We start from the raw sequence: 228,130 nt of genomic DNA, 5'->3' as shown, positions 1-228,130 counted from the left end.
AACTGACCCAGGACATGTCCATTCTGCTGCGCGTGGCCGCCGCCATGGTCTTTGGCGGCGTGCTGGGCGTTGAACGTGAGATGGGCAAGCACGCTGCCGGCCTGCGCACGCATATGCTGATTGCCGGTGCCGCTGCGCTGATCGTCGGCCTCGGTGATTCGGTGGCCGAACACTTCCAGCAGGAACGCTACCGCGATCTGCTGCAGGTCGACCCGGTGCGATTGATCGAAGCGGTGGTGGCCTGCGTGGGCTTCGTTGCCGCCGGCACCATCCTGCGCGGCAATCGCGAAGACCAGGTCAGCGGGCTCACCACCGCCAGTTCGCTGGTGATGGCCGCGGCCATCGGTATTGCCGTGGGCATCGGCAAGTACGTGATCGCGCTCGGTGTCAGCGTGCTGTGCGTGCTGGTGCTGGCGTTGATACGGCGGGTGGAGAAGAAGCTGTAATCGCTAAATGGTACGACCAATAATTCCGTATAGCCCTATGGTCTAATAGGCTGTCGGCAGGATTGGAGGTTCAATTCGCGCCTGTGGTCCGATTTTTGGTCAATGTGGTACGACCAATATATGGCGGGCCCGACGCCCCCACCCGGTGGGGAACCTCCTGTTCCTGTCGAGAACCCTATGCAGCCCTGGCAACACGTGTACGACCCCGCCGGCAACCTGTGGTTGTCGAGCCTGATCGCGTTGCTGCCGATCGCCTTCTTCTTCATCGCCCTGGCCGTGCTGCGCATGAAGGGCTGGATCGCCGGCACCATCACGGTGGCCATCGCCCTTGCCGTGGCGCTGCTGTTCTATCGCATGCCGGTGGCGCAGGCGCTGGGCGCGGCCGGCTTCGGCTTCGTCTATGGCCTCTGGCCGATCGCCTGGATCATCATCGGCGCGGTGTTCCTGTACAAGGTTTCGGTCAAGACCGGCCAGTTCGACATCATCCGTGCCTCGATCCTGTCGGTCACCGAGGACCAGCGATTGCAGATGCTGATGGTTGGCTTTGCCTTCGGTGCCTTCCTGGAAGGTGCAGCCGGGTTCGGTGCGCCGGTGGCGATCACCGCCGCGCTGCTGGTCGGGCTGGGCTTCAAGCCGCTGTATGCGGCCGGCCTGTGCCTGATCGTCAACACCGCGCCGGTGGCGTTCGGCGCGATGGGCATCCCGATCATCGTGGCGGGGCAGGTGACCGGCCTGGATGCCTTCGAGATCGGCCAGATGGCCGGCCGCCAGCTGCCGTTCCTGACTGTCATCGTGCTGTTCTGGATCATGGCGATCATGGACGGCTGGCGCGGCATCAAGGAAACCTGGCCGGCGGTGCTGGTGGCAGGCGGTTCGTTCGCCATCGCCCAGTACCTGACCTCCAACTTCATCGGCCCGGAACTGCCGGACATCACCGCCTCGCTGGCGTCGCTGGTCTGCCTGACCCTGTTCCTGCGCCGCTGGAAGCCGGTACGGATCTTCCGCTTCGATACCGAAACCAGCGCTGAGGCGGCCGCACAGGCAATGGAGGCGCCGCGCCACAGCGTCGGCCAGATCGCCAAGGCGTGGTCGCCGTTCCTGATCCTCACTGCGATGGTCACCGTGTGGAGCATCAAGCCGTTCAAGTCGCTGTTCGCAGCCGGTGGCCCGCTTGAAGGCTGGGTGCTGAAGATTCCGGTGCCGGGCCTGGACCAGATGGTGCAGAAAATGCCGCCGATCGTCGATGCGCCGCTGAGCTATGAGGCGGTGTACAAGTTCGACTGGTTCTCGGCCACGGGTACCTCGATCATCCTTGCCGCAATTATCGCGATCATCGCCCTGCGCATGCCGGCGCGCTCGGCGCTGCAGACCTTCGCTGAAACCGTGCGCGAACTGCGCATGCCGATCTTTTCGATCGGCATGGTGCTGGCGTTCGCCTTCATCGCCAACTATTCGGGGCTGTCGGCAACGCTGGCGCTGGCACTGGCGCACACCGGCAAGGCGTTCCCGTTCTTCTCGCCGTTCCTGGGCTGGCTGGGCGTGTTCCTGACCGGTTCGGATACCTCGTCCAATGCACTGTTCTCGGCGCTGCAGGCGACCACCGCGCAGCAGATCGGCGTGTCCGACGTGCTGCTGGTAGCGGCCAACACCACCGGCGGCGTCACCGGCAAGATGATCTCGCCGCAGTCCATTGCCATTGCCTGCGCGGCGGTGGGCCTGGCCGGCAAGGAGTCGGACCTGTTCCGCTTCACCGTCAAGCACAGCCTGATCTTCACCACGATGGTCGGCCTGATCACCTTGGCCCAGGCCTACTGGTTGACCTGGATGATTCCCTGAGCCATGCAGTACAGGCCGACCACCAGCGGCGTGCTTCGGGCCACAATGGCGCCATGAGCACACAACGGGTTTCGGACAAGGTGGCCGCGCAGCTGCGTGCGCTGGTGCAGGAACAGCAGTTGCAGCCGGGCGACAGGCTGCCGGCCGAGCGCACGCTGGCCGTTCAGCTGGGGGTCTCGCGCACCGCGCTGCGCGAGGCCATCGCGCAGTTGTCCAGCCATGGTCTGCTGACCGCGCGGGTAGGCGGTGGCACTTACGTGAGCGAGCCCGCCGCACGTGCGCGGCAGGCACTGGATGAACCGCTGGTGCCGTACCTGCCGCTGTTCCAGGGGGACCCGGAATACCGCTTCGATGTGCTGGAAATCCGCCACGCGCTGGAAGGCGCCACGGCCTGGCACGCCGCGCTGCGCGCCACCGACGAGGACCGCGCGCGCATCGCCCAGGCGTTCCAGACCATGATGGATGCGCATGGCAAGGACGACCCCGCCGGTGAGGCGCAGGCCGATGCGGCCTTCCACCTGTCCATCGCCGAGGCCTCGCACAACCTGGTATTGCTGCAGGTGATGCGCGGCCTGTTCGAACTGCTGCAGACCAATATCTCGCAGAGCCGCGAAAAGCTCTACACCTCGGCCAGGACCTTCTCGCCGCTGTCCGACCAGCATCGCGAAATGATGGATGCGGTGCTGGCCGGCGACCCCGAACGTGCGCGCGCCGCCGCGCATGCCCACCTCGAGTTCGTGCACACCACGCTGCGCGCCCTCGATGACAACGAAGCCCGGCGTGCGCGGGCTTCGCGTCTACCTTCCCCACACGGTTGACCCCATGATCATCTCCGCCTCCACCGATTACCGTGCCGCAGCCGAACGCCGGCTGCCGCCGTTCCTGTTCCACTACATCGATGGTGGCGCGTATGCCGAGCACACGCTGAAGCGCAACGTATCCGATCTGTCCGACATCGCGCTGCGCCAGCGCGTCCTGCGCAACATGTCCGACCTGAGCCTGGAAACCGAGCTGTTCGGCGAGAAACTGGCGATACCGGTGGCACTGGCACCGGTCGGCCTGACTGGCATGTATGCCCGTCGCGGCGAGGTGCAGGCCGCGCGTGCAGCCGACAGCCGCGGCATTCCGTTCACGCTTTCCACGGTGTCGGTGTGCCCGATTGAAGAAGTCGCCCCGGCGATCCAGCGCCCGATGTGGTTCCAGCTGTACGTGCTGCGCGATCGCGGTTTCATGCGCAATGCGCTGGAGCGCGCGCAGGCGGCCGGTGTAACCACCCTGGTATTCACTGTCGACATGCCGGTGCCGGGCGCGCGCTATCGCGACGCACACTCGGGCATGAGTGGTCCGAACGCTGCAATGCGCCGCATCGGCCAGGCCATCACCCATCCGCGCTGGGCGTGGGACGTGGGTCTGCGCGGACGCCCGCATGACCTTGGCAACATCTCCACCTACCGTGGCAACCCAACGGGCCTGGAGGACTACATCGGCTGGCTGGGCAGCAACTTCGATCCGTCCATTTCGTGGAAGGACCTGGAGTGGATCCGTGAGTTCTGGAAAGGCCCGATGGTGATCAAGGGCATCCTCGACCCGGACGATGCGCGTGATGCGGTGGCGTTCGGCGCCGATGGCATCGTGGTCTCCAACCATGGCGGCCGCCAGCTCGACGGCGTGCTGTCCACCGCGCGGGCGTTGCCGGCCATCGCCGACGCCGTGCAGGGTGACCTGAAGATCCTCGCCGATTCCGGCATCCGCACCGGCCTGGACGTGGTGCGCATGCTGGCGCTGGGCGCCGACACCGTGCTGCTGGGCCGCGCGTTCGTCTACGCTCTTGCCGCGCAGGGCGAGGCCGGCGTGGCCAACCTGCTGGACCTGATCGCCAAGGAAATGCGCGTGGCGATGACCCTGACCGGCGCGCATCGCATTGCCGACATCGGCCGTGATTCGCTGGTGCGCCTGCCATGAGTGATCGCAATACGGTGCTGGAACAGTTGCGTGCCGCGGTGGGGGACCGCCACGTACTGACCGGCGACAAGGCCACCCGTCGCTTCCGTCGCGGCTATCGCTTCGGTGATGGCCCGGTACTGGCGGTGGTACGCCCGGGCACGCTGCTGCAACTGTGGCGTGTGTTGCAGGCGGCGGTGCAGGGCGGGGCCGCGATCATCCTGCAGGCGGCCAATACCGGCCTGACCGGTGGCTCGACCCCGGACGGCGATGACTACGGCCGGCCGATCGTGCTGGTCAGCACCCTGCGCCTGACCGGCATCCAGCTGTTGAATGAAGGCCGCCAGGTGCTGTGCCTGCCCGGCGCGACGCTGGACCGGCTGGAGCAGACGCTGGCGCCACTGGGCCGCGAGCCGCACTCGGTGATCGGCTCGTCGTGCATCGGCGCCTCGGTGCTGGGCGGCATCTGCAACAACTCCGGTGGCGCGCTGGTGCGCCGCGGCCCGGCCTATACCGAACTGGCGCTGTATGCGCAGGTCGACGCGCGGGGTGAACTGCAACTGGTCAACCATCTGGGCATCGCGCTGGGCGACACGCCCGAGCAGATCCTGCAACGCCTGCAGAGCGGTGACTACAGCGCCGCCGATGTCAGCGACGGTGATGGCCGTGCCGCCTCCGATCCGCGTTATGCCGAGGAAGTGCGCAAGGTCGATGCCGATACCCCGGCACGCTTCAACGCCGACCCCAGCCGCCATTTCGAGGCGGCCGGATCTGCCGGCAAGCTGGCGGTGTTCGCCGTGCGCCTGGATACCTTCGAGAAGGAGGCCGCCGAGGTCTTCTATATCGGCAGCAACCGCACCGACAGCCTGACCGCGATCCGCCGCCAGCTGCTGACCGGCTTCGAGCGCCTGCCCATCGCCGGCGAGTACATCCACCGTGATGCGTATGACATCGGCGAGCGCTACGGCAAGGACAGTTTCCTGCTGATCGACAAGCTCGGTACCGCGCGCGTTCCGGCCGCATTCGCACTGAAGAGCCGGGTTGATGGCTGGTTCGAACGGCTGGGCCTGCGTGGTGTCACCGACCGCATGATGCAACTGCTGGTCGGCCTGCTGCCTTCGCACCTGCCCAAGCGCATGGGCGAGTTCCGCCAGCGTTACGAGCATCACCTGCTGCTGAAGGTTTCCGCACAGGATGCGGCTGCCACCGAGGCCTGGCTGCGCGGCTTCTTCAACGACCACGAAGGCGGCTACTTCCATTGCACGGCGGACGAAGGACGCAAGGCCTTCCTGCATCGTTTCGCGGTGGCCGGTGCGGCGGTGCGCTACCGCGAAGTGCATCGCCGGCAGGTGCAGGACATCGTAGCGCTGGACATCGCGCTGCGCCGCGATGACGCCGACTGGTTCGAGCAGCTGCCGGCCGATATCGATGGGCGCCTGCTGCACAAGCTGTACTACGGCCATTTCCTGTGCCATGTGTTCCACCAGGACTACATCGCGCGCAAGGGTGAAGATCCGATGGCCATCGAGCATGCGATGTGGGCGTTGCTGGACCAGCGCGGCGCGGAATACCCGGCCGAGCACAACGTCGGCCACCTGTATCCGGCCAAGCCGGCGCTGGCCGGCTTCTACCGCACGCTCGACCCGAGCAATACCTTCAACCCCGGCATCGGCCAGACGTCGAAGGCGAGAGGTTGGGGCAGCTGCGACTGCGACGGGCACTGAGCCGCAACGTGGCGCCTGCGCTACCATCGGTCTCTCGCAAGGACGTGCCGGTGCGCACAGGATGATCATGGTTTCCACGCGCATGGCTTACGCGGTGCTGTCTGTACTGCTGCTGGCATCGTCGTTGCCTGCAGCGGCGGACATTGCGCCCGTTCAACGGGACGCGGCAGGCAACCGGCTGGAGACGCTGCTGCTGCAGGGCGGGCAGGGGCCGGACGGCCCGGAGCGCTACTGCACTGCTGATGGCCAGTGGTGCGTGCAGGCGCTGCCTTCAGCGGGCGAAGACCAGCCGGCCTCGCTGGAAGTTGCCGAGCGCGCGGATGCTGAAGGCGAGCCGCAGATGCGCTACGTGCCCATCGACGTGGTTGACGATGGCGACCTGCGGGTCTGGCCCTTCATCGTGCGCCTGGCTCCCGGCGCCGGGGCAGGCCAGGCCGTGGCCGATCCACAACAGGCCGCATTGCAGAGCGTGCTCGTCGGCGGTCTGGTGGAGGCCCGTGCGATGTATTCCGGCGGCGGTGCCAGCGCATCGACCCTGCACCTGGCGCGCATCCGTCATCTTGACGATGGCATCCAGGTGGACGCCGACGTGCTGTCCGTTGCGTGGTCGGCCAACAAGATGATCCGGGCCTGTTTCAGCGAGCGCGATTTTGATCAGCGTGCCGGCGCCTGCCATGACGAGTACAGCTTCGATGCGGAACTTGCGCTGGCAACCGAAGCGCAGGACATGCCCGTACTGCGCTACCAGACCGGGGCCACCAACTATCCGGCCGGGGTATCACCGCAGCGGGACTCGCTGGCCAAGGGGCGGTTGACGAAGAAGGACCTGCGCACCGAACAGGATGCGCAATGCAGCTACACGCGCACCTTCCGCTTCACGTCAGGGGCGTACCAGCCGGACCAGCCGCTGCCGGAGTGCTCGGCCTACACCGAGCCCTGAACCATGGAGCCGGGCGCATGCCCGGCTCTGAGCAACGGCCGTGACGCGCTTACTCGCAGCGGGTGGCGGTGATGATGTTGTCCTTGTCCACGAACACGCGCAGGCGGTCCTGGCGGATGTCCTTGGTGGTGATGGTGGCCGGGCCGATGGGGTTGACCATGCCGGCGCCGCTTTCGCTGGACAGGCGGCGGATGTTCGGCTCGTTGGCCGGCTGGCCGATGGCCCAGCCCAGCTGGCTGGCATCGCAGCGGCCACTGCCCTTGACCTCCGGGCCGGGAGTGCTGACACAGGCCGACAGCAACAAGGCCGAGGCGGGCAGCAACAGAGTCAGGCGGATGGTCATGCGGGCGCTCCTGCGCAGGGGATTGGCGGCACGATAGCACTGACCGTGCGAAACCCGGCAGCGTTCGGGTCATTGCCCGCGCGGCCGCCGCACTGCATAGTGGCCGGCGTTGCCGGCAACGTGCCGGCGGGCAGGCCGGGCCACTCCGGTGCAGGTGTTGGGTCCGGTATGAGGTCAGGCAGTTTCCGTGGCAGGCAGAACGCAGTGAAGGCGACGGCAGTGCTGTCGTTGCTCTGCATGGCAGTGGCAGCCATGGCTGCCGAACCGACGCCAGCGCCGGCGGCCGAAGCGCCGGTATTTGGTGGCTGGCGCAACCTGCAGACCGAAGCCGGTTACCAGCCGGCGCAGCGCAACCTGGCGTTCGCGATGCTGCCGCAGGCCGCAACCCGTGGTGATCGCTTCGCCATCCTCGACCGTGAAGGCAAGCGCACGGTGTGCTGCCTGCAGGTGGCCAGCGAGTCGCTGGGTGTTGCCGCGCTTCGCGAGCAGTACCACCTGCCGCAGGCCGGGGTGACCGATCTGAGCAACGGCCGCAGCCCGGCGCGCCCGTATCTGCCGCATGTCTATGCGATGCAGCGGGTGGATGAACTGGCCGATTATGGTTTCGCCGATGTTGCCGGTGCCTACAGCGACCTGGGCGGGCTGCTGCTGCCCGACGCTGCCGCCTTGGCTGCCGATGGCACTGAAGTGCGCGTGGGCGAGGGCCATTATCGCCTGCAGTTCCACCGCCAGCCGCTGGCCGATGATGACGGCGCACTGGACCGGTACACCCTGCAGGTGCTGCCTGCCGGCGCTCCGGTCGTGATTGAAGTGCCGTTCGGCACCTACTGATTGCCACATCCCACTGGCTAGAATGGCGCGCGGCGCTGCCTGCGCGCCTGATCCTGCGAGTTGTTGCCGTGCGATTTCTGTTGCTGCCCCTGCTGTTGCTGGCCGGTTGTGCCAGCGTGCCCCCTGCGCCGCCGCCGGCCCATTCGGATGCGCTGTGGCGCCTGATCGAACGTGATTGCCAGGGCGCACAGTCGCCACGCGGCGATTGCCTGCAGGTGCGCACGGCCCTTGACCAGCGCGATGTGCTGGTCAAGGACGCACACGGCCGCTATCAGTTCCTGCTGATGCCGCTGGACAAGGTCAGTGGCATCGAAAGCCCCGCGCTGTACCGACGCGGCGCACCCAATTACTTCGCCGCCGCCTGGCAGGCCCGCGCTCGTACCGAGCAGGCACTTGGCCAGCGGTTGCCGCGCAGCGTCGCCAGCCTGGCATTGAACTCGCCGCATGGACGTTCGCAGCACCAGCTGCACATCCACGTCGATTGCCTGCGCGCCGACGTGCTGCGGGCGCTGGAAGACAATCGCGCGGCCCTCGGCACGCAGTGGGCACCGCTACCGGTACGGCTGCGCGGCCATCAATACCAGGCGCGGTTGCTGCCGGGCGAGGCGTTGACTGCCAATCCCCTCAACCTGCTGGCCTATGGCCTGAGCGGTGTGGACAGGGTTGGCCAATGGAGCCTGCTGGTGGCGGGGCACGAGGACGTGCATGGCGCGCCGGGTTTCATCCTGCTGGCCACGCAGCTGGATCCCGGCAGCGACAACGATGCCAGCGCCGAGGAGCTGCAGGACCATGCCTGCAGCGTGTTGACCGGCGCGGATGCTTCGCTGGAGCGGGTGCGCTAGTTCTCTGCTGACTGCCGTTGCAGCCAGGCAGGGGCTGTCAGGGCGTAGAGCTGGCGGTCCTGCCAGCCTTCGATATCCAGGTGGTGGTCGCGCAGCAGGCCTTCGCGCTCGAAGCCGATCGCCTGCAGGGTAGCGACCAGCGCGCTGCCTGCATCGGGCGGCAGCAGCACGAACAGGCGACGGATCCCAACCTGTTCGAACAGGAACGTGCACAGCGCCTGCAACGAAGCGTGCAGCTGCCGCCGCTGGGGACAGCCTGCGGCATGCAGCCAACGCAGTTCAACGCTGCGCGCATGCGCGCAATGCAGGCGCAGGCTCAACTGGTCCAGCAGCTCACCCGCTGCATCGAAGCTGCCCAGCAGCAGCTGATCGTTGTCGTGTTGCAGCTGCGAACGCTGCACACCGCAGAGGAAATGGGCTTCGGCATCGAAATGGTCAGGCAGGTTGCTGCTGCGTTCGACCTGTCGATAGTGGTGACGCCAGGCGGAAAGGTCTGAACGCTGCAACGGGCGCAGCACCACAGGCCCGTGCTGGAGCAGCAGGAGGTGGCGGCGCAGCACCGGTCGCAGCGGTGGCAAGGAAGTAGGGAAATACCGGTTCATGGGGTGCGACGATGCCGCAGGCCGGCGAGGGGGAACAATGAAAGAAGTTGCAAATGCGGCGCGGTCGCTGCCTGCGGTCTGATTCGGTTCAGGCATAACGCCATCAAGCCTGGTCATTTCCGTTGCAACCATCCGTTCAGGACACTTTCGTTACGGGATCGTTATGCGCGCACCGTCGCCAGCGCCCCGGACCACCCGCCCAACTCCCCCAGGAAGCCCATGTCCGCCTCTTCCCTGGCGCTGCGCCCGCGTCCGCTGGTGCTTGCCTTGTCGTCCCTGATGCTGGCCTCGTTGCCGGCCTTCGCGCAGGAAAGCGCACCCACCACATTGCAGGAAGTGAAGGTCACCGGCTCGCGCATCCCGCGTGCCAGTGTCGAGGGGCCGTCGCCGGTCACGGTGATCAGCCGCGAGCAGATCGATGCGCAGGGCTACCGCAATGCATTCGATGCGTTGAGCGCGCTCACCGAGAACACCGGCAACGTGCAGGGCGAGGACTTCGGCAATACCTTCACCCCGGCGGCGAACACCATCAACCTGCGTGGCCTGGGCCCGAACCGCACGCTGGTGCTGGTCAACGGCCGCCGCCAGGCCGACTATCCGCTGGCCTACGAAGGCTCGGTGAACGTGGTCAACCTGGCCAACATCCCCAGTGCGCTGATCGAGCGCATCGAGGTGCTGGCTGCGGGCGCGTCTGCGGTGTATGGCTCCGATGCCATCGCCGGCGTGGTCAACATCATCCTCAAGGACCGCTTCGACGGCGTGGACGTCAACGTGCGTGCCGGCGGCACCCAGCAGGGCGGTGGTGACAACCAGCGCGTGCAGGTGGTGGGAGGCAGCTCGGGCGAACGCTGGGAAGGCCTGTTCGGCTTCGAACTGGACGTGCGCAAGGCGATCCACGCGCGCCAGCGCGATTTCATGGATTCGCTGGACGATGACCCCACCGGCAAGGCGCCGCAGCCGACGGCCGTCGCCTATCGTCGCAATGCAGCCACCGGTCGCAACATCGATCCGGGCACCGCCGGCTGCGATGCGGCTTCGTCCATCTACGGTGGCAGCGTGCTGCGCGCCAACAACCCGCGCCAGGGCTGGTACTGCGGCAGCAACGAAGCCGCTGCCAGTTACTGGACCGTGCAGACCGAGAAGCGCAACCTCAACGGTTACGGCCTGCTGACCTTCCACGTCAACGACACTACCGACCTGTTTGCGGATGTCGCGCTGGGCAGCGCACGGATCAACAACAATACCCGTGCGCCCACCTGGACCTCGTCACGCAACTACTTCTACAACCAGAACACGGGCAACCTGGAGAGCTGGTACCGCCGCTTCGCGCCGGAGGAAATCGGCGGCCTGCCGCGCAATGCCAATCGCTTCCTGGAAAACTCGTGGTCGTTCAACGTCGGTGCGCGTGGCCAGATCGGCGACAGCGGCTGGGACTACGAGGCCGTCTACAGCCGCTCGCGCTACGAGAACCGCACGCGCCGCCCGGTGCTGCTGGCCGGCATCAACGAGTACCTGCTGGGCCCGCAGCTGGGCGTGCGCAACGGCGTGGAGGTCTATGCACCAGACCCTGCGCGCCTGTTCCAGCCGTTGACGCCCGATGAGTACGGCCGGCTGTCCGACTACCAGGAGAGCCGCAATGCCGCGTGGCTGCAGACCTTCAGCGCGACGGTCAATGGCCGCCTGTTCGCATTGCCCGGTGGCGATGCCGCATTGGCCGCGGTGGTCGAGGCGGGCAGCCAGGGCTACCGCAACCGCCCGGACCCGCGCTTGGGCACCGGCGAATTCTGGAACACCAGCGCCGGCATCGGTGCCGGTGGCGAACGTGACCGCTACGCGGCCGGTGTTGAACTGCAGCTGCCGCTGCTGCAGTCGCTGACCACCACCCTGGCAGGTCGCTACGACCAGTACCGCGCCGGCGGCGAGCATATCGGCAAGGCGACCTGGAGCTTCGGTGTCGAATTCCGTCCGATCGAAAGCCTGCTGATCCGCGGCACCGCGGCCACCAGCTTCCGTGCGCCGGACATGAACTATGTGTTCGCCACCGAGACCCGTGGCTACAACCCCGGCATGACCGACTACTGGCGCTGCCGCACCGCCGGCCAGTCGTATGACAACTGCGACTACAACGGCCTGTCGATCGACTACAGCAACCGCGCCAACCCGCAGCTGCAGCCGGAGTCGGCCAAGTCGTATGGCTTCGGCGTGGTCTGGTCGCCGCTGTCCGGGCTGGATTTCAGCGCCGACTACTACGACATCCGCATCGACAACGAAGTGACCAGCCTCGACACCAGCCGCATCCTGCGTGATGAGGCCGATTGCCGGCTGGGCCGCACCCTCGGCGGCGAAGCGCGCGACATCAGCTCGTCGCTGTGCCAGGACGCGCTGTCGCGGGTGATCCGCAACCCCTCCACTGCCACCGTGCAGCCGGACCAGGTGACCCGCGTACTGATCAACCCGATCAACGCGGCATCGGAGTCGGTGCGCGGCATCGACCTGAAGGGCAACTGGCGCTTCGATGCGGGCCGCTATGGCCGCTTCACCACGCGCCTGGCCTACACCCTGGTGCTGGAGCATGAGTACAAGCAGTTCGCCGATGACGAAGTGCGCGACATCCGCAATTCGCTGGATGACTACCAGTGGCGCAGCAAGGCCAATGGCAGCATCACCTGGAACCAGGGCGACTGGACCACGACGCTGTATGGCAACCGTTTCGGCTCGCTGCCCAAGACCGATGGCAGTGGCCGCATCGCACCGTACATGACCTACAACGCCAGCGTGTTCCGCCAGTTCGGCGAAAACCTGTCGGTGGGCGTGATCGTCAACAACCTGCGCGACAGCCGCCCGCCGGCAGACAAGAACGGTGGCGGTTGGCCGTTCTATCCGGTCGGCAACTACGACCCGTATGGCCGTCAGTTCTGGGTGCAGCTGGATTACCGGTTCCGTTAAGCGATGCAAAACGAAAGGCCCGGCATTGCCGGGCCTTTCTTTGTGTGGCACTTCGCTTCCAGCGCCATGCAATGGCATGCTCACCCAATCAGCAGGGAGGAAACAACGCATGGACGTTCGTCATCTGATGGTTGTGGTGCTCGCAGTCGCGGGCTGCAGCAGCAAAGAAGAAGCACCGGCAGCCGCTGCCCAGGATGCCACGATGGCGCCTGCCGACCGGGTTGAGGCAGCAACACGGATACGCGCTGCTGCAACATCCCTGCACACCGCTCCCGCTTCGCCCGGGGCTGCAGTCATTGCTGCGGCGGCCAAGCCAGCGGAAGGAACGTTCCTCGCCGGCGAGCGCAGCCTGTTGAGTGAGGGGGCTATGTCCGTTGAACGATTCCATGCGGTGGTCGGTTCCAACAGAGCATTCGCACAGGCGGTCAGCCAATTCGAGCAGGATGCCGCACGCCAACCGGAAGCACAGGATCTGACCGGGCTGTACAGGTCAGCGGTGACTGCGGCGCTTGACGGGAATACGGACGTGGTCTCGTTCGCATGCGGCTACAGCTTGTGCCTCGGCGAGATCCGCAGCCGGAGCGAAGACGGTTTCAGCGCCTGGGCGCACTCCTTCGGGAAGGGCAACACGCCTCCCGTCTATGCATTCGCAACGGCCGAGTACACCCTGGGCCGGAACCTGCATTCGGGACGCTTCGTGTTCTCCACCGATCCGGCTGCCAACGGCATCACCACCCAGTAGGTCGGGACATGCCGGGCGGATGAAACGTTACGGCAGCGCCTGCACCAGGTACGACTCGATGACGTAGCTGAAAGGCTGCTGCTGGCGGTCGCGCAGCAGTGCGCGCACTTCCAGGATCACACCATGGTCGCCTTCGCCGCGCGGCGGCCAGAACGTCTGGTCGGTCACGGTCTGGCGCTGGAAGCCCAGCGGACCGACCACGCGGCCGAACGGCTCGTCGGTCGTGTCCAGGACCTGGTTCATGGCCGGGCTGAGATGGTCGGGCAGGTACCAGTTGTCGGCCTCGGACAGCACGCGGCTGCCGCAGGCCAGCTGCACGCGCCGGTAACGCAGGGGCGTGGAGGCAGTGGCGCCCAGGGCCTGCAGCACGTCGGCCGGCGCGGTCTTGTCCTGGCCGTGCACACGCACGGCACGAACCCGGGCCTGCTCGGCCAGGCCGTGCTCGGCGCACCAGCTTTCCAGGGTGGCGGTGGCGCTCTGGCCGGCCAGCACGCGCTGGTGCAGTACCTCCACCAGCGCGGCGGAGGCAATCCGCTGCTGGCCCGGCGGCGCCTGCAGGGGCGCGCTGGCGCTGGCATCGGTGGCGGACAGGCTGGCGATCGGGGCAGCGGCCAGCAGGGACGCGGCCTGCCAGCGGCGAAGACGATCGTGGCGGTCGGACGGGCCCATGCGGCATCACAGCGGAAACAGGCGCCCATGTTACCCGTTCAGGCGTGTATCCGGCGTCCCTGCGGCGCACGGTCGCGGACGGGATTCATCGTGCCGGTGAATGCATGGCATGCAGATATTTCGTTGGCCGATGGACGCGGCGGCGGGCAGGATGGCGCCAGTGTTGGCTTTCCGGGAGAACCTGATGACCCTGCAGTTCGTCCATGGTGGCGTCGATCGCGACGGTGCCCCGCTGCGTTTCCACATCCGTGATGGCCGGTTTGTCGGCATCAATGGCGACAATGCAGCAGCACAGGGAGCCGAAAGCGTCGATCTGACCGGCTTTACCCTGCTGCCTGGACTGGTCGACGGCCATATCCACCTGGACAAGAGTTTCGTCGGCGACCGCTGGCATCCGCATCAGCCGGTGAGCAGCCTGCGCGAGCGTCTGGCGGTGGAAAAAGCCGCGATTGCTACCGCCGCACCCATGGCCGATCGTGCCGAGGCCCTGATCCGCCAGTGCAGCGGATTCGGTACGGTGGCGATGCGGTGCCACGTCGATATCGATGGCAGCACCGGCCTGCGTCACTTGGAGGCGGTGCGTGAAGCGGCGCTGCGTTGTGCCGACATCATGCGCATCCAGTGGGTGGCATTCCCACAGGCGGGCGTGATGTCGTGCCCGGGTACGGCGGTCATCCTGGAACAGGCGATTGCTGCCGGGGTGGAGGTGCTTGGAGGCATCGACCCGAGCACGCTGGACGGGGATGCCGAAGGCCAGCTTGCGCTGTTGTTCGGGCTGGCCGAGCGCTATGGCGTGCGTCTGGACATCCATCTGCACGAGCCGGGCGAGACCGGGCTGGCGCAGCTGCTGCGGATCGCCGCGCGCACACGCGCGGCGGGCCTGCAGGGCAGGGTGGCGGTCAGTCACGCCTATGCGCTGGGCGAGGTGCCGTTGGCGCGGGCGCTGCAGGTGGGTGAGGCCTTGGCTGCTGCAGGCGTAGCGATCATGAGCAATGCGCCGGGCGACCATCCGTTCCCGCCGCTGCGTGCTCTGCACGACGCCGGTGTGCGCGTGTTTGCCGGCAACGACAACATCCGCGACTGCTGGTGGCCCTATGGCAATGGCGACCTGCTGCAGCGGGCGATGTTGCTGGGCTATCGGTCGGGCTTCTACACCGATGCGGACCTGATGCTGGCGCTGGACATGGTCACCACCCATGCGGCGGAGGTGATCGGGTTGCCGCAGTACGGCATTGCAGAAGGTCGTCCGGCCACCTTCGTGGCGGTGCGTGCCGACCATGGCCCGGCGGCGGTGGCCGCAGTGCCGGCCGAGCGACGCGTGGTGGTCGACGGTCGCTGGCTGTAGCGGCCGGGCCGTGCCCGGTAGCACCTGGTAGTGCCGGCCGCTGGCCGGCAACTTCAACAGCAACAGCCGAAGCAACAGCGGCATTCCGAGGTAGGGCGGTGCGGTGTCGGATTGCGGGGACGCCGCAAGTACGTCCGTGTAGGCTCAGCCGCGCCGTCCATGGCGCGGATGCCCCGCAATCCGACACCGCCCCGCCTTCGACAGGTTCCCGCTGACCAGTAGATCCACGCCATGCGTGGATGAATCTCCATTGGAAATCGAATATCTCGAAAAGCATCCACGCGTGGCGTGGATCTACTGGTCGACCAAGGTCGACACCTGCCAACAGCATCACAGAGCGCCGTCCCGACAGCTCGCGGAGATCTGTCGAAGGCGGGGTGGGTCCGGTTGCGGGGGCGTGAGCCGCATGGATGCGGCGACCGAGCCTACATGGACGTATTCACGGCGTCCCCCGCAACCGGACCCACCCCGCCATCCCACAGGAAACCAGCTGTTGCTGTTGCTGTTGAGGTTGCCGGCCAGCGGCCGGCACTACCCATGGGGTGCAGGGCGCAGCCCTGCCGACTATTCCGGCTCGCGCTGCACCTGGCGCCACAACTCGCTGGCCAGCGCACGCACTGCATCATCGGCATCGGCGCGATGCAGCAGGCCGATCTCGTAGTTGTCGACAAGGGGCAGGTCGCGCTGCCCATCGATGATGCGGTGTTCGCGGTTGACCGCGCGCCGTGGCAGCAGGCTGATGCCGATGCCGTCGGCCACCGCGCCCTGGATGCCGCTCAGCGAGGAACTGGTGAACGCGATGCGCCAGCGCAGGCCCAGGGCCTCGACGGCCTGGATCATCTCGTCGCGGTACAGCCCGCGCGGCGGGAAGGTGACCAGTGGCAGCGGGTCCTGCTGCAGGCTGCTGCTGCGCAGGCTGTCGATCCAATGCATCGGTTCGCGCCGGCAGTGCACGGCCTGGCGGGTGTTGCGACGCTGCTTGACCAGCACCAGGTCCAGCTCGCCATGGTCGAAGCCATGGGCCAGATCACGGCTGAGGCCGCTGCTGATTTCCAGCTTGACCTGCGGGTGGCGGCGACTGAAGGCGGCCAGCATGCGCGTGGTCTGCGGGTTCACGAAGTCCTCCGGCACGCCGATGCGCACCGCGGTCTCCACGGTGGCGCCGGCCAAGGCCTGGGCCAGTTCCTCGTTCAGATCCAGCATGCGCCGGGCATAGCCCAGCAGGGTGTGCCCGGCGTCGGTGGGATGCACGTCGCGGTGGCCGCGTTCAAGCAGGCGGTGGCCGGCAAGCTCCTCCAGGCGGCGGATCTTCTGGCTGACCGTGGACTGGGTTGAATGCAGACGGGTGGCCGCGGTGGTGAAGCTGCCACAGTCGGCGACCATCACCAGGGCCCGCAGCAGGTCCAGTTCGAACACTGTTCTATTCGATTTGGCACTGTCTTGCATTTGAACATTTCACTTCTGGATACCCGTGCCGACTTCTACCATGCAGGGCAGGGGCCGGCAATGGCCGGCGCCATTGCGCATGAGGAGAGTCACGATGCACCACCCTCGCTCCCGGCAGCGCCGTTCGGCATTGGCCCGCATGCTGCTGCTGTGCCTGCTGGCCATGGTCATCCCGGCGTGTACGGCGACTTCCCGAAGCGACGCCGATGCGCAGCTGCGCGATGCCGCCAGCCGCGGTGATGCCCGCGCCGTGCGCGAGGCACTGGATGCAGGTGCTGATCTGGAGGCGCGTGACGGCCAGGGCCGCACGGCCCTGCTGCTGGCCACCCACGGCAACAACGTGGATGCGGCGCGCGAACTGATCGAGGCCGGTGCCGACGTCAATGCCAAGGACGCGTTGCAGGACAGCGCGTACCTGTATGCCGGCGCGCGCGGCCTGGATGAGATCCTGGCGCTGACACTCGCCCACGGTGCAGACCTGCGCAGCACCAACCGCTATGGCGGTACCGCACTGATTCCTGCCGCCGAACGCGGCCATGTCGCCACCGTGCGTACGCTGCTGCGCGCCGGCGTGGCCGTGGATCATGTCAACCGTCTGCACTGGACTGCACTGCTGGAGGCGATCCTGCTTGGCGATGGCGGCCCGCGCCACGTGCAGATCGTACAGCTGCTGCTGGACGCCGGCGCCAACCCCGAGCTTGCCGATGGCGACGGCGTAACGCCGCTGGCGCACGCCCGGCAACGCGGCTACGCCAACATCGAAACCCTGCTGCGCCAGCATGGCGCGACGCGCTGACACCCGCCCCTTCCACCCGCACGCTGCCGTGCCCACCAGGATGCCGTCCATGTTCCGTTCCCATCCGTTGTCCCTTGCCGTCCTTCTTGCCGCTGCACCGCTGTCGGCGTCTGCCGCCGAGCGCGCCGATCTGCTGATCCGCAACGCCACGGTGGTCGATGTCGAGCACGCACGCAGCGTGCCCGGGCAGAGCGTTGTCATCCGTGGCGAGGACATCGTCGCGGTCGGTCCCGATGCGCAGCTACGCAGCCAGTGGAGCGCCAGCCGGCAGATTGACGCCAAGGGCAAGTACCTGATTCCAGGCCTGTGGGACATGCACGTGCACTTCGGTGGTGGTCCGGCGCTGGTGGAAGAGAACAAGGCGCTGCTGCCGCTGTACATCGCTCATGGCATCACCACGATCCGCGATTGCTCCGGTGATCTTCCGCAGCAGGTACTGCAGTGGCGCGGCGACATCGCCAACGGCACGCTGTTCGGTCCGCGCCTGCTGACCTCCGGTGCGAAAATCGAAGGCATCAAGCCGGTCTGGAAGGGCACCATCGAAGTGGGCAGCAAGGCCGACGCGGACAAGGCGATCGAGCGCCTGCAGCACGACAAGGTCGACTTCGTGAAGATCACCGACAGCACGCTGACGCCGGAGCTGTTCCTGTACTCGGCCAGCGCGGCGCGCAAGGCGGGTCTCAAGGCCTCGGGCCACATTCCGATGGCGTTGACGGTGGAGCAGGCCGTGGATGCGGGCCTGGCCTCGATCGAGCATCTGGACTATGCCTTCAAGGCTGGCAGCAAGGACGAGGCGCAGATCGCGGCTGATTTCGGCGCCGGGCGCATCGATCGCGCCGAAGCCAACCGCCGGCTCGAGGCCAGCTTCGATCGCGAAACCGCGCTGCATGCCTACCGTGATTTCGCCAAGCGTGGCGTATTCGTGACGCCGACCCTCAACGGTGGCCGCATCCTCGACTTCCTCGACCAGGACGACCACGCCAACGACCCGTATCTGGCCTATATCGGCCCGGGCCTGCGCGCGACCTACACCTGGCGCATCGAACGGGCGGCCAAGGCCACCCCGGCGCAGATCGACGCGCGCCATGCGCAGTACCACCAGGTGGCTGCGGTGCTGCCGCTGCTACAGGAAGCGGGAGTGACGATCATTGCCGGTACCGATGCCGGCTTCCTCAATTCGTTCAACTACCCCGGCATCGGCCTGCACCAGGAACTGCAGCTGTTCGTGAAGGAAGGCCTGAGCGCACCGCAGGCGCTGTCGGCCGCGACCCGTTCGGGCCCGGCCTGGTTCGGCCAGATGCAGCGCTATGGCGGCGTCGCCACGGGCAAGGCGGCCGATCTGGTGCTGCTGACGGCCAACCCGTTGCAGGACATCGCTGCCACCGAAAAGATCGACAGCGTGATCCTGCGCGGTGATGTGTACGATCGCGCGGCGCTGGACAAGATGCTGGCCGACACCAAGGCAAAGGTCGCTGCATGGAATGCCGTGGCGAAGCAGGACCACGCTTCGCAGTGATGCGGCCGGTAGCGCCTAGCGCGGTGCCGGCCGCATGCCATGCAGCTGCGGCAGCGTGGTTTTCATCGCATCGATGAAGGCGCGCAGGCGCAGCGGTTGCTGTCGCGCAGCGGGGAACACCAGATGCACCGGCAGCGGTGGTGCCTGCCAGTCCGCTAAAAGCTGCACCAACCGGCCTTCGGCCAGATCCTCGGCCACCAGCCAGGCCGACACCACTGCGGCTCCCAATCCAGCACGTGCGGCCTGCTGCACCACGAACAGGTTGTCACTCAGCAGGCGCGGTGTGATCGACAGCGTGTGCGCACGGCCCTGCGCATCGTGCAGCAGCAGACGTTCGCGGTAGTAGGTGACCAGCGAGATCCACGGCAATGCCTGCGCCTGTTCGGGGGTGGTGATCGACCCTGCATCGGCCAGCGACGGTGCGGCCACGACAATGCGAGGTACTTCGGCCAGCGGCAGGGCAACCACGCGCGGTTCATCGACCGCGCCGACCCGCACCGCGCAGTCGATGCCTTCGGCGATGAAGTCCGGGCGGCGGTCCTCGAGGATCCACTCCAGGCTCAGTTGTGGATGCTGGGCCAGGAAGTCGAGCATGGTGGGCAGCAGCTGTGCCTGGCCGAACGCATGCGGCACCATCACCCGCAGGCGGCCGCTGAGCCTCTGTGTCTGCCCGTGCAGCTCGGCCTGCAGCGCTTCCCATTCGTCCACCACCCTCTGCGCATGGCGTTGGCAGCGCTGGCCGTCCTCGGTCAGCAGCAGGCCGTGGGTAGAGCGCTGCAGCAGGCGCAGGCCCAGTTGCCGTTCCAGGGCTTGAAGCCTACGGCTGACGGTGGGCTGGGTGGTGCCCAGCTGCACGGCGGCGGCCGAAAGGCTGCCGCTGTCGACGATGCGCAGGAAGGTACGCAGCAGGTCCAGGCGGTCGCCGCCCGATGCGAGATCGTTCATGCGTATGGCGTATGTAAAGTATGTTGTTGAGCCTACTACAGACGCCTCGCGAATGTAGGCACGCTAGGCTCCAATTCTCTCCCTGGTGCCTTCCATGCCCGCTCCCTCGCTCTCAACCGTCGTCTCTGCGCCACGCGCTGCGCCCGCCCCATCACTGGTGCTGGCCATGGCCGCCGGCGCGGGCTTTTCGGTGGCCTCGCTCTATTACAGCCAGCCGATGCTGGGCCTGATCGCGCAGGATCTGGCTGCGGGCGAGCGTGCCGTAGGCCTGGTGCCGACCCTGACCCAGCTGGGCTATGCGCTGGGCATCCTGCTGCTGGCTCCGTTGGGCGACCGCTTCGACCGGCGCAACCTGATCCTGCTGAAGTCGGTGCTGCTGGCGTTGGCCCTGGGGGCGGCCGCCCTGGCCGGCCAGTTGCCGGGGCTTCTTGTTGCCAGCCTGCTGGTGGGGCTGATGGCCACGCTGGCACAGGACATCGTGCCGGCCGCCGCGGTGCTGGCACCGGATGCGCAGCGCGGGCAGGTGGTGGGCAGGGTGATGACCGGCCTGCTGCTGGGCATCCTGCTGTCGCGCGTGGTCAGCGGCGTGGTGGCCGAAGCCTGGGGCTGGCGCGTGCAGTTCGGCCTGGCAGCGCTTTCGGTGCTGGCGATGGGGGCGGTGATGGCACGCGCACTGCCGCACTTCGCTGCGACCAGTACGCTGCGGTATCCGGCGCTGCTGGGTTCGTTGCTGGCGCTCTGGCGTGAGCAGCCGCAGCTGCGCCGCGCCGTGGCCAGCCAATCGCTGCTGGCGGTGGGCTTCAGTGCGTTCTGGTCGACGCTGGCGCTGATGCTGCACGCACGGCTGGGCCTGGGCAGTGCCGCCGCGGGTGCGTTCGGCATTGCCGGTGCTGCGGGTGCATTGGCGGCACCGGTTGCCGGTCGTTTTGCAGATCGGTTGGGCAGCCCCGCGGTCGCGCGGTTGGCGATTGCCGTCGCCTTGGTTGGCTTTGCGCTGTTGCTGGTTGATTCGTGGCTGCCGGCCGTGGCGCTGCTGCCGCTGCTGGTGGTCAGCGCGCTGCTGTTCGACTTCGGTTTCCAGTCGGCGCTGGTCGCGCACCAGACCCTGGTCTACGGCCTGGTGCCGCCGGCGCGCAGTCGCCTCAATGCACTGCTGTTCACCGGCATGTTCATCGGCATGGCTGGCGGCGGTGCGTTGGGCAGCCTGGCGCTGGCGCAGTGGGGTTGGCACGGCGTGGCGTGGCTGGCGACGATCTGCGCCGGCGGCAGCCTGCTGATCCGTCTGCGTTGAGGGTGGTTCGGCAGGGCTGCGCCCTGCACCTGCTGTAGTGCCGGCCGCTGGCCGGCAACCTCAGCAACGGCAACGGCAGAAGCTGGATTCCGTCGGAGGGCGGGGCGGTGTCGGATTGCGGGGACGCCGCAAGTACGTCCTTGTAGGCTTGGCAGCCGCATCCATGCGGCTGACACCCCGCAATCCGACACCGCCCCGCCTTCGACAGTTTTCCGGTGTCGGATGGATCCATCCCATGCTGGATGAATCTCCATCAAAATCCAATATTTCGACAATTGAACGTAGAGCATCCACGCATGGCGTGGATCTACGTGTCGACCAAGGTCGACACCTACCAAAAGCAGGCCATGTCATCCAGACAGATTGCGGAGATCTGTCGGAGGCGGGGAGGGGACAGATGGCGGGGGCGTGAGCGCCATGGATGGCGCGACCGAGCTTACATGGACGTACTTGCAGCGTCCCCCGCCATCTGTCCCCTCCCCGCCATCCCAAGGAATGCAGGCTTTTGCTGTTGCTGTTGCTGTTGCTGTTGCTTCGGCTGTTGCTGTTGCTTCGGCCTCTGCGGGTGCAGGGCGCAGCCCTGCCGAAACCCCTTCACTCCTGACCGGTGTCATCCAGGCTGATGATTCCGCGACGCAGTGCCTGGGTTACCGCGTGCGTCCGGTCGCCAACGCCCAGTTTTTCCATCAAGCTCTTCATGTGTGCCTTCACCGTCTGCTCGGAAATCTGCATGCGTTCGCCGATGCGCTTGTTCGACAGGCCGCCGGCCACGTGGCGCAGCACTTCGGTTTCGCGTGGCGACAGCCGGTCTTCCACCACGTGCGCGGCGATGCTGGCCGCCACTTCCGCCGGTATCGGTGCGCGGCGGCCACTGGCCACGGTGCGGATGGTGGCCACCAGTTCGTGGCGCAGCATGTCCTTCAGCAGGTAGGCGCTGGCACCGGCCTGCAGCGCGCGCACGGCGCGCACGTCGCCGCGGTAGGTTGTCAGCACGATGATGCGTGCGCGGGGATCGATCGCACGGATCCGCACGATTGCTTCCACGCCATCCATGCGTGGCATCTGCAGGTCCATCAGCACCACATCCGGGCGCAGCTGCTGGTAGCGGGCAAGGGCTTCCTCGCCGTCGGCTGCTTCGCCGAGCAGGCGCAGGTCGGCATGTGCGCCGAGCAGTGCGGCCAGGCCATCGCGCAACAGCGGATGGTCATCAACCACCAGCACGCCGATGGGAGGAAGGGATTCAGTCATGGGAGGTTCTGCTCCAGGGCCAACGCCAGCGCGGTGGATGTCGGTGATACAAGCGACGGGCCGGCACGGACAGCGCGACTTCGGTACCCAGGCCGGGGCGTGTCCACAACTGCAGCTCCGCACCCAGCCGTTGTGCGCGCTCGCGCATGCCCTGCATGCCCCAGTGTCCGCCGCCGGCGTTGTCATTGGCGATGCCGACGCCATCGTCGCGCACATGCAGCAGGAAGCAGCGGGCGCCGTAGGACAGTTCCACTTCGATGGCACTGGCCTGCGCATGCCGCAGCGCGTTGCGGATGGCCTCGCGCCCGATCAGGAACACTTCCTCGGCGGCTTCGGCCTGCAGCGGCGGCGGGGTGCCTTCCATGGTCAAGCGCAGTGGATTGGTGCCTTGGCCTGCATATTCGGCATGCACGTCGGCCAGCGCAGAGGCGAGATCGCGGCCGGCAAACGGTGCGTCGCGCAGCGCGTTGACCCGTTCCCGGCCTTCGGCCAGATTGCGCTCGGCCAGCAGCATCGCCGATTCCAGCTGGGTGCGTACCGGCTCTGGTGTCTGTGCCGACTGGCTGATGGCGTGCAGGCGCAGGATGAGTCCCTGGCTGCCCTGCAACAGGGTGTCGTGCAGATCGCGCGCAATGCGCTCGCGCTCGCCGTTGCGTTCCTGCAGGCGGGCGCGGAACAATGCCGCCAGCTGCCGGCTGCGGACCCGCACGGCCAGCGCCAGCGCAGCCATCACCACGCAGAAGCACAACAGTTTGAACCAGGCGGTCTGCAGGAACGTCGGTGCGATGTGGAAGCTGCGGCTGGCTGGCGTGCTGCTCCAGATGCCATCTTCGTTGGCTGCTTCCACCTCGAAGCGGTAATGGCCCGGTGCGAGGTTGGTGTAATAGGCGCGCGTGCTCGCGCCGGCCTCCTGCCAAGCGTCATCCACGCCGGACAGTCGGTAGCGGTAGCGGTTGCGCTCCGGCCGCGCCAGCGACAGCGCGACATAGTCGATCTGCAGCTGGGTAGTGCCGGCCGGCAGGCGCAGTCCCTCCTGCAACGGGGCCTGGGTACTGCCATACAGCACGTCACCGATGCGCACGCCAGGCGCCATGGTGTTGATGTGCGACTGCCGCGTGTCCAGCCACGCCAGGCCTTGATTGGTGGCAAGCCACAGCAGACCATCAGCCGCCAGTACCGCAGTGGGGATGGGGCCGCTCTGCAGGGCGATGCCCGGCATACCGTCAACCGCGTCGAACAAGCGGGGGGCTATCGCCTGGTCGTTGCGCAGCGCGCTGCGCAGGGTGGCAACCTGCAGCCGCACCAGGCCGCGGCTGCCGTTGAGCCAGAGCAGCCCGTTCGCATCGGCGACCATGCCGGTGATGCCTTCCAGCACGCCGGCCATGTCGGTGCGCACCGGCAGGAAGCGGCCGTTGCCGAAACGCGCGGCCAGGCCGGCCTCGCCGGCGACCAGCAGCAGATCCTTGTGCTGCAGCAACGCGGTTACCGGGCCTACCGACAGCCCTTCGGTGGCGTCGTAGGAGTTGACCGTAGCGCCGTGCAGGCGGCGCAGGGTGCCATCGGCGTAGCCCAGCAGCAGCGCACCGTCATCGGTACGCGCCAGCGACGAACAGGCCTGCTCGGGAAGCCGGGTTTCGCGGCGCCAGCGGTTGTCCGTGTAGTGCAGCACCGCGCGCTCGCCGGCGCAGGCCCAGGCCTGGTCCGCATCGGCAAACAGCAGGGCGTGCAGTGGCTGCCCGGTGAACGGTGCCGGCAGCGGTATGAGGGTGGTGTGGCCGCTGACGGTGCGCGCCAGATTGATCCAGTCGAACTGCCATACCGGAGTGGGTGCCTGCCGTGCCGCGGCCTGCAGCTGCGCAGCGCTGCGGCCCAGCAGCGGACGCCGCAGGTCGAACAGCTTCAGGTCTTCGCCATAGCCATACACCCGGCCATCAATGGCGCGTACCAATGACCGGTACGGATCGGTAGGGCCCACGGACAAGGTCTGCACGCTGTGCGCACGGAAGCGGTTGAGGCCGAGGTTGGTGCCTACCCAGATGTTGCCTTCGCGATCGGCAAGGACCGGCACTGCCGACGTCGCGGTAAGGCCCTGCGCGGCATCGAAGCGCTCCATGCGCATAGCCTGTTGGCCGTCGAAGGTGACCCGGGCCACGCCACCGTGCGGGCTGAGCGTGGCCCACAGGGCTCCGTCGGCCGTGAACTGCAGGCGCGAGGCGACCAGCCCGGGCAGCCGCCGTGCTTCACGTTCCTCGGCGGGCAACAGGCCATGCGCGTTGGCCAGCGGCGACGTGCCGCGCACGCGGTCGGCCAGCCAGATTTCGCCGCGCGGGCTCTCAACCAGCGAGGCCATCTGCGAGACCGCGATGCCGGTGGCTTCGAAGCGGGCCGCGCCAGGAGGGCGACGCCATATCTGCAGGTCCGCCAGCACCCAGAATGTGCCGTGGCGGTCCTGCAGCACCCATTGCACGCGTCTCTGCGGCAGGCCGAAGGAAGCCGGCGGCTGCTGCCAGCGATGTCCATCGAACCAGCGCAGGCCGCCATTGACGGCAGCCCACAGGCGGCCGTTGCGGTCATGCGCGAAGCGCGGGACCACACCCACCGGCACGCCCTGTGGGCGGCCGAAGCTGCGCAGGCGTTCCTGCGTGAACTGGCTGATGCCTGCCTGGAAGTAGCCGATCCACAGGCCACCATCGCCACCATCGCCACCATCGAGGCCGAGGGTGACCATGTTGGTGGAGGGAAAACGGGTGCCCGCCGGTGCGGCCTGCCGCTCGAAACGCCGGCCGTCGAAGCGGTACAGGCCCGAACCCGTGGCCAGCCACAACATGCCCTGGCGGTCCTGGACGATATCCCAGATATCCCCCGGGGCGCCCTGGCCGACGCGCCAGGCGGTGTGCTGATAGCCGGGCATGCCATCGCTCACTGCGGGTTGCTGCACGGCGAAGACGGGCAGGGCAGTCAGCAACAGCAGGCACGACAGCAGCGCCGGCAGGCGACGCAGGAAGGGGAAGGGGCGGCCACGCATGCGGTCATTCTGGCAGGTGCGGGGCAGGCCGGGGTGACCCGTTCGGGGTAGGCGTACCGCTTCGGTGTCCGCTATCACGCCGTGATGGATGACGGAGCCCGGCGATGCAGCGCTTGTATGTGATGTTCCCTGACCGCGGCCCCGGACTGGGACTGCTGTGGCTGCGCCTGTGCGTGGCAGGGGGTCTGTTGGCGGGCGGAAGTCCGGCCGGTGTGCCGGGACTGATGTGCCTGGCGGCGATCGGCCTGCTGCTGCCTGGGCTGCTGACCCCGCTGGCGGTGCTGCTGGCGGTGCCGGGGTTGTACGGGCAGGGCGCGGCGCTGCCCTGGCTGCTGCTGCCGTTGGCCCTGCTCATGCTGGGGCCGGGCGCGTATTCGCTGGATGCGCGGTTGTTCGGCCGCCGCCTGCTGCAGCGCCGGCCTCCCCCGAATGGGTGAGCGCCGGCCTCGACCGACGGGGGTAGGGCGATCGCAGCCGGCGGCACACCATGGGTGCTCCCGTCGCGGCGCTCCTTCATGGCTACCGTCCAGCCTCCTGCCCTGTCCGCAACCACGTTGGCACCGCACCAGTCGGCTGCCCTGCAGCGTGCGCTGCGCTACATCGACGAGCACCTGTCGCAGCCGCTGCGGGTGACCGAGCTGGCTGCCGTTGCCTGCGTAAGCCGGTTCCATCTGGTGCGGTTGTTCCGCATGGGTACCGGCGCCAGTCCGCTGCGCTACGTGCGCCGTCGGCGCATCGAACGCGCCACGCAGCTGCTGCCGACGGCCGCGCAGTCGATGACCTGCCTGGCCCAGCATCTTGGCTTCTTCGACCAGAGCCACTTCGTCCGCAGCTTCCGCGCCGAGACCGGCTGCAGTCCCGGCCAGTACCTGGCCGATGGCGCGGCACGTTCCCAGCCCCCTGTTGTTTCCTCCACCGGAGTCCACCCATGAGCCTCGCCACCACCACCCCCGCCAAAGCACTGCTGTCACCGGCCGACCACGCCCTGATACTGATCGACTACCAGTCGCAGATGGCATTTGCCACCCACACCATCGACATCTCCGCGCTGCGCAACAACGTGTCGTTGATCAGCAAGGGCGCCAAGGGTTTCAAGGTGCCGGTGCTGCTGACCACGGTGGCCGAGAAGTCGTTCTCCGGCCCGATGTTCCCGGAGCTGCCGGCGATCTTCCCCGGCCAGGCGGTGTTCGATCGCACGTCGATGAACACCTGGGAAGACCAGCCGGTGATCGATGAGGTGAACCGCATCGGCAAGCGTCGGCTGGTGCTCGCCGGTTTGTGGACCAGTGTGTGCATCGTCGGCCCGGCGCTGTCGGCGCTGGAGCAGGGGTTTGAGGTCTACGTGATCACCGATGCCTGCGGCGATGTGAGCGAAGAGGCGCACGAACGTGCGATCGCCCGCATGGTGCAGGCCGGTGCCGTGCCGATCACCAGCGTGCAGTACCTGCTGGAACTGCAGCGCGACTGGGCGCGTGCTGAAACCTACGACCTGACCACCGGCATCGCCCGTGACCATGCGGGTGGCTATGGCGTCGGCATCCAGTACGCCAAGACCATGTTCGGCGCGCAGGAAGGCGGGCACTGAGCGTGCGCGATGGCCATGGCCTCGACCTGGCCTTGTTGATCCTGCGGGTGGCGGCGGGAGGATTCCTGCTGCCGCATGCGCTGGGCAAGTTGTTCGGCTGGTTCAACGGGCCGGGCCTGGCAGGTTTTGCCGGCGAACTGCGTGGCTTCGGTCTGCCGTCGTCGGCGCCGCTGCCACTGCTGCTGGCGCTGCTGCAGGTGGTGGCCGGTAGCGCTGTGATGCTGGGCTGGCAGGCCCGGATCGCCGCGCTTGTCGCTGCCGCCTTCATCGCCTTCACCGCGCTGCTGGCGCTGCGCAACGGGTGGTTCTGGATGCGCGGCGGTGCCGAGTATCCGTTGTTGTGGACGCTGGCACTGCTGGCCATCGCCCTGGCCGGGCCCGGTGCATGGGCGGTGGATGGTCTGCTTCTTTCTGGAGACATCGCGTGAACAACGAACCTCTCGATCCTGGCCGCCGCAATGTGGTGCTGGCCACCAGTGCCGCGCTGGCGCTGGGCCTGGCTGGCGGTACCGCCGCGGCCATCCAATCCCCTTCCAAGGAGCGTCGCATGAGCACACTGGTCATCCGCAATGCACGCATCACCACGCTGGATCCGCAGCAGCCGCATGCGCAGGCACTGGCCGTGCAGAGCGGCCGTATCGTCGCCGTGGGAAGCGACGAGGACATCATGCGCGGTTGGGGCAGCGAAGCCACGATCGTCGATGCGCAGGGGCGGCGAATCGTGCCCGGACTCAATGACAGCCACACCCACCTGATCCGCGGTGGCCTGAACTACAACCTGGAACTGCGCTGGGATGGCCTGCGTTCACTGGCCGATGCGATGGCCATGCTGAAGGCGCAGGTTGACCGCACGCCCGCGCCGCAGTGGGTGCGCGTGGTCGGTGGATTCACCGCGACCCAGTTCAGCGAAAAGCGCCTGCCGAGCCTGCAGGAGCTGAACGACATCGCTCCGGATACGCCGGTGTTCCTGCTGCACCTGTACGACCGCGCGCTGCTCAATCGCGCCGCGCTGCGTGCCTGTGGCTATACCAAGGAAACGCCGGACCCGCCCGGCGGACAGATCGTGCGCGATTCGCTGGGCAACCCGACCGGCCTGCTGCTGGCCAAGCCGAATGCACTGATCCTGTATGCGACCCTGGCCAAGGGGCCGAAGCTGCCGGTCGAGTACCAGGCCAATTCAACCCGCCATTTCATGCGCGAGCTGAACCGCCTGGGCATCACCTCGGTGATCGACGCCGGAGGCGGTTTCCAGAATTACCCCGAGGACTACCAGGTCATCGAGCAGCTGCATCGCGATGATCAGCTGACCGTGCGCATCGCCTACAACCTGTTCACCCAGAACAAGGGCAGCGAGGTCAGCGATTTCCGTGGCTGGAGCGAGATGCTGCAACCGCGCCAGGGCGATGACCTGCTCCGCCACAATGGCGCCGGCGAGATGCTGGTGTTCTCTGCAGCCGACTTTGAACTGTTCAACGAGCCGCGCCCGGAACTGCCACCGGAACTTGAGCCGGAGCTACACGATGTGGTGAAGCTGCTGGTGGAGAAGCGCTGGCCGTTCCGCATCCATGCGACCTACGACGAAAGCATCAGCCGCATCCTCGACGTCTACGAGCAGGTCAACCGTGAGGTGCCGTTCGATGGCCTGCACTGGTTCATCGACCATGCCGAGACCATCACCCCGCGCAACATCGAGCGTATCCGCGCACTCAACGGCGGCATCGCCGTGCAGCACCGCATGGCCTACCAGGGCGAGGCATTCGTGCAGCGCTATGGCGTGCAGGCGGCGCGGCACACGCCACCGGTGAAGCGGATGCTGGCCGAGGGCGTGCCGGTTGGCGCCGGCACCGATGCTACCCGCGTGGCCAGCTACAACCCGTGGGTGGCGCTGTCGTGGCTGGTGACGGGACGCACCGTCGGCGGCCTGGCCCTGTACGGCGATGAGAACCTGCTGGAGCGCGAGCAGGCCCTGCGCCTGTGGACACAGGGCAGCGCCTGGTTCTCCGGCGACGAAGCGGTGAAGGGCACGCTGAAGGTGGGCCAGCTGGCCGACTTCATCCTGCTGTCGGCCGACTTCTTCCGCGTCGATGAGCAGCAGATCGCCGACATCACCAGCCTGCTGACCGTGGTGGGTGGCCGCATCGTGCATGGCGACGGCGACTACGCCGGGTTGGCGCCGCAGCTGCCTCCGGCGATGCCGGACTGGTCGCCGGTGAACCGCTTCGGTGGTTATCACGTCGGTGGCGGGGCGACCGGGTTGGCTGCGGCGCACCGTCATCACCATGGTGTGGCCTGCGACACCCATGGTGCGCATGGCCACGCGGTCCGTCATCCGGCGCCAACCGACGACCTGACCGCGTTCTGGGGCGCGATGGGGTGTTCGTGCTTCGCGTTCTGACCCTGGCTTCGCTGGTGTTGCCGTCGTTGGCGCTGGCCTGCGACGGTGGTGCCTGTACCACGGTTGGCGACGGCCAGTTGCAGTGGGATGCATCGCTGCGCCTGCGTGGCATGTACTACGCCCCGACCCGGTTTGGCGTCGGTGCTGGCGACGATGGCTACGGCCTGCTGCGTGCGCTGGCTTCTGCCTCTTTCGCGCAGGGTGATTGGCAAGCGAAGCTGCAGCTGGGTACGCATGCCGAGCGCGGCAAGGCCGGTGGCCCAGGTCGTACCGATCGCGGCGCGCTGGACGTGCAGCAGGCGTACTGGCGCTGGGCCGGCGCTGGCATGCACGTGCAGCTGGGCCGGCAGGAAGCGGGCTATGGCAGCTCGCGCCTGTTGTCGGTGCGCGACGGGCCGAACATCCGCCTGGCCTTCGATGGTGCGCGGGTGGGGTGGCAGGGCAGGCTGGGCGCACTGGACCTGATGGCGCTGCGCCCGGTCGAGAACCGCCCGGGTGCATTCGATGACCGCGGTGAGCGCGGTGCACACCTGCTCGGCGCGTATGCGACCACGGCCAAGGGCGCTGGCATCAGCCAGTGGGACCTTTACCTGCTCGACTATCGTCGCGAGGGCGCGCGCTTCGCCGCGGGCAGCGGCACCGAACGGCGGCAGACCCTGGGCGCGCGCTGGTTCGGCCAGTCGGGTGCGCTGGACTGGAATACCGAACTGGTGGCGCAGGGCGGTGAACTGCGGGCGGTGACCGGCGATCTGGACATCCGCGCCTGGACCCTCGCCACCGATACCGGTTGGCGCTGGAGCGCGCTGCCGCTGCAACCGCGGCTTGGCCTGAAGGCCGACATTGCCAGCGGCGACGCAGACCCGGGTGATGGTCGACTGGGTACGTTCAATGCGTTGTTTCCCAAGTCCGCCTATTTCAGCGAAGCCAGCCTGTTGGCACCGGCCAACCTGATGGATCTGCAACCGACACTGGCACTGCGCCTGCATGAGGCGGTGACCACCGAGCTGGGTGTGCAGCTGGCGTGGAAGCATCGGCGCGCCGATGCGGTCTATACCACGCCGGCACCGTTGGCAGCGTTGCCCGGCAGTGCCGGAGGCGCACGCCGCATCGGTACCCAGTACAAATCCGAAACCCGCTGGCAGGTCAATGACCACTGGCAATGGCAGCTGCAGCTGGCCTGGGTCGACGCGGGTCCTGCACTGACGCAGGCCGGCGGCCGGGACACGCTGTTCGCCTCAATCGTTGGAGCTTGGCAATGGTGAACGCATCGGCGTCACAACACTCCCCGCAGGTCGATGGCGCGTGGTCGCCGTTGAAGATCCGCATGTTCCGCTCGATCTGGCTGGCGATCCTGGCCAGCAACATCGGCACCTGGGTCAACGACGTGGCTGCGGCCTGGGTGATGGCCGAACGCACCGGTTCGGCGCTGATGGTCGCGCTGGTGCAGTCGGCCACCACCGTGCCGATCGTGCTGTTGGCGCTGGCGGCCGGGACCCTGGCCGACATCGTCGACCGCCGCAAGTACCTGCTGTTCACCCAGGGCTGGATGCTGCTGGTGGCGGCAGCGACCGCCGTGCTCACGGCATTGGACCTGCTGACGCCGCAGCTGCTGGTGCTGCTGACCTTCTGCATGGGCTGCGGTGCGGCGATGGCCATGCCGGCACAGGCCGCGATCGTCTCCGAGCTGGTTCCGCAGCCGATGCTGGCCTCGGCCGTGGCACTCAACTCCATCGGCATCAACATCGCCCGCTCCATCGGGCCGGCCATCGGCGGGGTGATCGTGGCCCAGCTGGGTGCGGTGTGGGCCTTCGGGTTCAACGCCATCACCTTTGCCGCCATGCTGTTCGTGGTGTGGGGCTGGAAGCGTGATCCGAAGGCGTCCAGCCTGCCGCCCGAAGGGTTCGGCGCTGGCCTCAAGGCGGGCCTGCGCTATGCGAGCCGTGCCGGTCGCCTGCAGGCGGTACTGATCAAATCGGCCGGCTTCTTCTTCTTCGCCGCGGCGATGAACGCGATGCTGCCGGTGGTGGTGCGCGGGCAGATGCAGGGCGGAGCGGGGCAGTACGGCGTGCTGCTGGGTTGCATCGGTATCGGTGCGGTGGGCGGTGCATTGCTGCTGCCGAAGCTGCGGGCCAGGCTTGACCGCGACCTGCTGGTGCTGCTGGCCACCTTGTCGCTGGCAGCAAGCCTGGCCGGCCTGGCGCTGACCCGCAGCTGGTACGTGTTGCCGCTGGTGATGCTGGTCAATGGCTTTGCCTGGATCACCGTACTGTCTTCGTTGCAGATCGCAGCACAGACGGCGGTGCCGGCCTGGGTGAGGGCGCGTGCGCTTGCCCTGTACATCATGGTGTTCTCGGCCGGCATGGCGGCCGGTGGCCTGAGCTGGGGCGCACTGGCGCAGCGCACATCGCCCGAGCTGGCACTGCTGGTGGCTGCTGCAGGTGCGGTCATCGGCGGCCTGCTGGTGTGGCGGGTACGCATTGCAGGCGCCGAAGATCTGAATCTGAGCCCGGCCGGGCACTGGCCCGCACCGGAACTGTCGGTGCCGGTGTCGAATGATCGGGGGCCGGTGCTGGTGACCATCGAATATCGCATCGATGCCGCCGACCGTGCCGCGTTCCAGGCGCAGATGCGCACGCTGGGAACGATCCGTCGGCGCGATGGCGCCGTGGTCTGGGGCGTGGTCGAAGATGTGGCAACCCCGGGCATTCATCTGGAGTATTTCGTCGCAGCGTCGTGGCTGGAGCACCTGCGCCAGCATGAACGCATCACCGCCGACGACAAGGCGATCCAGGAGGCGCTGCGCGCGCTGCATCGCGGCGAGCGCGCGCCGGTGGTGCGTCACTTCGTTGGCGGCCATGATCCATTGCCGGCGGCGGCGCCGCATCACCACAGCGATATCTGATGGTCCCGTGATGGAGCTGGCCGCTGGCCGGCTCCAGGGCAGGAGCGGCGGCGCACGGGCGCCGCCGCGATACGTCATCTGCGTGCGAATGCCAGCAGGTCGGCGTTGAACTGATCGGCATGGGTCAGGGTGAGGCCGTGCGGTGCACCGGCGTACACCTTCAGTTCTGCGTTGCGGATGATCTGCGAGGACAGCTTGGCCGAAGCATCGAAGGGCACGATCTGGTCGTCATCGCCATGCACCACCAGAGCCGGCACGTCGATCTTCTTCAGGTCGTCGGTGTAGTCCACCTCCGAGAATTCGTGGATGCAGTCGTACTGGCCTTTCACGCCGCCCAGCATGCCCTGCAGCCAGAACGAATCACGCATGCCTTCGGTGACGCTGTTGCCATCACGATTGGCGCCGAAGAACGGCGTGGCCAGATCCTTGAAGAACTGCGAACGATCGCCACCGGTGCCCTTGCGGATGCCGTCGAACACTTCCAGCGGGGTACCGGCCGGATTGCCTTCGGTCTTCAGCATCAGCGGCGGCACCGCGCCGACCAGCACCACCTTGGCCACGCGCTTGCTGCCATGGCGGCCGATGTAGTGCGCCACTTCGCCACCGCCGGTGGAATGGCCGACCAGGATAGCGTCCTTCACGTCCAGCGCATCCAGAACGGCAGCCAGGTCATCGGCGTAGGTGTCCATGTTGTTGCCGTCCCAGGTCTGGCTGGAGCGGCCATGGCTGCGGCGATCATGGGCGATCACGCGGTAGCCGTTCTGGCCCATGAACAGCATCTGCGGGTCCCAGGCATCGGACGACAGCGGCCAGCCATGGGCGAATACGACAGGCTGGCCGGTGCCCCAGTCCTTGTAGAAGATGCGGGCGCCATCATTGACGGTCACGAAATTGCTCATTGCAGGTTCCTTGGCGAAAGGGAGGGAAGACGCCTGCGGGTTGGCCGGCGCCTGCGGCAGTACAGCGCACGATGGGCGATGTGCATTGCACGGCTGTGCCGGATTGGCGTGGTCGTCACGCTGACGCGACTCGCTCTGGCGGCAGGCCGGTGCTGATGGCAACCATGGCCATCGGACGCGTGAGGGCCAGTCATGAAGATGCCGGGATGGGGAGTGCTGCCTGCAGTGCTGTTGGCTGCTGTCGCGATGGCACAGACCAACGTCTACAAGTGCACCGGAGGTGAGCATCCGGTCTACCAGCAGACGCCCTGCCAGGGGCGCGCGGAGTGGCGCTGGGAAGTGCCCGGTGCCGAGTCGAAGGCACGCGGGCCCACACCTGCAGTCGTGCAGCCTGCCCGCAGCGGTAGCAGGCGGACGCCACGGCGCGGGCGCGCACAGGGCGCGCTGATATCGATCACGGCTGACCCGCGTGGCTGCGAGCGGGCGCGCCGGCGGCAGGTGGCAACGCTGGCCAGGCCGCGCAGGCTCGACTACCTGCAGCGCAGGCAGCTGGATGACGCGGTACGCGAGGCCTGTCGTTGAGCACAACGAAAAACGGCACCCGAAGGTGCCGTTCTTGTCTACAGGCCCGTAAGACCTCAGCGGCCGTCGCTGGCGGCCGCCGGTGCCGTCGCCGCATCTGGCTTGGGCAGGCTCAGCTCCGGGTTGCCCTGTTCGGCCTGCAGGATCTGGATCCGTCGCTGCAGCGCATCGAGCTGGCTGTTGGTGCTCTGCACGTCGGTGCTCAGGCTGACCGCCTGCTGCTGTGCCTGCTGCAGCGCTGCGCTCACCTGCGCCGACTGCGCCTGCTGCTGTTCCATTTCCTGCTGCAGGGTGCGCAGGCGCTCTTCGTTGTAGGCCACCAGGCGCTCGGTGTAGCGCTTGCCGGCTTCCAGCCGGGTGGTGTCGATGTAGACCTGCGCCAGCTGTTCGGACTGCTGCGCGAAGGTGCGGTAGACACGCTCGGCGTTGTCGACGGCATCGGTCTTGATCACCCGCCAGAAGTTCTTCTCCTGGAACAGGGCCACGTAGTAGGTCAGGGTATTGGCGTTGAACAGCAGGCTGGCGCCGTAGTTGCCGTTGTAGGTGGTACGCAGCTCGGTGAGCTGCTGCGCATCCATCAACTGCTTGAGTTCGTCGACGGTGTTGCGTACCACCGGTGCGGCCTTGGCCGGCTCCACCGTGGCAGTGCGATCGCCACGTGCGGCCAGCGCCGACGGCGCCACCACCATCATGGCCACGGCCAGCAGTGCTGCGCCGCGCCGATACCGGGCGAAGACGGTGCCCCCTGAAGTTTCTCGCATGTCTAGACCATCCACGGATGTAGTGTGGGTTGAGTTGAATGTGGTTCCCCGCCGCGAGTCTAGCATGGGCGCGGACGCCGCCAACCGGTGCCCGCGCGGGTCAGAAGACCAGCTGCGCCGAGCTGCACTGGATCGACTGCATGCTGACATCGGTGCGGCCCAGTTCCAGCCCGAGCAGGCTGGCCAGGGTGTTGGTCAGCAGGGTGCCGACGCTGTTGAGTACGGGCTTGAGCGCCGCCAGCACCGGGTTCAGCAGCGCACACAGCAGGCCGCTGCAGGTGACGTTGTTGCCGGGGGTGGTCACGCCGCCGCCGTTCTGCCCATCCAGGAATCCGGCCGGGGCGGTCTGGATGTAGGACGCCAGGTTGGTGCGCACGCAGCCGTTGTAGTCGATCAGGTTGCCCAGCAGGCTGTCGCAGCGGTTGATCAGCAGGCCGCCGACCAGCGAGCCCAGCAGGCCGTCGAGCAGGCCCAGGCCCTGGCCGGTCACGGTGGCGCGGTAACCGGCCCAGACCGATCCATCTTCCCAGCAGGTGCTCAGGCCAATCAGGCAGGGCTTGGGTACGCCCTTGGTAACGGTCCAGTTGCCCAGCGGTGCGAGGTTGCGTGACGGATCGCCATCGCGCAGCAATGGAATCACCTGGTCCACGTTGTAACGCCCGCCGCTGGGGAAGGCCGCCTGCAGGTAACGGTCGGCCAATGCCTTGGCCGTGTCATTGGCGCTCATGCCCTGCTTGGGTGAACTGAGCATGCCTGACAGCACCCGCAGCAGTTCGTTGACCAGGTCTGACACGGCGGTGCCGACGGCCAACGGGTTGATCCGGGTCGAGCCGGTCTGGCCTGCGGCCAGGGTCAGGCTCTGCGTGCTGGTCAGCGCCGGCAGGGTGACCTTGTCGTTGATCAGGGGCTGCCCCAGCAGCCTCAACAACTGCTCGTTCTGCAGGGTCGCGTCGCAGACGTTGCTCTTGGAGAAGCGATCGGCTGCGTTGACCTTGCCGACGCAGGCGCGCAGCACCGAGGAATCGACCTGGATGGTGGCCGTGGGTGGTGACGCACCGCACTGGATGCTGGTCAGCGTCCCCATCGCATTGGCCACATCCACGTGCAGTGGCAGATGCAGGCGGGTGCCGAGCAGGTTCAGCAGCGGGCCGATCGCGAACAGGCGGTCGCTGTCGACGTCCACCATCAGCCGCACCTGCGCGTTGTACGCGCGTGCGCCCACACCGCCGATGGCGATCGACGGCGGCTCCACCACGCCGGCCTTGACGTCGATGCCCAGCAGGTTCAAGCCCTGCACCTGCACACCATTGCCATCGTTGGCGATGGAGATCGCGGCGGTGACAAGATCCAGCACGTTGACCCTCGATTCCAGTGCGCTGCCGATGGTGCCGTCCGGTGAGATCACCTGCGCGAACAGGCCGCCGCCGCCGTTCTGGCTGCCCAGCAGAATGTTCAGCTGGTTGATGTCCAGCCGCGTGCCGACCAGGTTGGACAGCGCCTGCAGCTGTACGCCGACGGCGGTCTCGCGGCCCACCACCGTGGCAGTGGCATTGACCAGCTGTGCCAGTGATATGCGGTTGACCGACAGCAGCCGGTTGAAGTCGGCCACGCTGAGGTCGGCGGTGACCGGGATGCCCAGTGCCGCCAGCAGCCCCGACGGGGTGACGGTGGCCTGTGCCAGGCCGTCGTAGGACAGAATTGTTGCGTTGGTGACGTCCAGGCCGACCAGCCGAAGGGTCGCCATCAAGGGGGAGTTGCCATTGGTGCGCAGCAGCTGCGAACCCACTGCAAACACGGCGGTGGGTTCCGAACGCTTGGCCACCGCCTGCACGCGCAACGTGGGCAGCCCGCTGTTCTGGCCGAAGAACGGCAGCACGCCGCGTTCGGCAATGACCCGCACCGCGTTGCGTGGATTGCCTGCGTCCACGCTTGGGCTGAAGTGGTCAGCCGTTCCGCGGGTGGCATTCCAGTTGCCACACTGGATCTGCACCTGCCCAGGGAAGGTGTTCTGTGCGAGCGCGTTCTGCCGGGCCGCGCTGTTGTCGGCGTTGTCGGGCCGGCACAGGTCCAGCCGTTGTGCGCCTGCCAGCGCAGCCAGATCGACCACCTTCTGCGCATCGCGCTTGGCCCAGAACAGGAAGCCGATCTCGATCAGGCCGAGCATGGCCAGCAGCGCGATCATCACCAGCATCATGGTGACCGACATACCGCCGCGCGGGCGACTGAAGCTGATGTGGCGTGCTCGGTTCATGGCGGGCCTCAGCGTCCGGATCGGGAGGATCCTGCGGACTTGGCGACGTCGGTTTCGAAGAATTGCGGAATGTCGTACTGGAAGCTCTTCAGGTAACGCGCGTAGCTGGATGTGGCCTGGTCGCCGAGGATCGGCAGGCGGGCACCGGCCACCTCGCCGGACGCTTGCAGGCGGAACAGGCTGCGAGTGGTGTCACCGATCTGCGAGGTGTTGGGCTGTAACTGCGTGCCGCCGAAATCAGGCCTGGTTTCAGCGGCTGCGGGGGCTGCGATGGGCGCTGCGGCTGGTGGCGGCGATACGTCCACGGTAGCCAACGGCTCGCTGTGCAGGGGAGCGGCTGCCGGTGCGGGCGCGGCACCACCCAGCATCTGCCCGGTCAACGGTTGCTGCGGCGTCTGCGCCTGCACAACCGCAGCGAAAGACAAGCCGGCAAGCACCGGCAGCATGCAGCGGATCAGCGGCGTCGAGGTCATGGCGTGTTCCCGGTGGGATGGTCGGTGGAGCCGAAGCGTTCCAGCATCGAGGGCGGCAGTCGTGGTGGGTCGCGTTCGTCGCGACCATCGCGGCGCGGTTCGGCGGCCAAGCGTGGGCCTGCGTTGGCGGAGTTGGCAGCTACCGAAGCAACTGGCCGTGCCGCTGCCGCCGCTGCAGCAGTGGCAGCGGCCTGGCGTTGCTGCAGCCGCGCGCGGATCTGCTGCGCCTGCTGTTCCACGCTGCGGCGGGTCTCCTCGCTGAAGCTGGCCTGCTGGGCCAGCCGTTCGACGGTGGCAGTGTCGCCACGCAATAGCGCCCACAGGGCAAGATTGGCGGTGGCCTTGGCATTGCCTGGCGACAGTTCCAGCGCCTTGGCCAGTGGCTCGCGTGCCTGTTCGAAGCGGCCGGCACGAAGCCGTGCATAGCCCAGGTCGCCGAGGTAATCGGTGTTCAGCGGGCTCAACTGGGTGGCACGTGCCAGCGCCTGTTCGCCGCCCTGGTCGTCGTCGCGGAGGGCAGCGATCAGGCCCATGCCGTGTGCAGCGGCGGCGGCCTGCGGGCCATTGCCGAGTTCGCGGTACAGCGCCAGCGCCGCATCGATCTGGCCGGTCTGGCGCAGTGCGTCGGCCTGCAGCAGGCGCAGTGCCGGGGTATCGCCGTAGCGCTGGCGGAACGCATCCACGTGCGCCAGCGACGCGTACCAGGCGCCCTGCTGCTGCATCCGCTGGATCAGTTCCAGGTAGGCGTTGCGGCTGTCCTGCGGGGCCGGCGTCGGCTCGGCCAGGCTCGGCGCACGCAGGTACTTCGGCGTGGTGGAGCTGCAGCCGGCAGCAGCGGCAACCAGGGCAAGCAACAGGCAGGCAGGGCGCAGGACAGGCATGAAGGTCATCCCATTTTCGACAAGGTAGTGGCCAGCGCGACCAGCGCCGGTCCGGCCAGCACCAGCATCAGTGCCGGCAGCAGGGTCAGCATCATCACCACGGTCATCTTCACCGAGAGCTTGCCGACCTTTTCCTTCAGCGCGTTGCGGCGCTGCTCGCGCAGGCGGACGCTGAACTGGCGCAGCGGTTCCTGCACGGCACCGCCGTGGGCGTGCACCTGCAGGATCAACTGCACAAGGCTGGACAGATCGTCATCGCCGTACACATCGCTCAGCCGGCGCAGCGACTGCGCGCGCGTGCGCCCATGGGTGTAGGACACATTCGCTTCCTGGATTTCCCCACCCAGCACCGGCAGTGCGTCGCGCAGCTTGTCGCCCAGTGTCTGCAGGCTCTGATCCATGCTGTAGCCCACGCCCTGCAGCAGGCGCAGCAGGTCGATCAACAGCGGCAGTTCATTGTTCACTGCGCGTCGCCGCCGCTTGACCCATGCACTGAGCGCGAACTTCGGCAGCAGCAGGCCAGCAGCCAGCGCGCCGATCACCACCATGATCCTCGACAACCCCGTGGCGTCACTCAGCGTCAGCGCAATACCCAGTACCAGAACCGCCAGCAGCAGCCGCAGGCCGAGGTAGATGGCGGTGCCGCGGCGGGTGTTCCAGCCGGCCAGGTCCAGCAGCAGGCGATCCTCACCGGCCAGCAGCGCCGCTTCCAGGCGTCCGCCGCTCAGTCCGCGGCCGAACTGCTCCAGCCAGCCGAGTGAGTCCTTGCGTGCGTCGGCCGCTGTGTCTTCGCTTTCGCGCGGACGCAGCGCTGTCTTCAACGTGGCCTCGCTGCGGTCCTCGCGATGGCTGCGCACCCAGCTGCCAAGCCCCAGCAGGGCCACGCCGGCGGCCAACACCAGCAGGGCAGCCACGAACCAGATGCTGGCGCTCATTGGATGCCTCCTGCGTGGTCGGGGATGTTCATAGTGATTTGGCCAGGCGGTACAGCAGGAAGGCGCCGGTCAACTCCAGCGCCAGCGCGATCAGCAGGATCTTGTGGCCCAGTGGGTCGTGCAGCACCGGCTGGAAGAACTCGGGGCTGGAGATCGCCATCAGCACTGCGCTGGCCGGTGGCAGGAGGCCCAGTACCCACGCCGACATGCGGGTTTCAGAAGTGGTTGCGGCCAGTTCCTGCTGCGCCTGTTCCAGGTCACGCATGAAGTCGCCCATGCGCTGCAGGATCTGGTCGGCACGGCCACCGATGCGCACGCTGACGCCCATCACCACCGCCAGCACCTTCAGCACGTCCATGCGGTAGGGCTGTGCGGCCAGGTTGAGCGCACGGTCAAGGTCCATGCCGCCACGTGCATAGCGCACCGTGGTGTCGAGCAGGCCGCGCAGCGGCGCGTTGGTCTGCATCGACGCGACCTGGAAGGCGGCCTGCAGGCTGTTGCCGAGCGCGGTAAGGCGCACCAGGTTGTCGAGGAAGTCCGGCAGCTGGTGCAGCAGCTGCGCCTGCAGCTTGCCGATACGGCGCATCAGCCACAGCCAGCAGCCCAGCAGGTACAGCAGCAGGGTCAGCGGGAACATCCAGAAGGTGCCCAGGCGCAACACCGCGAACGCGGACAGGGCGATGCCCGGCAGCAGCATCAGCAGCGGCAGCTTCCAGCCCGGTGCCAGGCCGGCACGCTGCAGCAGCCCGTTCCAGGGCAGGGCGCGGCGACCCGGCGCAGGCAGCGGCGCCTGCCGTGCTGCATCGGCCGGCGCGGCGGCAGCGCCGGTGCCGCGCGCCAGCTGCTGCTCGGCATGCTGCAGCGAGGCCTGGCGCTGTTCGCGGCTGCTGGCCGTCCCCCACAGCCACACCGCCAGCGCCAGCAGCACCGACACGATGCTCAGCACACCCAGCAGCAGGCCGGTACCCATGCTCAGAAGTCTCCGTACAGGGATTCGCGCAGCAACTGCCGGAACGGCTCCAGCTTGTGCGAATGTGGCTGGAAGCCGAGGCCGATCCAACGGTCGATTTCCTTGCCGCTGCCATCGATCTGCACTTCGTGGCGGAACATCTCCTGGGTGGTGATCAGGTTGTCGCTGACGCCGGTGATTTCAGTGATGGACACCAGCACCCGGCGGCCGCTGCCCAGGCGCGAGATCTGCACGATGAAGTCGATGGCACTGGCGATCTGCCGGCGCAGGCTGTCTTCGCTGCCCTGGAAACCGGCGAAGCCGGCCAGCATCTCGATGCGGTACAGGCAGTCGCGCGGTGAATTGGCGTGGATGGTGGCCATCGATCCGTCATGGCCGGTGTTCATCGCCTGCAGCATCTCCAGCACCTCGGCGCCACGCACTTCGCCGACCACAATGCGGTCCGGGCGCATGCGCAGGCTGTTGCGCACCAGGTCGCGGATGCTGACCGCGCCCTGGCCTTCGGCGCCACCGATGCGGCTCTCCAGCCGCACCACATGCGGGTGGTTGAGCGAGAGCTCGGCGGTGTCTTCCACGGTGATGACGCGTTCGTTGGCCGGCACATAGCTGGCCAGCGCATTGAGCAGCGAGGTCTTGCCCGAGCTGGTGCCACCTGACACCAGGATGTTGCAGCGGCCCAGCACCATCGCCTTCAGCAGCGCCTGCATCGGCGCATCGAAGGTGCCCTTGGCCAGCAGTTCGTCGGGGGTGAACGGATCCTTGCGGAACTTGCGGATGGACACCATCGGCCCATCCACCGCCAGTGGCGAGATGATCGCGTTGAGGCGGCCACCATTGGGCAGGCGTGCATCGACCATCGGATTGGAATCATCCAGGCGGCGGCCGAGTGGGGCGATGATGCGGCGCAGGATGCGTAGCAGGTGGGTGTCATCGGTGAAGCGCTGAGGTGCGCGTTTGAGCTGCCCACCCTGGGAGACATGCACATCCTTGAAGCCATTGATCAGGATGTCTTCGATGGTGGGGTCATGCAGCAGGTCATCGAGCGGGCCGAACCCGGTCAGCTCCTTGACCAGGCCTTCGGCCACCACCTGCATTTCTTCTTCGTTGATGGGGATGCGCCATTCCTGGATGAAACTGACCGTCTGCACTTCCACCCAGCGGGCGATGGTGTCGGGGGCCCAGGAATCGATGTCGATGCGCTCGTCTTCGATGCTGTTGAGCAGATGCTCGTGCGCGGCCGACAGCACCTTCTGGTACTGCTCGGTCTGTGCGAACGGCAGGCTGCCCGGTGCATGCTCCGGCACCGTGCTGCGGGCGACAACGTGCGGGAACGGGGTCACTTTGTCTTCCATTGCGATCCACCCAGGGCAAGGGCAAGTCTTTCCCGCAGGCCGTGCGCCTGGACCGGGCAGGCAGCCGGATCCAGGCGTTGCACCAGCGGGGCGAGGGCACGCAGGTACGGGTCGCGCGGCGCATCCTGCAGCAGCAGATGGCCATGGCTGGCGGAGGCGCGTACCCGCGACCGCTCGGGCAGGGTGGCCAGCAGCGGCAGCTCGAAGCGGCGCGCGATCTGTTCGGGGCTCATGCCACTGTTGTCGTCGTGGCGGTTGATCACCAGCTGCAGTCGCTTCTCGCGGTCGCGCTGGCCGGAAAGGTGCTTCAGGGCGTGGTCCAGCGACACCAGGGTGGCGATCGATGCGTCGGCCACCAGCCAGATTTCATCGGCCTGGTCCAGCAGCAGCGGCGGCAGCTGCCGCAGCGGGCAGCCGCCGGCATCGCACAGTACGCTGGAGAATACGCCGCGCAGTCGTTGCAGCAGCGCACCAGGATCGGACGGAGGCAGTGCGTCGCTGCCACTGGCACGGTCGAGCAGGACCAGTCCGCTGGTGTGCCGGGCCATCGCCGTGCGGGCCAGGGTGGCATCGATGCGGCTGGCATTGCGCAGCGCATCTTCGTAGTGGAAGCGGCTGTCCAGGTTGAGGTACAGGGCGAGGTCGCCGGCCGGCTGCGCCAGCTCCATCAATAGCCCGTCCTGTACGGCGGCATCGCCCTGGGCCAAGGTGCGGGTCTGCTGTGCGAGCACCGAAAGATGTGCGGCCAACGTGCTGGTGCCGACGCCGGCGCGCACGCCCAGCAGCACGATCAGGCGCGCCTTGTGCGCCTGCTGCGCGCTTGCGGCGGGGCGCGGTGACAAAGCGCGACGCAGGGCGGCTTCGATGCCGGTGTTGTCACTGTCCAGGTCCAGTACATCGCGCAGGCCGGCGCGCAGCGCCATCACCACGCCTTCCACCTGGCCGGCGCTGGTGGCGCCCACCGCCACCAGGGTCAATTCGGGTTGGGTCTGCTGCAGCTGCTGGGCCAGCACTGTCGATGCCGAGGCATGCTCCGGGCGGAAGTCCAGCAGTACAAGGTTCTGCGGGCCACGCTGCAGGTCCTGGGCCGAGGTCGGCTCGCTGCTGTCCTGCCAGTGCAGTGCCGTGGTCGGCGGCAGCTTGGCAGCCAGGCGTGGCAGCAGTTCACGGTCGATCCCGTACAGGACCAGGTTCATCGGTGGTCCTTGCGGGTGCAGCGGCAGGGCAGTGGCGTAGGGCATGGGCGTAGTACCGGAGACGTCATGCAGGTCAGCGCGAGAAACCGGGAACCGGATCGCGGCTGATCGGGCCAAGCAGCCACGCGCCCCATTCGGGCATGTTCGGCTTGGCTTCGCGATCGCCGGGCAGCGGCAGTTCGGTATTGCGGGCAATCGGCTGTACCAACCGCGGGGTGACGATGATCACCAGTTCCTTGTCCTGGCGCTTGTAGTCGAAGTTGCGGAAGAACGTACCGATGATCGGCAGGTCGCCGAGCAGCGGAATCTTGTTGACCGTCGAAGCCACGGTGGAACTGACCAGGCCGCCGATGACGAAACTCTCACCATCGCCAAGCTCGACGGTGGTGTCGGCGCGGCGGGTAGTGATCGAAGGGATCTGCACGCCGTTGAGCGCGATCGCATTGGTGTAGTCCAGGTCGCTGGCTTCCGGGGCAACCTTCAACGCAATGCGGTTCGGTGAGAGCACCGTGGGAGTAACGGTGAGGCCGATGCCGAAGGGCTTGTAGGTGACCGTGGTCGTGCCGAGCCCCTGCGGCTCCAGGATCGGCAGTTCGCCACCGGCCAGGAAGCTGGCGCTCTGCCCGGACAGCGCGACGAGAGTGGGCTCGGCCAGCACGCGCGCCATGCCGTTGGCCTGCAGCAGGTCGACATCGGCGTTCCACAGGCCCTTGGTCGAACCGAACACCAGCCTGAACGCCGAGGAGATCGGTGACTCGCTTTCGTTGCTCGACTCACCTTCCTTCATGCCAGGCAGGATGCCGGTGTTGCCTGGCAGCTGCCCGCCCGGCCGCGCGAATCCATAGGCGAAACCACCGTTGCGGTTCTGGAAGTTGATGCCGATCTGCTTCAGCGCGGTCTTGTTGAACTCGACCACCTTCACCTCGACCTGCACTACGCCGCCGCTGCTGATGGTGGAGGCATCGGCCAGGCTGCCGTCCTTGCCGAGCGCCATCACCGCGGTCTTCTGCTCCTGCATGTGCGCCAGCACGCTGTCGCTGCTTCCCTGCAGCAGCCCCTGCTGGTCCTGCTGGGTGAACACCAGTCCGCTGGAGCCGGCATCGGCGGCCCCCTGCACGGCACTCTGCACCCGCACCTGCACGCGCTGCGGTTCGCTCTGCTTGCGATGCCAGAGCAGCAGGGTGGTGGTGCCGGGGGCCTTGCCTACCAGCAGCGCCTGGCGTGCGCCGCGCAGCATCACGATGTCAGCTACGCCGGGGTCGGCGATGGCAACCCGTTCCAGGTCGGCCGGCAGCGTCCATGGCCGCTGTTCGCGGGTCTGCAGCAACAGATCGTCGGCAGCCACGCTCGCACCCGGTGCCAGCAGCACCAGCAGCAGGGCCAGCCAGCGCTGGCGGACAGTGGGGCGTAGGCGGTGGCGACGTTCAGTCATGTGCGCTCTCGGCAAGGGTCAAAGGGAGCCACGGGGGGCAGCAGTGTCGCCGCGGATGATTTCGATGCCCGCCGGTCGCGGCGTCGAGCGACGCTGCACCGGTGCACGCGCCGGCGTTTCGTGGACGCTGCGCTGCACGCTGCTGCCGCGGCCAGCCAGCGCATCGCCATCCAGGCCGGCGTAGGCGTTGTTCTCCGGTCGCTGCAGGGCCTGCTGCTGCTCGTTGTCCAGGCCGCGCACCGGGTCCAGCACGCCGCGCGCCTGTGGGAACAGCGCCACATCCGGCAGGCCGGTATCGGCGGGATTGCGCAGGGCGAGGAACAGCTTGCCCTGCTGTGCGCCGAGCAGCAGGCGGTTGGCGTCGGCCACCGGCACCGCCAGCACCGCGGTGCGCGCCGGCTGCGTGGCATCGCTACCGTTTGCGTTGCTGGGGGCGCTGCTGGAACCGCTGGTGATATCGGCTGCACGTGAGTCGTTGCCTGCCGTGGCCGTGGCCGGGGCCTGGCCCTGGCTGCTCGTCGGGGCTGCCGCGATGTCCTGCTGTCCGTAGCTGAGCACGCGCAGGCGTGACAGCAGCAACCGCGTCTGTGCGATGTCCTGCTGGCCGTTGTAGCTGGTAGCGGCGCTGCGCAGGTTGAGGAAGACGTCGACGAAATCACCGGGCAGGATGCGGTTGCCTGCCGCGACCAGCTCATCGACCGGCACCGCCAATGCCCGTTCACCCGGCCGCAGCTGCAGCGAGAAGCCCTGTGCCAGCAGGCTGTCAGCAATCGCGCTGCCTTCGCTGATGTCCTGCACCGGCACCTTGCCGACCACCGCTGCCAGGTCGGCAACGGCCCCCGGCACTTCCGCGGTGCGTTGTGTCAGCCGCACGCCATTGGCGCTGATCGGCTCGCCGGCGGGTAGCCGCGCGGTGGCTTCAACGACACTGAAGGTCTGCGCATCGGCCTTCACGATCGTGCTCGGGTTGTCCGCCGAGGCCGCAGGCTTGCGCCCGATCACGAAGGCGACCACGGCCAGCAGCACGGCGAGCGCGATCAGCGCGATGGCGGCGATGCGGGTCAACTTGAGCATGAAAATCGTCTCCTGTACCGATCGTCAGTTGCTGCCGAGGTCCAGCTGGGCGACCGCGACGCTGCGGATGGGGGCCTGCATCACCCAGCCATAGAGCGTGGCGGTGCCGGGCAGGAAGGGATGGGACGCATAGTCGTAGCTCACCGTCACGGTCATGCATTGCACCGTCGCCAGGCCGGCGCAGGGCGCCTGCGGCGAGACCACGATGGCGCCGGTGCCGCCGCCGCTGCAGTCCGGGTTCTGCCCGGAAAACTGCAACAGCCATTGCATGGAGCGACGGGCCGCCAGGCAGGCGGCGGTGCGCCGCTCGCCGGCGTTGCCAAAGCGCAGCGAAGCACGCGCGCCCTCGGCCGAGGCCGTCGCCAGCGTCTGCTGCGCGGCCATGATCAGCACGCCGGAAAAGGTGAGCAGCAGCAGCGGCACCAGGCCGAGCAGCAGCATCAACGCGAATTCGATGCTGGCCACGCCGCGTTGGCGTTGGCGCGCGAACGCTTTCATGCGACGCCTCCATAGGTGGTTGCCAACACCCAGCCAATCGCCGCGAAGGCCAGGTAGGCTGCGTAGGGAATGCCCTGTCGCCCCTCGCGCGCGGCATGCAGTTCGCGCAGGGCAGGGTGGCCATTCAAATGCGTGCTGGCGCGGTTTACCTGCATCTGCAGGCGCAGCGGCAGGTGACCGGCCAACTGCCGACCGGCCAGCACCAGCACGGCGTGGGCACCTGCGGCCACGCTGGCCAGCACCCACACCGGCAGCAATGCCTTCCAGCCCAGCAGCAGGCCGAGCACGGCGAAGAACTTCACATCGCCGGCGCCCATCCAGCGCACCGCATAGAACGGCAGCAATGCCAGCAGGCCAACGACTGCGCCCAGCAGGTGTGGCGCCCAGGCCGTGCGCGTTGCATTGAACTGGCCGGCGATGATCAGGGGCACGGCGATCGCGCACGCGGCCAGCAGCCAGGTGTTGGGCACGCGGCGGGCGTACAGATCGCTGATCGCAATCCGCAGGCACACTCCCATGGCCAGCAATCCCAGCAGTGTCATCGCACACCCTCGTTGTCCGTCACTGGACAGTTGCAGAACCCCTCATCGGCCACCGCGGCCGCCATCGAAGCGACCGCAGGTGCTGCACCCTGCGCGCTGGCTAGGTGGTGGTGGCGTCGGTGGCAATGGCCTGCAGGCGGGTGAACAACGTGGTGAAGAACGCGGTGATCTGGGTTCTGCCCACCACGATCAGGATGCCGGCGATCACGGCGGCCAGCAGCCCGTATTCGAGCGCGGTCACGCCATCTTCTTCTTTCAGGAACTTGCGGATCGATGCGTTCATGACGGTTGTCTCCCTCTACCTGTCAGTTGCTGCAGGACACCTGCATGGGCGGTGGCCCGGCTCCGCCGGGACCGTCCGTAGGCCCCCGCCATCCTGGCGGAGGAGGCACGGCGGGCAATCCCGCTGTGCTCAAGCAGGGTGATCATTCCCGGGCAGGGCAGCGGCCGCGCAACCACGACCACCCAGCTCCAGGCCGGTGGTCGAAACGGTATCTCGTACGTGCATGGTCATGCTGTCCCCCTGGGTGTGGCCGCTGTCTGCGTGCCCGATCACCGTGTATTCGACTTTGCCTGAATGGCGGTTCCCTGCAACCGGAACCTATATGCAAATTCGGCAGATTCGCTGGATGCCTGAATATTGCGGCGCGGATCTGTGACGTAAATCCGTTCCTGCGCAAAACGATTCATGGTCGTGCAGATAATGTGATGCCCATCCGCGCGCATGCGAAAACCATGCCATCGGCGCGCACATTTTCTTCACGCAGTTGATAATTCCGCAGCGTCGAAACATCCTGTTTACGACTGCCGATTATCGGGCATACTCGCATTCAAGGTTTTGCATTTTCAGGGAGGGACGCGCGTGCATCGCAGCGTCCATCTCGGCAACGGACGATGCTCTTGGAAACGGCGTGCGCCCTGTCAGGCAGTGGGGGCGGGGTCGTGCGGCAGGCCAAACGGGGGACGACACTGTCATGGTCGATGGTGGGGTGGAAGACAACGACGACGGCGATCTCAGGTCAATCGACCTGGCCACGCTGAGCGGCGTGCTCCGCGTGTGCGATGTGGAACTGTTGCTGCTGGATGGCAATGGTCCGCGCGCGGCATTTGCTTCGCGCGTTCACGAGGAAGCCCTGTTCTGCAGCATCACCTGTGGCTTCCACTGCCGCGGCCGTTTCATGCTGCCGCCGGACTGGGCAATGCTCGGCTACCTGCACACCACCGATGATGCATTGAGCTGGTGCCATGGCGTGCCGCTGACGCCGGGCATGGCCTTGACCGTGATGCCCGAAGGCATCAGTGAATTCACTCTCAGCCCTGGTACCCAGATGACGCTGATGCTGGTGCCGGTCGCGCGCGTGCAGCGCAAGTTGACCGAGCTGAGCCTGCGCAGCACGCCACCGGCGGGGCAGGCGCTTTCACTGTTCAACCTTGGCGATGATGCGATGCCGCTGGTACGCCATTACCAGCAACTGCACGCGCAGCTGGGGCAGGGGGGTGGGCTGCAGCCGGAAGAAACCGAGCGCCTGCTGCACGAGCATGTCCAGGCGCTGCTCGGTGCCGGCCCAGCCGATCGGCCCAGTTGCAGCCGCGCCCGCCGCACGCATTACCTGATCGCGCAGCGGGCGGAGAACTTCATGCGCCTCAATCTTCGCCGCAATATCTACATGAATGAAATCTGTGACGCCGCCGGCGTCAGCGAGCGTGGCCTGCGCTATGCGTTCGAGGATCTGTTCGGCACCTCGCCCAATCGCTACCTGTCGATGCTGCGGCTGTGCGCGGCCTGCCGCAGCCTGTCGATGGCCGATTCCAACCGGCGTTCGGTCAAGGCCATCGCCCTCAGTTGCGGGCTGTGGGATCTTTCGCGCTTTGCCGACAACTACCGGAAAGTGTTCGGCGAACTGCCGCGTGACACGCTGATGCGCGCGCCGGCACAGCTCGGCCAGCCAGCCTGAGGGGTATCGGCCGGGCTGCCGCCCGGCACCCGCAGAGGCAAGGGCAACGGCAACTGCCGAAAGCAAAAGCAGGTTTCCTGTGGAATGGCGGGGTGGGTCCGGTTGCGGGGGACGCCGTAAACCCGTCCATGGGGGCTTGGCCGCGGCATCCATGCCGCGGACACCCCCGCAACCGGACCCACCCCGCCTTCGACAGTTTCCCGCGCGCTTTGGATGTAGCGCCGGGCCATGCCCGGCCGAGGGAAAGTCGGATCATCAATTTCGATTTAGATCGAAATAATCACTGAAAATCAAAGATCGATCATGTCGACAGTGAATGCACGACGGCAGATCGAACCGTCGTGGGGAAACTGTCACAGGTGGGGCGGTGTGGGCTTGCCGGACCGTTGGCGCCATGGATGGCGCCATCGAGCCCCATGGACGGGTTTACGGCGTGTCCTGCAAGCCCACACCGCCCCGCCAACCCGCAGAAAACCCAGAGCCGGCTGTTGCTTCGGCTTTGGCTTTTGTTTTCGCCTCTGCGGGTGCCGGGCGGCAGCCCGGCCAGCCCTCCCTGCCGGATTTGCATATGTGGCTGCCGAATCCGGCCGTGGATTTGCCGGAATGCGCGATTGCCCTGCCGGAATGAAGTGCTCAGCCCTCGCTGAAAGGCGCGAAATGTCAGTCACCTGCCTAACGGCAAGTCCACTGACATTCAAGTTGTCCGCCTACGGGGGAAATGCTCATGAACCGCATATACCGGCGTGTATGGAACCGCCAGCTCAATGCTCTGGTTGTGGCCTCGGAACTGGCCACCGGCGATAGCGGTGGTACCGCACCGCGCGACCGTCGTGCCAGCCTTCTGGTGCCCAGCACCCTGGCCATGGCACTGCTGTGCGTGCTGGCCAGCGGACCTGCGGCGGCGACAGAGGCCAATCAATCGCTGCGCGACCTGCAGGCGCTGGCGGCCAAGTACACCCAGCCGATGCCGGTGAAGGTGGACGCCGAAGTGGCGCTGGCCGCGGCTGCACGACAGGCCCAGGCGAACCCGGCGATCAGTGCCAACGCACGCGTCGGCCTGCAGCTGAGCACAACGTCATTGCCGGTCGTGCGCGACGTGCTGCCGGCCACCGTGCAGGTCAAGCTGGCGGCCGGCGCCGCGCCGCGCCAGGTGCCTGCACCGGTGCTGGGCGCCGACGTGCGCGCCAACATCGGTGTTGGCACTGCAGCCGCTACCCGTGTCGATGCCGCGCTTGCGGCGAACGTCGCACCGGCCGCACAGGCGCCGTTGGGTCTGGCCGCCAACGCGGCAGCAAAGGCCGATGTCGGCATCGCCGGCAAGCCGGTTGCCAGCATTGACGCCGGCACCCGGGTTGCCGCGGCAGCGGGTGTAACGCCGTCCGGCTTGAAGGCGGCCGTGGATGGCAAGGTCGATGCGCAGCTGGTCGTGGCCGGCAATCACATCGAAGGCCAGGGCCAGGCCGAGGCCACCGCAGCGGTCACACTGCCGGCCAAGGAAGAGCTGCCGGGTGACACCGATGACCGCGCGATCACCGCAGCGTTCGATACCGGCGTGGCAGGCAAGGTACGGGTGCAGGGCAAGGACGGCGAGGAAATCGTCGCCGATCGCAATCTCAAGCTGGCCGGCACCGCAACCGTCGCCGCGCAGAACAGCGCGCTGGGCCTGGGCGGCCTGCTCAACGGCGTCGGCACTGCGCTCAACGGCGTTGGCAGCGCGGTCGGCAGCCTGCTCAATGGTGACCTCAACGGCACCGTCGGCAACCTGACCGGCGCCGTCGGTGGCCTGGTCGGCAATACCCTGGGCAGCCTCGGCCTGACCTCGCCGTCGGCCATTCCGCCGACCAGCCCGAAGGCGCCCGCCGCTGCCGACCCGAACGCGGGCCTGGTGATCGGTACCGGTGGCCTGGTGGGCGGTGTCACCGAACTGCTCGGCCCGACCACCGCCAGCCTGTTCGGCGGCACCGGTTACCTGTCCAACGGCAACCTCAAGCTCAGCACCGCCAACGTCATGCAGACCTATTCCACGGTCAACGTGCTCGGCCTGCCGGTGGTCAATGCGACGCCGGTCGGCACCACGCTCAACGGACTGGGTGGCGCGGTCACCGGTGGCAGCTCGCACCTGACCCTGATCGGTGGCGTCACCTCCGACAGCTACATCTACAACATCAACAACGGCAATCCCGGTGGCCTGCTCGGCCTGCTGCTGCCGACGGACTCGCCGGCCTGGGCGGCCAAGTGCCTGGACATCGCGCTGGCGGACATCTCCTGCTGGGCGGTCAACGCAGCGCAGGACTACCAGGTGCTGATGGGCGATGGCGCCTATGCCAACGGATCCAAGGAAGTGGTGATCGGTGCCAACGCCCGCCATGAGCTGCCCAAGGTCGACGCCAACGTCGCCTTCCCGGGCGCGGGCGCCAATGATCCGAGCGATCCGACCGGCGTTCCCACCGCCGACTATGCAGCACGCATGGGGCACTCGGTGGTGGTCGGCGACAGTGCCAGCGGCACTGCCAACGGGCAGACCCTGCTCGGCGCAGAGAGCACCTCCAACCAGGCCAACTCGGTGGCGCTGGGCTATCGCTCGGCCGCACTGCGCGGCGCGCAGGCCAGCTACAGCGCTTACGGCCTGACCACCGCACAGGTGTCGGCGGGCGAGGTGTCGGTGGGCACCGCAGGCGGTGGCGAGCGGCAGATCACCAACCTGGCGGCCGGCAGCGCCAACACCGATGCAGTCAACGTGGCCCAGCTGAAGGGTGCGATCAGCCAGATCGACGCGGTCGGCGCGGCGGCGGTCACCTATGACCTGGATGGTGCAGGCGACCCCGACTATCGCCGTGTCACCCTCGGCAATGGCACCGGCACCACCACCATCGGCAACCTGGCCGCCGGCGCGGTCAACGCCACCAGCAGCGAGGCGGTCAATGGTGCGCAGCTGTTCGCCAGCAACGACACGATGGCAAAGTTCTTCGGCGGACGCGCAGCGTTCGATCCGCTCACCAGCACTTTCACCGCACCGCTGTTCGAGATCAGCACCATCTCCACCGGTGGCGCCGTGGCCCCGGGGCTGTATGACAACGTCACCGACGCCTTCGATGCGGTGGATGGTTCGCTGGTCAACCTCAACACCCAGATCAATGACATCCGCAACACCGGCACCCGGTACCTGCGGGTGAACTCGACCGGTGCCGACGCCGTGGCCAGCGGCGCCGAAGCAATCGCCGTCGGTGCCGGTGCCAGCGCAACCGCCGCCAACAGCATCGCGGTCGGTGCCGGCAGCCTGGCCGACCGTGCCAACAGCGTGTCGATCGGTGCCGCGGGCGCCGAACGCCAGGTCACCAACGTCGCCGCCGGCACCGCCAGCACCGATGCGGTCAACCTGGGTCAGTTGCAGGCTTCAGAAGAGGGCGCGCTGCGCTACGACCTCAACGGCGACGGCAGCGTCAACTACGCAAGTGCGACGCTCGGCGAGTCCGGCACCGCCACCACGCTGCGCAACCTCGGCCCGGGCCAGATCAGCGCGGCCAGCAGTGAAGCAATCAACGGTGCGCAGTTGTTCGCGGCCAACCAGACGGTGGCCACCCACCTCGGCGGCGGCGCTGCAGTGGATGCCAATGGCGTGGTCACCGCGCCGACCTACACGCTCAACAACGTCGCCGCCAATGGCACGGTCAGCCAGGGCAGCTACAACGACGTCGGCACGGCCTTCGATGCGGTCAGCAATTCGCTGGCCAATGTGGCCGAGCAGACCGATGACCTGGACGCGCGCGCCGTGAAGTACGACGTGGACGGGAGTGGCAACGTGGTCGATACCGTGACCCTCAGCGGTACCGGCGGTGCACCGGTGAAAGTCACCAACGTGGCCGCCGGCAGCATCCTGGCGGGCAGCAGCGATGCCATCACCGGCGACCAGCTGTTCAGCACGCACCAGACGGTGGCCAGCTACTTCGGTGGCAGCACCGTGTACAACGGCAGCACCGGGCTGTGGACCGCGCCGACCTTCAACATCTCCACCATCGCCACCGATGGCACCATCACCGGCAACGACTACAGCAACGTCACCGCTGCGTTCTCTGCAGTGGACGGCTCGCTGCGGGTGCTCAACCAGCGCATCAGCAGCGGCGGCGGCAGCCCGTACCTGGCGGTCAACTCCACGGCTGCCGCAGCCACGGCCACCGGTGCCGAAGCACTGGCGGTCGGCCCGCAGGCCAGCGCAGCCGGTGCGGGCAGCGTAGCGGTCGGCAACGGTGCCAATGCCAGCGCAGGCAACAGTGTTGCGCTGGGTGCCGGTTCGGTGGCCAGCGTCGGTGCGCAGACCGGCTATACCGGTGCCTATGGCCAGGCCGGCGCCAGCAACTCGTCCGGTGAGGTGGCGGTGGGCAGCAGTGGCAGCGAGCGCAAGATCACCCACGTGGCCGATGGCTCCGACGACCACGATGCGACCAACGTCGGCCAGCTGAAGAACGGCGTGAACTACGCCATCGACCAGTCCAAGGCCTACACCGACCAGAAGATCCAGAACATCACCAACGTTGCCGGCAGCTTCCGCGCCAACAACAGCAACAACCTGGCCGATCCGGCCGCCACCGGCGCCAACTCCGCCGCGGGCGGTGCCGGCTCCACTGCGGCCGGGGCCAACTCGACCGCATTGGGCAACGGCTCGCAGGCGCAGGCAGACAACTCGGTGGCGCTGGGTGCGGGCTCGGTCGCCAACCGCGCCAATACGGTGTCGGTGGGTGCAGCCGGTGCCGAACGCCAGGTGGTCAACGTGGCCGATGGTTCGCAGGCGACCGATGCGGTCAACGTGCGCCAGCTGCAGGCTTCGCAGCAGGGCACGATCCGCTATGACACCACCACCAACGGCACCACCAACTACAACAGCGTGACCCTGGGCAGCACCAGCAGCGGCCCGACCACGGTGCGCAACGTCGCTGCCGGCACCGCCGGTACCGACGCGGTCAACGTCGACCAGCTGAAGTCGGGCATGGCGCAGACCCTGGACTGGTCCAAGGCCTACACCGATGAGCGCATGGGCGGCTTCGAACGCGACCTGCGCAAGACCGACAACCGCGCCTCGGCCGGTATCGCCTCGGCGATGGCAACCGCATCGCTGCCGCAGCCCAGCGAAGCCGGCCGCAACATGGCCTCGATCGCCGCCGGCAGCTACAACGGCGAATCCGGCGTGGCCCTGGGCATCTCCGGTGTCTCCGAGGGCGGTCGCTGGATCTACAAGTTCAGTGGTTCCACCAACAGCCGCGGCGAGGCCGGTGTGGCCGTCGGTGCCGGCATCCAGTGGTGATCGCCTGCGCCGGGTCGCATTCGCGGCCCGGCGCAGCGGGCAACGTCTACAGGGGGAATGACATGAAACCGCATCGCATCGCTCGCAGTGGCCGCGTCGCCGCCACGCTGGGCCTGATCCTGGCCGCAGGGCTGCTGGTTGCCTGCCGCAGCCACGCACCGGCCGCCGACGGCCTGGCCGACAGCACCGCCGTCACCTTCCCGGAGGCCAGCAAGGCATCGCTGAAGGAAGGCATCTATCCGGATATCGCCGACCTGCGCCGGTTCGCACCGGGCATGAGCAAGCGCCAGCTGTACACGTTGCTCGGCACCCCGCACTTCAACGAAGGCATGTGGGGCGTGCGCGAGTGGAACTACCTGTTCAACTTCCGCACCGCACAGGGCGCGGAGTACTTCACCTGCCAGTTCCAGGTGCGCTTCGACAACAAGGGCATCGCCCAGGGCGGCTACTGGAAGCCTGAATCGTGCGCAGCGGTCCTCGACCCGCCGCGTCCGCCGCCACCGCCGGCGCCGGCGCCCTTGCCGGAGCAGCCGCTGCGGCTGGCTGCCGATGCACTGTTCGGCTTCGACAGTGCCGTACTCAGTGCCAGCGGCCAGCAGGCCGTGCAGGGTGTACTGGCGCAGGTGCGTGAGGCCAGCCAGGTGCAGTCGATCCAGGTGGTCGGCTACACCGACCGCATCGGCAGCGCTGCCTACAACCAGACGCTGTCGCAGCGACGTGCCGAGGCGGTGCGCATGGCGCTGGTACAGGGCGGCGTATCCGCGGCGAGCATCAGCGCTGAAGGGCGGGGTGCGGCCGAACCGCTGGTGCAGTGCGACCAGCGCAACCGGCGCGAGCTGATCGCCTGCCTGGCGCCCAATCGCCGGGTGCAGATCGCGGGCGTGGCCCGATCGCACTGAATCCCCGCGCCGGGGCGTGCCCCGGCATCCCGAGTCCCCCCTGTCCTGCCGGCAGGACGTGGAAACGTCTCCCCCGTTTTCCACGCCTGCCGGTGGGCAGGTTTCTTCCCTGGTGCACCTGATGAATGCCCAATTCCTGCCCTTGTCCATGAAGACGGAAGCCACTCTCAGCGTGTACGGCCAGCTCGGCAACCATGCGGTCGTGCGCATTCCCGGGCGCCGGCTGCCGGGCCTCATCCTGCAGGCCGACACCGTTGCCGGCTTCCTCACCCAGCTGCAGGAAGCACAGGCGTGCCTGCGCAGCGGCCGCGCGCAGCGTGCCGACGCCGAGCTGGACATGCTGGTCGACATGCTCGAGCAGTGGTACGCGCTCATCGAATCGCGCCTGGCCGATGCCGGCGAGGCCTTGTAGAGAAACAGGGGACGGAGGGGATCAAGTCGTTTCCCGCACAACCGGGGCATGAACGACTTGATCCCTTCGTCCCCTTTTCTGTTGCTATGCGCGGGCGCGGATCATCCAGCAGGCGGTTTCCACCCGCACACGGTCGTCGATGAACGGTGCGAACGCGGTCAGCGCCTGCTGCAGCAGCGCTTCGGCGCGTGCGGCCGGCAACGCACGCAGGGCCAGACCCACAGGTCCGAGCTGGCCGACGTAGCTGGCCAGCGCATCACGGCTGAGGAAGCAGGTCAGGTCCAGCGGCGCGATGTCCACGTCCTGCCATCCGGCACGCTGCAGCAGCCGGCGCACCCGTTCGCCATCGGCGAAAGCGAACTGCCCCGGTGCACCGGGTACCCGCGCCGGCAGCACCAGCTGGTCTGCAAGGGCGTGCTCGGCGGTGGTCATGAACGGATTTTCCTGCGCGCTGCGCCAGGCGATGCAGCGCAGGCCCGCGCCCGTTCGGGCGGCACGGTGCAGGTTGGCGAAGGCGGCCTGCGTGTCCTCGAAGAACATCACCCCGAAGCGCGACTGGATCCAATCGTAGCGCGCCGTTGCGAAGGGATGGCGCTGGGCATCGGCAACGATGAAGTCGACCCCGCGCCCGATCGCGGCGGCGCGCTGGCGGGCCAGGTCAAGCATCGGTGCGGAGATGTCCACGCCCGTGCAATGGGCGTCAGCGCGTGCTGCGGCGGCGCTCAGCGTACTGGCGCCGGTGCCACAGCCCACGTCCAGCAGTTCCGTGACGGTAACCGGCAGCTCGTCGCGCAGGGCATCGGCCATCGGTTGGAACAGGTCGTCCAGCAGGGTCTGCTGCGCGACCCAGTTCTCGCCGGCGGCGCCGTTCCAGAGCGTGTTCTGATCGAGCGGGAGTGAATCGTCCATGGGCTTGCCTTGCGCGGGGAGTGCGACCATGGTGGCGCTTGAAGCCCACTTGAGGTCAAGCACGATGCAGGAACTGGATATCGGTGAGGTGGTCCGCCGCAGTGGCGTGCCGGCCTCCACGCTGCGCTACTACGAGCAGCTCGGCCTGTTGCAGGTGCTGGGGCGTCGCGGCCTGCGCCGGCAGTACCACGAACAGGTGCTGGAACGGCTGGCACTGATCGGCCTGGGGCAATCGGCAGGCCTGTCGCTGCAGCAGATCGGCGCAGCGATGCCGCAGGGGGCAGGGCTTGCACTGGATCGCACGGCATTGCTGGCCCGGGCCGATGCGCTGCAGCAGCAGATCCGCAGATTGCAGCGGGCTCAGGATCGGCTGCGGCGGGCTGCCGCCTGTCCACACGCCGAGGATGCTCGGCGCTGCGCCTCGTTCCGCAGGTTGCTGCGAGCGCAGCAGCGCGTAGCGCGCGGATGAACTGCCGACACCCGCTCAATCGCGGGTGCTGACTTCCCAGGTGGCATGCAGCACGCCCGGCACCTGTTCCATCCGCGCCAGCACCACGTCCAGTTCGTCGGCGCTGACCGCGGTGCTGACCAGCACTGCGATCACATCAGTGGGCGCATCGGCGTGCTCCACCAGTTGCACGTCGCCAACGGGGTACTGCGCGGCTTCCGGCGCATCGACCAGGCGCTCGCGCACGCGCGGCACCGCGTCGGCATCCACGCTCAGGCGCACTTCGTAGGTCGCTTCGCTGGCGGCTTCGTTGATCGGGATGCGATTGATCGCGTTCACCAGTGGCCGCAGCAGGGTATTGCCGGCGATGATCAGTACGGTCAGCAGCACGCCTTCGGCCAGCATGTCCGCGCCGGTGCAGCTGCCCACGGCAGCCGAGCACCACAGCGTCGCGGCGGTGTTCAGGCCGCGCACGTTCATGCCTTCCTTCATGATCACGCCGGCGCCGAGGAAGCCGACGCCCGAGACGACGTAGGAGATGACCCGCACGGCCTCGGCGCTGCTGGCGATGCGCATGCCCAGGTCAACGAAGGCGGCAGCGCCGACAGCCACCAGCACGTTGGTGCGCAGGCCAGCGGTGCGTTGCCGGTACTGGCGTTCGGCGCCGATCAGGGTGCCGAGCACGAACGCCGCCAGCAGGCTGACCACGGTGTCGGCGAACGGGCCGGGCTGGAAGGTTTCAATGAAGCGCATGGCCGCAGTCTACCTCCCGCAGGTGACAGTAGAACCACGCCACGCGTGGAGGGGCAGGGGGCAGGGGGCATCATCCACGCATGGCGTGGATCTACTCGTCGACGCGCTCGCCCATCATTTCGCGCTGGCGCTTGTCCAGTTCCTCCGCATAGCGCTTGCGCACGAATGCTTCAGACACCACGCCCAGCACCTGGCCATCGTCGGCCACCACCGCCAGCTCGTCGGCCTGGGTCTGGTCGAACCGCTGCATCACGGTCACCACGTCGGCGCTGGCGGCGAGTGCCACGTCGCGGTTCTCGGCGAACGTACCTACGACGTCCTCGGGCTTCACGCCGTCGCCGAACAGGCGCGGAATCTGCACGATGCCAACGTAGTGGCCTTCACTGTCGATCAGGATCACCCGGCTGCCCGAGCCCAGCGGGAAGCGCTGGCGGAAGGCGGCGGCATCGAGGTCGGCCGGGGCGGTGGCCACACCCTTGCGCATCATCCGCCCGGCATTGAGGTTGTGCACCCAGCCGATGTCACGCGCGCTCTTGATGGTTTCCCCGCGCAGGTGCATGCGCCAGGTCGAGAAGGAATAGCCGAACCACTGCCGCACCAGGGTGCTGGACACCAGCACGGCGCTCATCACCACGCTGGTCAGCAGGAAGTCGTGGGTTCCTTCCAGCACCAGCATGGCCATGGTCATCGGCGCGCCAACCACCGCCGCGGCCAGTGCAGCCATGCCTGCCAGCGCTGCCGACGTGGCGTCGACCACAGGAACGCCGGTGGCCATCGCCAGCAGCCCGGCAAACAGCGTGCCGACCAGGGTGCCCATGAACAGCGAGGCGAAGAACAGGCCGCCGCGGAAACCGAAGCCCAGCGAAATGCCGGAGGCCAGGCATTTCAGCGTCAGCAGCCCGCCGATCCAGATCAGCGGCAGATGGGTGGTCAGGTCCAGGTGCAGCGCTCCGTGGCCGGACGACAGTACCTGCGGGCTGGCCAGGGCCAGCGGAATCAGCAGCAGGCCGCCCACCACCGGGCGCCCCCACAACGGCAGCGGGCTGCGCTTGACCGTGCCTTCGATGGAGGCGATCAGGCGCATCACCACGATGCCGACCATCGCACAGCAGCAGCCGAGCAGGCCGTAGATCGCATAGTCGGCTGCGCGCACGTCGATGGTCGATGCCGCCGGCAGCAGATAGGCGTCCACGCCGGCCTGGTCGGCAACGAAGGCGCCGGCCAGCGCGGCCACCGCAACCGGCGCGAGTGCCGCCGGCGTATAGGCACCGATGACGATCTCGAAGGCGTAGAACGCCCCGGCCAGCGGTGCACCGAAGGCCGCGGCGATCGCACCGGCCGCACCAGCACCGACCAGGATGCGCATGTCGTTGCGGCGCAGGCGCATCACCCGCCCCAGCTGCGAGCCGCTGCCGGCGCCCATCTGCGTGTAGGACGCCTCCAGTCCGACCGAAGCACCGCAGCCATTGGAGACCAGGGTCTGGGTCAACACGATCAGGTTGTCGCGCATCGACATGCGGCCGCCATGCAGTGCGTTGGCTTCCACGGCATCCAGCAGGGGGCGTTTCAGGCGCGTGGCAGCCAGGCTGACCAGGCCCACCACCAGGCCACCCAGCGGCAGCACCAGCAGGGCAGTCCAGGTCAAAGCGGGCAGCGAGCTCAGGCGCATGCCCTCGTCCAGCCCATACAACGCCGTCTGCAGGGTGCGTGCCAGCCCAGCCTGCAACAGGGTCAGGCCGCCGGCGATCAGCCCGACCACCAGCGCCAGGGCGATGAACCACAGGTCGCTGCCGCGCAGGCGCAGGCGCAGGCCCTGGAAGGCCAGATGCAGGCGCGATGGCGAAGCGGTGGAGGACATGGTGGCGGCATGATACGCCGCCACCGTGAGCGCTACCGTCACCGCATCAGGCGGTTGCCATGCTCAGAAGCGGTAGCGGCCCTGCAGGTAGAACGTGCGCGGCGCGGCCACCATGCGCCCGGCGTTGCCATCCACGTTGCGGGTGTACCAGCGCTTGTCGGCCGGGTTGTTCACGCCCACCGCGACCTCGCTGTCGGCCAGCCAGCGCAGCTGCCAGGCGGCCTGCGCGTTCCACAGGCGTACGCCGGGTACACGGCCTACGCGCGCGTCGGCGGCTTCTTCCCAGGTGTTGGCGGCATCGGAGAACTGGCCGCTCTGGTGGGTGCTGGACACGTTGAAGGTCCAGCCGGCCAGCGCATAACGGGCGCCGACGCTGTCGGTATCGCGCGCGTAGAACGGCACATCGAGGCCGCGGTTGTCGCCGGACTGCTGGATGGCCTTGGTCCAGGTGTAGTTCGCGTACAGTTCCAGCCCGGCCAGCGCGCTGCTTTCGGCAAAGCGGTACTCGATCGCGCTTTCCACGCCCTTGTGGTCGGTGGCGCCGATGTTCTGGAAGGTGGGCGGGGTGATGCCCGGCACCTGCAGGATCTGGTTGTCGAAGCGCATCTTGAACACGGTCACTTCCGCACGCAGCCCGCCATCCTGCCAACGCGCGCCCAGCTCGGTGGTCCTGGCGATTTCCGGGTTCAGCGGATTGGTCGCGCTCTGCGAGTTCAACTGGATGTTCTGCACCGGCCCGAACGAGGTGGTGTAGTTGCCGAACACGGTCAGCTGCGGGGTCAGCAGGTAGGCGACGTTGAGCGAGGGCAGGGCCTTGTCGTTGCGGCTGCTGAAGGTCGCGCCGCCGCCGGCCTGGCGGCGGTCCATGTCGATCCACTCCATGCGCACGCCGGGCGTGATCCGCCACTGGCCGATGGCGATGCGGTCATCAACGTAGAACGAGTGCGCATCGGTGGCGTTGTCGAAGCGGGTGGTCGCGCCGGTCGCACCGGTACGGCGGGTAACGGTGTAGCTGCGGTCGTTGCCACGCTCGCGCAGGAAGCGGTAGCCGGCGGTGATGTCGTGCACGCTGCTGCCCCAGTGCAGGCGCTGGGTGTAGCGCGGCTCGATGCCGAGCACACGGTAGTCGCGCGGCTGCACCGTGATCTGTGTGTTGGCCGCGTTGATCAGCGAACTGGCCCGGTTGCTTTCGTTGTAATACGCCAGCACCTCGAACTCGCTGTTCTCCGACAGCGTGTTGGTGTAGCCCAGGTCGATGCCGGTGCGATGGCCCTTCCAGAAGTCGGACGGGCGGGTGTTCTGGAACGGATCGGCCTGGTACTGGGCGCGGGTCAGGCCGCCCGGAGTCAGAGAGCGCACGTCGTAGTACGACAGCTTGGCACGCAGCTCCTGCTGTGCGTCGATGGCATAGGCGAACTTCAGCGCCAGATCATCGAAGCGGTCATCGCTGCCCTGGCGCCAGCCGCGGCCGTCCTGCCCCGAATACAGCAGGGCCATGCCCAGGCCGTTGTCGGCGGTGCCGCCGAGGAACGTGTTGTACTGGGTGCTGTCGCCGCCGCCGTGGTCGTAAGCGCTGTAGCGCACGCCGGCCTCGCCGTGCAGGCCGGCCGCAGTCGGAATCGCGCGGGTGCTGAAGTTGATGATGCCGCCGACATTCTGCGGCCCGTAGCGCACCGCACCGCCGCCGCGTACCACGTCGATCGATTCGATGTTGGCCAGGCTGGCCGGGGCGAAGGAGAGCTGTGGCTGGCCGTACGGCGCAACCGCCAGTGGCACGCCGTCCAGCAGGACGGTCGAGCGCGGCGAGTAACGGCCGGTCAGGCCGCGCACGCCGATGTTGAGCGAGACCGAGCTGCCAGCGGTGCCGGAGTTGTCGGTGACCTGCACGCCGGGAATGCGGCGCATGGCATCGCCCAGGCTGGCGGCGCCGCTGGCCTCGATGCGCTGGCGATCGACCACGGTACGCGCGCCAGCGAAGCTCTTGACGCTGTCGTGCAGGCCGGTGCCCAACCAACTACCCGACACCTGGATGCTGTCGAGCGTGGTGGCGCTGTCCTGCGCGAGCGCGCTGGCGGCCGGAAACACGCACAGGGCGAGGGCGGCAGCCAGGGGCAGGCGGGCCGGTTGCGGGGCAGGGATAGGCATCGGTGCGGGGCGTGGAAGGTCGTAAATGAGAATTATTGCTGATTCCATTCGCCATTGGAATCGGTCCGCCGTTCAGCGCTTTGGCCCGGTGGTAAAGTGGCCGATTGCCTCCTGACCCGCTGAGAACTGCCATGTCCACTGCTGCTTTCTACCCCGTCGGTACCCCTGGCCAGCCGTGGGGCGTTGCGGAAAGGGAGCAGTGGCGTGCGCGCCAGCAGCGCCTGCGCCGTTACGACGAGGAGGTGCTGCCGCGCATCGACGCACTGGCCGGGCATTTCGACAAGGTGGCCTACGGCCAGCTCGACTATGCAGGCGAGACCTACACCCTGTTCGCCCTGCGCAGCCGCGACTGGAACCCGGCGTTGCCGGCCGCGCTGGTGACCGGCGGCGTGCATGGCTACGAGACCAGTGGCGTAATGGGCGCGCTGGAGTTCCTCGAAAAACATGCCGCCCACTACGCCGGCAAGGCCAACCTTCTGGTCGCGCCGTGCGTGAATCCGTGGGGCTTCGAGCGCATCAACCGTTGGAACTTCGATGCGATCGACCCGAACCGCAATTTCCGCGCTGACGGCCCGGCCCGCGAATCGACGGCGCTGATCGAACTGATCGCACCGTTGAAGGGCCAGTTCGTGCTGCATATCGACCTGCACGAAACCACCGACAGCGACGAGAGCGAGTTCCGTCCCGCACTCGCCGCGCGCGATGGCAAGCCGTTCGAACCGGGCCTGATTCCCGATGGCTTCTACCTGGTGGACGACAGCGGGAATCCGCAGCCGGCCTTCCAGCAGGCCGTGGTCGCCGAAGTGGAGAAGGTGACCCATATCGCACCGGCTGACGACAAGGGCGAGATCATCGGTTCGCCAGTGGTCGCGCACGGCGTGATCGAGTACGCGCTGGTGTCGCTGGGCCTGTGTGCGGGCATCACCGGGGCGAAGTACACCACCACCACCGAGGTCTACCCGGACAGCCCCCGCGCGACGCCGCAGCAGTGCAACGACGCGCAGGTGGCGGCGGTGTGCTCGGCGCTCGATTACGCGCTCGCCCATCGTTGATCGGTAGCGCCGGCCGCTGGCCGGCAACCACGGGGCAAGGGGATGCCGGCCAGCGGCCGGCACTACCTCACCCCAACGCCTCGGCCCACCACAACGCTGCCGGCCCCGGTGGCGTATCGCGGCGCCACACCAGGTCGCTGTGGATGCGGCGCGGCCAGCCCGGCACGCGCAGTTCCAGCAGGCGGCCCCGGTCGTAGCGCTGCACCAGCGCACGCGGCAGTTCGGCCCAGCCGATGCCGTCCTCGGCCATCTCCATCACCATCAGGTAGTCCGACGCGGTCCATGCCGGCCCGCTGATCGGCGGTGCGTGGTCGACCTGCGCACTCAGCCGCACCTGCCGGTGCCGGGCCAGTTGCGCCGCCGCACGCACGCCGGCCTGCGCCAGCGGATGGTCGCTGGCCACGTACACCGCCAGTTCGCTGTGGTGGGCCAACGGCTGGGCCACCAGCGCATCGGGGTACTGCGCCTGGCGCGGCAGCAGGCCCAGCCCGGCGCGGCCAGCATCCACCAGTTCCAGCACGTCGCGCCCCTCGGCATCCAGCCATTCCAGCTCGATCTCGGGAAATGCCTCGGCAAACCGCTGCAGCACACGTTGCGCCGGATCGAGCTGGTAGACATCGGAGAACACCACGGTCAGGCGTGGCTCCACGGGTGCGGCCAGGCGCACGCTCAGTTGCTGCAGGCGCGCGTCGGCGGCAAGGATTTCCTGCGCGTGGCCCAGCACCTGCCGGCCGGCGTCGGTCAGCTGCGGATAGCGGCCGCTGCGGTCGAACAGAACCATGCCCAGGTCCGCTTCCAGATGGGCAATGGCAGTGCTGACCGTGGACTGGGTCTTGCGCAGCCGGCGGGCGGCCGCCGAGAACGAGCCCAGCGCGGCGGCCTCGACGAAGGCCTGCAGGGATTCGGGAGAATAGGGCATTGATCCATCGCTCCTGTCGATGGAATCCATTTTGATACCACCGTAAAAGACGATGATACTGACCGCCGTCGCCCCTGTCTGCGCGGGCGTTCCGGATCATCCACGCACGGCGTGGATCTACTGATGACGTGGCGCGGTCCCCGTCCCGCAAGGAGCTTCACATGTCCTGTACTGTTCCCGCCCGTGGCGCCTTCGTCGCCTGGGCCTGCCTGACCGTGGCGATCGTCGCCGAAGTGGTCGGCACGTCCTTCATGGCCCATGCCGCCCGCGATGGCGGCTGGACCGGCTATGTGGTGATGGCCGCCGCGCTGGCGCTTTCCTATTACTTCCTGGCGCTGTCGGTGCGCCGCATCGCCGTCGGCGTGGCCTATGCGGTGTGGGAAGGCCTGGGCCTGACCCTGCTGACCGTGGTCGGCATCAGCGTGTTCGGTGAGAGCCTGTCGCTGCAGCAGCTGGCCGGTCTGGTGCTGGCGGTGGTCGGCATCGTCTGTGTCACCCTCGGGGAGGCGCACTGATGAACTTGATGGCCTTGTTTTTCGTGATCTGCTCGGCGCTGATCGATGTGGCCGCCAACATGATGGTGGCCAAGTCCGATGGCTTCCGTCGCTGGCGTTGGGGTGTCGGCGCCATCGTGCTGGTCTGGATCGCCTTCGCTCTGCTGGGCCAGGCCGTGCGCTACATGGACCTGGCCACCGCCTATGCGATGTGGGGCGCGATCGGCGTGATCGGCACGGCCACGTGTGGTCGCCTGTTGTTCGGCAACCGTCTGCGCCCGATCGGTTGGATCGGCATCGGCCTGGTCACGGCGGCCGTGCTGCTGCTCAGTACGGCGTGATCTGTCGTGGTGCGGCTGTTCGTTTCAGCTCCATGGCGCAGTTGCGGTGGAATTCATCCACCCACTTCAGTCAACGTTACGGGCGGATTCCAGCTGGCCCGCAGGATAATCGCCCGTCATCGCGGCACTAATCAGGCGCGCCCGTTTGGTCCGTGGATTGTCATCGACGTATTGAGTGCACGCTTCCTGGAAAGCCTTCGCTGCCTCGAGATCCGGATGTTCGCAATTGGGGATGATGTTCGCGCACCTGTTTAGCATCGCGGGTACGACATAACGCATATCCGCAGCATCCATGGACCCCAGCTGTTCAACGAAAGAAGACCGGGTAGTTGAGAGTTTCAGGACTGGTGCGTATGCGAACCCTCCGGTAGCCAGGGCGTGCATCCTATCGTCTTTCACTGCTGGCCTTGTTGAGGCCCCTTCCGGAGGTGGGTGCTGCAGGGACGCCAGGACGTTGAGGATCGCCGGGTGGTAGTTCTGCGAGGTGAATTCGCGGGGTTGCCGTTCCAGCGTGGTTCTGAAAGTGGACAGGGCCGGTGAGGCGGATTGCAGCACTTCCGGGCCTCCGATCAGTTCCAGCGTCTGCAGGATGTGGCTGAGAAGATGCGGATCACCGAAACTGGCCGATTCCGTGCACAATTCCAGACAATAATCCAGCGCTTCCTCGTCGCTCCAGTCGATGTCCCAGAAGTAATCGTTTCGAACCGCGATGGATTCGAATTGCAGCTCGCTGACACGCTCGGTCGTGCACCTTCTGTCCAGCACCGATGCTATGCGCTCGCTGGGCATGGCGCCAGTACGAAGAAAGAGATCTATGCTGTCGATGAATTCGTTATCGGGGTCGATGAGCAGAGTGCTGCAAGCGTTTCTGAATTGATCATGCTGCTTGATGCTGCCGGTCCGGTCGGGAGCGATCTTGGCCATCACCCCTTGCTGCCCCAATGCGTGAAGATTGGCGCCCATCATCAGTATGAATGATGCAAGGAATTCCCGAAGCGGCTTGCCTTGTGAATACTTCTTTTCGCCCAGCCAATCAATTTCCAGTGCGATCCGCCTGATCGCCCTGATATTGGTGATGCCGCAGCCAGTGATCAGGGGGGTAATCATCCCAGCCAGATGATGACCGGGAAGTGCGATGGCCGTGGACTCCTGCGGGGTTGGAGAGTAGAACAACTCCCGGTCAATTATCTTCTCGCGGATCTGCATCCACTTCGTGTGATCTGTCAGCCGCTCGCTGTTCATTATTAGGATGACTCGGCAAGCGCTGAGTTCCATCAGCTCGTCGATGAAGCCAGCGACTTCGTCGATATCCAGATCAGGATGCTTTCGTTCAAGGTCATCGAGAACGATCACCTTTCCGCGGACAGCGCTCCTGAAGGCGATCAACGCAAGATCATTGGCAATGGCCGCTCCGGAATAGAGCTTTTCAATGGCTGCACCATAGACATCGCGATCGGCTTTCGTTCTTCTCGCCAGCCAACCGCGGATCCCTCCCTGCTCAGCGACGATGTTGTCGAGCAGGGTCAGTTTCAGGTTGTTGATGCTCTTGACGCTGAAGAGCGAGGCAAATGCCGCTTCCCGCCTGTTCGCTTTGAGCGTCGAACGAACGCAGTGTGTCTTCCCTGTCCCCCATGGTCCCGACACAGACATCGCACGAACAGATTTGCTGAGCAGAGCCGCTCTCAATTGATCGGCCAACTGTGAATACGCCTCGGTGCTGATCAGTACGCTATCCACTTGGGCCTCCGTGCCGTCTGTCTGTCATTTGTCGATGGTTCGTAACGTCCAAGATTATCAGCATTTGTTGGGCCGGCTACGCTCGGTCATGCCTGCCATTGCGACAGACGGCGGGCTGGCCGACACTCAGGCTTTCCCGCAACGGAGTGCCCGCATGTTCAGTCACGTCACCGTCGGAACCAACGACATGGCGGCTTCCCGCCGCTTCTACGATGCCTTGTTCACTGCCATCGGCGGTCGTGCAGGCGTGTTCGATGACGAGGGCAAGCTGGTCTATATCAAGGATGGACGGATGTTCATGGTCATCCCGCCCATTGATGGCGAGGCGGCGTGCCATGCCAACGGCGGCACCATCGGCTTTGCGCTGGCAGACCCGCAGGCGGTGCATGCCTGGCAGGAAGCGGGGGTCGCCCACGGCGGTACCGCGGTGGAAGACCCGGCCGGCGTGCGGCACAAGGCCGGGCGCCAGTTGTACCTGGCCTACCTGCGTGATCCCGACGGCAACAAGCTGTGCGCCGTGCATGTGATGGGGTGAATCGTCGGTGCCGGACGCGGCGTGTCGTAATCGGACCAAAGTGACAACGCCGCCCGGCACGCCCGCCGGTCTGCAGGCGCGCGCGTAGCACGGAAATCCAGCCGATCGTGCCTGCGCGATGCCACGACTTCATCCTGTGTCCACTGCGATTCAGCCAGAATCCGGCGGCTTACTCTTTGATCGATCCGGAGATGGCTGCCCATGGAAGCACTGGAGCCTCAACATCAGCCGGTGCGAACCCTGCGGCCCGTCTTCGCCTTCGCGGCGATCGTAGTCGTTGCCTTCGCACTGTTCGTCAGCCTGTATCCGATCGGCGCCGGTCGCCTGCTGGTCAAGGCGCAGGACTGGGCCGCGCTCAACGTCGGCTGGTACTACCTGCTGGCGATGACCCTGTACCTGGTGTTCGTGGTCGGCGTGGCGCTGTCCAAGTACGGCGGCATCAAGCTCGGTGCCGACCATGACGAACCGGAGTTCAGCTACCTCTCCTGGGCCGGCATGCTGTTCGCAGCAGGCATCAGCATCACCCTGTTCTTCTTCTGCGTTTCCGAGCCGCTGACCCACTACCTGCAGCCGCCGCAGGGTGATCCGGCCGCGGGCGAGGCCGGTGCGCGCCAGGCCATGCAGCTGCTGTTCCTGCACTGGGGCCTGCACGGCTGGGGCGTGTTCGCGCTGGCGGCGATGGCGATGGCCTATTTCGCCTACCGGCACAACCTGCCACTGGCGCTGCGCTCGGCGCTGTATCCATTGATCGGCAAGCGCATCAATGGCCCCATCGGCTATACCGTCGACGCCCTGGGCATCGTCGCCACCGTGTTCGGCATCGGCGCGGACATGGGCTTTGGCGTGCTGCATCTCAACGCTGGGCTGTCGCACCTGTTCAACGTGCCGCACTCGAACATGGTGCAGATCCTGCTGGTGGTGGCGATGATGGGCGCGGCGGTCGCAGTGGCCGTGTCCGGCGTGGAGAAGGGCGTGCGCTGGATGGCCAACATCAACATGCTGCTGGCGATCGCGCTGGTGCTGTTCATGCTGTGCGCCGGTCCCACGCAGTACCTGCTCAGCACGCTGATGCAGAACCTGGGTGACTACCTGGGCAGCGTGGTGGGCAAGAGTTTCGACGTATACGCCTATGGCGGCCGGCCGGAATGGCTGGGCGGCTGGACGGTGTTCTACTGGGCCTGGTGGATCGGCTGGGCGCCGTTCGTCGGCCTGTTCATCGCGCGCATCTCGCGCGGCCGCACCATCCGCGAGTTCGTGTTCGGCGTATTGCTGATCCCGCTCGGCTTCACCCTGGCGTGGCTGTCGATCTTCGGCAACAGCGCGCTGGACCAGGTGCTGCACCATGGCCAGCAGCAGTTGGCGCAGCTGGCGGTGGATGACCCACCGACGGTGCTGTATGCGTTGCTGGATGGCTACCCGTGGAGCAAGGTGGTGATCGGGGTGACCGTGCTGGTCAGCTTCATCTTCTTCGTGACGTCGGCCGATTCCGGGGCGGTGGTGCTGTCCACGCTGTCCTCGCATGGCGGTGCGCCGGAGGACGATGGCCCGCGCTGGCTGCGCGTGTTCTGGGGCACGGTGATCGCGGTGCTGACCGCCGGCCTGCTGCTGGCCGGCAGCATCGATGCGCTGAAATCAGCAGTGGTGCTCGCCTCTTTGCCGTTCTCGGCGGTGCTGCTGTTGATGATGTGGGGCCTGACCCGTGCCTTCAGTGACGAGTCGCACCGCAAGCGCGCGCAGCAGTTCAGGCCATCGCCGCTGATCGGCGATGACCGCCACCACCAGGGCTGGCGCCAGCGCCTGACCCAGGCCATGCACTTCCCGGTACGCGACCAGGTGTACCGCTTCATGGACGACACGGTGAAGCCGGCGATGGAGGCGGTGGCCGAGCAGCTGCGCGAGCAGGGCTGGGACGTGCAGACGCGGTTCGAAGCGGGCGACATGGAGCTGTCGGTCAACCACGGCGAGCAACAGGACTTCCAGTACCGGGTGATCCTCAGTGGCTACCTGACCCCGTCCTTCGCCGCGCAGCAGCTGCGCAACCAGCGCTACTACCGCGCCGAAGTGCATCTGTACGAGGGTAGCCAGGACTACGACCTGGTCGGCTACAGCCGCAAGCAGATCATCAACGACATCATCAGCCAGTACGAACGGCACCTGCAGTTCCTGCACCTGAGCCGTTGATGCAGCCACGCCGGGCATGGCCCTTGCCTTTGGAGGGTGCGGACCGTTGGTCCGCACCCTCCTGTTCAATCAGAACCGGTAGCGCGCGCCCAGCGAAACGAACTGCCCGCGCAGGTTGTACTGGCTGATGTCGAAGCCGTTGGAACCGCCGGCCGGATCGAACGGCGGGTCCTTGTCGGTCAGGTTCAGCACCGACAGCGACAGCGTGGTCTTCGGAATGCCTTCATAGGCCACGTACAGGTCCAGCTGGTGGTATGGCTTGACCCGATCGCGCAGGCCCGGATTGCTGGTGGCCGTGGCTACGCGCTGGTCATAGCCGCTCACGTACTGCAGGCTCAGCGTGCTGCTCCAGTCGCCCACCGCCCAGTTCAACGAAGTGGTGCCGCGGGTGCGTGGCAGCGCGCCATGGCGGTTGTTGCCGGCGCCGTCATATGGCGCCTGGCCGGCCACCAGCGGCTGCTTGAAGCTGAGCAGGTGGGTCCAGCTGCCGGCCACGGTGAAGTTGCCCCAGCCGTCGGTACGGAAGGTACGGTTGGCTTCCAGGTCGATGCCCGAGGTGGTCAGCTCGCCCTGGTTGGCGTACTGGTTGGTGATGATCTGGATGCGGCCCTGCGCATCGCGCTGCACGCGACCGGGGAACAGTCCCGGGTTGTCGACGATGAACTGCGCGCTGTCCGGCTTGACCAGGTTGTCCTGTTCAATGCGGTACCAGTCCAGGCCGATGCTGGAATCGGCATCGGGTGACCACACGGCGCCGACGTTGAGGTTGCGCGAGCGTTCGGCCTTCAGGTCCGGATTGCCGGTACGCAGGTTGGTCACGCCGCGGCTGCCGCCCGGCTGCAGTGGATCGAACGGGTCGACCACCGAGCCGTAGCTGATGGTCTGCCCCGGTGCGATCTCCGGCAGCGACGGTGCACGGAAACCACGCGAGAACGAGCCACGCAGCAGCAGGCTGTCCAGTGGTTGCCAGCGCAGCGCGAACTTCGGCGAGAATGCCTTGCCGAAGTCATCGTAGTGGTCACCGCGGCCGGCTACCTGCAGCTCCAGCGTGCGATGCAGCGGCACGCTGAACTCGGCATAGGCGGCACTGACCTGGCGCTCGCCGTCGACGATGTTGATCGCCGGGCGCAGTTCAGTACCGGACAGCACCTGCGCACTGGTGCGCGCGTCCAGCGATTCCTTGCGGAATTCCGCGCCCCAGGCGAAGCCGATCGCACCCGCCGGCAGTTCCCACAACGAGGTCGATGCCTTGACGTTGAGCGAGTGCAGCTTGTACCAGCCCGGGCGCTTGGTCTGCAGGCGCAGTTCGTCCAGTGCGCCCGGCGTGCTGGACGGATCGAGGAAGTTGTAGCTGCCGTCGCGCAGGATCTGCTGGAAGGCGTAGCGGTCAACGAAGTTGTCCACGTACTCGCGCTGCGCACTCTGCGAGGTCAGTGCGGCCACTTCCCAGTCCCAGCGTTCACCGGTGCCACGTACGCCGGCGAGGGCGCGGTAGAACACCTGGGTGTTGTCCTTCAGACGCGGGCCGAGATCGAAGAAGGTGTACTCGAACGGCAGTGGCGTGCTGCCCGGATTGTTCGGATGGCCGACCGGCAGGACAGCGGCGATATCGGTCAGCGTACCTGTAGCGGGATTGTAGGCACGCAGGCCCGGGCCGACCGTCAGCGGGGCGCTGAAGATCTGGTCGGCCTTGTTGTGGCTGTACAGCACGTCGGCGAAGGCTTCGACGCTGTCACTGAAGCGATAGGTCGCGCTCAACGATGCCTGCAGGCGCTCGGCGCCGGGCTGCAGGGTCTTGAACGGCTGCGCGTTGAAGGCGCAGGCCTGGCCGGGCAGGGTGCTGCCGAAGTCGCTGTAGGGACGCAGCTCGCTGCCCTCGGGGCAGGGCGAGAACGGCTGCGGTGCGCGCGGATTGGACAGCCAGTTGCCACCGGCGGTGGACCAGCCGGCGAGGCGGCCACCGGGCTTGTCGCGGAAATCGCCGTCGCGGGTGTACGCGCGCTGGTCAGCATCGAGGCGGTCGCGCTTGAGCAGGTCCAGCCCGAACAGCACGTTCCAGCCTTGCTGCTCGAGGTCACCGAAGCCGGCCAGCAGGTTGGCCTTGCGCTCGTTCAGGCCGCCCTGGGTGGCGGTGCCGAAACCACCGCCGACTTCCACGCCCTGGAAGTCGCGACGCAGGATGATGTTGATGACGCCGGCGATGGCGTCCGAGCCGTACACCGCCGAGGCGCCATCCTTCAGCACTTCGATGCGCTCGACCGCGCTGATCGGCAGCGCATTGAGGTCGACGAAGGTGTCCTGGGTGTTGAGCGCAAAACCGAAGTTGGCCACGCGGTAGCCGTTGACCAGTACCAGCGTGTTCTTCGGTGACAGGCCGCGCAGGCCGATCGAGGCCGAGCCCGCAGCGAAGCTGCCGGTGTACTGCTCGTCGAAACTGTTGCCGGCGTTGGCCGACAGGTTGCGCAGCACGTCGGTAAGGGTGGAGCGGCCGGTCTGCAGGATCTGCTCGCGGGTGACGATCTGCACCGGATTGGGACCGGCGGTGTCGCTGCGCTTGATGTTCGAGCCGGTCACCAGCACGGTGCCGAGGGTGGTGCTGTCCTTGCCGGTGTCGGCGGTTTCAGCAGCGCCGGCGGTGCCAGCGACGAGGGCCAGCGCGACCGCGCTGGAAAGCAGGGTGGTGCGATACATGGAAGCGACTACGCCAAACGGTGGAGGAGCCGTCAGTACCGCACGCGGGTGAGTGCACCTTCCAATGACGAAAGCGCATTCAGTTATACATCACAGGTTCTTAACGAAAGTCGGCGGCCTCGGTGCGGCAGACCATCCCGGTGGGTGCGGACCGTTGGTCCGCACGCTCCTGCAGGGTCAGAGCCCTTCCCTTTCGGAAAGGGATCCGACCCCGTGGGCATCACGCGCGAAGCAGCACCTTGCCATTGCGGCCCGATCCGGCGCCGGCTTTCGCCGCCTGGGCGATGTCGTCCAATGCGAAGATCTGCTCCACCGGCAGGGTCAGTTCACCCCCGGCCGCACGCTTCAGCAGTTCACCCACCAACCGCCGCTTGTCTTCCACCGCCATTGCCTGGCTGACCTTGCTGCCCCAGAAGCCCTTCACCGTGGCTTCCTTGTAGATCAGGCCGCCGGCGGGAATGCGCATCGGTTCGCCGCTCATCACACCGAAAGAGACCAGGGTGCCGTGGTGGCCGAGCAGGTCGACCAGGTCGCCGCTGGCATCGCCACCGATGGAATCGACTGCAGCAGCGGCCTGCGCTTGCCCGGTGGCTTCGCGCACGCGGTCCTTCCAGCCGTCCACCGAGGTATCGAATACGTGATCGATGCCCAGTGCCTGCAGTTGCGCCACGGCCTCGGCATTGCGCACCAGGTTGGCCACGTGCACGCCGCGCGCCTTTGCGAGCATCGCCAGCGATTTGCCGACGGCACCGTTGGCGGTGTTCTGCACGATCCACTGGCCCTGCTCGACGTGCAGGAATTCCAGCAGCATCAACGCGCTCAGCGGCATGGCGATCAGCTGTGCGGCCATTTCATCGGCGATCGCGTCCGGCATCGGGATCACCATCCGCGCCGGTGCGATGAACGCCTCGGCCCATGTGCCGTGCACGGAGGCGGCGGCAACCCGCTGGCCGATCTGCAGGCCGTCGACGCCTTCGCCGAGCGCATCGACCACGCCCAGTGCTTCGCTGCCGCCGATCGCCGGCAGCGTCGGCTTGTAGCCATACAGGCCACGCACGGTCAGCAGATCGTGGTTGTGGATCGAGGCCAGCACGGTGCGGATGCGTACTTCGCCGGGACCGGGTTCGGGCAGGGGGGCATCGGCAACGGCGAGGACCTGGGCTGGATCGCCGAAGGAGGAGTACAGGGCAGCGCGCATGGGCGGTGTTCCAATGAAAGTTGACGTTGTACCGAACTGGGGATGCGCTCAGCGTCGACAAGGCCGCGCACGTGCAACACGGCATCCTGCGACCGATGGTCGCGCTGGCGCGTGATCACCGCATCTTGTGTTGACGGCTCGGAATATCCCCACTATGTTGTGGCTGTCACTCCCGGTCAGCCGCCGCCGCCGGACATGCAGCAAACGTCCCGCGGCCCGCCCCTGAAGGCTTGCCGTGTCGACGCGGCCGCCATCGTGCGGACGCAGGTCGCCCCCACGGCCCGGATACCGGCCGCAGGCGCAGGCAGATGCCGACGACCTGTGTTCCCGCCCCTTGGCACTTCACCCGTTCGCCCCGTGCGCCGGTATCGCGTGCAGGGCCGCCATGGCATCGGGCGCCGACGCGCGCACGAGCCTGGAGTTCCACCACCATGACCGACAGTACCTTCCGCGTGGCCGACCTGGCCGGCGCCGGCGACGCCATGCGCGCCAGCGGCGAGCGCATGCCGACCTGGATCACCAAGGAGGCCGGCAATCGTCGCCTGCCGTTCGATGCGGCGCGCCTGCTGCGCAGCATCGACACCATCCACGCCGAGCTGCCGCAGCTGGATGTGGCCGACTATCGCCGCGTGGTGCTGGCGATGGTCGAACGCAAGCCCAGCATCAGTGCCGATGATCTGGTGGATCTGCTGATCCGCGAAGCGGAATCGCGCGTCGACCTTGTCGCGCCGCAGTGGGAGCAGTTCGCTGCACGCCTGTACCTGCGCCGGCTGTACAAGCGCGCCAGCCGCAACCGCTTCTACGATGTCAGCCTGAAGTACGGCTCCTTCGTGGGCCTGCAGGAAAGCCTGGCCGACCGCGGCATCTACAGCAATGACATCCTGCGCTGCTATTCGAAGGAAGAGCTGCAGCAGGCCGGCGAGATGATCGACCCCGAGCGCGATCGTCTGTTCGCCTACAACGGGCTGTACCTGCTGGCCACGCGCTACCTGGCTACCGATCGCAGCCGCGAGGTGTATGAGCTGCCGCAGGAACGTTGGCTGACCATTGCCCTGTACCTGATGCAGAACGAGGGCGGGGCTGGTGAGAGCGGCCGCGTGCGCCGCATGCAGCTGGTGGGCGAGGCGTACTGGGCGTTGTCCAACCTGTACATGACCGTGGCCACGCCGACCCTGGCCAATGCCGGCAAGGTCGGCGGCCAGCTGTCGAGCTGCTTCATCGACACGGTGGACGACAGCCTGCAGGGCATCTATGACTCCAACACCGATATCGCCCGCGTGTCCAAGCACGGTGGTGGTGTGGGTGCGTACCTGGGGTACGTGCGCAGCAGTGGCGCGCCGATCCGCGGCGTGCCCAACTCGTCCGGCGGCGTGGTGCCGTGGATCAAGCAGCTCAACAACACGGCGGTGTCGGTCGACCAGCTCGGCCAGCGCAAGGGTGCAGTGGCGGTGTACCTGGACATCTGGCACCGCGACATCGAGGCGTTCATGGACCTGCGCCTGAACAACGGCGACCAGCGCCTGCGTGCGCATGATGTGTTCACCGCCATCTGCGTGCCGGACCTGTTCATGGAGGCCGTCGAGCGCCGTGCCGACTGGTACCTGTTCGATCCGCACGAGGTGAAGCAGGCCAAGGGCTGGTACCTGCAGGATTTCTACGACGAGAAGCGAGGGCAGGGCAGCTTCCGTGACCGCTACGCCGAGCTGGTGGCCGACGAACGCATCAGCCGTCGCACGGTGAAGGCGATCGACCTGTTCAAGCGGATCATGCTCAGCCAGCTGGAAACCGGCAACCCGTTCCTGTTCTACCGCGACGAAGTGAACCGGAAGAACCCGAACAAGCATGCGGGCATGGTCTATTCCAGCAACCTGTGCACCGAGATCCTGCAGAACATGAGCCCGACGCGGATGATCCAGGAGATCGTCAGCGGCGACCAGATCGTCACTACCCGCCGCGCGGGCGACTTCGTGGTCTGCAACCTGTCGTCGATCAACCTCGGCCGTGCCATCACCGCCCCCGAGGATCTGCTGGCCAAGGATGTGCTGGAACGGTTGATTCCGATCCAGGTGCGCATGCTCGACAACGTGATCGATCTCAATGCGCTGCCGGTGCCGCAGGCCACCATCACCAACCGCAAGTACCGCGCCATCGGCCTGGGCACGTTCGGCTGGCACCACCTGCTGGCACAGCAGGCGATCCATTGGGAATCGCCCGAGGCCGAGGAACTGTCCGATCGCCTGTTCGAGCGCATCAACTTCCTGACCATCCAGGCCAGCGCGCAGCTGGCCAAGGAGAAGGGCAGCTATCCGATGTTCGCCGGCAGCGACTGGCACAACGGCAACTATTTCCGTGACCGCGATTACAGTGGCGCGGCCTGGGACAGTCTTGCGCGCGAGGTGGCGACCAACGGCCTGCGCAATGGCTGGCTGCTGGCGGTGGCGCCGAACATGAGCACCGCGCAGATCGCCGGCTCCACCGCGTCGATCGATCCGATCTACAGCGCGTTCTACTACGAGGAAAAGAAGGACTTCCGACGACCGGTGGCCGCGCCTGGCCTGTCGCTGGACACCTGGCCGTACTACGAGAAGGGTGCCTACAAGGTCGACCAGTTCGCCAGCGTGCGGCAGAACGCACGCCGCCAGCGCCATGTGGACCAGTCGATCAGCTTCAACCTGTACGTGCCCAGCACGATCCGCGCCAGCACGCTGCTGGAGCTGCACCTGAGTGCCTGGCGGGAAGGGTTGAAGACCACCTACTACGTGCGCTCCAACGACATCGACATCAGCGAATGCGAGTGGTGCTCGAGCTGATCAATGCGCTCCAGCCGCGGTAGCGCCGGGCCATGCCCGGCGAGCGCACCGCGCGACCACCGCACCTTCCCTTCCGCCGGGCATGGCCCGGCGCTACCTCTGCAGGAAAGACCATGGCAACACCCCTGGACCGCATCAAGATCCTCGAACCGCGCCACCCCAACCGCAGCACCGGCATCATCAACGGCCGCACCAGCGGCATCCTGAACTGGAACGACATTCCGTACCCGTCGTTCTATCGCGCCTACAAGGAGCTGTCGACCAACTTCTGGATCCCCGACGAGGTGGACATGAAGGTGGATGCACGCCAGTACGGCGAGCTCAACGCGCGCGAGAAGAACGCCTACGATTCCATCATCGGCCTGCTGGCCACGCTGGATTCGCCGCAGACGCGCTTCATCTACAACGTCGCCGAGTACATCACCGATCCGGCCGCGCACGCCAACGCGGCGATCATCGGCCAGCAGGAGGTGATCCACAACGAGAGCTACAGCTACGTGCTGGCCTCGATCACCGACCTGCCCAACCAGAACCGCATCTTCGAGATCGCCCGCACCCATCCCACCATCATCAAGCGCAACGCGCCGATCATGGGGGCCTATGACGATTTCATGCGCGAGAAGACTGCCGAAACCCTGCTGAAGTCGTTGATCCAGTCCTCGATCCTGGAAGGCATCAACTTCTATTCCGGTTTCGCGTACTTCTACAACATGGTGCGGCAGAACCGCATGAACGGCACCGGCAAGATCATCAGCTTCATCAACCGTGATGAGCTGGCCCACACCAAGTTCATCAGCGAGCTGATCCGCGCCATCATCGGCGAGAACCCGGAACTGCAGACCAGCGAGCTGACCGCCTACGTGCACCAGTCGTTCGAACACGCCATTGAACTGGAAACCCAGTGGTCGGCGGAGGTGCTGGATGGCATCGATGGCATCGACGTGGACGAGATGGTGCGCTACGTGAAGTACCGCGCCAACAAGATGGCCGGCATGCTCGGCATCGAGCGCCTGTACAGCGACACCACCGACAACGTGATGCCGTGGATCAAGGCCTACGCCGACAACTTCACCGAGACCAAGACCGACTTCTTCGAGATGCGCAATGCAAGCTACAAGAAGACCAACGTCGACAACGGCTTCGACGACCTCTGAGCGCGGCCCGGCGCTGCGCATCCTGATCGTGGTGGCGTCGCTCAGCGGCAACACCCGTGAGCTCGGCCGCCACATCGCCGCGCGTTGCCGGGCCGCAGGCCACGCCGTGCACTGGCAGGACGCCGACGACCTGCGCCAGGCCCCGCCGTTGCCGGTGGACGAGGCCGACCTGGTGCTGCTGGGCTGCTGGACCGACAACGCCGGGCGCACACCGTCGGAGATGAAGGCCTGGGTGGCAGGCATCGCGGAGCGCGGCCAGCGGCCGCGGCAGGTGGCGGTGTTCGGCACCGGTGAAACGCAGTGGGGGCAGGAGTACTACTGCGGCGCGGTGCACCGGCTGATCCGCTATTTCCACAGTGGCTACCCGCCGCTGGAGATCGAACAGATGCCACATGGCCGGCGGCATGCCGCGGCCATCGATACCTGGACCGAAGCGGTCCTGGATCACTACTGGAGTACCACCGATGCAGATCATCGACGCCACCACGCCTGAGCAGTTCCAGCAGTTGCTGGCCGACCATCCACGCGTGCTGGTGGACTTCCACAAGGACCAATGCCCGGGCTGCCGGATGCTGGACATGTCGCTGCAGCGGGTCGCCAGCGGCACTGCAGGGCAGGGCACGACCCTGCTGCGGGTGCAGCTGGAGGTGGTGGGCGAGGCGTTCTTCCGCGAGCTGGGCCTGCGGCAGACCCCTACGTTGTCGCTGTTCCTGGACGGTGACGAGCGCATGCGCATGCCGGGTTTCCAGTCGCCGCAGCAGATCGAAGCGGCCATCGCGGAGTTCCTGTAGCGCCGGTCATGTCAAATCCACGCGTGGCGTGGATCTACTGCAGGTCGCCAGCGGTAGCGCCGGGCCATGCCCGGCGGATTCCCACCGCGCGGATCAACCGGCTGCGAACGTATCCACCAGCAGCTTCACGTTCAGCACCACGATCACCAGCGCGATCACCCAGGCAATGCCGCCCAGCCAGCGCGGTGCCACCAGCGCACCCATCGTCACTTTGTCGGTCACGATGCGTACCAGCGGGATGATCGCGAAGGGCAGCTGCATGGACAGCACCACCTGGCTCAGCACCAGCAGCTTCACCGCGCCCTGGTCGCCGAACAGCATGATGACCACCACCACCGGAATGATCGCCAGCGCGCGGGTGATCAGCCGCCGCAGCCACGGCGGCAGGCGCAGGCGCAGGAACCCTTCCATCACGATCTGCCCGGCCAGTGTCGCGGTCACCGTGGAGTTCAGGCCGGAGGCGAGCAGTGCCACCGCGAACAATGTCGAGGCCAGGCCGACGCCCAGCATCGGTGCCAGCAACTGGTGCGCCTGCTCGATGTCTTCCACGTCGAAGCGGTCGTTGGCATGGAATACCGCCGCCGCCAGGATCAGGATGCTGGCGTTGATGAACAGCGCCAGGGTCAAGGCAAAGGTGCTGTCGGTCACCGCCCAGCGCAGCGCGCTGCGACGGCCTTCATCGGTGCGTGGATAGGCACGGGTCTGCACGATGGAAGAATGCAGGTACAGGTTGTGCGGCATCACCGTGGCACCGATGATGCCGATGGCGATGTACAGCGCATGCGGATCGGTGACCACCTGCGCGCGCGGAATGAAACCGCCCAGCACCTGCATCACCGGCGGCGCGGCCAGCGCGATCTGCACCATGAAGCAGCCGAAGATCACCAGCAGCAGTGCGATCACGAAGGCTTCCAGCGCGCGGAAACCGCGGTTCATCAACAGCAGCACCAGCAGCGTGTCCAGCGCGGTGATCACCGCGCCCCACAGCAGCGGCAGATCGAACAACAGTTTCAGCGCGATGGCCGTGCCGATCACTTCGGCCAGGTCGCAGGCGATGATCGCCGCTTCGCACAACGCCCACAGCGCCAGGTTCACCGGCTTGGGGTAGCGCGCACGGCAGGCCTGCGCCAGGTCCATGCCGGTGGCGATGCCCAGCCGTGCCGACAGCGCCTGCAGGATCACCGCCATCAGGTTGGAGATCAGGATGACCGACAGCAGCAGATAGCCGAAGCGTGAGCCACCTGCGAGATCGGTCGCCCAGTTGCCCGGATCCATGTAACCCACCGACACCATGTAGCCGGGGCCCAGGAAGGCCAGCAGCCGGAACCACCAATGGCCCTTTTCGGGTACGGCGATCGACGCGTTGAGCGGACCCAGGCTGGCCGCGGTGGAGGCCGGAGAGTCGGTGGGCGCGACAGTGTTCATGGCTGCCAATATAGCCACTGCTATATCGCATAGCAATGTGAAACAATCGTCTTTACTGCGTCACTGGTCCAGAATTCAGGTTCGCACCCGGATGACAACTGCAGGACAGGCACACGCGTGGGCAAGACGGACGATTCGACATCGCTGAAAAGCACCCCCTTGATCGAGGCCGAGCGCCAGGTCGAGAGCTTCCGGCAAGTGCGCGAGGCACACCGGATGGAGCTGGTGGAGGATTATGTCGAGCTGATCTCCGACCTGCTGGCCGACGGCGGCGAGGCCCGCCAGGTCGACATCGCCACCCGCCTCGGTGTGGCCCAGCCGACCGTGGCGAAGATGCTGCGCCGGCTGGCCCGCGATGGCTGGGTGGTGCAGCGCCCGTACCGCGGCGTGTTCCTGACCCCGGAGGGCGAGGCGCTGGCCCATGCCAGCCGCCAGCGCCACCAGACCGTGGAGCGCTTCCTGCTGGCGCTGGGCGTGGACCCGGATACCGCGCGACGTGATGCCGAGGGCATCGAGCACCACGTCAGCGAACAGACGCTGGCGCTGTTCGACGCATTCGTGCGCAAGGCCGAGGGCGGTTCCGCCGAACGGTAGCGCCGGGCCATGCCCGGCGGGCGCGTTGCCGCCTCACGCATTTCGCCGGGCATGGCCCGGCGCTACCGGGGTTGAGCGCCGTCATCGGGGCAGTGCGCCTGCTGCTGCGCACATGCCTGCTTCCACCATTCCTGCAGTACCGGTTGCAGCCCGCGGTAATGGCGCCCCTGCCAACCATTGGCCAGCACCGCGCCCTGCGCATCGATCAGCACCAGGTTGGGCGGGGCCGGGCCCGCCAATGCCTGCAGCGCTGGCATGCGCTGCGCACGACGCGGGTCCAGCACCGGCCACGGCATCTGCTGCAGGTGCATGTAGCGCCGCAACGCCGCCTCGCTTTCATCCAGGCTGACATACACCACTTCGGTATCGGCGCCGGCCTCGCGCAGCGCGTCACGCACGCCGCGCAGGGTCGGCACGAAAGCGTGGCAGGGCGCGCACCAGTCGGCGCCGAAGTACAGCGCGATCAGCGTTGGCGGTGGCGACCACTGCATCGGGCGCAGGGCACGTGGCTCGGGCCGCATCAGCGAGGCGGAGACCTGCGCATGCAGGTCGGCAGCCACTGCCGGCCATGCCAGTGCCAGCAACAGCGCGGGCAGCCAGCTAGAACGCATAGCGCAGGTTGACGTACCACGAGCGGGCGAAGCGAGGACCGTACACGTAATCGCTGTCGCGCAGCGCGCCGCTTTCCAGATCCTTCTGCCGCTGGTCGAACACGTTCTTGACCCCCGCCGCCACCGACACTTCCTGCTGTGCCTGCGCACCCAGATGGCGATGCCAGCGCGCGCCGAGGTCGGTGACCAGGAAGGCGCGGGTGCGATGCAGCTCGCCCAGCCGGTTGTTGAGCACCGGCATCGATCCGGTGTGGCGCAGCGCCAGGAACGTCTCCCAGGGCTCGGCCGGCATCCAGCTGAGTTGGGCCAGGCCGGTCCAGCGCGGGGTTTTCAGATAGTCGCGGCTGTCGATGACGGTGTCGCCGCCGTCGGCGGTGTCGTCGAAGATGCGCTGCGGCTCGCGGAACTGCGAGCGGTACCACGATGCGCCGGCAGTCAACCGCCACTGCGGGGAGGGCTGCCAGCCGAGGTTGGTTTCCACGCCCAGCACGTTCGAGCCGGAGGCGTTGTAGCGCAGCTGCGTCAGCTGGCCATCATCGCCGCGCTGGATCTCGCCCAGCGCGAAGGTATCGCGGATGCGTGCGTAGGACGCGGTGGCATCCCAGCTCCATACCGGGTCGGCCGGGTCGGAGCGCCAGTCGAACCCGAACAGGGTGGTCAGCGCGCGCTCCTCCTTCAGGCCACGGGTGTTGCGCACGCGCACCTGCTCGCCGCCGAGGGTATCGACGTGGACATCCTCGACGAAGATTTCCGGCGCACGGAAGCCGGTGGCGATGCCCGTTCGCCATTTCAGCCGTGGCGTGGCCTGCCAGGCCAGGGCGATACGCGGTGAGAACACGGCGCTGTCCAGTTCCGAACTCTTGTCCACGCGCGCGCCCAGCACCAGGTCGACGTCCTCGCGTACGCTCCATTCGTCCTGCACGAACGCGCCGAGGTTGTGGAAGGTTGCATCCTCGAGCACGGCCAGGCGCTGGCCGGCACCATCGCGATTGTCGTCACGCAGGCCCTCATGCTTGTACTGAACGCCGAACGCCAGCGTGTGTGCACCCAGCCGCCAGTTCAACTGGCTGTCGATGTAGTGCAGCGGGTTGTGGGTGCGCCCGTACTGGCGCCATGAGCGTGATGCGGGGCTGCCCGGTACGTTCGGGTCCAGTTGCGAAGGATCGTAGCCGGGTGCGGACGGATCGGTGACCACGTCGCCGAGTCCGCCATAGAAACTGTCGCGGTCGATGTCGGCGAAGGCATAGGCCAGGCGGAAGTCGACGTCGCCGCTCACCTCCTGGTCCCATGACAGGCTGCCGCGGCGGTAGTTCGTGTCCAGCGATTCGGCGATGTTGGCCAGGTGTTCGGGCTGGTCCAGGCGGTTGCCACCGCGACGGCTCTCATCGGTCACCTGCAGGTCCAACCGCAGGCGCGTGCCCGGAGTGGGCGCATACCAGGCCTGCAGGCCACCGACCTTGAGGTTCTTGCGGGTGATCTCGGTATAGCCGTCGCCGTTGTAGTCGATGCCACTGTTCCAGTTGCGCTGGGCGATCACCGACAGTCCCGCGTCGGCCTCGCTGGCGACCAGATCCAGACGCACGTCGGCGTTCTTCTGCGGCGTGCCCTTCAGAACATCCACGCCCGCCTGCACATGGCCGCCGCTGCGTGCCGGCAGCGGCGGAACCAGATTGATGACACCGGCTACGGCGCCCGGCCCGTACAGCGACGAACCACCGCCCTTGACCACTTCGATGCGGTCGACGAAGCCGGCGGGAATCTGTTCCAGCCCATACACACTGCCCAGCGTGGACAACAGTGGAATGCCATCGAACAGCAGCTGGTTGTAGGCACCGGGAAGGCCCAGCAGCTGCACTTCGCTGGTGTTGCAGTTCTGGCAGTTGCTCTCCACCCGCAGGCCGTTGATCAGCTCGACCGCGCGGGAGAAGTCGGTGGCCGCGCGCAGGGCGATGTCCTCCTTGCGCAGTACCTCGGTGCGGATCGGCACGTCCGACAGCAGGCGTTCGCTGCGGGTGGCCGTGCTGACTTTCACCTGCACGCGGTCCAGCTCGGTAGGCGAAGGCGGTGCGGCGAATGCGGTCACCGGCAGGGCGGCGGCAATACCGGCAGCCAGCGGCAGCCGGCGGAGAAGGGAGGCAGCAATGCGCATGAGGGCGTCGTCCTTGGGAAGGGAGGGCGGCGAGGGCGACCTGGCTGGCGCACATGAAAGCAGATGGTCATCAACATAGCAATTGCTATATTGGGGTCTCGGCGCGTGCGTGAACCGTGGCCTTTACTCGAACGTAATTGTTATAACATTACACAATGCGCACACGTGTGTGCCGGTGGTCATGCACCGGAAGCGGTCAGCCGCGGCGGAAGGCGGCGGGAGTGCGCGCGCCGACGATGATCATGCGGATCATCGTGGAGATCTGTTCGACCAGTTCCGGATCGTTCTCAGGGGGCTGGTCCATGGCCGAAGCGCCCATCGCAAACACCAGCCGGGTGATTGCCATCGACACCAGTTCCGGCTTGTACAGCACCGCGCCATCCAGTGCGGCCAGGCGCACCAGGTCATGCTGCAGTTCTTCTTCGAAGTAGTGCAGTTCGCGTTCGACCGCGTGCTTGAAATCGTCCGAGCCGACCGCGCCTTCGCGCAGCAGTACGTGCAGCAGCTTGTCGTCGGCACGCAGCTGTTCCATGAAGGTTTCCACCGACACGCGCACCACGCTGGTGGCGCTGGACGTAGCGCGCTGGCGGGCTTCGCCGATGATGGTGCGCAACGAGCGCCCAGCCACGTCGATCAAGGCGACGGCCAGTTCGTCCATGTCGCGGAACTGGCGGTAGAAGCTGTTGGGTGCGATGCCCGCCTCGCGGGCGACTTCGCGCAGGCTGAGGGTGGACAGGCTGCGATGCGGGCCGATCAGTTTCAACGCGGCGGCCAGCAGATCTTCGCGGCTCACCGTACGGCGGGCCGGGCTGCTGGCATCTTCAGGCGGAGACAGAACGGTGGCGGCGGCCATGGTACTTCCGGAGGGGCAAGGCTGAATCATACCCAATCCGCTGCAATATACACATGTATACACAGCTGTGTGTGCGGCCGTATAGTGCATCCATGAGCGCTGTCGTCCGTCCTTCCCTGTTTTCCCCGTACCGCTGGCTGTCGCCGTCGCTGTTCGACTTCTGGGCGGGCCAGCTGAATCCGTTGTGGACCCTGCGTGAGCCGATGGCCCGCCTGGTACGGCGCGAGCCGGCCGGCGAGGGCGCCGCTACCCTGGTCCTGCGCTGCAACCGGCACTGGGCCGGGATGCGCGCCGGCCAGCACGTCACCCTGGGCGTCGAGCTTGAGGGGCGTGTATTGCGCCGCAGCTACAGCCCGACCCGCCTGGGCCGTCGTGAGCTGGCCATTACCGTCAAGGCGGTGGAAGGCGGCAAGGTCAGCCAGCATCTGGTCGCGCATGCCAAGCCGGGCGACCTGTTCCGGCTGGATGCGGCCTTCGGTGATTTCCACATGCCCGCCGCAGCGCCGGTACTGCTGCTGGCGGCAGGCAGCGGCATCACGCCCATGCGCAGCCTGCTGCGCGACGCCTGCCAGCGCCCGCTGGCGGCGCCGGTCGACCTGTTCTACTGGGAGCGCAGCGCCGCGGCGTTCCAGTTCCGTGATGAACTGCAGGCGCTGGCCGCAGCGAACCCGAACCTGCGCGTGCATCTGCTGACCACCCGCGAAGGCGAGGTGCCGGCCGCGCGCATCGACAGCCACACGTTGGCCGTTGCCGGTGACGACACCCCGCTGGCGCAGCGCCATGTGCTGGCCTGTGGCCCGGATGGCTTCGTTGCCGCTGCGCGCACGCGGCTGGCGCAGCAGGTGGCCGGTTTCCAGGCTGAAGCCTTTACGCCGCCTGCGGCACTCAGTGATGCCGACAGCCTGGGTGAGGTCGCATTGACCCTGGCCCGCAGCGGCCGGCGGCTGATCGTGCCGCGTGGCCGCTCGCTGCTGGAAAGCCTGGAGGCGCAGGGCATCGCGCCCAAGCACGGCTGCCGCATGGGCATCTGCAACAGCTGTACCTGTGAACGCGTCAGTGGCACCACCCGCCACCTGCGCACCGGCGATACCCAGTCCGAAACGGCCGTGCCGGTGCGGATCTGCGTGAGCGCGCCGACCACCGACCTGACCCTGGATCTCTGAGGACTCCGCTGCCATGACCCGCGCTACCGACCGTGCCCTGAGCCCTGCCGAGATGCAGACGTTTGGTGAGGAACTCGATGCGATCCGCGACCGTGTGATCGGCAGCCTCGGCGCCTCCGACACCCGTTACATCCGCCGCGTCGCAGCGGCTGTGCGCTGGTCCGGCGTGCTCGGCCGCAGCCTGCTGTTCCTGGGCGCGTTCTCTCCGTTGTTCTGGGCGCCGCTGCTGTGGCCGGCCTGCATCGCCGGCACGCTGCTGCTGGCGCTGGCCAAGATCCTGGAAAACATGGAACTGGGCCACAACGTGATGCACGGCCAGTACGACTGGACCGGCGATCCCAAGCTCAACGGCAACACCTACGAATGGGACATCGTTGCCACCGCCGACAACTGGCGCAAGACCCATAATTTCCGCCACCACACCTACACCAACGTGCGTGGCATGGACGATGACATCGGCTATGGCCTGCTGCGCATCTTCCCGGAACAGCGCTGGAAGCCGTTCTACCTGCTGCAGCCGATCATCGCACCGATCTTCGCGCTGCTGTTCCAGTGGGGCGTGGCGGCGCAGGACCTGCGCCTGGGGCGCTGGTTCAAGGGCCGCATCAGCAGCCGTGCGATGTGGCTGCAGACCCGTCCGGTGGCCCGCAAGATGATCCGCCAGGTGCTGAAGGACTACGTGTTCTTCCCGCTGCTGGCCGGTCCGTTCTTCCTGCCGGTGATGCTGGGCAACATGGTGGCCAACGGCCTGCGCAACATCTGGACCTACGTGATCATCTTCTGCGGCCACTTCACCGCCGAATCGGAAACCTTCCCGAAGGAATGCCTGCGCAATGAATCGCGTGGCCACTGGTACCTGCGCCAGCTGCGCGGTTCGTCCAACATCAGCGGCGGTTTCGTGATCAACGTGCTGTCGGGCAACCTCAGCCACCAGATCGAGCACCACTTCTACCCGGACCTGCCGGCCAACCGCTATGCGGCCATCGCCAAGGAAGTGAAGGAAATCTGCCGGCGCTACGGCCAGCACTACAACAACGGCTCGCTGCCGCGGCAGTTCACCCAGGTGGTCTGGCGGATCCTGCGCCACGCGTTCCCGAGCAAGCCGCGCCGCCTGCCGATGCCGGACATCATGCCGGCACCGGCGTCGGCCAACGCCGGCTGAGTCTTCAGCCGGCCTTCGCCAACAGCGCAGGTGAATCGCGATCGAGCCTGCGCAGGAACACCTGCATTTCCTTGCAGGCCTGCTGGTCGCCCTTGCTGCCGGCCACGCTGAGCCCGCGCTGCCACGCTTCGCGCGCCGCCTGCGGCTGGCCACCAGCCAGCCAGGCCTTGCCCAGCAGCTTCCACGCCGCCGAATAGTCCGGGTCCAGCACCACGCAGCGGCCCAGATGGGTGGCTGCGCGCACCGGGTCGCCGGCATCCAGCCAGCTCTTGCCCAGGCCGAAGCGCAGCAGTGCGCTGTCCTTGCCGGCGGCAAGCATCCTCTCCAGCGTTTCGATGTCCATCAGCGCACCTCCAGCAGGGTTTCCACCGGTCCCGCCTGGAAGCGGCCGCGATGAAACAGCAGCGGCGTGCCGCCTGCTTCCTGCACATCGACAATGCGCCCGGCCAGCAACAGGTGATCGCCGACCGGCCACTGCGCGTGGCGGGTGCAGGTGAGATGGACCACGGCACCGGCGATACGCGGTGGAGCGTCTTCGCCGTCATCCAGCAAGGGCACATCGGTGAATCGATGGCGCACCTGCGGATCGGCGAACCGGCGCGCCAGGGCTTCCTGGCCAGCGCCGAGCACGCTGATCGCAAAGCGGGTGGCGCGCTGGAACGTGGACAGGCTCTGCGCATGCAGGGCGAGGTTCCACAGCACCAGTGGCGGCTGCAGCGAGATCGGCACGAACGAGTTGATGGTCAGGCCCTGCGGTTTTCCCTGTGCGTCGCGGGCGCAGACGATCGCCACGCCAGTAGGGAAATGGCCGAGCAACCGCCGCAGCGCACGCGGCGGCAGGCTGACCGATGGCACCGGTGCCGGAGCGGGGAACACCCCCGCCCACGGCCCGGCGTATGCACCGGAGTCCGCGTTCATGCGGCCCTGGCCTGGCGGTAGCGCCGGCCGACCTCGGCCCAGTTGATGAGGTTGAAGAACGCACCGATGTAGTCCGGGCGACGGTTCTGGTAATGCAGGTAGTAGGCGTGCTCCCAGACATCCAGGGCAAGGATCGGGGTGTTGCCGGAGGCGCCCACCGCCGCGCCCATCAGCGGGCTGTCCTGGTTGGCGGTGCTTTCGACCTGCAGGCGGCCATCGCGATCGACGGTCAGCCACGCCCAGCCACTGCCGAACCGGGTCTGCGCGGCCTTGCTGAAGGTTTCCTTGAAGGCGTCGTAGCCACCGAGGTCGCGATCGATGGCCGCGGCAAGCGCGTCATCGGCGGTGCCGCCATTGGCGCTGAGCACGGTCCAGAACAGGCTGTGGTTGGCGTGGCCGCCGCCGTTGTTGCGCACTGCACCGCGGATCGATTCGGGCAGGGCGTCGAGGTCGGCGATCAGGGTTTCCACCGGTTGTGCCGGCAGGCCCGCCTGTTCCAGCGCGGCATTGAGGTTGTTGACGTAGGCCTGGTGATGCTTGCTGTGATGGATCTCCATCGTGCGCGCATCGAAGTGCGGCTCGAGGGCGTCGTAGGCATAGGGGAGGGCGGGAAGCGAGTGCGGCATCGAGACAGTCTCCGTGGGGAAGGCCAGGGGTATGGCCGTGGGGAGACTGTTATCGCACCTCAACATTGGTTGAGGTCAAGCGGGGTGGTTGAAAAGAGGGCGCTGTCGGCACGTTGACTGTCCCGGGATCACGTGGGCGGATGGGCCCATGCAGGTCCGCCCACGCAGGACAGGTCCACGCGCCGGCGCGGAGGCGACGTCAAAGGCGAGAGCAGAAGCAGCAGGGTAGTGCCGGCCGCTGGCCGGCAGCGGGTGATGGTCGGGGCTGCCGGCCAGCGGCCGGCACTACCTGTATCCGTCGAATCCTGCGTCTGGCGTCAGCTCAACCATTCCCTGCAACCGCTATCAACCTGATCACCACAGGCCGCCTGCATCCGCTGCTGCAGCCGCGCCAGCGTGTCCGCACCCTTGTGCTTGGCGCTCCACGACTGCAGCTGCCCGGCCAGCCGTTCGAAGCGCTGGCGCGTGCGCTGGTGGTAGCCGGACGGCTGCTTGTCCAGCTCGGCGATCAAGGCCTCGGTGGCCTGCTCGATACGCGGTGCATCATCGGGTGCCAACCGCAGCAGGCCTTCTACGTACAGCACGCCCCACTGCACGCGCGTGGCAGGGCCCTGCGCGCCTTCATAGGCACGCTTCAGCCATTCCAGGGCGCCGGCGCTATCACCACGCTGCTCGGCCAGTTCGGCCAGCTCCGGCATGTAGTAGTAAGGCTGCTCGCTGCGCTTCAGCTCTGCCAGCAGCAAGGCCTCGGCGCCCGCATCGTCATCGACCTGACGCAGCGCGTAGACGGCGCTGCTGATGGTGGCCTGGCGCGCGTGTGCATCGGTAGCCGCGGCATCGGCGGCGGCCACGCGCTGCTTTACGCGCTGCACCAGTGCTGCCGGCAGCGCGCCTTCAGGCTGCCGCTGGCGTGCCAGCGCCAACTCGGTCAACGCACGTGACAAGGCATCGTCTGCGCGATCACCACGCGCGGCGTCGGCACGTTCCAGTGCGACCAGCAACTGCTGGCCGAGGGCATTGCTGCTGGCCGGACCAGCGCTGGCCTGCTTGACCAGCCCGGCGCCGGCATACCCCAGCAACTCGCGGTTGCGACGTACCTCCGCCGGTTGAGCCAGCACCGCCTGCAACAGTTCGCGTACCTGGGTGGGCGCTGCCGTCGGTTTCTCGGCGGTAGCCAACGCGAGCAGCGCGAAGCGACGCTGCAGCGCAGGCTCGGGTGCGGCCTTGGCCAGCTGCTGCAGCACGTCCTGGGCGCTGCGCTTGCCAGCCAGGCGGTTGGCATCCACCTCCCAGCCGTAATCGCCCAGTACCTGCCAGTCTTCGGCGCCAAGCGTGGCCGGCGTCGCCAGCGCGGTCGCAAGTGTTTCGGCGACAGCGCTGCGGCGGCTGGCGGCGACGGTCAGGGCCCGGGTCAGTTCGGCCGCGTCGTTGCCGCCGGCCACGCGGGTGATTTCGTTGCGCTGCGGGTCGAGCACGATCAGGGTTGGATAGCCGCGCACGCCGAAGCGTTCGCCCCATGCCTGCGCGCCTTCTTCGTCGCCGTCCAGGTAGACCGGCACGAATTTGCCGGTCAGTGCGATGAAGGCCGGATCCTTGAACAGCCCTGCCTTGAGCTGGTTGCACGGCGGGCACCACACCGCGCCCCAGTACAGCAGCACCGGCTTGCCACTCTCGGCGGCTTCGTTGAACGCATCATCCACGTCGCCCTGGCGCCAGGCGATGGCGGAGGCCGGGGCGGTCGATGCCGCCTTTGCCGTCGGTACCGGCGCGGACGCGGGGGAGCAGGCGCTCAGGGCCGAGGCCAACAGCAACAGGGAAAGCGCGACGCGCATCGGCAGCATCTCGAAGGACAGGGTGGTGGGCCATTGTAGGAACGGTCGGGGTGCTGGCTGATGCAGTTTGCTTATGTCGCACGCGCAGCACGGCATGTGGGCGGGGTATCAGTGCGGACCAGGGGGCGCAGCCACCGCAGCGGGCACCGCCAACACCAACGGCTGGTAGATCAGGCCGTGGTACTCGCCGACGTCGCCATCCAGCACGAACCCATAGTGTTCGTAGGCCGGCACCGCGTTGAGCGAGGCGCGCACGGTCATCTGCGGGCCGCGTACCTGCGGCAGCACCGACTGCAGCAGGGCACGACCGATGCCTTGTCCCTGCAGCTCCGGCGCGACGAACAGCATCGCCAGGTGCTGGCCCGCCTTCAGTTCCACCACGCCGACCACACGGCCCTCCTGTTCGGCCACCAGGATGTGGTTGTCACCCTGCAGGCGCTCGGCGAAGGCGCTGGCTGCGGCCACGTTGCCGAAGGTGGCGATGCCCTCGGCGGTAAGCATGGGCGCAACGGCTGCAGTGAAGGCCGCCATGCACACCGCGCTGATTGCGGGCAGGTCATCGACGTGGGCGGGACGGATCCTGGGCATGCGCTGTACTTCCTGTTGTGGGACGCCATCAATGCCCCACGCTAAGCTGGCGGCATGACTGATTTCAATCCTGCCCATGCACGTCTGTTTCCAAAGCAGGGCTTGAGCCTTGGCCTGATGACGCCGGTGGCCGCACACGGCCTGGCCGATCTACTGGAGGCGCGCCGCGTCGCCCGGCTGGCCGACGATCTGGGCTTTGCCGCGTTGTGGACCCGCGATGTGCCGCTGATGGTGCCGCAGGGGCCGGATGCGACCGCCAGTGCGCTGGATGATCCGTTCCTGTGGCTGGGGATGCTGGCCGCGGCGACCGAGCGCATCGTGATCGGCACTGCGGCCATCGTGCTGCCGTTGCGGCAACCGCTGCAGGTGGCGAAATCGGCGCTGACGCTGGACCGGATCAGCGGTGGACGCTTCGTGCTGGGGCTGGGCTCGGGTGATCGACCAGAAGAGTTCGCGGCCTTCGGCGAGGACCTACAGGGCAGGGTGGGCACCTTCCGCGAGCGCTGGTCGCTGCTGCGTGCGGCGCTGTCCCCCGAACCCTCCGAGCGCGCGCCGGTGTTGCAGGCAACCGGTGGATACGACGTACTTCCTAAGCCGGCAAGGCGCATTCCGATGCTGGTGGTCGGTACTGCGCGGCAGAGCCTGCAGTGGATCGCACGCGAGGCCGAAGGCTGGGCGACCTATCACCGCGAAGAGACCGCGCAGGAAGGGCGCATCGGTCTGTGGCAGCAGGCGCTGGCCCAGAGCGGCGGCGCGCCCAAGCCATTCGTGCAGTCGATGCTGCTGGACCTGCAGACCGATCCAACTGCGCCGGCGGAGCCGCTGCCGCTGGGCCTGAAGGTGGGCCGCGATGGCCTGCGCGCGTACCTGCAACGCGTACACGCGCAGGGTGTGGCGCATGTGATGTTCAACCTGGTGGACAACGGCCGGCCGGTGGACGACGTACTGGGCGAGATCGGCGAGCACGTCCTGCCCGATACGCGTCGGTAGGTGTCCACCTTGGTGGACACGCCGCAGGTATCCGGCATGTTCGCATCTGCGTATCATTCTCATTTGATATCCAGCGCTGGAGCCCTGCGTGACCCACCGTAACCCGCTGCACCCGACCGGGCGCCTTTTCGCCGTCGTCGCCTTCATCGAGGCCATCACCTGGGCCGGTCTGCTGGCCGGCATGTGGCTCAAATACGGGCCGCAGGCCAACGTCGCGCTGGTGAAGCTGTTCGGGCCGCTGCATGGCGTGGCGTTCCTGGTCTACGTGGCGGTGACGCTGTTTGCGGCGCTGCGCCTGCGCTGGCCATGGTGGGCAACGGGGCTGGCGTTGCTGGCTGCGATTCCGCCGCTGGTGACCCTGCCGCTGGAGTGGTGGTTCAAGCGTCGCGGCCTGCTGTCGGTACGCGCAGGACGGTGATGCACCCGCAGGTGCGTGCCTGTTAAGCGAATGGGTATCAAATGCAAATGCGAGCCGTTATCATTTAAGGATGGCGTCGCCGCCTGACAGGGCGACGTCGCGCGGGGTGCGGATGCGCCCGGCGTTCCCTCCCTGGTTACGGTTGGTGTTCCATGCATGCACGTCCCGTGGTTCCCGGCTTGCCGGCGCTGGTGTTGGCTGCCCTGATCGGCACCATGGCGATGATGTCCTTCGTCGCCGTCATCGGCCCGGTGGTCCGCCTGCTGGGCCTGTCCGAATGGCATGCCGGTCTATCGGTCACGGCCGCGGGCGTGTTGTGGATGCTGGCCGCTCGCCCGTGGGGCCAGCTCAGCGACCGCATCGGCCGCAAGCGCGTGCTGATGCTGGCGATGAGTGCCTACACCGTGGTCTACATCGCGCTGGCGGTGTTCATCGATGTCGCGCTGCAGACAATACCGCCGGTGCTGGTCTCGGTGCTGGTGCTGGTCGGTGCACGTGGCCTGATCGGCCTGTTCTACGCGGCTGTGCCGCCGACCGCTGCTGCGCTGATCGCCGACAAGGCACCCACCGGCCAACGTGCGAAATTCCTCGCCCGCCTTGGCAGCGCCAACGCGCTGGGGATGGTGTTGGGTCCGGCTGCTGCCGGATGGCTTGCCTACAAGAACCTGCCGCTGGCGCTGTACGTGGCTGCGCTGTTGCCGCTGCTCGCGCTGGGCCTGCTGGCCTGGCGCCTGCCGGCCACACCGCCGGTGGCAGCCGCACACAGCCGTAACCGCGTACCGCTGTCGCGCCTCGACCCGCGGCTGCGCCTGCCGCAGATGGCCGCGTTCGTGGCGATGGTGACGGTGACCATCGCCCAGGTCACGGTCGGCTTCTTCGCCATTGATCGTTTCGGCCTGGATGCAGCCGAAGGTGCACGCATGGCCGGCATCGCACTGACTGCAGTCGGCGTGGGCCTGATCCTCGCGCAGGGGCTGGTGATGAAACTGGACGTGCATCCCCGGCGCTGGATCATCCTCGGCGCACTGATCGCAGGCATCGGCTTTGCGTCGGTGGCGGCGGTGCAGCAGACCTGGCAGTTGCCGGCGGCATACGCGCTTGCAGCGTTCGGCATGGGCTTCGTGTTCCCGTCGTTCCAGGCGTTGGCCGCCGACGCGGTGCAGGCGCACGAACAGGGGGCGGCGGCCGGCACCGTCGCGGCGGCGCAGGGGCTGGGCATGGTGGCCGGGCCGATGCTCGGCACCCTGTTGTATCGCGGCGGCGCCAGCCTGCCTTACCTGCTGGTCGGCGTGCTGCTGCTGGTGCTGTGCGTGCTGGCAGCAGCGTATCGGATGAAGGAGACCCCATGAACGATTCCCTGATGCAGGGCGCGTGGCCGGAGGCTGCGTCGATGCTGCCCGAGCCCACCGCCGAAGCGTCGCTGTTCCTGCTGCGGCAGGCGGATCAGCAGATGCACGCGCGCGGCTGCCGCGCACCCTTGCCGACCGGTGTGCTGGCCACGCTGGCCGAGCGCGTGGCGACGTTCTTCGCGCAGCAGCGCGGTGGGCCGGGCCTGCTGGTCGGCGCGGTGCCGTTCGAGCCGCGCGCCGATGATGCGTTGTACCAGCCCGAGCGCCTGCTGCCGGCGTTGCCCGTGCAGTCGCAGGCGGCGCCGGCGCTGTCCGGAGCGCTGACTGCCGAGCCCTCGGCGCAGGCGTATGCAGCGGCCGTGGCCGACGCGGTCAGCGCGATGCGCGCGCCGGACCCGGAGCTGCACAAGGTGGTACTGGCGCGCAGCCTGTTGGCGCACACGCAGCAGGCGCTGTCACCGGAAATGCTGCTGGCCCGCCTCGGCACCGATCCTTCGGTGGCGACCTACGCCGTGCCGCTGCCGGTGGACGTTGGCCAGGCGCCGGCATGGCTGGTGGGGGCGACACCGGAACTGCTGCTGCGCAAACGCGGGGCGCAGGTGCTGTCGCATCCGCTGGCCGGTTCGGCCAGGCGCAGTGCCGATCCGGTTGCGGACGAGCGCGCCGCGCAGGCGTTGCTGGCATCGGCGAAGGATCATGACGAACACCGGCATGTGGTCGACGCCATTGTCGATGGCCTCTCGCCCTGGTGCAGTCACATCGAAGCGCAGCCACGCCCGGTGCTGCACGCCACCGCCAGCATGTGGCATCTGGGTACGCGCATCCACGCCACGCTGAAGGACGCTGCTACGTCGGCGGCGACCCTGCTGGCCGAGCTGCATCCCACCCCGGCCGTCTGCGGTACCCCGCGGCTGCAGGCACTGCAGCGCATCCGTGCGCTGGAACCGGTGCCGCGCGGCTTCTATGCCGGTGCGGTGGGCTGGCTCGATGCGCAGGGGGACGGCGACTGGTATGTGGCGATCCGCTGCGCGCGCCTGCAGGGCACCCAGCTGCGCCTGTATGCCGGCGCCGGCATCGTCGCCGACTCGCAGCCCGAGGCCGAAGTGGCCGAAACCGCCGCCAAGTTTGCTGCCCTGCTCAACGCATTGGGTGTGCAGGACCCGCTGTCCCTGATCGAGGTATCCGCATGACGCCGTCCACCGTTGATTCGCGCCTGCCGCTGCAACAGCAATGGCCTGAAGCGCTGGTCGCGCGCTATCGGGCCGCAGGTCATTGGCGTGGCGAAACCTTCCCGGGTTTCCTGCGCGAACGCGCCGAGCGCCATGCCGATGACATCGCGGTGGTGGCTGGCGATGTGCGCCTGAGCTATGCGCAGCTCTGGCATGAGGCCGGGCGCATCGGCGCCGGGCTGCTGGCGCTGGGCCTGCAACCCGGCGAGCGCGTGCTGGTGCAGCTGGGCAATACGGCCGGTTTCATCGCAGCGGTCTGTGGCCTGTTCCGCGCCGGGCTGGTGCCGGTGTACGCGCTGCCGGCACATCGCATCACCGAGCTGGCCCACTTTGCGCGCAAGGCCGAGGCCAGTGCCTACATCAGTACCGATGTCCATGAAGGCTTCGATCATCGTGGCCTGGCGCGCGCGCTGCAGGCGGAAGTGCCGGCGGTACGCCACGTGCTGATCGACGGCGATGCGGCCGAGTTCGTCGCGCTGGAATCGCTGCAGGGCGATCGCAGCCAGCTGCCGGCCGATCCTGATCCGCAGTCGGTGGCGTTCCTGCAGATCTCCGGTGGCAGCACCGGGCTGTCAAAGCTCATTCCGCGCACGCACGACGATTACATCTACTCGTTCCGCGCCAGCAACGAAATCTGTGGCATCGACCGCGACAGCGTGTACCTGGTTGCGCTGCCGGCAGCACACAACTTCCCGATGAGCTCGCCGGGTTTCTTCGGTGCGCTGTACGCCGGCGCCCGCGTGGTACTCAGCCCGGGCCCTGGCCCGGATGCGGCATTTCCGTTGATCGCGCGCGAGAAGGTGACCTGCTGTGGTCTGGTGCCGCCCTTGGCGCTGCTGTGGGCGCAGGCGGCGGCGACCAGCAGGCACGATCTGTCCAGCCTGCGGGTGCTGCAGGTCGGGGGAGCGAAGCTGGTGCCGGAAGCCGCGCGGCGGGTCATCGATGGCCTCGGTTGCACGTTGCAGCAGGTGTTCGGCATGGCCGAAGGCCTGGTCAACTACACCCGGCTGGATGACCCGCAGGAGCTGATTGTCGCTTGCCAGGGCAGGCCGATCAGCGAGGATGATGAAGTGCGCGTGGTCGACGACCACGACCAGCCCGTTGCCGAAGGCGAGGTCGGTCATCTGCTCACGCGCGGTCCGTACACCATCCGCAATTACCACAATGACGCGGCGGCCAACGCGCGCTCGTTCACCGACGACGGCTTCTACCGCACCGGCGACCGCGTGCAGCAGCTGCCCGGCGGCTATCTGGTGGTGCAGGGCCGTGCCGGCGACCACATCAACCGGGCGGGCGAGAAGATCTCCGCCGAGGAGATCGAAGACCATCTGCTGGCCCATCCTGGCGTATTCGATGCCGCCGTGGTCTCCATTCCTGACGACTACCTGGGCGAGCGCAGCTGTGCCTTCGTGATCCAGCAGGGCGAGGCCATCAAGGCGCCGGTGCTGAAGGCGTGGATGCGCGGGCGTGGCCTGGCCGCGTTCAAGGTGCCCGATCAGATTGTTTTCGTGGACAGTTTCGACACTACGGCGGTTGGCAAGATCAGCCGCCGCGAACTGCGCGCGCAGCTGCGCGCGCGTCATCTGCAACAGACAGGAGGAACGCGCTGATGGCGCTGCCCCGCATTACCCCGTATTCCCTGCCGACCGCTGCGGAACTGCCGCAGGCGCGAGGCGCCTGGCGCCCCCAGCGTGATCGTGTTGCCTTGCTGGTACACGACATGCAGCGCTATTTCCTCGCCGCATTCGACGCCGGCAACGCGCCGCTCCAGCCGGCGGTGGACAACATCGCGCGACTGCTGGGACATTGCCGTATGCACGGCATTCCGGTGTTCTACACCGCCCAGCACGGCGACCAGGACCGCCGCGACCGCGGCCTGCAGGCAGACCTGTGGGGCCCGGGCATGGGCCGGCGTGCCGACCACGAGCCGATCATCGACGCACTCGCGCCGCAGCCGGGCGAGCATGTGCTGGTAAAGCACCGCTACAGCGCGTTCCAGCGCAGCAATCTGGAAACGCTGATGCGCGTGCGCGGCCGCGACCAGCTGCTGATCACCGGCGTCTACGCGCACATCGGATGCACCGCGACGGCGGTGGAGGCGTTCCAGCGTGACATCGAGACGTTCATCGCTGCCGATGCCGTGGCCGATTTCTCGCGTGCCGACCATGACCAGGCGCTGCACTGGATCGCCCGCACCTGCGGCGTACCGATGACCACCGACCAGCTGCTGGAGGCAATGTGATGAACGCGACGACCGAAACCTTGACCTTGGAGCGCATGCGCGCCGACGTCGCCCGCGTGCTGGACTGCCACGCGGCGGACATCGGCGATGATGACAACCTGATCGATCTGGATCTGGATTCGATGCGCATGCTGGGGCTGGTGCTGGCCTGGGGCAACACCGGGCTGCCACTGGAGTTCGCGCAGCTGGCTGAGCACACCACGCTGCGCCAGTGGTGGGCGGTGGTGCAGCAGCTGCAGGCCGCGCAGACGGCATGAACGGATCGCCGCTGCCGCTGACCGAGGCGCAGGCAGGGCTGTGGTTTGCCCAGCGGCTGGCACCGCAGAATCCTGCATTCAATACCGCGCACGCGGTGTGGATCGAGGGTTTGCTGGATGTGCCGGCGTTCACCGCTGCCGCCAACCAGGCCGCCGTCGAGGCCGAGGCGCTGGCGTTGCGTTTCGCCGAGGCCGAGGACGGCCAGCCCGTGCAGTGGCACGAGCCCGCGCGGGTGCCATTGCTGCAGCTGCGCGATGTCGCCGCGGCCGATGATCCGCAGCAGACGGCGCGTGCGGCGATGCTGGCTGACCGCTGCAGCGCGGTCGACCCGACCCGCGACCGGCTGAGCCAGCAGGTGCTGTTCGACCTGGGGGGCCAGCGCTGGGCCTGGTACCTGCGCGTGCATCACCTGGCCACCGATGGCTATGGCATGGCGCTGTTCACTGACCGCGTCTGCGCCCTGTATGCGGGCCGCACCGGTAGTGCGCTGCCAGGGTTGGCGGGCGTGCTGGCCGATGATGCCAGCTACCGCAGTGATGCGCGCCGCGACGTCGACCGGCAGTGGTGGTTGCAGGCGCTGCAGGGCGCCCCGGCCTCCACCGGCCTGGCCGGCACCGCCGCGGCCAGTGACGATGCATTGCGCTGGGTGCAGCCGGTGGACCCCGCCTTGCGCGAGCACCTGCTGCAGGTCTCGGCATCGTGGTTGCAGCCGTGGCCGGATGTGCTTGCCGCGTTGGCCGCCGAGTATGTGCGTCGCATGAGTGCGTCCGAGGAAGTCGTGCTCGGGGTGCCGTACATGGCGCGGCTGGGCAACGCGGCGGCGCGGGTGCCGGCGATGGTGATGAACGTGCTGCCGCTGCGTGTAGCAGGGGGCGAGGGCGGCGTCGAGGAATTCTGCCGGCGCATCGGGCGCCAGCTCAGTCAGAGCCGCAAGCATGGGCGCTACCGTGGCGAACAGCTGCGTCGTGACCTCGGCCTGGTCGGTGCACAGCACCGTCTGCATGGGCCGTTGATCAACGTACAGCCGTTCTACAAGCCGCTGGCGCTGCCGGGTGTGCAGGCTTCACTGGAAGTGCTGAGCACCGGCCCGGTCGACGACCTGACACTGGGCTTCCGTGGCGATGGACAGACCCTGCTGGATCTGGAGATTGAAGCAAACCCGGCCCTGTATGGGCTGGATGACATGAAGGCGCATGCCCGGCGGCTGCTGCATTTCGTGTCGGCCGCGCTGCTGGCCGAAGACATCGCGACGGTGCCACTGGCCACGCCGGAAGAATTGAAGCAGGTCGTGCATGGCTTCAATGCCACCACGCATGCGCTGCCTGGCACCACCCTGGTCGAACTGCTGCAGCAGGGCATGGACCGCGATCCGTCGGCAGCGGCGCTGGTGTTCGGCGATACGACGCTGGACCATGCTGCGCTGGAGGCCCGCAGCTTCGCCCTGGCCGCGCAGCTGCGCTCGCTGGGCGTGGGCCCGGGCACGGTCGTTGCCGTAGCGCTGCCGCGTTCGCTGGAACTGGTGGTTGCGTTGCTGGCAGTGCTGCGTGCAGGCGGCGCGTACCTGCCACTGGACCTTGCCCATCCCGCGGAGCGCCTGGCGCGCATCCTGGCGTCGGCGCAACCGGTCTGCGTACTGGCAGAGGCCGGCGTGCAATCCCGTCTTTCAGATGTGCCGGTGCTGCCGCCGGAGCAGTGGACCGACGTGAGCTTTGCCGCACCCTGGCCGGGCCCGACGGGCGACGATGCGGCCTATGTGATCTATACCTCCGGTTCGACCGGCGAGCCCAAGGGCGTGGTGATCGAACACCGAGCCATCGTCAATCGCCTGCTGTGGATGCGCGAGCACTATGGCATGGGTGCCGACGACCGGATTCTGCAGAAGACCCCGGCAACGTTCGACGTATCGGTCTGGGAATTCTTCCTGCCACTGCTGTGCGGCGCGACGCTGGTGTTGGCGGGGCCGGACGCACACCGCGACCCGACCGAGCTGGCGCGATTGATCCGCGTCCATGGTGTCACCACCGCACATTTCGTACCGTCGATGCTGGATGCGTTCCTGGCTGCACCGGCCTCACAGGACCTGCGGCTGCGGCGCGTGTTCACCAGTGGCGAGGCGCTGGATGCCGCACTGCGTGACCGCTTCCACGCGCGGGTACATGCCGAACTGCACAACCTCTACGGGCCGACCGAAGCGGCAGTGGATGTGAGCTGGTGGCCAGCCTCGGCCGATGACCGCTCGCGCCCGGTGCCGATCGGTTTCCCGGTCTGGAACACCCGCCTGTATGTGCTGGACGCACGGATGCAGCCCGTGCCGGTGGGCGTGGCCGGTGACCTGTACCTCGGCGGTGTGCAGTTGGCGCGCGGCTATCTCGGCCGCGACGACCTGACGGCCGAGCGCTTCCTGGCGGATCCGTTCCTGCCGGGTGAGCGCATCTACCGCACCGGCGACGTGGCACGCTGGCGGGGCGACGGTGCGGTCGAGTACCTGGGGCGCAGCGACCATCAGGTAAAGCTGCGCGGCCTGCGCATCGAACTTGGCGAGATTGAAGCAGCGTTGCGCGAGCTGCCTGGAATGGACCGGGTGGAAGTGCTGTTGCGCGATGATCTACCCGGCGAGGCGCGGCTGGTCGCCTATGTGCCGACGGCGCTGTTCGATGCAGCGGCGCTGCGCAGCCATCTGCTGGCGCGGGTGCCGGACTACATGGTGCCGTCTGCGTTCGTGGGCGTGGATCAGTGGCCGGTGACCGCCAATGGCAAGCTGGACCGGTCTGCGCTGCCGAAACCGCCGCAGCAGGACGTTGCGGGGCAGGCGCCGCGTACGCCGCTGGAGCAGGAACTGGCCGGGCTGTTCGCACAGGCGCTGGGGGGTGAACTGCCGGTGGCGGTTGATGTGGATTTCTTCAGCATCGGAGGGGACTCCCTGTCGGCCGTGCACCTGCTGCTGGCCATCGAGCAGCGCTGGCGTTGCGAGCTGGGGCTGGGCGCGCTGTTCGCGCAACCGACCGTAGCCGCGCTGGCGGCACGCATTGCCGAGCCGCCCGCACGCGCCGATCACGCGCTGGGGCCGGTGATTGCGCTGTCTGCATCCGACGAGGCAACCGCAGCCCCCCTGTTCGTGCTGCACCCGGCAGGCGGCATTGCCTGGAACTATCGCGCACTGGCCCGGGCGCTGCAGCCAACGCGCGCGGTGTACGGGCTTCAGTCACCCGCGCTCGACCCCACGCAACCGCTGCCAGGCAGCATCGAGGCCATGGCCAATGACTATGTGCAGCGGGTGATCACGCTGCAGCCACAGGGGCCGATCCATCTGCTCGGCTGGTCGGTGGGCGGCATCCTCGCGCAGGCGATGGCCGTGCGCCTGCATGACATCGGCCGCGAGGTCGGCGAACTGGTGCTGCTCGATGCCTATCCCAGCGAATGCTGGCGTGCCGAACCGGAGCCCGACCCGATCGCGGCACTGCGGGCGCTGTTGGCCATCGCCGGGCATGACCCGGACGCGCATCCGGAACTGGACGATCGCGGGCGCATCCTCGCCTTCCTGCGGCGCGGCGGCAGCGCGCTGGGCAGCCTGCCCGAGGTGGTGCTCGACGGCGTGGTACGGGCGGTGACCGGAACCAATCGACTGATCCGCGAACACCAGCACCGACCCTTCGTCGGAACGCTGGCGCATGTGCGGGCCGGACGCGATCATCAGGCACGGCCGCAGTTGCAGTCCGCGCTATGGAAGGCACATGCGCTGCAGGTGGATGCCATCGAGCTGCCGTTCCTGCACGCCGAACTGACCGGGCGTGATGCGGTGGCGCAGCTGGCACCGTGGTTGTCGGCGCGGCTGCAGCAGTGGGACAGGCAACAGGAGAGCGCAACATGCAGCTGACGGGTTTTGAAGGAAATGTGGCGCTGGTGACCGGCGCAGCGGGCGGTATCGGTGCGGCGCTGGTCGGGCAACTGCTGGACGCAGGGTGCCGGGTCGTGGCAACCGATCGCGAGCGACCTGCGCTGACGACCGACGATGGTCGCGTGCAGGCTTTCGCACTGGACGTCACCGACGGCGCGGCCGTGGACGCGCTGGTAAACGAGGTGGAAGCCACGGTGGGACCGATCATGTTGGCGGCCAGCGTGGCGGGCGTGCTGCATGTCGGTGAGGTCGTGGACACCCGTGACGCGGATTGGCGCAGGGTGTTCGCGGTCAATGCCGATGGTGTGTTCCATGTGGGCCGCGCACTGGCACGGGTGATGTCGCCGCGCCGGCAAGGCGCCATCGTGACCGTCAGTTCCAACGCGGCGGGCGTGCCACGGCATGGCATGGCCGCCTATGCCGCCTCGAAGGCGGCGGCGACGATGTTCACCCGTTGCCTGGGCCTGGAGCTGGCACCGTTGGGCATCCGCTGCAACATCGTTGCGCCGGGCTCCACGCTGACCCCGATGCAGACCGGCATGTGGGAAGACGAGCAGGGCGCGGCACGGGTGATCGCCGGCAATCCGGCCACCTACAAGGCGGGCATCCCCTTGCGCAAGCTGGCCACGCCGGAGGACATCGCGCAGGCGGTGATGTTCCTGCTGTCCGAGCAGGCCGGGCACGTGGCGATGAGTGACCTGTATGTGGATGGTGGCGCCACGCTGCGCGGGTGACGGGGCCGGCCACACCGCCGGGCGGGGTTCATGGGTTGCCGGCCAGCGGCCGGCACTACCACCGGTCGGGGTTTGTGAGGTTGCCGGCCAGCGGCCGGCACTACCACGGGGCAGGCGCGATGGGCTTGTGCGTTGGCGTGGGTTGCCGGCCAGCGGCCGGCACTACCATGGGGCGGACGTGACGGGCTTTTGCATTGGGTAGTGCCGGCCGCTGGCCGGCAACCCCAGCAGACTGTCAGCAACATCCTCATGGAATCTCGCGCTGTTCCCCGACAGCCAGCGATGTCTGCCTGATCCACGATGGGCCATGAGCAGCGATCTCCTGCGCCACGGGCGGCGCTCCATCATCGGTCAGGTATATGTGCTGACCACGACAACATGCCAGCGCCGCCGACGCTTTGAATGCGGCGCTACCGCAGGCTGCGTCTCCAGCCAGTTTGAGGAACTGGAGCGACAAGGCCTGGTCCAGTCACTGGCATGGGTGGTGATGCCGGATCATGTGCATTGGATGTTGCAACTACGTGCGTCGGAGCTGTCGGGTATCGCCCGTCGGTTCAAGTCATCCAGCGCGTTGTCCTTGAATCGGCTGGTCGGTCGTCGCGGCGTGGTCTGGCAGTCCGGGTACTTCGATCATGCGGTCAGGGCAGAGGAATCGTTGCATCGCCAGGCTCTGTATATCCTGGGAAATCCCATTCGAGCGGGCCTGGCCAGGGAGATTGGCCAGTATCCCTATGCGTGGTCGATCTGGTAGAGCCGGCCGCTGGCCGGCAACCAGGCGGTGTTTCCGGAGATTCATGAGGCTGCCGACCAGCGGTCGGCACTACCACGGGGCAGGCGCGCGGGATTTTCCTGTCGGGTAGTGCCGGCCGCTGGCCGGCAACCAGGCGGTGCGTCCGGAGGTTCATGAGGTTGCCGGCCAGCGGCCGGCACTACGGCAGGGTGAGCCGATACACCAGCACCCGGTTGTCGTTGTCGTACGCACTGTCGCAGTGCTCACCCTGCATGCGGCAGTTGCGGGCGGTGAAGTCGTTGTCGTTGCCGATCAGCAGCAGTACGTCGTTCGGGTGCTCTGGATCAAGCGCCGGCAACACGTCCATTGCTTCCCACTTCTCCGACAGCAATCCCGGGTGAGGGCCGCGCCCTGTATCCAGGTCCAGCCCGGCCCGGGCCAGCTGTGGCCGGTCGAGCAGGTTCAGCACCTCATTGACCTTGGCGGGCACGATGCCGGTCTTCAACATGGCGTCAGCCGGATCGGCCAGCACCGATACCGTGCCGGTCTCATAGGCCGTGTCCACCAGATTGGAGGCCTGCGCCACGTTCACCAGCAGCACCGATTTATAGACGATCGGGTCGTTGCCCTCCTTGCCCAGTCCATTGCCATCGCGCGCCAGCATCAGGAAACGCTCGTTGTCCAGCGCACGCAGTTCGCTCTGTGCAGCGGTACGGTCGAGCTTGCCTTTGCCGTCGTGGGCGTAGGCGGGCAGGATCATCACATGGTGGCCCACCGGTTGCGTCGGCGTCGGGTTGGCAGACACGTCGTAGACCAGCACGCGGGTGTTGATGCGGCCGGCGGCATTGCCCGCCGCGCTGTCCTGCATCAGCGCGCTCTGCAGGGCAACGAACAGCCGTGTGCCGTCGGGCGACAGGCCCATGCCTTCCACGCCCTGGTTGTTGCGGCGCCCGGTCTGCGGCGGGGCCAACGATCCAAAGGCAGGCTTGCCATCACGTTGTGGCTGGATCGCCTGCGGCGGCACGATCACGCCCTGCAGCTGCCCCTGTGCGTTGAAGTAATAGACGTTGGCGGTGTACTCGTCGCCGATGTAGAAGTGGCCGTCCGCAGTGAACTGCAGCGATTCGGCATCAAGTGCGACCTTGCCGGCCCCCGCGCCCACGGCGGGTGAGGGCAGCACCACGCCACGCTGGATGATGGTGTGATCACCGGGGTCGGCACCGGTGAATGGCTGGCCGTTGTAGTCCTTCAGCACCAGCCCCTTTTCCGGCTTCATCGTCAGCGTGCCGAAGCTCTCTGGCTTGTCTGCAGGCCAGTCGATGCGCAGCTGCATGTGCTCCAGGCGGCCAGCGTAGTCGTAGAACAGGCCGGCCTCCGGATCGTTGCGACCGCGGTCGGGCAGGGTCCACAGCACCCCTTCATAGCCATGCGCGGTACGCCGCCACGTGCCCGGCTGTACCGCCAACGACGAGAACGAGCCCAGCGTATCGCCGAGGAAGTCCACGGTGCCGGCCGGCAATCGTCCGGCGGCGACCAATCCCTTGTCCACGTAAGTGAAGCTGGCCACGTCCACCGCGCGTGGTGGCATGCCGCGGGCTTCATGCGGTGCGTTGTAGCCGCTGACCGAGAGCGCGGCCAACAGCAGGGCAGTAACGGACATCAATGGACTCCTCGGCCGGCGATCAGAAACGGATGTCGATGGTACCGAACACCTGGCGCGGTGCCGACGCATGGAACACATACAGCTTGCCGGCCGGGTCGCTGGGGGCGAACACGCTCGAGTCCAGGTTGCTGGCGTAGCGCTTGTCACCTACGTTGGTCACGTTCAGCGACAGGCGCATGCCCTTGGCGAAGCCAACCTGACCGAAATCGTAGCCACCGGCCAGGTCGAACACGGTGAAGCCACCAAAGCCCTGGTCGTTGGTATAGGTGTAGAAGCGTTCGCCGGTGTACTTGCCGCGCAGGCTGGCGAACCAGCCGTTGTCGCGCCAGGTGATTTCGGTGGCCAGCAGCTGCTTGGGCGTGTCGGTCTGGATCTTGCCCTTGATCTGCTGCTCGGCGCCGGCCTGGGTGTAGTTGGAGGCATATGTCGAGCGGTTCAGCGACGCCGAGGTGTACCAGCTGAAGTGCTCGTTCGGTGTCCACAGCACGGTCAGTTCAGCACCGCGGCTGTCGACGCCGCCGACATTGTAGAAACGGTTGCCGCAGGTGGGGCCGACCGGCTGCCTCGAATCGCAGGGGTTGTACTGCAGCAGGCGATTGTCAAAGCGCACGCTGTAGGCAGCGACCGATGCCTGCAACGTATCGGTGACGAAGCGATAGCCCGCCTCCAGCGAGCGTGATTCTTCCGGCTTCAGGTTGCCCTGCGCGTTCCAGGTGGCCTGGCTGACCGCCTGTGGGCCAAGTTTGAAGCCGCCCTGGAACATGGCGATGTTCTCGGCGTAGCTGGCGAACACTTCGTGATGCTCGCTGAGGCGGAAGTTGGCACCCACGCTGGGCAGAAAATTCCTGCTGGCCTTCAGCGAACCGGTGGCGAACTGGTTGTTCGAGCTCGGCAGGATCGGTGTCTTCGCATCGCCCGGCAGCGCCTGCGCATCGGAGGTGGCGTGCGGGCTCTTGGCGCCGAACTCCAGGGTCAGGCGGTCATCGAGCAGCCGCCAGGTGTCCTTCAGGAAGAACTGGTGGGTCTTCCAGCGCGTACGCTGGGCGAACACGCCCACATCCGAGGGCAGGGTGTTCATGCCGCTGAGGTCGCGTGGGCCGTCCACCGCCGTCTGGTAGCGTTCGGCGCTGCTGGTGTTGCGTTCGTACCAGACGCCACCTTCGAGGCGGTGTGCGCCCAGCTCCCAATCGAAGGACAGCGTGCCGCCATCGCGGTCGATGGTGTAGATGGTGTTGCGGAAGATGATCGGGATTTCCTGCGCGGTGCCTTTGTTCGACCATGCACCGCTGTTCCAGTTGTGGCCTTCGCCGCGGTCATCGTGGTGGTAGGCCAGTGCCCGCAGGCTGAAGCCATCGGCCAGGAAGAAATCACCGGCCAGGTAGTACAGGTTGTCATCGCGCAGGATCTGCCCGGCGGTGAATGCGCCGTCGGCGTCCTTGTCCGGACCGCTGTTGTCGCACTTCTTCGCGTTGAGGCTGGCGGTGTTGCAGTAGGCCTTGGCCACGGCCTTGTTCCAGTCCGGCGCGTAGCCGCCCCAGTCCCAGCCCAGGCCGCGGGACATCTCGTCCTTGGACAGGTAGAAGTAGTCCGCCTGGCTGGTGCGCGAGGTGTCGACGAAACCTGTGATCTGGCCGCTGCCGAAGTTCCACACACCCTTCGCGTTGAACTGCTTGGTAGTGGATTTGTTGTACGCCGTCTGGTCGTTCCAGAGGTCCGAGACCGCGTTCATGCCCGACACGTAGCCGGAGAATCCGTTGTACTCGCCGCTGTCCACGCGCACGAAGGTGCGACGGTTGGCATCGCTGCCGAAGGTCTGCACCACGCGGCCGCCCAGTTCCTGCGCCGGGCGGTCGGAGGTATAGGAAATGGTGCCGCCGAGGTTGCTGGTGGACGGCGTGCCGAGGCTGCCGATGCCCACCGCCAGTTCGGCGCCCTCCATGTTCTCGCTGATCAGCGCACGGTTGATGGTCAGCCCGTTGTAGTTGTTGTACGCACCATCGCCCAGCGGCACGCCGTCCAGCGTGTAGCCCAGGCGGGTGGAGTTGAAACCGCGCAGGCTCAGGGTCATCGACTGTTCGTTGGTGCCCAGCGCGTCGGCCGACTGCGCGTTGACGCCGGGCAGCAGGTTGAGCGTCTTCTGCAGGCTGGTACCCGGCGGCAGGATGTCCAGGTTCTCGCGGGTGATGCGCTGCACCTGGCGCGCCTCGCCACTGCCGATGACTGAAACCGCATCGAGTTCGGTGGCCGACGGCGCCTGCTGCGCCCACGCGGTCGGTGCAAGGGCCAGGGACAACGCAGCAGCCAACAGGGTCTTGGTCATGGAACAGGCACTCAGGCAAGCGCGAGCCGCCGCATGGAAGCGGAGCTCAGACAGATGAAAGGGGAAACACGCGATGCGATCACGGGCGCCTTGGGCGCCGCGCGATCAACGTGAAAATGGTGCGCTAGACAGATGACTGTCTGGTGACATGGTCAACTGCGGACATCACGCGCGGGTAGTGCCGGCCGCTGGCCGGCAGCTGCAGGATGATGCGGAGGGTTCATGAGGCTGCCGGCCAGCGGCCGGCACTACCGCTATCCGTCAACCCGCGTTGCTGCGTGTGCGCTTTAGCGTCGCATCCTGCAATGCCCGCAGCTTCATCTGCGGACATACGGGTGGGTAGTGCCGGCCGCTGGCCGGCAACTGCGGGATGCTGCGGAGGGTTCATGAGGCTGCCGGCCAGCGGCCGGCACTACCGCTATCCGTCAACCCGCGTTGCGCGGCTTGCGCGTGCGTTTCGGCTTTGCGGCATCCGCAGCGCTGGCGGCACCATCCTGCAACGCCTGCAGCCACGACAGCGTATCGACATAGTCGATGAAGTGGCGCAGATACCCGGGGCTGGTCGCCTGCATCGTGTCCAGCATGCGCTGCACCAGCACCGCCGAGTTCAGCGGGCCACCATCAGCGGGGGCTTCGGTGCGCAGCGAGCGGCGCACCTGCAGTTCGCTGCGCAGCTCGGACCACTCGCGGCGCACGTCGTCCAGCATCGGCACCTGCGGGTAGTGCAGCAGCGATCGCGACCCGCTGTCGAGGTCGCGCACCAGGGCACGCAATCCCTCCAAAGGCGAGGACTCAGCTGCCATTGCCGTTTTTCTCGCCCGGCGCAGCAGCCTTGGGCTTGGGAATCGGCGCGATCTCCACACGGCGGTTGCGCGCGCGGCCATCTTCGTTGGCATTGGAGCTGACCGGCTGCTCGCTGCCGAACGCGGCGGCGAACACCGCATCGGCCGGTACGCCGTCGGCGATCAGGGTACGGGTCACCGTCAGCGAGCGCTGCGCGGACAGCTCCCAGTTGTCGGCGAAGCGGCGGTTGCCTTCCCGCACCGGTGCGTCATCGGTGAAACCGCTGACCATCAGGATCTCTTCGCGCGTGCCGAGATAGGCCGCCAGCGGCGCGGCCAGGCTGCGCAGCAGTTCCTGACCCTCCGGCTGCAGCTGGTCGGAGTTCAGCGCGAACAGCACGCTGCCGCTGATGCCGATGCGGCCATTCACCAGCGTCACCCGGCCGGCGGCGAGCGGGCCAGCCAGCGCCTGCTCCAGCGTCTGCAGGCGCTTGGCTTCGGCCTGGCGCTGCTTGACCTCCTGGTCCAGGCGCTGCGACAACTCCAGCTGCACGGCGACCACGCCGACCAGGATCAACACGAACGCGCCCAGCAGCACCGACATCAGATCGCCGAATGCCGCCCAGATCGGGGCGTGTGAGCCGCCGTCGACCTCCAGCTCGTCGCTCATGCGCTGCCGGCCTTGCCGCGGCGCGCGGCCAGCTGCTGCAGCTCTTCCATCACCTGTTTCTGCGACAGCAGGCTGAGGTCGACCACCTCGCGCGCCTGTGCCACGTAGTACGCCAGCTGCTCATCGCTGCGCGCCAGCGAGGCATCCAGCGCACCGCCAATCTGCTCCAGGCGCCCGGAGAGCTCTGCCGAAGCGGTGCCGAACTGCTCGACGGCAGCGCCGAAGGTGCCGGCCAGCTGGCCCACTTCACCGGCACTGCCATTGAGCAACGTGGCGATGCCATCGAGCTTGCCGGTCTCGGCCGCGATATGGTCGCTGAAACGGTTGCCGACGCGTTCCAGCAGTTCGGCCGAGCCTCCGACCAGTGCATCCACAGCGGTGCGCTGCTCGTGCGAGGCGTGGTTGATCGCGTCCAGCAGGGTCTGCACGGTGGCCAGCAGGTGGCCGCGTTCTTCCAGCATCTTGTTGTCGCGCACCAGGCTTTCGGACAGGGTGCTGCGCAGTTCGTTGATGACCTCGGCGGCGGCCTTCGGTGCTGCGGCCGCAGTCTGCAGCAGGGCGGACACTTCGGCCAGCGTGGCGCTGGCCTGGGCACGGCCGTTCTCGCCGATCTGCTGCGCGGTCTGCGCCAACGTGTCGCAGACCTGCTGCTGCTGTTCGGCAAGGCGCTGGCCATTGGCCTGCAGGCGCTCGGCCAGATCGGTCGAAACGCTCTGCAACGCATCGCTCCAGCGCTGCAGGCGCTGCTCGTCGCCTGCCAGCAGCTGGGCCTGCAACGCCGCGTGCGCCTGCTGCAGCTCGGTACTTACCGCGTCCCAACGCAGCTGGCGCTGCTGTTCGCGTGCATCCAGGCCCGCCTGCAGTTCGGCATGCGCCGTGGCGGTGGCGGCCTGTGCGGCCTGCCAATCCTGCAGGCGCTGTTGTTCGTGTTCCTGCAGCAGCGACTGGCCGGCGGCGTGGCGCTCATCCAGTGCCTGCAGCAGCGCCTGCGCACGGTCATCCAGGTGGCTGCTGGCATGCTGCAGCGCCTGCTGCTGGCGCTCGACCAGTTCACTGTTCAATGCATGCTGCTGTTCGGCAGCAGCGCGCCAGGCCTCGGCGTTGCTGCTGGCATCGGCCTGCAGGCGCTCGCCGATGCGTGCCACCAGGGCTTCACCCTGCGTGCTCTGGCCTTCGCTGAAGGACTGCAGATGCTGGCGCAGTTCGGCAACCAGCGCCTGCTGCGCGCCGGTCTGCTCGGCCACTACCCTGGCCCAGCTCGCTTCCGTCGCCACGCGGCTGCGCTCGAAGCCCTCGGCCAGACCATTCAACTGCTGCTGCACGGCCTGTTCGACACGCGAATGCAGCGCCTGGCCGTGGCTGGCCAGACCGGCCAAGGTGGTTTCGGCCATCGGTTGCAGCGCGCCACCAATGGCCGCAGCACTGGCTTCGGCCCCCTCGCGCAGCGACTGCTGCAGCGAGGTGGCCAGGCGTTCCTGCAACGCCTGGCTCTGCGTCAGGAACTCGGCCTGACCGGCCAGCAGGCGCTCATTGGCGGCCGCGCTGTGCTGTTCGAAGGTGCTGGTCATCGCCTGCAGGCGATCGATCAGCGTAGGCAGCGCCGCAGACTGCGACTGCAGCAAGCGCAGCGACTCGGCACGCTGCCAGGCTTGCGAATACGGATGCAGGTCAGTGGCGATGGCGCGGTCCAGCTGCTGCACCACCTGCAGGCGGTCGCGGCGCAGCAGTGCCGACAGCAGGCCCAGCATGGCCGAGCTGGCCACGCCGGCGATGGACGTGCCGAAGGCCACCGCCAGCCCCTGCACTGGCGAGGCCAGCGAGCCGCGGATGGCCGCCATGTCGGTGGCGCTCTGCAGCGCCAGGCCGGTGCCGCGCAGGGTGTCCATCATGCCCAGCAGCGTGCCGAGCATGCCCAGCAGCACCAGCAGGCCTACCAGATAGGGCGTCAGCACCGGCGAGGGCAGGGCGGTGCGTTCGCCTTCCACGCGCAGGCGCACGGCATTGCGCAGGCCCAGCGGCACACGCTCCAGCCACGGTGCCAGGCTTTCCTTGGCCAGTGAAAGGTCAGCCAGCGCGGCGCGCAGGCCATTGCTGGCCTGCCGGTAGCGGTACAGCTCCACGCCACCGGCGATGTAGCAGGCTGCGATGATCGCTGCCACGGCTGCACCCAGCGGGTGCACCGAGACATAGCCGACGCCGATCCAGCACACGGCCAGCAGGCCAGCAAGGAAGACAAGGACGTGGAAAACAGTTCTGGACATGGTGTTCCGGTCAGTGTGAGCGCAGGGCGGCAAGCAGCCCCTGGATCGGGTGGAAGCGCAGTTGCAGCTCGGCGAGCAGCAGCGTGCGCATGTCGTGGCGGAAGGACGCGCGCCAGCCGGGCTGGCCGTGCACGCGTTCGAATCGGGCACCCAGCACCGCCGGGGCGGTGGCAAGCAGGCTGTGCTCGCGCGGGCTCAAGGTCTGTTCCATCACCGCATCGACCTCGGCCAGCCGCGCCAGCTCCGGTGACGCCTGCACCAGCTGGTCGCGCAGGCGGCCGCGCAGACGGCCGGTAGCGGTCTGGATGGCCTGCTGCAGCACCCGGTAGCGCTGCCGCAACGAAGCGAAGTTCGGCGCGGCGGCGGCCTCGGCCAGGTCCAGCAGGCGCTCGGCCTCGGCATCCTCGCTCAGCGAGGCCAACAGGCTCGCTTCGGCCTGGGCGCAATCGGCCAGCAGGTCATCCAGCGCTTCGGCGGCCTCGGCCGGTTCAGCCAGGCGGCCATCCAGCGCCCCGGCAAGGGCCACGGCACGGCTCCAGTCCACCCACTGGCCGAGGCGATCGGTCAGGGCGGGACTGGAGGCCGGCATCGCGCCGTCGCTGAGACGGGCGAGCAGACGGAGGAAGTCCGGTCCATCCACGACCGGCTGCGCTGCGTTCGCCATCAAGGGGTGGGGGCCAAAAACCGTTGATTTTACAACCAGATGAGGCCGGCCGTATGAAGGCGGGGGCGAGGGGCAGCACCGATCGGGCCACAAGGCTTAAAATGGTCGGCTGTACCACCGCACCCCGACTTCTGGAGCTTGAGATGACCGTTGCGCAGTTCTACCCGATCGGCACCCCCGGACAGCCCTGGGGCGACGCCGAACGCGCGCAGTGGCGGGCCCGCCAGCAGCGGCAGCGCAGCTACCACGAAGACGTGGTGACCGCGCTGGAACGGCTGGACGAGCGCTTCGACGTGGTGCAGTACGGCCAGTTGGACTACGCCCCGGACCACTACCCGCTGTTTGCGGTGGTGAACCACGACTGGAACCCGGCCCTGCCGACCGCGCTGGTCACCGGCGGCGTGCATGGCTACGAAACCAGCGGCGTGCATGGCGCCCTGCAGTTCCTGGAGCAGCACGCCGAGCGTTACCTGGGCCGCTTCAACCTGATCGTGGCCCCGTGCGTGAGCCCGTGGGGCTATGAGCGCATCCAGCGCTGGAACCCCAACGCCATCGATCCCAACCGCAGTTTCCGTGACGGCGGCCTGATCGAAGAAGCCGCCTCATTGATGCGCTGGGTGGCCGAACGCAAGGCCAACATCCGGGTGCATCTGGACCTGCACGAGACCACCGACAGCGATCTGCACGAGTTCGACCCGGCCCGCTGCGCCCGCGACGGCAAGCCGTTCGAGCGCGACACCATTCCCGATGGCTTCTATGTGATTGGCAACAGCGAAGACCCGCAGCACGAATTCCAGAAGGCGCTGATCGCCGCCGTGGCTCCGATCACCCACATTGCCCCGGCCGACGCCGAAGGCAATCTGGTGGGCATGCCGCTGCAGTCGCTGGGCGTGGTGTGGGGCGAGTCGCGTTCCATTGGTGCATGTGCCGGCTTCACCGATGCGCTGTATGCCACCACCACCGAGGTGTACCCGGACAGCCCGCGCACCAACCCGCAGGAATGCAACGACGCCCAGGTGGCGGCGGTGTGCGCGGGGTTGGATTTCGCCCTGGCCAACTGATCGAGTACCGCATTGCGGCGCCGAGCCTTTGCTCGGCCGTTGCAGTGCGCAGCCGGGCCAGTCAGTTCCTTCTGCCCGCTGACGACGACTGTTGGACGCGTCGACCAAGCCGGGCACCGACGCCAGCGGGCAACCGCGCAGAGGTGCCGTCTTCGCCACGAGCATGACTTCACGGCCCGCGAGCGATGCAATCGCGATGATGTTCTCTCCAGCGAAGCTGCGTGAGACACCATCGGGAATGCTCCAGAATCTGCTTCACCTTGCACCTCTGATCACCGCCGCCATGACCTGCGTAACGGCGCTGATCTGGGTGGTCTATCTGAGCGTGTTCCTGCGCAGCTACCGCCGCCAGCAACGGCCATCCATTCTGATCACCTCCGGTGCGGGCAAGCATCTGGATGCGCACTGTTTTGTGACCAACCTTGGGTTGGAGCCGGTGTATCTGCTGGATGTGGTCATCGATCTGATCGAGCCGGGCGGCAAGGTCGTCCGCGCAGTCATTCCCGAGCGCACTGAACATTGGAACAACGCTGTCCCCGGAGAGGAGGAGGACATCCGGCGCGCCACCAACGTGGGGCCGCTCAGCAGCGGCGGAGAACGCGACCTGGGCCGCTTCCGCACGCTCATCGACCGTGCCGGCACTGAGAACCCGGACATCAAGGCGGATATCGCCTTCACCAGCCTGGAGGTGACCGTGGTCATCGTGACCGCCAGCCAGGCCGAGCTCTGTGGCGCCTCGCGCTGCTACCACATCGACCACACCGTGGAAGGCGCGCCCTGCCTCATGGCCAAGACCATCAAGGCCAAGCAACTGCAGGGCTGGTTGGCACGCAGGACCCTGACACGTCTGTTGAGTGCCCAGCTCAGGGCCAGCGGCGAAAGCTGAAGCACCGCCGCTCTGCTTGGACAGCCGATCGCGGCAACTCTCCGCTCTTCAGCGCATCACGATCCCGTGAACATCCTCACGACGCGGCACGCACCTTGTTGAACCGTTCACTGCCCCAGCGCCAAACGATGCATCCGGCCATCGGCTTGCGGCGTATGCCCTCATGCACGCAACGCTTCTTCCCTGCTGCTACGGATGCCCTGCATTCCCGCATGGCTGCAAGGTGGTGCAGTGACGGCAGCGAATGCTGCGCATTTCCCAGCCCGGTTGGGCTATCAACGAGGACACGAACATGCGTACCCAGATCCAGCGCCTGACTCTTGCCGCCACCGTCGCGGTTGCCTGCGCAACTGCCCCGGCCGCCTTTGCCGCCGACAACCCGATGGTCGGTGGCGTGCCGATGTACGCGAACAAGACCATCGTCGAAAACGCCTCCACCGCCCAGAACCTGAGCACCCTGGTGACTGCGGTGAAGGCGGCCGGGCTCGTTGACACGCTCAGCGGCAAGGGTCCGTTCACTGTATTTGCTCCCGACAACCAGGCTTTCGCCAAGCTGCCCGCAGGCACCGTGGAAACGCTGCTGAAGCCTGAAAACAAGGCCAAGCTGACCCAGGTCCTGACCTATCACGTGGTACCGGGCACCTACACCTCCACCCAGCTGACCACAGCAGCGCGCAGCCACGGCGGCAGCAGCACGCTGAAAACAGTGCAGGGTGAAGCGCTGACGGTGAAGCTGCAGGATGGCAAGGTCTGGGTGGTCGACGCCAAAGGCGGCAAGTCTGCGGTGACCACCGCCGACGTGAGGCAGTCCAATGGCGTGGTGCATGTGGTCGATTCGGTGCTGATGCCGAAGTGAGCCCAGGGCCGCAACATCGATGGCAGTGCGGGAGCGGCTGGTTTCACAGGCCAGCCGCTCACGATTGAGCGCGGTTCAGCGATCAAGCGCGTCGGGCGTTGCGCCTGCCGCCCCCCAGCCCCCACCCAGCGCCAGGAACAGATCCACCTGACGATCCCCCAGCTGCGCGCGCGATGCTGCCAGGGCAGACTCTGCATCGGCCAGCGCGGCCTCGGCAGACAGCACGTCGATGAAGTCGATCCTGCCGAACCGGTACAACTGCCCGGCCTGATCGCTGGCACGTGCCGCGTCGTCGCGGGCGAGGGCAAGGCTGTGCTCGCGATCGATCTCCTGCGCGTAGGCCGACAGCGCGGTTTCGGTCTGCCGCAGCGCGTCCAGCACCACGCCATCGAACGATGCCAGCGTGGCATCGGCATTGGCGCCGGCCGCATCGTTCCGCGCCCGGGTTGCGCGGCGGTTCGGCCAGCGCCACGACAGCAGCGGTCCGATGGACGCGCCGACGCTGTCGCTGCTCAGCAGCTGCTTGAACGAACCTGCCGTGCCAGCGGACGCGCCGATGCTCACCTGTGGGTACAGGGCTGCCGTTTCCACGCCGATCATCGCGGTGGCGGCCGCCAGGCTGCGCTCGGCCGCGCGGACATCCGGGCGGCGCTGGATCAGCTGGCCACCATCGCCGACCGGAACCGGTTGCTGCAGGCGCGGCGGTTGTTGGCAGTTGGCGACGTCCTGCGGATAGTCGGCCGGTACGCGTCCCATCAGCGCCGCCAGCGCGAACAGGGCCGCCTGCCGTTCGGCAACCAGATGCGGCACCGCCGCCGCACTGCGGTTGACCGCCGCGCGCGCCCGGCTGACGTCGAATTCGGTTCCGCGCCCGCCGGCCGCCAAGCGGGTGGTGGCGTCCAGCGTGGCGCGCTGCGTATCGAGCACACGCTGCGTCGCCGCCAGGGTGAGGTTGGTCGAACAGATGCCGACATAAGCGCGGGTGACAGCGGCGGCGACCACCACCCGCACCTGGTCACGTGCTGCAGCGACAGCCTCTGCATCGGCGCTGGCAGCTTCGATACCGCGGCGGATGCCACCCGCCAGGTCCAAGGGGTAGGACAGATGGATGCCGAGCGCATATACCTGCGGTGGCGAGGTGGGCGAGGTATATCCCCCGGCATGGTCCAGCGTGGCCGATGCATCTGCGTCGGTGCTTGCCGAGCCCTCGGCCCGGTACTGCAGCACCATCGCCGTGGCGCGGCGCAGGTTGGCATCGGCCGCGCGCAGATCGGTGTTGGCTCGCAGTGCTTCGCTGACGTAGGCATCAAGCCGTGGATCGTCATACAGCTGCCACCAGCGGTCCGGCAGCTCGGCCTGTGCGTAGGCCGCCTGGTGGCTCGATACGAATGCGCGGCGGGCTGCCGGCGCGGCGGCAACCGCGTTGGCCGGCAGCGTGTAGTCCGGGCCGGACACACAGCCGGCCAGCGACAGCGCACAGGCGAGCACGCCCACGCGTGATGCGGTGCCGATCACTTGCAGGCTCCCTGCGCGCGCGGAGTGATGGTCACGCTGGCGGTCCTGCCGACGATCAGGCGCGTATCGGGTGCCACGTTGTCCAAGTGGATCCGCACCGGGATCCGCTGCGCCAGCCGCACCCAGGTATACGTTGACGCAACCGATGGCAGCAGATTGTGCGTGCTCGCGCGTTGGTCGTCGGCAATGCCGGCGGCGATGCTCTCCACATGCCCATGCACGTCGCGGCCATCGCCCATCAGGCGGGCGACAGCGGCATCGCCTTCGTTGATGCAGTTGAGCTTGGTTTCTTCGAAATAGCCTTCGACCCTGAGGCTAGCGCTGTCGATCAGCGCCAGCGCCTGGGCACCCGGTTGCAGGAAATCGCCCGGGTGCAGGTCGAGGTTGGTGACGATGCCATCGGCGCTGGCGCGCACTTCGGTGCGCTGCACGTTCAGCAGCGCCACCCGCCGCTCCGCTCGGGCCTGTGCAAGACCGGCCACTTCGGTATCGACCTTGGCGGCATTGCGTTCCCGCGTTTCCGAAGCCACCAGGTTGCCCAGCGCGATGTCCCGCTTCGATTCACGGCGGGCAAGGGCAAGCGTGGCCTGCGCGCTGTTCACTGCGGCATCGGCCTTGTCCAGCGCGGCGGCGTAGCGCGGCTGGTCCAGCACCAGCAACAGCTGCCCGGCTTTCACCCGCTGGTTATCCTGCACCAGCACCTGGGTGACCAGCCCGCCCATGTCCGACGCCACGCGGATCACATCGGCGCGCACGCGGCCGTCGCGCGTCCACGGCTGCGTTTCGTAGCGGTTCCACAGGGACAGGGCCGCGATGACGGCAACGGCGAACAGGCAGAGCGTTGCGCTCCAGCGGCCAATGACACTCAACAGGTGCTTCATTTCAGGTTCTCAAGCAGGGGCGCGAGCTGGATCAGCAGCTCCGCCAGGATCACGAACAGCGAAAGGCCCACCAGCGGGCGATAGGCGAACAGCCGGTACAGGCCGAGGCTTGCCAGCAGCCGCGAGGCCACCATCGACAGCGCCAGCGCGATGAGCGCCACCGCCAGCAGGCCGGGAACGAAGACGCCGTCAATGGAGATATCGGAGAACATCGACTCAGTCCCCATGTACGATCAACGGAGCGATCAGGTCGCGGCGCAGGCCGCAGAGCAGCGGAAGAACACGTTCGGATGCGCCGTTGTTGCCAGCGATGATCACGTCGCGTGTGCGCTCGAGTGATTCCAGCAGCGGCGTATCCACTGTGCGGCATGTGGAGGTACGGATACGGAAGTGGGCAGACGCGCTGTGCAGCAACTGGGCCAGGCAGTCGCGGCTGCGGCGGTCAGTGAACGCCCCGCCAATTACGCGCAGTTCGGCCACCACACTGGCCGCGCGCATGTCCGCAAACAGCGTCCGCAACGTGGGGGCTGCATCCGGATGGCCGCGCAGGCGAGGGGCAAGCAGCGCAAGCCGATCCACCATGCGGCTTGTCCAGTCGCTGGCATTTCGCACCTGCCCGGCGGCGCGGCGTGCGATGTCCCGCTGGATCACATCCTGCAGGCGCGCGCGGCTGCGATTGCTGTCCAGCGTCTGCAACAGCGACATGCTGCACAGCGCCGCCGCCGTGCCCACGAACAGCGCCAAGCTGCTGTTGAGCGCGCCCGCGATGTGGGTGGCATTGGTGGCGCCCAACCCGGCGATGAGGGGGAAGGTGAGCACTACCCCCAATGCGCCCATGATGAACGGCGGGCGGGCGAGGAACGAGCCACACACCAGCAGTGCCGGCGCCAGTGCCATGGCCAGGCCGACGAAATCGGACAGACCCGGAAAGATCAACAGCGCGTAGAACAGCCCGATGACCACGCCGATGGTCGACCCGATCAGATAGCGCATGACATGCCCGGCAGGTGCCTCGGTGGTCCCGAACAACACGCAGGCCGTGCCGATGATGGAGACGGCGGTTGCACCATCGGACCACGCGGTAATGATCCACAGCGCGCAGGCCAGTACGATGCCAACGAAGGCACCCAAGGCGCTGCGCAGGGCGATCCGGTGGTCACGATGCAGCACATGACCGCTCGCCTTCCTGGCAAGGTGCGCGGGCACATGCCGGCGCCAGTCCGGGCGGGCAGCGTGCAGCTGCTCTTCCAGCAGCCGGCAGTCGTGATGCGCAGCGTCGAGTTCGGCCTGACGTGCGCAGAGATCTGCACGCAGCAGGTCCGGCCATGCTGTGTGCGCCGTGCCAGCGGGCTGCGCGCGCAGCTGGGCCAGTGATTCGTCCACGGCGCTGGACAGCATCAGCACATCGAGCATCCGGTCATGCAGTGCGCGCAGGATCTGCACCTGGGCGACGCCGTGCACACTGTCGAACGGCAGGTGGATGGACAGCGTGTGCAGGTCGAGGAGGTCCGCGGCTACCTTGGAGCGATCCGCAGCCAGTACCGTTTCGTTTGCGCCAGCGCGCATGTCCCGCGTCCAGCGCTCCGCATCGGCGAGGATCGATGCCACGCGCGCGTGCACACGCGGTGAGACCGGGCGTGGCAACAGCAGGCCATGGACCAGCGTCGCCGCAAGAATGCCGATGGAGATTTCCTGCACGCGGGTGACGGCGATGGTGAAGACGTCATCGGGCACCATCACCGCCGGGAAACCAATCAGGCTGGTGGTGTACCCGGCCAGCAGGAAGGCGTACGCACGCGGTGTGCGGTCGAGCATGGCAAAATGCAGGCACAGGCCCATCCAGGCGGCCAGTACCATGCTCAACACCAGCGGCGCGTTGGCGAACCGCGGCACCAGCAGCACCGTAGCAACCGCACCGCCGACCGTTCCCAGCAGCCGGAACAGGCCACGGCTGAGTGTCGCGCCGGACATCGGCTGCGACACCAGGTAGACAGTGCCGATCACCCAGAACGGGCGGGTCAGGCCGATGCGCAGCGAGACATACAGCCCGAGGATCGCGGCGAGCAGGCATTTGAGCGAGAACAGCACCGCTTCGCGGTCGACCTTCAATGCGGGCGACGTCAACAGCGCGATGGGGCGCGAAAGCCAAGGGCGGGTAGGGGCGGGGATGTGCATGGCGCCATCGTATTCAGCGAGCCCCGCCGCCGAATTTCGCTAGAATGTCAGTCTATCGCTGAATCCGGTCATCGAGAATGACTCGCATTTCACTGCCTGGCTTTGATCTGGACCCGGACGCGACGGATCGGCCGGCAGTGGCCAGCCGCCTGCAGGTGGCCGACCACGATGCCGAGATTCCAGTGCATGACCACCGCAAGGGACAGCTGATCCTGGCACTTCATGGCGCGGTGACCTGCGAGGTGGCCAATGCGTTGTGGATCGTGCCGCCACAGTGCGGCGTGTGGATTCCGGGCAGCATGCCGCACAGCAACCGGGCCACCGCCAACGCCCGCCTGTGCTATCTGTTCGTCGAGCCAGGCGTTGTCGACCTGCCACTGCACTGCGTGACGCTGTCGATCTCGCCGATGGTGCGCGAGATGATCCTGCACCTGGCCGATGCACCGCAGGACTACCCGCGCGGCGGGCACACCGATCGCCTGGCGCGAGTGTTGCTGGACGAACTGGTGCAGATGCCGGCCGAGCGGTTGTACCTGCCGGTGAGTGACCACCCCAAGATCCGTGCGCTGGCTGCGGCGCTGTCAGCCAATCCGGCCGACCGGAGCACCATCAGCGAGTGGGCCAAACGCCTGGCGTTGGGCGAGCGCACGTTGACGCGGTTGATTGATCGGGAAACCGGTCTGTCGTTCGGGCGCTGGCGGCAGCAGCTGCATCTGCTGGTTGCGATTCGCGAGCTTGCCGGCGGCGCGGCGGTGCAGCGGGTTTCTGAAACCCTGGGCTATGAATCGGTGACGGCGTTCATCACGATGTTCAAGAAAGCGCTGGGGCAATCGCCTACGCGGTATTTTGCGGCGCGGCTGCGGAATCAGGATTCTGCCGCGCGTGGCGGTTGACGTTGACTGGCTGACGTTGATTGGCTGAAAGGAAGTATCAGCTCTCCGCGGAACTGCGTTTGTCGCGTATCGAATAGATCACTGAAAAGATCTTCCAGCCCTGCTCGGTGCGGACCAGCTGCCACATTTCCCGGCCCCAGTTTGCCTTCACGCCGTTGGCATGGAAGCTGTAGTCGAACGACACCGATGCCACATCGCCGTCTGTGTCGATCTTGGTGTTGAAGAACTTCTCCTCCCGTGGCTCTGCCGTGGCCACCGCCTCATCGATGAGCGAGATGAAGTTGTTCGACGGAATATTGCGTGCCTTGATTGCATCAGGCTTGGTCCTGTGGATGTCCGCCAATCGCCGGTCCTCGGACACGAACTGCCAGCCGATGTCTTCCGGCTTGTCCAAAAAGAACAAGCTCATGTAGGTCGGTTTGTCCTTGTTGATCAGCGAGGTGCGGAAGGACTCGATCACCTGTTCGATCGCTTCTACATCGCTAGGGGTGCGCTGCTCTGCGTAGGCCGGAAGACTGGCCAACAGGCAAAGGGCGAGGGTAGTGAGGACCGTTCCTGGAGTGTGCATCTGTAGTGTCGGGTTGCAGGGGAGGGCGGGCATGCGCATCAGCGAGCGTACGTGCGCCAGAAGAGCACATGATCGCCGGTCCTGCTTGTTGCGACGAATACCGACTTGTCGAACTCGGGCTCGCAACGGAAAAAGGTGTAGGCGCGCTTCAGAGCGGCCTCACTCGGCCACCAGCTTCGATTGAACAGTGCCGGCTGGGTAGCGCTGTGGTTGACGGGCCGGCAACCCGACGGCAACAACAGCTGCTTGCTGCGTGGCTTGCTGAAGGCAAGCGCGCTCACGTTTGAATCGAGGTCGTGCACCTCACGCAGGTCGATCGCCTCCTGGGGCACCCACGCGGGAATCCAGCCCTTGGCAATCATCTCGGCATCAACAGCTTCCTGCTTCGTGGCGTAGGAGCTGTCCATCACCAGATCCAGATCGCAGGAGATGAGTATCAAGCAGAGTGCGAAGAGGATGGGCAGCCTCATGATGGTGATTGACCTTTCGTGGAGGGACCAGCCGAACGGCTCAGTTCATCAGTCACTCGCCTCAGTCGCCATTCGGATGTCCTGAAGCGTCTTGAACCGGGGCTTGTCGTGATATGGCTCCGGCCTGCTGCTGCCATCGGGATAGTAAAAGATGGTTTCACTGCCCTTGCGTTTCATCTTGGGTTGCACTGAGTGGGTCAGAAATCCGGGATGAAAAATGGGTTCGAAGTGGATGGCGCGTGCGTTAGGTGCGCGATACTTGATGTATATGTCTGCATCCGTTGTCAGGTTGATGAACTTTTGATGTCCTCCGATAAACCATTCCATCAGCCATGGATAATAGTCCTGCTTTACTGAAAGGATGCCTTCGGCGCTGACGCTGGGTTCGGTGTAGGGGCCTCCACGCACGGAATCGGTCTCATCAAACATTACAACGACGTTGCCTCCCATGCCAAACCTCACATCATCTCCAAATCTAGATGGATCTCCGTACTTGACTCCAAAGGTTACGTTGCTGAGTTTCCAGCGGCACGCGCCGCCGCCATTGACTGCCACTGTGGCCTCGTAAACATCCGTTCCTTGGCGGCGCATAGGCTGAAGCTCAAGTCCCGCATAGTTGTCTCGTGTACGTTTTTCCCAGTCCAGCGTGGACCGATACGTCGTGGTGCATTTCGTCGAGCGGTAGATCACCCGCATGTCTCTGGCCGCAAGCTCCTCGGGGACCTTGATGGTCACTTTGACTGTGCCAGCCTCCGGCTTGGGTGAAAGTGCTTGATTCCGGGTAAGGTGGCAGCCGCTCAGAAGCAGCAGGGCGAGGATTGCTGCTGGCATTGGAAGGCTCATCTGCTTGAGCCGGGGCATGCTGACTCCTTCTGAATGCTGACGGTCTGAATGCTGACGGTGCCGTCGGCATCCTCTTTCAAGCAGAATGTGGTCTCATAGATTCCGGTCTGAAATATCGCCATGAATCGGCCAGCCCGGTAAAGGCTGAATCGATAGGTTTTGTTCGTTTCAAAACTGAAATGATGCGCATCTTCTTTGTGTGGGCCGAGCTGGTAGCCCCTGGGTATCGACCCGTATGAAATGCACTTGCCAGGCCTGAGTTTCATTGGCCTGGCGTCATCCTTGAGTGTTATCAACCACCTCTCTTTGCGGTGTGCATAGAGCTCCATCACGAGAAGGCTGCTCACCTGGTACGACCCCCACGACCTTGATGGGATGCAGATTGCAGGGATGCCGTCTATCAGCTTGATGGCTGCCTCTTCTTTTATCAGTACATACGCGTGCGTTTTGCTCGATGCCATGTAGAAGCCGGCTGCGACGAGCAATGCAAAAGCGCTCTTGACAATCTTCATTGGTTTTTCGATGTCTCCATCTGCACAACTCTGAGAGGGCGGGTGATTCAATTGCCCTGATCGCCCTTGCCGGTATTGTCGTGCCGCCGGTAATGATGGGCGCGCGCGCCAGTCTGGAACGGCCATCGCAGGGCGAGTAATGAGAAGGGCGTTGCATTTGTGTGGGCGAACGCCGGGCCGAAAAGAGGGCATAGACGACATCGAAAGATGCTATTGCTCGCTCACCTGCAACCGCCCCACAGCCTGCGCACTCAACGCCAGGCACGCCAGCATCAGCCCCTCCATCACCCGGTCGCCCACATAGTCCTCGGGCTCGCCGTTCTGCCGGGTCCGCTCCGCCGCCAGCAGTACCTCCTGCACCACCCGCAAGCCGGCCAATGCGCAATCGGCATCGGCCAGCGCCATGCAGCGGCCGGGCAACTGATGCCGCTCCGGCCAGGGCTGCCCGTCGGCGGCGGCGCCTTTGCCGATGCGCTTCAGGTTGGCAATCAGGGTGTTCGTACCCGCAGTGGGCACAGCCTCTGCCAGGTCATCGGCATTGGCTGGGTCACTGTAGGCGTGCAGGTGGGGCAGGTCAGATCCGTTCATGGCGAGGCTCCGTGCAAGGCAATCGGTAGCCGCCACATAGAGGTGGCGGACGGTACGTGGTTCGAATCCCGGAGCTCTACGCATACACCGGCGGGCATCAAGCCCCCACGCACCGCCCGCCATAGCCGGCAGACGGATTGCCAGCCGGCGCCACGCAAGGTGACGCCGGCTGGCAAGCGTAAACAACGCATAGAGCATCACGGGATTCGAAACCCGGCCACCCGTTTTCGGTGGCACGCCATCTGAGCCCGCGTCGCTGTGCAATGCCAATCAGAGAAGTTGCAAATAACTCACGATTGGAGACGCTTTCGGCATTGAACCACGCTGTTAAGTACTGGCAGCGCTGGCTGCCGCGTTGGTCCACCGCGACCAGGCAATCTGCGACAGGGGTCGTGGTTGTAGGGGATGCGCGGGATGTGTGAGCGGGTTGATGGCGACAAGCCATGGGTAGCGCTGGACCATGCCCGGCGAGCAACGTGGTGTGGTGCTCTGATGCACTCCGCCGGGCATGGCCCGGCGCTACCGTTTCTGTCGCGCCTTGACGTTCCCCGCCACCAAGCGCAGGCTTGCCCAGCACGTTTCCTAAACACAAAGGAGACTTATGACAGCTACCGCGTCTCTGCATCCCACGCCCGACACCCAAGGCCGTTCACGCCTCTGGAACGTCTTCTGGCTGCAAGGGGTCATCCCCAGCAACATGCTCTGGGCCGTTGCCCTCTGGGCCCTCGCCAACCAGCGCACCGCACTGGTGCTGGCGATGTTCGCCGTGCTGCTGCTCTATACCGGCTGGATCATCCCCGCAGTCTGGCGCGCGGCGCCCTCCGCGCGCACCCCGAACCTGGGCGTTGCCGCGCGCGGCCTGACCGTCGCCTGGGGGCTGAACACCGTGCTGGTGATCTTCTTCCTGACCCTGCAGCTGGTGGCTCAATAGAACTGGATCGGCTCTCCGCTGCGGTCGAAGGCGGCGAAGCGGCCGATCTGGCCGTCGTTGATGGCGTTGACCATCAGCCGCAGCGGGCGGGTGGCCTCGTCGGTGCTGGGGGCGAAGCCTGCACGCCCATCCATTGCCGCCACGAACACCATGTCCCACTCCACGCCGGTGGTGGTGGACTCGCTGGCCAGTGCCTGGAAGCTCGGCACCTCGGCCGGCAGCTTGTCCACGCACAGCACAGGCGACAGGGTGCCGCCCTCGCGGCGGTCATGCCGGTCGCGCTGGTCGTCGGTGGGCGATTCGGGCAGGTCGGCGCGGGCGAATACGAACAGCAGGCGTTGCGGTTCGGCCTGTTCGCTGGCGGCCTGCAGCAATTGCTGGAAATCATTCATCATCATGATGGCTGTCACACGCACGCTGCACGGAAAGCCGCATGCTGCCATAACGTCCGGGCGGCGTGGCCGGCGGCGATTGATTTAAGTCATCCCGCTGCCAATGCCTGCCGCGTAGGCTGGCGTCAGTCTCAGCAGGCGAGGGTATCCGGGCCGTTCCGGGCACAGGCAAGACGGTGGAACAACAAGGTGGACCAGCCATGAGCCAACTCACCGACGGATTCGGGCGCAGCTTTCCTTACCTGCGCCTGTCGTTGACCGAGGCCTGCAACTTCCGTTGCAGCTACTGCCTGCCCGATGGCTACCGGGCCGACGGCCGCCCGCGCTTCCTGGCGGTGGACGAGATCGCGCGCCTGGTGCGCGCCTTTGCCATGCTGGGGATGACCAAGATCCGCCTGACCGGTGGCGAGCCCAGTCTGCGCAAGGACCTGGACGAGATCATCGCCACGGTGGCGTCCGTGCCGGGCATCCGCAAGGTGGCCATCACCACCAATGGCACGCTGCTGCCGCGTCGCCTGCCGGGCTGGCACCGGGCCGGCCTGACCGCGCTGAACGTGAGCATGGACAGCCTGCAGCGCGAGCGCTTCAGGACCATCACCGGCCATGACCGCCTGCCGGACATCCAGCAGGGGCTGGAGATGGCCCAGGCACTGGGCCTGCCGGCCATCAAGCTCAACGCGGTGCTGCTGCGCGGCCTGAACGACGACGAGTTGCCGCAGTGGATGGACTTCCTGCGCGACCGCCCCTTCAGCGTGCGCTTCATTGAACTGATGCGTACCGGCGACAACGAAGCTTATTTCCAGCGCCACCATCTGCGCGCCGACGTGGTGATCGAGCAGCTGCTGGCCGCTGGCTGGCACGAGCGCCCGCGCGCGGCCGATGCCGGCCCGGCACGCGAGTTCAGCCACCCGCAGCATCGCGGCACGGTGGGCATCATCGCCCCGTACTCGCGTGACTTCTGCAAGGGATGCAACCGCCTGCGGGTGACCGCCAAGGGTGACCTGCGGCTGTGCCTGTTCGGCGAATTCGGCGTGCCGCTGCGCCCGCTGTTGCAGAGCGACGACGACCAGGACGCGCTGCTGGCACGCATCACCACACAGCTTGGCCTGAAAGCGGCCGGGCACGGATTGCACCAGGGCCAGACCGGGTTGACCCCGCATCTGGCTTCGATTGGAGGATGAGGAACACGATGAGTGGTGAATTGACTGCGGCCTTCCACATGGCCGATGTGCGTGACAAGCGCGTTACCCGCCGCCGCGCGGTAGCGGTGGGCGAGCTGCATGCCGGGCCAGTGGCCTACCCGCTGATTGTCGAGCGCCGGTTGCCCAAGGGCGATGCGCTGGTGATGGCCGAGATTGCCGGGCTGCAGGGCGCCAAGATGGCCTCGATGCTGATGCCGCTGTGCCACCCGCTGCCGCTGGAACTGGTGCAGGTGTACTGCGCGCCGGTGCCGGAGCGGCAGGCGATACGCGTGTGGTGCGAGTGCGCCAGCGAGGCCCGCACCGGTGTGGAGATGGAGGCGCTTGCCGGCGTCAACGCGGCACTGCTGACCCTGTACGACCTGAGCAAGCCGGTGGAGCCGGCGCTGCGCATCGAGGGCATCCGCCTGTTGTTCAAGGAGGGCGGCAAGCGCGGCCTGTGGCTGCATCCCGACGGCATGGACGAGGGTGAGCGCGCGCGCTTCAGGCCGCGCCCGCCGAAGGGTCTGAACGGCGCGGCCTGCGCGGTGATCACCCTGAGCGATCGCGCCAGCGAGGGTAGCTATGCCGACGAGTCCGGCCCGAAGCTGGTGAGCGGGCTGCAGACGCTCGGTGGCGAGGTGGTGGCTGCCGAGGTATTGCCCGATGGCATCGAACCGCTTGCGGGCCGGCTGCGTGCGCTGGCGGGCGAGGGCGTGCGCCTGTGCCTGTGTACCGGTGGCACCGGGCTTGGCCCGCGTGACCTGACCCCGGAGGCGCTGCGTTCGTTGAATGCGCGACCGGTGCACGGCCTGGCGCAGATGGTGCGTGCGTTGAGTGCGCAGCACACGCCGATGGCCTGGCTGAGCCGGGCCGAGGTGGTGCAGCTGGATGACATGCTGGTGTTTGCGCTGCCGGGCAGCCCGCGTGCGGCCGCGCAGTGCTTGGACATTCTGGCGCCGGTGCTGGGCCACGCGCTGGCGATGGTCGATGGCGGTGGCCACGCATGATTGCCTACAGCGAAGCGCTGCAGCACCTGATGCAGGCGGCCACGCCGCTGCCGGCCGAGCGGCTGGCATTGCATGAGGCTGCGGGTCGCATCCTCGCCACGGACATCATCAGCGGGCAGTCGTTGCCGCCGTTCGACAACTCGGCGATGGACGGCTTCGCGCTGCGCGCCAATGGCACGCCGTTCGAAAGCGATACCGAATTTGTGGTGCAGGGCTGGCAGGCGGCGGGCGACGCCGGTACCGAGGGCGGCGACGGCGCTTGGGAAATCATGACTGGCGCGCGCATGCCGGTTGGGCTGGATACGGTGGTGCCGATCGAGAACGTGGAGATCCTTGCCAGCGGCCAGGGTCGCCCGACCCGCATTGCGTTGAAGAGCGGGGTGAAACCTGGCCAGAACGTGCGCCTGCGCGGACAGGACGTGGAAGAAGGCGAGCGCGTGCTGCAGGCCGGGCAGGCCTTGGACATCAATGCACGCACCCTGCTGCACGCCATCGGCGTGGCCGAGGTGGCGGTGGTGGCACGGCCGAAGGTCGCGGTCATTGCCACTGGCAAGGAGCTGGTGACCGAAGCGGCGCAGGCGCTGGAGTCCGGACAGATCCGTGACAGCAACCGGCCCTACCTGATCGGCCGCCTGCAGGCTGCCGGTGCCGAGGTGGTGTGGCAGGGCACGGTAGGCGATGACGTGGCTGCCTTCGATGCGGTGCTGGACGACGCGCTGGCTGCGGGTGCGAAGGTGCTGATCAGCACCGGCGCAGTGTCGGCCGGCCGCTACGACTTCATTCCCGATGCGCTGCGCGCCCGCGGCGCCCGCATCGTGTTCCACAAGGTGGCGATCCGCCCGGGCAAGCCACTGTTGTTTGCAGTGCTGCCCGATGGCGCGCTGTATTTCGGCCTGCCGGGCAACCCGGTGTCGGCGGCGGTGGGGCAGCGCTTCTTCGTTGAACCGGTGCTGCGCCGCCTGCTGGGCCTGGCCGCAGAGCCGCTGCTGCAGCTGCCGTTGCAGGCCGATGTGCGCAAACCGCCGGGCCTGCGCTTCCACGCGCGTGCGCGGGTGGACGTGGACGCGCAGGGGCGCTTGAGCGCGCGCGTGCTGTCCGGGCAGGAATCGTTCCGTTTGAAATCCATGCTGCAGGCCAACGCCTGGGTGGTGCTGGAGGGCGAGGGGGACCTCGTCGCGGCCGGCACACCGGTGCGCGTGCAGGGCTGGGGCCACCAGGACCCGCTGCAGCTGGCAACCCAGGAGTCATGATGAAGCAGGTGAATCTGCAGTTGTTCGGTGCGTTTTCCGATCTGGATGCCAGCCGCGAGATCGCGCTGGAGGTGGCCGGTGGCACCGTGGCCGACCTGCGCCAGGCGCTGCGAGAGCTGCTGCCGGTGCGCTTTCCCGGTTTCCGCGCCGGGTTGCTGGACTATTCGGCCTTTGCCGACCAGCAGCGCGTGCTGCGTGACCACGAGGCGCTGCCTGCCGATGGCAAGGTGGCGATCCTGCCGCCGGTGAGCGGGGGCTGAGCCATGAGCAGCAACGTGACGGCAAAGGTGGTGGACCGTGCGCAGCGCGCCATCGACCCGGTCGAAGGCATCGCGGCGGTGTCCGACCCGGCATTCGGCGGCATCGATGTGTTCATCGGCAAGGTGCGCGACTTCAATGTGGGGCGGCCGGTGACCGGCATCACCTATGACCTGTTCGAACCGCTGGTGCTGAACGAGATCCAGCGCCTGGCGGCGGAGATCGAGGCGACGTTCGGGCCGAAGCTGAAGCTGTATGTGGCGCATGCCAAGGGCCGCTTGGGCATTGGCGATGTGGCGGTGGTGGTGGCTGCGGGCAGCCCGCACCGTGATGAAGCGTTCCGCGCGTGCCGGCAGTTGATCGAGGCGGTGAAACACCAGTGCCCGATCTGGAAGCAGGAACATTACGAGGACGGCGACAGCGAGTGGAGCGAAGGCTGCACGCTGTGCCACGCCGACGGTGAACCGGCGCATGATCACCACTGACGGCAGTAGATCCACGCCATGCGTGGATGGCACCTTCCCCTTGCGCTTGGCAGAAGCAGCCACGCATGGCGTGGCTCTACTGAGGCGTACCTGCACGGTTGCTCCATGCGTGGATGGCGCCTTCCCCTCGCGCCCGACAGGAGCAGCCACGCATGGCGTGGTCGGGTTTCCCGCGTGACAACGCCCATTGCCGGCATCGTGCTTGCCGGCGGCCTGTCCAGCCGGATGGGCCGTGACAAGGCATTGCTGCCCTGGCAGGGGCGCACCCTGCTGGAGCACATGCGTGGCACCTTGCGGCTGGCCGGGGCAGACCGGGTCTGGGTGAGCGGGCGCTACCCTGCCTTCGGCGGCATACCCGACCAGATCACGCGTTGCGGGCCGCTCGGAGGCCTGTTCAGCGTGGCGATGCAGATGACCGATGGCCCGGCTTGGGTAGTACCGGTGGATACGCCCCGCTTGACCCCGGATCTGCTGCAGCAATTGCGTGACGGGCATCGCAGCGCTTGCACGATCTTTGACGGGCATCCGCTTCCGATGCTGTTTAATGTGGACAATGAAAGTCGCACGATCCTCGAAAACATGATCCACGATCCCCTCGGCCCGCGTTCCCTGCAGGCCTTGCAACACCGGCTGGACGCGCAGACGCTGCGCCTGGCCCACGCTGATGAAAGCGCCCTGATCAACTGCAATACCCCCACCCAATGGGAGGACGTTGCCTCATGAAGGTGCAGTTGCAAGAACAGACAATGCGTCTGCGCCTGGACGAGGCCGAACTGGCCCGGCTGCTGGCCGGTGAAACGGTGGAGAACCTGACCCGGTTCGGCGGCAGTGGTGGTTGGGGTACCGCCGTTTCGCTGCATGGTGGCGAATCGGCCGTGCTGCTCGACAGCGGCACCGATTGCCGCCTGGTATTGCCCCGGTCTTCCGTGGAGGACCTGGCCGGGCGCCTGCCATGCCGCGATGGCCTGGCCTTTGCGCTGTATCTGGACGACGGCACCACGCTGCAACTGCAGTTCGATGTGGATGTGCGCGACAGCGTGCGCCAGCGTGGCGTGACCCGCCGCGGTTCCGCGTCACCGGTTTGACATTTGTCAGGGGCAGGCTGAAAACCTGCACCTGATTGATCCAGATCAACCCCGTCGTTGCTGCTGCACGGCCTAATGGCTGCATGACGACGGGTTACAACTTGAAAGCAGTACCCACGTCATTCCACAGCCTTGGAGCCATGTATGACCGTCGGTAGCGATCCTGTTGTCCGCAGCACTGCCAGTCCCGGTCGCGTCATCAGCGACTGGACGCCGGAAGATCCCGGCTATTGGGAGCGCACCGGCAAGCGGGTCGCCACCCGCAACCTGGTCATCTCCATTCCCTCGCTGCTGCTGGCCTTCTCGGTCTGGGTACTGTTCTCGGCGGTGACCATCAGCCTGCCGAAGATCGGCTTCGGCTTCAGCACCGATCAGTTGTTCTGGCTGGTGGCACTGCCCAGCCTGTCCGGCGCGACGCTGCGCATCTTCTATTCGTTCGTGATTCCGATCTTTGGCGGTCGCCGCTGGACGGCGCTGTCCACTGCGTCGCTGCTGGCCCCGACGATCTGGCTGGGCTTTGCGGTGCAGAACCCGGCCACGCCGTACTGGGTGTTCGTGGTGATCGCGATCCTGTGCGGCTTTGGTGGGGCGAACTTCTCCTCGTCGATGTCCAACATCTCCTTCTTCTATCCCAAGCAGAAGCAGGGCCTGGCGCTGGGCCTGAATGCCGGCCTGGGCAATGTCGGGGTGTCGGTGGCCCAGGCGGTGATTCCGCTGGTGATCACGGTGGGCGTATTCGGTGCCCTCGGTGGTGCGCCGCAGCCGGTGGTGGAGGGCGGTGCACCGCTGTACCTGCAGAATGCCGGCTTCATCTGGGTGCCGGCCATTGCGTTCTGCGCGGTGGCGGCCTGGTTCGGCATGAATGACCTGACCAGCGCGCGTTCCTCCTTCGCCGAGCAGGCGGTGATCTTCCGCCGCAAGCACAACTGGCTGATGTGCTGGTTGTACATCGGCACCTTCGGTTCCTACATCGGCTTCTCTGCTGGCTTCCCGATGCTGGTGAAGAGCCAGTTCCCCGCCGTGAACCCCTTGGCCTACGCCTTCATCGGCCCGTTGCTGGGTGCGCTGATGCGCTCGGTGGGCGGCAGCATGGCCGACCGCTGGGGTGGTGCGCGGCTGACGTTCTGGGTGTTCGCGCTGATGATCGCAGCGGTGTTCGGCGTGCTGCATTTCCTGCCCAGCGATGGCCAGGGCGGCAACTTCTACGGCTTCCTCTTCAGCTTCATGGCGCTGTTTGTGCTCAGTGGCATCGGCAACGGCACCACCTTCCGCATGATCCCGGTGATCTTCCGCACGCTGCATGAGCGCCTGTCGGCAGGGGCCAACGCTGAAGGCAAGGCCGCGTCGGCGCACCAGGCCAGCATCGAGTCGGCTGCGGTGGTGGGCTTCTCTGGTGCGATCGGTGCCTACGGCGGCTTCTTCATTCCCAAGAGCTATGGCTCTTCGATCACGTTGACCGGCAGCCCCGATATGGCGCTGTACGGGTTCGTCGTTTTCTATGTCACCTGCCTGGCCGTGACCTGGTGGTGGTACTACCGGCGTGGCGCTGAGACGCCCTGCTGACATGAAAGCGCACCGCAGCCAGATGACACACACAGCCACGATGCAGATGTCCGCAAAGGGAGACCCCCGATGAGTTATTTTCTTGATCGCTTGCAGTTCTTCAAGCGTGACCCCCAGCCCTTTGCCGATGGCCATGGGTTTGCCAAGAGCGAAGGCCGTGACTGGGAGAACAGCTACCGGCAGCGCTGGCAGTACGACAAGATCGTGCGCTCCACCCACGGGGTGAACTGCACCGGTTCGTGCAGCTGGAAGATCTACGTCAAGAACGGACTGGTCACCTGGGAAACCCAGCAGACCGACTACCCGCGCACGCGCCCGGACCTGCCCAACCACGAGCCGCGTGGCTGCCCGCGTGGCGCCAGCTATTCCTGGTACCTGTACAGCGCCAACCGCCTGAAGTATCCGCTGGTCCGCGGCACGCTGCTGCGCCTGTGGCGCGAAGCACGCAGGACCCAGGGGCCGGTGGATGCCTGGGCCAGCATCGTGGAGGACAAGGAAAAGGCGCGCTCGTACAAGACCCGGCGCGGCATGGGCGGTTTCGTGCGGCTGAACTGGGAAGAGGCCAACGAGATCATCGCGGCTTCCAATCTGTACACGGTGAAGCAGTATGGGCCGGACCGCGTGGTCGGTTTCTCGCCGATTCCGGCGATGTCGATGGTGTCCTACGCCGCCGGCGCGCGTTACCTGTCGCTGCTGGGCGGCGCCTGCCTGTCCTTCTACGACTGGTACTGCGATCTGCCGCCGGCCTCGCCGCAGATCTGGGGCGAGCAGACCGATGTTCCCGAATCGGCCGACTGGTACAACAGCCGCTACATCATCGCCTGGGGCTCGAACGTACCGCAGACGCGCACGCCGGATGCGCACTTCTTCACCGAGGCCCGCTACAACGGCACCAAGACGGTCTCGATCTGCCCGGACTATTCCGAGCTGGCCAAGCTGACCGATCATTGGCTGCACCCCAAGCAGGGCACCGACGCCGCGTTGGCGTTCGCCTTCGGCCACGTGATCCTGCGCGAGTTCCATGTGGATTCGCCGTCGCAGTACTTCCAGGACTACTGCCGCCAGTACTCGGACATGCCGATGCTGGTGCGCCTGGAGCGCCGCGCCGATGGCCGCCTGGTGGCCGGCCGTTTCCTGCGTGCCAGTGAGCTGGGAGGGTTGGGCGAAGCCAACAACCCGGACTGGAAGACCCTCGCTTACGACGAGACCAGTGGCCAGATCGTGGTGCCGAACGGTTCGATCGGTTTCCGCTGGGGTGAGAAGGGGCGCTGGAACATCGAGGAGAAGGCCAGCAACGGTGCGGAGACGCGCCTGCGCCTGAGCCTGTCCGAGGCCAACGATGGCATCGAGGCGGTCAGCTTCCCGTATTTCGGTGGCATCGAAAGTGACGGCTGGACCGCCGCCCCGGCCGAGGAAGTACTGGATCGCAACATTCCGGTACGTCGCCTGGCGCTGGATGATGGCAGCCAGACGCTGGTGGCGACGGTGTATGACCTGCTGCTTGCGCAGTACGGCGTGGACCGCGGTTTCGGCGGCGCCAACGTCGCCAGGAGCTTCGATGAGAACGTGCCGGGCACGCCCGCCTGGCAGGAACGCATCACCGGCGTGTCGCGCGGGGAAGTGATCGAGATCGCCCGCGAGTTCGCGCGTACCGCCGACAAGACCCATGGCCGCTCGATGATCATCGTCGGTGCCGGCATGAACCACTGGTTCCACAACGACATGAACTACCGCGGCCTGATCAACATGCTGATCATGTGCGGTTGCGTGGGCCAGACCGGCGGCGGCTGGGCGCACTACGTGGGCCAGGAAAAGCTGCGCCCGCAGACCGGCTGGCAGCCGCTGGCGTTCGGCCTGGACTGGAGCAAGCCGCCGCGCCATATGAACGGTACGTCGTTCTTCTACTTCAACACCGGGCAGTGGCGTTACGAGAAGCTGCAGGTGGACGAACTGCTGTCACCGCTGGCCGACGCCAGCAAGTACAGCGGCAGCCTGGCCGACCTGAACCTGCGCGCGGTGCGCATGGGCTGGCTGCCAAGTGCGCCGCAGCTGGACCGCAACCCACTGCAGCTGGTGCGCGAAGCCGAAGCGGCGGGCGTGGCACCTGCCGACTACGCACTGGGCAAGTTCAAGGACGGTTCGCTGGACTTCGCCTTCGCCGACCCGGATGCCAGCCAGAACCACCCGCGGATGATGTTCATCTGGCGCTCGAACCTGCTGGGCTCTTCGGGCAAGGGCCATGAGTACATGCTGCGGCACCTGCTGGGGACCCGCCACGGCCTGCAGGGCAAGGACCTGGGCGAGATGGGCGCAGTGAAGCCGGAGGAGGTGAAGTGGCGCGACGAGGCGCCGGAAGGCAAGCTGGATCTGCTGGTGACGCTGGACTTCCGCATGTGCACCACCGCGCTGTACTCGGACATCGTGCTGCCCACCGCCACCTGGTACGAGAAGGACGATCTCAATACCTCGGACATGCACCCGTTCATCCACCCGCTGTCGAAGGCGGTGGACCCGGCGTGGGAATCGCGCAGTGACTGGGACATCTTCAAGGAGGTGGCGCGCACCGTGAGCGAGATGGCGCCCGGCGTGCTGGGCGTGGAGAAGGACCTGGTGCTGGTGCCGACCCTGCACGACACCCCCAACGAGCTGGGCATGCCGTTCGGCGTGGCCGACTGGAAGAAGGGCGAGTGCGAGGCCATCCCCGGCCAGACCATGCCGTCGATGACGGTGGTGGAGCGCGATTACCCGAACCTGTATCGCAAGTTCACCTCGCTGGGCCCGTTGCTGGACAAGCACGGCAATGGCGGCAAGGGCATGAACTGGGATACGAAGCATGAGGTGGAATTCCTGGGCAAGCTGAACCATACCGTGCGCGAGGAGGGGGTCAGCCAGGGCCGGCCGGCCATCTCGACAGCGATCGATGCGGCCGAAGTGATCCTGCACCTTGCCCCGGAGACCAACGGCCATGTCGCAGTGAAGGCGTGGGAGTCGCTGGGCGGTTTCACCGGCCGCGAGCACACCCATCTGGCGGTGGGCAAGGAGCACGAGGCGATCCGCTTCCGTGACATCCAGGCGCAGCCGCGCAAGATCATCTCTTCGCCGATCTGGTCCGGGCTGGAAGACGACAACGTCAGCTACAACGCGGGCTACACCAATGTGCACGAGCTGATTCCGTGGCGCACGGTGACCGGCCGCCAGCAGTTCTACCAGGACCATGAGTGGATGATCGACTTCGGCGAGGCCTTCATGAGCTACCGGCCACCGGTCAATACCCGCACCATTGAGCCGCTGCTCAACCAGCGTTCGAACGGCAACAAGGAGATCGTGCTGAACTGGATCACCCCGCACCAGAAGTGGGGCATCCACAGCACCTACAGCGACAACCTGATCATGCAGACGCTGTCGCGCGGTGGCCCGATCGTGTGGCTCAGCGAGGACGATGCGCGCAGTGCCGGCATCGTCGACAACGACTGGATCGAGCTGTTCAACGTCAACGGTGCGATCGCCGCGCGAGCGGTGGTCAGCCAGCGGGTGATGCCGGGCATGGCAATGATGTACCACGCCCAGGAACGCATCATCAACGTGCCGGGTTCGGAGATCTCCGGCACCCGCGGCGGCATCCACAACTCGGTGACCCGCATCGTGCTCAAGCCGACCCACATGATCGGTGGCTACGCGCAGCTTGCCTACGGTTTCAACTACTACGGCACCTGCGGTACCAATCGCGACGAGTTCGTGATCGTGCGCAAGATGGACAAGGTGGATTGGCTGGACGATGAACAGCCCGCTGGTGCCTCGGCATCGGCCAGCAAGGAGGTAGTGTGATGAAGGTCCGTGCACAGATCGCGATGGTATTGAACCTGGACAAGTGCATCGGCTGCCACACCTGCTCGATCACCTGCAAGAACGTGTGGACCTCGCGCGAGGGCGTCGAGTATGCCTGGTTCAACAACGTGGAAACCAAGCCGGGCATCGGCTACCCGAAGGAATGGGAAAACCAGGAGAAGTGGAATGGTGGCTGGGTGCGCACCGGCAGCGGCAAGCTGGTGCCGCGCGCCGGTGGTCGCTGGCGGATGCTGGCCAAGATCTTCGCCAACCCGGACCTGCCGCAGATCGACGACTACTACGAGCCGTTCGATTTCGACTACCAGAACCTGCACACCGCCAAGGACAGCCAGCACCAGCCGACCGCAAGGCCGCGCTCGCTGATCAGTGGCGAGCGCATGCAGAAGATCGAATGGGGCCCGAACTGGGAGGAGATCCTGGGCTCGGAATTCAGCAAGCGCTCGCGCGACTACAACTTCAATGAAGTGCAGAAGGAGATCTACGGCGCCTTCGAAAAGACCTTCATGATGTACCTGCCGCGCCTGTGCGAGCACTGCCTGAACCCGGCGTGCGTGTCGGCGTGCCCGTCGGGCGCGATCTACAAGCGCGAGGAAGATGGCATCGTGCTGATCGACCAGGACAAGTGCCGCGGCTGGCGCATGTGCGTGTCGGCGTGCCCATACAAGAAGATCTATTACAACTGGAAGAGCGGCAAGTCGGAGAAGTGCATCTTCTGCTACCCGCGCATCGAGATGGGCGAGCCGACGGTATGTTCGGAAACCTGTGTCGGCCGCATCCGCTACCTGGGCGTGATGCTGTACGACGCCGACCGCATTGCCGAGGCCGCGTCGGTAGCTGCCGAAAAGGATCTGTACCAGGCCCACCTGGATATTTTCCTGGACCCGCATGATCCGGCGGTGATTGCTGCTGCGCGCGCCGAAGGCATTCCGGACAGCTGGCTGGAATCGGCCAAGCAGTCGCCGGTGTACAAGCTGGCGATCGACTGGAAGCTGGCGCTGCCGCTGCACCCGGAGTACCGCACGCTGCCGATGGTCTGGTACGTACCGCCGCTGTCGCCGATCCAGTCGGCGGCCGAGCGGGGCCGCATCGGCATGAGTGGCGAGCTGCCGGACGTGGCCTCGCTGCGCATTCCGGTGCGCTACCTGGCCAACATGCTGACAGCCGGTGACGAGGCGCCGGTGGTGCGTGCGCTGGAACGCCTGATGGCGATGCGCGCCTGGCGCCGGGCCAAGAACGTGGACGGCGTGGAAGACACGGCGGTGCTGGACCAGACCGGGCTGACCGTGGCCCAGGTTGAAGAGATGTACCGCTACCTGGCCATTGCCAACTACGAGGACCGTTTCGTGATTCCGACCGCACACCGAGAGTACGCCAACGATGCCTTCGGCGAGCGCGGCGGCTGCGGTTTCACATTCGGCAACGGCTGCAACGGCGACAGCCCGGCCGACCTGTTCGGGCAGCGCAAGAGCACCAGCTTCGTGGTGAACAACGGCCCGAACCACCGCCGCAAGGAGGTGGTGTGATGAGCGTACTGAAGCTGGTGGGGGTGCTGCTGGACTACCCCCGCGACGAACTGTGGCAGCACGGTGAGGAACTGCTGGCGGCGTGCGATGAGGCGGCACTGACACCGGCGCGGCGCAGGCAGTTGCGTGGTTTCGTACAGCAGTTGCTGGACAGCGATCCGTTGGATGCGCAGGCCGCCTGGCTGGCGACCTTCGACCGCGGCCGCTCGATGAGCCTGCTGCTGTTTGAACACATCCACGGCGAATCGCGTGACCGTGGCCAGGCCATGGTGGACCTGGTGGAGACCTACCGCCGCAACGGCTTCGAACTGGATGCCCGTGAGCTGCCGGACTACCTGCCGCTGCTGCTGGAGTTCCTGGCCCACCAGCCGGAGACCGAAGCGCGCGAGTGGCTGCACCATATCGGACACATCGCCGGGATGCTGGCCGCGCGCGCCGCCGAGCGTGAGCTGCCGCACGTGCCGCTGCTGGAGATCCTCGTGGAAGCTGGTGACGGCAAGGTCAACCTGGAGGCGCTGCGGCAACGCGCCAGTGAGGAACCCCGCGACGATACGGCCGAGGCGATGGACCGGTTGTGGGAAGAGGAAGCGGTGCGTTTCGGTGCCGAAGCGCCCGCTGAAGACTGCAAGCCACCGACGCGCTCGCCGGCCCGTCCTGTGCATCGTGAGGTCCAGCCATGAACTACTACCTGCATCAATTTGCCTTCCAGTACTACCCGTACATTGCCGTGGCGGTGCTGCTGATCGGCAGCTGGGCGCGCTATGACAAGGCCATGTACACCTGGCGCACCGGTTCCAGCCAGATGCTGTCGGACAAGGGCATGCGGATCGGCAGCAACTGCTTCCACATCGGTATCCTCGCCATCCTTGGCGGCCATCTGGTCGGCCTGCTGACCCCGCACGCGGTGTATGAGCACTTCATCACCTCCTCACAGAAGCAGATGCTGGCGATGGTGGTGGGCGGCGTGTTCGGTGCGCTGTGCTTCATCGGCATCAGCATCCTGCTGGTGCGTCGCCTGACCAATGCCCGCGTGCGCGCCACCGGCAGCTTCGGTGACACCCTGGTGCTGGTGCTGCTGTTCGCCCAGCTCTGTCTTGGCCTGTACAGCATCCGCATATCGTCCGGGCATCTGGACGGTGGGGTGATGGTGCAGCTGGCCGAATGGGCGCAGCACATCGTGACCTTCCGTGCCGGTGCTGCTGACTACATCGAGGGCGTCAGCTGGGTCTACAAGATGCATATCTTCCTGGGCCTGACCCTGTTCCTGATCGCGCCCTTCACCCGGCTGGTGCATGTGTGGAGCATTCCGGTCAGCTATCTGTGGCGGCCGTACCAGGTGGTGCGCCGTCGCCAGGCGGCGCTGCGCTACGGACCGCGGGAGTAAGCCATGGGCAACCTGCCGAAGTTCCTGCCGATCACTGTGATCGATTCCGCCCAGGCGGTTCCGGCCGAGGCCCACCAGCACCAGCATGACGGGGCAGGGGAGGGGCCGCGCTCGCTCGGGCAACCGGCACCGTGCCGGTTGTTCGTGGAGGACACGGCGATAAGCGAGGCCGACATCGCCCGCGAGATGCAGCACCATCGGGCACTGCGCCCGGAACAGTCGCGTGCCGAGGCGGCGCGCGCACTGGTGGTGCGTGAACTGCTGCGGTTGGAAGCGCAGCGCCTGGGCCTGCTGGCGCCGGCAGGCGGCCGGGTCAGCGATGAGGAAGTGCTGATCCAGCAACTGCTGGAAGACGCGATCGAAGACCGCGTGCCGACCGACGAGGACTGCCAACGCTACTTCGAGCAGAACCCGGAGCGATTCCGCTCACCGGATCGGGTACGGCTGCGCCATATCCTGCTGGCCGCGCCGGCCGATGATGTGGCCGGGCGGCTGGCCGCACGCACCGAGGGCGAGCGTCTGGCCAATGAACTGAAAGCAGCGCCGCACCTGTTCGCCGACTTCGCCCTGCGTCATTCGCGCTGCCCGTCCAGCAGTGACGGCGGTGACCTGGGCTGGCTGCAGCGTGGGCAGACCACGCCGGAGTTCGATCGCCAGGTGTTCCGCCTGCGCGAGGGCCTGGCTGGCTTCCCGGTGGAATCACGCTGGGGCTACCACGTGGTCAGCATCGATGGGCGCGAGGAGGGGCAGCCGCTGCCGTTCGACGCAGTGCTGCCACAGATCCGGGACTACCTGGAGCTGCAGGTGCGCCAACGCGAGGTGCAGGCGTACCTGCTGCAGCTGCAGGAGCGCTACCCGGTGCGCGGACTGGATGAGATCGAAGCCGAAGCCGAGGTCGGCTGACCCACTCTTGAGGAAGGAGATTGCATGAACCAGGCCCTTGCCCCCGCCAGTGCCGGGCAGCAGCAGCGTGCGCTGTGGCTGAGCACATTCGCCTTCACCGTGTGCTTTGCGGTGTGGATGATCTTTTCCATCATCGGTATCCAGATCAGCGAGCAGCTGGGATTGACCGACACCCAGTTCGGCCTGCTGATCGCCACCCCGGTGCTGACCGGCTCGGTCAGCCGCGTGTTCCTCGGCATATGGTCCGACCAGTTCGGCGGCCGCAAGGTGATGGTGCTGGTGATGCTGTGCGGCGCAGTGGCTACCTGGATGCTGACCTATGCCCACACCTACCCCCAGTTCCTGTTCGCCGCGCTGTGCGTGGGTATTGCCGGTGGCAACTTTTCGGTGGGCGTGGCCTATGTGTCCAGGTTCTTCCCGGCCAGCAGGCAGGGCACCGCCCTGGGCATCTTCGGCGCCGGCAACATCGGCTCGGCGGTGACCAAGCTGCTGGCGCCTTTGGTGATGGTGGCCGCGGGCTGGACCATGGTGGCCAAGGTGTGGGCGGTCGCGCTGGCGGTCACCGCCGTGCTGTTCTTCCTGTTCAGCAAGGAAGACCCGTCGCTGGAACAGCGCCGCCGTGACGGGGTGAAGCCGGTGCCGTTCTCCGAGCAGATGGCTCCGCTGAGGAACCTGCAGGTGTGGCGGTTCTCGTTGTACTACTTCTTTGTGTTTGGTGGTTTTGTGGCACTGGCGTTGTGGCTGCCGCATTACCTGGTGGGGGCGTACGGCATGGACGTCGGCACCGCCGGCATGCTGGCAGCCTGCTATTCGATTCCGGCCAGCCTGTTCCGCGTGGTGGGCGGTTGGATGTCCGACAGGATGGGGGCGCGCCGGGTGATGTACTGGACGTTCAGTGTGTCGGCCATCTGCACCTTCCTGCTGGCCTACCCCGATACCGAGTACGTGGTGAAGGGCATCCATGGCCCGATCCAATTCCACCTGGCCATCGGCGTGGTGATGTTCACCGTGCTGGTGTTCGTACTGGGCTTCTTCATGTCGCTGGGCAAGGCTGCGGTCTACAAGCACATCCCGGTGTATTACCCCAGGCACGTGGGTGCGGTGGGCGGTGTGGTGGGCATGATTGGCGGCCTGGGTGGCTTCATCCTGCCGATCGTGTTCGGTGCGCTGAACGATGTCCTGGGCATCTGGAGCAGCTGCTTCATGTTGCTGTTCGTGGTGGTGTCCGCTGCCCTGGCGTGGATGCACTTCGCGATCCGCCGGATGGAGCGTCGACACTTCCCGCAGATCGATCGGGAGACCGATCTGCCGGAGGCCATCGATGCGGCTGCCGCGGAACGGGCACGCGGCACGTGAATGGCAGTGCCGGCCGCTGGCCGGCACCTCAGCGCAATACGTCACGCTTGATTTCAATCAGGGCTACGCGAAGAGGATCGCGCGAGGATGACAGCCATGAGCTTCCACGTTGATGCGAGCGAGGACACAGCGCTGCAGGCCGCATTGCTGCGGCAGCCGCGCCATGTGCTGTTTCCACCGGCCGGCCATTTCAGTGCCGGCTTCGGTGAAAGCGGCTGGCGTACTGCCGTGCAGGCCAGCAACGAGCACCTGATTCCACGTGGCCTGACGCTGGGCTTCCAGACCGGGCGCATGGGGACCGATGTGTCGGCCGAACGCTATCTCGACACATTGCTGGCCGCGTTGCGCCTGCAGGCAGATGCCTTGGCCGAGGACCGCGAGGTAGTGGCGATGGTGCTGCAGCTGGGTCTGGCCGAGGCACTGCCGCCGGTTCTGCTGGGGCAGCTGCTGGATGCGGTGCCGCAGTACCTGCGCACCGTGGCCCGGCCGCAGGTGGAGGCACGGCTGGATGCCGGCAGCGGCTTGTCGCCTGCACAACTACGTGCAGTGGGTTGCACGCGACTGAACGTGATCGACCGCGCCGATGCGCCTGGCCCGGCAGTGCTGGCGCAGGCGCGCGACGCCGGCTTCACTGCCCGCTACTACCAGCTGCGTGTGCCCGCTGCGGAGGATGCCGGATTCATCGGGCGCCTGCAGACCGTGCTGGCAGATGCGCCCGAACGCGTGCTGTTGCCGGCGCCGTGTGCGCTGCCAGAGCATCCCTCATCGGAACGCTGGCTGCAGGCATGGCGATTGCTGCGCGAGGCAGGCTATGTGGGTATCGGCGGCGACCATTACCAACGCGGGGACCTGCCGGACCCGAACGGCCCGGGTGACGGCCAGCGTCATTGCGATCTGGCAGGCGTGCCCCGCCGCGATCGCAGCGATTTCATCGGCATCGGCCTGGCGGCGTGCAGCCAGATTGGCGAGGTGTTCTGCCGGACGGAGGATGACCTGGAGCGCTGGCAGGCACGCCTGCGGGCAGGGCATGTGGGCGTGGCCGCTGGCCTGATCCTGTCGGAGGAGGAGCGGCTGGCTGCGGAGGTCGCGCAGAGCATCGCCTGCGATCATGCGCTGGATGCTGCTGCCTTCGAATGGCGCAATGATGTTCCGTTCGATGAATGCTTTGCCGAGACCCTGCCTGCACTCGCACCGCTGCTCGCGCGGGGCTGGGCGCGCTGGGACGGCCGCGTGCTTCGCCTGGCCGAGGAAGGGCGGTTGCTGTGGCGTATGATGGCCGCATGTTTCCGGCCGGCGGCCGCCATCGCTTGAGTGCTGTCCCGATGTCTTCAACTCCGCCCTCACAGGCCCGGCCCGGCCGGACCACGCCGAATCCTGCCGCCGCCGATGATGGCGACGCGCTGCATTTCTGCAGCACCTGTGCCTTCTCCGATGCATGCATGTCGCAGGGCTATGACAAGACGGCGCTGGGCGAACTGCATGTGCTGGTCGACCACGTGGGGCCGTTCCATGCGGGTGATTACATCTTCCGTGCGGGTGAGGCCTTCGATTCCATCGCCGCTGTGCGCGCAGGCATGGTCAAGACCTTCGTCGACGACAGCCAGGGCAACGAGCAGGTGCTGGGCTTTGCTCTGCCGGGCGAGGTGATCGGGCTCAATGCGATTCACGGTTCGCGCTTCCCCTGCAATGCGGTGGCACTGGATACGGTGCACCTGTGCCGCATTTCGTTCCCCAAGCTGAGCCTGCTGGCCACCCGCATGCCAGGGCTGCAGGCCAAGCTGTTCAGCCTGCTCAGCGCGGAGATCGGCAAGGTCGCCACGCTGGCGGCCAACCACCGCACCGAGGAGCGGATGGCAGCGTTCCTGCTGGATATGTCGGCGCGTTACGCGCGGCGTGGTTTTTCCGCGACCCGCTTCAACCTGACCATGGCCCGCACCGAGATCGCCAATTATCTGCGGATGGCGCCGGAGACGGCCAGTCGCGTGCTGCGGCGGTTGAGCGATGATGGCGTGATTGCGGTGAAGCAGCGCGAAATCCTGCTGCTGCAACCCGACCGGCTGGCGGCACTGGCCGTGGCCGATGAAAACGAACCCGATTGAACCTGGCCAGGGAGCCGACGATGAAGCGATGGGCAATGGTGTTTCTGGGTCTGCTGGCCACGCTGCCTGCGTGGGCTGGCAACCTCACCGTGTCGGCGGCATCCAGTCTTACCGAAAGCTTCCGCGAGCTGGGCGCAGCCTATGAGAAGGCGAACCCGGGCAGCAGGGTCGACTTCAACTTTGCTGCCTCCGGGGTGTTGCTGCAGCAGATCGCGCGCGGCGCGCCGGTGGATGTGTTCGCTTCGGCCGATGAAGCAACGATGGACCAGGCTGTGCAGCAGAAGCTGCTGGCGGCCGGTACGCGTGAGGTCTTCGCGGTGAACGCGTTGTGGGTGGTCGTGCCGCCGCAGGCGAAGGCGCCGCCGCGCGCACTGGCCGATCTGGCGGGTGCCGGCGTGCAGCGCATCGCAGTGGGCAACCCGGACAGCGTGCCGGTGGGCCGCTACGCGCGGGGAGCGCTGCAGGCCGCCAAGCTGTGGCCGGCCGTGCAGGGCAAGGTGATCAGTACGCAGAACGTGCGGCAGTCGCTGGATTACGTGGCGCGGGGCGAGGTGGATGCGGGGTTTGTCTACGCCACCGACGCGCAGGCAATGCCTGATCGCGTGCGGCGCGCGTTCGAGGTTCCGGTTGCCGGACGCATCGCCTATCCGCTGGCGGTGGTGCAGGCCAGCACGCAGCCGGTGGAAGCCAGGCGCTTCGCGGCGTTCGTGCGCTCGGCGCAGGGCCAGGCGATCCTGCACAAGCACGGGTTCGGCAAGCCCTGACGGATGGACCTGGACTGGAGCGCACTGGGATTGTCGTTGAAGGTGGCCGGCTGGGCCACGGCGATCAATCTTGTTGCCGGCGTGGCACTTGGCGCGCTGCTGGCGCGACGGCGCTTTCCCGGTCGGGAACTGCTGGATTCGATACTGACCCTGCCGATGGTGCTGCCGCCGACGGTGCTGGGCTATTACCTGCTGGTGCTGATCGGGCGCAATGGCCCGATCGGCGCCTGGTTGCAGTCGTGGTTCGGCATCAACCTGGTGTTTACCTGGCAGGCGGCGGTGATCGCTGCTGCGGTGGCGTCGTTTCCGCTGGTGTTCAAACCGGCACGCGCTGCATTCGAAGAGGTGGATGGCCAGTTGGAGCAGGCCGCGCGCACGCTGGGCGTGTCCGAAGCGGCGGTGTTCTTCCGCATCACCCTGCCGCTGGCATGGCGCGGGATTCTGGCGGGCCTGCTGCTGGCGTTCGCACGGGCGATGGGTGAGTTCGGCGCCACGCTGATGGTGGCCGGCAGCATTCCGGGCCGCACGCAGACCTTGTCGATCGCCATCTATGCAGCGGTGCAGGCAGGGCAGGATGGCAAGGCCAATGCGCTGGTGATCCTGACGTCGGTGGTGTGCATCGTGATCCTGCTGCTGGCCGCGCGGCTGGTGGGCGGGCGCCGTCGGGAGCTGCGCGATGTGGCTTGACCTGCAGGTGCAGCGGCGATTGCAGGCGTCCGGCCAGACGTTCGAACTGGACGTGACACTGCAGTGCACGCAGCGGCAGGTGGTGCTGTTCGGGCCTTCCGGCGCCGGCAAGAGCCTGACGCTGAAAGCGGTGGCCGGCCTGCTGCGCCCGGAGCATGGGCATGTGCGCCTGCACGGGCAGACACTGTTCGATGCGGGAGCGGGGGTTGATCTGCCGCCGCAGCGTCGTCGACTCGGTTACGTGTTCCAGGACTACGCGCTGTTTCCGCACCTGAGCGTGCGCCAGAACGTGGCGTTCGGGATGCAGCGGGGCTGGTTGAATCCACCGCGCGGCACCCGTATCGAGGCAGTGGAGCAGTGGCTGCAGGCATTCCGGATCGAGCACGTGGCGGATCTGCTGCCGTCACAGGTATCCGGCGGACAGCGCCAGCGCACGGCGTTGGCGCGTGCACTGGTGACGCGGCCACAGGCGTTGCTGCTGGACGAACCGTTCGCAGCGCTCGACCACGACCTGCGCCAGCACCTGCGCCAGGAGCTGGAAACCGTGCTGGATGAAACCGGTATTCCGCTGCTGCTGATCAGCCACGATCCGCAGGATGTGGCCGTGTTCGGCCAGCAGGTGGCGCGTGTGGTGGACGGGCGCATCGTCGGTGGATGACGCGCGGCGGTCGTACCGGGCCATATCCTGGCGCGCCGTGTATCCACGCAGGTAGTGCCGGCCGCTGGCCGGCAGCGTCGTAGTGCGAAGAGCAGCCGGCCAGCGGCCGGCTCTACCCGAGGGACGGTTCAAATCAGGATGTGGCGGTGTTCGGCCAGCGGGTGGCGCGCGTGGTGGACGGGCGCATCGTCGGCGGATGACGCGCGGCGGTCATGCCGGGCCATATCCTGGCGTGCCGGGTAGTGCCGGCCGCTGGCCGGCAGCGTCGTAGAGCCAACAGCAGCCGGCCAGCGGCCGGCTCTACCCGAGGGACGGTTCAAATCAGGATGTGGCGGTGTTCGGCCAGCAGGTGGCGCGCGTGGTGGACGGGCGCATCGTCGGCGGATGACACGCGGCGTTTGTGCCGGGCCATATTCTGGCGCGCCGTGTATCCACGCGGGTAGTGCCGGCCGCTGGCTGGCAGCGTCGTAGCGCCAACAGCAGCCGGCCAGCGGCCGGCTCTACCCGAAGGACAGTTCAATACAGCTCGCAGTGGGTGCGGCCCTCACCGCGCAGGGCATCCCAATGGCCTTCGCCGCCGATCGCGTCGATGGCTTCGCGCATCGCACCTTCCAGGTGGCTCTTGTTGCCACACAGGTAGATGTGGCTGCCACGGGCCAGCACATCCCGCATCTGCGTGGCCTGCTGCTGCAACACATGCTGCACATAGACCTTTTGCGCCGCATCGCGCGAGAACGCTGTGTGCAGGCTGGCCAGTACGCCACGCGCCTGCCAGTCCTGCAGCTGCTCGCGGTACAGGAAGTCATGCTCGCGGTGCTTCTCGCCGAACACCAGATGGACCTCCCGTGCATCGCCGGTGGCCTGCAGTTCCTGCATCAGGCCCATCAGCGGCGCGATGCCGGTACCGGTGCCCACCAGCAGCAGAGGTGCGTTGCCGCCTTCGGGCAGGTGGAAGCCCGGATTGGAGCGGCAGTACACGCGCGCCGTGTCGCCGCCGTGCAGCAGGCTGCCGGTGGCGGTGCCGAAGCGTTCGCGGCCACGCAGGGTGTAGCGCACTTCGCGTACACACAGGCTCAGCTGGTCATCGCGCGGATGCGAGGCAATCGAGTAGGCGCGCGGCAGGCAGGGTGATAGCAGCTCGCGCAATCGCGCCAGCGGAACCGACTGCGGGGTGGCGTGGTCCTGCAGCACGTCCAGCAGGTCCAGGCCATGCAGGTAGGCGTCCAGTTCGCGTTTCTGGCTGATCTTCAGCAGGCTTTTCAGTACGTCGCTACCCCCCAGCCTGGCCAGTTCGCGCAGTACGCCCTTGCTGAGCAGGCGCAGTTCGCGGTCGCGCAGCGCGTCGACGGCGCTGGAATCGCCATACCAGCTGGCCAGGGCCTGCAGCAGCGCAGGATCGTTTTCTGCAACCAGATGCAGGGTGTCGCCGGCCCGGTAGGCCATGCCGCTGCCCGCGATGTCCAGCTGCAGGTGCCAGGCGGCGGGGGTGCTGTGATTCAGTCGGCGCCGTTCGACAATGCCGGCGGCGAACGCGTTGTCTTCGCCGTAAGCCGTCACCTGCAGGCGCAGATCCTGGCCGGCGGTCGCATCACCGTCCAGTACCTGGCCCAGCACCGGCCGCCACTGCTGGAAGAACTGTTCGTAGCCGAGGTCGGCGTCGACACGGTGCAGTAGTGGCTGCGCCTGACGATCACTCAACGCTGCATCCAGCGCCTTGGTGAAACCGCAGAAGCTGGGGTAGCCGGTATCCCCCAGGCCGAACACCGCGTAGCGCAGTCCGGGCAGGGCGGGCGCCTGTCGCAGCGATTCGAAGAAGCGCTCGCCATTGGCCGGTGGCTCGCCGTCGCCGAACGAGCTGGAGATGGCCAGCAGCACATCGCCGTGGCCGAGGCCGGCCACATCGATGTCATTGAACGGCAGGACCTGCGGTCCATGCGGCTGCAGGTCCGGGTCCGCACCCAGGCGTTGGGCCAGGGCGCGGGCGTTGCCCGACTCGGAGGCGAAACCCACCAGCAGCCGGCTGATGGGCCTGCGTGTGGGGATGGCGTTCACGCAGCCTCGTAGAAGTCGTCGAACTTTTCCTTGCTGAACTCGACAAGGTCGTAGTTCTGCATCAGGTCGTTCACCACGCGGCGGATGCTGATGTACGAGGTGATGTTGCCATCGGCGTCGAACAGTGGCTGCACGGTGGTGTCGACCACGTAGAGCACGCCGCCCTTGCCAAGGTTGGGGACGATGCCGGTCCAGGTCTTGCCGGCCTTGATGGTGTCCCACATGTCCTTGTAGACGGCCTTGGGTACGTCCGGATGGCGGACGATGCTGTGCGGCTGGCCGATCAGTTCCTCGCGCGCGAATCCGGTGAGCGTGCAGAACAGGTCGTTGGCATAGGTGATGTTGCCCTGCAGGTCGGTGGTGGAGATCACCATCACGTTCTGCATGGCGTTGAGCAGCTGGGCGTTGTCGGGGGTGTAGCTCATCGCAGGTCCTTTGGATGCCGGTGACGCCGGCGTATTGGGTTCCTGCATAGAGATACGCGCCCGTGGCGTGGGGCGGATTGATATAGGTCAAGCGTGTGCCCGGAGGGGGCTGCGACCGGCTGTCGCAGGGAGGGGCGGCGCTAGTGGGCGCTCACCCCATCACATACCGCAGCACACCCGCCGATACCACGCCGATCAGCACCGTCGGCAGCATCGACAGCCGCGTGGCCGCAAGCAACGTGATCGCCAGTGCAGCCAGATCGGCCGGCTTGTCGGCCACGAAGTCCGGGGCGATCACCGAGATCAGCACGCAGCCCGGGGCGGCTTCCATCACCGTCACCGCGCGCTTGCTCAGGGTGCGGTTGCGCAGCGCGAGGAAACCGATGATGCGGGTGAGATAGGTGGCGGCGGCCATCAGGATGATGGTCAGCACCGAGGTCCAGTGGATCAGTCCGTTGAAGATCATGCGGCGTCCTCGGCCAGCAGCCACGCAGCGGCCAGACCGGCCAGCGCGCCGCTGGCGACGTACCAGGCGCCGGGCACCAGCAGGTAGGTGCCCGCTGCCACCACCAGGCTGACCAGCCATGGCCGGGCGGCGCGCATGCCTTGCCACATGCCACGCAGTAGCACCAGGAACACGGCGGGGAAGGCCATGTCGAAGCCGTAGGCGTGGATGTCACCGAGTAGTGGGCCGACGATCGCGCCGAGCGCGGTGCACAGCACCCACACGGTGTACAGGCCGGCCGACACGCCGAGGTAGTAGGACAGGCTGAAGCCCAGTGCGCGACGGCGCGCATCGGCCACGCCCAGTGCCCAGCTTTCATCGCACATGAAGAACAGCGCCGGCAGCACGCGACGGCGCGGCAGGTGCTGTAGCAACGGCGCCAGGCTGGCACCCATCAGCAGATGGCGGCTGTTGACCAGTGCGGTGATCGCTACGATCAGCGCGATGTGTGGCGGCGAAGTCCACAGTTCGACCGCGGCGAATTCAGACCCACCGGCAAAGTTGAGGCCGGTCATCAGCGGCACTTCCAGCGCCGACAGGCCCTTCTGGGCGGCCTGGGCACCGAGCACCAGGGCGAAAGGAATGAAGCCGATCATCACCGGCACGGCGGCGCGCAGGCCGCGCAGGAATTCGGCGCGCGGTGCGGTGTCGCACACGGGATCAGGCAGGGGCAGGGTGGTTCGGGCGTCCATGGATCAACAACGGGTGGGGGTGGCCCATGCTAACGGTCCGATCACGAAATCGGGTTGCGTTGATGCCATTGAGTCGACGGAATGTGGAATATCATGCGGCCATAGGCCTGATGGGTGAAATTTCATGCAGTACCAGCTCGACAACCTCGATCGCCGCATCCTCGACGCCCTGCAGCGCGATGGTCGCCTGCAGAACCTGGAGCTTTCGCGACAGGTGGGGCTGTCGCCGTCCGCCTGCCTGCGCCGGGTCCGCCTGCTGGAAGAGGGCGGCTACATCGATCGCTACGTGGCCCTGCTCAACGCGGCGAGGATCGGGCGTGGGTTCACGGTGTTCGTCCGCGTGTGGCTGCGTGGCCAGGACGAAGACACCACCAACCACTTCATCAACAGCATCAAGTCCTTCCCGGAAGTGCTTGAATGCCATCTGATGGCGGGCGACTGCGACTTCCTGCTGCGGGTGGCGGTGGCCGACCTTGATGCGTACCGGCAGTTCCAGATACAGCACCTCAACCGGATCGCCGGGGTGCAGAACACCAAGACCGAAATCCCCATGCAGCGGATCAAGCAGACCACTGAACTGCCGGTCTGAACGGCCCGGCGCGTCCCCTGCGCGCCGCCGTCATCGCAATGACACGTGACGCCGCTACGGTTTGACCCGCTTGCCGGCCGTGCGCAGGTCGACCCGCCTGGTCGCACCGCGCTTCGCCGCTGCAGCTGATGTCGCTGCCGAGGGTCATGTGTTCTACGTCAGGGGGCTGAATGGACAGCATGCGATCAGACGTTGGAGGGTGGCGGCCGCCGCCGGGTTGCTGTTCGCCTTCGCTGCCGCCGCACAGGACGACATCCGCGCCTATGACATTCCCGCGCAGCCGCTGGAACAGGCGGTCGAGCGCTTCAGCGTCGTCAGCGGCTGGTCGGTGATGTATCCCGGCGACCTCGGCACGGGCCGCAGCAGCCATCCGCTGCAGGCCAGCCTGCCGCCACTGCAGGCGCTGCAGGTGGTGCTGCAGGATACGGGTGTCGAGGCCGAGCTGATCGGCGCGCAGCGCGTGGTCCTGCGCCGCGCCGCACGCGCCGCTGCCGAGGCCTCTGCGACCGGTGTGGCCAACGACCTCGGGCAGCGTCGCCGCTTCGGCGACCTGCAACAGCGGCTGCGCACTGCGTTCTGTGGCGACCCTGACCTTGCACCGGGCGCCTATGCGGCGACGCTGCGCTTCCGCATTGCCAACGACGGCCAGGTGCAGGAACCCGAACTGCTTGCCGGCAGCGGCAGCACCCGCCGCGATGCGCGTCTTCTGCAGGCGATGCAGGCGCTGCGGCTGGACGCCGATGCTGCCGCGCTGCCGCAGCCGGTGACCCTGCAGATCCGTCCTTCCAGCGCGGGCCACGACTGTGGCCGGCGCCCGCCCCAACCATGACGTCAAGGAATCGAACATGAGCAACAGCACGGCTGGGGCGGTAGACCTGATGGACCATCTGCTGGGCGCGTACGACGAACTGAAGCGCCGCCTGGTGCGCAAGCTGGGCTCGGAAGAGCTGGCCGGCGACGCGCTGCAGGACACCTGGATGCGCCTGAGCACGCGCCGCGATCGCCTGGACCCGGTACAGAACCCCGCCGCGTACCTGCTGCGCATGGCGATGAACACCGTGATCGACCGCCAGCGCGCCGACCATCGCCTGCTGAGCCTGGAAGAAGTGGATACGTTGATGGACATGGCCGATCCCGGCCCGGGGCCGGCACAGGCGGCCGAGCAGGAGATGGCGCTGGAAGACATGGTCGGCCTGCTGCAGCGGATGCCCGAGCGCCGCCGCCGGATACTGCTGGCGATCCGCGTGGACGGCCTGCAGCAGCGCGATGTGGCCGAGCACCTGGGCGTCTCGTTGCGGCTGGTGCAGCGTGAGCTGAAAGCCGCACAGGATTACCTGGCCGAACGCAGCGGGCAGGGACGGCAGGTGCGGTTCTGAGGCACGGCATCCGTCTACACTTTGACGCCGAGCAGAACCCCGCAGCGTGCGGGGACGGCAAGAGCCCTCATGGACGCTGACGATCAACCGCACCGCCCGCTCGACGCCGTGGAGCGCCAGGCCCACGCGTGGGTGGTACGGTTGACCTCGGGCGAAGCCACTGCGGCCGATGCCAGGAAATTCCACCAATGGTGCGAGGCCGATCCCGGCCATCGGCACGCCTTTGCGCGCGCGAAACGGCAATGGGAACAGGTACGCCTGGCCGGTGAGCAGCTGCCTGCCGCTGCGCGCCAGCCGCAGCCTGCAACCCCGGCACAACGCTGGAGCCGGCGCGCATTCCTGGGTGCGGCCGTGGCGGCACCTGCGAGCCTGGCCGTGGTGGCTGCGCTGCACCCGCCACTGGGCCTGTGGCCTTCGGTGACGGCGATGACCGCCGATTTCCATACCGGTACCGGCGAGCGGCTGCAGATTGCGCCGACGCCGCACCTGAAGATCGAACTGGATACGCAGAGCAGCCTGCGCCGGCGCAGTGATGCCCAGGGTGAAGGCTTCGAGCTGGTGCAGGGACAGGCGGCGATCGAGGCCGCTGCGGGAGCGCGCCTGGCGCTGTTCGCCGGGCCGGGTTGCCTGGTGGCCGACGAGGGCGCAGCACGCCTGGATGTGCGCAATACCGATGGCCAGGTGCGCGTGACCTGCCTGCGCGGCAGCGTGCGCATCGAGCATCCGCAAGGTCGCCTGCAGCTGCAGGCCGGCCAGCAGACGGTGTATGACGAGCGCCTCAGTGGCGTGGTGGCCGAAGCCGTGGCGGCCGAAGTCAGCGCGTGGACCGAAGGCATGCTGGTGTTCCGCCGCGCGCCACTGCGTGAGGTGGTGGCCGAGATCAACCGCTACCGGCGCGGCAAGGTGCTGCTGGGCGAATCCGCATTGGCGCGGGCGCCGGTCAGTGGTCGCTTCCGCATTGATGATCCGGATGCCGCACTGGAGCAGCTCGGGCAGACGCTGTCACTCGGCCTGCGTCGCTTTCCCGGTGGAATTGCCGTCTTGGGGTAAGACCCTGGCTGCGCGCGACGCGCACGCCCGCTGCATGCATGGAGAGGCCAAGGATGCGCAACGAGACCATCGGTGTGTTGGATCTGCGCCGCAATCTGTCGGCGCTGCTGGAAACCACCCAGCGGCGGCCGCTGATGGTGCACCGCTATGGCGCGCCGTGGGTATGCGTGGTGTCCGACCCGCAGTGGCGGCAGCAGGCGGTGCTGCTGGAGTTCGAGCCACAGGACCATCCGTTGGCGATGCTGCTGCGGTTGCAGCGGCAGGCGCTGCCACTTTCGGAATCGGGAATGCTGCCTGCTGCTGCACTGGCACGTGCCTTGTTGCTGATGGCCATGCACGGCATCGAGGGTCTGGCGGCACTTCACGATCACGTGCGCTACCACCGGTTGTGGCACTGGTTCGTGGCCGCCAGCGATGCGCAGATGGAGGGATGGCAGCTGCCACTGCTGCAGGCGACGACGGCGGCGCTGCTGGATGACGCGGACGCGATGCACGCGCTGGCGGCATTCGCGCAGCGCAGCGACGTTGCCGTGCTGGCCCGGCGGTGTGGCGGAGAGGCGCCGCGCCTGGACCTGCAAGCCTGCAGGCGGATGACGTTGCGGTGACATTCCCGCGATGCTGCCACGCACTGCTCAACATCGCATTCGTGCTGTCGCTTCGGCTGCCTTGCTGACGTCTTCTGCAGAGTACGACGCTCCCGCGTCGCGGAGCGCAGGCGACGCCGATGAACGACAGTCGCAGGATCAGCATGCTGGAGCTGGACCGCCACCTGAGCCAGTCGCTGGACCAGGCGCGGCACGCCCCAGTGAATGTGCAGCGCTATGGGCAGCCGTGGGTGTGGATGCTGTCCAGCGATGCCTGGGCCGATGCGGCAAGGTGGTCAGCGCTGGATGTCAGCGGCCATCCGTTGATGCTGCTGCGGCAGGCGCTGGACGCATGCCTGCAGCCGTGGCCTGAAGCGGCCTTGGCCACGCTTGCGCAGGAGAGCGCGGAGGTGCGCATGGTGCAGCGTGCGGTGCTGCTGATCGCGCTGTGCGCCCCTGGCAGCGGGCAGCGCCTGCACGACGATCTTCGCTATCACCAGGTGTACCGGCAATTCATCGGCTTCGATCATGGCATGGCCTGGTCGCCCCTGCAGTGCATGCGCCTGCTGCAGGCGTGTGCCGCGCCACTGCTGCAGCGCTGCGTGGAGGAAACGCTTGCTCGCGTTCCGTCGTCGCTGCTGGACGCTGCCTGCGTGGGGAATGCGCGCGGTGTGGGTGATCGGCTGCAGGAACGGCCGATTTCCGCAGGATGTTTATCGTACTGACACATGCGCCGCTGACCATGGGGCGGCGGTCTCTTCCAGGATGATGAGGGCGGAACAATGGCAATGCAGATGGGTGGTCGCAGGGCTCGGCAGCAGGGCTTCAGCCTGATCGAGATCATGGTGGTGGTGGTCATCATCGGCATTCTGGCTGCACTGATCGTGCCCCGGCTGATGGATCGCCCCGACCAGGCCCGCGTGGTGGCGGCACGCCAGGACATCGCCGCACTGATGCAGGCCATGAAGCTGTACCGGCTGGACAATGGGCGTTACCCCAGTGCCGGGCAGGGGCTGCAGGCGCTGCTGAAACCGCCGCAGGGCAGCGGCGCGATGCCGGTCACGCCGTACCTCGACCGCCTGCCGGATGACCCGTGGGGGCACCCCTACCAGTACCAGAACCCCGGCACGCACGGCGATATCGACGTGTTCTCGCTGGGGGCCGACAGCAAGCCCGGCGGTGAGGCCGGCAACGCGGACATCGGTTCCTGGCAGTTGTGAGGCCGGACAATGGCACGCCGGAACATTCCAGGTGCGTTTGCCCGCCAGCAGGGCATGGCGGTGATCGTGGCGATGCTGGTGGTGGCACTGGTGGCGGTGATCGCCACTGCGCTGCTGACCCGGCAGGCCGTACAGCTGCGCGCGGTACGCAGCGACCAGCTGCGCATGCAGGTACGCATGGCGGTGGACGCCACGCTGGAGCGCGCGGCGCAGCAGTTGCGTGACGACGCGCGCGAGCAGTTGACTACCGTTGGCAGTGGACGCTGGGCGCGGCCGGTGCAGCTGCAGGCGCCACTGCCGGTGCACCTGCAGCTGGTGGACGCGCAGTCGAGGTTCAACCTGCGCACGCTGCTGGCTGACGGCCAGCCTGCCGCAGAGGCACTGCGTGCGTTCACTTCGCTGTGTGTGGGGCAGGGGCTGCCCCGCGCTGCCTGTGCCAGCGCCGCAACGCAGGTCCAGTCGCGCCTGCGCGATGGCGATCGGCATGCGCGGGCACCGTTGCCGCGTGAGTCGCTGATTGAACAGGTGCTGGCAGGCGCCGATCCGGTGGCGATACAGGCACTGGCGCGGCGTACGGTGGTGCTGCCAGCGCAGACCCTGGTCAACGCCAATACAGGGGACATCGCCGTACTGCAGGCGGTTGCACCCGGGGTGGATGCCGGGCGCCTGCAGGCGCTGCTGGGCGAGCGCGATCGTGGCCACTGGCTGCTCAACCGCGGTGACATCGCCAACCGGCTGCAGCTGAGCAACGAACAGATGGCGCTGATGCCGCTGGGTATCCACAGCGAGTGGTTCCTGGCGGTAGGCCAGGTACAGGCAGACGGTGCATCCGTGGATTTCCGCGCGTTGATCTGGCGCGAGTTCCGCGACGACAGCGTGCGTGTGCAACGGGTATGGACAAGGATCGGTGCATGAGCCTGCAGCTGAGAGTGCGCCTGCCGGCGCTGGAACGATTGGATGGGGACAGCGCGGTTGAGTGGGCGCAGCTGCACAAGGACCGCGTGCTGGCCACGGGCAGCGACCCTCTGTCTACGCTGGGCCGGCGCTTTCCGCAGGCGAGGGTGCATGCGAGCCTTGATCCGCAGGACCTGATCCTGCTTGAGCTGCAGCTGCCGCCGCTGCCCGGGCGACGCCTGCAGGCCGCCCTGCAGGGTGAAGTGGAAGCGATGCTGCTGGATGATCTGCAGGAGGTGGCGCTGGGCCATGGCACCCAGGCGGCCGATGGCACGGTGGCGGTGGCGTGGCTTGGCCTGCAGGCGATTGCGCGCGTACAGCAGCAGCTGCAGGAGTGCGGGCTGCAGTTGCAGGCGCTGCACCCAACGCCCTTGCTGCTGCCGTGGGCGGTCGGGCAGGTCACCCTGCAGCTGTGTGGTGAGCAGGTGCTGGTCCGCTGTGGCCGTGATCGTGGCTTCGTGCAGTGGTGCGGTGGGCGTGACCTGGCCTCGGTGATGCAGGTGCTGGCCGTGCGCTTGCAGCAGGCCGGGGTGCAGGCAGTGCAGTGGATCGATGGCGTGCCGCCCGCTTGGGCCGAGCGTCTGCCGGCCAGCGTGCTGACGCAGGCGGTGCAGTGCAGCGGTCCGCTGCCTGGCTGGTCACTGCCGTTGCCGGCCTCGGGTGCAGGTGCGCCACGCGTGGCCATCGGTCTTGCGCTGGCGGCGGCGGTGCTGGCTGCACTGGGCCTGCAACTGCAGGTGTCGCGCTGGCACAGCGAGGGTGAAGCCCTGCAGCATGACATGGCGCGGCAGTTCAGCACGCACTTCCCCGAGATCCACGATGTTGTCGATCCGGTGGTGCAGGCACGGCGGGCACTGGCAGCGCCGGCAGCGCCACGGGCACTTCCTGCCGTGCAGCAGCAGGTTGCCGGCGTGCTGCAGGCCATCCCCGAGTTGGCTGGCCAGGTTCGCAGCCTGCGCTATCAACCGGGCCAGATGGAATTGGAACTGGACGCTGACGCGCAGGTGTTGGCCGAGGACGCGCAACGGCTGGAGCGCTGGCAGCAGGCGATGCAGGCACAAGGGTTGCAGCTTGCGCACGAAGCCGGTGGCCGCTTGCGGATCAGCAGCGGGACTGCGCCGTGACCACAGCGGAACTACGGCCGGCGGGCTTCGTGCGCGGACTGTCGCAGCGTTGGCAGCGGCTGGCGGCGCGCGAGCGCGCGATGCTGCTGTTGATGGCTGCGGCGATAGCGGCGGCCGCACTGTGGCTGGGCTGGCTGCAGCCGCTGCTTAAACAGCGCAGCCATTGGCAGGCTGAGCTTCCACGGCTGCAGGCGCAGGCGGCTGCACTTGCACCGCTGCTGCGCGCCCGTGAACAGCAGCAGGCGCAAGGCCGGCGGCCGACACTTGCAGGCCTGCGCCAACAGATCACCGCTGCCGGCCTGGCGGGCAGCCTGCATATCGAAACGCGCGACGGGCGCTGGCACCTGCAGGTGCGCAGTGTGCCCGCCGATGCGCTCTGGAACTGGCTGCTGCCCTTGCTGGCCGACCCGGCCATCGAACTGCAGCAACTGCAACTGCAACGAACAGGGGACGCGAACATGCCGGCGGCACGGATTTCCGGAAACATCGTGATGGCCGCCCAGGGCGGTGGCCATCCATGAAGGCGATGCGCAGCCTGGGCTGCAGCGCGGCATTGGCACTGGTGGTGGGCCTGGCCCATCTTCCGGCGCCGGTGCAGGCGCAGGACGCCAATGGCGAACCGGTGCAGCTGAACCTGGTGGACACCGATATCGGTGGGGTGCTGCGCATGGCGGCACGCTTCACCGGCCGCCAGTTCCTGGTCGACCCCCGGGTGAGCGGCAAGATGACCGTGGTCTCCGATGGGCCGGTCAGCCGCGTGCAGGCTTACCAGCTGCTGCTGGGTGCATTGCGCATGCGCGGCTTCGCCGTGGTTGAAAGCGGGGGAGTCAGCCGGGTGGTGCCGCAGGCCGATGCCAAGCTGCTGGGCGGCCGCGTTGGTGCCGGTGGTGCGGGCGGCGAGATAGCCACGCGCACGTTTGCCCTGCGCTACGAGAGTGCCGCGGCGCTGGTGGCGGTGCTGCGGCCGATGATCACCGCGGACAATCCGATCACCGCCAACCCCGGCAACAACACGCTGGTCATCACCGACTACGCCGACAACCTGGAGCGCATCGCGCGGGTCATCGCCAGCGTGGATACACCGGCCGGCATGGACACCGACGTGGTGAAGCTGCAGCAGGGCATTGCCGTGGACGTGGCGGCGATGGTCGCACCGCTGCTGGATGCGCAGGGCGCGGAGCCGGCGCAGAAGGTGGTGGTGATGGCCGACCCGCGCAGCAACAGCGTGCTGCTGCGTTCCAGCAGCCCGGGCCGCACGCGCCTGGCGCGGCAGCTGGTGGAGAAGCTGGACAAGGCCCAGGACGAGTCCGGCAACCTGCATGTGGTGTACCTGCGCAACGCCCAGGCCACCCAGCTGGCCGGGGTGCTGCGGGGCGTGGTGGCAGGGCAGAGCGATGCGCCGGCAATGGGCAGCAGCGACGGCATCACTGCATTGCCGGGCGAGACCAGCCGCAATGCCAGCCCGCCGGCGCAGCCTGCACAGGGCAAGAACAAAGGCAATGCGCTGGAATCGCCGCGGCTTGATCCCGGCCGTCGCGAACCGATCGATGCCGGCAGCACCGGCTTCAGCCAGAACGGCATTTCGGTGCAGGCCGACATCGCAACCAACACCTTGCTGATCTCTGCCCCGGAGCCGGTGTACCGCAACCTGCGGCGGGTGATCGACCAGCTGGACCAGCGTCGGGCGCAGGTGCTGGTGGAGAGCCTGATCGTGGAGGTCAACCAGACCGACGCCGCCGAACTGGGCGTGCAATGGATGCTGGGCAACGGCCGCACCTTCGGTGGCACCCACTTCGGCGGCACCACCGGCGGCAGTGGGCTGAACACCACCGCGCGCACCACGCTCGACGTGCTGCCGAAGGACGGGCTGAACATCGGCGTGATCGACGGCACGATCAACCTGCCGGGCGTCGGCCAGATCCTCAACATGAAGGCGCTGGCCAATGCCCTGCAGAGCAAAGGCGGCGCCAACATCCTCTCCACGCCGAACCTGATGACGCTGGACAACGAGGCGGCCAGCATCATGGTCGGGCAGACCGTGCCCTTCGTCAGTGGCCGCTATGTGACCGATGGCGGCGGTGGCAGCAACAACCCGTTCCAGACCATCGAACGCGAGGACGTGGGCCTGAAGCTGCGGGTGCGCCCGCAGATTTCCGAGGGCGGCACGGTGAAGCTGGACATCTACCAGGAAGTCAGCAGCATCGATGCGCAGAGCTCGGGCAGCGCCGGCATCATCACCAACAAGCGGGCGCTGGACACCAGCGTGCTGCTCGATGACGGCCAGATCATGGTGCTGGGCGGCCTGCTGGAAGACAGCGTCAGCCATGGCCGCGATGCCGTGCCGGGGCTGGGGAAGATCCCGGTGCTGGGCGCGCTGTTCCGCAGCGATACGCGCAAGCGGGCCAAGACCAACCTGATGGTGTTCCTGCGCCCGCACGTGGTGCGCGACCCGGCCGCCGGACAGCGCCTGACGCGCGATCGCTACGACTACATGCGCAACGCCCAGGCCGCTGCACAACCGGTACAGAGCTGGGCGTTGCCGGCACTGTCGGCACCGCAGCTGCCGCCGCAGGACCTGTCGGTGCTGGGCCAGGGCAATGCACGCGATGGCCAGGGCCAGCCGCCGCAGAACGGCAGCCTTGCGGCGTTGTATCCGGCCAGCGAGGGCGTTGTGCAGGTGGTGCAGTTCGCGCAGGGGCTGGATGCAGCGCGTGCCACGCAGGCCGTGGCACAGGTGCGCGCGCTTGGCCTGCAGGCCTATGCCGAAACCACGCCGGGCGAAACCGGACAGCGACTGCGGGTGCGGGTGGCACGCGACCCGGCCACGCTCGACCCGGCGCTGCAGCAGCTGCGCGGGCTGGGCTACACCCCGGAACTGGTCATCGGCCCATGAGCATGGCCACGCCGCCGCCAGCGCTGCCGTATGCCTGGGTGCGCAGCCACGGCGTGATGCTGGCCGAAGCAGGCGGCGCGCCGGTCCTGCTGGGAACTGCCGAGACCGCCGCCTGGGCGGTGGCCGAACTGCGCCGCCGGCACGGGCCGCTGCCGTTCCAGGTGCTGGATGCGGCGGCCTGGCAGCAGCGGTTGGGCGAGCAGTATCGTGACGGTGGCGATGCCGCTGCACTGGTCGGCGCGGCCGAAAGTGAAGTCGATCTCGACCGGCTGATGCAGGACATGCCCGAAGTGACCGATCTGCTGGATGCACAGGACGACGCGCCGGTGATCCGCATGATCAACGCCCTGCTAGCACAGGCCGCGCGTGACGGTGCAAGCGATCTGCACATCGAACCTTTCGAAACGCATTCGGTGGTGCGCTACCGCGTCGATGGCACCCTGCGTGACATGGTGCAGCCACGACGTGCGTTGCACGCGGCGCTGGTCTCGCGCATCAAGATCATGGCCCACCTGGATATCGCCGAGAAGCGCCTGCCGCAGGATGGGCGCATTGCGATCCGCGTGGGGGGCCGGCCGCTGGATATCCGCGTCTCCACCGTGCCCACCGGGCACGGCGAACGGGCGGTGCTGCGCCTGCTGGAAAAGGATGCCGGGCGGTTGAAGCTGCAACGCCTCGGCATGGCCGACGATACGCTGGCCACCTTCACCGGGTTGATCCGCCAGCCGCATGGCATCGTGCTGGTGACCGGGCCGACCGGCAGTGGCAAGACCACATCGCTGTATGCGGCACTGGGGCAGCTCGACAGCAGCACCAGCAACATCCTCACGGTGGAAGACCCGGTGGAGTACGACTTTGCCGGTATCGGCCAGATCCAGGTCAACGCGCGCATCGGCATGAGTTTCGGCACCGCATTGCGCGCGATCCTGCGCCAGGATCCGGACACCATCATGATCGGCGAGATCCGTGACCTGGAAACGGCGCAGATCGCGGTGCAGTCGTCGCTGACCGGTCACGGCGTGCTGGCATCGCTGCATACCAACGATGCGATTTCGGCGGTGACCCGACTGGCGGACATGGGCGTGGAACCTTTCCTGCTGGCCTCATCGTTGCGTGGCGTGCTGGCGCAGCGGCTGGTGCGCAGGCTGTGCCTGCAGTGCCGGCGTGCCGAAGTGGATGCCGAGGACCGCACCGTGTGGCGGGCCGTAGGCTGCCCCGCCTGTGCGAACAGCGGCTACCGCGGGCGCACCGGTATCCACGAACTGTTCGTGGTGGATGAGCGCGTGCGGGCACTGATCCATGAAGGGCAGGGCGAACCTGCGCTGCGCGAGGCCGCGCGGCGCGCCGGCATGCGCACCCTGCGCCAGGACGGGCAGCGCTGGGTCGACAGCGGGGTGACTACGCTGGAGGAGATCCTGCGCGTGACCGGCGACGACTGAGGCGCGCATGGCACTGTTCGACTACCAGGCCGTCAACGCACAGGGGCGCATCGAGAAGGGGCAGCTGGACGCCGACAACGCGCGCGGCGTGCGCCAGCAACTGCGCGGGCGTGGGCTGACACCGGTACAGGTATCAGCCGCACGAAATTCCGGCAGTGGCTGGGGCACGCGCAGACTATCGGCCAGCGAACTGGCCTGGGCCACGCGGCAACTTGCCAGCCTGCTGGCCGCCAGCCTGCCGCTGGAAAGCGCGTTGAGCGCGGTGATCGAACAGGCCGAACGCCCGCACGTTGCACAGGCACTCACTGCGGTGCGTGCCGATGTGCGCGCCGGCCAACGGTTGACCGTGGCGCTGGCGGCGCGGCCGCGCGACTTTCCTGCGATCTATCGTGCCCTGGTGGGTGCGGGCGAAGATTCCGGCGATCTGGCGCGGGTGATGGAGCGCCTGGCCGACTACATCGAAGAACGCAATGCACTGCAGGCCAAGGTGCTGACGGCATTCATCTACCCGGCGGCGATCAGCCTGGTGTCGGTAGCGATCGTGATCTTCCTGCTCAGCTACGTGGTTCCCCAGGTAGTGACTGCGTTCGTGCAGGCGCGGCAGACGCTGCCGATGCTGACCCAGGTGATGCTGGCGGCCAGTGCGTTCGTACGCGCATGGGGCATATGGACGGGATTGGGCATCGGCGCGCTGGTGGTGGGCTGGCGGCTGGCACTGCGGCGGCCGGATCTTCGCCTGCGCTGGGACACCCTGCTGCTGCGCGTACCGATGGTGGGGCGCTTCGTGCTGGGCGTGAACAGCGCACGCTTCGCATCGACACTGGCGATCCTGCTTGATGCCGGTGTGCCCTTGCTGCGCGCACTGGACGCCGCACGACAGACACTGGGCAATGCGCTGCTGGCGCGCTGTGCCGATGATGTGGCCGCACGCGTGCGCGAAGGTACTTCGCTTGGCGCTGCGCTGAAGGTGCAGAAAGTGTATCCGCCGATCCTGGTGCATCTGGTGGCCAGTGGCGAGAAGACCGGTTCATTGGCGCCGTTGCTCGACCGCGCTGCACAGACCATCTCGCGCGAGATCGAACGCCGCGCGATGGCACTCACTACATTGCTGGAGCCCACGATGATCCTGGTGATGGGGGGCGTGGTGCTGACCATCGTGCTGGCCGTGCTGATGCCGATCATGGAAATGAACCAGCTGGTGCAGTGATGCGCGAAGCGCATCACGGGTAGCGACGGGCCATGGCCGGCGAGCGCGCAGCGCGGCAGGCTTTCGATTCTCCACATAATCCTCCACACCTTTTCTCGATCTTCCACAGGTTTCTTAAGCGGCCTGTCATCGGCGGCGACCAGCATGTCCCTGTCGCCGCAGAGTGGGCTGGGAGGCCCTCGGCGGCAGCAGGCGTGTAGTGACCGTTCCTCCCTTGGTGTTTCACCTTCGCAGTAAACCCTTCAGGAGAAGATCATGACCAAGTACAAGACCCTGGCCGCGCTGGTTGCTACCGCGCTGCTCGCCACTGCTGGTGCCGCGTCGGCCCAGACCGCTGTCACCGGCGGCGGCGCTTCGCTGCCGGCCGACCTCTACAAGGGCCAGGCCGACAGCATCCTGCCGGCCAACTTCAGCTACGCCGTGACCGGTTCGGGCACCGGCAAGAAGGCCTTCCTGGAAAACAACTCGGCGCTGTTCTCGACCACCGGTACCGTGCATTTCGCCGGCAGCGATTCGGTGCTGAGCAGCACCGAGCTGAGCACCTACAACAGCACCTACAACGTGGCTGGCGATGCCAACCGCTTCGGCGCGCTGGTGCAGATCCCGTCGGTCGCCACCTCGGTCACCATCCCGTTCAACAAGGCCGGTTCGGCGGTTGATCTGTCGGTCACCCAGATCTGCGGCATCTTCTCCGGCAAGATCAATGACTGGAGCCAGCTGGCTGGTTCGGGCCGTACCGGTGCCCTGCAGGTTGTCTACCGTGGCGAGAGCAGCGGTACCAGCGAGCTGCTGGCCCGCTTCCTGACCAGCGCCTGCCAGCCGGCGGACGTCTCCGGCACCACCCTGAAGCTGACGAACGGCGTGCCGGCGTTCTCGGTGCAGTCGACCTTCGCCAACCTGTTCACCACCGTGCCGTCGAACTTCATCGCCGCGCCGGCCACCGGTGGCACCTCGCTGTACAACGCGGTGTACGCCGTTGACGGCCGCATCGGCTACGTTGGCCCGGACGTCATCCCGAGCCTGACCGATGCCACCAAGGTGGCCAAGGTCAAGTCCTTCTCGCCGGATGAAGTGAGCGTGCAGGCGACCCTGGAAACCGCTGCGCCGCCGACCGGCGCCGCTGCTGAAAATCCCGCCAACTGGGTGCCGGTGTTTGGCAACCCGAGCGCGGGCTACCCGATCGCTGGCTACACCAACTTCGTGTTCGGCCAGTGCTACAAGAACGCCACTGTCGGCGCCAACGTGCGTGGCTTCCTGACCCGCCATTACGGCAGTGTCGTGGTCGCCGGCGTCGAGCAGGGCCCGAACGATGCGGCCATCCGCGCGCACAAGTTCATCCCGCTGACCAAGGCCTGGCGTGATGCGGTCCGTGCGCGCTTCGCGACTGCCAGCAATGCTGGCGCCGTGAACAACCCGAGCACCTGCGCCAGCATCGGCCGTCCGCTGTAACTGTCTGCAAGGCAACACCTGCTGATCGAAGCGCCGGCCGAAATGCCGGCGCTTTCCTTCGTGGTGGCACCGCATCCGCGCTGAGCTGTCGTCTTCACGCCGCGGCCACCGTCTATCAGGTGCAGGGCATGCGTTACGCAGGCCCCCTTCGTACTCGCCGCGGCCGACGCGGCCCATCAGGTTGACGAGGTCCCCGATGTCGCACCCGCATTCGCCCGCCGCCCGTTTCTCCGCCTCCCTCTGGCGCAGCCACCCGATGGCCTGGGCCGTGGCCGTGGCGCTGGGCAGCGTGGTCGCTCCTGCCAGCCAGGCGCAGCAGGCCTTCAGCCCCGGCTGGTTCGCCGACCGCGGCGCCGCCCAAGGTGCGGCAGCGCAGAGTGGCCGTATGCCCAATGGCGCGCCGATCCAGTTCCAGCTGCCTGCACACCAGCAGGATGCGGCGCGACAGAAGCTGCAGCAGTCGATCGACAACCTCGGCACGGCCGCGCAGGCCATCGCATTGCAACAGCGCATGCAGGAGCAGGCCAGGCAGGCGCGACGGGAGGCGGGCTTCGTGGTGGCCGATGGGCTGGGCAAGGATGGCCTGAAGGTGGACGAGAATCCGCTGACCCGTGGCTGGATCAATGCCCGCGAAGCGACCCAGTCGCAGGGCGCCGACGGCCGGGTGCAGGTCAGCATCGAGCAGACCGCCGACCAGGCGATCCTGAACTGGGAAACCTTCAACATCGGTGGCAACACCACGCTGAATTTCCTGCAGAACGCTGACTGGGCCGTGTTGAACCGGGTCAATGATCCGGCCGCAAGGCCCAGTCAGATTCTCGGCCAGCTGAAGGCCAATGGCACGGTGTTCGTTGCCAACCGCAACGGCGTGGTGTTCGGCAACAACAGCCAGGTCAACGTCCGCAACCTGGTGGCTGCTGCAGCACGTATCAGCGACGCGCAGTTCCGTGACAACGGTCTGTACAGCGTTGATGCGAACACGTCCGCCCTGACCGATGCGGTGGGCAAGATCATGGTTGAACGTGGTGCGCGCATCACCACGCATGAGCCCACCAGCGCAACGCGCGGCGGAGGCTATGTGCTGCTGGCCGGCCACAGCGTGGAGAATGCGGGCCAGATCGAAACCCGGAGGGGCCAGACCCAGCTGGCGGCCGGCGACAGTTTCGTGATCCGCCGTGGCGCGGGTACGGCGCAGAACACGGCTTCGACCACGCGGGGCAATGAGATCGCGCCGCGCTTCGCCACCGACAGCACGGCCGGCAGCGTTCGCAACAGCGGTCTGATCCAAGCGCGCGAGGGCGACGTCACTCTTGCCGGCCGCACGGTCGAACAGGCCGGCGTGGCGGTGGCCACAACGACGTTGAACCAGCGCGGCACCGTGCATCTGCTGAGTTCGTCCTCCGACAGCAAGGGCAGCGTGACCCTGGCCACGGGTTCGACGACGGCAGTGCTGATCGAAGATGATGGCAAGAGCACCGCGCTTGACAGCCAGCGCGACGCCCTCATCAGGGAATCGGCCGAGCAGGACAAGCTTCGTGCCGCCAGCAACAGTGGCACCTTCGACAATCTCTCGCGGCTGCAGGACCGCCGGGAGCAATCACGCATCGAAGTCGTCTCCGGCGGCGATGTGAACTTCCAGGCCGGCTCGCTGGCGGTGGCCACCGGCGGCCAGGTGATCGCCGACGCCAGCCGGCGCAGCTACCTGGATGATGGCGCGCGCGTGGACGTCTCCGGTGCGGTGGGCGTGCAGGTGGCGATGGAGAGCAACAACGTCAAGGTGAAGGTGCAGGGCAACGAGCTGCGCGATTCGCCGGACAACCGTGACAGCGGCAAGCTGATCAGCAGCGAGGTGTGGATCGACCGCCGCCAGTTGATCGAAGTTGCCGCCGGTACCGGTGGCTATGAAGGTACGCGCTGGTATGCCGGCGGCGGCCTGCTGGAAGTGGGTGGCTACCTGGACAATCAGGGGCATTCGATCAGCGAATGGGCGGCGCAGGGCGGCACCGTCCAGCTGGCAGGCAAGGAAGTGGTCAGCCACGCCGGTTCGCGCATCAATCTGGCCGGTGGCAGCCTGGATGTGCAGTCCGGCGTGGTCCAGCAGAGCTGGCTGCGTGGGCGCGATGGCCAGTTGTACCGGCTTGACGATGCGCCGGCGGAGATGCTGTACGACGGTCTGTATCAGGGCTACGAACTGAAGCAGGAGCGTTGGGGGGTTACCGAATCCTTCCGCAATCCACTGGTTGCCCCTGGCCAGCGCTTCGACAATGGCTACACCGTGGGACGCGACGCCGGCCGCCTGTTGATCTCGGCGCCCACGGCCGTCCTGCAGGGCCAGGTGGATACGGTGGCCTTCCAGGGCGTGCAGCAGACGCGCCGCCCAGACCAGGGACAGGACGGGTACACGCAGGCGCAGACGGCGGCGGCCCGCAACGCCCAGCTTTGGCTTGGGCGTTTCGACAACACCGGGCGCAGTGCAGTGTTCGATTCGCAGGTCCGCATCGGAGAGCTCCAGGCCGACACCCCGCCGTGGACGCTGCAGGCGCCGGTCGGGGAAGCACAGCGCAATACCGTGTGGTTGGACAGTGAGGTCCTGAGCGCCCAGCGTTGGGGGCAGGTGGACCTCGCTTCGGCCGGCCGCATCGATCTGGATGGCACGCTCAGGTTGCAGGAGGGCGGCAGGCTTGGCCTTGCCGCAAGCCGCGTCAGCCTCGGCGGAACGGTGCAGATTGCCGGCGGCCAGGTGGAGGCCGGCAACCTGCTTCTGGTGCTCGGCAGGCCGACGGCCCTGCTGTCCTCCGGGCGCGGCGCGCTCGATGTTGCGGCGGGCGCGCGGATCGATCTTGGCGGCGGCTGGAGCAACGCGCTTGCCGCGCCGGAAGGCGGTCCCGCACAGGCGTGGATCGACGGTGGACAGCTGCGCTTCAACGGCAGCCACGACATCAACGTGGGCGAGGGTGCACGGATTTCGGTGGATGCCGGTGGTGTCATCGATGCCAATGGCAAGGGGCGCGTGGGCAAGGGGGGCAGTGTCAGCCTGCTCGCGGCCAGCACCGAGGTCGCCACCGACGGCAGTGGCCGGCTGCGTATCGGCAAGGACGCACGCTTCAGTGCGCTCGGCAACGGCAGCGGCAACTTCACTTTGGCAACAGGCGGTGCGGTGGCCATCGGCGCGCCTGGCACGGACGCATCGGCGTCGTCGCTGCACTTGCAGGAAGCGCTGTTCAAGAGTGGCTTTGCCGGCTATGACATCGCCGGTCACAACGGCTTGACGGTTGAAGAGGGTACCCAGCTGCAGGTGGAACGACCGGCGCTGCGGCTGGCCGAGGTCGCACAGCAGGCACTGGCCCGCGAGCAGGGTGTGCAGGCCTGGACGCCATCGTTGTATGAGGCCGATCCAACCAGCGGACGCGTGTCGCAGCGTGGCGGCGCCAGCCTGACACTGCGCGCCGGGCATCTGTTGTCCACGGCCGACCTGCGCGTTGGCAAGGGGGCCAGGATCGAGGTCGACCCGGGCCAGTCGATCGAACTGTTCAGCGCCGGCAACCTGATTGTGGCCGGTAGTCTGAAGGCGGCCGGCGGGCGCATCCGCCTGGACGAGGCATTCGATCCGTCGGGCGTACGCGGCGATGCACGCCGCGAGCGCCAGTGGACGATCACCGATGGCGCACTGCTTGACGTGAGCGGCGACACCGTTTCCCTGCCCGACGCGCGCAGGACGTTGCGCGGGCAGGTGCGCAAGGGCGGAACCATCGAGATCGGGGGGGCGCTGGACTGGGAGGACCAGGACAACGTGCGCCACCTGCCGCCCGATACCTTCGTGGTGGTGGAGCGCGGTGCACGGCTGGATGCGTCCGGTGCTTCGGCGCTGCTCGATATCGATGGCAGCGGGCGTACCCGGGTCGACAGCGATGGCGGCAGCATCGTGCTGCGTGCGGGCAATGCCCTGTACCTGCACGGCGAACTGGATGCAGCGGCGGGCGGCGACGGTGCGCGCGGTGGCACCCTTGGTGTTGCCTTCGGTGGCGGCACCTACGGCAGAACGGCAGACGGTAAGGAGGTGCTGGCGCCGCGGGTGATCTCGCTGACCCAGCACGCCGCGCAGACGGCGAGCCTGCCTGCACGCCTTGAATACGGCCATGCGGCACTGTCGGTGGAGCAGGTCGAGGCCGGTGGTTTCGATCATCTGGCCCTGTTCGGCGATATCCGCGCCCAGGGAGATGTCAATCTGCGCATGGACCAGAGCCTGCGCCTGCAAGGCGTGAACGAGCGATACCTCGGCTTCGTCCCGGGCAACAGCGCGGGCAGCCGCCTGCAACTGGCCGCGCCGTATGTCCGCCTTGCGCAGGGGCGCTGGTGGCAGCCGGCCGGGGAAGGCACGCTGCGCCCGCTGGAGGCACCGTTCGATACCGGCCGGCAGCATCGCCTGGAGGTGGACGCCGATCTGATCGAGCTGCGCGACGTCACCTGGCTGGCCGGCTTTGATCAGGTCGGGCTGCGCAGCAGCGGCGACATCCGCATGCTGGCGCCAGTCGCCAGCACTTCACGAATCTCCACGCTGGCAAGCCCGGGTTCGATCGATATCAGCGCCGCACGCCTGTACCCTGCGGCCAAGGCCCAGGGACGCATCGTGGCCGGCGTTCCCGACATCGGTCCCTCGGGCGTGCCGTCCTGGCAGAACCCCGACGCCGTGCTGCGCATCCATGGCATTGCGGGCGGCGCGCAACCGGCACCGGATTCTGCGTTCGGCAGCCTGGAGCTGGTGGCGGCAACGGTGGTGCAGGGCGGCACGGTGCAGGCGCCGTGGGGCCGCGTGCAGCTGGGCGGCAACGAGTTCAACTCGAATCGTGCCAGCCGTGTCGATCTGCTTGCCGGCAGCGTGACCTCCATCAGTGGCGCCGGGCTGGCGCTGCCCTTTGGCGGCACCGTGGACGGTGTGAGCTGGCGCCGCAACGGCGCCGACTTCGATGTACTGGGCCCCGGCTCGACCAACATCCCGATCGGTATCGACATCGTGGCCAATGCCTTCAGTGGCGCGGCGGGCAGCGTGCTGGATGTGTCCGGCGGAGGCGAGCTGTCCGGTGCCGCGTTCGTGGCAGGGCGCGGTGGCTCGGTGGACATCCTGCGGCATGCGCTGGCGGATGCGAACCCGCGCTACCGCTTCAGCGGCAGTGACAATGCGGTCTACGCGATCATGCCGGGACGCTCGGGCACGCAGGCGCCGCTGGGCACCGCTGACGGCAGTGCCGATCCGCGCGTTGGCCAACAGATCATCATAACCGCCGGCGTTCCCGGCCTTCCTGCGGGAACCTACACGTTGCTGCCGGCCAGCTACGCCCTGCAGAAGGGCGCATTCCGCGTCGAAGTTGGCGCCGAAAGCGCCGTCGGCAGCCGCCAGCCAGTGGCGACCGGCACTGGCTCCTGGCGCGTCAGTGGACACCAGGCGCAGAGCCTGGGCGGTGGTGTCTCACCGCTGCTCACCGATCTGGTGCTGACGCCAGCGGAGGTGGTGCGCCGCCATGCCAGCTACAACGAGACCTCCTACAGCGCGTTCGTGCAGGGCGTGGCCGAGCGGCGTGGCGAAGCGCTGCGCTGGCGGCCGACCGACGCCGGCAACCTCAACCTGGTGTTTGGCGACGGCGCAGGACGTTCGGCCGTGCCGGCCGCGATCTTCCAGGGCCTGTCCCATTTCAACGCCGGCAGCAATGACGGGCGCGGCGGCACGCTTTCGGTCAACCTGCGCACCTCCGATGGCGCGGTGCTGGAGATTGCCACCGAAGGCGGCAGCGCCGGCAGCGGCAGCGGTGCAACCATCTTCGACTCCGCGCTCAATGCGTTCCGCCCGGAAACGATGCTGATTGGCGGCGTGCTGCGACGTGACGCGACGACCTATTCGCTGGAAGGCAGCGCGCGGCACATCGTGGTGCGCAACGGCGTCACCCTGACGGCGCAGGAAGTGCTGCTGTCGGCCGCGTTCGGAGGCAAGGGAATCCTGGTGGAGCAGGGCGCTTCGATCGATACCTTGACCGGGGCCGATCCGTCGCGTGTTGCGCAGCCCACGGCGCCCTACCTGGTGTCGGGCGGCCTGCTTGCCGTGTCCAACCAGCGCCTGACGGCGCTCAGTGCACAGGGCGGAGGCGCTGCAGGTCCGGTGGCGATCGACATCGGCGGATGCGTGGTGGACTGCAGCGGCCAGACCCGGTTGCTGTCGGCAGGCAGCATCAACGTGGTCACCGACGGCGCCCTGAACATTGGCGACGCGGTGAGCTACGGCACGCGCCAGCTCGGCCTGGGCATGTCGGCGCTCAACCTCGGCAGCGCCGAAGCCATTGCGGCGGCATCGGCGGCCGGCGGCCTGCCGGTCGGCATGACCATGAACCAGGAGGTGTTGCAGCGATTGCTGCGCGGAAACACCGCTACCGGCGCGCCGGCGCTGGAAGCCCTCAACCTGACCGCGCGCGATGCCATCAACGTGTTCGGCAGCGTGGACCTGGATACCCGTGAGGGCGCAACCGGACGCAGCAGCCTGCGCAGCCTGGTGCTGGGCGCACCGGCCATTCACGGTTACGGCACCGCGACCGATCGCGCGCGCATCTTCGCCGATACGCTGGTCTGGGACGGTACGCTGGCCGGCACCACATTGCCCGGCGGAGAGCAGACCCAGCCGGCCGGCGAGGCGATGCTGGGCCGGCTTGGCCAAGGACAGCTGGAAATCAATACACGGGTGCTGGAGTTGGGACGTGCGCCCCTCACCCGGCCCAGCTCGTCGGTGGCCGCGGATCGCCAGGTGCTCGGCTTCGCCGGCGTTACCCTGGCAGCATCGGATCGCATGTTGTTCTCCGGCAAGGGCAGTCTGGATGTCTTCCAGCGGCAGGGCGATTACGTGGCAGGCAGCGGCTGGCAGTTCAGCGGCGGCGCGCTGGATATCGTTACCCCGCTGCTGACCGGCAGTGCGGGCGCGCAGCTGGCAATCCGCAATGGCGGTACGGTGCAGTTGCGCGGTGCTGCGGCAACCGCGGGCAGCGATGCGTTGGGTGCGGAGTTGTCCATCACGACCGAACGCGTTGTGATCGACAGCCGGGTGGCGCTGGCGTCCGGCCGGTTCGAAGCCAATGCCCGCCAGGGCGTGGCGCTTGGCAGCAATGCAGTGCTGGACATGGCGGGGCGGAAGGTCAGCCTGTTCGACGTGGACAAGTACAGTTGGGGCGGCGACGTAGCGCTGTCGAGCCGTGACGGTGACATCGTTGCCGACGCGGCGTCGCGCATCGATCTTTCCGCCCGCAACAACCGCGGCGGCCGCTTGACGGTTTCCGCGCTGGGCGCGCAGGGCGGCCGTGTCGATCTGGCGGGTACGTTGCTTGGCGGCGCCAGTGGCCGCTACGACGCAGGTGGCACCGAAGTGCCCTACGACGGCGGCGAACTGGTGCTGCGTGCACGTCAGCTGCAGGATTTCTCCGGACTGAACACACGGCTTACCGCCGGCGGCATTACCGGTGGCCGGACTTTTCAGTTGAGTGAAGGCGACCTGCTGATCGGCGATGAAGTGAAGGCCCGCAACGTTGATGTCAGCGTCGATGGCGGCAGCCTGCAGGTCAATGGTCGCATCGATGCCAGCGGTGAACAGGTTGGCAGCATCCGCCTGTCGGCCCGTGATGTGCTGCGTATCGATGGCACATTGGACGCGCATGGCAGCGCCTTGCGCGTGGACAGCTACGGCAAGATCATCGACAGCCCGAACCGGGCCATGATCGAACTGACCTCGGCCAATGGCAGCGTGCAGCTGGGCGCTGCCTCTTCGATGGACCTGCGCGCCGGCACGTCGGTGGCCGCGGGGAGCGGCCCCGGCCAGAATGATGGCCGCGCACGCGGCAGCGTCAAGCTCAACGTGCCACGCGTGGGCAGCAACGACGCCGCGATCAATGTGGCCAGCGGCATCCGCATCGCCGGTGCCGCCGACGTCCAGGTAAACGCCTTCCGCAGCTATGATTCGGCGCCGCTGGCCAGCGCTCCGGATGTGCATGGCCATCGTCCGCAGGTGATCAACCAGCAATGGCTGGATACGGTGGTGGACCCGGACAACAGCCAGTGGATGAACGCCGCGCTGGTCAATACGGGATTGCAGCAGCGCACTGCCGCCTTGGGCAGCTACCGCCTGCGCCCCGGCGTGCAGATCGTGGCGCGGACCAGCAGTGACAACCCGCGTGGCGATCTGGTCGTGGCCGGCGATATCGATCTGTCCGGCTATCGCTACGGACCGCAGTCGAACCGGCTCGATCCTGCGCGCCGCGGCTTCGGTGAATCGGCCGCGCTGGTGCTGCGTGCCGAGGGCGATATCAATGTCTATGGCAGCATCAACGACGGCTTCGCGCCGCCGCCCGCCAATCCCGATGAGGACGGCTGGGTGTTGCTGGAAGGGCGCAGTAGCGGTACGCCCAACACCGCGTTCGGCGGCGACCTGATCGTGCCCGGCGAAGGTGTCCAGCTGCAGCGCGGCACCGAGTTCCGTGCTGGCGCCACGCTGAACTATGCACTGCCATTCGAGGCCGTAACCTTGCCGGCGGGAACCGTGCTGCCGGCGGAGATGGTGTTGTCCGGGCCGCTGCTGCTGCCCGCCGGTACCGTTCTGGGCGCGGCCGTGACGACAGGCAGCGGACAGGTGATGGCGGCCGGTACCGTGCTGGCACAGGCGCTGGCTTTGCAGTCCGGTGCCCGCCTGGGCGCTGGCTTCCGCCTGCGCACGCCGGCGCCGGTGGCCGCACAGGTGTGGCCGGCCGGTGTCGCCCTGCCCATGGCAATGAAGCTTTCCGGCGCACTGGACCTGCATGCCGGTGCGATCATCCCGTCGATGACCAAGGTGGAGCTGGCCGGCGATGCGCCGGTGAAGCTGCGAACGGCCGATGCCAGCGGGCGCCAGGGGCGCAACTGGGCGCTGGCGGCGATGCTGCCCGACGGCACCACGTCGTGGGATCTGACCGCAGTGGGCGGTGCCGATACGGCGGCTGCCGATCCGCGGACCCGCCGTTGGGGTGGCGACGGCAGCATCGTGCTGGCCGACAGCCACTACAGCACCATCGGGACAGTAACCACGACGACAGAATGGAAGGGTGATCGCATCGTCAATCTGGAGGGTTCTCTGTACTGGTGGGGCGATGAGAGTCTGGCCGGAAAGTCACCTGCCGAGGTGGCCGAGATCATTGGGACCACCGAGGCGGAGATCTGTGGTGCAGGCTCCTTCTGCGGCCCCGCGCCGCGCCTGGTGGACAAGGAAGGCTCGCTGGCATGGTGGGGCGATGAATCCTGGGTCGGCCGCCCGGCTTCGGAACTGGGTGCCGAGATGGGCATGTCGGAGGAAGAGATCTGCGCGGCAATGGGCTACTGCTATGGCGGCGGCACGCTGACGGAAGTCACGACCTATGGCAAGCGGCTGGGGGCACCGGCCTGGAGCGTGCTGCGTACCGGCAAGGGTGATCTGGCACTGCTGGCCGCGCAGGACGTTCGCATGAAGTCCGGCTTCGGCGTGTACACCGCAGGTGCGCCGACGTTGTTGGGCGATGGCAACGACGCGCGCTTCAACGCGGCACGTGCGCCGAAACCGATGAACACCGCGCTGCTCGGCGCGACGCAGGCCTCCGGATCCTATGACGCGGCCATCGCCGGCTACCAGGCGTGGTACCCGGACCAGGGCGGCAATCTGCGTGTTGAAGCGGGGCGGGACATCATCGGCGATGTCTGGACCGGCCGCTCCGAATCGGGCACGGCGCAACGTGACCAGGCCGGGCATTCCAGTGCCGCGGTGGGAAGCTGGCTGTGGCGGCAGGGTTCGGGCACGACGGAAGGTGTGCAGACCACAGCAACCAGCTGGTGGATCAACTTCGGCACCTACAGCACCGTCGGCGCCGAACTGGACGCGACGCCCCGCATGGTCGGCTTCACCGGCTTCGGCACGTTGGGAGGGGGCAATCTGTCCCTGGAAGCAGGCCGCCACTCGGGCGTGATCTCGCCGATGGGCAATGCCCTGGGCTTGTTGACGGCGCCCCATTCCAGCGCGATCGTCGCTGCGGTCGGATCGACCGGACGCGTCAGCGACGGTGAGCTGCATCTGACGGGGGGCGGCGACCTGACGCTGCGAAGCGGCGGAGCGCTCAACCCCGGCCTGCGCGCGAGCGCGCAGCAGCCCGAAGGTTTCCTGCAGGATCTGGATCTCAATGGCGCCGTGACCAATCTACGCGGCAGCACACTGCTGCAGGCGGCGCACATTGGTGGTGTCAGTGCGATACAGAGCAGCTACGGAACGTTGGGGCTGAAGAATCCGTTCGTGGCCGACGCCCCGGTGGCGATGGCGGGGCCGGTGCTCATCCTGGGTGATTCCACCGCGCTGGTGCAGGCGCGCGGCGATGTGGTGCTGGGCAGTGCGGCCGACCCCGGGCGGGTGCCGGTGGCCAATTTCAACGATATCCTGCTGGACGATGGCAGCCACGCGTCGGGCTCGAGCTGGTTCTCGCTGTGGACACAACGCACCGCACTGGACCTGTTCTCGGCAGGCGGGAACCTTTCGCCGGGCCTGGTCGGCACGCAGCATGTCAGCGGAAGCAACCAGGGCAGGGAGGTGATAGACATCAGCCCCAGCGATGGTGACGTCATCCTCAACTACTGGTTGTATCCGTCCCGGTTCAGCGCCGTGGCGGCCTCCGGCAACATCAATCTCGCCAGTCTGCGGGCGAGCGGCGCCACCCTCGGTGCCCAGGATGTCATCCTGCTGGCGCCCTCGGCGTCGGGTCGACTGGAGGTGCTGGCAGGAGGTTCCATCCTGGCTGCCGAACAGGCCACCCAGATTGTGCGCTCCAGCAGTGATGCCCGCGTTCCGGGCCCGTTCGATCCGGGCTTCATCGCGCGGGGGCCGGGAAATGCCGGAACCGTGCGCAGCAACGTATCCGTGGACGGGGGCAGGGCCGACCCTGAGGCCGTGCTGCCGTATTTCGCGTTCGGTCCCAATACAGCGCTCGGCGCGCTGCTACCAACTACCCCAGCTGTAGCCAGCAGATTCTATGCCGTGGCCGGCGACATCATCGGGCTGGGCAGCGGCAGCAGGCGGCAGTTGTCGCGCGATACGGGGAACAACGGGCGCACCGTGTTCGACTGGTACGAAGCGGGCTCGGCAGTACAGCTGCGCGCCGGTCGCGATGTCATCAATGCAAACGTTACCGCGCTCAACACCAGCAGTACCGATATCAGTGGGATCGACGCGGGCCGCGACATCATCCGCAGCAATCTGACGGTGGCCGGCCCCGGCAATGTCGAGGTCAGCGCCGGCCGCCAGCTGCGCCAGGAAGAGGCGGGAAGCATCGTCAGCCTCGGCGGTATCGTGCAGGGTGACACCCGGCCGGGTGCGAGCATTGCGGTGACCGCAGGCAACCAGCATCTTGATTTCGATGCACTGCGCGCACGCTATCTGGATCCGGCCGCGCTCGCCGACCCGGCGCAATCGCTGGCTTCGCAGCCCGGCAAGGCGGTCAAGATCTACGACAAGGAACTGAAGCAGTGGCTGCAGCAGCGCTTCGGTACATCCAGCGAAGGCTTGGATGCACTGGCCGTGTTCGACGCATTGCCGAAGGAGCAGCAGCGCATCTTCCTGCGCCAGGTCTACTACGCTGAACTGCGCGAAGGTGGTCGTGAGTACACCAATGCAGAAGGGCCGCGCTTCGGTTCCTACCTGCGCGGTCGCGAGGCCATCGCCACGCTGATGCCGGACAAGGATGCCAATGGCGCAACGATCAACCGTACCGGCGATATCGTGATGTATGGCGGCTCCGGTGTGCGCACCGAAGCGGGTGGCAACATCGAGCTGATGGCGCCAGGCGGGCAGATCGTGGTGGGCGTGCAGGGCGTGGTGCCTCCCGCAAGTGCGGGCCTGGTCACCCAGGGGCACGGTGACATCCGTCTGTTCAGCCAGGACAGCGTGCTGCTGGGCCTGTCGCGGGTGATGACCACCTTTGGTGGTGACATCCTGGCGTGGTCCGAGCAGGGCGACATCAACGCCGGCCGTGGCTCGCAGACCACGCTGCTGTACACCCCACCGCGTCGGGTCTACGACACCTGGGGCAACGTCATCCTGTCGCCGCAGGCACCGGCCAGCGGCGCCGGCATCGCAACGTTGAACCCGATCGCCGAAGTGGCGCCGGGCGATGTCGACCTGATCGCGCCGCTGGGCACCATCGATGCCGGCGAGGCGGGTATCCGCGTGTCGGGCAACATCAACCTGGCGGCACTGCAGGTGCTCAACGCCGCCAATATCCAGGTGCAGGGCGACAGCAAGGGCCTGCCGGTACTGGCCTCGGTGAACGTCAACGCGCTCGCGTCGGCAAGCGCTGCGGCCAACAGCGCCAGCCAGGCCGCACAGGACGTGATGCGCAAGAGCCAGGACGATGCGCGGCGCAACCAGCCGTCGGTGATCAGCGTGCAGATCCTGGGCTTCGGCAGTGCCAGCAGCAGCATCGACCCGCCAACGCGCGGAAACACGGCCGCCGCCACGGGCTACGACGTCAACAGCGCCTTCCAGTTCCCGCAGGCGCGCGCAGACGCGGGCAAGCAGCAGGTGCAGTAGACCGACGCCATACGTGAATGGAGGAGCGGTGCGGGCCAAGGTCCGCACCCACCACGCGCAGAACAGAGGATCGGGCCAGCTGCCAGGGAACGGTGGCGGCCCCAGCCAGGACGGCACCGAGGGCAAGGAGCAGCCATCAGCGGTGAGGACCACCGACACGGCGCCGCCGGGCGCGGGACAGCGCCCGGCGGCAGGAGGGCGGTAGATCCACGCCATGCGTGGATGCCTCTCAGTAGATCCACGCCACGCGTGGATGCAGTCCAGTAGATCCACGCCATGCGTGGATGCAGTCCAGTAGATCCACGCCATGCGTGGATGCTCCTCTCAGAGCGCCACCACCCGCCGGTAATTCAACGGCCCGCGCCCATCACGCAACCCCAACCGCAACTCCAGACCGGTAGCCGGCAATACCTCGCCCTGGCTCGGCAGCATCGCCCAACCCACCCCTGGCTGCCACGCCCGCACCTCGAAGCGCTGCACATCACGTGCCACCAGCAACCCGCGCGTTGGCTCGGGCGCCGGCAGCGGATAATGATCGGAAGGCGTACCGCTGGCACGCCACAACGTGCTGCCTTGCCGCCACCAGCGAACGCGCTGCCACTGCAGCCCATCACTACCGACGCTGCGGGTGATCTCCAGCGTGAAGCCACCATCGGGGTGGCGCTCACTGGTCAACGACGGCGGCAGCAGCCGCGCGGGTTGATCGGCCGGGCGCACCGCGCCGTTCATCAGCGCATCGTCAGCGCGCATCTCGATATCGCGCTGGAACTGCTGCAGCACCCGCATCGCCGTGCTGGTCTCGGCATCGGCCTGGCGCAGGCGCTGGTCCGTATTGGCCACGCTGTCCAGGGCGCGCCAGCAGATCACCGCCAGCACGCCCATGATGGTGATGGCGATCATCACCTCGATCAGGGTGAAACCGCCCGCCGCGCGTTTCATGGCGCCGCCGTCCACGGCAACTGCAGGCGCGTCAGCGATTGTTTCGGTGCATCTTCGGCCACCACGCTCAACTCCAGCTGCGGTTGTCCGTCGGCGCCATTGCCCAGGTGCTGCTGCACCAGGAAGCGGGTGCGCCCCTGCAGGCACAGCAGACGTGCATCGCCGGGAGGCTGTGCGGACAGACGCAGCTCCTGCCAGCGGTCCTGCGCGCACAACAGGGCCAGCCGACGGTCACGCAGACGCGACTGGTCATCGGTCGCCACCGCCACCGAGCGCATCACCGCCGCCAATGCGATGGCCACGATGGCCAACGCGATCAGCACCTCGATCAACGTGAATCCGTGTTGCTGTCTTTTCACTGCAGGACCTGCAATTGTCCGCTGCCATCATCACGAAGACGCAGTCGACGCCCGTCCAGCGACAACGCCAGCTCCCACGGCACACCAATCCATTCGGGGCTCAGCTCGATGGCGGCCATGGGTTGAACGGTGATGCCACGGGTCTGCCACTGCTGGGGGCGCAGCAGGTCATCGCGCCGCAGCTCGACCCAGCCCTGGCTGTCGCGGCGGCTGAAGCGGTAGCCCTCTGAAGTGGCCTGCCAGCGGATCGGCCGACCATCGATGCGCGCTTCATCGCGAGCGACCTGCAGGCGCTGCGCCAGCCGCTCCGATTCCTGGCGCAGCTGCCGCGCAGGGTCGAGCAGGCTGCCCAGGCCGAGTCCGATACCCGCCGTGCAGATGCCGATGATGACCAGCACCACCATCAGTTCGATCAGGGTGAAACCGCGTGGCCTGCGTTGCATCGCACATCGCTTCCCGTCCTTGCCGATACCTGCCAGCGTAGGCGCGGATGATGAAACAAAAGCGTCAGCGTCAGCTGCTAGCGTGGCCGCACAGGAACCTGGCGAAGGTGCGGAACATGGACGGCAGGCGTTGGGATCGCAATCGCACGTTGACCCTGCTGGCGGCCATGCTGCTGCTGACCGTGGCGGGATACTGGGGCATGGCCCTGTTCATGGCGCCGGCTCGCGCTGCCGCCGCCACGGTGCAGGTCGCCGTACCCGCTGCCCCGGCCTTCGACGACGCTGCGAGCGCACCGCTGGTGCGGCTGCTTTCGCCAGGTGCAGTACAGACCGAGGTGACCGTGCTGGGGGTGATGGCAGGGCGGCAGGCGCCACTGGCATTGCTGTCGGTGGATGGGGCGCCTGCCCAGGCCTATGCACCGGGCCAGCGTCTCGGCCCATCCACGGTCCTGGCAGCAATCAGCGCGAACGCGGTTGAACTGCAACAGGCAGGCCAGCCGCGCTCGCTGCTCGTGCCCGAACTGCCGCCCATGCCTACCGATGGCATCGTTCCCGCCGCCGTGGGACGGCACTGAACACGGCTCAGCGCGCTGGGCGCTGTGGCACCACCGAACGCCCGAACGCATCGCCCATGCGTTGCCGCGTGCCCTCCAGGTTGTACTGCAGCAACTGGTTGCCGGGCTTGCGCATCAAGCGTTCGGCCTCGGGAAGATTGGGATGGAGGGCGTTGTTCTCTGCCGGCGCCAGCTTGCGTTGCAGGCAGTCCCAGGCGGGGATGCGCTCGCCATTGACCTGTACTTCGATGCATGGCGCTGCATCTGGCTGTTTGGCAGCCTGCTCGGCCCGCGCCCAGGGCGAAGCCAGAGCCAGAACCAACGTCAGGCAGAGGGCAGGGCGGTTTGGCGTAAGCAGAGTGGTGTGCATCCTGAATCACCCGAGGCAGCAAGCGCTTTGCAATGAAGACGTGTGCCAGGCGAAGTGTCCGCCTGCGCCTGTTTCAGCATCGTCAACAGATGACAGTGCTGTCACAAAACTGTTGGCGGTTTTGACGCGGCCTGCACGTCCTGTTGGTAGACCCACGCGCCGCTCCCTGGCCATTCCCTTCGATACGACGCGATGCCTTCGATGACTCCCGTTCCGTGCCGTGCCGTTCGCCTTCCGCTGCGCCTGCATCCCTTGCTGCTGGCCCTGGCGTCGCTGCCGTCTCCAGCGTTCGCGCAGGACGCCGCGCCAGCGCCCACGGTGAACATCAACGAGTACATCGTGCGCGGCAACACCGTGCTCGATGCGCGCCAGATCGAACGCGCGGTCGAACCGTTCCTCGGCCCCGGCAAAACGCTCGCCGATGTCGAGAAGGCGCGCGATGCAGTCAACGCGCTGTACCAGCAGGCCGGCTACCAATCGGTCTATGTGGAGCTGCCCGAGCAGCAGGTCAACGCGGGCGTGGTGCTGCTGAAGGTGCAGCAGACGCCCATTGGCCAGCTGCGCGTGGTCGGTGCCCGCCATGACTCACCCGAGCGCATCCGTGAGCGGGTGCCGTCGTTGGCTGAAGGGCGCGTGCCCGATTTCGACCAGGCACAGAAGGAACTGACGGCGCTGAACGAAGGGGGCCGCCGTCAGGTGATGCCATTGGTGCGCGAAGGCCAGGTGCCGGGCACCATGGATGTGGACCTGCAGGTGGAAGAAAAGTCACCCTGGCGTGCCAGTGCGGCGCTCAACAACGACCACAGCGCCGATACCGAGAAGCTGCGCCTGAGTGCATCGCTGGCCCACGACAACCTGTGGCGGCGCGGCCACAGTGCGAGCATCGGCGTGTTCATCGCGCCGGAAGACACCCACCAGGCAAAGGTGTTCTCCGCCGCCTACACCGTTCCCTTCGAGGGCACGCCGTGGAGTCTTGAGGCATCGGGCTACACGTCCGACAGCCGCGTACTCAATGCCGGCGGACAAGGCGGCGCAGGCACGGGCACCGGCACCAACGTGATCGGCAACGGTCATTCGATCGGTCTCAAGCTCAACTACCGCCTGCCGGGCAGCAGCGCTTGGTGGCGCCAGCTCAGCCTCGGCGTGGACTTCAAGGACACCGAAGAAGACACGCAGATGGGCAAGGACAGCCTGAAGACGCCCTTGAAGTACGCACCGGTCACGCTGGCCTTCGTCGGCGTGCGCCAGGGCGAGCACGATCAGCTGAGCATCAACACGCAGCTGGTGGCGGGAACCCGGCGTCTGTTCGGTTACGGCAGCAACGCCACCGATTTCGGTCAGAAGCGCTACTGGGCCGATCCGAGTTTCGTGGCCTTCAAGGCCGATGTCTCCAACACGCACACCTTCGGCAACGACTGGCAGTGGTCTGCGCGTGGCTCGCTGCAAGCGACCGATGCACCGCTGGTCTCGGCCGAACAGTTCGCCGCCGGCGGCATGTACACCGTGCGCGGCTACCTGTCGGCCGAAGCGATCGGCGACTACGGTGGCCTGGCCAACCTGGAATGGCGCACCCCGGCGTGGTCGCTGTGGAGCGGTACCGACCTGCGGCTGTACAGCTTCGCCGACGCGGCCTACCTGCGCCTGCGTCAGCCGCTGCCGGAACAGCGCGACAAGTACAACCTGGCGTCGGTCGGGCTGGGCGCGCAGCTGCGCCTGGGCGAACACCTGCAGCTGCGCCTGGACTACGCCTGGCCCTACGCCGATGGCCCGGTCACGCGCAAGGACGACCCGCGCCTGCATTTCAACATCAGCACCAGCTACTGACCCTTCCCTTGAGATGCGTTCTCCGGAGACCTTTTGCATGGACCGTCTGCTTTCCCGAATGTTGCTGCTGTTGGCTGCGCTGATCGCGCTGCCCGCCGCCGCGGCCGATGCCAACTGGTGGCAGGCCGAATGGAAGTACCGCAAGCCGATCACCGTCGACGCAGGCCCACAGGGCGCGGGGTTGACCGGCAACCCCGGGCGTACGCCGCTGCTGCTGCGCCTGCATACCGGCAACTTCGGTTTTGATGGCACCCAGGAGGGTGGCAACGACCTGCGTTTCGTTTCTGCCGACGGGCGTACGGTGCTGGCCCATCAGATCGAGCAGTTCGACCCGAACCTGGGCCTGGCCCTGGTCTGGGTGGACGTTCCGGCACTGACCGCCAGCGCGCCGCAGACGATCTGGATGTACTACGGCAATGCGAAGGCACCGGCCAGCGGCAATGGCCAGCAGGTGTTCGATCCGGACTACACGCTGGTCTACCACTTTGCCGAAGCCAATGCGCCGGCGCGTGATACCACGGCCTACGGCAACACGGCCGGTGCGGTAGTGCCTGCGGCGGAAAGCACGGTGATCGGGCGTGGCGTGCAGCTGGGCGCTGGTCCACTGCCGCTGCCGGCCAGTGCTTCGCTGGCACAGGAAGCGGGTGCGCCGCTTACCGTTTCTGCCTGGATCAAACCGGGCGCGCTGACCACCGCGCAGGCGATCTATGCCCGCGGCGACGGCAGCGCCGAGCTGGTGGTGGGGATCGACAACCGGGTGCCGTTCGTGCAGCTCAACGGTCAACGCAGCACGCCGGCGCAGCCGATTCCGGAAGGGCAGTGGGCGCATGTTGCGGTTACCGCCGAGAAAGGGTCGCTGCAGCTGTATCTGAACGGTCGCGTGGTGGCCCAGCTCAGTGGTGAGTTGCCGGCACTGACCACCGCAGCGGTGGTGGGTGCCGATGCGCCGGGCGCGGCGCAACCGCTGGCCAACTTCGATGGCGCGCTGGATGAACTGCGCATCTCACGCGTAGCACGCCCGGCGGCGCTGCTGCTGGCAGATGCCACCGCGCAGGGCGCCGATTCGCGCCTGATCAGCTACGGCGCCGACGAGCAGTCGGCCGGGCAGAGCCACTTCGCCTTCATCCTCAAGGCGATGCCGTTCGATGCCTGGGTGGTGGTCGCCATCCTCGGCCTGATGATGCTGTTGTCCTGGGCGATCATGATCGCCAAGAGCCGTCATTTCGGCCGCACCAGCAAGGCCAATGCGGTGTTCACCGAGAGCTTCAGCAAGCTCTCCGGCGTGCCGCTGCGCACGTTGTCCGAGATGGACCGGCAGGGCAAGGTGCCGACGGCGATGCACGATGGCTCGCTGTGGCGCATCTACCAGGTGGCCATCGATGAAATGCAGCAGCGTCATCAGCGCGATGGCAACTCCGGCTACCTGAGCGCGGCCACCATCGCCGCCATCCGCGCGTCGATGGATGCGGTGATGGTGCGCGAACAGGAAGCGATGGCGAGGCGCATGAACTGGCTGTCGACCACCATCGAGGGCGCACCGTATGTCGGTCTGTTCGGCACCGTGATCGGCATCATGCTGGTGTTCGTGGTGGCGGCGATGGCCGGTGCGGTGGACATCAACTCGGTGGCCCCGGGCATGGCGGCAGCGCTGCTGTGTACCGCCGCCGGCCTGGGCGTCGCGATTCCTGCGCTGTTCGGCTACAACTGGCTGGGGGCACGCGCCGAAGCGATCGGCGCCGACATGGCGGTGTTCATCGACGAGTTCGCCGCCCGCCTGGCCGAAGAGCAGGACGGGCGCGGCCCGGCCGTGGTCCAGGGCTGAGGGGCCGGCCATGGGCTACAAGGCGAAGTTCGGCATCAAGAAGCGCGAGAAGGGCATCAACGTGACGCCCTTCGTCGACGTGCTGCTGGTGGTGTTGGTGATCTTCATCCTGACCAGCAACGCCTCCATTCCCGGCATCGAGGTCAACCTGCCGAAGGCCAGCAACAGCACCGCACTGGAGAAGCCCAAGACCAAGGCGATCACCATCGACCCCAGCGGCCAGGTGTTCCTGGATGCCTACCCGGTGACGATGACCGAGCTGGAGGACCGCCTGCGTACCGAACGGGCAACCTCGCCGGATTTCCCGGTGATCGTGCGCGGTGATGCGCAGGTGCAGTACGCACGCGTGGTCGAGGTGCTGGATCTGCTGCGCCGGCTGGAGCTGGCCCAGGTCGGCCTGGTCACCGGCAAGGCGCAGGGCTGAGGCATGGCCGGTCATCGACCACCCCTGCAGGAGCCCGGTACGCGCGGACGCCAGTTGCTGGTGACGATCGCGCTGGTGCTGGCGGCGCTGCTGGTACTGGGTGTTGCCGTGTGGTGGCTGCTGTTCAAGGACACCGCCAGCACCCGCCGGCCGGTGGTGCAGCCGCCGATGCTGGCGTTGCCACCACCGCCGCCGCCTCCACCACCACCACCGGAAAAGCCGCCTGAGCCGGAGACGCCGCCGGAAGAGACCGTGCCCGAGCCGGAGCCGCTGGAGCAGCCAACGCCGGCCGAAGAACCGACGCCGACGCCGGACAACACCGACCCGGTGACCATGGACGCCGATGCACAGGCCGGTGGAGACAACTTCGGCATCCAGTCGGGCAGCGGCGGTGGCTCGTCCGGCGTTGGCCGCGGTGGTGCCGGCAACGCCAGCTATGGCCGCTACCTGGGCTATCTGATGCAGCAGGCGATTTCGCGCGATGCGCGGGTCAAGCGCCTGGCGTTCCAGCTGCAGGTGAATGTCTGGCTGGCGCCCGATGGCCGGCTGGAGAAGGTCGAGCTGGTGCGTGGCAGCGGCAACGAAGAGGCCGACGTGGCCGTGCTTGAAGCACTGCGACAGATCGGCAAGGTCGACCAGATGCCACCAGCGTCGCTGGATTTCCCCGCGCGCGTGCTGATCCAGGGGCGCCGTCCCGGCGCGTGACCGATGACTTCCGTGATTTCCCTTCTTTCGATGAGAACCGTGATGAACGACCACGACCGCGCTCGAACCGCATCCCGCCGCCCACGGCCGGCCCGACGGGCGTTGCTGTGCTGCGCCGTACTGCTCAGCCTGGCCGCGCCGGCCAGTGCGATGGCGGCCGAAACCACCATGGTCAAGTTGATCAAGGGGCTGATCGCCAGCGGCGCGCTCAAGCCCGAAGACGGCCAGGCCCTGTTGGTGCAGGCCGAAGCAGAAGCGGCGGCTGCACAACGCGGCACCGCGGTCAGCGCAGCCAGCAGCGGTGGGGTGGCGCTGGAAGCCGGTGATGTGCGTGTGCCGTACGTGCCGCAGAGCGTGCGCGATGGCATCCGTGATGAGGTACGCCAGGACGTGATGGCGCAGGCCAAAGCCGAGGGCTGGGCCGCGCCGAACGAGGTGGCCGAGTGGACCAAGCGCATCAAGGTCAGCGGTGACATGCGTGTGCGCAGCGAATCGCGCTTCTACTCCGAGCGCAACAGCGACATCGAGACCAACTGGGCCTCGGTGAACGCCGGCAACGGCTTCGATACCAACAACAACACCAACCTGCAGCTGCCGCCGCTGCTCAACACCCGCCAGGACCGCCGCAATCTGTGGCGCATCCGCGCACGGCTGGGCATCGAAGCGACGATCGGCCAGCACACCACCGCAGGCGTGCGCCTGGCCAGCGGCAGCAGCAACGGGCCGGTGTCCACCACCGAACAGCTTGGCGGTGGCCTGGGCAAGAAGGACGTGTGGCTGGACCAGGCATGGCTGGCCTACAGCCCGGCCGACTGGGTGACGGTGCGCGGCGGACGCTTCGGCAATCCGTTCTGGACCAGTGACACGCTGTTCTCCAACGATCTGAACTTCGACGGCCTGGCGGCCAATCTCAGCTACGACCTCGCCGAGGACGTCGGCCTGTTCGGCAACCTGGCGGTGGTGCCGTTGGAGTACACCTCCGACAGCGCGCCCAGCCAGAGCCGGGTGAAGACGCCCAACGAGAACAAGTGGCTGTCCGGTGCGCAGGTGGGGGTGAACTGGCGCTTCAACGATGACAACAGCCTGCGTGCGGCGCTGGGCTACTACGATTTCAAGAACATCAGTGGTCGCCTGTCGTCTCCCTGCGCGCTGTACGCCGGCGCGGTCGGTTGCGATACCGACTGGTCGCGGCCGGCGTTCATGCAGAAGGGCAACACCCTGATGCTGATCCGCGACATCGCCCGCAACCCGTTGGATCCGGCCAACACGCCCACGCCGCAGTACGTGGGCCTGGCTTCTGCCTTCCGCCTTGCGACCTTCAACCTGCGCTGGGATACACAGCTTGCGCAGGACATCGGCATGCGCCTGGATGCGGACTACATCCGCAACCTGGCCTATGACAAGCAGGCCATGTTCGCGCGGGCCAACAACGGCATCGTCAACAACTACGGTGCCGGTGGCAGTGCCAGCATCGACACCTTCCGCAGCGGCGACACCGCCTGGATGCTGCAAGCCACCTTCGGCGCCAGCGAACTGAAGGAGAAGGGGCAGTGGCAGGCCCTGCTGGGCTACAAGCGGATCGAGGCCGATGCACTGCCCGATGCCTACAACGATCCGAACTTCCACCTGGGCGGCACCAATGCGCGCGGCTACTACGTGGGCGGCGCCTATGCGCTGGACGCCCGCAGCTGGATCAGCGGCAAGTGGATGGCGGCCAAGGAAGTGTCGGGCCCGCCGTTGTCGATCGACGTGTTCCAGCTGGAGTTCAATACCGGTTTCTGATCGGACAGCGTGACCACAGTCACGACACGTGTGGCGGGGGCGCGGCAATGCGCCCGTCTAGGAAAGGAGACCACGCGTTGCACAAAGGAGGAGTGGATGAGCCGTCGCAAACTGTTCGAGAGTTCCGAGCCCGCCGCGCAGGCACTGGGCATCGGGCCGGCCTATGTCTCGGTGGAGGGATTGCGCCAGCATCTGGCCGAATTCCTGCTGTATGCAGGACGGCCGGTCGTCATCATGCGCGGGCGCAGCGAGGTCGGCTATTTCCTGCCGGCACGCTGCTGGCGCCAGCGCGAGGATGATCCGCTGGCTGCCGCCGCGGCCGATCAGCTGCTCGGTGCCGCCGGCTTCCAGGTCGAAGACATCCAGCAGGTCGAACAGGAGTTCAACGCCATGCGCCAGCGCACCGTGCTGCATTCACGGCGTTGAAACCAGGGCCGCCGGGCATGACCCGGCGCTACCTGATGGCGCCAGGCTCCTCCGGTAGCGCCGGGCCATGCCCGGCGATCAGGCAGCAGCCCCGCGCTCGCTGGTGATCCGTGCACCTTCGCGCATCACCAGCGTCACCGGGGTCTTTTCCACCACCTCCAGCAAGCGCTGCCACTGCGCATCGCTCAGCTCGGCGGTGGCATGCAGCACGCGGTGCACATGGAAGCGTCCATCCGCATCACGTTCGGAACGCAGCTCGGCGTGGAACTCGCCCAGCTCCCAGCCCTTGCGCTGCGCGTACATGCGCAGGGTGATGGCGGTACACGCGGCCAGCGAGGCCAGGTACAGGTCGAACGGGGCGAAGCCCTTGCCCTGGCCGCCGAGCGAAGCGGGTTCATCGGCCGCGACATCGAAGTGGCCGTTGCTGATGTGGTGCAGGTAGTTGTCGGCGGTCGAAACAATGCGTGCGTAGGCCATGGGAATTCCCGGTGGTAGGGCCGAGCCATGCTCGGTTGCAGGAAAAGGCGGCGCCAGCCGGAGCCGGAGCCGCCAAGGAATCACTCGGTACGATCGTACGAGAACTGGATGCCGGCCGTGCCACCGGTCTCGATGAAGAGATTCATGAAGGCCGGCACGGTCTCCGCCCGTACCCAGTCGCGCTGCAGTTCGCAGAACAGCTGCGTCACGCTGATCAACTGGCCGCCGGCCTGTTCGATGCGGCGCAGCGCGGCATCATGCGCGGCCAGCGACGTTCCGCCTACTGCATCGACCACCACGTAGACCTCATAGCCTTCCTTCAGTGCATCCAGCGCGGGGAAGGTCAGGCAGGCTTCGGTCCACAGCGCGGTCATGATCAGTTTCCTGCGGCCGGTGGCCTCCACCGCCTTGCGGAACTCGACATCTTCCCAGGAGTTGATGGTGGTGCGGTCGTAGGTCGGGTAGTCGCCCAGCACCTTGCGCAGCTGCGCGATCGGCGGCTTGTTCAGGCCGGTCTGCACGTTCACGGTCGAATGCACGATCGGCAGGCCGTAGGCGACCGCCGCCTTGGCAGTGCCGACGATGTTGTTGACCAGCAGCTGGCGGTCCATCGAGGCGATGGAGTTCACCTGTACCGGCTGGTAGTCGATGATGATGAAGGCGGAATTCTGCGGGGTCAGCAGGTGGTCGCTGACGGGGTCACGGATCGGTTCGCTGGCCATGGGGGTGTCCTGGTCGGGGTTGGCTTGCGGTGGTGCCGGCGGCGTGCCGGCAGGCGGAAATCGCCGTGGATGCAGCGGCTCAGCTACGCTGCGAATCCAGCTGCTCGTGGTTCTTCTGCACGTCCTGCGCTTTCTGGTAGCTCTCGATCAGCAGCTGGTAGTTGGGGAAGATCTGCGTGTAGATCGCGGCCCAGTGCTGGGCGTCCTCGCGGTTCCAGGTGCGCTGGATTTCCGAGGCGACCGCAGCGGTATCCATCGGCACCACACCGGCCTGCACCACGCGCGCCAGGGTGATTTCCTCGGCCATCTTCGAATAGGTGCCGGAGGCATCGACCACAGCGAACACCTGGTAGCCGTCGGCGACGGCGGCAATCGAGGGGAAGGCCATGCAGACGCTGGTGATGGTGCCGGCAATGATCAGCTGGCTGCGGCCGGTGGCCTTCACCGCGGCGACGAATTCGGGGTTGTCCCAGGCGTTGATCTCGCCGCGTCGCGCTACGTATTGCGCATGCGGTGCGGCGTCATGGATCTCCGGGATCAGCGGGCCGTTCGGCCCCTGCGGTACCGACGCGGTGGTGATCACCGGCATCTTCGCCAGCGTGGCCATCTTCGCCAGGGCGGTGGCGTGCGCGCGTACTAAAGTGAACGGCATGTCACCGATGGTCTGGAACAGGCCACTCTGGTGGTCGATCAGCAGCATCGCGGCGTTGTCCGGGTCGATCACCGGGCGGGCGCCGTTGAGGTTGGCGGGGGCACTCATGGTCAGTCTCCTGGGGAGGGGGCGAAGGCCCGGAATGCGGCGGGTGGTTGCCCGCCGCAATGCAGTGGATCAGTGCGCGATCTGGCCGAAGCGGCCGCCGTTGAAATCGCTGACGGCCTGGCTGATCTCGGCCTGGGTGTTCATCACGAACGGGCCATAGCCCACCACCGGCTCGTCGATGGGTTCGCCGCTGAGCAGCAGTACGGTGGCGTCGCTGTCGGCGTCGATGAACACGTCTTCGCCGCTGCGGTCGAAGGTCACCAGCTGTGCTTCGCCGACTGCCTGGCCGCCGTTGATCCGCACCGTGCCCTTCAGCACCACCAGCGCCAGGGTGCGGCCATCGGCCACCGGCAGCTCGGCGTGCTGGCCCTGCAGCAGGCGGATGTCCCACACGTCCATCGGGGTATGGGTACGTGCCGGTCCAGCATGGCCATCGAATGCCCCGGCGATGACGCGTACGCGACCGGCACCGTCAGGCAAGGCCACCGAGGGAATCTGCGCATCGAGCAGGGTCTGGTAGCCCGGCGCGCCCATCTTGTCCTTGGCGGGCAGGTTCACCCACAGCTGCACCATGTCCAGGGTGCCGCCGCGCTTGCTGAATTCCGGCGTGTGGAATTCCTCGTGGAGGATGCCGGAGGCAGCGGTCATCCACTGCACGTCACCCGGGCCGATGGTGCCGCCGGCACCAGTCGAGTCGCGATGGGCCACTTCGCCTTCGTAGACGATGGTGACCGTCTCGAAGCCGCGATGCGGATGCTGGCCGACCCCGCGCGGGGTCTCGCTGGGCGGGAAACTGTACGGCCCGGCGTAGTCCAGCAGCAGGAACGGGCTCAGGTGCTGGCCGTGGGTGTTGTAGGAGAACATCGAGCGGGCGGGGAAGCCGTCGCCCACCCAGTGCGGGCGGGGGGCGCTGTAGGTACCGGTGACACGCTTCATGGCGATCTCCTGACCGGGGCAACCGGTCGCTGTTTTTCGTTGCGGAGACGATATCGACGTGACAATGGCCCCGGTAGTCGGCAGAATTTGCCGTCATAGTCCTATTTCGTGAACGATGCAGGCCCGGCAAGGGCCGCAGGAGATCGTCCCGTGTTCATCGCCGACATCCGCCGCTGCGATCTGAACGACCTGTTCTACTTCGCCATGGTGGTCGAGCATGGCGGCTTCTCGCAGGCCGGGCGCGCGCTGGCGATGCCCAAGTCCAAGCTCAGCCGCCGCATCGCCCTGCTGGAGGAACGGCTGGGTGTCCGCCTGATCCAACGTTCCACCCGCCGCTTCTCGGTCACCGAGATCGGCCAGGACTACTACCGGCACTGCAAGGCGATGCTGGTGGAGGCCGAAGCGGCCGAGGAGGCCATCGCGCTGTCGCGTGCCGAGCCACGGGGCACCCTGCGGCTGGCCTGTCCGATCGCACTGCTGCACGCGCGCATTGGCGCCATGCTGGCTGACTTCCTGGCCCTGCATCCGCAGGTGACCCTGCAGCTGGATGCCACCAACCGGCGCGTGGACGTGGTGGGCGAGGGCGTGGATGTGGCCATCCGCGTGCGCCCGCCACCGCTGGAGGACAGCGATCTGGTGGTGCGTGTGCTGGCCCGCCGCATCTGGTGCACCGCTGCCAGCCCGGCCTTGCTCAAGCGCATGGGTACGCCGAAAGTGCCGGCTGATCTGGCGATGATGCCGACCGTGGACCTGGCATCGCCCGCCCAGGTGCATGCCTGGGAATACGCCGGGCCTGAGCAGGTGCAGGCCAGCGTGCACCACCGCCCGCGGCTGGTCAGCGATGACATGATCGCCCTGCGCAGTGCGGCGGTGGCGGGTGTCGGCGTGCTGATGCTGCCGCGGATGATGATCACCGACGAACTGGCCAGCGGCGCGCTGGTGCCGATCCTGCCGCAGTGGCAGCCCAGGCACGGCATCGTGCATGCGGTGTTCCCGTCGCGGCGCGGCCTGCTGCCGGCGGTACGCGCGTTGATCGACTATCTGGCCGAGCGTTTCGAGGCGCTGGAAGAGCCGTAGATCCATGCCGTGCGTGCAGCGTGGCGGATGACCGGGGGTGCAGGATCGGCGGTTGCCGCCTACACTCCCGGTCCGGACCGTCGCCATCACGCCCATCATTCCCCGGTCCGGCCTTGGCACTTATGTCTCCCAATGCCCTGGCGCTGATCGAGCTGTTGATCCGCGAGCGCCGTGCGTTGTCCCGCTTCATTGCCCGCTACCTCGACCCGGCCAGTACCGAGGACACCCTGCAGAACCTTTATCTGAAGGCCAGCAGCGTGCCCGGCGATCCGCCGATCCTGGAACCGCGCGGGTATCTGTACCGCATGGCCTACCACCACGCGCTCAACCGCAGCCAGGCCGACGCACGCGAACGGCGGGCGATGGCGGAGTACGCCAGCGACCTGGCCGATGCCAGCACTGATGGCCAGGCGCAGGCGCTGGACCAGGCCCAGCTGCGCGAGATCAGCCAGACCATCCTGGCGCTGCCGCCGCAGGTGCGCGAGTGCTTCGTGCTCAACCGCTACCTGGGGCTGAGCGAACGCGAGATCGCCGAGCGCCTGGGTATTTCCAAGAGCGTGGTGGGCAAGTACGTGCTGCGCGCGGCCCTGCTCATCCAGCAGCACCAGCGGGGAAGCCGCGCATGACCGGCATGTGCTGTGGGCAGATGCCGCTCGCCGTTGTCTCAACTGTAAGGCGCACCCGTTGGTGGTGCCGCAGGCCACAATCATGACTACGTCCATACCCTCGCCGCATCAGGCCAGGCAGGCGTTGCGCTGGGTGATACGGTGCAATGCGGGCCGGTTGCCGGAGCGCCAGCAACGCGCCCTGCGACGTTGGCTGCAGGCCGATCCCCGGCATGCCGATGCCTGGCGCCAGCAACAGGCCTTCTGGCAAGGCCTGGATGCCGCCGGCCCGGATGTCCTGGCTGCGCTTCCGGAGCTGACAGCCGAACCCGCGCTACGGCCCCTGCAGCCGCGTCGTCGAGTGCCTTGGCTGCTGGCCAGTGCGGCGGTGCTGCTGCTTTCGGTAACAGCGGCGCCGCACGCGTGGCTGCTGGTCCGCAGCGACGTGCGCAGCGACAACGCGCCGCGCACGGTGCAGCTGCAGGATGGCAGCACTGCCATATTGGATGCAGGCAGCGCGCTGGCGCTTGATTTCAGCGCCGGCCAGCGCCGCCTGCAGTTGCTGCGTGGCAGGGCCTGGTTCCAGGTGGCGCACGAAGCACGACCGTTCCGGGTGGAGGCCGGCGGTGGCGAGATCCGTGACATCGGCACGGCGTTCAGCGTTGCACTGCAGGATGCCGTGGTGACCACCGAGGTCAGCCAGGGCGAAGTGGAGATCAGGCCGGGTCATGTCGCCGCGCAGCGGCTGCAGGCGGGGCAGGCACGCGCGTTCCGTGATGGCCGCTGGCTGCAGCCGTTGCAGCTGGCCGATGTGGAGGCCATCGCACCGTGGCGACGCGGCGATATCGTCATTGATGATCTGCCTGCGCAACAGGCGATCGAGCGCCTTGCCCGCTATCGGCGTGCGCCGGTCTGGGTTCTGCGCGGCCAGGGCGCGCAGGTGGCGGTGAGTGGGTTGTTCCATCTGCAGCAGCCGGATGCGGCGATTGCCGCAGTGGCCCAGCAGGCCGGTCTGCGCAGCCAGCGCTTGCCTGGCGGCGCGTTGTTGGTGTGGTGATGCCACGGGGGTAGCGCGTGGGTTCATCCACGCATGGCGTGGATCTACTCGGGTGCATGGTAGATCCACGCCATGCGTGGATGATCTGTCGATCAACAAGAAAAACCGTGGGCAGATCCGATCCCACCTTGTCTCTAGTGGTATAGCCAGAGCGAAACCGCGTTTCTTCTCAAGCCAACCGAACCGCGTGCACCCGACGTGCGCACGGTCCCGCCACCTTGAGGAGTCACCGTTCATGCCGTTCCCGGCATCCGCCCGTCATCGCCGCGCCACCATCCTCGCCCTGGCCATCGCCACGGCACTGGTTCCCTTCGCTTGGGCGCCGCCCGCCCGCGCCCAGGCCGCTACCGCCTCCGTGCGCGCGTATGCCATCCCCGAACAAGCCCTGGCCGACGCAGTGCGCAGCTTCGGTCGCCAGTCGCAGGTGCAGGTGGTGTTCCGCAGCGATCTGGTGGAAGGGCGGCGCTCGCGCGCAGTGCAGGGCCAGTACAGCCCCACCGAGGCACTGGACCAGTTGCTGCAGGGCAGTGGCCTGCGCGCGCAGCAGGAGCCGGGCGGTACCTGGACCCTGCAGGCCGCCGCCGATGACGGCGGGGTGGTGGTCACCGACACGCTGAAGGTGGGCGGGCGCCTGCAGGCCGACGGCGGCGAAACACGTGATCGTTGGGGATACGACGACGTGTTCGCGCTCGACCTGAGCACGGCCTATTCCGGTCGCGACCGGGTGGAGCGCTATCGCGGCGCCAACCCGGCCGACGTGGTCAAGGACCTGGTCGGTGTGTTCAGCGGCGACGCCCGCAACAGCGGCGCGCTGGACCTCAACATCCGCGGCATCCAGGGGCCGGGGCGGGTGCCGGTCAGCATCGACGGCGGCGAGCAGGCACTGACCGTATGGCGGGGCTACAACGGCGTCAGCAACCGCAACTACATCGATCCCAACCTGATTGGTGGCATCCAGGTCATCAAGGGGCCAGCGTTGGTGCGCGATGTACACAGCGGTATCGGCGGAGCGATGGTCATCAAGACCCTCGACGTCGACGACATCGTGCCGGCCGGCGAGCGCTTCGGCGGGGAGCTGAAGATCGAAGGCAGCAGCAATGCGGTCTCGCCGCGCCTGCCACGGCTGCACACCGGCGAGGACTACCGCACGGTGGAGGGGTTTCCGCAGTCATCGCCGGCCTCGCCCTATGCTGACCGCACCCTGGTGGTGCCAGTGAAATCGCGCAGTGGTGACAACCCGTTCGATGGCGATGACCAGGCCTGGCGCCTGGCGCTGGGCTGGCGCGGTGAGCGGGTGGACGTGATGGGCGCCTACGCGTGGCGCAAGCGCGGCAACTATTTCTCCGGCAGCAAGGGCAGTGCGTACTACGACCAGGACCCGCGCGAGCAGTACGAATACCAGGGCATCGACTACATCACCACGCTGGCGCGCTACTTCAAGCCGGGTGATGAAGTGCCCAACACGTCCAGCGAACAGGAGTCGTGGCTGCTGAAGGCCACCTGGCAGATCACCGACGACCAGCAGCTCAAGGCCACCTGGCGGCACACGCTTTCGCACTATGGCGAGATCATGCCCTCGCGCATCCTGTCCGCACCGGATTACGGGCGCATCCAGTGGCCGCTCAGCCGGGTTGATTCCGATGCCTGGAACCTGGAATACCGCTGGCAGCCGGCCGGCAGTCGTTGGCTCGACCTGCGCGCCAACCTGTGGCGAACTGAAACCAACAGCGATACCTACACCGCTGGTGGCTTCCCCAACTTCGCCTCGGGCAACCCCGATTGGGATTCCAGCCGCAGTCCGATCCTGCGCAACACCGCCCTGGCCAATGCCCGCAACGACCGTACCGGGCTGACCCTGAGCAACCGCTTCGGCCTGCATTCCACGCTTGACCTGACCGTGGGTGGCAACTGGCAGTACGAAACACTGCGCTCGGGCGATCCGTACTTCGGCGTAACCGACGGCTGGCGCATGTACCCACGCGCCGGTCGGCGCCAGGAAGGCGAGGGCTACCTGAGCCTGGAATGGCGGCCGGTCGAGTTCCTTACCCTCAACGCCGGTGTGCGCTACAGCCGCTACTGGGCGTTCGACGACTTCCTGCAGGCGCATCCGGAGCTGCTGACCCGCAGTGTCGGCAGCAAGGAGGCGCGCTACAGGGTCAATGAGCTGCCACCACGCCCCGCCAGCCTGCAGGGAGAGATCGATGCGATCGAATCGGAGCGTGAGTTCTGGGAAAGCATCGGCATGGGCTCGCTGGTCGACGACCTGCTGAAGAACCTGCTGAGCAAGTACGAAACGCCGGTGCCGGTGGAGCACAGCATCGCCTGGGCAGCGGATGCCGATGGCAATTACACGCGAGCCAGCAACCCGTGCCTCAACGGCCAGGTGGCCGCCATCCCCGGGTTGCTGCCGATGGTGCTCGGTACCGACCAGACCTGCCGGGTGCAGAACGCCGTGCAGGGGCAGGCCGTGCAGGCGCACAACAGCCGCCGCCGCGACCATGCCTGGCTGCCCACGTTCGCGGCCACCGTGCATTTCTCGCCTGCTGCGCGCCTGTATGCCCGCTACACCGAGGCCAAGCGCTTCCCCAGCATGTTCGAAAGCACCATCGCGTTTTCCAGCAGCCTCAATCCGCTGTATCCGCTCAAGCCCGAACACGCTTACAACTACGAGCTGGGTTATGTGCACAACCTCTCTGCGCTGTTCGACGGCACCGCCGATGCGGACGTAAAGCTCAGCTACTACGTACAGAAAACCCGCGATGTGATCGAGCGCGATGCGTATTTCCTGTTCGACAACATCGACAAGCAGACCCTGCGCGGCATTGAGCTGCAGGCGCGCTTCGACAACCGTCGCTTCTTCAGCGACCTGGGCATCGCCCGCACCCTTGAAAACAAAGTGTGCGACGAAAGCACCGCAGTGCAGCTGGATGCCAACCGTGGCCTGGTGCCCAACTGCGTGCAGGATGGCTTCATCGGTGGTTACTTGCTGACCCAGGCCGTGCCGAAGCTGTCGGTGAACCTGTCGCTGGGCACCCGCCTGTTCGACGAGCGGCTGGAACTGGGCAGCCGCATCGTGCACTACCGGCGTCACCACAACCCGGACCTGCAGGCCTACCGCGACCGCTTGCTGGCCGGCGGTAGCAGCCTGCTGTGGCAGAACGTGCCGTTCACCTGGGGAAACATCACCACGGTGGATGCCTATGCGCGCTGGCGCTTCAACGACCACGCCAGCGTCGAACTGGTCGGCAGCAATCTCGGCAACCGCTACTACGTCGACCCGGCCACGCGCTCCACGCTGCCGGCGCCCGGTCGCACCCTCAAGCTCGCAGTCACCGCGCGCTTCTGACGCCTCACCAATTCAAGCGTTGTACCTGTAGTTCCCTCAATCCAAGGAGTTTTTCCATGAAAATGTTCTCCCGCTCCCTGCTCACCGTGGCCGCCACCCTGGCCCTGGCCGGTGCCGCCCACGCTGCCGATATCGTCGGCGCCGCCAGCGCCGTCACCGATCCGCAGTTGAACGTCAACGTCGGCGAATCGCAGGTCAACGGTGGCCCGCACGTCGCTGGCAAGGCCGGCATCGGCGTCGGCACCGTGTCCGGTGGCACCCGCGTGGACTTCCAGGGCCTGAGCGCCTATTCGGCACCCACCACCGTCAACGGCACCACCGTGCGCACCCTGGCCATGCCGATCACCGGCACCCCGGGCAACCACGCCGGCATGGGCCACTTCAACTTCGTCAAGGTGGGCAGCGGCGATGTCTGGTTTGGTGAATGGTCCAAGGATGGCACCGCCGGTGGCTTCAACAACCGCCAGGTCTATTTCGCTGGTGACCGTGCAGGCACCACGTTGCCGGCAGGCGTGGCCACCTACAGCGTGGCGGGCCTGAACAAGTTCAACGGCAGCAACCTGCTGACCGGTGCGTTCCGCGCCGACTTCGGTGCCGGCACCCTGCGCGGCCAGATCGCCGGTGGCGGCCTGACCGTGGGCGTCAACGCTGCCATCAACAGCGCCAATGCGTCCTTCGCAGGCACGGCCGTGGCCAACGGCTCGGTGTCGGGCAGCACCCAGGGCCAGTTCTTCGGTGCCAACGCCGCCACCCTGGCCGGCATCGCCACCTTCGCCGGCAACAGCCAGTACGACACCGCCTTCGGCGGCAGCAAGAACTGATCGCCACGCCCCTGACGGGGCAGGGCAGGGACAAGCCGCGATCCGCCAGTCCCTGCTTCGGCCCGCGATAGTGCTTCAACCGGATCGAACATGCGCCACCTTCTCTTTCTTGTCGTCCTGCTGCTGGTCTGGCCGCTCAACGTTGCCCACGCGCAGCAGGATGACCTGCGCCGTGTGCTCGAGCAGGGCAGCGAGCTGCGTCATCAACAGCAGGACCAGCAGCGCCTGCGCCAGGCCGAACACGAGCGACCGACCATCACCCTCGACGGCCAGCAGTACCGCGTGGAGCGCACTGTCGACGACCTCGGCCAGGCGCTCTATCTCGCGCTGCAGCACCAGCAATGGCAGGCCGCGGCCGCCTTCCTTGCCGAGTACATCGAGCTGCCTGGCAACGATCCGCTGCTGCGCCACTACGCGCAGGGTGCGCTGGCGCGCGTGGGTGGCCAGCACGGCAAGGCCGCGGCTGAATACGAGGCCGTGCTCGCCGCGCAGCCGGACTTCCTGCCGGCGCGGCTGGAACTGGCGCGTGTGTATGCCGAAGACCAGCGCGACCGCGATGCCATCGCCCTGTTCGAGGCGATCGCAGCCGGCATCGATGGCGGCGACCCTGCAACGGCGGGCGTGCGTACGCGGGTGGACGGGTACCTGCAGGCCCTGCATGCACGCCAGCGCTGGAAGGGTGGCATCGCCGCCGGCCCCGCCTGGAGCGACAACGTCAACCGCAGTTCGGCCAGCCGCACCTGCCTGTTTGGTGACGGCACCACCTGCTTCATCGAACGCCGGTTGCCCGATGCACAGGCAGCGTTCGGCCTGGACTACGACGCCAGCCTGGAACGACGCCTGCCGTTGGCCGGCCACCATGGGCTGTACCTGCGCGGGCTGGCGTTCGGCCAGGCATGGCGTGGGCACAGCGACTACAACGAACTCAATGCCAGCGTGCAGGCCGGCTACAGCTGGCGCAGCGCACGGCATACCTTGCTGCTGGCGCCCAGCTACGATTACCAGGGACTCGGCAACCACGCGCTGCAGGGCGGTGCCGGCATGCATGGCGAATGGCAGTTCGCCGCAGATGCGCGCAGCCTGCTGAAACTGGAAGCTGACTGGAAACGCCAGCGCTATCGACAGCAGGGCGTGGCCAGCAACTACGACGGTGAACTGGCGGCGATCTATGCCACCTGGTTCCGCGCGCTCAACCCGCGCTGGACGGTGTTTGTCGGGGTCGACCTGAGTGACAGCAGCGCCGCCGATCCCGCCAATGGCTATCGGCAGCGCGGCCTGCGCCTGGGCGCAGCGCGCCAGTGGAGCGGCACCACGGCCACGGTGTTCGTCTCGCTGCGTGAGCGTGACTACGATGCCTGGAGCCCGTTGCTGGAGGCGCGTCGGCAGGACAGCGAGCAGAACCTGATCGCCATCGTGCGCAGCGAGCGCCTGGCCGTGGCTGGGCTGGTCCCCAGCCTGAGCCTGCGTTACGCACGCATCGACAGCAACGTGGACTGGCTGTACAGCCACGACCGCAGTCTGCTGAGCCTGAAATGGGAACGCGCGTTCTGAGCCGTCGGGCGGGGCGCAAAGGGGGGGAAGTTCATTAATCCCCAATTTGGCCAAATTGGGTATAGTGGCCACATATCCTACCGCTGGAGCCGTGCCATGACCCTCCCGCTCGACCTGCCCGGCCTCGACAAGGCCCCGGCATCCTCGGTCAAGACCCGTGGCTGGCCCAGCCTGATGCGTACCGTGCGCGAGAAGCAGGCGCTGGTCATCACCAACCACAATCACCCCGAGGCGGTGATCGTGGACATCAAGACCTACCAGGAGCTGTTGGCCAGGGCCAGCGGCAGCGACAGCGAGGAGCGCAGCGACGTGCTGTCGCGCCTGCGCAGCGAGTTCGACCAGGCGCTGGCCGGGCTGCAGCAGGGTGAGGGGCTGGGCAAGGTGATGGGCAAGCCGATCCGCCGCGGCCACAAGGTCGCGCTCGGCCGTCCGCTCTGAATCATGGGGCGGATCCTGGCGTTGGCCGGCGTCAATGGCGCCGGCAAGAGTTCGCTGCTCGGCACCTGGCTGGAGGCCGACGGCCTGGGCTGGTACAACCCGGACAGCTTCACCCGGCGCCTGGTGGAGGCGGGCTGGCCGTTGGCCGACGCCAACGCTGAAGCGTGGCAGGAGGGTGCACGACGGCTGCGCCAGGCGATCGCCGACGGCAGTGACTTCGCCTTTGAAACCACCCTGGGTGGCAACACCATTCCGCGCCTGTTGCGCGAGGCCTGCAGTCAGCATGACGTGGCGATCTGGTTCTGCGGGTTGGCCACCGTCGAACTGCATGTTGCTCGCGTGGCGGCCCGCGTTGCCGCCGGTGGCCACGACATCCCGCAGGACAAGATCCGCGCACGCTTCGATTCCGCACGCGAGAACCTGTTGGCATTGATGCCGCACCTGGCCGAACTGCATGTATATGACAACAGCGCGCCGGCCGATCGCTATGGACGTGTTGCCCCCTTGCCGGTGCTGGCGCTGGATCGCCAGGGTCTGCAGTATCCGGTGTCGGTGGTGGAGCTGCTGCACACCCCGGACTGGGCCAAGCCCATCGTCATGCGCGCGATGGAACTGCATGCCGACAGTACGCCGCTTGCCGGCCCGCCTGTGCGATGATCCGAGCCCGCAGATTCATTGATCAAGGAACACGGATGTACGAGCGGAAGCACTGGCAGGCCACTGGCCTGCGCGCGCTGGTGGCGGCCATGGCATTGACGGTGGCGGCACCGCTGCTGGCCCAGGATGCAACGCCGGCCGATGCCAAGGTCGAGGCGCCGAACGAGCCGATGAGCTACGACAAGGCGCGCCGCACCGCCGAGGCATCGCTGCGCCTGCACCCGGGCACCGACAGCCAGTACGACTATCGCCCGCTGTGGGCCGGCAATGCCGACCTCGATGGCGACGGCCGCCCGGAGATCATCTATCTCTACACCGCGACCCAGACCGGCAGCGCGATGCAGCTCAACGAGCTGGTGGTGATGACCCCGCTGGCCGAAGGCGATGCACGGGGCCAGGCCACGTCACCCGGCAAATCCGCCTATGACGACGAAACCTACGCGTTGATCCGCGCCTCGGGCTACGCCGATGACGCCAGCGTGCATATCCCCGGCGAAATGGAAACGATCACCATGGACGGTGACCGCATCCGCGTGACCTTCAACAGCACCCGCAGTTCGAAGCTGTGCGTGCGAGGCAAGGTGGCCTGCCCGCCGGAAGGTCAGCATGCCTGGGTGTATCGCTGGAGCCCGGGCAAGCTGACCCGCGCCGACTAGCCCTGCGCTGACGGCAGCGCCAGGCAATGCCCGGCGCTGCCTCAGCGAACTCAGGCCGGGGTCACCTGTTCCGGTTCGGCCACGTCCGGCAACGGCGGCAGGGCGCGGTCCACCGTGACCGGTGCATCGCTCTTCAACAGCGCGGCCGCCTCCTTGTCGCAGCCCACGGCCGGCGGCGAACCGCGCAGCGGCAGGCCGGCGGTTTCCTTCACGAAGATCATCGTGATCAGGCCGATCACCGCCGCGCCCATCAGGTAGTAGGCCGGTACCAGCGGATCGCCCGTGCGTTCCACCAGCCAGGCGGTCACCAGCGGCGTGGTGCCACCAAACAGCGACACCGACACGTTGAACGCAATGGACAGCGCGCTGTAGCGCACCGGCGTATAGAACAGCGCCGGCAGCGTGGACGGCATCGAACTGGTGAAGCACACCAGCGCCAGGCCCAGCAGCATCAGGCCAAGGAAGATCAGCCCGTCGTTGCCGCTGCCCACCAGCAGCAGGCTCGGCACCGCCAGCACCAGCAGCGCGATGCAGGCGCCGATGATCATCGGCCGCCGGCCCAGCTTGTCGCTGAAAAGGCCACCCACGATGTTCAACGGCATCATCACCAGCATCACGATGATGATCAGCAGCAGGCCCTTGCTCTCCGCATATCCCATGGTCACGCTCAGGTAGCTGGGCATGTAGGTCAGCAGCATGTAGTCGGTCACGTTGAACACCAGCACCAGGCCCATGCAGACGATCAGCTGGCGGCCGTGCACGCGGAACAGGTCGACCAGGCCGGGGCGCTCATGGTCGCGCTTCTCGGCCTCTTCGGCGAAGGCGCGGAACGCTGGCGTTTCCTCCAGCCGCATGCGCATGTACAGGCCCAGCAGGCCGAGTGGGCCGGCCACCAGGAACGGAATGCGCCAGCCCCAGTCCAGCATCTGCTCGCTGCTCAACAGCATGTGCAGTGCAGTCACCGTGCCGGCACCGGCGATATAGCCGCCCAGCGTGCCGAACTCCAGCCAGCTGCCCATCAGGCCGCGGTTGCGGTCGGTGGAGTACTCGGCGATGAAGGTCGCCGCGCCGCCGTACTCGCCGCCGGTGGAAAAGCCCTGCACCACGCGGGCGAGCAGCAACAGCACCGGCGCCCAGATGCCGATGCGTTCATAGGAGGGAATCAGGCCGATGGCGAACGTACCCAGTGCCATCATGATCATGGTGAAGGCCAGTACCTTCTGGCGCCCGTAGCGGTCGCCCAGTGGCCCGAAGACCATGCCGCCCAGCGGGCGTACCAGGAAGGCCACAGTGAACGTGGCGAATGCGGCGATCACCTGCGCGGTGGGGTTGCTGGACGGGAAGAACACCTGGCCGATGGTGACGGCAAGATAGCCATAGACACCGAAGTCGAACCATTCCATCGCATTGCCCAGTGCAGCGGCGCCGACGGCGCGCTTGAGCATGGGTTTGTCGACAACGGTGATCTCGTCGACCTTCAGATGGCGGCGGCGTTTGAACCAGCCGAAATGGGCATGGGCATCGGAGTTGTCCTGCATGGGGACTCCCTTGGAAGAATGGAAATGGCGTTGGAATGGGCGGTACGAATGTCCCGGAATTCGGAAACGGCGATGCTGGCGCAGCAGGCGCAGGGGCATCGGATGGAAGACCCGGAAGGGGGCGAAAGGTGTGTGCGATGAAACGCCGCGCGCGCAACACGCATTGCCCGCTGCCAGAACGCAGAGCGACATGCGGGACGAACGGATGGGTCCGATTACGTGTCAGCGCACGCGCGGGTGGGGCAGGCGCAGGGAACAGGCGGGGCAGGGCCCGCAGGCGTCATCCGCCGGGATCCAGCGCGAGGCGATGGAAAGGCGAGGGAGAGGCAATGATGGAAAGCGAAGCGCCGGTCGGCAGTGCTTCCCGCAGGCCAGCAACAGGTGCTGACGTGCAGTGGGTCGTGTCGATCATGCGTTCATGATAACGGTTACAGTGTGAGCGTGCCGAGAATCGCGCCAGTACGAACGCAGCGTTCCATGTTGCCTGTTCATGCACATGACCCACGCACATCGAATGAACATGTTGTGCTCGCTTCGCTCACGCCACGGCTTTTACGGTGGTCACGAACCAACGCAAGGAGTAACGCATGACCCGTCGCATTCCCGAAGGCACCCTGGTTATCGTCGCCGATGGTGGCTCGGCCCGCGTGTTCACCAACGTCGGCAACGAGCACAAGCTCACCCTGAAACAGGAAGGCGAGCTGCGCCTGCAGGACATCAGCGAACAGGGTGCGTCCGGTCAGGGGCCATCCGGTGCGGTGCCCAAGGACATGTCGATCTCGCAGCTCAACGAGGCGACCTTCGCCAAGCAGGTGGCCGAGCAGCTCAATGAAGACGCGCTCAACAACCGTTATGCGCATCTGGTGCTGATTGCCGATCCCACCACGCTGGGCCGCATCCGTCCGTTGCTGCACAAGGAGACGCAGGCGCGCTTGCTTGCCGACATCGCCAAGGATCTTACCAACGCGCCGCTGGAGGACATCCAGCGCACGCTGCAGGCGTAACCGGTATGTCGTTCATGCGTGATCATTTGGCAGCCGAGCCGGCCCGCGCGAAGGTGGATGCGCAGGCCGGTTGGCTGTTGCTGGAATTCGGTGCACCCTGGTGCGGCCACTGCCAGGCTGCACAACCGGTATTGCAGGCCTTCGTCGAGGCACATGATCTGCCGCACTGGAAGGTCGAAGACGGCAAGGGCAAGCCACTGGGCCGCTCGTTCCAGGTGAAGCTGTGGCCCACTGTGATCCTGTTGCGTGATGGCACGGAAGTGGCGCGCGTGGTGCGGCCTGTGGATGCGGCAGATCTGGCCACACTTGAAGGCGCGCTGCCGGATTGACCGGCTCCTGTAGAGCCGAGCTCATGCTCGGCTTGCTCCGTCACCAACCGTAGTGCTCGATCACACCAGAGTCGAGCATGGGCTCGGCTCTACACGCGTCAATGCAGTGTCACCTGCACATGCTGCTCGCGCAGTTCATGCAGCAACCGCCGACCATGCTGGCTCAGCGCCATCATCGCAACCGTGATCTTCTGCAGGTTGTAGCCCGGGCGCAGATGCGCCTGTGGGTCTTCCGGTTCGTTCTCGCCGATCATCATCGCCATGCCCTCGGCGGTGTTCAGGGCGTGCTCGATGCGGAAGAACAGGGATTCCATTTCCGGGGTCAGGATGGGCGGTTCATGCGACATGCGATGGCTCCTTGAAGGACGTGGCCACCGGAAGGGTGGCGGGCGGTGCGGGGTTGGAACTTCGGCTGAGCTTTGGGAAAAGCCGGAGGGCCATGCGGCCGCCGCGCACCGCCCGCCGCAGTCACGGCAAGCAGCTCCCAAAGCTCATTTCGGGGTTCCACACCCGGCAGCGGCGTTAGCGCTGCGCGGACATCCTGCACACGCCAGCCAGCGCAGTTCCAGTAGATTTTTCATGCCGAGATTTCTCCAACTGAAGCGCGGGGATCCGCATGTCGCCCGCGGCCGAACCAACGGCCTGATAGCGACGCAACACGGCGCGCCATGCACGTTTCACAAGGTCGAGCGCGCTCGCAGGTGCAAACGAAAAAACAGGAAGGGCAGCCCCGCATGCGTGCCGGGGCTGCCCTCACAAGGCCAGAAACGCCTTACCAGTTGTAGCTCATGCCCACCTGCACGCTGGTCTGGTGATAGCCGCTGGCGTTCTGCAGCGACAGCCCACCCCACGCGCCGATGCCGTTGGCGAATTTCAGCGACGCACCGCCACTGAATTCACCGCGGTTGCGCGGCACCCGCACATCCACCACCTCGTCATTCATGCGTACCTGCGAGTTGTCGCGGGCGTGCAGCCAGTTGGCCGCGAGGTACGGCTGCACTTCGGCCACGCCGTTGCCCCAGCGGGTGACCCCGGAAAGACGCAGGCCAGCACGGCCGTACATGCCGTTGGCATCGTCGGTGTTCACCACCGTGCCGTTGGCTTCGGTATGGCGGTTGCCATCCCAGCGGTTGTAGCCCACCTGCAGCTGCGGTTCCAGATAGATGCCGCCATTGCTTGCGCCGCCCACGCGGAACGCATACCCCGTCTCGATAGCACCCTGCCAGGCGCGGCTGTCGTAGCGTTCCTCGGCCAGGCCGACGCCCTGCACGCGGTTGCGGAACTGGGCGCGCTGCACCGAGCCATCCACATAGAAGCCGGCATAAGGGTCGCCATCGTTGCCACCGCGCCAGGTGCCGTACAGACCCAGCGCCTCGCCCTTCACCTTGCCACGGGCGTAGTAGTCGGTCAGTTCATTGATGGTCGTACTGCTGGCGTTGCCGGTGGACAGCATCACACCGACGTTGCTGCCCGAATCGTGACGCCACACATCGGCGCCCACTGTCAGCGCCTGATTGTTGCCACGGATGTCCAGCGTCGGGTTGGTGGCGTCCAAGCCGATGCGCGAACCGTCCACGCGAGCCCAGGCGCGCCCGCTGTTCTGGCCGGCGTGGCGGTCGTGGTAACCCAGGCGGAACATGGTCTGGGCGGCGTGCAGGTTGGCCAGGTAGGCGCCGGCTTCGGGGCGCAGCACCGGCTCCAGTTCGGGATCAGGCTCAGGACCCGGACCCGGCCCCGGGCCGGGTCCAACGGCCTGGCACTCGGGCAGGGTGGGGTCGGTCACGCACGGGTCCGGCACGGTCGACAGCGCCGAACGCAGGTACCAGTTGCCATCGGCGCCGGTGCCCTTGTGCAGGAAGTACTCGTACTGGCCACCCACGGCGCGACCGGCCAGATTGAACTGGCCGTTGGACGCACCACCCACCTGGATCAGCTCGATACCCTGGGTGGTCTGCGCACCGGCACCGCCGATATTGTTGACGCGCACGTTCGCGCTGCCGCTGGTGTCGCCGCCGATGATCAGCTTGTCGGTGGCCGCGTTGTCGCCGGCCAGCACGGTGTTGAAGGCGAGCGTGCCGCCGTTGCCGGTGAAGTTGCCGGCAACGTTGAGAGTGTGGAAGGCCGTGCCATCGCCCAGCGCGATCTCGCCGCCGCTGCCCAGCGACAACGTACCGGTGCTGCTGTTGCCGCTCAGCTGCCAGCGCGCATTGTCTACCGCCATCGAGGTGATGTTCTGGGTGCTGCCGAGCAGGGTGGCGTTGTTGGTCACTGCCACGTTCACGGTGCTGCCCGCGGTATTGACAATGTTTCCCGTCAGGCGGGAGTTGTCGATGGAGAGGCCTACGCTGGCAGCAGCTGCGTCCACCCTCAACAACGTACCGTCGCCACCTACAAGCTGAGCACCATTTCGGAACACGAACTGCGTATTGACATCGCCGGTGCTCGGTCGTGGATCAGCTACCAGAATGCCAGGCCCAGTCCGCCCCTCGACGCGCGAAGCATCAATGGTGACAGTTGAGCGCTCGCCCAGCCCTGTGCCGCCCGTATAGCTTTCCTGCGCATATATTCCGTGGGCGTCGCCAATAATCAGGCTTCTATTCTCAGCAAGTAAATCGACACGGCCGAGTAGAACGAGGCCATTTCCTGAGTTCAAGAGCGAGTTGTCTCGCGCTCGACCTTCGACGGTGGTGTTGTTGAGGTTGACGACATTGGTTGGTGTTGAATTGTAGGTTGACACACTCAGGCCCAGGCCAGAGCCTGTAATCCTGCTGCGAGCAATTGAGACGGTCGACCCGGGAAGATTGCTGCCCGAAAGATCAAATTCGCCGATGACCAAGGCCCTCGCACCGCTGTTCTCGATAACGCTGTCCGCCATTGTCAGGGTGCTGGACTGGATCTCGACAATTCGATTTCCTGAATTTCCAAGAATCTCCGCCCCCTGCATGTTGAGCGTAGACAAATTCGTCGCCAGTACGCGAATGGCGGCGCTTCCCGGCGTCATCGTCAGTGTTGCACCGTTGAGCCGCCAATCTTCAGGAGTTTCGCCTGGGTTGGCCGTGCCGCTCTGGCCCGGATTGAGATTTACGATGGCGTGGGCGGGAGCGGCGGAGAAAAGACAGACCGCCAAGGCGGTGGAAAGAGCATGACGAACTACGATCTGCATGACGGAACTCCTGTGGGAATCAAACTTCAGGAAAGAAACCGCATTCACTTCGTCGGCGTGAATGAAACGCCCTGATGGCGTGAAGACAAAGTGATACGGGAGCCTTTTCCTGCCCGAGCGCTACAAGATGTGACGGTGGTCCCATTGCGACCGGGAATGGCGTCAGGGGCTTTGTCGCGCCGTTATGGGCTCGAACTCATTCTGGTGACACACAGGCGGCCGAACCATACAATTAGTTGCATAGGAAATCGGACAACTTTTGTCGCCTTTGGATTCATTCAGCTGCGCCGCAACATGCGGCGCCTGACACCCGGTGCTAGCATCCGGCCATCACCTGAATCGATCCAAATGCCGATGCCCACGCTGGACCGTCGCCTCCTGATCGCCTTCGCCGCCACCGCCATGCTTGCCTCCGGTGCCGCCCTGGCCGCCACGCCGAAAACCGCTGCCGAACGTGCCTATGCGTCGGTCGATCCCTTCATCGGCACCGGCGGTGAGGGGCATACCTACCCCGGCGCGACGGTGCCGTTCGGCATGGTCCAGCTCAGCCCGGACACGCGCATCCAGCCGCGCGAGAAGGCTTACGGCTGGGCGGCGGGCTACCGTTACGACGACAGCAGCATCGTCGGTTTCTCGCACACGCACTTTTCCGGCACCGGTCATTCCGATTTGGGCGATATCCTGCTGATGCCGTTCACCGGCAACCCTGGCCTGGAGCGCGGCGACCCCGAAAAGCCACGCAGCGGTTACGCCTCGCGCTTCCGCCACGATGACGAGAAGGCCGAGCCGGGCTACTACGCGGTCACCCTGGACGACTACAAGGTGCGCGCCGAGCTGACCACCAGCGCACGCGTGGGCGTGCATCGCTACGCCTTCCCCAAGGGCACCGATGCCAAGGTGCTGCTGGACATGCGCACCAGCATGTATGACTACCCGGGCAAGATCCTGTGGTCGCGGGTACGCGTGCGTGGCGATGGCACCATCACCGGCTTCCGCGAGACGCGTGGCTGGGCCGCCGGCCGCCAGCTGTATTTCGCGATGCGCTTCTCGCGGCCGCTGGCCAGCCACGCGCTGCACAACACCGAACAGGACATCGTCTACAAGGGCTTTGCCCCTCCGGGCGAGAAGGACCCGGCGCAGCGCGCGCAGATCGAGGGGCGGCAGCTGGTGGGCACCTTCGACTTCGGCAAGCTGGATGCACCGCTGGTGGTGAAGGTGGCCATTTCGCCGGTCAGCGAGGCGGGCGCCATCGCCAACCTCGATGCCGAAGTGGCCGACTTCGATTTCGACCGTGTGCGCGCGCAGGCGCGGCAGGAATGGACGCAGGCGTTGTCGGTGCTGGATATCGATGCACCCGAACACGCGCGTCGCAGCGCGTACACCGCGCTGTACCACACGATGCTGGGGCCGACGCTGTTCATGGATGCCGACGGCCAGTACCGCGGCGCGGACAATGCCGTGCACAAGGCCCAGGGCTACACGAACTATTCGACGTTCTCGCTGTGGGATACCTACCGGGCGCTGCACCCGCTGCTGACCCTGGTGCAGCCGGAGAAGCGCAACAGCGATTTCGTCAATTCCATGCTGGCCCATCATGAGCACAGCCCTTACGGCATGCTGCCGGTGTGGTCGTTCCATGGCCTGGAAGACTGGTGCATGATCGGCTACCACGCGGTGCCGGTGATCGCCGATGCCTACGTGAAAGGCATTCGTGGCTTCGACGCGGACAAGGCGCTGAAGGCGATGGTGCAGACCGCCAACTACGGCCCTTACGATGGCATCGCCCAGTACCGTGAGCTGGGCTACGTGCCGATCGACGAGGAGGGCGAAGCAGCCAGCAAGACGCTGGAATACGCGTTCGATGACTGGACCATCGCGCGCATGGCGCAGGCGATGGGCAAGACCGATGTGGCCGCAACCTTCGACAAGCGCGCGGGCAACTGGCGCAACGCCTTCGACAAGGACACCGGCTTCATGCGTGCGCGCAAGCGCGATGGCAGCTTCCGTACGCCGTTCGACCCCAGCGCCAGTGGCTACGGCACCGACTACACCGAAGGCAATGCCTGGCAGTACTCATGGTACGTGCCGCAGGATGTGGCCGGCCTTGCCGCAGCGCATGGTGGCAGCGACAAACTGCTGGCGCGCCTGGATGAAGTGTTCAACGCGAAGGTCGATCCGGCCATCTTCGAGCACATGGAAGACATCACCGGCCTGATCGGCTGGTACGCGCATGGCAACGAGCCCAGCCACCACGTGGCCTACCTGTACTCGCATGCCGGCCAGCCGTGGCGCACGCAGGCACGCCTGAAGCAGATCATGGACACGCAGTATGCCGATCGGCCCGATGGCCTGGCCGGCAACGATGACGTGGGCCAGATGTCGGCGTGGTACGTGTTCACCGCGCTGGGTTTCTACCCGGTAGCGCCGGGCTCGGGCGAGTACATCCTCGGCCGCCCGTTCCTGCCGAAGACCGCAATGCGGCTGCCCAACGGCAAGACCTTCACCATCGTGGCCGAAGGGCTGGACGACAAGCACACCTATGTCGGCAGCGTGACCCTCAACGGCACGCCGTTGCAGCGCACGTTCCTGCGCCATGATGAGATCCTGGCCGGTGGCGAGCTGCACTTCACCATGCTGGCCGAACCGAACAAGGACTGGCCGGGGCAGGGCGCGCAGGCACCGTATTCGATGACCCGGTAACACCCACGGTAGCGCCGGGCCATGCCCGGCGGTTGAGGGGTGGCGCCAACCAAGGTTGGCGTCTACCGGAACTGCGCACACCGCATTGAGGCGCCCTTGGTAGATGCCAACCTTGGTTGGCATGCCGCGCGCCCACCAAGGTAGGCGACTACCGATGTGGCGTGATCTGGTAGGTGCCAACCTTGGTTGGCTGCCGCGCGCCCACCAAGGTGGGCGACTACCGATGTGGCGTGATCTGGTAGATGCCAACCTTGGTTGGCATGCTGCTACACCATCCCACCATTGGCCCGCAGCACCTGGCCATTGATCCAGCCGCCATCGGCACCGGCCAGGAACGCCACCGCGCCGGCGATGTCTTCCGGCGTACCCAGCCGCTCCAACGGATTCATCTTCGCCAGCCGATCGACCAGTTCCGGCGACTTCCCGTCCAGGAACAGATCGGTGGCGGTCGGCCCGGGCGCCACCGCGTTCACGGTGATGCCGCGCCCACGCAGTTCCTTGCTGAGAATCGCGCCCATGGTCTCCACCGCGGCCTTGCCGGCGGCATACACGCTGTAGTTTTCCAGCTTGATGCCAACCACGCTGGTGGACAGGGTGACGATGCGGCCACCATCGCGCACGCGCCGCGCGGCCTCGCGCAGCACATTGAATGCACCCTTGAGGTTGATGCCGATCACACGGTCGAACAGGGCATCATCGCTGTCGGCCAGTGCGGCCAGCTGCAGCACGCCGGCACTGTTGACCACCACATCGATGCCACCGAAGCGTGCCTCGATGGCGTCGAACAGCGCGTGCACGGCCTGCGGGTCGGCGACATCGGCCTGCAGGGCGATGACGTGCCCTCCGCTGGCGGTCAATTCGGCAGCCAGTGCTTCGGCCTCATCACGGCGGCCGGCATAGTTGATCACCACGGCATGGCCGTCGGCGGCCAGCCGGCGCGAGATGGCCGCGCCGATGCCACGGGAGCCCCCGGTGACCAGGGCGACAGAGCGGGAAGCAGAGGAGGTCATGGCAGATTCCAGAAGGGCGCGCCGGCATGGCGCACGGCCATCTTCGTCTCTCCGCCGTCGCGGATAATCATGGATAATCCGGAAACATCATCCGGCCATCCGAACAATGGACAGATTCACCGCCCTGCGTGCGTTCGTGCGGATCGTCGAGCGCCGCAGCTTCAGCCGTGCCGCCGAAGACCTGGGGCTGCCGCGGGCCACGGTGACCGACGCGATCAAAGCACTGGAGCAGCGTCTGGGCGTGCGCCTGCTGCACCGGACCACGCGCGTGGTGGTGCCGACGCTGGAAGGCGAGGCCTTCTACGGCCGCTGTCTGCGCCTGATCGCGGACATGGACGATGCCGAAGCTGCGTTCCGTGACGTGCCGCCACGCGGGCCGCTGCGCATCGAGGTGCACGGTACGCTGGGGCGCCACCTGTTGTTTCCGCATCTGCCGGATTTCCTGCAGCGGTACCCGGACATCGAACTGGAGGTCAGCGAGGGCGACCGCTATGTCGACCTGCTGCGCGAGGGGGTGGACGGGGCCATCCGCGTGGGCACCCTGGCCGACAGCGATCTGGCCGCGCGGCGCCTGGCGTTGCTGCGCGAGGTCACGGTGGCGTCGCCCCCTTACGTACAGGCACACGGGCGGCCGGAAAGCATCGCGTCGCTGGCGGCGGGACACCAGATGGTCGGCTACCGTTCCAGCGCCACCGGCCAGCTCATTCCGCTGGAGTTCCAGCAGGGCGGGCAGGTTCGCCACGTGCCGCTGCCGGCACGCGTGCGGGTGTCCGGTGCCGACGCCTTCCTCGGTGCCGCGTTGGCCGGGTTGGGCATCATCCAGGCACCGCGCTACCGGATGGACCCTTACATCGCGCGCGGGCAGTTGCTGGAGCTGTTGCCCGGGATGCCACCCACACCGAGCCCGGTCAGCCTGGTCTATCTGCGCAACCGTACGCCATCGCCGCGGCTGCGGGTGTTCATCGACTGGGTGGCGGCTGTGTTCGAGCACGCAGGCTGACGCCGACCTGCCGCTCAACCCAGGCCGGGCAGCGGCGCATGCGATGACACCAGCTGGCGGTCGCGCAATGCCTGCCAGAACGCGGTGGGAATCGTCGCCCCGGCCAACGCCAGGTTCTCGGCGATGCGCTCGGGACGGCTTGCACCGGGAATCGCCGCTGCCACTGCCGGGTGCGCCAGCGAGAACTGCAGGGCGGCGGCGCGCAGGTCCACCTGGTGTTCTGCCGCAACGTCGCGCAATGCCTGCACGCGGGCCAGCACCTCTGGCGTGGCGGTCTGGTATTCGTAATGCGCGCCGCCGGCAAGGATGCCGGAGTTGTACGGCCCGCCGACCACGATGCCGACGCCACGTGCAACGCTGTCCGGCATCAACCGCTGCAGGGCCTCTTCGTGGTCGAGCAGGGTGTAGCGCCCGGCAATCAGGAAGCCATCCGGGTCGGCCTGCTGCAGCGCCATCTCGCAGGGCTGCACGCGGTTGACGCCCAGACCCCAGGCCTTGATGACACCTTCCTCGCGCAGGCGGGTGAGCGCCACGGCGGCGCCGTCCATCGCCTGCTGGAAGACCTCCTTCCAGGCATCGCCATGGAAGTCACGCGCCGGATCGTGGATCCAGACGATGTCCAGGCGATCGGTACGCAGGCGCTGCAGGCTCTCCTCGATCGCGCGCAGGGTGCCGTCAGCGCTGTAGTCGTAGACGATGCGGTTGGGCAGGCCATGCTCGAACAGGCCGCCTTTCTCACCAAGGTCACGCCGGGTGGTGTCTTCCACCTCGTCCAGCACACGGCGGCCGACCTTGCTGCTCAGTACATAGGCATCACGGTCGTGATGCTGCAGGGCCTCGCCCAGGCGCAGTTCGGCCAGGCCAGCGCCGTACAGCGGTGCGGCGTCGAAGTAGCGGATGCCCTGCTGCCAGGCTGCCTCGACGGTATCCAGCGCCTCCTGCTGGGGAATGTTGCGGTACATGTTGCCCAACGGTGCGGTGCCGAAGCCGATGGGCGAGGGAATGGAAAGTCGCATGGGAATCTCGTGGGGAAGGGACATTCAGTCGTGCGGGGGCAGCGCCTGCAGCGTGCCTTGCATGCGGTGGAAGCGGCCGTCGGTGGCGGTGAACCACGCCAGCGAATGGCCGTGCGGGAAGTCATCGACGTGCACCACGGTGGCACCGTCGGCTTCCTGCCAGGAAATGGCATAGATGCCCTCGGCAACCTGCCGCCACTCGCAGCTGGCTTCGCCGTGGGCACCGGCATAGGTGCCGGAGACGATGGCGTAGTGCACGCGATGGCCATCAGCGCTGTAGCGATTGTCGGCGGCCAGGCCGTCATAGCTGACCCGGAACCGGCGACCGGCAAACATCGGCGGGGCGTCGCTCATCGGATCGCCACCGGGTTGATGTTGACCTGGGTGGAGCCGACGTACAGCGGCTGGCCGAGCACGAACAGGAATTCCCACGCCTTGTCGCGCACCAGCGCGCGGCTGTCGATCAGTTCCAGGTTGTAGATGCCGCGCTTGGCCAGCATGTACTGGTTCACCGGGAACTCGTCGGCGCCGTGCGGATTGGGGTAGACCTCCGAGGCCCAGGTGTCACCGCCGAAGGCGACGATGCCCTGGTCGGCCAGCCACTTCGCCGCGTCCATGCCGATGCCCGGCTCGACCTCCAGGAACTGCGCGTTGTCCTTGCCGATCAGCTCCAGCCAGCCGGTGTTGAACAGCACCACATCGCCCTTGCGCAGGGTCAGGTGCTGCTGCTTCAGCACGGCCTGGATGTCGGCGACGCTGAACTCGGTGCCGCCGGGCACGATGGCCTTGCCGTAGTACGCGGTCATGTCCAGCACCACGCCGCGTGTGACCAGCGGCGGCACCTTCTCCACGCCCAGCCTGCGCACGCCATCGACGCTGACGAAGTCGGCGGCCTTGTTGCCGTTGTAGTAGACGTTGTCGATGCCGATGTGGCCAATGCCGTTGAGCTGGGTGCCGACACCGGTCCAGGCGTTCACCAGTTCATCGTTGAAGGTGAATCTGTTCGGGCCCAATGACTTGCCGGCCTGTTGCCCGACCTGCACGTTGTACAGGCGGAAGCTGCGATGGCGAAAGGCGGGCAGGTTCTTGTCCACCGGTACCGCCAGCGGATACGTCTTGCCGGTCTTCACCAGCGACACCGCCTGCTTGACCACATCGGCGGTGAGCAGGTTGGCCGCGCCGATCTCATCGTTGGCGCCGTATACCGAGGGATACCAGTCCGCAGCGAGAGCGGCGGAGGGCAGCGGGAGCGAGGCCAGTGCAAGCAGGGCCAGGGAGGTGATGTTCATTGCGGGGCTCCAGTGCCGGTCACGCATGCGCTGCGAACTGCGGCAGCACGTACTCGGCGATTTCGTGGAAGGTGTCGGCCAAAGGCCGTTCGTTGCGGCGGAACTGCAGGCCGATGTGATCGACGCCGGCGGCCTGCATCGCTTGCAGTTCGGCCAGCAGCGCATTGCGGCCGCCGCGCAGGCCGAAGCGCCAACGCTGCAGCGGTGCGTCGGCCCGTTCCAGCAGATCTAGGTGGATGAAGCTGGCATAGGGTTTGTTGCCGGCCACCGCGCGCCACGCCGCCACGCGGTGGGCGTGTTCCTGGGGCGTGCCGGGGTAAGCCAGGCAGCCGTCCATATGCGCGCCGATCCAGGCTGGCTGCTGCTGCGCCAGGCCGGCCACCAGCAGCGGCAGCGTCGGACCATCGGCAGGCAGTACTTCCAACCCCTGCGGCAGCCGTGCAGCGGTGCCATCGCGCAGCAGCCCGATCTGCTCGCGGAAGCGCGTGCCACGGGTGTCGAAGTCGCGGCCGAACAGCGGGTACTCCACCGGCCGGTCGCCGCTGGCAACGCCCAGCAGCAGGCGATCGCCACTGAGCTGCTGTACGCTGCGTGCCGACTTCAACGTCAGCAGAGGTTCGCGGATCGGCAGCACCACCGCGCCGGTCCCCAGCAGGATCTCCTCGGTGATGCCGGCCAGGTAGCCGAGATAGGTGAACACTTCGAACACCTGCGCGGCATCGCCGAATGCCGGGTCGTACACCGGCACGTCGCGCACCCACAGCGCACGGAAGCCGAGGCGGTCGGCCAGCCGGGCAAGGTCGGCGTGCTGCTGCAGGTCCGGTTCGCCCGGCAGGCGGCGCGCAATGCGTCGTGCCTGTTCGCCCCGCGGCGTCCAGTCGTTGTCCAGCGGCGCTTCAATGCCAATGCTGAAGCCGCCCGCCTGCAGTCGTGTCAACGCAGTAGCCATCAGCGCGTGCTCCTCAGTCCCAGGCAGGCGCCAGGCCCGGCGGGTCGACTTCGCGGCCGTTGCGTTCAAGTGCGGCGATCGCAGCCATGTCGTCGGCATCCAGCTGCAGCTCGCGGGCAAGCAGGTTGCTGGCCAGGTTTTCGCGCTTGGTCGAGGAAGGAATGACGGCGTAACCCAGCTGCAGCGCCCAGGCCAGTGCGACCTGCGCCACCGTGGCCTGGTGCTTGTCGGCGATGGCGGCCAGCACCGGGTCCTTCAGTACCTTGCCGTAGGCCAGGGTCATGTAGGAGGTCACCGCGATGCCCTCTTGCTGCAGGAAAGCAGTCAATGCCGGGTTCTGCAGATAGGGGCTGAGCTCGATCTGGTTGGTGGCGATCTGGCCCTGGCCAACTACGGCGATGGCCTGGCGGGTCAGTTCGATGTTGAAGTTGGATACGCCGATCTGCCGGGTCAGGCCCAGCGTCTTTGCTTCGGCCAGTGCGGTCATGTACTCGCGCAGCGCGACCGCGCTGCCCGGTGCCGGCCAGTGGATCAGCAGCAGGTCGACATGGTCGGTGCGCAGCTTGGCCAGGCTCTCGCGCAGGCTCGGCAGCAGTCTGTCGGCGGCATGGTTGTCGACCCAGATCTTGGTGGTGATGAACAGTTCGTCGCGCGGTACACCGGATTCGGCGATTGCCTGGCCGACCTCGGCTTCATTGCCGTAGATCTGCGCGGTGTCGATGGCGCGATAGCCGAGCTCGAGGGCGTTGCGCACTGAATCGATGACGGTCTGGCCGGTCAGGCGGAACGTGCCGACGCCAAAGGAAGGAAGGCTCATGGAAACTCCAGCTGGGTAGGGAGCGGTGTGCTCCGATGGGGGCCAGTCTGGTCGCTTTACATTTGCAGATTAAGCCGTGTATACGGGAAATGCTTTTGCGTCGAGGTAAAGAATGAAAACGACCCTGGATGAGCTGAAGGCGTTTGTCGCCGTGGTCGACAGCGGCTCGATCACCGCCGCCGCCGAAGCGCTGGGACTGACCATCTCGGCCACCAGCCGCACTCTGGCGCGCTTGGAGGACAAGCTGCAGACCACGCTGCTGCGGCGGACGACGCGGCGGCTGGAGCTGACCGAAGAGGGCGCGGCATTTCTGGAATACGCGCGCACGATCCTGGCCACGGTGGACGAAGCCGAGGAACAGATGGCGGCGCGCCGGCAGCAACCGGTAGGGCGGTTGCGGGTGGATGCGGCCACGCCGTTCATGCTGCACGTGATCGTGCCGCTGCTGGCCGGCTTCCGCGAGCGCTATCCGCAGGTGCAGTTGGAGCTGAACTCCAACGAGGGCATCACCGACCTGATCGAGAAACGCACCGACGTGGCGTTCCGCATCGGCGTGCTGCGCGATTCCACCCTGCATGCGCGGCCGATCGGCCACAGCCGCATCCGCGTGGTCGCCAGCCCGGAGTACCTGCGGCAGTACGGTACGCCCACCCGCATCGCGCAGCTGCGCGCGCACGCGCTGCTGGGTTTCACCCATCCGGGTTCACTCAACGAGTGGCCGCTGCCCGACGCCGATGGCGGTCCATTGGTGATCCAGCCGGCCATTGCATCTTCCAGCGGAGAAACGCTGCGGCAGATGGCGGTGAACGGGCTGGGCATCGCCTGCCTGTCCGATTTCCTGACCCGCCAGGACCGGCGCGGAGGGCGCCTGGTACAGCTGTTCGCCAAGCAGACCCAAGAGGTCCGCCAGCCGATCAACGCGGTGTACTACCGCAACACCGCGCTGGCCGCGCGCATCACCTGTTTCGTCGACCACGTGACGCAGACGCTGGGTCAACGTCCGTTCGACGAATAGCGTCCTGGCGGCCGGTGCCTTGCGCGGCCCAGATGCTGGGCGTGCAACCGACCATGCGCTGGAAGGCCGCCGCGAACTTGCTGGGATTGGCGTAGCCGCAGGCCAGCGCGACCTCGGTGACGCGCTGCCCCTTGGACAGTGCGTACTGCGCCCAGTGCATCCGGCGCTGGGTCAGGTAGGCATACGGTGGCATGCCGGTAGCGGCGCGCAGGGCGCGGCTGAACGTGGTCGGTTCCATGCCGAGTACGTCTGCCAGCGCTGCGACATCCAGCGACTGGGAACGGTGTTCATCGATGAAGTCCTGCAGCTGGCGCAGTTGCCGCGATGACAGCGGTGCAGCCATCCGCGGCCGGGCGGGCGGTTGGCCGGCAAGCTGCGCCAACCGCCGCACCACGACTTCTGCGCCGCACTGCAGGAAGCCGGGAACGCTGGCGTCAGCCTGCGCGCTGGACCACAGCGCGTGCAGTACGGAAGCGATGACCGGGTCGCGATGCAGCCGCAGGGAAAGGGCGTGGATGTCCGGGAAGCCGCCAGGCGCATCACGCCACTGCGCGGTATCGATGGCCATTCCCAGCAGCTCCACGGCTGGGCTGGCGTAGTGTCCACGATCGCCGGGCAGTACCACGTTGAACTGGCCCGGATGCCAAGGCGCCTGCAGTACCCCGGCAGTGGTGCGTTGATACAGGTTGCCGCCACCGGCCAGCGCCAGGCCCAGCCGCAGCTGGTGCGGGTTGCCCATGGGGCCTTCGCTGGCCTGGAAGCCATGGCGCAGCAGAACGATCGCGCCGTCCTCGCTGGTCACGGTGCCATCACTGGGCAGGGCGGCTTCCCGGTGCAACTGGTCGGCGAGGGCGGGCATGGCAGGTCCAGGAATGGAGCAGCGCTGACTGCAATGGAGTGGCGGCGAGCGCGGAATGTTACAGGATAACATTGTGCGCCAGCTGGCCCGCCAAGCGCGTTTCCGTTCCTCATGAGGTCTACCTTGAAATCCCCCGTTTCCTCCGTTGCCCTTGTCGCAGCGTCGTTGCTGGTTCCTGTTGTTCCTGCCCACGCGCAGTCCGCCGATGCCACCACCCTTGATGGGGTGGTGGTCACCGGCTCCAAGCGCGACACGCCCTACCTGAAGAGTGACCTGTCGGTGACCGTGCTTGATCGGCAGGCACTGAAGGAAGCCGGTGTCACCGAGTTCCGCGACCTGGACAAGCTGGCGCCCAACGTGAAGTTCAACGTGATGGGCCAGCTGAGCAACATGTTCATTTCCATCCGCGGCATCGAATCCAATCCCTTCCTGGTCAACCGCGCGTCGGTGTACATCGATGGCATTCCGTTCCGTGAGCTGAGCAACGCAGTACTCAACCAGGTTGAATCGGTTGAGGTGCTGCGGGGGCCGCAGGGAACCCTGTACGGCGCCAACAGCGAATCCGGGCTGGTGCTGGTGCGCACGCGCGGCCCGGCCGATACCCGCGAGGGTGAGGTGAACGTGCGCAGCACCTGGTTCGGCAACGGCAACGGTACGGCCGTGGATGGTTTCCTGGCTGGCCCGCTGGGCAAGGACGGCACGCTGTCGGGCTCGGTGGCATTCATGGGCTCCGATGAGGATGCCTATTTGAAGAACCTGACCCCGTACGGCGCGCGCGGCGAAGTGAAAGAGGGCTACCTGCAGGGCAAGCTGCGCTGGCGTCCCAGCGATTACGTGACCGTCAACGCCTTGGCCTATCACCTGCGCACGCGCGCACCGGGCATGTTCGAGTACGAGTACCTGCCGCTGGATACCGGCCTGTACAACCGCACCTATGGCGACCGCCTCAATGGTGGCCGCCATGCAGGTGACTTCACCTACATCAACGACGCGCCAAAGCGCACCGAAAAGGACGAGACCGTCGCAGGCCTGAGCGCGCAGTGGCAACTGCAGGCCGGCACGCTGGATGTGGCCGCCTCGTACCGCAGCGAGGAAGCCAGCTCGGCCGGCTACGACTTCGACATGACCGCCAGCTCCGCGCTGGCCGGGTACATACATGACAAGAAGAATGCCTGGAATGCCGAGGCGCGCTTCAGCTCGCCCAGCGACCAGGCGTTGACCTGGATGGCCGGTGTATCGACGTACCGCATCGACAAGGATTCGATCCAGGGCACCTTCGTCGGCCCGGCGCTGCGGGGCCTGGACAGTTACAACCTGGCGCCGCGGCAGACCTCCAAGGGTGAGGACTACAGTGTTTTCGCGACCGCCAGCTACACGCTGCCGGCATTGCCGAAATTGACCGCCAGCCTCGGCATTCGCCACGAACAGGCCCGGCGTTCCACCGAGCAGCGTGCCGGATTCCTCGACCTGGGCGCGGGAGGCCTGGTGCGCTACCGCGACGCGGCCCTGGCGCATACGTTCTCGGCCACGTTGCCCCGCGTCTCGCTGCGCTATGACGCCAGCGATGATCTGTCGTTCTATGCGGCCTCGGCCAAGGGCTACATCCCCGGCGGCTTCAACCTGGCCGCCGCGCAGAGCGATGTGATCAACGACAAAGTGCTGCGCTACGAATCCGAACGCATGTGGAGCCATGAGGTGGGTTTCAAGATGAACCTGGCTGGCGGCCGTGGCCATATCGGTGGTGCCCTGTTCCACATCAGCTCGGACAACTGGCAGGAAATCCAGGTGGCCACCGATGCCAACGGCCGGCCGATCTCGTCCGACTACGTGGGCTCGGATGCCTCGATACGGTCGCGCGGTGCAGAACTGGAAGGTGTGTTTGAAGTCGCGCCGGGGTTTACGTTGATGGCCAACGTCGGCTATGTCGATGCGACGTACACCAAGCTCTGGGTAAGCCCGCAGGAGAACCTCCACGGCAAGCGGGTCAAGCTGACGCCGCACTACACCGGCTACCTGGCAGCGCGGTATCAGTTCGACTCCGGCATCTATGCCCGGGTGGAATCGCAGTTGACCGGCTCCAGCGCGCTGGACGAGCGCAACCGCGCGTTCCAGCCGGCCGTGGCTGTGCTCGGCGTGCAACTGGGCTATGAGCGCGGGCCGTGGAGCACGCGCGTGTTCGTGCAGAACCTGACCGACAAGCGCCGCATCAATGGCCTGATCTTCGACAACCTGGCCTTCGGCCGCGACGGCAACTACTACGGACCGGTGGACAGCCCGCGCATTGTCGGCGCCGAGGTCGGCTACCGGTTCTGAGCGGGTATCAGCCGGCGGGCCGCAGGGCCCGCCGGTTGCGCAGATGTGCGGTGGCCAGCATCACCCCGCCGCAGGCGGTGGCAGCGCCGTGCCAGAGCAGCGATTCCTTCAACGGCAGGTACAGCGAGGCGGACAGCAACAGGATCGCGCCTGCCAGGGCCACGCACAGCGGCAGGATGCGTCGATGGCGGCGCTGGCCGGCGGCGGTGCTGAGCAGGGCGATCGACGAGGCCAGCAGCGCGAACAGCCATTCCCAGCGCGACATCACCAGCAGTGCGGTCATCGCGCCATGGCCAGGGTGCTGGAACGAGCGCAGCGCCATCATCGCCGCCGGCGTGAAGGCCAGCAGCAGGGGCAGGGCCACGCAATGCACGGCACAGGCCAGCGACAGCCATGCGCCTGCCAGATCGAAACGGGGATGCCAGCGTGCCGAAGCTGGCGGTTGGGTGCGGGCCCTTGCGGGCGAGATCGGGATGTGGTCCATAATGTTACATAGTAACATTACGGAGCCCCCCGATGAAACGTTCTGCCGCCCTTCTGCTGCTGCTTGCTGCCCATTCTGCGAACGCCCACGACGTGCGCCATCACGGTGCTCATGTCCATGGCCAGGCCGATGTCGATCTGGCCGTGGACCAGGGAACGCTGGAACTGGCACTGCGTGCGCCAGGCATCGGCATCCTCGATTTCGAGCGACCGCCGGCCGACAGCCGCGAACAGGCCGCATTGGCGCGGGCGCGATCGATCCTGCAGAGCGGCAGCTGGGTCACGTTGCCGACCGCTGCGCAGTGCCGGTTGGACCATGCCGAGGCGACGGCGGAGGGCTTTGCGCCAGTGGCTGTGGGAGCGCAGCCAGGCCAGCACACGCACGCTGGATTCACCGCCGCACTGCGCTACCACTGCGCCAACCCGGCAGCACTGCGCGGGCTGGCATTGCCGCTGCCTACGCTGTTTCCGGGGCTGCACGAGGTGATCGTCAACACCGCAACGCCGACCGGGCAAGGCCGCAGCGTGGTTACTGCTGACAGCCTGCGGGTGCCGCTGGCGCCATGAACGACAATGCCATCATCGACCTGCAGGGCGTGCAGTTCGGCTACGCAGGGCGTGCGGTGCTGGACATCGCACAGCTGCAGGTGCGCGCAGGCAGCAGCGTGCTGCTGCGCGGGACCAGCGGTTCGGGCAAGAGCACGCTGCTGGGCCTGCTGGCGGGCATTCTGCTGCCGGCCAGCGGCAGCATCCGCGTTGCCGGCCATCGGGTGAACACGCTCGGTGCCGCCGCGCGCGATCGTTTCCGTGCCGACCAGCTGGGCGTGATCTTCCAGCAGTTCAACCTGCTGCCATTCCTGAGCGTGCGCAACAACATCGCTTTGGGCGTGCGCTTTTCGCCATTGCGCAACGCGCGCATTGAAGGTGGGCTGGACGCGGAAATCGCGCGCCTGCTGCGTGCGCTGCAGCTGGATCCGGCACTGATGCCGCGCGCGGCGGGCACGCTCAGCGTCGGCCAGCAGCAGCGCGTTGCCGCTGCCCGTGCCCTGATCGGTCGCCCGGCGGTACTGCTGGCCGACGAACCGACCTCGGCGCTGGACCCCGAAGCAGCCACGGCGTTCGTGCAGCTGATGTCCGCGCAGTGCCGCGCCGCTGGCACCACCGCGCTGGTGGTCAGCCACGATGATCGCCTGCAGCCGTTGTTCGACCAGGTGTTGTCGCTGGGTGATCTGAACCGGGCAGGGGGTGCACATGGTTGAGTTGGCCTGGGCCAGCCTGCGCAGCCGCGCCTTGAGCGTGAGCCTGACCGTGCTGGTCATCACCCTGAGCGTGGTCCTGCTGCTGGGCGTGGAGCGCATCCGCACGCAGGCCCACGAAGGCTTTGCCAGCACTGTCTCGGGTACGGACCTGATCGTGGGCGCACGCTCGGGGCCGGTGAACCTGCTGCTGTACTCGGTGTTCCACATCGGCGACCCGACCAACAACGTGTCCTGGCAGTCCTACCAGGAACTGTCCACGCTGCCGCAGGTGAAATGGGCGGTGCCGCTGTCGCTGGGCGATTCCTGGCGTGGCTATCGGGTGATCGGCACCACCGCCGGTTATTTCGAACATTACCGGCATGGCGCAGGGCATGCGCTGGCATTCGCGCAGGGCCAGCCGTTCGACGACCTGTATGACGCGGTGGTCGGCGCTGAAGTCGCGCAGGCCGCGCACATCGGCCTGGGCACTGAGATCGTGCTGGCCCATGGCACCGGTGTAGTAACGCTGGCCACGCATGCCGACAAGCCGTTCCGCGTGGTCGGCATCCTGGAGCGTACCGGCACGCCGGTGGATTCGTCCGTGCTGGTGTCACTGCCGGCGATCGAAGCGATCCATGTCGATTGGCGCTCCGGCGTGCAGCTGCGCAGCCAGCATGTCAGCGCAGAACAGGCACGGCAGCTTGACCTGACCCCGACCAGCATCACCGCCTTCATGCTCGGGCTGAACTCGCGCATCGCCACCTTCGGCGTGCAGCGCAGCATCAATGAGTATCCAGACGAAGCACTGCAGGCGATCCTGCCCGGCGTGACGTTGCAGCAGCTGTGGCAGTCGCTGGGCACTGCCGAGCGCGCGCTGCAGCTGATCAGTGCGATGGTGGTGCTGCTGGGCATGGTGTCACTGATGGCGCTGCTCGTATCGACGCTGCAGGAACGCCGCCGTGAGATGGCGGTGCTGCGCGCCACCGGTGCGCGCCCGGCCTATGTGGCCTGCCTGCTGGTCGTTGAGGCCGTGGCCACTGCAGCAATGGCCTGCGCGTTGGCGCTGGCGGTGCTGACCTGTGCCAGCGCGGCCGGGCGCAGCTGGGCGCTGGCCAATTTCGGTCTGTCGATCACCCACGTCTGGCCGGACGCGCGCGAACTGGCCCGGGTGGGCGGCGTGCTGCTGATCAGCGCGGTTGCCGGCCTGCTGCCTGCGCTGCTGGCCTACCGGCGCACCCTGGCCGATGGCCTGGCGCCTGCGTCGTGAGCGCGGGCGTGCGCTGGCTGCTGCTGGCTGCGGCAATGCTGCTGGTTGCCTGTACGCGGCCGACCGATACCGGTGTGCAGGCACTGCCGCCGTCGCCGGTACAGAGCAATGCTGGCACGCAAAGCGAGCAGGAACTGGACTGGCTGCAGATGCTGCCCAGCGATGAACTGGCAGCACTCGAGCGCGGTGAGGGGCCGGAGGTGCAGCACAACGGCAACCGGCGCATGGCCCAGTTCGGTACGTTCCGTACGGTGGACGCGGTACTGGATCGCGCAGTGCGGTTGCCGGGCTACGTGGTGCCTTTGGCCAACGCGGCAGATGGCCGACTGGTCGAATTCCTGTTCGTGCCGTACTACGGCGCGTGCATCCACGTGCCACCGCCGCCACCGAACCAGATCGTGCATGTGGTGCTGCCGCGGCCGATCGCCATGCCCGACATGTACTCGCCGTTCTTCCTGGCAGGCGTGCTGCGCGCCGAGCGGGTGGACGATGATCTTGCCGGCTCCGCCTACAGCATGGCCGACGCCGAACTGAGGCCTTATGAACCGTAGCGCGAAGCTGCTTGGCGGTGTGCTTGCCGCTGTACTGCTGGCCAGTTGTGGCCGGCCCGCCGTGGACGCCCCACCGCCACAGGCCAGCAATGGCGCTGCGTCGCCGGCGGCGGCGTCTGCAGTGATCGATCGCTGGGACGCGCTGATGCCCGAAGAGGACAGCTTCCAGCGTCCACCGCCGCAGATCGGGCTGTCGCGTGGCAATGGCATGGACGGGGTGGGGGGCTTGATCGACGATACGGGTTCGGGCTCGCTGCCTGGGCAGGCCATCGATCACTCCAGCCCGCTACGTGCGCAGCAGTTCGGCTCGTCGGCGGTGGTCGATGGCGTGGACGGACGGGCGCTGGACCTGGATGGCTATGTGGTGCCGCTGGCGATGAACGACGCCGGGCAGGTGGACGAACTGCTGTTCGTGCCGTTCTATGGCGCGTGCATCCACGTACCGCCGCCACCACCGAACCAGATCATCCATGTCACCCTGGCCAGCCCCATCACGATGGGCGCGCTGTGGGATCCCTACCGGCTGTCAGGGCGCCTGCAGGTGAAGCACTTCGAGGCGGATATCGCCAGCGCCTCCTATGACGCTGCCGCAGCGACGCTTTCCGCGATCAACCGATGACGAGCACACGATGACGAGGCTCCGCGCACGCACCGTCGCGCTGCTGATGGCGGTGTTGCTGCTGGCAGGCACCGGGGTGGCGCTGCTGTGGAACGCAACGCACGCGCCCTCGCCACCGGCCGTTGCATTTCCCGCACCAGTGGCGGAAGCGCAGGCACGCATCGAACATCACCTGGCTGCCGACAAGGCCTTTCGTGATGACCTGCTGTTCCTGCTGGTGGCGACGCTGCGCGACCGCTGCGAACCCGCGCAGGCGGGAGTGCTGGCGCGCATGGCCAATCGTGCGTCGCTGCCGGTGCTGGCGGCGGTCAGCGCCGTGACCGCGCAGGATGCGAGCCTGGACAGACCCATCTACCAGTACATCCAACACCGCGCCGACGCCACCGGCTGCGGTCAGCCACTGCGCGTGCCGGCAGGCGAAGGCGGCACTATCGAGGTGGACATTGAACAGTACGCGCGCACCTTCCCGGACAGCTATTTCGATCCGCAGCGCAGCAGTGTGCCGCGTGACTTCGGCGCGCGTCCGCTGGCGGAACGCGCCGGCAACGCCTGCAACAGCGTGGTCTATTCAGTGCTGCCGCTGGGAGGGGTCGATTGGCGCTGCAGCACGCTGCGCAGCAACGCGCGCGCGCGGGTGCGGGCGCTGTGCGAAGAGGAGATGCAGCGGCAGCACGGCCATCTGCGTGGCGAGCTGGATGCCGCGGTGGGACACGCCATGCAGGACCCGATCGTGCAGGCGGTCGCTGCCTTGCCTGCGGAGTGCAGGTAGGCCCAGGGTCATGAGGCAGGGAGCATTGCGCCTCCCGGCAGCTGAATGGCGTTCGCTGGGACATTCATAAATATACAGGACATCCTGTATAGTTATGGGCGTACTCCTTCCCCATCCAGGTTCCCATGGCTCTCTCCCAGCCCTTGGACGGTGCTCCGTCCATGTCGCGCGCCCGACGCTGGTCGCTGCTGTTCACCGTTGCCGCCGGCCTGCTGCTGGTCACGCTGGACAACTCGGTGCTGTATACCGCGCTGCCGACCCTGACCGAGGAGCTGTCGGCCAGTGCCGGGCAGGCGCTGTGGATCATCAACGCCTACCCGCTGGTGATGGCCGGTCTGCTGCTGGGGGCGGGCACCCTGGGCGACCGCATCGGCCACCGCCGGATGTTCCTGGTCGGGCTGGTGGTGTTCGGCATCGCCTCGTTGGCAGCGGCGTTCTCTGCAACCGCAGGGCAGCTGATCGCCGCGCGTGCCTTCCTCGCGGTGGGTGCGGCGGCGATGATGCCGGCCACGCTGGCCTTGATCGGGCTCAGCTTCCATGAAGAACGCGAGCGCAACATCGCCATCGCGATCTGGGGTTCGGTGGCCATCGTCGGTGCGGCGCTGGGGCCGATCATCGGTGGCTTGCTGCTGCAGCACTTCTGGTGGGGCTCGGTGTTCCTCATCAATGTGCCGGTGGTGGTGGTCGCTTTCATCGCGACCCTGCTGCTGGCGCCGGAAGGGCAGCGCGACAGCACCCGCCCATGGGACCTGCTGTCCTCGCTGCTGGCATTGGCCGCGCTGTCGGGCCTGGTACTGGCGATCAAGTCGCTGATCGCCACGCCGCCCTCGTACAGCGTGGGCGCGGTCTCGCTGCTGCTGGCGGTCATCTCCGGCATCGCCTTCAGCCGCCGCCAGCAGCAGTTGCCGTATCCGCTGCTGGATTTCGCCATCTTCCGCAATCCGGCCTTCCTTGCCGGCACCCTGTCGGCGGTGTTCACCCTGTTTGCGATGGCCGGGCTGCAGCTGCTCACCACCCAGCGTTTCCAGCTGGTGGCCGGCCTCAGCCCGTTGCAGGCGGGCCTGCTCGTATCGGTGGCGGCGCTGGGCAGCCTGCCCAGCGCGTTGCTGGGCGGCAGCGTGCTGCATCGCGTCGGCCTGCGTCCGCTGATCTGCGGCGGCCTTGCGGCCGGTGCGGTAGGTGTGGGCGTGGTGGCGCTGGGCTTCCCGCATGGGCTGGGCTGGGTGGTGGCCGGCATGGCGATCACCGGCTTCGGCATGGGTGCTGCCATCTCGGTGGCGTCCACCGCCATCCTCAACAACGTGCCGCCGCATCGTGCGGGCATGGCCTCGTCGGTGGAGGAAGTGTCCTACGAGTTCGGCGGCCTGCTGGCCGTCGCGCTGCTGGGCAGCCTGAGCGCTGCGATGTACGGCGCTTTCCTGCCGGAGTCGGCGGGTATTCCCGCCGCCGCGCGCGAGGGCTTCACCCAGGCGCTGCACGTGGCGCGTGAGGTGGGGCAGGGCGAGTGGTTCGCGCTGGCCACCGCGGCCTACGATCGCGGTTACCAGATCGTGCTGCTGGTGATCAGTGCGGTGCTGGCGGCCGGCGCGGTGATCATCGCGCGCCTGCTGCGTGGACGCGCCGGCGGCCGCGACGGCGCCGCCGATCGCGTAAAATAGCGGCATGAGAACCAGCAAGCGCGAGCGCATCCTCGACGCCGCCGTCAGCGTGATCAACCGCGACGGGGTGCGTGCGGTCACCTTTGAATCGGTGGCGGCCGAGGCGCAGTTGACCCGTGGCGGCCTGCTGTACCACTTTCCTTCGCGCGAAGCGTTGCTGCGCGGCATCGACGAGCACCTGGTGCAGAGCTGGGAAGCATCGATGGAGGCGCTGCTGGGCAAGTCGGCCGGCGAGGCCACTGCGTTGGAGCGCTACCAGACCTTCGTGCGTGTGTCGGCGCAGAGTGCCACCCGTGCCGAGCTGATGTTCATGCTGGACTCGGTGGACCCCGAATTCCCCAGCGAGCGGCCGTGGGCACCGGTGGTGCAGCGCTGGGCGCCTTCGCCACCGGCCGCCGGCAGCGACGATCCGGCGGCGCTGGATAATTTCGTGGCGCGGCTGGCGGCCGATGGCCTGTGGATCTACGAGGCCATGTACGAAGGCCAGCTGGACGAGAACGTGCGCGCACAGGTGACCGAACGGATCGGCGGGCTGCTCTCTCCCGAACGGTCGCGCAAGGCGTAGCAGCCAGTCCATCCGCTGAGGGCGCCCGTCAGGCAGGCGGATGCCCGTGCAGGCCATCCCCCTGCAGGCGCTCCGGGTGGGTATACACGTTGAAGCCTTCTTCGCGGGCGAAGCCCACCAGGCACAGGCCGGCACTGCGGGCCAGATCGATGGCGAGCGCAGTGGGGGCCGATACGGCGGCCAGTACGCTGGCACCGGCGCGCGCTGCCTTGCTGGCCATTTCGTAGCTGGCACGGCTGGATACCACCAGCAGGCCGCCATCGATGCTGTGTTCGTTGTGGTGCAGTGCACCGATCAGCTTGTCCAGCGCATTGTGGCGGCCGACGTCTTCGCGCACCCAGCCGATGCGGCCACTGGCATCGGCCCAGGCCGCTGCATGGGTCGAACCACTGGCAGCATTCATCGGCTGGCGTAGGGCCAGCCCAGCCAATGCCCGCTGCAGTGCAGCCGTCTGATACGTGCGGCGGTCCTTTACCGGAGGCAGCGGACGCAGTACGTCCTCCAGCTGGCGCGCACCGCACAACCCACAGCCGCCGCGACCCGGCAGCAGGCGCCCGTTGTCAGGATCCAGTGCGGCGCCGGGGGCGTCGGCGGACACACTCATATTCAGCTCGATGCCCTCCAGTTGTGGTTGCAGCTGGATGGACAGCAACTGGTCAGGACGCTCGATCAACCCTTCGCTGAGCGAGAAGCCCAGCGCGAAATCCTCCAGGTCGCATGGCGTGGCCATCATCACCGCGAAGGCCGCGCCGTTGTAACGCATCGCCACCGGTACTTCTTCGGCGATCGTATCGACCCGTTGCTCCTGCCCCGTGCTGCGCCAGCGCTGCAGCGTGCGCAGGGCCGTGCCGGCGGGCGGGGGCGAAGGCAACGTCGATCCGGGCATGCGGCACATCCTGGGCAAAGCAGAAGGGCAGGCTACGCCCGGAGGATAGCGCAGCCATCCAGTGAAGACGCGGCGGTAACCGTTGCCATGGCAGCCTGCTGTACCCGGGCCGGGCCATGGTGCTGGGGTTGCCGGTGTGCTTGACTGGCCACGGCAGCCGGGCGCGAGCCCGGCACTGCAGGCAGGCATTCCACCAACGCAGGTTCCCGACCATGTCCGAACAGAAGCCGCCGCGTTACAAGCCCTACAACCAACCGGCAGGCGGCTGGGGGGCCGCCGGTGCGACCGCCAAGGTGCTGCTGCAGCAGAGCGTGATCGGCAAAGGATCCAAGGCACTGCTGGCGATGAACCAGCCGGGCGGATTCAAGTGCCCCAGCTGCGCGTTCCCCGATGCCGACCACCGCAAGAAGCTGGAATTCTGCGAGAACGGTGCCAAGGCCCTGGCCTGGGAAGCGACCCAGCACCGGGTGACCCGTGAGCTGTTCGCCCAGCACACCGTCACCGAGCTGATGGCGCAGACCGATTACTGGTTGGAGCAGCAGGGCCGGCTGATCGAGCCGATGCGCTACGACGCCGCCACCGATCACTACGTGCCCTGCGAATGGGACGAGGCGTTCGCGCTGATCGGCCGTCATCTGCAGGCGCTGGACAACCCCGACCAGGCCGAGTTCTACACCTCCGGCCGCACGCCCAACGAGGCGGCGTTCCTGTATTCGATCTTCGTGCGCGAGTTCGGTACCAACAACTTCCCGGACTGCTCGAACATGTGCCACGAGCCGACCAGCCGCGGCTTGCCGCCGGCGATCGGCGTGGGCAAGGGCACCATCGTGCTGGACGACTTCGAACACGCCGAGGCGATCTTCGTGATGGGCCAGAACACCGGCACCAACTCGCCGCGGATGATGAGCAACCTGGTGGAAGCGCGCAAGCGCGGTGTGCCGATCGTGGCGGTCAACCCGATGCCGGAGCGTGCCCTGATCCGCTTCACCGAACCGCAGGACGTGGTGCAGATGGCCACGTTCGGTTCCACCGAGATCACCAGCGAGTTCGTGCACGTCCGTATCGGCGGCGACCTTGCGCTGATCAAGGGCATGATGAAGGTGATGTTCGAGCGCGAAGCCCAGGGTGAGTCAGTGCTGGATCATGCCTTCCTGGCCGAACACACCGTTGGCCTGGAGGCGCTGCGCGAGGACGTGCTGGCGCAGGACTGGGATGAGATCGTGCGGGTGTCGGGCATCGCGCAGGAACAGATCCGGCGCTGCGCGGAGATCTACATCCGTTCGCAGGCGACGGTCATCTGCTATGGCATGGGCCTGACCCAGCACCAGCAGGGGTCGCGGCTGCTGCAGCAGGTGGCCAACCTGTTGTTGCTGCGCGGTAATTTCGGCAAGCCGGGCGCGGGTATTGGTCCGATCCGTGGCCATTCCAACGTGCAGGGCGACCGCACCGTCGGCATCGATGAGAAGCCCACGGCGCGCTACCTGGATCGCGTGCAGCAGGTGTTTGGTTTCGATCCGCCGCGCGAGCACGGCCACCATGTGGTCGAGTCGATTGCGGCGATGCTCGATGGCAGGGCCAAGGTGTTCATCGGCATGGGCGGCAACTTCATCCATGCCGTGCCCGATACCGAGCGCGCGTACCAGGCCATGCGCAGACTGGAACTGACCGTGGGTATTGCCACCAAGCTCAACCGGGGGCATCTCGTGCACGGTCGCGACGCGCTGATCCTGCCGGTGGTGGCGCGCTCGGAGTGGATCCGCACGCCGAAGGGCGAGCAGTTCGTCACCATCGAAGATGCGATGTCCAACGTGACGGCGTCGCGCGGCGTGCTGGAGCCGGCCAGCGACCACGTGCTGCCGGAGGTGGAGATCGTCTGCCGGATGGCGATGGCAACGTTGCCGGACAGCAAGGTGGACTGGGCCGCGTACATGCATGATTACGGCCCGATCCGCGACCTGATCGCGGCCGTCTACCCGGACATCTATGCCGGCTTCAACGAGCGCATCCAGGCACTGCACGGCTTCCATCTGGATATTGCGCCGCGCAGGCGCGTGTGGCCGACCCCGAACGGCAAGGCCAACATCCTCGTCATGCCGGGCCTGGAAGTGAACACGGTAGTCGATGACCCGGAGATGCTGCGGCTGGCCACGGTGCGCTCGCACGACCAGTACAACACCACCATCTACAGCTACAACGACCGCTACCGGGGCGTGTACAACGACCGCATGGTGGTGTTCATGAACATCGAGGACCGTCTGGCGCGCGGGCTCGGCAAGGAAGCCCTGGTAAGCCTGGAAACGATCAGCGACGACGGCGTGACGCGGCGAATCGAAGGCCTGACCGTGCTTGACTACCCGATGCCGCGCGGGGCGCTGGCGGGCTACTACCCGGAGCTCAACCCCCTGCTGCCGCTGGACTACTACGATCGGATCAGCGGTACGCCAGCGGCGAAATCCATTCCGGTACGGATGCGCGCGCAGGTCGACGTGCCCGCGTAGGCGCCGATCCTACAATTGCTCGTTGTCGCTCAGCACGATGCTGCCATCCAGCAGCACCGGCACCATCTGGGTCCAGCCCTTGGCGTTGTAGTCGAGGCTGACCAGGTACACCCAGCCGCGCGCTGCGTCCTCGCTCTGCGGCGCAGCGCCGGCGGTGAACCGCTGCAGGCTTACCTCGGAGACCACGAAGTCATCGCCGGGATAACGTCGGCGCGCGTGGGCCAGTGCTGCCGCCGCAGCTTGATGCACCGACAGCGGCGGCTCGGCGCGTGCCGGGTCGAACGCGGGAAGCGTTCGCAATCGCGTCCCGCTTACCTGCCAGCGCTCATGGGTGTGGTCACCATCGCCGCTGGACAGCACGGTCCATTGGCGTTCGCCTGCCATGGCCGGAAGGCTCAGCAACGCGGACAGCAGGAGGGCAGCAGAGGCGAAGCGGGCAGGCATGTAAAGGCTCCAATGAACGTCATGCATGATGACAGCAGGCAGCGGCGACGGGCGCATCGTGCGTCGGCTATCATCAGCCCGTGGATATATCCGGCCTGCTGCTGCGACTGATGCTGCTCCTGACCCTGGTGCTCAATGCACCGGCGCTGGCACTTGCCTCGGGCGGCATCAACGGTCAGTCCGGCGGTGGTCATTGCGATGGCCCCCACGAGATCGCCGGCGCTGCGATCTCTGTCACGCCCGCCTGCTGCGATGAACGGAACGCAGCCGCGTGCAGCAGCGAGGGTTGCGAGTGCGTGCCTGCGAGTGTGGCCATGCTGCCGTCGGCGGCAAGCCTTGCTGCATGGCCGCTGCGTGCAGTGCCCGGTGACGCGCTGCCGCCGGCTCATCCCGCGCCTGCGCTGCCTCACCTGATTCGTCCGCCGATCGCCTGATCGCGCGCAGGTTGCGTACCTGCCGTCCTGCAGTACCCCTCATCTACTTGACCCACGCGCATCCGTCGCGTGGATGGCAGGCGCTCGCGCCTGCGATTGCAAAGGAAAACCTGATCCATGAACCGCATTCTTTCCCTGAGCCTGTTGCTCACCCCCGTTCTGCTGGCCACCGCCTGCGCGCGTGCCTCCGAAGAGGCCGAGTCCTCGCCCGCAACCGCAACCGCCTCGGCGGTCGAGGCGACGGCCGGAGCGACGATCGACCGGGAGCTTCCGTTGGCCATCGTGCACAAGACGGCCAGTTGCGGTTGCTGTGGCGTGTGGGCCGACCACCTGAAGGCTGCCGGCTTCGCGGTTGAGATACGCGATACCGATGACATGCATCCGGTCAAGCAACGGCTCGGCGTACCGGCCGGCAAGGCGTCCTGCCATACCGCCGAGATCGGTGGCTATGTGGTTGAAGGCCATATTCCGGCCAGCGACATCAAGCGCCTGCTGAAGGAAAGGCCGACGGCGCGTGGCCTGGTGCTGCCGGGGATGCCGGCTGGATCACCGGGCATGGAAATGCCTGATGGCCATGTGCAGCCGTATACCGTGGAGCTGGTGCTGGCCGATGGCAGCACCCAGCCCTTCGCACAGCACGGGCAGGGTGGCTGACAAGGTGTAGCGGGCGCGGCGGCGGATCGCCGCCGCGCCTGGTCAACGCTGCTTTTCGCGTTGCTTCTTCAACTGCGCGTCGAAATTGCGTTCGGCCGTGTCGGCGTAGTCCTGGCAGGTCATTGCCTTGGCACCCGCTGATGCACCGGCGGCGTAGTTCCAGCCGCTGGCACCGGGATGCGGGGTCAGCAGAACATCGCAGGGCAGGGCGCGCACCGTGGCGAAGCTGCGGCGATAGTCCTCGATCAGGTGCGGGTAGCGCGGGTTGGCCTGCAGCTGATAGCCCGGCGCACTCAAACTGTCGGCGTAGACCATGCGCACCGGCTTGCCGCCCCGGGTGTCGGTCCAGGTCCAGGCGGTGCTGCCCGGGGTATGGCCGGGCACGAAGTGCGCGGTGAAGTCGACGCCACCGAGCGAGACCACCTCGCCATCCATGATGATCCTGTCCGCCGTCGCCGGCGGATAGGTGATGTCGTCGCCGAAATGCAGGTCGTTGCTGCCGCCACGTGCCAGCAGCACCGCAGATTCGGCATTTGCGACGATCTGCGCAGCGGTACTGCGCTTGAGCGCAGCAACCGGGCCGGCGTGATCGGCGTGGGCATGGCTGAGCAGGATCAGGCGCAGATCCTGCGGCGCAACGCCGCGCGCTTTCATGTTGCGCAGCAGGTGGTCGGCCATCTGCGGCATGCCGCCATCGAGCAGCACCGCGCCCTGCGACGTCTGCACCAGCAGTGCGGTCAGGTCTTCGGTGCCGATCTGCCAGGTGTGATCGGCAATCTGCAGCGGCGCCATCGGCTGCAGCCAGGAGGCATCAACGGTGTAGGCACGCAGTTGCGGCAGCGCTGGTTCGGTGGCAGAGGCCGCAGCGGGAAGCAGGGCAGCGAGCGTGATGGCGAGGGTCTGCAAGCGCATGGGAGGGCACCGATGAAGGAGGCCCAGAAACTAGCATGGGCCTCCCTCGTCGCGTCACGCATAGAATTCATGGCACCCATAAGGCGCCATGTCTCAGTAGCGGTACTGCCACCCCAGCGTAAGCACTCGCCCACGCCCGGCGAAATAGCTCGGGTTGGATGGCGTGGTCTGCGAGTAGTAGGTGATGTACTGCTTGTTGGCGAGGTTCTGCACGCCCAAGGTGAAACTGCTCTTGCCCAGCGCATAGCGGGCGACCAGGTCGAACGTGGTGTAGCCCTTGAAGCTGGCCACCGGCACGCCGCGCAGGTCGAAGTCGCGATCGAAGGCATGGCTGGCCTGCAGACGGGTGCTGAGCTGCGAGGTCCAGCCCTGTTCCCAGAACGCGGTCAGACGGTTCGGGGCGATGTTGACGCCTGCCAGGTCGCTTTCCAGACGACCATCCAGGTCGGCGTCGTAGCGGCCATTGGCGCGGGCATAGCCCATGCCGAGGTGGCTGTCACCCAGGCGCAGGCGCAGGTTGGTCTCGAAGCCTTCCACCCGCGTGGCCTGGCGCTGCACATTGTAGGCATCGATGCCGGCGTCATAGACCAGTACCGAACCCAGCTTGGATTCGGAGGTGTAGTACGCGATATCGCCGCTGAAGCGGCCGTCGTCATACTCCAGCCCGATTTCGCGGTTGTCCGACACCACCGGCGACAGGTCCACCAGGTTGTCCACGCGCTGGCCATCGCGATTGATCGCGCGCAGCACGCGGCCAACATCGGCCACGGTGTAGCCTTCCGAATACGACGCGTAGGCATTGAGACGGTCATTGATGTACCAGACCGCGCCGAAGTTCGGCAGCGTCTCGCTCATCGTCGGTTTGCCGCCGGCCACCTTGCGTGCGCCGTAGCGGGGCAGGGTGGTGTAGTCGCCCACCTCCAGCTCGCCCTTTTCGTAACGCAGGCCTGCGGACAGCATGACGTGGTCGGTGGGCCACCACTGCAGCTGCAACAGCGGCGACAGGCTCTGGTAGGTGGTCAGCGGCACCCAGTTCAGGCCGCTGGCCAGCAGCACCTGATGGGTGCGGTCGCGCAGGCCATCCAGGCCCAGGGTCACGTCCAGCGAGGTGTCGCCGATGCGACGCCAGCTCTGGGTCAGCTTGAAGCCGCGTTTTTCTGATTCATTCTGGGTCTGGTCCCAGGCGGCGTTGGCACCCGTGTTGCCCCATGGGTCCCACTGGCTGGCGCCGTAACGCCCTTCGAAATCGACCGCGAAGGCCTGCGCCAGGAACTGGCCGCCGAACAGATCGGCATTGCCGTAGTCCAGGCTCAGCGAGCGTGAGCGGTTCATCGGCGGATCGAGCGGCGTATCGCCGGGCACCGACGTGGCCGGGCGACCGGTGCGGAAGTTGCCATCCACAGGCAGGTAATTGTCCAGGCCACGCAGTTCGTAGCGATTGGCCATCAACTGCACGCGCTGGCCATCGGCGATGTTCCAGCCAAGCTTGGCGAAGATGTTGGTCGAGGTCGAATCCATCAGTTCGCCCTGCGCGTTGGTGCCGATCGCACGGCCGTCGCCGTCGTAGTACAGGCCCTGCCGTTCATGGGCCAGGCCGGCCACGAGGTCGAACTGTTCACCGCGGATGCCCACCAGTGCCGAAGCGCGCTGGCCGTCATCATCGCGCCGGCGCGGCGAGGCGGCGGTGAGCGAAAGGCTGCTGTCCAGCAGGAAAGC

The 228,130-nt window shown here is 66.9% G+C and carries 204 protein-coding genes (2 of these 204 cut by a window edge); 123 read left to right on the top strand and 81 right to left on the bottom strand.

Features of this window, described 5'->3' with window-relative positions; genetic code table 11:
- The 6 genes from CR918_RS10495 to CR918_RS10470 form a co-directional block, all read left to right on the top strand.
- Window positions 1–446, top strand: the 3' portion of a protein-coding gene (locus CR918_RS10495) for an MgtC/SapB family protein (RefSeq protein ID WP_032975262.1). 4 nt of this gene lie to the left of the window's left edge; only the last 446 of its 450 coding nucleotides appear in the window; the start codon falls outside the window, past its left edge; the stop codon is at window positions 444–446.
- Window positions 447–623: 177 nt separating this feature from the next.
- The gene (lldP, locus tag CR918_RS10490; RefSeq protein WP_025878506.1) at window positions 624–2,282 is read left to right on the top strand and encodes an L-lactate permease; all 1,659 of its coding nucleotides are present in this window, start codon (window positions 624–626) and stop codon (window positions 2,280–2,282) included.
- Between the two features lie 53 nt (window positions 2,283–2,335).
- Complete coding sequence (gene lldR, locus CR918_RS10485; protein WP_099842784.1) at window positions 2,336–3,100, top strand: transcriptional regulator LldR; 765 nt, start codon at window positions 2,336–2,338, stop codon at window positions 3,098–3,100.
- 4 nt (window positions 3,101–3,104) lie between these two features.
- Window positions 3,105–4,244 (top strand): FMN-dependent L-lactate dehydrogenase LldD, encoded by a 1,140-nt coding sequence (gene lldD / locus CR918_RS10480; protein WP_099842782.1) that lies wholly within the window; start codon window positions 3,105–3,107, stop codon window positions 4,242–4,244.
- Window positions 4,241–5,947, top strand: a complete 1,707-nt coding sequence (gene dld, locus CR918_RS10475) for a D-lactate dehydrogenase (protein ID WP_099842780.1) — start codon at window positions 4,241–4,243, stop codon at window positions 5,945–5,947. The genes lldD and dld overlap by 4 nt, the downstream gene beginning before the upstream one ends.
- Before the next feature lie 67 nt (window positions 5,948–6,014).
- On the top strand, window positions 6,015–6,887 hold the full coding sequence (locus CR918_RS10470) for a hypothetical protein (protein WP_243379061.1): 873 nt from the start codon (window positions 6,015–6,017) through the stop codon (window positions 6,885–6,887).
- Between the two features lie 49 nt (window positions 6,888–6,936).
- Here the strand turns inward: CR918_RS10470 and CR918_RS10465 are convergent, their stop codons facing one another.
- Window positions 6,937–7,230: a hypothetical protein gene (locus tag CR918_RS10465; RefSeq protein ID WP_025878511.1), complete on the bottom strand. Its 294-nt coding sequence runs from the start codon at window positions 7,228–7,230 to the stop codon at window positions 6,937–6,939.
- A gap of 168 nt (window positions 7,231–7,398) precedes the next feature.
- On the opposite strand from CR918_RS10465, the gene CR918_RS10460 reads away from it, so the two are divergent.
- Complete coding sequence (locus tag CR918_RS10460) at window positions 7,399–8,061, top strand: decarboxylase (protein WP_099842778.1); 663 nt, start codon at window positions 7,399–7,401, stop codon at window positions 8,059–8,061.
- 68 nt (window positions 8,062–8,129) lie between these two features.
- Window positions 8,130–8,903 carry a CDP-diacylglycerol diphosphatase gene (locus tag CR918_RS10455; RefSeq protein ID WP_243379058.1) on the top strand — a complete coding sequence of 258 codons (774 nt, stop codon included), beginning with the start codon at window positions 8,130–8,132 and terminating at the stop codon, window positions 8,901–8,903.
- On the opposite strand, the gene CR918_RS10450 is transcribed toward CR918_RS10455, so the two are convergent.
- Window positions 8,900–9,409, bottom strand: coding sequence for a GNAT family N-acetyltransferase (locus CR918_RS10450; RefSeq protein WP_312308122.1), 510 nt, complete (start codon window positions 9,407–9,409; stop codon window positions 8,900–8,902). The two genes, CR918_RS10455 and CR918_RS10450, sit on opposite strands and share 4 nt — an antisense overlap.
- 315 nt (window positions 9,410–9,724) lie before the next feature.
- Here CR918_RS10450 and CR918_RS10445 point away from each other — a divergent pair, with 315 nt between their 5' ends.
- Window positions 9,725–12,451 carry a TonB-dependent receptor plug domain-containing protein gene (locus CR918_RS10445; RefSeq protein WP_099784517.1) on the top strand — a complete coding sequence of 909 codons (2,727 nt, stop codon included), beginning with the start codon at window positions 9,725–9,727 and terminating at the stop codon, window positions 12,449–12,451.
- 109 nt (window positions 12,452–12,560) lie between these two features.
- On the top strand, window positions 12,561–13,193 hold the full coding sequence (locus tag CR918_RS10440; RefSeq protein ID WP_099784515.1) for a hypothetical protein: 633 nt from the start codon (window positions 12,561–12,563) through the stop codon (window positions 13,191–13,193).
- A 27-nt stretch (window positions 13,194–13,220) separates the two neighbouring features.
- Here the strand turns inward: CR918_RS10440 and CR918_RS10435 are convergent, their stop codons facing one another.
- On the bottom strand, window positions 13,221–13,862 hold the full coding sequence (locus CR918_RS10435; protein WP_059064427.1) for a hypothetical protein: 642 nt from the start codon (window positions 13,860–13,862) through the stop codon (window positions 13,221–13,223).
- A gap of 184 nt (window positions 13,863–14,046) precedes the next feature.
- Here CR918_RS10435 and CR918_RS10430 point away from each other — a divergent pair, with 184 nt between their 5' ends.
- Window positions 14,047–15,207 (top strand): amidohydrolase family protein, encoded by a 1,161-nt coding sequence (locus CR918_RS10430; RefSeq protein ID WP_099842774.1) that lies wholly within the window; start codon window positions 14,047–14,049, stop codon window positions 15,205–15,207.
- A 564-nt stretch (window positions 15,208–15,771) separates the two neighbouring features.
- Here CR918_RS10430 and CR918_RS10425 read toward each other — a convergent pair.
- Window positions 15,772–16,653: a LysR substrate-binding domain-containing protein gene (locus tag CR918_RS10425; RefSeq protein WP_032975274.1), complete on the bottom strand. Its 882-nt coding sequence runs from the start codon at window positions 16,651–16,653 to the stop codon at window positions 15,772–15,774.
- 94 nt (window positions 16,654–16,747) lie between these two features.
- Here CR918_RS10425 and CR918_RS10420 point away from each other — a divergent pair, with 94 nt between their 5' ends.
- Window positions 16,748–17,449: an ankyrin repeat domain-containing protein gene (locus CR918_RS10420; RefSeq protein WP_099842772.1), complete on the top strand. Its 702-nt coding sequence runs from the start codon at window positions 16,748–16,750 to the stop codon at window positions 17,447–17,449.
- Between the two features lie 49 nt (window positions 17,450–17,498).
- Window positions 17,499–18,965 (top strand): amidohydrolase family protein, encoded by a 1,467-nt coding sequence (locus CR918_RS10415; protein WP_099842770.1) that lies wholly within the window; start codon window positions 17,499–17,501, stop codon window positions 18,963–18,965.
- A 15-nt stretch (window positions 18,966–18,980) separates the two neighbouring features.
- Here the strand turns inward: CR918_RS10415 and CR918_RS10410 are convergent, their stop codons facing one another.
- The gene (locus tag CR918_RS10410) at window positions 18,981–19,910 is read right to left on the bottom strand and encodes a LysR family transcriptional regulator (protein ID WP_099842768.1); all 930 of its coding nucleotides are present in this window, start codon (window positions 19,908–19,910) and stop codon (window positions 18,981–18,983) included.
- A gap of 94 nt (window positions 19,911–20,004) precedes the next feature.
- Here CR918_RS10410 and CR918_RS10405 point away from each other — a divergent pair, with 94 nt between their 5' ends.
- Window positions 20,005–21,201, top strand: a complete 1,197-nt coding sequence (locus tag CR918_RS10405) for an MFS transporter (protein WP_025878523.1) — start codon at window positions 20,005–20,007, stop codon at window positions 21,199–21,201.
- 594 nt (window positions 21,202–21,795) lie between these two features.
- Here CR918_RS10405 and CR918_RS10395 read toward each other — a convergent pair.
- Both CR918_RS10395 and CR918_RS10390 read right to left on the bottom strand, forming a co-directional pair.
- Window positions 21,796–22,449: a response regulator gene (locus CR918_RS10395; RefSeq protein ID WP_032975280.1), complete on the bottom strand. Its 654-nt coding sequence runs from the start codon at window positions 22,447–22,449 to the stop codon at window positions 21,796–21,798.
- On the bottom strand, window positions 22,442–25,474 hold the full coding sequence (locus CR918_RS10390) for a sensor histidine kinase (RefSeq protein ID WP_099842763.1): 3,033 nt from the start codon (window positions 25,472–25,474) through the stop codon (window positions 22,442–22,444). The genes CR918_RS10395 and CR918_RS10390 overlap by 8 nt, the downstream gene beginning before the upstream one ends.
- Before the next feature lie 104 nt (window positions 25,475–25,578).
- Here CR918_RS10390 and CR918_RS10385 point away from each other — a divergent pair, with 104 nt between their 5' ends.
- The 7 genes from CR918_RS10385 (at window position 25,579) to CR918_RS10355 (ending at window position 32,356) form a co-directional block, all read left to right on the top strand.
- Window positions 25,579–25,911 (top strand): hypothetical protein, encoded by a 333-nt coding sequence (locus CR918_RS10385; protein ID WP_032975282.1) that lies wholly within the window; start codon window positions 25,579–25,581, stop codon window positions 25,909–25,911.
- 78 nt (window positions 25,912–25,989) lie between these two features.
- Window positions 25,990–26,406, top strand: coding sequence for a helix-turn-helix domain-containing protein (locus CR918_RS10380; RefSeq protein WP_025878527.1), 417 nt, complete (start codon window positions 25,990–25,992; stop codon window positions 26,404–26,406).
- The gene (locus tag CR918_RS10375) at window positions 26,403–27,059 is read left to right on the top strand and encodes a hydrolase (protein WP_099842761.1); all 657 of its coding nucleotides are present in this window, start codon (window positions 26,403–26,405) and stop codon (window positions 27,057–27,059) included. The genes CR918_RS10380 and CR918_RS10375 overlap by 4 nt, the downstream gene beginning before the upstream one ends.
- 2 nt (window positions 27,060–27,061) lie before the next feature.
- Window positions 27,062–27,487 carry a DoxX family protein gene (locus CR918_RS10370; RefSeq protein WP_025878529.1) on the top strand — a complete coding sequence of 142 codons (426 nt, stop codon included), beginning with the start codon at window positions 27,062–27,064 and terminating at the stop codon, window positions 27,485–27,487.
- Between the two features lie 119 nt (window positions 27,488–27,606).
- Entirely contained in the window at window positions 27,607–29,454 is a 1,848-nt protein-coding gene (locus CR918_RS10365; RefSeq protein ID WP_202908372.1) for an amidohydrolase, read from the top strand.
- Window positions 29,433–30,716: an alginate export family protein gene (locus tag CR918_RS10360; protein WP_099784491.1), complete on the top strand. Its 1,284-nt coding sequence runs from the start codon at window positions 29,433–29,435 to the stop codon at window positions 30,714–30,716. Before CR918_RS10365 ends, CR918_RS10360 begins: the two co-directional genes overlap by 22 nt.
- Complete coding sequence (locus CR918_RS10355; protein ID WP_059064418.1) at window positions 30,710–32,356, top strand: MFS transporter; 1,647 nt, start codon at window positions 30,710–30,712, stop codon at window positions 32,354–32,356. The genes CR918_RS10360 and CR918_RS10355 overlap by 7 nt, the downstream gene beginning before the upstream one ends.
- Window positions 32,357–32,430: 74 nt before the next feature.
- Here CR918_RS10355 and CR918_RS10350 read toward each other — a convergent pair whose 3' ends face one another.
- Window positions 32,431–33,255 carry an alpha/beta fold hydrolase gene (locus tag CR918_RS10350; protein ID WP_025878533.1) on the bottom strand — a complete coding sequence of 275 codons (825 nt, stop codon included), beginning with the start codon at window positions 33,253–33,255 and terminating at the stop codon, window positions 32,431–32,433.
- A 192-nt stretch (window positions 33,256–33,447) separates the two neighbouring features.
- On the opposite strand from CR918_RS10350, the gene CR918_RS10345 reads away from it, so the two are divergent.
- Entirely contained in the window at window positions 33,448–33,837 is a 390-nt protein-coding gene (locus tag CR918_RS10345; protein ID WP_415847003.1) for a hypothetical protein, read from the top strand.
- Between the two features lie 56 nt (window positions 33,838–33,893).
- Here the strand turns inward: CR918_RS10345 and CR918_RS10340 are convergent, their stop codons facing one another.
- The 13 genes from CR918_RS10340 to CR918_RS10280 all read right to left on the bottom strand — a co-directional run bounded on the left by CR918_RS10340 (window position 33,894) and on the right by CR918_RS10280 (window position 46,485).
- Entirely contained in the window at window positions 33,894–34,598 is a 705-nt protein-coding gene (locus CR918_RS10340; RefSeq protein ID WP_025878535.1) for a DUF2968 domain-containing protein, read from the bottom strand.
- A gap of 100 nt (window positions 34,599–34,698) precedes the next feature.
- On the bottom strand, window positions 34,699–36,849 hold the full coding sequence (locus CR918_RS10335; RefSeq protein ID WP_099784489.1) for a TadG family pilus assembly protein: 2,151 nt from the start codon (window positions 36,847–36,849) through the stop codon (window positions 34,699–34,701).
- An 8-nt stretch (window positions 36,850–36,857) separates the two neighbouring features.
- Complete coding sequence (locus tag CR918_RS10330; RefSeq protein ID WP_099842757.1) at window positions 36,858–37,322, bottom strand: DUF3613 domain-containing protein; 465 nt, start codon at window positions 37,320–37,322, stop codon at window positions 36,858–36,860.
- Window positions 37,319–38,203: a tetratricopeptide repeat protein gene (locus tag CR918_RS10325; protein WP_099844332.1), complete on the bottom strand. Its 885-nt coding sequence runs from the start codon at window positions 38,201–38,203 to the stop codon at window positions 37,319–37,321. Before CR918_RS10325 ends, CR918_RS10330 begins: the two co-directional genes overlap by 4 nt.
- Window positions 38,204–38,208: 5 nt before the next feature.
- Window positions 38,209–39,138 (bottom strand): type II secretion system F family protein, encoded by a 930-nt coding sequence (locus CR918_RS10320; RefSeq protein ID WP_059064415.1) that lies wholly within the window; start codon window positions 39,136–39,138, stop codon window positions 38,209–38,211.
- Between the two features lie 28 nt (window positions 39,139–39,166).
- The gene (locus tag CR918_RS10315) at window positions 39,167–40,108 is read right to left on the bottom strand and encodes a type II secretion system F family protein (RefSeq protein ID WP_059064414.1); all 942 of its coding nucleotides are present in this window, start codon (window positions 40,106–40,108) and stop codon (window positions 39,167–39,169) included.
- A 2-nt stretch (window positions 40,109–40,110) separates the two neighbouring features.
- Window positions 40,111–41,460 carry a TadA family conjugal transfer-associated ATPase gene (locus CR918_RS10310; protein WP_025878541.1) on the bottom strand — a complete coding sequence of 450 codons (1,350 nt, stop codon included), beginning with the start codon at window positions 41,458–41,460 and terminating at the stop codon, window positions 40,111–40,113.
- The gene (locus tag CR918_RS10305; RefSeq protein WP_059064412.1) at window positions 41,445–42,701 is read right to left on the bottom strand and encodes a CpaE/TadZ family protein; all 1,257 of its coding nucleotides are present in this window, start codon (window positions 42,699–42,701) and stop codon (window positions 41,445–41,447) included. Before CR918_RS10305 ends, CR918_RS10310 begins: the two co-directional genes overlap by 16 nt.
- A gap of 28 nt (window positions 42,702–42,729) precedes the next feature.
- The gene (locus CR918_RS10300; protein ID WP_025878543.1) at window positions 42,730–44,088 is read right to left on the bottom strand and encodes a type II and III secretion system protein family protein; all 1,359 of its coding nucleotides are present in this window, start codon (window positions 44,086–44,088) and stop codon (window positions 42,730–42,732) included.
- 18 nt (window positions 44,089–44,106) lie between these two features.
- Entirely contained in the window at window positions 44,107–45,162 is a 1,056-nt protein-coding gene (gene cpaB, locus CR918_RS10295) for a Flp pilus assembly protein CpaB (RefSeq protein ID WP_099842755.1), read from the bottom strand.
- Window positions 45,163–45,186: 24 nt separating this feature from the next.
- The gene (locus tag CR918_RS10290; protein ID WP_025878545.1) at window positions 45,187–45,660 is read right to left on the bottom strand and encodes a TadE/TadG family type IV pilus assembly protein; all 474 of its coding nucleotides are present in this window, start codon (window positions 45,658–45,660) and stop codon (window positions 45,187–45,189) included.
- Window positions 45,657–46,202 carry an A24 family peptidase gene (locus CR918_RS10285; RefSeq protein ID WP_099842753.1) on the bottom strand — a complete coding sequence of 182 codons (546 nt, stop codon included), beginning with the start codon at window positions 46,200–46,202 and terminating at the stop codon, window positions 45,657–45,659. The genes CR918_RS10290 and CR918_RS10285 overlap by 4 nt, the downstream gene beginning before the upstream one ends.
- Window positions 46,203–46,302: 100 nt before the next feature.
- Window positions 46,303–46,485 carry a Flp family type IVb pilin gene (locus CR918_RS10280; RefSeq protein WP_025878547.1) on the bottom strand — a complete coding sequence of 61 codons (183 nt, stop codon included), beginning with the start codon at window positions 46,483–46,485 and terminating at the stop codon, window positions 46,303–46,305.
- Between the two features lie 691 nt (window positions 46,486–47,176).
- On the opposite strand from CR918_RS10280, the gene CR918_RS10275 reads away from it, so the two are divergent.
- The 5 genes from CR918_RS10275 to CR918_RS10260 all read left to right on the top strand — a co-directional run bounded on the left by CR918_RS10275 (window position 47,177) and on the right by CR918_RS10260 (window position 54,764).
- The gene (locus CR918_RS10275) at window positions 47,177–48,157 is read left to right on the top strand and encodes an AraC family transcriptional regulator (RefSeq protein WP_025878548.1); all 981 of its coding nucleotides are present in this window, start codon (window positions 47,177–47,179) and stop codon (window positions 48,155–48,157) included.
- Between the two features lie 394 nt (window positions 48,158–48,551).
- Window positions 48,552–48,785 (top strand): hypothetical protein, encoded by a 234-nt coding sequence (locus CR918_RS21150; protein ID WP_165780895.1) that lies wholly within the window; start codon window positions 48,552–48,554, stop codon window positions 48,783–48,785.
- A 96-nt stretch (window positions 48,786–48,881) separates the two neighbouring features.
- Complete coding sequence (locus CR918_RS10270) at window positions 48,882–53,453, top strand: YadA-like family protein (RefSeq protein WP_099842751.1); 4,572 nt, start codon at window positions 48,882–48,884, stop codon at window positions 53,451–53,453.
- Window positions 53,454–53,515: 62 nt separating this feature from the next.
- The gene (locus tag CR918_RS10265; RefSeq protein ID WP_099842749.1) at window positions 53,516–54,352 is read left to right on the top strand and encodes an OmpA family protein; all 837 of its coding nucleotides are present in this window, start codon (window positions 53,516–53,518) and stop codon (window positions 54,350–54,352) included.
- A gap of 121 nt (window positions 54,353–54,473) precedes the next feature.
- Window positions 54,474–54,764 carry a DUF6959 family protein gene (locus tag CR918_RS10260; protein WP_170929478.1) on the top strand — a complete coding sequence of 97 codons (291 nt, stop codon included), beginning with the start codon at window positions 54,474–54,476 and terminating at the stop codon, window positions 54,762–54,764.
- A gap of 84 nt (window positions 54,765–54,848) precedes the next feature.
- Here the strand turns inward: CR918_RS10260 and CR918_RS10255 are convergent, their stop codons facing one another.
- Window positions 54,849–55,673, bottom strand: a complete 825-nt coding sequence (locus CR918_RS10255; protein ID WP_099842748.1) for a class I SAM-dependent methyltransferase — start codon at window positions 55,671–55,673, stop codon at window positions 54,849–54,851.
- Between the two features lie 64 nt (window positions 55,674–55,737).
- Between CR918_RS10255 and CR918_RS10250 the strand changes: the two genes are divergently transcribed.
- Entirely contained in the window at window positions 55,738–56,142 is a 405-nt protein-coding gene (locus tag CR918_RS10250) for a MerR family transcriptional regulator (RefSeq protein ID WP_025878553.1), read from the top strand.
- 15 nt (window positions 56,143–56,157) lie between these two features.
- Here CR918_RS10250 and CR918_RS10245 read toward each other — a convergent pair whose 3' ends face one another.
- The 3 genes from CR918_RS10245 to CR918_RS10235 all read right to left on the bottom strand — a co-directional run bounded on the left by CR918_RS10245 (window position 56,158) and on the right by CR918_RS10235 (window position 60,877).
- Window positions 56,158–56,874 carry an MgtC/SapB family protein gene (locus CR918_RS10245; protein ID WP_099842746.1) on the bottom strand — a complete coding sequence of 239 codons (717 nt, stop codon included), beginning with the start codon at window positions 56,872–56,874 and terminating at the stop codon, window positions 56,158–56,160.
- Window positions 56,875–56,965: 91 nt separating this feature from the next.
- Window positions 56,966–58,732, bottom strand: coding sequence for a chloride channel protein (locus CR918_RS10240; protein WP_243379055.1), 1,767 nt, complete (start codon window positions 58,730–58,732; stop codon window positions 56,966–56,968).
- A 63-nt stretch (window positions 58,733–58,795) separates the two neighbouring features.
- The gene (locus CR918_RS10235; RefSeq protein ID WP_099842742.1) at window positions 58,796–60,877 is read right to left on the bottom strand and encodes a TonB-dependent receptor family protein; all 2,082 of its coding nucleotides are present in this window, start codon (window positions 60,875–60,877) and stop codon (window positions 58,796–58,798) included.
- A gap of 131 nt (window positions 60,878–61,008) precedes the next feature.
- Here CR918_RS10235 and CR918_RS10230 point away from each other — a divergent pair, with 131 nt between their 5' ends.
- Window positions 61,009–61,929 carry a M14 family metallopeptidase gene (locus CR918_RS10230; protein WP_099842740.1) on the top strand — a complete coding sequence of 307 codons (921 nt, stop codon included), beginning with the start codon at window positions 61,009–61,011 and terminating at the stop codon, window positions 61,927–61,929.
- 67 nt (window positions 61,930–61,996) lie between these two features.
- Here the strand turns inward: CR918_RS10230 and CR918_RS10225 are convergent, their stop codons facing one another.
- Window positions 61,997–62,848: a LysR family transcriptional regulator gene (locus tag CR918_RS10225; RefSeq protein WP_033831329.1), complete on the bottom strand. Its 852-nt coding sequence runs from the start codon at window positions 62,846–62,848 to the stop codon at window positions 61,997–61,999.
- A gap of 161 nt (window positions 62,849–63,009) precedes the next feature.
- Here CR918_RS10225 and CR918_RS10220 point away from each other — a divergent pair, with 161 nt between their 5' ends.
- The gene (locus CR918_RS10220) at window positions 63,010–63,363 is read left to right on the top strand and encodes an SMR family transporter (RefSeq protein ID WP_099784469.1); all 354 of its coding nucleotides are present in this window, start codon (window positions 63,010–63,012) and stop codon (window positions 63,361–63,363) included.
- A complete protein-coding gene (locus tag CR918_RS10215) occupies window positions 63,363–63,683 on the top strand; it encodes a DMT family transporter (protein WP_032975307.1) in 321 nt (106 codons plus the stop codon). The genes CR918_RS10220 and CR918_RS10215 overlap by 1 nt, the downstream gene beginning before the upstream one ends.
- Window positions 63,684–63,749: 66 nt before the next feature.
- On the opposite strand, the gene CR918_RS10210 is transcribed toward CR918_RS10215, so the two are convergent.
- The gene (locus CR918_RS10210) at window positions 63,750–65,420 is read right to left on the bottom strand and encodes a P-loop NTPase family protein (RefSeq protein ID WP_099842738.1); all 1,671 of its coding nucleotides are present in this window, start codon (window positions 65,418–65,420) and stop codon (window positions 63,750–63,752) included.
- A gap of 154 nt (window positions 65,421–65,574) precedes the next feature.
- Here CR918_RS10210 and CR918_RS10205 point away from each other — a divergent pair, with 154 nt between their 5' ends.
- Window positions 65,575–65,955 (top strand): VOC family protein, encoded by a 381-nt coding sequence (locus CR918_RS10205; protein WP_025878561.1) that lies wholly within the window; start codon window positions 65,575–65,577, stop codon window positions 65,953–65,955.
- Window positions 65,956–66,156: 201 nt separating this feature from the next.
- Window positions 66,157–68,136: a choline BCCT transporter BetT gene (gene betT / locus CR918_RS10200; RefSeq protein WP_099842736.1), complete on the top strand. Its 1,980-nt coding sequence runs from the start codon at window positions 66,157–66,159 to the stop codon at window positions 68,134–68,136.
- 69 nt (window positions 68,137–68,205) lie between these two features.
- Here betT and CR918_RS10195 read toward each other — a convergent pair whose 3' ends face one another.
- Window positions 68,206–70,827, bottom strand: a complete 2,622-nt coding sequence (locus CR918_RS10195; RefSeq protein ID WP_099842734.1) for a TonB-dependent receptor — start codon at window positions 70,825–70,827, stop codon at window positions 68,206–68,208.
- A gap of 220 nt (window positions 70,828–71,047) precedes the next feature.
- The gene (locus tag CR918_RS10190; RefSeq protein ID WP_032975309.1) at window positions 71,048–72,025 is read right to left on the bottom strand and encodes a zinc-binding dehydrogenase; all 978 of its coding nucleotides are present in this window, start codon (window positions 72,023–72,025) and stop codon (window positions 71,048–71,050) included.
- Window positions 72,026–72,507: 482 nt separating this feature from the next.
- Here CR918_RS10190 and CR918_RS10185 point away from each other — a divergent pair, with 482 nt between their 5' ends.
- From CR918_RS10185 to CR918_RS10170, 4 genes are all read left to right on the top strand, one after another.
- Window positions 72,508–74,835, top strand: a complete 2,328-nt coding sequence (locus CR918_RS10185; RefSeq protein WP_243379163.1) for a ribonucleoside-diphosphate reductase subunit alpha — start codon at window positions 72,508–72,510, stop codon at window positions 74,833–74,835.
- 113 nt (window positions 74,836–74,948) lie between these two features.
- Window positions 74,949–75,989 carry a ribonucleotide-diphosphate reductase subunit beta gene (locus CR918_RS10180; RefSeq protein ID WP_099842730.1) on the top strand — a complete coding sequence of 347 codons (1,041 nt, stop codon included), beginning with the start codon at window positions 74,949–74,951 and terminating at the stop codon, window positions 75,987–75,989.
- Between the two features lie 25 nt (window positions 75,990–76,014).
- A complete protein-coding gene (locus tag CR918_RS10175) occupies window positions 76,015–76,482 on the top strand; it encodes a flavodoxin (protein WP_415847006.1) in 468 nt (155 codons plus the stop codon).
- The gene (locus CR918_RS10170) at window positions 76,454–76,780 is read left to right on the top strand and encodes a thioredoxin family protein (protein ID WP_032975313.1); all 327 of its coding nucleotides are present in this window, start codon (window positions 76,454–76,456) and stop codon (window positions 76,778–76,780) included. Before CR918_RS10175 ends, CR918_RS10170 begins: the two co-directional genes overlap by 29 nt.
- Before the next feature lie 93 nt (window positions 76,781–76,873).
- Here CR918_RS10170 and CR918_RS10165 read toward each other — a convergent pair whose 3' ends face one another.
- Window positions 76,874–78,205 (bottom strand): Nramp family divalent metal transporter, encoded by a 1,332-nt coding sequence (locus CR918_RS10165; RefSeq protein ID WP_099842726.1) that lies wholly within the window; start codon window positions 78,203–78,205, stop codon window positions 76,874–76,876.
- Between the two features lie 117 nt (window positions 78,206–78,322).
- Between CR918_RS10165 and mntR the strand changes: the two genes are divergently transcribed.
- The gene (gene mntR, locus CR918_RS10160; protein ID WP_025878571.1) at window positions 78,323–78,799 is read left to right on the top strand and encodes a manganese-binding transcriptional regulator MntR; all 477 of its coding nucleotides are present in this window, start codon (window positions 78,323–78,325) and stop codon (window positions 78,797–78,799) included.
- Between the two features lie 62 nt (window positions 78,800–78,861).
- On the opposite strand, the gene CR918_RS10155 is transcribed toward mntR, so the two are convergent.
- From CR918_RS10155 to fabR, 3 genes are all read right to left on the bottom strand, one after another.
- Window positions 78,862–79,410, bottom strand: a complete 549-nt coding sequence (locus CR918_RS10155; RefSeq protein WP_099842724.1) for a thioredoxin-like domain-containing protein — start codon at window positions 79,408–79,410, stop codon at window positions 78,862–78,864.
- Complete coding sequence (locus CR918_RS10150) at window positions 79,400–81,559, bottom strand: TonB-dependent receptor plug domain-containing protein (RefSeq protein ID WP_099842722.1); 2,160 nt, start codon at window positions 81,557–81,559, stop codon at window positions 79,400–79,402. Before CR918_RS10150 ends, CR918_RS10155 begins: the two co-directional genes overlap by 11 nt.
- Window positions 81,560–81,755: 196 nt before the next feature.
- Window positions 81,756–82,412 (bottom strand): HTH-type transcriptional repressor FabR, encoded by a 657-nt coding sequence (fabR, locus tag CR918_RS10145; protein WP_025878574.1) that lies wholly within the window; start codon window positions 82,410–82,412, stop codon window positions 81,756–81,758.
- A 92-nt stretch (window positions 82,413–82,504) separates the two neighbouring features.
- Between fabR and CR918_RS10140 the strand changes: the two genes are divergently transcribed.
- Window positions 82,505–83,575 carry a ferredoxin reductase gene (locus tag CR918_RS10140; RefSeq protein WP_051584920.1) on the top strand — a complete coding sequence of 357 codons (1,071 nt, stop codon included), beginning with the start codon at window positions 82,505–82,507 and terminating at the stop codon, window positions 83,573–83,575.
- A gap of 13 nt (window positions 83,576–83,588) precedes the next feature.
- The gene (locus CR918_RS10135; protein ID WP_025878576.1) at window positions 83,589–84,737 is read left to right on the top strand and encodes a fatty acid desaturase family protein; all 1,149 of its coding nucleotides are present in this window, start codon (window positions 83,589–83,591) and stop codon (window positions 84,735–84,737) included.
- Between the two features lie 4 nt (window positions 84,738–84,741).
- Here the strand turns inward: CR918_RS10135 and CR918_RS10130 are convergent, their stop codons facing one another.
- The 5 genes from CR918_RS10130 to CR918_RS10110 all read right to left on the bottom strand — a co-directional run bounded on the left by CR918_RS10130 (window position 84,742) and on the right by CR918_RS10110 (window position 88,701).
- Complete coding sequence (locus CR918_RS10130; protein ID WP_099842720.1) at window positions 84,742–85,080, bottom strand: tetratricopeptide repeat protein; 339 nt, start codon at window positions 85,078–85,080, stop codon at window positions 84,742–84,744.
- Window positions 85,080–85,655, bottom strand: a complete 576-nt coding sequence (locus CR918_RS10125; RefSeq protein WP_099842718.1) for a flavin reductase family protein — start codon at window positions 85,653–85,655, stop codon at window positions 85,080–85,082. The genes CR918_RS10130 and CR918_RS10125 overlap by 1 nt, the downstream gene beginning before the upstream one ends.
- Complete coding sequence (locus CR918_RS10120; RefSeq protein WP_099842716.1) at window positions 85,652–86,281, bottom strand: superoxide dismutase; 630 nt, start codon at window positions 86,279–86,281, stop codon at window positions 85,652–85,654. The genes CR918_RS10125 and CR918_RS10120 overlap by 4 nt, the downstream gene beginning before the upstream one ends.
- A gap of 317 nt (window positions 86,282–86,598) precedes the next feature.
- Window positions 86,599–88,122 (bottom strand): thioredoxin family protein, encoded by a 1,524-nt coding sequence (locus tag CR918_RS10115; protein WP_099842714.1) that lies wholly within the window; start codon window positions 88,120–88,122, stop codon window positions 86,599–86,601.
- 99 nt (window positions 88,123–88,221) lie between these two features.
- Window positions 88,222–88,701: a GNAT family N-acetyltransferase gene (locus CR918_RS10110; protein WP_099842713.1), complete on the bottom strand. Its 480-nt coding sequence runs from the start codon at window positions 88,699–88,701 to the stop codon at window positions 88,222–88,224.
- A 54-nt stretch (window positions 88,702–88,755) separates the two neighbouring features.
- Here CR918_RS10110 and CR918_RS10105 point away from each other — a divergent pair, with 54 nt between their 5' ends.
- The 10 genes from CR918_RS10105 to CR918_RS10060 all read left to right on the top strand — a co-directional run bounded on the left by CR918_RS10105 (window position 88,756) and on the right by CR918_RS10060 (window position 100,567).
- Window positions 88,756–89,691: a TIGR03571 family LLM class oxidoreductase gene (locus tag CR918_RS10105; RefSeq protein ID WP_099842711.1), complete on the top strand. Its 936-nt coding sequence runs from the start codon at window positions 88,756–88,758 to the stop codon at window positions 89,689–89,691.
- Between the two features lie 88 nt (window positions 89,692–89,779).
- Window positions 89,780–90,109 carry a DUF3817 domain-containing protein gene (locus CR918_RS10100; protein ID WP_223495305.1) on the top strand — a complete coding sequence of 110 codons (330 nt, stop codon included), beginning with the start codon at window positions 89,780–89,782 and terminating at the stop codon, window positions 90,107–90,109.
- Window positions 90,110–90,261: 152 nt separating this feature from the next.
- A complete protein-coding gene (locus CR918_RS10095) occupies window positions 90,262–91,458 on the top strand; it encodes an MFS transporter (RefSeq protein WP_099842710.1) in 1,197 nt (398 codons plus the stop codon).
- The gene (locus tag CR918_RS10090) at window positions 91,455–92,648 is read left to right on the top strand and encodes an isochorismate synthase (RefSeq protein ID WP_099784441.1); all 1,194 of its coding nucleotides are present in this window, start codon (window positions 91,455–91,457) and stop codon (window positions 92,646–92,648) included. The genes CR918_RS10095 and CR918_RS10090 overlap by 4 nt, the downstream gene beginning before the upstream one ends.
- Window positions 92,645–94,297 carry a (2,3-dihydroxybenzoyl)adenylate synthase gene (locus CR918_RS10085; protein ID WP_099842708.1) on the top strand — a complete coding sequence of 551 codons (1,653 nt, stop codon included), beginning with the start codon at window positions 92,645–92,647 and terminating at the stop codon, window positions 94,295–94,297. Before CR918_RS10090 ends, CR918_RS10085 begins: the two co-directional genes overlap by 4 nt.
- Window positions 94,297–94,929: an isochorismatase family protein gene (locus CR918_RS10080; protein WP_099842706.1), complete on the top strand. Its 633-nt coding sequence runs from the start codon at window positions 94,297–94,299 to the stop codon at window positions 94,927–94,929. Before CR918_RS10085 ends, CR918_RS10080 begins: the two co-directional genes overlap by 1 nt.
- On the top strand, window positions 94,929–95,186 hold the full coding sequence (locus CR918_RS10075) for a phosphopantetheine-binding protein (RefSeq protein WP_088100136.1): 258 nt from the start codon (window positions 94,929–94,931) through the stop codon (window positions 95,184–95,186). The genes CR918_RS10080 and CR918_RS10075 overlap by 1 nt, the downstream gene beginning before the upstream one ends.
- A complete protein-coding gene (locus CR918_RS10070; RefSeq protein WP_099842704.1) occupies window positions 95,183–99,061 on the top strand; it encodes a non-ribosomal peptide synthetase in 3,879 nt (1,292 codons plus the stop codon). Before CR918_RS10075 ends, CR918_RS10070 begins: the two co-directional genes overlap by 4 nt.
- Window positions 99,052–99,816, top strand: a complete 765-nt coding sequence (locus CR918_RS10065; RefSeq protein WP_099842702.1) for a 2,3-dihydro-2,3-dihydroxybenzoate dehydrogenase — start codon at window positions 99,052–99,054, stop codon at window positions 99,814–99,816. The genes CR918_RS10070 and CR918_RS10065 overlap by 10 nt, the downstream gene beginning before the upstream one ends.
- A gap of 307 nt (window positions 99,817–100,123) precedes the next feature.
- Entirely contained in the window at window positions 100,124–100,567 is a 444-nt protein-coding gene (locus CR918_RS10060) for an REP-associated tyrosine transposase (protein ID WP_099842700.1), read from the top strand.
- A gap of 178 nt (window positions 100,568–100,745) precedes the next feature.
- Here CR918_RS10060 and CR918_RS10055 read toward each other — a convergent pair whose 3' ends face one another.
- The 6 genes from CR918_RS10055 to CR918_RS10030 form a co-directional block, all read right to left on the bottom strand.
- Window positions 100,746–102,206, bottom strand: coding sequence for an esterase-like activity of phytase family protein (locus tag CR918_RS10055; RefSeq protein ID WP_099842698.1), 1,461 nt, complete (start codon window positions 102,204–102,206; stop codon window positions 100,746–100,748).
- Window positions 102,207–102,228: 22 nt separating this feature from the next.
- The gene (locus CR918_RS10050) at window positions 102,229–104,529 is read right to left on the bottom strand and encodes a TonB-dependent receptor (protein ID WP_099842696.1); all 2,301 of its coding nucleotides are present in this window, start codon (window positions 104,527–104,529) and stop codon (window positions 102,229–102,231) included.
- Between the two features lie 425 nt (window positions 104,530–104,954).
- On the bottom strand, window positions 104,955–105,332 hold the full coding sequence (locus CR918_RS10045; RefSeq protein WP_059064381.1) for a DUF2894 domain-containing protein: 378 nt from the start codon (window positions 105,330–105,332) through the stop codon (window positions 104,955–104,957).
- Window positions 105,322–105,981, bottom strand: coding sequence for an OmpA family protein (locus CR918_RS10040; RefSeq protein ID WP_025874313.1), 660 nt, complete (start codon window positions 105,979–105,981; stop codon window positions 105,322–105,324). The genes CR918_RS10045 and CR918_RS10040 overlap by 11 nt, the downstream gene beginning before the upstream one ends.
- The gene (locus tag CR918_RS10035; protein WP_099842694.1) at window positions 105,978–108,242 is read right to left on the bottom strand and encodes a DUF802 domain-containing protein; all 2,265 of its coding nucleotides are present in this window, start codon (window positions 108,240–108,242) and stop codon (window positions 105,978–105,980) included. Before CR918_RS10035 ends, CR918_RS10040 begins: the two co-directional genes overlap by 4 nt.
- Window positions 108,243–108,252: 10 nt before the next feature.
- Window positions 108,253–108,906 (bottom strand): DUF3348 family protein, encoded by a 654-nt coding sequence (locus CR918_RS10030; RefSeq protein ID WP_032975341.1) that lies wholly within the window; start codon window positions 108,904–108,906, stop codon window positions 108,253–108,255.
- A gap of 143 nt (window positions 108,907–109,049) precedes the next feature.
- Between CR918_RS10030 and CR918_RS10025 the strand changes: the two genes are divergently transcribed.
- The 3 genes from CR918_RS10025 to CR918_RS10015 all read left to right on the top strand — a co-directional run bounded on the left by CR918_RS10025 (window position 109,050) and on the right by CR918_RS10015 (window position 111,709).
- Window positions 109,050–109,967 (top strand): M14 family metallopeptidase, encoded by a 918-nt coding sequence (locus CR918_RS10025; protein WP_025874316.1) that lies wholly within the window; start codon window positions 109,050–109,052, stop codon window positions 109,965–109,967.
- A 91-nt stretch (window positions 109,968–110,058) separates the two neighbouring features.
- Entirely contained in the window at window positions 110,059–110,853 is a 795-nt protein-coding gene (locus CR918_RS10020) for a hypothetical protein (protein WP_133119683.1), read from the top strand.
- A gap of 292 nt (window positions 110,854–111,145) precedes the next feature.
- Window positions 111,146–111,709 carry a fasciclin domain-containing protein gene (locus CR918_RS10015; RefSeq protein ID WP_099844329.1) on the top strand — a complete coding sequence of 188 codons (564 nt, stop codon included), beginning with the start codon at window positions 111,146–111,148 and terminating at the stop codon, window positions 111,707–111,709.
- 75 nt (window positions 111,710–111,784) lie between these two features.
- Here the strand turns inward: CR918_RS10015 and CR918_RS10010 are convergent, their stop codons facing one another.
- From CR918_RS10010 to CR918_RS09995, 4 genes are read right to left on the bottom strand one after another with little or no spacing between them, the layout of a single operon-like run.
- The gene (locus tag CR918_RS10010) at window positions 111,785–113,224 is read right to left on the bottom strand and encodes an efflux transporter outer membrane subunit (protein WP_243379052.1); all 1,440 of its coding nucleotides are present in this window, start codon (window positions 113,222–113,224) and stop codon (window positions 111,785–111,787) included.
- Complete coding sequence (locus CR918_RS10005; RefSeq protein ID WP_099842692.1) at window positions 113,221–114,105, bottom strand: HlyD family secretion protein; 885 nt, start codon at window positions 114,103–114,105, stop codon at window positions 113,221–113,223. The genes CR918_RS10010 and CR918_RS10005 overlap by 4 nt, the downstream gene beginning before the upstream one ends.
- On the bottom strand, window positions 114,102–114,317 hold the full coding sequence (locus CR918_RS10000; RefSeq protein WP_099842690.1) for a DUF1656 domain-containing protein: 216 nt from the start codon (window positions 114,315–114,317) through the stop codon (window positions 114,102–114,104). The genes CR918_RS10005 and CR918_RS10000 overlap by 4 nt, the downstream gene beginning before the upstream one ends.
- Before the next feature lie 4 nt (window positions 114,318–114,321).
- Window positions 114,322–116,280: an FUSC family protein gene (locus CR918_RS09995; RefSeq protein ID WP_099842688.1), complete on the bottom strand. Its 1,959-nt coding sequence runs from the start codon at window positions 116,278–116,280 to the stop codon at window positions 114,322–114,324.
- Window positions 116,281–116,357: 77 nt separating this feature from the next.
- Between CR918_RS09995 and CR918_RS09990 the strand changes: the two genes are divergently transcribed.
- A complete protein-coding gene (locus CR918_RS09990) occupies window positions 116,358–117,173 on the top strand; it encodes an AraC family transcriptional regulator (protein WP_059064369.1) in 816 nt (271 codons plus the stop codon).
- A 37-nt stretch (window positions 117,174–117,210) separates the two neighbouring features.
- Here CR918_RS09990 and CR918_RS09985 read toward each other — a convergent pair whose 3' ends face one another.
- From CR918_RS09985 to CR918_RS09965, 5 genes are all read right to left on the bottom strand, one after another.
- Entirely contained in the window at window positions 117,211–117,741 is a 531-nt protein-coding gene (locus CR918_RS09985; RefSeq protein ID WP_099842686.1) for a hypothetical protein, read from the bottom strand.
- Window positions 117,742–117,779: 38 nt separating this feature from the next.
- A complete protein-coding gene (locus CR918_RS09980) occupies window positions 117,780–118,211 on the bottom strand; it encodes a YbbD-related protein (protein ID WP_099842684.1) in 432 nt (143 codons plus the stop codon).
- A gap of 48 nt (window positions 118,212–118,259) precedes the next feature.
- Window positions 118,260–119,072 carry a hypothetical protein gene (locus CR918_RS09975; RefSeq protein ID WP_099842682.1) on the bottom strand — a complete coding sequence of 271 codons (813 nt, stop codon included), beginning with the start codon at window positions 119,070–119,072 and terminating at the stop codon, window positions 118,260–118,262.
- Entirely contained in the window at window positions 119,051–119,566 is a 516-nt protein-coding gene (locus CR918_RS09970; protein WP_099842680.1) for a hypothetical protein, read from the bottom strand. Before CR918_RS09970 ends, CR918_RS09975 begins: the two co-directional genes overlap by 22 nt.
- 210 nt (window positions 119,567–119,776) lie before the next feature.
- Window positions 119,777–120,154, bottom strand: a complete 378-nt coding sequence (locus CR918_RS09965; protein WP_080148616.1) for a hypothetical protein — start codon at window positions 120,152–120,154, stop codon at window positions 119,777–119,779.
- A gap of 601 nt (window positions 120,155–120,755) precedes the next feature.
- On the opposite strand from CR918_RS09965, the gene CR918_RS09960 reads away from it, so the two are divergent.
- Complete coding sequence (locus tag CR918_RS09960; protein WP_099842678.1) at window positions 120,756–121,085, top strand: hypothetical protein; 330 nt, start codon at window positions 120,756–120,758, stop codon at window positions 121,083–121,085.
- Here CR918_RS09960 and CR918_RS09955 read toward each other — a convergent pair.
- Window positions 121,079–121,483 (bottom strand): hypothetical protein, encoded by a 405-nt coding sequence (locus CR918_RS09955; RefSeq protein WP_025874337.1) that lies wholly within the window; start codon window positions 121,481–121,483, stop codon window positions 121,079–121,081. The two genes, CR918_RS09960 and CR918_RS09955, sit on opposite strands and share 7 nt — an antisense overlap.
- Window positions 121,484–121,677: 194 nt before the next feature.
- Here CR918_RS09955 and moaA point away from each other — a divergent pair, with 194 nt between their 5' ends.
- The 19 genes from moaA (at window position 121,678) to CR918_RS09860 (ending at window position 141,526) form a co-directional block, all read left to right on the top strand.
- The gene (gene moaA / locus CR918_RS09950) at window positions 121,678–122,658 is read left to right on the top strand and encodes a GTP 3',8-cyclase MoaA (RefSeq protein ID WP_099842676.1); all 981 of its coding nucleotides are present in this window, start codon (window positions 121,678–121,680) and stop codon (window positions 122,656–122,658) included.
- Window positions 122,659–122,666: 8 nt separating this feature from the next.
- Window positions 122,667–123,665 (top strand): bifunctional molybdenum cofactor biosynthesis protein MoaC/MoaB, encoded by a 999-nt coding sequence (moaCB, locus tag CR918_RS09945; RefSeq protein WP_033831283.1) that lies wholly within the window; start codon window positions 122,667–122,669, stop codon window positions 123,663–123,665.
- Complete coding sequence (locus CR918_RS09940) at window positions 123,662–124,915, top strand: molybdopterin molybdotransferase MoeA (protein WP_099842674.1); 1,254 nt, start codon at window positions 123,662–123,664, stop codon at window positions 124,913–124,915. The genes moaCB and CR918_RS09940 overlap by 4 nt, the downstream gene beginning before the upstream one ends.
- Window positions 124,915–125,175 carry a MoaD/ThiS family protein gene (locus CR918_RS09935; protein WP_049463966.1) on the top strand — a complete coding sequence of 87 codons (261 nt, stop codon included), beginning with the start codon at window positions 124,915–124,917 and terminating at the stop codon, window positions 125,173–125,175. Before CR918_RS09940 ends, CR918_RS09935 begins: the two co-directional genes overlap by 1 nt.
- Before the next feature lie 3 nt (window positions 125,176–125,178).
- Entirely contained in the window at window positions 125,179–125,658 is a 480-nt protein-coding gene (locus CR918_RS09930) for a molybdenum cofactor biosynthesis protein MoaE (protein ID WP_025874342.1), read from the top strand.
- A 174-nt stretch (window positions 125,659–125,832) separates the two neighbouring features.
- Window positions 125,833–126,381 (top strand): molybdenum cofactor guanylyltransferase, encoded by a 549-nt coding sequence (mobA, locus tag CR918_RS09925; protein WP_025874343.1) that lies wholly within the window; start codon window positions 125,833–125,835, stop codon window positions 126,379–126,381.
- Window positions 126,378–126,743, top strand: coding sequence for a hypothetical protein (locus tag CR918_RS09920; RefSeq protein WP_059064361.1), 366 nt, complete (start codon window positions 126,378–126,380; stop codon window positions 126,741–126,743). The genes mobA and CR918_RS09920 overlap by 4 nt, the downstream gene beginning before the upstream one ends.
- A 144-nt stretch (window positions 126,744–126,887) precedes the next feature.
- The gene (locus CR918_RS09915) at window positions 126,888–128,306 is read left to right on the top strand and encodes a NarK family nitrate/nitrite MFS transporter (protein ID WP_099842670.1); all 1,419 of its coding nucleotides are present in this window, start codon (window positions 126,888–126,890) and stop codon (window positions 128,304–128,306) included.
- 69 nt (window positions 128,307–128,375) lie between these two features.
- The gene (locus CR918_RS09910) at window positions 128,376–132,131 is read left to right on the top strand and encodes a nitrate reductase subunit alpha (protein WP_099842669.1); all 3,756 of its coding nucleotides are present in this window, start codon (window positions 128,376–128,378) and stop codon (window positions 132,129–132,131) included.
- A complete protein-coding gene (gene narH / locus CR918_RS09905) occupies window positions 132,131–133,675 on the top strand; it encodes a nitrate reductase subunit beta (RefSeq protein ID WP_025874347.1) in 1,545 nt (514 codons plus the stop codon). The genes CR918_RS09910 and narH overlap by 1 nt, the downstream gene beginning before the upstream one ends.
- Complete coding sequence (narJ, locus tag CR918_RS09900) at window positions 133,675–134,355, top strand: nitrate reductase molybdenum cofactor assembly chaperone (protein ID WP_033831275.1); 681 nt, start codon at window positions 133,675–133,677, stop codon at window positions 134,353–134,355. Before narH ends, narJ begins: the two co-directional genes overlap by 1 nt.
- Complete coding sequence (gene narI, locus CR918_RS09895; RefSeq protein ID WP_025874349.1) at window positions 134,352–135,059, top strand: respiratory nitrate reductase subunit gamma; 708 nt, start codon at window positions 134,352–134,354, stop codon at window positions 135,057–135,059. Before narJ ends, narI begins: the two co-directional genes overlap by 4 nt.
- A 3-nt stretch (window positions 135,060–135,062) precedes the next feature.
- Window positions 135,063–135,962, top strand: coding sequence for a peptidylprolyl isomerase (locus tag CR918_RS09890; RefSeq protein WP_025874350.1), 900 nt, complete (start codon window positions 135,063–135,065; stop codon window positions 135,960–135,962).
- 24 nt (window positions 135,963–135,986) lie between these two features.
- Window positions 135,987–137,318 carry an MFS transporter gene (locus CR918_RS09885; RefSeq protein WP_099842667.1) on the top strand — a complete coding sequence of 444 codons (1,332 nt, stop codon included), beginning with the start codon at window positions 135,987–135,989 and terminating at the stop codon, window positions 137,316–137,318.
- A gap of 96 nt (window positions 137,319–137,414) precedes the next feature.
- Window positions 137,415–138,629, top strand: a complete 1,215-nt coding sequence (locus tag CR918_RS09880) for an oxygen-independent coproporphyrinogen III oxidase (protein WP_099842665.1) — start codon at window positions 137,415–137,417, stop codon at window positions 138,627–138,629.
- A gap of 11 nt (window positions 138,630–138,640) precedes the next feature.
- Window positions 138,641–139,417: a helix-turn-helix domain-containing protein gene (locus CR918_RS09875; protein ID WP_033831271.1), complete on the top strand. Its 777-nt coding sequence runs from the start codon at window positions 138,641–138,643 to the stop codon at window positions 139,415–139,417.
- Between the two features lie 20 nt (window positions 139,418–139,437).
- Complete coding sequence (gene modA, locus CR918_RS09870) at window positions 139,438–140,181, top strand: molybdate ABC transporter substrate-binding protein (RefSeq protein ID WP_099842663.1); 744 nt, start codon at window positions 139,438–139,440, stop codon at window positions 140,179–140,181.
- A 3-nt stretch (window positions 140,182–140,184) separates the two neighbouring features.
- Complete coding sequence (modB, locus tag CR918_RS09865) at window positions 140,185–140,868, top strand: molybdate ABC transporter permease subunit (protein WP_099842661.1); 684 nt, start codon at window positions 140,185–140,187, stop codon at window positions 140,866–140,868.
- A complete protein-coding gene (locus tag CR918_RS09860; protein WP_099842659.1) occupies window positions 140,858–141,526 on the top strand; it encodes a sulfate/molybdate ABC transporter ATP-binding protein in 669 nt (222 codons plus the stop codon). Before modB ends, CR918_RS09860 begins: the two co-directional genes overlap by 11 nt.
- Window positions 141,527–142,042: 516 nt before the next feature.
- On the opposite strand, the gene CR918_RS09855 is transcribed toward CR918_RS09860, so the two are convergent.
- The 4 genes from CR918_RS09855 to CR918_RS09840 all read right to left on the bottom strand — a co-directional run bounded on the left by CR918_RS09855 (window position 142,043) and on the right by CR918_RS09840 (window position 145,200).
- On the bottom strand, window positions 142,043–143,578 hold the full coding sequence (locus tag CR918_RS09855; protein WP_099842657.1) for a diflavin oxidoreductase: 1,536 nt from the start codon (window positions 143,576–143,578) through the stop codon (window positions 142,043–142,045).
- Entirely contained in the window at window positions 143,575–144,003 is a 429-nt protein-coding gene (locus CR918_RS09850) for a PAS domain-containing protein (RefSeq protein WP_005409905.1), read from the bottom strand. Before CR918_RS09850 ends, CR918_RS09855 begins: the two co-directional genes overlap by 4 nt.
- 151 nt (window positions 144,004–144,154) lie before the next feature.
- Window positions 144,155–144,469 carry an AzlD family protein gene (locus tag CR918_RS09845; RefSeq protein ID WP_033831264.1) on the bottom strand — a complete coding sequence of 105 codons (315 nt, stop codon included), beginning with the start codon at window positions 144,467–144,469 and terminating at the stop codon, window positions 144,155–144,157.
- Window positions 144,466–145,200 carry an AzlC family ABC transporter permease gene (locus tag CR918_RS09840; RefSeq protein ID WP_099842655.1) on the bottom strand — a complete coding sequence of 245 codons (735 nt, stop codon included), beginning with the start codon at window positions 145,198–145,200 and terminating at the stop codon, window positions 144,466–144,468. The genes CR918_RS09845 and CR918_RS09840 overlap by 4 nt, the downstream gene beginning before the upstream one ends.
- Before the next feature lie 124 nt (window positions 145,201–145,324).
- On the opposite strand from CR918_RS09840, the gene CR918_RS09835 reads away from it, so the two are divergent.
- From CR918_RS09835 to CR918_RS09765, 15 genes are all read left to right on the top strand, one after another.
- Window positions 145,325–145,789 (top strand): Lrp/AsnC family transcriptional regulator, encoded by a 465-nt coding sequence (locus tag CR918_RS09835; protein WP_025874361.1) that lies wholly within the window; start codon window positions 145,325–145,327, stop codon window positions 145,787–145,789.
- A gap of 148 nt (window positions 145,790–145,937) precedes the next feature.
- The gene (locus tag CR918_RS09830; protein ID WP_032974850.1) at window positions 145,938–146,618 is read left to right on the top strand and encodes an STN domain-containing protein; all 681 of its coding nucleotides are present in this window, start codon (window positions 145,938–145,940) and stop codon (window positions 146,616–146,618) included.
- 16 nt (window positions 146,619–146,634) lie between these two features.
- Complete coding sequence (locus tag CR918_RS09825) at window positions 146,635–147,165, top strand: RNA polymerase sigma factor (protein WP_025874363.1); 531 nt, start codon at window positions 146,635–146,637, stop codon at window positions 147,163–147,165.
- Window positions 147,166–147,234: 69 nt separating this feature from the next.
- On the top strand, window positions 147,235–148,215 hold the full coding sequence (locus tag CR918_RS09820; protein ID WP_099842652.1) for a FecR family protein: 981 nt from the start codon (window positions 147,235–147,237) through the stop codon (window positions 148,213–148,215).
- A gap of 53 nt (window positions 148,216–148,268) precedes the next feature.
- On the top strand, window positions 148,269–148,820 hold the full coding sequence (locus CR918_RS09815) for a hypothetical protein (RefSeq protein ID WP_059064332.1): 552 nt from the start codon (window positions 148,269–148,271) through the stop codon (window positions 148,818–148,820).
- 119 nt (window positions 148,821–148,939) lie between these two features.
- On the top strand, window positions 148,940–149,524 hold the full coding sequence (locus tag CR918_RS09810) for a hypothetical protein (RefSeq protein WP_099842650.1): 585 nt from the start codon (window positions 148,940–148,942) through the stop codon (window positions 149,522–149,524).
- Window positions 149,525–149,581: 57 nt separating this feature from the next.
- Window positions 149,582–150,019 (top strand): type II secretion system major pseudopilin GspG, encoded by a 438-nt coding sequence (gene gspG / locus CR918_RS09805; protein WP_033831258.1) that lies wholly within the window; start codon window positions 149,582–149,584, stop codon window positions 150,017–150,019.
- A gap of 54 nt (window positions 150,020–150,073) precedes the next feature.
- Window positions 150,074–150,934 (top strand): type II secretion system minor pseudopilin GspK, encoded by an 861-nt coding sequence (gspK, locus tag CR918_RS09800; protein ID WP_099844325.1) that lies wholly within the window; start codon window positions 150,074–150,076, stop codon window positions 150,932–150,934.
- Window positions 150,931–152,097, top strand: coding sequence for a type II secretion system protein GspL (gene gspL / locus CR918_RS09795; protein WP_099842648.1), 1,167 nt, complete (start codon window positions 150,931–150,933; stop codon window positions 152,095–152,097). Before gspK ends, gspL begins: the two co-directional genes overlap by 4 nt.
- Window positions 152,094–152,618, top strand: a complete 525-nt coding sequence (gene gspM / locus CR918_RS09790) for a type II secretion system protein GspM (protein WP_243379049.1) — start codon at window positions 152,094–152,096, stop codon at window positions 152,616–152,618. Before gspL ends, gspM begins: the two co-directional genes overlap by 4 nt.
- The gene (gene gspD / locus CR918_RS09785) at window positions 152,615–154,990 is read left to right on the top strand and encodes a type II secretion system secretin GspD (protein ID WP_099842646.1); all 2,376 of its coding nucleotides are present in this window, start codon (window positions 152,615–152,617) and stop codon (window positions 154,988–154,990) included. The genes gspM and gspD overlap by 4 nt, the downstream gene beginning before the upstream one ends.
- 2 nt (window positions 154,991–154,992) lie before the next feature.
- On the top strand, window positions 154,993–156,429 hold the full coding sequence (gspE, locus tag CR918_RS09780; RefSeq protein WP_484600326.1) for a type II secretion system ATPase GspE: 1,437 nt from the start codon (window positions 154,993–154,995) through the stop codon (window positions 156,427–156,429).
- A gap of 7 nt (window positions 156,430–156,436) precedes the next feature.
- The gene (gspF, locus tag CR918_RS09775) at window positions 156,437–157,636 is read left to right on the top strand and encodes a type II secretion system inner membrane protein GspF (RefSeq protein WP_099842642.1); all 1,200 of its coding nucleotides are present in this window, start codon (window positions 156,437–156,439) and stop codon (window positions 157,634–157,636) included.
- 255 nt (window positions 157,637–157,891) lie between these two features.
- Window positions 157,892–159,085 (top strand): substrate-binding domain-containing protein, encoded by a 1,194-nt coding sequence (locus tag CR918_RS09770; protein ID WP_025874374.1) that lies wholly within the window; start codon window positions 157,892–157,894, stop codon window positions 159,083–159,085.
- 196 nt (window positions 159,086–159,281) lie between these two features.
- A complete protein-coding gene (locus tag CR918_RS09765) occupies window positions 159,282–171,683 on the top strand; it encodes a filamentous haemagglutinin family protein (protein WP_099842640.1) in 12,402 nt (4,133 codons plus the stop codon).
- A 324-nt stretch (window positions 171,684–172,007) separates the two neighbouring features.
- Here the strand turns inward: CR918_RS09765 and CR918_RS09760 are convergent, their stop codons facing one another.
- The 3 genes from CR918_RS09760 to gspH are packed head-to-tail and all read right to left on the bottom strand — an operon-like array spanning window position 172,008 to window position 173,424.
- Window positions 172,008–172,622: a prepilin-type N-terminal cleavage/methylation domain-containing protein gene (locus CR918_RS09760; RefSeq protein WP_099844321.1), complete on the bottom strand. Its 615-nt coding sequence runs from the start codon at window positions 172,620–172,622 to the stop codon at window positions 172,008–172,010.
- Entirely contained in the window at window positions 172,619–172,981 is a 363-nt protein-coding gene (gspI, locus tag CR918_RS09755; RefSeq protein WP_025874376.1) for a type II secretion system minor pseudopilin GspI, read from the bottom strand. Before gspI ends, CR918_RS09760 begins: the two co-directional genes overlap by 4 nt.
- Window positions 172,978–173,424 (bottom strand): type II secretion system minor pseudopilin GspH, encoded by a 447-nt coding sequence (gspH, locus tag CR918_RS09750; protein WP_099842638.1) that lies wholly within the window; start codon window positions 173,422–173,424, stop codon window positions 172,978–172,980. Before gspH ends, gspI begins: the two co-directional genes overlap by 4 nt.
- Window positions 173,425–173,540: 116 nt before the next feature.
- On the opposite strand from gspH, the gene CR918_RS09745 reads away from it, so the two are divergent.
- Window positions 173,541–173,999: a general secretion pathway protein gene (locus CR918_RS09745; protein ID WP_099842636.1), complete on the top strand. Its 459-nt coding sequence runs from the start codon at window positions 173,541–173,543 to the stop codon at window positions 173,997–173,999.
- Between the two features lie 7 nt (window positions 174,000–174,006).
- Here CR918_RS09745 and CR918_RS09740 read toward each other — a convergent pair whose 3' ends face one another.
- Window positions 174,007–174,348 (bottom strand): hypothetical protein, encoded by a 342-nt coding sequence (locus tag CR918_RS09740; RefSeq protein WP_099842634.1) that lies wholly within the window; start codon window positions 174,346–174,348, stop codon window positions 174,007–174,009.
- A gap of 201 nt (window positions 174,349–174,549) precedes the next feature.
- On the opposite strand from CR918_RS09740, the gene CR918_RS09735 reads away from it, so the two are divergent.
- From CR918_RS09735 to CR918_RS09710, 6 genes are all read left to right on the top strand, one after another.
- Window positions 174,550–176,172 (top strand): ShlB/FhaC/HecB family hemolysin secretion/activation protein, encoded by a 1,623-nt coding sequence (locus CR918_RS09735; protein WP_099842632.1) that lies wholly within the window; start codon window positions 174,550–174,552, stop codon window positions 176,170–176,172.
- 37 nt (window positions 176,173–176,209) lie between these two features.
- The gene (locus CR918_RS09730; protein WP_099842630.1) at window positions 176,210–177,994 is read left to right on the top strand and encodes a DUF2341 domain-containing protein; all 1,785 of its coding nucleotides are present in this window, start codon (window positions 176,210–176,212) and stop codon (window positions 177,992–177,994) included.
- Window positions 177,995–178,004: 10 nt separating this feature from the next.
- Window positions 178,005–178,418 (top strand): ExbD/TolR family protein, encoded by a 414-nt coding sequence (locus CR918_RS09725; RefSeq protein ID WP_025874382.1) that lies wholly within the window; start codon window positions 178,005–178,007, stop codon window positions 178,416–178,418.
- 3 nt (window positions 178,419–178,421) lie between these two features.
- Window positions 178,422–179,123 (top strand): cell envelope integrity protein TolA, encoded by a 702-nt coding sequence (gene tolA, locus CR918_RS09720; RefSeq protein WP_099842628.1) that lies wholly within the window; start codon window positions 178,422–178,424, stop codon window positions 179,121–179,123.
- Between the two features lie 42 nt (window positions 179,124–179,165).
- Complete coding sequence (locus CR918_RS09715) at window positions 179,166–180,905, top strand: putative porin (RefSeq protein ID WP_099842626.1); 1,740 nt, start codon at window positions 179,166–179,168, stop codon at window positions 180,903–180,905.
- Between the two features lie 96 nt (window positions 180,906–181,001).
- Window positions 181,002–181,331, top strand: coding sequence for a hypothetical protein (locus CR918_RS09710; protein ID WP_099842624.1), 330 nt, complete (start codon window positions 181,002–181,004; stop codon window positions 181,329–181,331).
- 78 nt (window positions 181,332–181,409) lie between these two features.
- Here CR918_RS09710 and CR918_RS09705 read toward each other — a convergent pair whose 3' ends face one another.
- From CR918_RS09705 to CR918_RS09690, 4 genes are all read right to left on the bottom strand, one after another.
- Complete coding sequence (locus CR918_RS09705) at window positions 181,410–181,808, bottom strand: OsmC family protein (protein WP_025874386.1); 399 nt, start codon at window positions 181,806–181,808, stop codon at window positions 181,410–181,412.
- An 80-nt stretch (window positions 181,809–181,888) separates the two neighbouring features.
- Window positions 181,889–182,530, bottom strand: coding sequence for a hydrolase (locus CR918_RS09700; RefSeq protein WP_099784337.1), 642 nt, complete (start codon window positions 182,528–182,530; stop codon window positions 181,889–181,891).
- A gap of 79 nt (window positions 182,531–182,609) precedes the next feature.
- On the bottom strand, window positions 182,610–183,290 hold the full coding sequence (locus CR918_RS09695; RefSeq protein ID WP_099842622.1) for a hydrolase: 681 nt from the start codon (window positions 183,288–183,290) through the stop codon (window positions 182,610–182,612).
- Window positions 183,291–183,359: 69 nt separating this feature from the next.
- The gene (locus CR918_RS09690) at window positions 183,360–184,226 is read right to left on the bottom strand and encodes a pirin family protein (RefSeq protein WP_099842620.1); all 867 of its coding nucleotides are present in this window, start codon (window positions 184,224–184,226) and stop codon (window positions 183,360–183,362) included.
- A 150-nt stretch (window positions 184,227–184,376) separates the two neighbouring features.
- On the opposite strand from CR918_RS09690, the gene CR918_RS09685 reads away from it, so the two are divergent.
- The 9 genes from CR918_RS09685 (at window position 184,377) to CR918_RS09645 (ending at window position 194,434) form a co-directional block, all read left to right on the top strand.
- Window positions 184,377–185,303, top strand: coding sequence for a LysR family transcriptional regulator (locus CR918_RS09685; RefSeq protein WP_032974583.1), 927 nt, complete (start codon window positions 184,377–184,379; stop codon window positions 185,301–185,303).
- Window positions 185,304–185,425: 122 nt separating this feature from the next.
- Window positions 185,426–185,929 carry an RNA polymerase sigma factor gene (locus tag CR918_RS09680; protein WP_099784331.1) on the top strand — a complete coding sequence of 168 codons (504 nt, stop codon included), beginning with the start codon at window positions 185,426–185,428 and terminating at the stop codon, window positions 185,927–185,929.
- A gap of 82 nt (window positions 185,930–186,011) precedes the next feature.
- On the top strand, window positions 186,012–186,965 hold the full coding sequence (locus tag CR918_RS09675; protein WP_099844319.1) for a FecR family protein: 954 nt from the start codon (window positions 186,012–186,014) through the stop codon (window positions 186,963–186,965).
- Between the two features lie 235 nt (window positions 186,966–187,200).
- The gene (locus tag CR918_RS09670; protein ID WP_099842618.1) at window positions 187,201–190,311 is read left to right on the top strand and encodes a TonB-dependent receptor; all 3,111 of its coding nucleotides are present in this window, start codon (window positions 187,201–187,203) and stop codon (window positions 190,309–190,311) included.
- A 56-nt stretch (window positions 190,312–190,367) separates the two neighbouring features.
- Window positions 190,368–191,132: a Slam-dependent surface lipoprotein gene (locus tag CR918_RS09665; RefSeq protein ID WP_099784327.1), complete on the top strand. Its 765-nt coding sequence runs from the start codon at window positions 190,368–190,370 to the stop codon at window positions 191,130–191,132.
- Window positions 191,133–191,222: 90 nt separating this feature from the next.
- Window positions 191,223–192,683 (top strand): surface lipoprotein assembly modifier, encoded by a 1,461-nt coding sequence (locus tag CR918_RS09660; protein ID WP_099842616.1) that lies wholly within the window; start codon window positions 191,223–191,225, stop codon window positions 192,681–192,683.
- 96 nt (window positions 192,684–192,779) lie between these two features.
- Window positions 192,780–193,121, top strand: coding sequence for a type II toxin-antitoxin system prevent-host-death family antitoxin (locus tag CR918_RS09655; RefSeq protein ID WP_025874396.1), 342 nt, complete (start codon window positions 192,780–192,782; stop codon window positions 193,119–193,121).
- A 3-nt stretch (window positions 193,122–193,124) separates the two neighbouring features.
- Complete coding sequence (locus CR918_RS09650; protein WP_099842614.1) at window positions 193,125–193,778, top strand: ATPase; 654 nt, start codon at window positions 193,125–193,127, stop codon at window positions 193,776–193,778.
- Window positions 193,779–193,813: 35 nt separating this feature from the next.
- On the top strand, window positions 193,814–194,434 hold the full coding sequence (locus tag CR918_RS09645) for a hypothetical protein (protein WP_025874398.1): 621 nt from the start codon (window positions 193,814–193,816) through the stop codon (window positions 194,432–194,434).
- A gap of 50 nt (window positions 194,435–194,484) precedes the next feature.
- Here the strand turns inward: CR918_RS09645 and proP are convergent, their stop codons facing one another.
- Window positions 194,485–195,972 (bottom strand): glycine betaine/L-proline transporter ProP, encoded by a 1,488-nt coding sequence (gene proP, locus CR918_RS09640; RefSeq protein ID WP_025874399.1) that lies wholly within the window; start codon window positions 195,970–195,972, stop codon window positions 194,485–194,487.
- A gap of 587 nt (window positions 195,973–196,559) precedes the next feature.
- Between proP and CR918_RS09635 the strand changes: the two genes are divergently transcribed.
- Window positions 196,560–196,976 carry a baeRF12 domain-containing protein gene (locus tag CR918_RS09635; protein ID WP_099842612.1) on the top strand — a complete coding sequence of 139 codons (417 nt, stop codon included), beginning with the start codon at window positions 196,560–196,562 and terminating at the stop codon, window positions 196,974–196,976.
- Between the two features lie 5 nt (window positions 196,977–196,981).
- A complete protein-coding gene (locus CR918_RS09630; RefSeq protein WP_099842610.1) occupies window positions 196,982–197,305 on the top strand; it encodes a thioredoxin family protein in 324 nt (107 codons plus the stop codon).
- A gap of 98 nt (window positions 197,306–197,403) precedes the next feature.
- Here CR918_RS09630 and CR918_RS09625 read toward each other — a convergent pair whose 3' ends face one another.
- Window positions 197,404–197,652: a hypothetical protein gene (locus CR918_RS09625; RefSeq protein ID WP_099842608.1), complete on the bottom strand. Its 249-nt coding sequence runs from the start codon at window positions 197,650–197,652 to the stop codon at window positions 197,404–197,406.
- A gap of 425 nt (window positions 197,653–198,077) precedes the next feature.
- A complete protein-coding gene (locus CR918_RS21305) occupies window positions 198,078–199,580 on the bottom strand; it encodes an autotransporter family protein (protein WP_243379047.1) in 1,503 nt (500 codons plus the stop codon).
- Window positions 199,581–200,133: 553 nt separating this feature from the next.
- Here CR918_RS21305 and CR918_RS21300 point away from each other — a divergent pair.
- Window positions 200,134–200,451: a hypothetical protein gene (locus CR918_RS21300; protein ID WP_243379045.1), complete on the top strand. Its 318-nt coding sequence runs from the start codon at window positions 200,134–200,136 to the stop codon at window positions 200,449–200,451.
- 365 nt (window positions 200,452–200,816) lie between these two features.
- Window positions 200,817–203,168 carry a GH92 family glycosyl hydrolase gene (locus tag CR918_RS09615; protein ID WP_099842604.1) on the top strand — a complete coding sequence of 784 codons (2,352 nt, stop codon included), beginning with the start codon at window positions 200,817–200,819 and terminating at the stop codon, window positions 203,166–203,168.
- Window positions 203,169–203,434: 266 nt separating this feature from the next.
- Here the strand turns inward: CR918_RS09615 and CR918_RS09610 are convergent, their stop codons facing one another.
- The gene (locus CR918_RS09610; protein WP_099842602.1) at window positions 203,435–204,178 is read right to left on the bottom strand and encodes an SDR family oxidoreductase; all 744 of its coding nucleotides are present in this window, start codon (window positions 204,176–204,178) and stop codon (window positions 203,435–203,437) included.
- A gap of 106 nt (window positions 204,179–204,284) precedes the next feature.
- Here CR918_RS09610 and CR918_RS09605 point away from each other — a divergent pair, with 106 nt between their 5' ends.
- Window positions 204,285–205,178, top strand: coding sequence for a LysR family transcriptional regulator (locus CR918_RS09605; protein ID WP_099784311.1), 894 nt, complete (start codon window positions 204,285–204,287; stop codon window positions 205,176–205,178).
- Window positions 205,179–205,192: 14 nt separating this feature from the next.
- On the opposite strand, the gene CR918_RS09600 is transcribed toward CR918_RS09605, so the two are convergent.
- Genes CR918_RS09600 through dkgB form a run of 5 tightly spaced genes read right to left on the bottom strand, consistent with a single transcriptional unit; the run spans window position 205,193 to window position 209,249 of the window.
- Complete coding sequence (locus tag CR918_RS09600) at window positions 205,193–206,194, bottom strand: aldo/keto reductase (protein ID WP_080148655.1); 1,002 nt, start codon at window positions 206,192–206,194, stop codon at window positions 205,193–205,195.
- Window positions 206,195–206,218: 24 nt separating this feature from the next.
- Window positions 206,219–206,548 carry a MoaF-related domain-containing protein gene (locus tag CR918_RS09595; protein ID WP_099784309.1) on the bottom strand — a complete coding sequence of 110 codons (330 nt, stop codon included), beginning with the start codon at window positions 206,546–206,548 and terminating at the stop codon, window positions 206,219–206,221.
- Window positions 206,545–207,483 (bottom strand): cyclase family protein, encoded by a 939-nt coding sequence (locus CR918_RS09590; protein WP_099784307.1) that lies wholly within the window; start codon window positions 207,481–207,483, stop codon window positions 206,545–206,547. Before CR918_RS09590 ends, CR918_RS09595 begins: the two co-directional genes overlap by 4 nt.
- Before the next feature lie 19 nt (window positions 207,484–207,502).
- Window positions 207,503–208,432 carry a TIGR03571 family LLM class oxidoreductase gene (locus CR918_RS09585; RefSeq protein WP_099842600.1) on the bottom strand — a complete coding sequence of 310 codons (930 nt, stop codon included), beginning with the start codon at window positions 208,430–208,432 and terminating at the stop codon, window positions 207,503–207,505.
- A gap of 13 nt (window positions 208,433–208,445) precedes the next feature.
- Window positions 208,446–209,249, bottom strand: coding sequence for a 2,5-didehydrogluconate reductase DkgB (gene dkgB, locus CR918_RS09580; protein ID WP_099784303.1), 804 nt, complete (start codon window positions 209,247–209,249; stop codon window positions 208,446–208,448).
- A 112-nt stretch (window positions 209,250–209,361) separates the two neighbouring features.
- Here dkgB and CR918_RS09575 point away from each other — a divergent pair, with 112 nt between their 5' ends.
- Window positions 209,362–210,264, top strand: a complete 903-nt coding sequence (locus CR918_RS09575) for a LysR family transcriptional regulator (RefSeq protein ID WP_099784301.1) — start codon at window positions 209,362–209,364, stop codon at window positions 210,262–210,264.
- On the opposite strand, the gene CR918_RS09570 is transcribed toward CR918_RS09575, so the two are convergent.
- A complete protein-coding gene (locus CR918_RS09570) occupies window positions 210,206–211,123 on the bottom strand; it encodes a helix-turn-helix transcriptional regulator (protein WP_099842598.1) in 918 nt (305 codons plus the stop codon). The two genes, CR918_RS09575 and CR918_RS09570, sit on opposite strands and share 59 nt — an antisense overlap.
- 123 nt (window positions 211,124–211,246) lie before the next feature.
- Here CR918_RS09570 and CR918_RS09565 point away from each other — a divergent pair, with 123 nt between their 5' ends.
- Complete coding sequence (locus tag CR918_RS09565) at window positions 211,247–213,436, top strand: TonB-dependent receptor (RefSeq protein WP_099842596.1); 2,190 nt, start codon at window positions 211,247–211,249, stop codon at window positions 213,434–213,436.
- A gap of 7 nt (window positions 213,437–213,443) precedes the next feature.
- On the opposite strand, the gene CR918_RS09560 is transcribed toward CR918_RS09565, so the two are convergent.
- Window positions 213,444–213,920 (bottom strand): MerC domain-containing protein, encoded by a 477-nt coding sequence (locus tag CR918_RS09560; protein WP_099784295.1) that lies wholly within the window; start codon window positions 213,918–213,920, stop codon window positions 213,444–213,446.
- 32 nt (window positions 213,921–213,952) lie between these two features.
- Between CR918_RS09560 and CR918_RS09555 the strand changes: the two genes are divergently transcribed.
- The 8 genes from CR918_RS09555 (at window position 213,953) to CR918_RS09520 (ending at window position 220,586) form a co-directional block, all read left to right on the top strand.
- Window positions 213,953–214,486: a ZrgA family zinc uptake protein gene (locus tag CR918_RS09555; protein ID WP_099784293.1), complete on the top strand. Its 534-nt coding sequence runs from the start codon at window positions 213,953–213,955 to the stop codon at window positions 214,484–214,486.
- Window positions 214,483–215,178 carry an ATP-binding cassette domain-containing protein gene (locus tag CR918_RS09550; protein ID WP_099784291.1) on the top strand — a complete coding sequence of 232 codons (696 nt, stop codon included), beginning with the start codon at window positions 214,483–214,485 and terminating at the stop codon, window positions 215,176–215,178. Before CR918_RS09555 ends, CR918_RS09550 begins: the two co-directional genes overlap by 4 nt.
- Window positions 215,171–216,424: an ABC transporter permease gene (locus CR918_RS09545; RefSeq protein WP_099842594.1), complete on the top strand. Its 1,254-nt coding sequence runs from the start codon at window positions 215,171–215,173 to the stop codon at window positions 216,422–216,424. Before CR918_RS09550 ends, CR918_RS09545 begins: the two co-directional genes overlap by 8 nt.
- 35 nt (window positions 216,425–216,459) lie before the next feature.
- Window positions 216,460–216,975 (top strand): DUF3299 domain-containing protein, encoded by a 516-nt coding sequence (locus CR918_RS09540; RefSeq protein ID WP_189914692.1) that lies wholly within the window; start codon window positions 216,460–216,462, stop codon window positions 216,973–216,975.
- A complete protein-coding gene (locus CR918_RS09535; protein WP_099842593.1) occupies window positions 216,965–217,594 on the top strand; it encodes a DUF3299 domain-containing protein in 630 nt (209 codons plus the stop codon). The genes CR918_RS09540 and CR918_RS09535 overlap by 11 nt, the downstream gene beginning before the upstream one ends.
- Window positions 217,595–217,604: 10 nt before the next feature.
- The gene (locus tag CR918_RS09530) at window positions 217,605–218,363 is read left to right on the top strand and encodes a hypothetical protein (protein ID WP_415846985.1); all 759 of its coding nucleotides are present in this window, start codon (window positions 217,605–217,607) and stop codon (window positions 218,361–218,363) included.
- Between the two features lie 125 nt (window positions 218,364–218,488).
- A complete protein-coding gene (locus tag CR918_RS09525) occupies window positions 218,489–220,021 on the top strand; it encodes an MFS transporter (RefSeq protein WP_099842590.1) in 1,533 nt (510 codons plus the stop codon).
- Between the two features lie 4 nt (window positions 220,022–220,025).
- Complete coding sequence (locus CR918_RS09520) at window positions 220,026–220,586, top strand: TetR/AcrR family transcriptional regulator (RefSeq protein ID WP_025874422.1); 561 nt, start codon at window positions 220,026–220,028, stop codon at window positions 220,584–220,586.
- Window positions 220,587–220,614: 28 nt separating this feature from the next.
- On the opposite strand, the gene fdhD is transcribed toward CR918_RS09520, so the two are convergent.
- Window positions 220,615–221,472, bottom strand: coding sequence for a formate dehydrogenase accessory sulfurtransferase FdhD (fdhD, locus tag CR918_RS09515; RefSeq protein ID WP_099842588.1), 858 nt, complete (start codon window positions 221,470–221,472; stop codon window positions 220,615–220,617).
- 212 nt (window positions 221,473–221,684) lie between these two features.
- Here fdhD and CR918_RS09510 point away from each other — a divergent pair, with 212 nt between their 5' ends.
- On the top strand, window positions 221,685–223,970 hold the full coding sequence (locus tag CR918_RS09510; protein ID WP_099842586.1) for an FdhF/YdeP family oxidoreductase: 2,286 nt from the start codon (window positions 221,685–221,687) through the stop codon (window positions 223,968–223,970).
- 9 nt (window positions 223,971–223,979) lie between these two features.
- Here the strand turns inward: CR918_RS09510 and CR918_RS09505 are convergent, their stop codons facing one another.
- Entirely contained in the window at window positions 223,980–224,414 is a 435-nt protein-coding gene (locus CR918_RS09505; protein ID WP_099842584.1) for a hypothetical protein, read from the bottom strand.
- A gap of 110 nt (window positions 224,415–224,524) precedes the next feature.
- Here CR918_RS09505 and CR918_RS09500 point away from each other — a divergent pair, with 110 nt between their 5' ends.
- Entirely contained in the window at window positions 224,525–224,848 is a 324-nt protein-coding gene (locus CR918_RS09500) for a hypothetical protein (RefSeq protein ID WP_133119682.1), read from the top strand.
- 117 nt (window positions 224,849–224,965) lie between these two features.
- A complete protein-coding gene (locus tag CR918_RS09495) occupies window positions 224,966–225,502 on the top strand; it encodes a DUF411 domain-containing protein (RefSeq protein WP_099842580.1) in 537 nt (178 codons plus the stop codon).
- 42 nt (window positions 225,503–225,544) lie between these two features.
- Here the strand turns inward: CR918_RS09495 and blaL1 are convergent, their stop codons facing one another.
- Together blaL1 and CR918_RS09485 are read right to left on the bottom strand one after the other, a co-directional pair.
- On the bottom strand, window positions 225,545–226,414 hold the full coding sequence (blaL1, locus tag CR918_RS09490; RefSeq protein WP_099842578.1) for a L1 family subclass B3 metallo-beta-lactamase: 870 nt from the start codon (window positions 226,412–226,414) through the stop codon (window positions 225,545–225,547).
- Between the two features lie 93 nt (window positions 226,415–226,507).
- Window positions 226,508–228,130, bottom strand: the 3' portion of a protein-coding gene (locus CR918_RS09485) for a TonB-dependent receptor (protein WP_099842576.1). 804 nt of this gene lie beyond the right edge of the window; 1,623 of the gene's 2,427 nt are visible here — the last part of the coding sequence; its start codon lies off the right edge, out of view — the gene reads right to left on this strand; it ends in the stop codon at window positions 226,508–226,510.

The sequence above is a fragment of the Stenotrophomonas indicatrix genome (assembly GCF_002750975.1).
Classification (GTDB): domain Bacteria; phylum Pseudomonadota; class Gammaproteobacteria; order Xanthomonadales; family Xanthomonadaceae; genus Stenotrophomonas; species Stenotrophomonas indicatrix.
This window is presented reverse-complemented; position numbering and strand designations above follow the sequence as displayed.

Excerpts from the sequence above, each read along its gene's own strand:
- CR918_RS09695 (WP_099842622.1), bottom strand. The coding sequence starts at position 183,290 with ATGAGTGCCCCCGCCAACCTCAACGGCGCCCGCCCGGTGATCGACCCG.
- CR918_RS10120 (WP_099842716.1), bottom strand. The coding sequence starts at position 86,281 with ATGCCGCACTCGCTTCCCGCCCTCCCCTATGCCTACGACGCCCTCGAG.
- gspD (WP_099842646.1), top strand. The coding sequence starts at position 152,615 with ATGAAGGCGATGCGCAGCCTGGGCTGCAGCGCGGCATTGGCACTGGTG.
- CR918_RS09585 (WP_099842600.1), bottom strand. The coding sequence starts at position 208,432 with ATGGCTACTGCGTTGACACGACTGCAGGCGGGCGGCTTCAGCATTGGC.
- CR918_RS09605 (WP_099784311.1), top strand. The coding sequence starts at position 204,285 with ATGGACAGATTCACCGCCCTGCGTGCGTTCGTGCGGATCGTCGAGCGC.
- CR918_RS09590 (WP_099784307.1), bottom strand. The coding sequence starts at position 207,483 with ATGAACATCACCTCCCTGGCCCTGCTTGCACTGGCCTCGCTCCCGCTG.
- CR918_RS10340 (WP_025878535.1), bottom strand. The coding sequence starts at position 34,598 with ATGCGAGAAACTTCAGGGGGCACCGTCTTCGCCCGGTATCGGCGCGGC.
- modB (WP_099842661.1), top strand. The coding sequence starts at position 140,185 with ATGGACCTGGACTGGAGCGCACTGGGATTGTCGTTGAAGGTGGCCGGC.
- CR918_RS10005 (WP_099842692.1), bottom strand. The coding sequence starts at position 114,105 with ATGAAGCACCTGTTGAGTGTCATTGGCCGCTGGAGCGCAACGCTCTGC.
- CR918_RS09880 (WP_099842665.1), top strand. The coding sequence starts at position 137,415 with ATGAGCTTCCACGTTGATGCGAGCGAGGACACAGCGCTGCAGGCCGCA.
- CR918_RS10115 (WP_099842714.1), bottom strand. The coding sequence starts at position 88,122 with ATGCTGCCGATGCGCGTCGCGCTTTCCCTGTTGCTGTTGGCCTCGGCC.
- CR918_RS09560 (WP_099784295.1), bottom strand. The coding sequence starts at position 213,920 with ATGGACCACATCCCGATCTCGCCCGCAAGGGCCCGCACCCAACCGCCA.
- CR918_RS09525 (WP_099842590.1), top strand. The coding sequence starts at position 218,489 with ATGGCTCTCTCCCAGCCCTTGGACGGTGCTCCGTCCATGTCGCGCGCC.
- CR918_RS10470 (WP_243379061.1), top strand. The coding sequence starts at position 6,015 with ATGGTTTCCACGCGCATGGCTTACGCGGTGCTGTCTGTACTGCTGCTG.
- CR918_RS09975 (WP_099842682.1), bottom strand. The coding sequence starts at position 119,072 with ATGCCCCGGCTCAAGCAGATGAGCCTTCCAATGCCAGCAGCAATCCTC.
- CR918_RS10405 (WP_025878523.1), top strand. The coding sequence starts at position 20,005 with ATGCCCGCTCCCTCGCTCTCAACCGTCGTCTCTGCGCCACGCGCTGCG.
- CR918_RS09940 (WP_099842674.1), top strand. The coding sequence starts at position 123,662 with ATGATTGCCTACAGCGAAGCGCTGCAGCACCTGATGCAGGCGGCCACG.
- CR918_RS10085 (WP_099842708.1), top strand. The coding sequence starts at position 92,645 with ATGACGCCGTCCACCGTTGATTCGCGCCTGCCGCTGCAACAGCAATGG.
- CR918_RS10255 (WP_099842748.1), bottom strand. The coding sequence starts at position 55,673 with ATGGACGATTCACTCCCGCTCGATCAGAACACGCTCTGGAACGGCGCC.
- CR918_RS09635 (WP_099842612.1), top strand. The coding sequence starts at position 196,560 with ATGACCCGTCGCATTCCCGAAGGCACCCTGGTTATCGTCGCCGATGGT.
- CR918_RS10125 (WP_099842718.1), bottom strand. The coding sequence starts at position 85,655 with ATGAACGCGGACTCCGGTGCATACGCCGGGCCGTGGGCGGGGGTGTTC.
- CR918_RS09955 (WP_025874337.1), bottom strand. The coding sequence starts at position 121,483 with ATGATGATGAATGATTTCCAGCAATTGCTGCAGGCCGCCAGCGAACAG.
- CR918_RS10390 (WP_099842763.1), bottom strand. The coding sequence starts at position 25,474 with ATGCGTGGCCGCCCCTTCCCCTTCCTGCGTCGCCTGCCGGCGCTGCTG.
- CR918_RS09930 (WP_025874342.1), top strand. The coding sequence starts at position 125,179 with ATGAGCAGCAACGTGACGGCAAAGGTGGTGGACCGTGCGCAGCGCGCC.
- CR918_RS10420 (WP_099842772.1), top strand. The coding sequence starts at position 16,748 with ATGCACCACCCTCGCTCCCGGCAGCGCCGTTCGGCATTGGCCCGCATG.
- CR918_RS10055 (WP_099842698.1), bottom strand. The coding sequence starts at position 102,206 with ATGTCCGTTACTGCCCTGCTGTTGGCCGCGCTCTCGGTCAGCGGCTAC.
- CR918_RS10095 (WP_099842710.1), top strand. The coding sequence starts at position 90,262 with ATGCATGCACGTCCCGTGGTTCCCGGCTTGCCGGCGCTGGTGTTGGCT.
- CR918_RS10215 (WP_032975307.1), top strand. The coding sequence starts at position 63,363 with ATGAACTTGATGGCCTTGTTTTTCGTGATCTGCTCGGCGCTGATCGAT.
- CR918_RS09990 (WP_059064369.1), top strand. The coding sequence starts at position 116,358 with ATGACTCGCATTTCACTGCCTGGCTTTGATCTGGACCCGGACGCGACG.
- CR918_RS09995 (WP_099842688.1), bottom strand. The coding sequence starts at position 116,280 with ATGCACATCCCCGCCCCTACCCGCCCTTGGCTTTCGCGCCCCATCGCG.
- CR918_RS10245 (WP_099842746.1), bottom strand. The coding sequence starts at position 56,874 with ATGCGCTTCATTGAAACCTTCCAGCCCGGCCCGTTCGCCGACACCGTG.
- CR918_RS10265 (WP_099842749.1), top strand. The coding sequence starts at position 53,516 with ATGAAACCGCATCGCATCGCTCGCAGTGGCCGCGTCGCCGCCACGCTG.
- CR918_RS10185 (WP_243379163.1), top strand. The coding sequence starts at position 72,508 with ATGCGCGCCAGCGGCGAGCGCATGCCGACCTGGATCACCAAGGAGGCC.
- CR918_RS21150 (WP_165780895.1), top strand. The coding sequence starts at position 48,552 with ATGGATGGCGCCATCGAGCCCCATGGACGGGTTTACGGCGTGTCCTGC.
- gspH (WP_099842638.1), bottom strand. The coding sequence starts at position 173,424 with ATGCAACGCAGGCCACGCGGTTTCACCCTGATCGAACTGATGGTGGTG.
- CR918_RS10430 (WP_099842774.1), top strand. The coding sequence starts at position 14,047 with ATGACCCTGCAGTTCGTCCATGGTGGCGTCGATCGCGACGGTGCCCCG.
- CR918_RS10305 (WP_059064412.1), bottom strand. The coding sequence starts at position 42,701 with ATGCCCTACGCCACTGCCCTGCCGCTGCACCCGCAAGGACCACCGATG.
- CR918_RS10285 (WP_099842753.1), bottom strand. The coding sequence starts at position 46,202 with ATGACACTGCTGGGATTGCTGGCCATGGGAGTGTGCCTGCGGATTGCG.
- CR918_RS10260 (WP_170929478.1), top strand. The coding sequence starts at position 54,474 with ATGAATGCCCAATTCCTGCCCTTGTCCATGAAGACGGAAGCCACTCTC.
- CR918_RS09505 (WP_099842584.1), bottom strand. The coding sequence starts at position 224,414 with ATGCCTGCCCGCTTCGCCTCTGCTGCCCTCCTGCTGTCCGCGTTGCTG.
- CR918_RS10335 (WP_099784489.1), bottom strand. The coding sequence starts at position 36,849 with ATGAACCGAGCACGCCACATCAGCTTCAGTCGCCCGCGCGGCGGTATG.
- CR918_RS09610 (WP_099842602.1), bottom strand. The coding sequence starts at position 204,178 with ATGACCTCCTCTGCTTCCCGCTCTGTCGCCCTGGTCACCGGGGGCTCC.
- gspG (WP_033831258.1), top strand. The coding sequence starts at position 149,582 with ATGGCAATGCAGATGGGTGGTCGCAGGGCTCGGCAGCAGGGCTTCAGC.
- CR918_RS10190 (WP_032975309.1), bottom strand. The coding sequence starts at position 72,025 with ATGCGCGCTGCCCTGTACTCCTCCTTCGGCGATCCAGCCCAGGTCCTC.
- CR918_RS09845 (WP_033831264.1), bottom strand. The coding sequence starts at position 144,469 with ATGATCTTCAACGGACTGATCCACTGGACCTCGGTGCTGACCATCATC.
- narH (WP_025874347.1), top strand. The coding sequence starts at position 132,131 with ATGAAGGTCCGTGCACAGATCGCGATGGTATTGAACCTGGACAAGTGC.
- CR918_RS09765 (WP_099842640.1), top strand. The coding sequence starts at position 159,282 with ATGTCGCACCCGCATTCGCCCGCCGCCCGTTTCTCCGCCTCCCTCTGG.
- CR918_RS10155 (WP_099842724.1), bottom strand. The coding sequence starts at position 79,410 with ATGCGTTCTAGCTGGCTGCCCGCGCTGTTGCTGGCACTGGCATGGCCG.
- CR918_RS10030 (WP_032975341.1), bottom strand. The coding sequence starts at position 108,906 with ATGGCGAACGCAGCGCAGCCGGTCGTGGATGGACCGGACTTCCTCCGT.
- CR918_RS09645 (WP_025874398.1), top strand. The coding sequence starts at position 193,814 with ATGTACGAGCGGAAGCACTGGCAGGCCACTGGCCTGCGCGCGCTGGTG.
- CR918_RS10090 (WP_099784441.1), top strand. The coding sequence starts at position 91,455 with ATGAACGATTCCCTGATGCAGGGCGCGTGGCCGGAGGCTGCGTCGATG.
- lldP (WP_025878506.1), top strand. The coding sequence starts at position 624 with ATGCAGCCCTGGCAACACGTGTACGACCCCGCCGGCAACCTGTGGTTG.
- lldR (WP_099842784.1), top strand. The coding sequence starts at position 2,336 with ATGAGCACACAACGGGTTTCGGACAAGGTGGCCGCGCAGCTGCGTGCG.
- narJ (WP_033831275.1), top strand. The coding sequence starts at position 133,675 with ATGAGCGTACTGAAGCTGGTGGGGGTGCTGCTGGACTACCCCCGCGAC.
- CR918_RS10240 (WP_243379055.1), bottom strand. The coding sequence starts at position 58,732 with ATGTCCTCCACCGCTTCGCCATCGCGCCTGCATCTGGCCTTCCAGGGC.
- moaCB (WP_033831283.1), top strand. The coding sequence starts at position 122,667 with ATGAGTGGTGAATTGACTGCGGCCTTCCACATGGCCGATGTGCGTGAC.
- CR918_RS09630 (WP_099842610.1), top strand. The coding sequence starts at position 196,982 with ATGTCGTTCATGCGTGATCATTTGGCAGCCGAGCCGGCCCGCGCGAAG.
- CR918_RS09545 (WP_099842594.1), top strand. The coding sequence starts at position 215,171 with ATGGTTGAGTTGGCCTGGGCCAGCCTGCGCAGCCGCGCCTTGAGCGTG.
- CR918_RS09875 (WP_033831271.1), top strand. The coding sequence starts at position 138,641 with ATGTCTTCAACTCCGCCCTCACAGGCCCGGCCCGGCCGGACCACGCCG.
- CR918_RS10025 (WP_025874316.1), top strand. The coding sequence starts at position 109,050 with ATGACCGTTGCGCAGTTCTACCCGATCGGCACCCCCGGACAGCCCTGG.
- CR918_RS09735 (WP_099842632.1), top strand. The coding sequence starts at position 174,550 with ATGACTCCCGTTCCGTGCCGTGCCGTTCGCCTTCCGCTGCGCCTGCAT.
- CR918_RS10275 (WP_025878548.1), top strand. The coding sequence starts at position 47,177 with ATGGTCGATGGTGGGGTGGAAGACAACGACGACGGCGATCTCAGGTCA.
- CR918_RS09860 (WP_099842659.1), top strand. The coding sequence starts at position 140,858 with ATGTGGCTTGACCTGCAGGTGCAGCGGCGATTGCAGGCGTCCGGCCAG.
- CR918_RS10435 (WP_059064427.1), bottom strand. The coding sequence starts at position 13,862 with ATGGGCCCGTCCGACCGCCACGATCGTCTTCGCCGCTGGCAGGCCGCG.
- CR918_RS09670 (WP_099842618.1), top strand. The coding sequence starts at position 187,201 with ATGCCGTTCCCGGCATCCGCCCGTCATCGCCGCGCCACCATCCTCGCC.
- CR918_RS09675 (WP_099844319.1), top strand. The coding sequence starts at position 186,012 with ATGACTACGTCCATACCCTCGCCGCATCAGGCCAGGCAGGCGTTGCGC.
- CR918_RS09745 (WP_099842636.1), top strand. The coding sequence starts at position 173,541 with ATGGACGGCAGGCGTTGGGATCGCAATCGCACGTTGACCCTGCTGGCG.
- CR918_RS21300 (WP_243379045.1), top strand. The coding sequence starts at position 200,134 with ATGACCAAGGCCCTCGCACCGCTGTTCTCGATAACGCTGTCCGCCATT.
- CR918_RS09715 (WP_099842626.1), top strand. The coding sequence starts at position 179,166 with ATGAACGACCACGACCGCGCTCGAACCGCATCCCGCCGCCCACGGCCG.
- CR918_RS09770 (WP_025874374.1), top strand. The coding sequence starts at position 157,892 with ATGACCAAGTACAAGACCCTGGCCGCGCTGGTTGCTACCGCGCTGCTC.
- CR918_RS09815 (WP_059064332.1), top strand. The coding sequence starts at position 148,269 with ATGCGCAACGAGACCATCGGTGTGTTGGATCTGCGCCGCAATCTGTCG.
- CR918_RS09680 (WP_099784331.1), top strand. The coding sequence starts at position 185,426 with ATGTCTCCCAATGCCCTGGCGCTGATCGAGCTGTTGATCCGCGAGCGC.
- fabR (WP_025878574.1), bottom strand. The coding sequence starts at position 82,412 with ATGGCCGCCGCCACCGTTCTGTCTCCGCCTGAAGATGCCAGCAGCCCG.
- CR918_RS09910 (WP_099842669.1), top strand. The coding sequence starts at position 128,376 with ATGAGTTATTTTCTTGATCGCTTGCAGTTCTTCAAGCGTGACCCCCAG.
- CR918_RS10000 (WP_099842690.1), bottom strand. The coding sequence starts at position 114,317 with ATGTTCTCCGATATCTCCATTGACGGCGTCTTCGTTCCCGGCCTGCTG.
- CR918_RS10045 (WP_059064381.1), bottom strand. The coding sequence starts at position 105,332 with ATGGCAGCTGAGTCCTCGCCTTTGGAGGGATTGCGTGCCCTGGTGCGC.
- CR918_RS10410 (WP_099842768.1), bottom strand. The coding sequence starts at position 19,910 with ATGAACGATCTCGCATCGGGCGGCGACCGCCTGGACCTGCTGCGTACC.
- CR918_RS10035 (WP_099842694.1), bottom strand. The coding sequence starts at position 108,242 with ATGTCCAGAACTGTTTTCCACGTCCTTGTCTTCCTTGCTGGCCTGCTG.
- CR918_RS09655 (WP_025874396.1), top strand. The coding sequence starts at position 192,780 with ATGACCCTCCCGCTCGACCTGCCCGGCCTCGACAAGGCCCCGGCATCC.
- dld (WP_099842780.1), top strand. The coding sequence starts at position 4,241 with ATGAGTGATCGCAATACGGTGCTGGAACAGTTGCGTGCCGCGGTGGGG.
- CR918_RS09985 (WP_099842686.1), bottom strand. The coding sequence starts at position 117,741 with ATGCACACTCCAGGAACGGTCCTCACTACCCTCGCCCTTTGCCTGTTG.
- CR918_RS09970 (WP_099842680.1), bottom strand. The coding sequence starts at position 119,566 with ATGAAGATTGTCAAGAGCGCTTTTGCATTGCTCGTCGCAGCCGGCTTC.
- CR918_RS10165 (WP_099842726.1), bottom strand. The coding sequence starts at position 78,205 with ATGAACACTGTCGCGCCCACCGACTCTCCGGCCTCCACCGCGGCCAGC.
- CR918_RS09935 (WP_049463966.1), top strand. The coding sequence starts at position 124,915 with ATGAAGCAGGTGAATCTGCAGTTGTTCGGTGCGTTTTCCGATCTGGAT.
- CR918_RS10195 (WP_099842734.1), bottom strand. The coding sequence starts at position 70,827 with ATGTATCGCACCACCCTGCTTTCCAGCGCGGTCGCGCTGGCCCTCGTC.
- CR918_RS09915 (WP_099842670.1), top strand. The coding sequence starts at position 126,888 with ATGACCGTCGGTAGCGATCCTGTTGTCCGCAGCACTGCCAGTCCCGGT.
- CR918_RS10355 (WP_059064418.1), top strand. The coding sequence starts at position 30,710 with ATGGTGAACGCATCGGCGTCACAACACTCCCCGCAGGTCGATGGCGCG.
- CR918_RS10015 (WP_099844329.1), top strand. The coding sequence starts at position 111,146 with ATGCGTACCCAGATCCAGCGCCTGACTCTTGCCGCCACCGTCGCGGTT.
- CR918_RS09550 (WP_099784291.1), top strand. The coding sequence starts at position 214,483 with ATGAACGACAATGCCATCATCGACCTGCAGGGCGTGCAGTTCGGCTAC.
- CR918_RS09810 (WP_099842650.1), top strand. The coding sequence starts at position 148,940 with ATGAACGACAGTCGCAGGATCAGCATGCTGGAGCTGGACCGCCACCTG.
- CR918_RS10300 (WP_025878543.1), bottom strand. The coding sequence starts at position 44,088 with ATGACTGAACGTCGCCACCGCCTACGCCCCACTGTCCGCCAGCGCTGG.
- CR918_RS09965 (WP_080148616.1), bottom strand. The coding sequence starts at position 120,154 with ATGAACGGATCTGACCTGCCCCACCTGCACGCCTACAGTGACCCAGCC.
- CR918_RS09615 (WP_099842604.1), top strand. The coding sequence starts at position 200,817 with ATGCCGATGCCCACGCTGGACCGTCGCCTCCTGATCGCCTTCGCCGCC.
- CR918_RS10230 (WP_099842740.1), top strand. The coding sequence starts at position 61,009 with ATGTCCACTGCTGCTTTCTACCCCGTCGGTACCCCTGGCCAGCCGTGG.
- gspL (WP_099842648.1), top strand. The coding sequence starts at position 150,931 with ATGAGCCTGCAGCTGAGAGTGCGCCTGCCGGCGCTGGAACGATTGGAT.
- betT (WP_099842736.1), top strand. The coding sequence starts at position 66,157 with ATGGAAGCACTGGAGCCTCAACATCAGCCGGTGCGAACCCTGCGGCCC.
- CR918_RS10310 (WP_025878541.1), bottom strand. The coding sequence starts at position 41,460 with ATGGAAGACAAAGTGACCCCGTTCCCGCACGTTGTCGCCCGCAGCACG.
- CR918_RS09820 (WP_099842652.1), top strand. The coding sequence starts at position 147,235 with ATGGACGCTGACGATCAACCGCACCGCCCGCTCGACGCCGTGGAGCGC.
- CR918_RS10280 (WP_025878547.1), bottom strand. The coding sequence starts at position 46,485 with ATGAACGCATCGATCCGCAAGTTCCTGAAAGAAGAAGATGGCGTGACC.
- gspK (WP_099844325.1), top strand. The coding sequence starts at position 150,074 with ATGGCGGTGATCGTGGCGATGCTGGTGGTGGCACTGGTGGCGGTGATC.
- CR918_RS10250 (WP_025878553.1), top strand. The coding sequence starts at position 55,738 with ATGCAGGAACTGGATATCGGTGAGGTGGTCCGCCGCAGTGGCGTGCCG.
- narI (WP_025874349.1), top strand. The coding sequence starts at position 134,352 with ATGAACTACTACCTGCATCAATTTGCCTTCCAGTACTACCCGTACATT.
- CR918_RS10385 (WP_032975282.1), top strand. The coding sequence starts at position 25,579 with ATGCAGCGCTTGTATGTGATGTTCCCTGACCGCGGCCCCGGACTGGGA.
- CR918_RS09980 (WP_099842684.1), bottom strand. The coding sequence starts at position 118,211 with ATGAGGCTGCCCATCCTCTTCGCACTCTGCTTGATACTCATCTCCTGC.
- CR918_RS09920 (WP_059064361.1), top strand. The coding sequence starts at position 126,378 with ATGAAGGTGCAGTTGCAAGAACAGACAATGCGTCTGCGCCTGGACGAG.
- modA (WP_099842663.1), top strand. The coding sequence starts at position 139,438 with ATGAAGCGATGGGCAATGGTGTTTCTGGGTCTGCTGGCCACGCTGCCT.
- CR918_RS09500 (WP_133119682.1), top strand. The coding sequence starts at position 224,525 with ATGCTGCTCCTGACCCTGGTGCTCAATGCACCGGCGCTGGCACTTGCC.
- CR918_RS10065 (WP_099842702.1), top strand. The coding sequence starts at position 99,052 with ATGCAGCTGACGGGTTTTGAAGGAAATGTGGCGCTGGTGACCGGCGCA.
- CR918_RS10220 (WP_099784469.1), top strand. The coding sequence starts at position 63,010 with ATGTCCTGTACTGTTCCCGCCCGTGGCGCCTTCGTCGCCTGGGCCTGC.
- proP (WP_025874399.1), bottom strand. The coding sequence starts at position 195,972 with ATGCAGGACAACTCCGATGCCCATGCCCATTTCGGCTGGTTCAAACGC.
- CR918_RS09730 (WP_099842630.1), top strand. The coding sequence starts at position 176,210 with ATGGACCGTCTGCTTTCCCGAATGTTGCTGCTGTTGGCTGCGCTGATC.
- dkgB (WP_099784303.1), bottom strand. The coding sequence starts at position 209,249 with ATGAGCCTTCCTTCCTTTGGCGTCGGCACGTTCCGCCTGACCGGCCAG.
- CR918_RS09760 (WP_099844321.1), bottom strand. The coding sequence starts at position 172,622 with ATGAAACGCGCGGCGGGCGGTTTCACCCTGATCGAGGTGATGATCGCC.
- CR918_RS09700 (WP_099784337.1), bottom strand. The coding sequence starts at position 182,530 with ATGGCCAGCGAACCGATCCGTGACCCCGTCAGCGACCACCTGCTGACC.
- CR918_RS10465 (WP_025878511.1), bottom strand. The coding sequence starts at position 7,230 with ATGACCATCCGCCTGACTCTGTTGCTGCCCGCCTCGGCCTTGTTGCTG.
- CR918_RS09885 (WP_099842667.1), top strand. The coding sequence starts at position 135,987 with ATGAACCAGGCCCTTGCCCCCGCCAGTGCCGGGCAGCAGCAGCGTGCG.
- fdhD (WP_099842588.1), bottom strand. The coding sequence starts at position 221,472 with ATGCCCGGATCGACGTTGCCTTCGCCCCCGCCCGCCGGCACGGCCCTG.
- CR918_RS09595 (WP_099784309.1), bottom strand. The coding sequence starts at position 206,548 with ATGAGCGACGCCCCGCCGATGTTTGCCGGTCGCCGGTTCCGGGTCAGC.
- tolA (WP_099842628.1), top strand. The coding sequence starts at position 178,422 with ATGGCCGGTCATCGACCACCCCTGCAGGAGCCCGGTACGCGCGGACGC.
- CR918_RS09725 (WP_025874382.1), top strand. The coding sequence starts at position 178,005 with ATGGGCTACAAGGCGAAGTTCGGCATCAAGAAGCGCGAGAAGGGCATC.
- CR918_RS10180 (WP_099842730.1), top strand. The coding sequence starts at position 74,949 with ATGGCAACACCCCTGGACCGCATCAAGATCCTCGAACCGCGCCACCCC.
- CR918_RS10375 (WP_099842761.1), top strand. The coding sequence starts at position 26,403 with ATGAGCCTCGCCACCACCACCCCCGCCAAAGCACTGCTGTCACCGGCC.
- blaL1 (WP_099842578.1), bottom strand. The coding sequence starts at position 226,414 with ATGCGCTTGCAGACCCTCGCCATCACGCTCGCTGCCCTGCTTCCCGCT.
- CR918_RS10325 (WP_099844332.1), bottom strand. The coding sequence starts at position 38,203 with ATGCCTGTCCTGCGCCCTGCCTGCCTGTTGCTTGCCCTGGTTGCCGCT.
- CR918_RS09660 (WP_099842616.1), top strand. The coding sequence starts at position 191,223 with ATGCGCCACCTTCTCTTTCTTGTCGTCCTGCTGCTGGTCTGGCCGCTC.
- CR918_RS10080 (WP_099842706.1), top strand. The coding sequence starts at position 94,297 with ATGGCGCTGCCCCGCATTACCCCGTATTCCCTGCCGACCGCTGCGGAA.
- CR918_RS10140 (WP_051584920.1), top strand. The coding sequence starts at position 82,505 with ATGAGCGCTGTCGTCCGTCCTTCCCTGTTTTCCCCGTACCGCTGGCTG.
- CR918_RS10235 (WP_099842742.1), bottom strand. The coding sequence starts at position 60,877 with ATGCCTATCCCTGCCCCGCAACCGGCCCGCCTGCCCCTGGCTGCCGCC.
- CR918_RS09495 (WP_099842580.1), top strand. The coding sequence starts at position 224,966 with ATGAACCGCATTCTTTCCCTGAGCCTGTTGCTCACCCCCGTTCTGCTG.
- CR918_RS09650 (WP_099842614.1), top strand. The coding sequence starts at position 193,125 with ATGGGGCGGATCCTGGCGTTGGCCGGCGTCAATGGCGCCGGCAAGAGT.
- CR918_RS10290 (WP_025878545.1), bottom strand. The coding sequence starts at position 45,660 with ATGAAAGCGTTCGCGCGCCAACGCCAACGCGGCGTGGCCAGCATCGAA.
- CR918_RS10330 (WP_099842757.1), bottom strand. The coding sequence starts at position 37,322 with ATGACCTCGACGCCGCTGATCCGCTGCATGCTGCCGGTGCTTGCCGGC.
- CR918_RS10225 (WP_033831329.1), bottom strand. The coding sequence starts at position 62,848 with ATGCCCTATTCTCCCGAATCCCTGCAGGCCTTCGTCGAGGCCGCCGCG.
- CR918_RS09840 (WP_099842655.1), bottom strand. The coding sequence starts at position 145,200 with ATGGACGCCCGAACCACCCTGCCCCTGCCTGATCCCGTGTGCGACACC.
- gspF (WP_099842642.1), top strand. The coding sequence starts at position 156,437 with ATGGCACTGTTCGACTACCAGGCCGTCAACGCACAGGGGCGCATCGAG.
- CR918_RS10365 (WP_202908372.1), top strand. The coding sequence starts at position 27,607 with ATGAGCACACTGGTCATCCGCAATGCACGCATCACCACGCTGGATCCG.
- CR918_RS10380 (WP_025878527.1), top strand. The coding sequence starts at position 25,990 with ATGGCTACCGTCCAGCCTCCTGCCCTGTCCGCAACCACGTTGGCACCG.
- CR918_RS10460 (WP_099842778.1), top strand. The coding sequence starts at position 7,399 with ATGAGGTCAGGCAGTTTCCGTGGCAGGCAGAACGCAGTGAAGGCGACG.
- CR918_RS09625 (WP_099842608.1), bottom strand. The coding sequence starts at position 197,652 with ATGTCGCATGAACCGCCCATCCTGACCCCGGAAATGGAATCCCTGTTC.
- CR918_RS09665 (WP_099784327.1), top strand. The coding sequence starts at position 190,368 with ATGAAAATGTTCTCCCGCTCCCTGCTCACCGTGGCCGCCACCCTGGCC.
- CR918_RS10350 (WP_025878533.1), bottom strand. The coding sequence starts at position 33,255 with ATGAGCAATTTCGTGACCGTCAATGATGGCGCCCGCATCTTCTACAAG.
- CR918_RS09960 (WP_099842678.1), top strand. The coding sequence starts at position 120,756 with ATGACAGCTACCGCGTCTCTGCATCCCACGCCCGACACCCAAGGCCGT.
- CR918_RS10320 (WP_059064415.1), bottom strand. The coding sequence starts at position 39,138 with ATGAGCGCCAGCATCTGGTTCGTGGCTGCCCTGCTGGTGTTGGCCGCC.
- CR918_RS09600 (WP_080148655.1), bottom strand. The coding sequence starts at position 206,194 with ATGCGACTTTCCATTCCCTCGCCCATCGGCTTCGGCACCGCACCGTTG.
- CR918_RS09705 (WP_025874386.1), bottom strand. The coding sequence starts at position 181,808 with ATGGCCTACGCACGCATTGTTTCGACCGCCGACAACTACCTGCACCAC.
- CR918_RS09850 (WP_005409905.1), bottom strand. The coding sequence starts at position 144,003 with ATGAGCTACACCCCCGACAACGCCCAGCTGCTCAACGCCATGCAGAAC.
- CR918_RS09890 (WP_025874350.1), top strand. The coding sequence starts at position 135,063 with ATGGGCAACCTGCCGAAGTTCCTGCCGATCACTGTGATCGATTCCGCC.
- CR918_RS10105 (WP_099842711.1), top strand. The coding sequence starts at position 88,756 with ATGACTGATTTCAATCCTGCCCATGCACGTCTGTTTCCAAAGCAGGGC.
- CR918_RS09530 (WP_415846985.1), top strand. The coding sequence starts at position 217,605 with ATGACGAGGCTCCGCGCACGCACCGTCGCGCTGCTGATGGCGGTGTTG.
- CR918_RS10315 (WP_059064414.1), bottom strand. The coding sequence starts at position 40,108 with ATGGGTACCGGCCTGCTGCTGGGTGTGCTGAGCATCGTGTCGGTGCTG.
- CR918_RS10345 (WP_415847003.1), top strand. The coding sequence starts at position 33,448 with ATGAAGATGCCGGGATGGGGAGTGCTGCCTGCAGTGCTGTTGGCTGCT.
- moaA (WP_099842676.1), top strand. The coding sequence starts at position 121,678 with ATGAGCCAACTCACCGACGGATTCGGGCGCAGCTTTCCTTACCTGCGC.
- CR918_RS09540 (WP_189914692.1), top strand. The coding sequence starts at position 216,460 with ATGCTGCTGGTTGCCTGTACGCGGCCGACCGATACCGGTGTGCAGGCA.
- CR918_RS10070 (WP_099842704.1), top strand. The coding sequence starts at position 95,183 with ATGAACGGATCGCCGCTGCCGCTGACCGAGGCGCAGGCAGGGCTGTGG.
- CR918_RS09710 (WP_099842624.1), top strand. The coding sequence starts at position 181,002 with ATGAGCCGTCGCAAACTGTTCGAGAGTTCCGAGCCCGCCGCGCAGGCA.
- CR918_RS09535 (WP_099842593.1), top strand. The coding sequence starts at position 216,965 with ATGAACCGTAGCGCGAAGCTGCTTGGCGGTGTGCTTGCCGCTGTACTG.
- CR918_RS09520 (WP_025874422.1), top strand. The coding sequence starts at position 220,026 with ATGAGAACCAGCAAGCGCGAGCGCATCCTCGACGCCGCCGTCAGCGTG.
- CR918_RS10060 (WP_099842700.1), top strand. The coding sequence starts at position 100,124 with ATGAGCAGCGATCTCCTGCGCCACGGGCGGCGCTCCATCATCGGTCAG.
- gspE (WP_484600326.1), top strand. The coding sequence starts at position 154,993 with ATGGCCACGCCGCCGCCAGCGCTGCCGTATGCCTGGGTGCGCAGCCAC.
- CR918_RS09510 (WP_099842586.1), top strand. The coding sequence starts at position 221,685 with ATGTCCGAACAGAAGCCGCCGCGTTACAAGCCCTACAACCAACCGGCA.
- CR918_RS09570 (WP_099842598.1), bottom strand. The coding sequence starts at position 211,123 with ATGCCCGCCCTCGCCGACCAGTTGCACCGGGAAGCCGCCCTGCCCAGT.
- CR918_RS09835 (WP_025874361.1), top strand. The coding sequence starts at position 145,325 with ATGCAGTACCAGCTCGACAACCTCGATCGCCGCATCCTCGACGCCCTG.
- CR918_RS09740 (WP_099842634.1), bottom strand. The coding sequence starts at position 174,348 with ATGCACACCACTCTGCTTACGCCAAACCGCCCTGCCCTCTGCCTGACG.
- CR918_RS10110 (WP_099842713.1), bottom strand. The coding sequence starts at position 88,701 with ATGCCCAGGATCCGTCCCGCCCACGTCGATGACCTGCCCGCAATCAGC.
- CR918_RS10270 (WP_099842751.1), top strand. The coding sequence starts at position 48,882 with ATGAACCGCATATACCGGCGTGTATGGAACCGCCAGCTCAATGCTCTG.
- CR918_RS10040 (WP_025874313.1), bottom strand. The coding sequence starts at position 105,981 with ATGAGCGACGAGCTGGAGGTCGACGGCGGCTCACACGCCCCGATCTGG.
- CR918_RS10395 (WP_032975280.1), bottom strand. The coding sequence starts at position 22,449 with ATGACTGAATCCCTTCCTCCCATCGGCGTGCTGGTGGTTGATGACCAT.
- CR918_RS10130 (WP_099842720.1), bottom strand. The coding sequence starts at position 85,080 with ATGGACATCGAAACGCTGGAGAGGATGCTTGCCGCCGGCAAGGACAGC.
- cpaB (WP_099842755.1), bottom strand. The coding sequence starts at position 45,162 with ATGCTCAAGTTGACCCGCATCGCCGCCATCGCGCTGATCGCGCTCGCC.
- CR918_RS10135 (WP_025878576.1), top strand. The coding sequence starts at position 83,589 with ATGACCCGCGCTACCGACCGTGCCCTGAGCCCTGCCGAGATGCAGACG.
- CR918_RS10050 (WP_099842696.1), bottom strand. The coding sequence starts at position 104,529 with ATGACCAAGACCCTGTTGGCTGCTGCGTTGTCCCTGGCCCTTGCACCG.
- CR918_RS09825 (WP_025874363.1), top strand. The coding sequence starts at position 146,635 with ATGAGCAACAGCACGGCTGGGGCGGTAGACCTGATGGACCATCTGCTG.
- CR918_RS09690 (WP_099842620.1), bottom strand. The coding sequence starts at position 184,226 with ATGAAGCGTGTCACCGGTACCTACAGCGCCCCCCGCCCGCACTGGGTG.
- CR918_RS10205 (WP_025878561.1), top strand. The coding sequence starts at position 65,575 with ATGTTCAGTCACGTCACCGTCGGAACCAACGACATGGCGGCTTCCCGC.
- CR918_RS09575 (WP_099784301.1), top strand. The coding sequence starts at position 209,362 with ATGAAAACGACCCTGGATGAGCTGAAGGCGTTTGTCGCCGTGGTCGAC.
- CR918_RS10170 (WP_032975313.1), top strand. The coding sequence starts at position 76,454 with ATGCAGATCATCGACGCCACCACGCCTGAGCAGTTCCAGCAGTTGCTG.
- CR918_RS10445 (WP_099784517.1), top strand. The coding sequence starts at position 9,725 with ATGTCCGCCTCTTCCCTGGCGCTGCGCCCGCGTCCGCTGGTGCTTGCC.
- CR918_RS10075 (WP_088100136.1), top strand. The coding sequence starts at position 94,929 with ATGAACGCGACGACCGAAACCTTGACCTTGGAGCGCATGCGCGCCGAC.
- CR918_RS10425 (WP_032975274.1), bottom strand. The coding sequence starts at position 16,653 with ATGCAAGACAGTGCCAAATCGAATAGAACAGTGTTCGAACTGGACCTG.
- lldD (WP_099842782.1), top strand. The coding sequence starts at position 3,105 with ATGATCATCTCCGCCTCCACCGATTACCGTGCCGCAGCCGAACGCCGG.
- CR918_RS10440 (WP_099784515.1), top strand. The coding sequence starts at position 12,561 with ATGGACGTTCGTCATCTGATGGTTGTGGTGCTCGCAGTCGCGGGCTGC.
- CR918_RS10415 (WP_099842770.1), top strand. The coding sequence starts at position 17,499 with ATGTTCCGTTCCCATCCGTTGTCCCTTGCCGTCCTTCTTGCCGCTGCA.
- CR918_RS10150 (WP_099842722.1), bottom strand. The coding sequence starts at position 81,559 with ATGCGCATTGCTGCCTCCCTTCTCCGCCGGCTGCCGCTGGCTGCCGGT.
- CR918_RS09555 (WP_099784293.1), top strand. The coding sequence starts at position 213,953 with ATGAAACGTTCTGCCGCCCTTCTGCTGCTGCTTGCTGCCCATTCTGCG.